Here is a 223392-nt window from a genome sequence, read left to right on the forward strand (position 1 = left end):
ACGTGCTGCTGGCCGAGGCCGAGGTGCCGTACGACCAGGTCTTCGAGATGGAAGACATCAACAGCGAGTTCGGCCAGGCCGACGTGGTGCTGGTGCTGGGCGCCAACGACGTGGTCAACCCGGCGGCCAAGACCGACCCCAAGTCGCCGATCGCCGGGATGCCGATCCTGGAGGCGTACAAGGCCAAGACCATCATCGTCAACAAGCGCTCGATGGCCGCGGGCTACGCCGGCCTGGACAACGAGCTGTTCTACATGGACAAGACCATGATGGTGTTCGGCGACGCCAAGAAGGTGGTCGAGGACATGTTCAAGGCGGTCGAAGCATGATCCTGACGCATGACGGGAAGGCGTCTACGTCTATAACGACATCCCACGTTCTGTCTGTGCCGCGTGTGCAGGCATCTCTTATTTTGATGACTGGTGTTATTATAAATAGACAGACAACAAAGCTGCGCAGCCTGACCTGATCGCTACCGGAACGCCCCGGCTGCGGAAATCGCTAAGACTGCCCGGCGAGGATGATCGACATGAGCACGGCGTTCAGCAATTCCGGCACGAAGCGACATATCCAGCGCGTGGATTTCGGGCGCGTTTCGGTCTTCTTCGGCGAGAAGAGCGGCAAGTATCCCGACGGCAACCAGGTATTGATACGGGGCTCCGAGATCCGCGCGGCTTTCGACACGCCGCTTGTCGCGAACTACATCGGCCCCGAGTTTGACGCCACCGAGCTGGTGGTGATGGGCCATGTGCATGAGGACCATATGGCTGGATTGCATCGCCTGCCGGATGCATCGGTCCATGTGCACGAAGGCGATTTGCCGGCGGCAAGGAGCTGGGATGGCATGGTCGCCGCTTTCGGTAATGCGACGTATGCATCGGAGACCCTGCTCAGGTTTCAGCGTGAATTCTTCTATGCGCCGCGGCCCGACGCGCAAGGCTACGTGGACGGTGCGTGCTGGGACCTGGGGCAGACCGGCATTCGGGCTTTCCACCTGCCAGGGCACACCGCGGGCCATACCGTTCTCCTGGTGGAACCGGAGGGGGTGGCTTTCACGGGCGATATCGACCTGACCGGATTCGGACCCTACTATGGCGATGCAGGGTCCAGCCTGGGGGACTTCCGTCGTAGCCTGGCACGGTTGTCCGAGGTTCCGGCCAAGGTGTGGGTTACGTCCCATCATCGGGGCATCTATACCGATCGTGAGCACTTCCTGCGCGATCTCGCTGCCTATGCGGCCAAGCTGGACCAACGCGAACAGCGCCTGCTGGCCTTGCTGCGCGAATCGCCAAAGACACTGGCACAACTGGTCGACCTGCGGCTACTGTATCCGCCGGGCTTTCAAGGCTCATGGGTAGTCGATGCCGAGACCCGTACGATTTCCCGGCATCTGGCAGAACTGCTGGCGGACGGGCGGGTCGAGGTGAACGAAGACGGCGTCTACCGGGTGGGATGAGATACCCGGGGGGACCACTTCGGTAGTGGCCGCCCTTGCATCATCTCCCGATGCGGATCGCTGAAGCTGCCCGCATCGGGATTGCATCGGGTTGACGATTGCCGTCGCGCTCAGAAGTTGTGGCGGATGCCCAGCGCGACGCCGATCATGCTGTCCTTGCCGGCAGCGGGCTGATAGCCGTTGTTGAACGCGATGGACGCGGTGTCCAGGCACAGGCCGGCATTCTTTGCGTAAGCGGTGGTCAGGTACAGGTCCGTACGCTTGGAAAGGCGGTAGTCGGCGATGAACATCAACTGCCTCGGATTGCCCGCAGGCCGTAGCGCCGGCAAGGTCGAGGACCGGAACGTCTGGTAGTAGTAGTCCAGCGTCAGGCTCAGCGCAGACGTCATCTCGTAGTAGACGCCCGCCCAGTACAAGTTGTCGCGCGTCAGTGTCCGCCCCGGCGCAGTCGACATGCCCCAGCGGTATCCAGTCATGAAGATGGCTGGACCGAGGGCGTAGCTGGCTGCTGCTGCGGCCTTCTTGAATGTGCCGGTACCGGCGAAGCCGCCACTGCCGACGATGCTCGGGTTCACCTGGTCGTAGGTGACGGTGGCACTGAATGGCCCCGCCGCATAGGACGCCCGGGCGCCAAAGCCGGTATCGCGGCGAAACTGGCCGGGAACCTCGCCCGGCCCACCCAGGCGGCTCAGGTCCACGGTGCCGCTGCTCCCGCCGGTGCCAAAGCTCCAGTGGGCCCCGACGCTGACCGGACCAAAGGTGCCCGAATATTTGATGGTGTTGTCCTCGCGGTACACCGGTCCGATCTGGGCGATCACGGGCTCATACAGGCTCGACATCGCCGCTGGCGAGAAGTTGGCCAGTGCCTCCAGCATCGAGGTGTATTGGCGACCGAAGGTGATCTTGCCGTAGGTGGCGCTCTGCAGGCCGACAAACGCCTGCCGGCCAAACAGGCGACCGCCTTGCTGCATGGTGCCATCGTCTCCACCGATGCCGCTTTCCAGCACGAAGACGCTGCTCAGTCCGTTGCCGAGGTCTTCCACGCCGCGCAGGCCCCAACGCGAACCCGACAGTCCTTCGCCGTTCAGCGCGTATCGATGGGCCGAGCCGCTGCCGGCGCTCTTGAAGTTGGTGTCGAATTCCAGATTGGTATCGAGCGTACCGTACAACGTGACGGACGACTGCGCGTGCGCCGCGCCTGCGAAGACACCAAAAGCTGCCAGTGCGACAACAGGCGTCTTGCCCCAGTCGCGTGCCAGCTTGCACGGCACCGCCGTGACCACAGCCCCATCCTTGTCAGAGGCATAGCGCCTGAATGCATCCATCAACGATCTCCTTGTTTGTCAGTTGCCTGGCGGCCGCATGCAGCGCATCGGCCGCGCACTCGTCCTGAAACCTGCCGGCGATTCGCGCAAATCGTGAATTAGCATAACGATCGTAATGTTAAATAAAAAGGCCGGGTATTCCCTGCTTGGGCGGCGCCATGAGCTGGCACAGGTGTGGCTATGTGGGGGCGTGCGAACGCCGGCACACTATTTGGGTGGAACAGACTGCGCATAGGGCTTGCCCGAGCGGAGCTAGCCGGAGAGGGCCACGTGAAATCAAAACATAACGATGATTCTGTAAAATCACGCATCTGGCGGCAAACTAGGCCGGCAGCCGGTGATCGAAATGCTCAAGAGACAGAACAAGACAATGGAAAGCGACGACGATATCGAGCAGGTCTCAACCCGGGGTCGTCCGGTCGGCGATCGCGAAGCGAAGCGTAAGGAGTTGCTGCGCGCGGCATCGACGGTGATCGCACAGGAGGGCTATGCCAACGCATCGCTGCGCAAGGTGGCGAAGCATGCGGGCTACACCACCGGCGCGGTGACCTATTACTTCGCCAACAAGGAAGAGCTGGTCGTGGCGCTGATGGAAAGCGCATTCGACCGTTTCGACGCGATGCTGGAATCGGCCCGGGAAAGCGGTGACATCCTCGCCCCGTTCGAAAGCTGGATCAGGCTGACCGACCGCAGCACGCGGTTCTGGCCGGCGACATCGGAATTATTGGCGCAGGGACGACACGAGCCTGCGTTTGCGGAAGTGATCACCAGGCGCTACGCGCGCTATCGTCGCCTGCTCGCCGCCATTGTCAAGGACGCGCAGGAACGGGGGACGGTCCGCAACGATATTCCGGCGGACATCCTCACCGACCAGCTCGTTGCCATGGGGGATGGATGGATGATGATGTACCCGATCGAACCCAAGCGCTTCACGCCCAAGCGAATGCGGGCGCTCATCGATGCCCTGGCCGTGCTGATTGCGCCCGTGCCGGGCGAGCAGAAGCCTGGCGGACGGGCGGCGCGCGCGTAGTACGGGGTTACAACCGGTGCTCGCCACGCAGGGCGCGAGCGACGTCAATGGCGGCTTTGGCGCCGGTCTCGATGGCACCGTCGATGCCGCCGACTCCGATGGGCGCTATGTCCGCGCCCGCGAAATGGATGCGGCCGTGGGGCTGCCGCATCAAGGGTGCAGCCTGCGTGAGATTGCCGGGGCGGTGATGCATCCATCCGCCTTTGGAGAAGGGGTCGTTCGCCCAATCCTGGCAGACCGTGTCCAACACTTCGATGTCAGGAATGAAGTCCCGCAGGGCTTCCTGTACTGCCTCGCGGTCATTGCCGTCCAGCATCGAGGTGTCGGCACAGAAGCACACCACCAGCGTATCGCCATGGTCGCGCCGCTCGGCATGGGCGGTGTTGATGGGATGCTTGCCCGCCGGTGCATAGATCACGAAGGGCTCGATCTCGCCCTTGACCCGTACCCAGATCTTGCTGGGCATGATCGGGTTTTTTTGCTCGATCATGGCGCGCACAGGGCGCGGCAGCGCAGGCGTGACGGAAAGCTCGCTCAGCATGTTCAGAGGCAATGCCACCACGGCGCGCCGGGAGCGGATACGCTGTCCATCGCGTGTGGTCACCGTGACTTCGTGCCCGTTGTCATCGACAGCGGCCACTGGCGTCGAGAGGCGCAGTTCGGCTCTCGATTCGGCACTCATGGCGCCTATCAGGCGACCGGTGCCGCCCTCGATCGGCCAGTGCCCGGCGATTTCCTTGAACGCGCTCCAGTTGCCGAAGCAGATCGCGCACCAGAACAACAGTTGCGCGAGCCCTTGCTCGCGTTCGGAGCAGACCAGGATGGACATCGCGTTGACCAGCACGTCGCGGTCGTACGCCGAAAGTTCAAGCGCGTCAAGCCGGTCGCCGATGGTTTGCCTGTCGATCGTGCCGACGTCGGCGGCTGCCAGGTCATCCACCTGGGGAAAGTGCATCCGCGCATCGGCAAAGAAGCGTGCGACCAGCGGCGTGGCCAGTTGGTTGAGCTGTTCCCATGTTCCGGTGTGTACCACGCCGTCGGCGTACCAATAGGCCCTGGTCACCGGCATTGGTGTCGCCAGGCCGATGCCATAGCGCTTGAGTTCGCGCCACACATGCGCCTGCGTCCAGTGCACGTAGGTGCCGCCCAGATCAAGGTCCAGGCCAAGCGCCTTGCCCCACCAGGTGCGCCCGCCAATCCGGTCACGCGCTTCGAGCAGCAGCACCGAATGGCCTGCCATGCTGAGGTCCCGCGCAGCGGTCACGCCTGCGAAGCCAGCGCCGATCACGGCCACGTCGTACAGATCTGTCATGGGAATTTCCGTATTGAGTTTCAGGTGATGCGTGGGCGGGAAAGGATGGCTCCCGGCAATTGCGAGGCCGCCTCTCACGCTGCCTCATGCGCGGCGCGCCTTGCGGTTCGAGCGTTCATCGAGACCGCTTGCGACCTTCAGGGCGCCGTTGAGGGCGAGCCAGCGCAGGGGTTCCGGCAGCGTCGCGGGCGGCGCATGTTGCATCAGCATGGCAAGCAGCGGGTTGCCGAGGCCCTGGATGTCTTGCGCCAGCATGTGTCCGACCATGCCCTGTGTGCCGACGCCGTGGCCGGAGCATCCCGCCGCGTAGTAAATGTTCCGGTCTGCTCCTGTGCGGCCGATCACCGGCAGACCATCGTCGGCATAGCTGATGTAGCCGCTCCAGCAGCGCCGGATGGCGATGCCCCTCAAGGGCGGGAAGCGGTCATGCAGGGCCATCCGCAGCGCACGATACTGGTCGTGCTCGGGCACTTCGGGCGTCCGCGAGCCGAACGGGTAGCGCAGGCGCTTGGTCGTCAAGACCGGCGTGTTGCGCGCGGTCAGGCGATGGCTCTCCATGACCCAGTGCATGGTTGTAAGGCCTTCGCGGCGGCGCCATCCAAGCGCCGCCAGCTGTACCGGGGAAAGCGGTTCGGTCTCCATGGCCGAGAGCCGCAACGGCACCACCTTGTCCGCAAGCGCGCCGAGCCGGGGCGTATAGGCGTTGGTGGCCAGGATCATGACCGGCGCACTGACGCTGCCGCGAGGCGCGTGCACCTTGACGGTCGGTCCTTCGGTGAAGGAAAGCAGCGGCGTGTTCTCGTGGATCGTCACGCCCGCCCGCAGGGCCGCGCGCCGCAGTCCCAGGACGTACTTGCCGGGATCGAGGGTGCCGCCGTTCGGCACGTAACTCCCGAACAGGAACGCTGGCGGGATGCCGCGTGCGCGCATCTCGGCCTGGTCCAGGTATTCCGACGGGCATCCGAGTTCGGCGCTGATCCGCATGTCGTCGCGCAACCTGGCGTCCTGGGAGGGATCGATGCCGGCGCGGATCAATCCGGACTGGTTGTAGTCGCAGTCTATCTCGTGCTCAGCGAACTTGCCTTCGGCAAAGCTGACCCCGTCCTCGTAGAAGCGGACGATCTGCCTTGCTTTGTCATGGCCTGCCCGCTTGAGGAAGCGGTCGTACTTGAGTCCCTGCCCTCCGGCGAGATAGCCCGCGTTGCGGCTGCTCGCCCCATAGCCGCAGAATTCGCGTTCGAGCACGACCACCTTCACGCGCTGCCGGGCGAGCTCCAGCGCCGCGCATAGCCCGGCGAAGCCGGCGCCGACGATGACCACATCGGCGTTGGTGTGGCCCTCGAGCGATGGCTGCAGGTCAGCCGGCCTTTCGATCCAGCCGCCCAGCGTTCGATATGTCTTGAAGTTTTCGGTCACGTTGCCGCTTTCCTTGGTCTGGTGAGCCATGCGGGCGGGAACAACCCGCGCTTGACGCAAATGCCGTGTCAGGCAGCCATGGACGTGTCCGGGCACTGGCGCGCGCCGTTGGCGGCGCCTGAATCGTCACCGGCAACGTCCTCCAGCGAGCGGTTGGTCGTGCGGGGGCCGAACAGCGCAACGGGGATGGAGAAGACGATGTAACAGGCTGCCGCGGCTAGCATCACGCCGGTCATGCCGCCTGAGGAGAACAGGGCCGCGCCGAGCACGCCGGCGGCCGCTCCGCCAAAGCGTCCGCCAGACATCACGATCCCGCTGCCCAGTGCGCGCAGCTTCGTCGGAATCGCCTCCGGGATGTAGGTGTAGTAGGCGTTGACGACGAGCCCGGTGATGATGGCGGCAAGACCCCCCGCGGCGACCACCACCCAGCTGGTGGCCGAGATGCCGAGCACGGCCAAGGGCAATGCGCTGAGCACGGACACGACCAGGATGGTGGACTTGCGTTCATACCGGTCGAGAAACAGCATGGCGACGAAGGGCGTGGCGCCATAGGTCACGTTCCACAGGAACTGGATGTAGTACGCATGTTCCTCGGAGTACTTGAGGCTGTATACGAGCGAGTAGGCGCCCCATTGACCGAACAGGTAGTAGGCCAGGCTGGCGCCAAAGAAGCCTAGCGTGAGCACGGCTATGGTTCGCATCAAGGCCTTGTCGTTGATGAGGTCGCGTAGCGTGGGCGCTGCGGCAATCGGTTGCATGGCGGCAATTGCGGGTTCGTCGAGCGGACCGCGGCGCAGCGCGCGCGCCTCCAGCTCGCCTACGATGCGATCGGCGCGGTCGAACTGTCGGCGCGAGACACACCAGCGCACCGATTCCGGCAGGATGAAGCGTGCCAGGGGAGCAATCAGCAGGCCAATGCTGCCCCCCAGGAACAGGTTGCGCCAGGCTTCGCTACTGCTGTGAGGAAGATAGAACATCGCCAGCGCGGCAGCCCCGATGCCGGAGACCACGAACCCGAACGTCACGATGGAGACGAAGCGGCCACGTGCCTTGCCGGGAAACATCTCGGCGATATAGACGAGCAGCACCGATGTGGCGGCCTGCACGCCGATACCCGTGACGACGCGGGAGGCCAGTATGGTCTCGTAGGTCGGCGCGAACGCCGTCGCCAACGCTCCCAGCGAGTACAAGACGGTGGTCCATACCAGGACTGAGCGTCGTCCCCATTGGTCAGACAGTCTTCCTCCCACCAGCGCCCCGACGAGCATCCCAATGAAGAACGCGCTGCTGATAAAGCCGATCTGCTCGGTGCTCAGGCTGGTGTGGGCCTTGATCGTGGGGCTGGCGTAGGCAAAGATGGCGTTGTCGTAGTACTCCAGCATCAGGTTGGCCGCAAGCAGCGCGGCCCAGACATAGTGGGAAGCCATTACCGGCAGGCGGTCAAGCCGCGCAAGAATGCTGGCTGGCTTGTCCGGTCTGACGACCGCATTAGGACGGTTCATGTTTGTGTCTCCATCAGCTTTGTCGCTGTTCTTTTTTCTAGGGGATGTTGTGCCGCGACCCTGGTGTGCAAACGGGCCGCGGCTTCTGGCTGTCAGCCGGCGCCGCAACCGGCGACTGCAATCGCGCGTATCTCGACCAGGAACTCGGGGCGTGCCAGCTGGCTTACGCCCACGCCTGTCCACGAGGGATAGCGGTCGGGGAAGTACGCATCCTTGACCTTCACGAACGCCTGGATCTCGCCGCGCAGGTCGGTGTGGAAAGTCATGATTTCCACGACGTCGGCCAGGCTGGCTCCCGCGGCTTCGAGCACCGCCTTCAGGTTTTCAAACGCCAGCCGGGACTGCGCTTCCATTCCCTGGCCCACCGTGGCCGTGGCCAGGTCGAAGCCCACCTGGCCGGACACCCAGATCATGTCGCCGACCCGGGTTGCCGAAGAGAAGTGAAGCTGGTCGTAGTGCCTTGCCTGCGTGAGGCCGGGATTGATCATTTGTCGTTTCATGGATGCTGCTCCGTGCAAGGGGAGATCAGGCGAGTTGGCGGAAGACAGGCGAGCGGAACGGTTCGCCTTCATTGAGCCTGGCCATTTCTTCCCGGAAGAGCGGCCCGTTGCGGGCATAGCGCGGGTTCGACATTGGCAGGGCGCGGAACGTGGCGTCGTCACCGAAGAAGCGCAGCACCAGCGTGTGCCGGGTCGGGCAGGCGGCATCGACGGCGGCTCCTCCGTGAAGCGAACGTGGATGCAGGAACACGACATCGCCAGGGGTCACCTCCCAGGAGAGCACGTCCCAGGAATTGGGGTCTTCGGCGAGCTCCTTGTCGATCTGCGGCAAGCGGGGCAGGGTGCCGTCGCCGTACAGCGGATCGGTCGGGTCATCGGCATTCGCGAAACTGGCTCCGTCGTACTGGATGCCGAGGTGCGAGCCGCGAATGATCTCCAGCGAATTCTTCTTTGGAATGGCCTGGAAGGTAATCCACGCGTTGCCCCAATGCTTGCCGGCCCACGGCAGGTTCGCGGTGTCCTGATGCCACGGCCCGCGGCCGCTGTTGCCGCCTTCCTTGGCGAACACCTCCTCGGCGAAATACCAGACATGCTCCGAGCCCCATAACTCCTGGAACACCTTTACGAACGGCAGCGTCGTGACCAGGTCGTCAAGCTTTTGCTTAACTACCGGATTGGCGTTATCGATATGGGTCTGCAGGCTGGTGCCGTCCAGCGAGCGGAAGTGATATGGGCCCGGGTTGGCGACGTTCCACTTGAAAGCCTCGTAGCACTGGGCTAGCTGCACAGGGTCGAGGCAGTTCCTTATAAGTACGGCGCCGTCCTCGCGAAACGCCTCTCGTTGGGATTGGGCGGTGAGCATGATAAGTCTCCTTCATTCCTCGGTGATGGACGCTGGCCGGCGCGATGCATGAACAATAACTCGCAATCCGATTTAAGACAACAAGTGTTGTGTTAAAGTGGGGGCATCGGGATTCCTGGAGAATCGTCGAGTTTCCGGTCGGTGTAATTACTCACCGGCTTTGCGTGCTGGTCGCAGATGGGGTAGTTGAATGTCCCCCCGGGCCGTGTGCACCGGGGTCGTGGAAGGTGCTGTGCGCCGCCGGCCCATGGCCGCCGTCATGAAAAGCGTGAGGAGTGCAAAGTGTGGGGACGGGCGCGACGCCCGCGATCGACTAAGGCTCAGTCAAGGCCATCGACAACGTAGGGGTGTCCCGAATCATCAGCCTGACGCCGGGGGGTGAAAGCTACCTGGTGGAAGGCGCCGCATCCTCGCCGAGATGGAAGCGCTGGAACGCGTCGCGTCCATTGTCTGTATCAACAAGCACGGCTGAGAAGGCCAGCACCAACACTGCTAGGCCGATGGCGCGGCAGGCGTGATGACGGCCGTAGGGAAGAGGCCGGGACTCCGTGTGCGGTAAGTTTCTTTTCGTGCGCATTTTACCGTTGCCGATCGGCAAACATGCGCATTGCACCTGGCGCATAAGCCTGCAGTATCATCGCTTTATCAACGCGCCATGGAGTACGGCATGCAGTTTCTCTGGCCGCAATTGCTCTGGCTGTTGTGCTTTCTCCCTTTGCTAGCAGGTGCCTACGGCTACCTGATAGCACGACGCAAGAAAGCTGCTCTGTTGTATGCCAGTCTTGCTCTGCCGCGCGCAGCGTTGGGGCACAGCCTACGCCTTCGGCGTCACATCCCGCCGCTGCTTTTTCTCTTGGCTTTGGGCGCGGCCCTTCTGGCGTGCGCCCGTCCTGCCGCGACCATCACCCTGCCGTCAGACATCATCACAGTGGTACTGGCTGTCGATACCTCCCTCAGCATGAATTCAACCGACGTGGCGCCCAGTCGGATCAGTGCCGCGCAGCAGGCCGCACGAGATCTGGTCATCGGACTGCCTGCAAGCGTGCGCCTGGGCATTGTCTCGTTTGCTGCCACGGCCACCGTAGTGCAGCCTCCAACCGACAACCGTCAGGATATGCTCGATGCGATCGATCGCTTCCAACTCCAACACGGCACGGCGACAGGCAGCGGACTGATCCAGGCCCTGGCGGTATTGTTTCCCGACGATGATGGCATCGACCTCGAAGCTATCCTTTTCCGCGGCGAGACCTTGGCTCCGGGACCTGGTGGAAGAACACAGTCCGAAGCTGCTGCGGCGGACGCCGTTCGCAAGCGCGAACTGGAACAGCCACCGACGATGCCCGGCTCTTATCGGCACGGAGTGGTAATCCTGCTCAGCGATGGTCGCCGGACCACTGGGCCAGATCCGCTAGACGCCGCGCGCATGGCTGCCCAGCGTGGGGTTCGCGTCTATACCGTAGGCTACGGTACCCCGCACGGCCAAGCAGAGTCGAGCCAGTCCTCCTTCACACAACTGGATGAGCCGACTTTGCTCGCGGTCGCGACGCTGACTGCTGGCGAGTACTTCCTGGCCGGCTCGGCCGCGGATCTGACACGGGTATATCGGCAGCTTAGCGCCCGTTTCGCGCTCGAACGCAGGGAGACCGAAATCAGTTCTTTGCTGGCCGGGACCTCAGTTGTGCTGCTGATCGCTGCTTGTAGCCTGTCATTGCTGTGGTTCCGACGGTGACCATAACGAAAGTCAGTCGTCGCACGTATTTTTGAAGCGGGTAGGGGAGCGAAGGGAGGCGGTAAACACTGTATTGCTGCTGCCCTTCGCTTTGTCACAAAGCTTCCGTTCAACGAGCAAAGCCCAGCTCGATCGCAGTCGGACCGACCCCGCCCCTCAACTCTCAGGATCATCCCCAAACTCGCGGAGTTCCTGCGAGCAGCGGCAAGCTTTGGCGATCTTCGCAGCCCACACGATGGCGGCTTCGCGCGATGGCAGCTGCAGGACACAAAAGCCCCCGTCGAACTCCTTTGTCTGGGGATAGGTCCCGCTTGTGACCGTGCCGTCTGCGGCGACCATGAGCGGTGCGACATCCGCGTTGATACCGCCACCGAACACGTACACGCCTGCAGCCTTCGCCTCGCGTATGACCTCGCGCGCAGCTTCACCCACGGCGGCGAGCTCCTCGGCGGGAACTTTCATCGCCGTTGCGGGAAAGGAGATCAGGTATTTCGTCATCGTTCTGTCCTCCGGTTGAGGTCGGTGATGGTTGTAAGACCTTACGGGTGATGGAGCGGTTTGTCACGCGCCCCGGTACGGATGATCGCACGCTCCTGGGAATGGCATGACCGTCATCGCCCCCCCACGCCTCCTCGCCAACAAGCCACTAAACTCCTTCCCCAAAAACTCCGCCGCATGCTCCAGCAAATAAGCCCGGCAACTTTCCCCCGCCGGCGATAACCGCTTGCTCGCCATATGCGCGACATGCCAGATGCGCTCGATCGGCGTGCCGGTCACGTCCAGCAGCGCGATTTCGCCGGTGCGCAGCTCCAGCGCCATGGTGTGCAGAGACAGCAGGCTGATACCCATGCCGGCCATCACCGCCTGCTTGATGGTCTCGTTGCTGCCGAGGGTGATCACCTTGGCCGGCGTGAACAGGTGGTCGCGGAACATGTATTCGGCGACGGTACGGGTGCCTGAGCCGGGTTCTCGCAGCAGGAAGGTTTCGTGCCTCAGTTCCTGCAAATCGAATTGCGCGGCGTCGTGCAGCGGGTGCCGCGGCGAGGCCACCAGTACGTGCGGATGCGCGGCGATGGGTTCGGAGACGGCGTCCAGCTCGCGCGGCGGGCGGCCCATCAGGGCGAGGTCGATGGCGTTGTCCTGCAGCAGCTGCAGCAGGGTTTCGCGATTGCCTTCGGCGATGCGCAGCTCCACGCCCGGGTGCAGCGCGGTGAAGCCGGCCAGCAGCTTGGGCGCAAAGTACTTTGCGGTGCTGATCAGGCCGATCGTGATGGAGCCACGGTCGACGTCCTTGACTGCCTGCAGTCCTTCCTCGGCATCCTTGACCTCGCCCAGGATGCGCAGCGCATGGTGCAGCAGGCGGTCGCCGGGTTCGGTCAGCGTCAGTTGCCGGCCGACGCGTTCGAACAGCGCCAGCCCCACCACGGATTCCAGTTGCTTGACCTGCATCGACACCGCGGGCTGGGTCAGGTGCAGCTCTTCGGCCGCGCGCACGAAGCTGGCGTGCCTGGCCACGGTGACGAAGATCTGCAGCTGGCGAAGGGTGAGGGCGCGCAGGAAGGACATGGGCAGTGGGGGCGGCTTTTGGACGGTCCCATGATGTGCTGTCTGGGTCGCACTTAAGGGATAGCTTATGCAGTGACTAAGAATATCTGAATTTACCTTATAGAGGGGCGCTTATATCTTTGCATCAACGCAGCAGCCACGAACGCTCAACCACGCAAGGAGACAAGCATGAACGCACCCGAACCGGTCCAGGCCAAGCCGCGCAAGCGCTATGACGCCGGCGCATGAAGTACAAGGAAATGGGGTACTGGGACGCGGACTACGAGCCCAAGGACACCGACCTGCTGGCGCTGTTCCGCATCACGCCGCAGGATGGCGTGGACCCGGTCGAGGCCGCCGCCGCGGTGGCCGGCGAATCCTCCACCGCCACCTGGACGGTGGTGTGGACCGATCGCCTGACCGCGTGCGACATGTACCGCGCCAAGGCCTACCGGGTCGATCCGGTGCCGAACAACCCGGAGCAGTTCTTCTGCTACGTGGCCTATGACCTGTCGCTGTTCGAGGAGGGCTCGATCGCCAACCTGACCGCCTCGATCATCGGCAATGTGTTCAGCTTCAAGCCGATCAAGGCGGCGCGGCTGGAAGACATGCGCTTCCCGGTGGCCTATGTGAAGACCTTCGCCGGCCCGTCGACCGGCATCATCGTCGAGCGCGAGCGCCTGGACAAGTTCGGCCGCCCGTTGCTGGGCGCCACCACCAAGCCCAAGCTCGGCCTGTCGGGCCGCAACTATGGCCGCGTGGTGTACGAAGGCCTGAAGGGCGGGCTGGACTTCATGAAGGACGACGAGAACATCAACTCGCAGCCCTTCATGCACTGGCGCGACCGCTTCCTGTTCGTGATGGATGCGGTCAACAAGGCTTCGGCCGCCACCGGCGAGGTCAAGGGCAGCTACCTCAACGTGACCGCCGGCACCATGGAAGAGATGTACCGGCGCGCGGAGTTCGCCAAGTCGCTGGGCTCGGTCATCATCATGGTCGACCTGATCGTGGGCTGGACCTGCATCCAGTCGATGAGCAACTGGTGCCGCCAGAACGACATGATCCTGCACCTGCACCGCGCGGGCCACGGCACCTACACGCGCCAGAAGAACCACGGCGTGTCGTTCCGCGTGATCGCCAAGTGGCTGCGCCTGGCCGGCGTGGACCACATGCACACCGGCACCGCGGTGGGCAAGCTGGAAGGGGATCCGCTGACCGTGCAGGGCTATTACAACGTCTGCCGCGATGCATACACCCACACCGACCTGACCCGCGGGCTGTTCTTCGACCAGGACTGGGCCTCGCTGCGCAAGGTGATGCCGGTGGCCTCGGGCGGCATCCACGCCGGCCAGATGCACCAGCTGATCAGCCTGTTCGGCGACGACGTGGTGCTGCAGTTCGGCGGCGGCACCATCGGCCACCCGCAAGGCATCCAGGCCGGCGCCACCGCCAACCGGGTCGCGCTGGAGGCAATGGTGCTGGCGCGCAACGAGGGGCGCGACATCCTCAACGAAGGGCCGGAGATCCTGCGCGATGCCGCGCGCTGGTGCGGGCCGCTGCGCGCCGCGCTGGACACCTGGGGCGACATCACCTTCAACTACACGCCGACCGATACCTCGGACTTCGTGCCCACCGCCTCGGTGGCCTGACCCTGGCTGGATGCCACCACCGCGAACACCACAGAACGAGAGGACATCATGCGTATCACCCAAGGCACCTTTTCTTTCCTGCCCGAACTGACCGACGAGCAGATCACCAAGCAGCTCGAATACTGCCTGAACAAGGGCTGGGCTGTCGGCATCGAATACACCGACGACCCGCATCCGCGCAACACCTACTGGGAGATGTTCGGGCTGCCGATGTTCGACCTGCGCGATGCCGCCGGCATCCTGCTGGAGATCAACAACGCGCGCAACACCTTTCCCAACCACTACATCCGCGTCACGGCCTTCGACTCGACGCATACGGTGGAATCGGTGGTGATGTCGTTCATCGTCAATCGTCCCGCCGACGAGCCGGGCTTCCGCCTGGTGCGGCAGGAAGAGCCCGGCCGCACGCTGCGCTACTCGATCGAGAGCTACGCCGTGCAGGCCCGGCCCGAGGGCAGCCGCTACTGAGCGGCCCCGGCTGAGCCGCGCAGCGCCGCCACGGCGCTGCCGCCAGTGATTTCCTGACGCTGCACGCCCGCGGCCGCGCGGCCTGATCGCCGCGCGCCGGGGGGACGCTTCGCCTCGAATTCCGCGAACCGATTGATCGATTGACTCTCAGGGAGCCGTCATGTCCGCACCCGAAACCACTGCGCCGCTGCAGTCGACTGGCGTTTTGCCCCCAGCGGCGCCCGCAGCCGTGCCGGGATCTCTCGCCGAATCGCTGGCCAGCTCGGGCATCACCGAACTGCTGGCCCAGCTCGACCGCGAGCTGATCGGGCTGAAGCCGGTGAAAGCGCGCATCCGCGATATCGCCGCCTTGCTGCTGGTGGACAAGCTGCGCGCCGCGCGCGGCTTCAGCGCGGGTGCGCCCAGCCTGCACATGTGCTTCACCGGCAATCCCGGCACCGGCAAGACCACCGTGGCCATGCGCATGGCGCAGATCCTGCACCAGCTGGGCTACGTGCGGCGCGGCCACCTGGTGGCGGTGACCCGCGACGACCTGGTCGGCCAGTACATCGGCCATACCGCGCCCAAGACCAAGGAGATCCTGAAGAAGGCCATGGGCGGGGTGCTCTTCATCGACGAGGCCTACTACCTCTACCGCCCGGAGAACGAGCGCGACTATGGCCAGGAGGCGATCGAGATCCTGCTGCAGGTGATGGAGAACCACCGCGAAGACCTGGTGGTGATCCTGGCCGGCTACAAGGACCGCATGGACCGCTTCTTCGAGTCCAACCCGGGCATGTCGTCGCGCGTTGCGCACCATATCGACTTTCCCGACTACCAGCTCGACGAGCTGCGCCGCATCGCCGAGCTGATGCTGGACGAGATGCAGTACCAGTTCGACGACGACAGCCGGGCCGTGTTTGCCGACTACCTGGCCCGCCGCATGGCGCAACCGCATTTCGCCAACGCCCGCAGCGTGCGCAATGCGCTGGACCGCGCGCGGCTGCGCCATGCCTCGCGCCTGCTGGGCCAGCCCGGCATCGCGGTGGACGACCGTGCCCTCACCACCATCACCGCCGCGGACCTGCTTGCCAGCCGCGTGTTTGCGCAGGCTGCGGCCGCGGAGTAGACCATGAAAGCCCTGATCTTCGATGTCGACGGCACCCTTGCCGATACCGAGAGCGCGCACCTGCGGGCCTTCAATGCCGCCTTTGCCGAAGTCGGCCTGGACTGGTGCTGGGACGAAGCCCTCTACACGCGCCTGCTCAGGGTGGCAGGGGGCAAGGAGCGGCTGCTGCACTACTGGCGCATGGTCGACCCGGAAGAGGCGCGCGGCTGCAAGGTCGGGGAAACGATCGACGCGGTGCATGCCGTCAAGACCCGCCACTACGCCGAACTGGTCGGCAGCGGCCAGCTGCCGCTGCGCCCGGGGATTGCGCGGCTGATCGACGAGGCCGGCCGCGCCGGCGTGCCCATCGCCATTGCCACCACCACCACGCCGGCCAACCTGGACGTGCTGCTGCGCACGCCGCTGGGTGCGGACTGGCGCGCACGCTTCGCCGCCATCTGCGATGCCGGCACGACCGCGGTCAAGAAGCCCGCGCCGGACGTCTACCTGGCCGTACTCGAGCGGCTTGGCCTGGAAGCGGCTGAGTGCCTGGCGATCGAGGACTCGGAAAACGGGCTGCGCGCTGCGCAGGCGGCTGGCATTGCCACCGTGGTCACGCCCACGGCCTACACCGGCCACGACCGTTTCGACGGCGCGCTGCTGGTGCTGCCGCACCTGGGCGATCCGGCGCAGCCACTTGCGCCGCTGCCGGGAGCGGCGCACCGCTGGGCCGACCTGGCCGCGCTGCGCGCCTGGCATCGCGGCACCCTGTTCGAGGCAGCCTGACATGACCGCCACCCACCAGCAAGCCAGCGGCCCGCGCGCGGTCCGCCTGGCCCCGTCGATCCTGTCGGCCGACTTCGCGCGGCTGGGCGAAGAGGTGTGCGCGGTCGAGGCCGGCGGCGCGGACCTGATCCACTTCGACGTGATGGACAACCACTACGTGCCCAACCTGACCATCGGGCCGATGGTGTGCGAGGCGATCCGCCCGCTGGTCTCGGTTCCCATCGACGTGCACCTGATGGTGGAGCCGGTGGACGCGCTGATCCCGCTGTTTGCCCGGGCCGGCGCGGGGATCATCAGTTTCCATCCGGAGGCGAGCCGCCATGTGGACCGCACCATCGCGCTGATCCGCGACCACGGCTGCAGGGCCGGGCTGGTGCTCAACCCGGCCACGCCACTGGGCTGGCTGGACCACACGCTGGCGCAGCTCGACCTGGTGCTGCTGATGAGCGTGAACCCGGGCTTCGGCGGCCAGGCCTTCATCCCCGGCGTGCTCGACAAGGTGCGCCAGGTGCGCGCACGCATCGACCGGCAGCAGGCGGCCGGCGGGCGCGAGGTCTGGCTGGAGGTCGATGGCGGCGTCAAGGCCGACAACATCGGCGCGATTGCGCGCGCGGGCGCCGACACCTACGTCGCCGGCAGCGCTGTCTTCGGCGCGCCGGACGTCGATGGCGGCTACGCGGGCATCCTGCGGCGCCTGCGCGAGGCCGCCGCCACGTAGCGGGCATGCCGCCCCCCACAAGAACACATAGCCAATCCAGAGGAGACTTGTCATGCCTGAAGTGCAAAGGATGACCCTGACGCAGTTCCTGATCGAGCAGCGCCGCCGCTACCCGGACGCCAGCGGCGGCTTCAACGGCCTGATCCTCAATGTCGCCATGGCCTGCAAGGAGATCGCGCGCGCCGTGGCCTTCGGCGCGCTGGGCGGCCTGCACGGCAGGGCCGGCGGCGCGGACGCGGCCGGCGCAGCCATCAACGTGCAAGGAGAGGTCCAGCAGAAGCTGGACGTGCTCAGCAACGACACCTTCCTGCGCGTCAACGAATGGGGCGGGTACCTCGCCGCCATGGCCTCGGAAGAAATGGAGGCGCCGTACCAGATCCCGGCGCACTACCCGCGCGGCAAGTACCTGCTGGTGTTCGATCCGCTCGATGGCTCCTCCAACATTGACGTCAATGTCTCGGTGGGCAGCATCTTCTCGGTACTGCGCGCGCCGGAGGGCACCACCGACGTCACCGAGCAGGCCTTCCTGCAGCCCGGCACGGCGCAGGTGGCCGCGGGCTACGCGCTCTATGGCCCCACCACCATGCTGGTGCTGACGGTGGGCAACGGCGTCAATGGCTTCACGCTGGATCCCAACCTGGGCGAGTTCTTCCTGACCCATCCGGACCTGCGCGTGCCCGCCGATACCCGGGAATTCGCCATCAACGCGTCCAACAGCCGCTTCTGGGAGGCGCCCATCAGGCAATACGTATCGGAGTGCCTGGCCGGCCAGACCGGGCCGCGGGGCAAGGATTTCAACATGCGCTGGATCGCCTCGATGGTGGCCGAGGCGCACCGCATCCTGATGCGCGGCGGCGTCTTCATGTACCCGCGCGACACCAAGGATCCGGCCAGGCCGGGACGACTGCGCCTGCTCTATGAAGCCAACCCGATCGCGTTCCTGATGGAGCAGGCCGGCGGGCGTGCCAGCACCGGCCGCCAGGCGCTGATGTCGGTGGCGCCCGGCGCGCTCCACCAGCGCATCGGCGTGATCTTCGGTTCGCGCCATGAAGTGGAGCGGATCGAGCGCTACCACAACGAGCAGACCGACCCCGATCTTCCCAATCCCCTGTTCAACGAGCGCAGCCTGTTCCGCGCGTCCGCCTGAGGCACCTGGCCATGTCAGAACGTTATCCCATCATCGCCATCACCGGCTCTTCCGGCGCAGGCACCACCTCGGTGACCCGTACCTTCGAAAACATCTTCCGGCGCGAGGGCGTGAAGTCGGTGGTAATCGAGGGCGACAGCTTCCACCGCTACGACCGCGCCGAGATGAAGATCAAGATGGCCGAGGCCGAGCGTACCGGCAACATGAACTTCAGCCACTTCGGCGAAGAGAACAACCTGTTCAGCGAGCTGGAAGGTCTGTTCCGTTCCTATTCGGAAACCGGCACCGGCGTGCACCGGCACTACCTGCACAGCCCCGAGGAAGCGGCGCCGTTCGGGCAGGAACCCGGCACCTTCACCCCATGGGAGCCGTTGCCGGACGACACCGACCTGCTTTTCTACGAGGGCTTGCACGGCGGCGTGGTCACCGACGAGGTCAATATCGCGCGGTATCCCAACCTGCTGATCGGCGTGGTGCCGGTGATCAACCTGGAGTGGATCCAGAAGCTGTGGCGCGACAAGAAGCAGCGCGGCTACTCGACCGAGGCCGTGACCGACACCATCCTGCGCCGCATGCCGGACTACGTGAACTACATCTGCCCGCAGTTCTCGCGCACGCATGTGAATTTCCAGCGGGTGCCGTGCGTGGACACCTCCAACCCCTTTATCGCACGCGAGATTCCAGCGCCCGATGAAAGCATGGTGGTGATCCGCTTTGCCAACCCCAAGGGCATCGATTTCCAGTACCTGCTGAGCATGATCCACGACTCCTTCATGTCGCGCGCCAACACCATCGTGGTCCCGGGCGGCAAGATGGAACTGGCCATGCAGCTGATCTTCACGCCCTTCGTGCTGCGCATGATGGAACGCCGCAAGCGCGCCACCCAGTAAGGAGCCGGAATGAACGCACCCGAACGCATCGACTCCGCGGCGCGCTGCGCCAACGCGCTGCGCTTTCTTGCCGCCGACGCGGTGGAGCAGGCCCGGTCCGGCCACCCCGGCGCACCGATGGGCATGGCGGAGATGGCCGAAGTGCTGTGGCGGCGCCACCTGCGCCACAACCCGGCCAACCCGGCCTGGCCCGACCGCGACCGCTTCGTGCTGTCCAACGGCCATGCCTCCATGCTGCTGTATGCGCTGCTGCACCTGAGCGGCTATGACGTGCCGATGGCGCAGCTGCGCCAGTTCCGCCAGCTGCACGCGATCACGCCGGGCCATCCGGAAGTCGGCGTGACGCCGGGCATCGAGACTACTACGGGACCGCTGGGGCAGGGGCTGGCCAATGCCGTCGGCATGGCGTTGGCGGAAAAGCTGCTGGCGGCCACCTTCAACCGGCCCGGCTTCGACATCGTCGACCACCACACCTATGTGTTCCTGGGCGATGGCTGCCTGATGGAAGGGCTCAGCCACGAGGCCGCCTCGCTGGCGGGGACGCTCGGGCTGGGCAAGCTGATCTGCCTGTACGACGACAACGGCATCTCCATCGACGGCGACGTGGTTGCCTGGTTTGCCGACGACACCCCGCAGCGCTTTGCTGCCTACGGCTGGCATGTGATCGCCGGCGTCGACGGGCACGATGCGCACGCCATCGACGCCGCGCTGCATACCGCCAAGGCCGAGCGCGACCGGCCCACGCTGATCTGCTGCCGCACCGTGATCGGCCAGGGCGCGCCGGCCAAGGCCGGCGGCCACGACGTGCATGGCGCGCCGCTGGGCGCGGCCGAAATCGCCGCGATGCGCGCGGCGCTGGGCTGGGAAGCGCCACCGTTCACGGTGCCGGCCGATGTGGCCGATGCCTGGGATGCGCGCGCGCAAGGTGCCGCGCGCGAGGCCGAATGGGAGGCGCGCTTCGCCGGCTATTGCGCCGCCTACCCGGAACTGGGCGATGCGTTCGTGCGGCGCGTGCAGGGCCGCCTGCCCGAGGGCTTCGATGCGCAGCTGCTGGCGCTGCTGGATGCGCCATCGCCGCTGCAAGACAAGATCGCCACGCGCAAGGCCTCCCAGCTGTGCCTGGAGGCGCTGACCCCCGCCTTGCCCGAGCTGCTGGGCGGCTCGGCCGACCTGACCGGCTCCAACCTGACCAACGTCAAGGCCTCGGTCTGGGTCAACCATGCCGGCCACGGCAACTACGTCAGCTACGGCGTGCGCGAGTTCGGCATGGCCGCGGTGATGAACGGCATTGCGCTGCATGGGGGGCTGATTCCCTACGGCGGCACCTTCATGACTTTTTCGGACTACTCGCGCAACGCCATCCGCATGGCCGCGCTGATGCGCCTGCGCGTGGTCCACGTGCTGACCCATGACTCCATCGGCCTGGGCGAGGACGGCCCCACGCACCAGCCGGTGGAGCACGCCGCCAGCCTGCGGCTGATTCCCAACAACCGGGTCTGGCGCCCCTGCGACGGCGCCGAAACCGCCTGCGCGTGGCTGGCCGCGCTGCGGCGCGAGGACGGTCCGACCTGCCTGGTGCTGTCGCGCCAGGCACTGACGCCATTCGCGCGCGATGCGGCGCAGCGCGACGCGATCGCGCGCGGCGGCTACGTATTGCGTGATGCGGCGGGGGCGCCGGCACCACGCGTGGTGCTGGTCGCCACCGGCTCCGAAGTGGAGATCGCCATGCGCGCGGCCGCGCAGCTGGCCGATGCCGGCATCGCCGCGCGCGTGGTGTCGATGCCCTGCGTCGAACTGTTCTACGCACAGGACGCGGCGTACCGCGACACGGTGCTGCCGCCAGGCGTGCCGCGCGTCAGCATCGAAGCCGGCAGCACCTGGTTCTGGCGCGGCGTGGTGGGCGAGCGGGGCAGGGCGCTGGGCCTCGACACCTTTGGCGAGTCGGCGCCCGCCGAGGCGCTGTACCAGCATTTCGGCCTGACCCCGGAGCATGTCGCCGCGGCGGCGCTGGCCGTTCTGGAGGACGCGTGATGGCTGCCCATATCCCCCAGGCCCTGCCCTGCACCGCGGTGCTGATCGACCTGGACGGCACGCTGGTCGACAGCGCGCCGGACATCGTCGGCGCCGCCAGCCTCATGCTGGCCGATCTCGGCAGCCCGCCGCTGCCGTTCGACACCGTGGCCGGATTTATCGGCCGCGGCGTGCCCAACCTGGTGCGGCGTGTGCTGGAAACCGCGCAACTCGCCACGCGCATCGACGCTGCCGACGCGGTGGCGCTGTTCCATCGCCACTATGCCGGCACCAACGGCCGTCTCGGCACCGTGTTTCCGGGCGTGGAGAACGGCCTCGCCGCGCTCCGGCGCGAGGGCTATCGCCTGGCATGCGTCACCAACAAGCCGCGCGCGCTGGCGGTGCCGCTGCTGGCCATGACCGGCCTGGCCGCGTATCTGGAAGTGCTGGTCGCTGGCGATTCGATTGCGCAGATGAAGCCCGATCCCGAACCGCTGCGCCATGCCTGCCGCCTGCTCGACGTCGATCCGGCGCATGGCGTGCTGGTGGGAGATTCACCGGTGGACGTGCAGGCGGCGCGCGCGGCCGGCATGCCGGTCTGCCTGGTGCGCTATGGCTACGCCGGCCCCGGTGGGCCGGCGGCGCTCGGCGCCGATGCGCTGGTCGATTCGTTCGAGGCATTGCCGGCGCTGCTGACGCCTGCCTGGCTCGCACCGGCGGCCTGATCCGGCGCCAGCGCGCCACGCAGGCAAGGATTCAAGACAACGACATGGAGACAGCATGACTATCAAGGTTGCCATCAATGGCTATGGCCGCATCGGCCGCAATGTGCTGCGCGCCCACTATGAAGGCGGCAAGCGGCACGACATCGAGATCGTCGCCATCAACGACCTCGGCAACGCCGCGACCAACGCCCACCTGACCCAGTACGACACCGTTCACGGGCGCTTTCCCGGCGAGGTCGCGGTCGATGGCGATGCCTTCCGCGTCAACGGCGACCGCATCCGCGTGCTGGCCCAGCGCAACCCGGCGGAGTTGCCGTGGGGCGAGCTGGGCGTGGATGTGGTGATGGAGTGCACCGGCCTCTTCACCACCAAGGACAAGGCCTCGGCCCACCTGAAGGGCGGCGCGAAGAAGGTGATCATCTCCGCCCCCGGCGGCAAGGACGTCGATGCCACCATCGTCTATGGCGTGAACCACCACGTGCTCAAGGCGACCGACACGGTCATCTCCAACGCCTCGTGCACCACCAACTGCCTGGCGCCGCTGGTCAAGCCGCTGCATGAAAAGCTGGGCGTGGTGAACGGCCTGATGACCACCGTGCATGCCTATACCAACGACCAGGTGCTGACCGATGTCTACCACGAAGACCTGCGCCGCGCGCGCTCGGCCACCATGTCGATGATCCCCACCAAGACCGGCGCCGCCGCGGCGGTGGGGCTGGTGCTGCCGGAGCTGGACGGGCGGCTGGATGGCTTTGCGGTGCGCGTGCCGACCATCAATGTGTCGCTGGTCGACCTGTCCTTCGTCGCCGCGCGGCCCACCACGGTCGAGGAAGTGAACGGCATCCTGCAGGCCGCGGCGCAGGGCGAGCTCAAGGGCATCCTCGACTACAACGCGGCGCCGCTGGTCTCGGTGGATTTCAACCACAACCCGGCCTCGTCCACCTTCGACGCCACCCTGACCAAGGTCAACGGCACGCTGGTCAAGGTATCGGCCTGGTACGACAACGAATGGGGCTTCTCCAACCGCATGCTGGATACCGCGGTGGCGCTGGCCAGTGCCCGCTAGCAGGAGGCCATGATGAGCGAATACCATGCTGCGCACGCGCTCCCGCAATCCCCGGCGCCGCACACGCTGGCCGCGCTGCTCGCCAATGGCGGGCTGGCCGGCAAGCGCGTCTTTATCCGCGCCGACCTCAACGTCCCGCAGGACGCCGCCGGACAGATTACCGACGACACCCGTATCCGCGCTTCGGTGCCCGCCATCGCGGCCTGCCTGCAGGCGGGCGCCGCGGTGATGGTCACCTCGCACCTGGGCCGGCCCGAGGAGGGGCAGCCCGACCCGCGCCACAGCCTGGCGCCGGTGGGGCGCCGCCTGTCGGAACTGCTGAGCCGTCAGGTGCCGCTGCTGTCCGGCTGGATCGAGGGCGGCTTCCAGGTGCCGCCCGGCCAGGTGGTGCTGCTGGAAAACTGCCGCATGAACCAGGGTGAGAAGAGGAACAGCGACGAACTGGCGCAGAAGATGGCGCGGCTGTGCGATGTCTACGTCAACGACGCCTTCGGCACCGCGCACCGCGCCGAAGCCACCACCCACGGCATCGCAAAATTCGCGCCGATCGCCTGCGCCGGCCCGCTGCTGGCCGCCGAGATCGACGCGCTGGGCAAGGCCCTGGGCCAGCCGGCGCGCCCGCTGGTGGCGATCGTGGCCGGCTCCAAGGTCTCGACCAAGCTGACCATCCTGAAGTCGCTGGCCGACAAGGTCGACAACCTGGTCGTCGGCGGCGGCATCGCCAACACCTTCATGCTGGCCGCCGGCCTGAAGATCGGCAAGTCGCTGGCCGAAGCCGACCTGGTCGGCGACGCCAAGGCCATCATCGACATCATGGCCAGGCGCGGCGCCTCGGTGCCCATCCCCGTCGACGTGGTCTGCGCCAAGGAATTCAGCGCGACCGCCGCGGCCACCGTCAAGGACGTCAAGGACGTCGCCGACGACGACATGATCCTGGACATCGGTCCGAAGACCGCCGCGCTGCTGGCCGAGCAGTTGAAGGCCGCCGGCACCATCGTCTGGAACGGCCCGGTGGGCGTGTTCGAGTTCGACCAGTTCGGCAACGGCACCAGGGTGCTGGCCCAGGCCATCGCCGAATCGAAGGCGTTCTCGATCGCCGGCGGCGGCGACACGCTCGCCGCCATCGCCAAGTACGGCATTGCCGACCGCGTGGGCTACATCTCCACCGGCGGCGGCGCGTTCCTGGAATTCCTGGAAGGCAAGACGCTGCCCGCGCTGGCCGTGCTGGCGCAACGCGCCACGTGAACCGCTCATCGATTCCGCATCAAGCTAAGGAGACTCATCATGGCACTCATATCCCTGCGCCAGCTGCTCGACCACGCGGGAGAGTTCGGCTACGGCGTGCCGGCCTTCAACGTCAATAACCTGGAACAGATCCACGCGATCATGGAGGCGGCGGAGGAAACCGACAGCCCCGTGATCCTGCAGGCCTCGGCCGGTGCTCGCAAATATGCGGGTGAGGCCTACCTGCGCCATATGGTGCTGGCCGCCGCCGAGACCCATCCCGACATTCCCATCGTGCTGCACCAGGACCACGGCTCCAGCCCGGCCGTGTGCCAGGCGTCGATCCGCTCCGGCTTTACCAGCGTGATGATGGACGGCTCGCTGCGCGAGGACATGAAGACGCCGTCCGACTACGACTACAACGTCGACGTCACGCGGCGCGTGTGCGAGATGGCGCATGCGGTCGGCGTCTCGGTGGAAGGCGAGCTGGGCTGCCTCGGTTCGCTGGAGACCGGCCAGGCGGGCGAGGAAGACGGCGTCGGCGCGGCGGGCACGCTGTCGCACGACATGATGCTGACCGACCCGGCGCAGGCGCGCGACTTCGTTGCCCGCACCGGCGTGGATGCGCTCGCCATCGCCATCGGCACCAGCCACGGCGCCTACAAGTTCTCGCGCCAGCCCACCGGCGACATCCTCGCGATCGACCGCATCCGCGCGATCCACGAGCAGATTCCCGACACCCACCTGGTGATGCACGGCTCCAGCTCGGTGCCGCAGGAGTGGCTGGAAATCATCCGCCAGTACGGCGGCGACATCAAGGAGACCTACGGCGTGCCGGTCGAGGAAATCCTGCGCGGCATCCGGAACGGCGTGCGCAAGGTGAATATCGACACCGACATCCGCCTGGCCATGACCGGCGCCATCCGCAAGTCGCTGGCCGAAGACCGCAGCGAGTTCGATCCGCGCAAGGCGTTGCTGGCGGCGAAGAAGGGCGCACGGGGCGTGGTCAAGTTGCGCTTCGAGGCGTTCGGCTGCGCGGGGCAGGCGGGGCGGATCAAGCCGGTGGCGATGGAGAGGATGGCGGGGCTCTACCGCTAACGGTGCTCGCCGCGGAGTGCCACGGACCCACGCATAGGCTCCCCTCTCCCGCTTGCGGGAGAGGGGAGCACACCAGCAGCAAGCGGTAACAGTAACGCGCGTGATCCACTGCAACGCCGCCCCCTTCGGCGCGGCACAAGGAGCAATCATGGCCAAGCTACGCGATGTACCCGGTATTCGCAAATACGACGGCCCCGCCGGAGGCTGGGGAGCGCTGAAGGCAACCGCCACGGCGATCCGGCTGCAGATGGATACCGTCAAGGCCCCGATCACGCTGCTGCGCACCAACCAGCCCGACGGCTTCGACTGCCCCGGCTGCGCGTGGCCCGACAAGGAGCACCGGTCGACCTTCCAGTTCTGCGAAAACGGCGCCAAGGCCGTCACCTGGGAAGCCACGACCAAGCGCGTGACGCCGGAGTTCTTCGCGGCCAACACGGTGTCGGCGCTGCTGAACCGCACCGATTTCGAACTGGAAGACCAGGGCCGCCTGACGCATCCGCTCGTCTATGACCGCGCCACCGACACCTTCAGGCTGGTGGAGTGGGAAGCTGCGTTCGCCCGCATCGGCGAAATTCTGCGCGGCCTGGCGCCGGATCAGGTCGAGTTCTATACGTCCGGCCGGGCCTCCAACGAGGCCGCATACCTGTACCAGCTGTTCGCGCGGGAGTACGGCACCAACAATTTCCCTGATTGCTCGAACATGTGCCACGAGCCCACCAGCGTCGGCCTGCCGCGCTCGATCGGCATCGGCAAGGGCACCGTGTCGCTGGACGACTTTGACCAGTGCGAGCTGATCATCTCGATCGGGCACAACCCGGGAACCAACCATCCCCGCATGATGGGAACGCTGCACGAGGCATCGCGGCGCAACGTGCCGATCCTGGTGTTCAACCCGTTGCGCGAACGCGCGCTCGAGCGCTTCGCCGACCCGCAGAACATGCTGGAGATGGCGACCTACGGCTCCACCCGGATCGCGTCGTCGTACTTCCTGGTGCGGGCCGGGGGCGATGCCGCCGCCATCAAGGGGGTCATGAAAGCACTGCTGGAACTGGAAGCCAGCCAGGGCAACGTGCTGGACCACGACTTCATTGCCGGCCACACCCAGGGCTTTGCAGCGCTGGCGGAGGACCTGGCGGCGACCGAATGGGCGGATGTCGAACAGACCAGCGGCCTTGCGCGTGCCGACCTGGAACGGGTCGCGGCGGCCTATGCGAAGTCGAACGCCACCATCGTCACCTATGGCATGGGCGTGACGCAGCACAACGAAGGCACGGCCAATGTCCGCCTGCTGTGCGACCTGCTGATGCTGCGCGGCAACTTCGGCAAGCCCGGCGCCGGCATCTGTCCCTTGCGCGGCCACTCCAACGTGCAGGGCAACCGGACCGTCGGCATCACCGAGAAGCCCTCTGCGGATTTCCTGCAGCGGCTCGCGGACACGTTCGGCTTCCGTCCGCCGGCGGCGCACGGGCACGATGCCGTCCGGGCCATGCAGGCGATGATCGACGGCAGCGCCAGGGCGCTGTTTTGCCTGGGAGGAAACTTCGCGGTCGCGCTGCCTGATCCGGACCAGTGCTTCCCTGCCATGGGCAAGCTTGACCTGAGCGTCCATGTCGGCACCAAGCTCAATCGCACGCACCTGCTGGTGGCCAGGGAGACCTACCTGCTGCCCTGCCTCGGCCGCACGGAACTGGATGTGCAGGAAACCGGGCCGCAATCGGTCACGGTGGAGGATTCGATGTCGATGGTCCATGCTTCGGCCGGCAAGCTCACGCCGGCATCCGCGTTGCTGCGCTCGGAGCCGGCCATCGTTGCGGGCATTGCCACCGCAACCCTGCCGGACAGCAGGGTTCCGTGGCTGGAGCTGGTTGCCGACTACGACCGGATCCGCGACCTGATCGAGCAGACCGTGCCGGGCTTCGACGACTTCAACACGCGCGTGCGCGTGCCTGGCGGATTCCGCATGCCGTTGCCGCCCACCGAACGCAGATGGGAAACACCGTCGGGAAAGGCGGAGTTCTACGTGTTCAAGGGACTGCAGGAAGACAAACAGGTCCAGGCCCACGATGTGCTGCGGCTGGTGACGATCCGCAGCCATGACCAGTACAACACCACGATCTATGCCATGGATGACCGCTACCGGGGCGTGTTCGGGCGCCGCGATGTGCTGTTCATGAACGCGGCCGACCTTGCTGCGCGCGGCCTGGAACATGGCGACCTGGTCGATATCGAGACCATCGCAGCGGGCCGGCAACTGCGCTTCGACAAACTGACCGCGATCGAATACGAGATTGCGCCGGGATCGGTCGCCGCCTACTATCCGGAGGCCAACAGGCTGGTGCCGCTCGACTACATTGACGAGGACAGCGGCACGCCGTCCTACAAGTCCGTCCCGGTGCGCGTGCTGCGCTCGACGGTGACGTAATGGCACGTCACGCCTCTTTTCCTTGATTCCACGCGCCGTTGCAAGCCGCGCAGGCGGCGTGCCGCGGCATTTCGTTGACGCTAAACGCGACCTGTCTGTGGAGGAAAGCTCATCATGCCGACCCTATGTGAAATCTGCAATGCGCGCCCGGCCGTGGCGCGCGTGACGGTGGTTCAGGACGGCCAGCGCAAGTCCATGTCTATTTGCGACTACGACTACCGGCAGCTGCTGCGCCACCAGGACATGCTCAACCCGTTCGATTCGCTGCTGGGCGGGGGCGGCCTGTCGCGCTTCTTCGGCGGCCTCGGCAATGGCGCGGACGACGAGGCGCAGGGCGGCTTCGCGGCCGAAGTACCGCGTGAATCCGTCGACGTGACCGACGCCTTCAGCGAACAGACGCTGGAGTTGCTGCAGCGCGCGGCGGAAAAGGCCCATGAGCTGCGGCGCAATGAACTGGACACCGAGCACCTGCTCTATGTGCTGTCCGATACCGATGTCTGCGTTGCGCTGCTCAAGGAGCTCAAGCTATCGCCGCAAGACCTGCGCGGCTATATCGACGCGCATGCGCAAACCGGCAGCGCCGCGCCGGACGCCGCGGTCGACCGGATGACGATCTCGCCGCGCCTGAAGAAGGCGTTCGAGTACGCGTTCCAGGCGTCGCGCGAGCTGGGGCATTCCTATGTTGGCCCGGAGCACCTGCTGATCGGGCTGGCCTCGGTGCCCGACAGTATCGCCGGGACGCTGCTGAAGAAGTACGGCGTCACGCCTGAGGCGCTGCGCCAGAAGGTGGTGAAGGTGGTGGGCAAGGGCGCGGAGGATGGTCGCGTCGACACGCCAACGGGCACGCCCACGCTGGACAAGTTCGGGCGCGACCTGACGGCGATCGCGCGGCAGGGCAAGCTTGACCCGGTGCTCGGCCGGGCACAGGAGATCGAGAACACGATCGAGGTGCTGGCGCGGCGCAAAAAGAATAACCCGGTGCTGATCGGCGAGCCCGGCGTGGGCAAGACCGCCATTGTCGAGGGGCTGGCGCAGCGCATCGTCAACGGCGACGTGCCTGAAGTGCTGCGCGGCAAACGCCTGGTCGAGATCAACCTCAATGCCATGGTGGCGGGGGCGAAGTACCGGGGCGAGTTCGAGGAACGTGCCAAGCAGCTGATCGATGAGGTCACTGCCAGGAACGATGAGCTGATCCTGTTTATCGACGAACTGCACACCATCGTCGGCGCGGGACAGGGCGGCGGCGAGGGCGGCCTGGACATTGCCAACGTGCTCAAGCCCGCGCTGGCGCGCGGCGAACTGAGCCTGATCGGCGCGACCACGCTGAACGAATACCAGAAGTACATCGAGAAAGACGCGGCGCTGGAACGGCGCTTCCAGCCGGTGCTGGTGCCGGAGCCCACCGTGGAGCAGACCATCGTCATCCTGCGCGGCCTGCGCGACAAGCTCGAGGCGCACCATCAGGTCACCTTTGCCGACGATGCATTCGTGGCCGCGGCAGAAATGTCGGACCGCTACATCACGTCGCGCTTCCTGCCAGACAAGGCCATCGACCTGATCGACCAGGCCGCGGCGCGCGTGCGCATCGGTTCGACCTCGCGGCCAGCCGACATCCAGGAACTGGAGGCGGAGATCACGCAGCTCAGGCGCGAGCAGGACTATGCCGCGTCACGCAAGCGCTTTGACGAGGCCAAGGCCTTCGAGGACCGCATCACCGACCAGCAAAAGCGGCTCGATGAGCTGACGGAGGCGTGGCAGCGCAAGACCGGCTCGGAGACGCTGGAAGTCACGGTCGCGGCCATTGCCGAGGTGGTGTCGCGCCTGACCGGCATCCCGGTGACCGACCTCACGCAGGAAGAACGCCAGAAGCTGCTGAAGATGGAGGAGCGGCTGCGCGAGCGCATCGTGGGCCAGGATGACGCGGTGGTCGCGGTGAGCGACGCGGTGCGCCTGTCGCGCGCGGGGCTCGGCCAGGCCAACCGGCCGATTGCGACCTTTCTCTTCCTCGGGCCGACTGGCGTGGGCAAGACCGAGCTGGCCAAGGCGCTCGCGGAAACCGTGTTCGGCGACGAGCAGGCCATCATCCGCATCGACATGTCCGAATACATGGAGCGCCATGCGGTGGCACGGCTGATTGGCGCGCCCCCGGGCTATGTCGGCTACGACGAGGGCGGGCAGCTGACCGAGCGCGTCCGCCGCCGGCCCTATAGCGTGATCTTGCTGGACGAGATCGAAAAGGCCCACACCGACGTGTACAACGTGCTGCTGCAGGTCTTCGACGACGGACGCCTGACCGACGGCAAGGGCCGCGTGGTGGATTTCAGCAACACCGTCATCATCGCCACCAGCAACCTGGGCGCACCGATCATCATGGAGAACCTCGAGAAGCCTGATGCATCCCGCATGGACGACAAGGCGCTGCACGAAGCGCTGATGAAGGTTCTGAAGGGACATTTCCGGCCGGAGTTCCTCAATCGCATCGATGACATCATTGTGTTCCATGCGCTCTCGCGCGAGAACATCCGCGCGATCGTGCAGATCCAGCTTGATCGCGTCGCGCGCACCGCCGCCGCGCAGGACATCGCGGTCAGGTTCGATGAGGCGCTGATCGATCATCTGGTGGAGGTGGGCTACCAGCCAGAATTCGGTGCGCGCGAGCTGCGGCGCCAGATCCGCCAGCAGGTCGAAACCGCGCTGGCGCGGCAGATACTGGGCGACAAGCTGAAGTCCGGGGACAGTGTCGAGGTGGGCTTCGACCGCGAGCGCGACGCGGCGAGCTTCAGGAAGCTGGAAGCGGCGCGCAAGCCGAAGGCCGGCAAGGCGAGTGCCAAGGCTGCTTCGCCCGGTAAGGGGAGTGGCGGAAAGGGGGATGGCGCCGTTGCTGCCGGTGATGCCGCAGCCTGAGCGCGGCAGGCAACAACGCAGGCGATAGTGCAGGGAATTCTACGCCGGAGGTTCAACCATGCAGGAGTTCGACTTTTACCTCAACCTGAAGAAGCCGACGCTGGGACTCTATGTGCGCAAGGGGGCGGGGCTTCCCGACCTTGCCGATGCCGCGCAGTGGCGGCTTGAAGGAACCGTCGCCGAGACCGATGTGCCGCCCGATGTCCTGAAAGGACTCGGTGCCAACGGTCACGCCTTCCAGGAACTGGGCGGCTGACCGCGCCAGGCGCGGCCGCGATGGGCCCGGGGGATCGCGGCCGCCAATCGGAGGGGAGGGCAGGCGGCCACGTCAATGCCCGGAGCCGCTGCGGTCCGCCAGCGCTTCGAGCAGGTCGGCCGAGGGGACAAAGAACAGGCCGCCGGTGACAGCCCGGCTGAAATCGAGCAGCCGGTCGTAGTTGCCGGGCGGCCGGCCGACGAACATGTTCTCGAGCATTTGCTCGATCGGGGCCGGCGAGCGGGCGTAGGCGATGAAGTAGGTGCCGAATTCGCCCGCACCGGGGCGGCCAAACACCATGTTGTTGCGCAGGATCTTGACTTCCTGCCCGTTGTCGTCGAGCGTAGTCAGCGCGCTGTGCGAGTTCGATGGCTTGACACTGGCGTCCAGCTCGATGTCCGACAGCTTCCTGCGGCCAATGATCAGTTCCTGCGCCTCGACCGGCAACGCGTTCCACCCGGCCATGTCGTGCAGGTACTTCTGCACCATGACGTAGCTGCCGCCGGCGAACCCGGCGTCTTCTTCCCCGATCACCGTGAAGCCCGCGGCTTCGCGGCCGGTCGGATTTTCTGTGCCGTCCACGAAACCGATCATCGCGCGCATGTCGAAGTTGCGAAAGCCATGCACCTCGTCGACCACCCGCACCGCGTCGCCCAGCTTGCCGAGCAGCTGCGTGGCCAGCTCGAAGCAAAGGTCCATCGCTTCGGCGCGGATGTGCAACAGCAGATCGCCCGGCGTTGCCGGGGCCATGCGCTCGCCGGCACCGAACTCGCGGAAGCGGTGCAGCGCAGCGGGACGGGGCGCGCCGAAGAGCCGGTCCCAGGCGTCCGAGCCGAAGCCGCAGACACAGGACAGGTTGCCGTCCGGTACGCGATGGCCGACTGCACGCACCACCGCCGCGACGTCGGCGCACCATGCACGCACGGTTTCGGCGTGGTCATCGCCATCGGCAAGCGTTGCGACGAGGAATATCGCGCTGCGGGTGACGGGGTTTGCAACGGCCTGGGGTTCGGGGAGACTGGTGGGCATCGGTATCTGTTGTGTTCGGGCCAATCCGTCGGTGCGCAGACGGGCGAGAATTCCGCGCATAAGCGTACACGAACTGCGTGCCTGCCCGGGTCTCATCCCGGCAAGGCGAACGGGTTTAACCCGGTACGTTGAAAGCCTTCGCCCGCCACGGCATCGTCCAGCGCCAGCGTGGCCAGATCATCGGCCACCGCTTCGGCATGCGGATCCCGCTCCAGTGACACCACCTTCAGATAGCCGTGGCACACGCCGCAGCTCTCCGCCCGCACCGTGGCTTCGACGGTATCGAGGCTCAGGTAGTCGAGCTCGGCGGCGGAGCCGCAGTTGCTGCATTTGGCCCGCACCATGTGCCACGCGCTCTCGCAGAGCGGGCAATGCAGGTAGCGCATGCCGTGGCGCTCGCCGGTCAGGATCAGGCTTGCCACCGGGGCGGTGCCGCACAGCGGGCAACCTGGCGGCTCGGCGCTGCCGCCGACGGGCACCGGCGCCGCGCGCGCGGCGGTGGCGCATTGCAGCGACAGCGCGGCCCAGAGCAATGGTGCGATCGCCGCCGGCACGGCGTCGAAGCGGCCCGCGGCCAGCGCCTGCGCGGCCGCCAGGCGTTCGACCGCGGCCAGGCCGCGCAGTGCCGTGAGATGGGGTGCGGCCGGCGCGGGAATGTCATGCGCAAGCCGCTCGATCAGACGGTCGAGCAGGGCAATGCAACGCCCCGCATGCGCAATCGCGCCGGCTGCCAGCGGCCCGCATGCGCCGGCGTCGGGCAGCACGGTTGCCTGCGCCTCGGTCACGCGGGCGGCCCAGTGCAGGTAAGCGGCATGGTCGTGGCCTTCGGCCAGCGCATGCAGGCGCGCGGCGCGCCGGCTGTAAAGCTGGAACAGGTCGGGCTGGATCAGCGGCGTGAAATGCCGCGATGCCTCATCCGGCGGCAGCGCCCCCTGCATCTTCGGATGCGGGTTCATTGCCCATGCCCCCTTGCGCTTGCCGCCTGCGCGTCTTTCGCTTCCAGTTCGCCATGCCACCGGTCATGGTGTTGCCTGGCCCACGCGCGCGAGACGTAGCCCGTCACCATGCCGGTGATCGAGCCGCGGACCCAGATTGCCAGATAGATATGCCCGATGATCAGCAGGATCAGCCCGATCCCGGCCACGGCATGGGCCAGGATCGCCAGGCGCAATACCGGAATCGGGAAAAATTCGGCGAAATACGCGCGCCACATGACCAGCCCGGAGACCAGCAGCACCAGTATCGAAGCCATGATCAGCCAGAACAGCACCTTCTGGCCGGCGTTGTACTTGCCGATCTGCAGCGGTTCGCCACCATGCCGGTTCATCAGGACGTCACGGATGCGGCGAAACCAGATCGCATCCGTGCGCGCCGGCAGGTTGTAGCCCACGAAGCGCGCGAACATGTAGCAAAGCCCGCCAAATACCGCGATGCCGAGGAACGGGTGCAGCAGCCGCGCCAGTTGCGGCGTGCCAAGCAAGCCGCTCATCCAGCTCACAGTGGGGAAGAACCATGAAATCCCCGACACCGCGGCAAGGAAGAAGCACAGCACGACCGCCCAGTGGCACAGCCGCTCGGCGAGCTTCGTGCGCAGGATCCTGTCTTCGTGGCGCATCATTTGCCGTCTCCGTTTGCCGTGTCGTCGGTGGCGGGGTCACTCGCGCCGTCGTGGCTGGTGTCGGTGGTATTCGGGCCGACCGCCATGAAATGCGCGGCCATGCCTGCGACCGCAGCTGCGCCGATGACCGCGGCGGCGGGTTTCAGGTCATCCTTCCACCCGGCGACCAGCGCGCTGATCTCGGGGTCCTTCGGCAGGCCCGCGTAGCGCTCGGCATCGTCGGCATGCTGCAGCACGTACATCACGTGGGTGCCGCCCACCCCCGCCGGGTCATACACGCCGGCATTGGCATAGCCGCGCTCGTTCAGCTCGGCCACGCGCTCCGCGCCAAGCGACTGCATCTCCGCCTTCGAGCCGAAAGCGATGGCGCCGGTGGGGCAGGTCTTGACGCAGGCCGGCTCCTGTCCGACCGCGACGCGGTCGGAGCACAGCGTGCATTTGTAAGCCTTGTTGTCCAGCTTCGAGATGCGCGGCACGTCGAACGGGCAGCCGGCGACGCAATAGCCGCAGCCGATGCACAGGTCGGACTGGAAATCGACGATGCCGTTCGCATACTGCACGATGGCGCCAGGCGCGGGACAGGCTTTCAGGCAGCCGGGATCCTCGCAATGCATGCAGCCGTCCTTGCGGATCAGCCATTCCAGCTTGCCAGCCTGGTCCTCATGCTCGGTGAAGCGCATCAGGGTCCAGGTGTTGGGCGACAGGTCGCGCGGATTGTCGTAGATGCCGACGTTTTCCTGCACGTCGCCGCGCAGGTCGTTCCATTCGTTGCAGGCGACCTGGCACGCCTTGCAGCCGATGCAGATCGACACGTCGATCAGCTTGGCCACTTGCATCTGGTGGTCGCGGATGCGCGGCGCCGGCGTCAGCTCGGACGAGGCCGAGCGGCGGATGATGTTCTGTGAGTTCATGCCCGGGCTCCGGCCATCTTTTCAATATTGACGAGGAATGCCTTGAATTCCGGCGTTTGCGAGTTGGCGTCGCCCACGCCGGGCGCCAGGGTGTTGGCGAGATAGCCCTTGCGGGTCGCGCCTTCGAAGCCCCAGTGGCAGGGGATGCCGACCTGCTCGACCGTTTGCCCCGCCACCTGCAGCGTGCGCATGCGCTTGGTCACCACGGCCTTGGCCGTGATATAGCCGCGCCGGGTGGTGATCCTGACCGTATCGCCATGGGCAATGCCCTTGTCGGCGGCCAGCTTCTCGCCGATCTCGACGAACTGCTCGGGCTGCAGCATGGCGTTCAGGTGCGAATGCTTGGTCCAGTGGCGGAACAGCTCGGTCACCGAATAGGTCGTGGCGACATAAGGAAAATCGGTGCGGTTGCCCAGCCGCTGCGCATCGTTCTGGAAGATGCGCGCGGTCGGGTTGTGGGTGACCCTGGCATGCAGCGGGTTTTTTGCGAGCGGGCTTTCCACCGGCTCGTAGTGCTCGGGGAAGGGGCCGTCTATCATGCCGCCGGCGGAGAACAGCCGGCCCACGCCTTCGGGCAGCATGATGAACGGCCCAACGGGTGTGCCGGGCGCCGCGGTCAGCGGAAAATCGGGCACGTCGGCGCCCGTCCATTGCTGGCCGTTCCAATGCAGGATCTGGCGCCTCGGGTCCCACGGCTTCCCCATCTCGTCCATCGAAGCGCGGTTGTAGAGGATGCGGCGGTTGGCGGGCCAGGACCAGGCCCAGCCGGGCGTATTGCCGAGCCCGGTGTCGGTGTTGTCGCGCCTGGCCATCTGGTTGCCGGCCTCGGTCCAGGAGCCGCTGAAGATCCAGCAGTAGCTCGAGGTGGTGCCGTCGTCCCGCAGCTGCGCGAACGAATCCAGCAGCTGGCCTTTGCGCAGGATCTTGTTGCCGCGCTCGTCGAAAACGTCTGCCAGCGCGTAGCCGTTGGCCTCCTTGGCCATTTCCTCGGGATGCGGGTTGTGGGGATCGTGATAGGTGTCGGCGTCCCAGGTCATGTGCAGCACCTGCTCGGGACACGCGCCGCCTTCGGTCTGGTACAGCCTGCGTAGTTCCATCATGATGCCGGCGAGGATGGCGGGGTCGTGGCGCGCCTCGCCCGGCGGCTGCTGGCCGGCGTAGTGCCATTGCAGCCAGCGGCCCGAATTGACCACGGTGCCGTCCTCTTCGGCAAAGCAGCTCGACGGCAGCCGGAACACCTCGGTCATGATTTCCTCGGTCCTGACGTCGTTGAACTTGCCCTCGTTGCGCCAGAAGTTGGAGGTCTCGGTCACCAGCGGGTCGATCACCACCAGGAACTTCAGTTTCGACAGCGCGGCGGAGGACTTGTTCTTGTCCGGCATCGCCGCCAGCGGGTTGAAGCCCTGGACGATATAGCCGTTGACCTTGCCCTCATACATCAGGTCGAAGTACGCCAGCATGTCGTAGCTGCGGTCCCATTTCGGCAGCAGGTCATAAGCCCAGTCGTTCTGCGCCGTGGCATGCTTGCCGAACAGGTTTTTCTGCAGCGAGACGAAGAACTTGGGCAGGTTCTTCCAGTAGTTGACCTGGTCGGGCAGCAGCGCCCTGGGCGTGGCATCGGCCAGGTATTTCTTCAGGGTCTGCTGTCCGTCCGTGGGCAGGTCCATATAGCCCGGCAGCCGTACCGACAGCAGGCCCAGGTCGGTATAGCCCTGGATATTCGAGTGCCCGCGCAGCGCGTTCACGCCGCCGCCGGCCATGCCGACATTGCCCAGCAGCAGCTGGATCATCGCCGCGCCGCGGATGATCTGCGCGCCGCCGGTGTGGTGCGTCCAGCCCAGCGCATACAGCCACGTCAGGGTCCTGTCCCGCGCCGCGCACGTGCCCACGATCTCGGCGATCCGCAGGAAGTCGGCCTGCTTCACGCCGGTGATTTCCTCGACCTTCTCCGGCGTGTAGCGCGATACGTGCTGCTTCAGCAGGCTCAGCACGCAGCGGGGATGGCGCATCGACGGATCGCGCCGGGCGTTGCCCGCGCCGTCGAGTTCATAGGTCCACGACGACTTGTCGTAGCGTTTGGTTTCGGCATCGAAGCCCGAGAACAGCCCCTCGTCGAAGCTGAAGTCCTCGCGCACGATCAGCGCTGCGTTGGTGTACGCGCGCACGTAGTCGTGCTGGATCTTGTCGTGCTGCAGCAGCCAGTTGACCAGGCCCATCAGGAAGGCCGTGTCCGAGCCCGCGCGGATCGGCGAGAAGATGTCGGCCACTGCGGCCGTGCGGTTGAAGCGCGGATCGACGACGATGACCCTGGCCTTGTTCTTGATCTTGGCTTCGATCACCCACTTGAAGCCGACGGGATGGGCCTCGGCGGGGTTGCCGCCCATGATCATGACGACATCGGCGTTCTTGATGTCCACCCAGTGGTTGGTCATCGCGCCGCGCCCGAACGACGGGCCCAGTGCGGATACCGTGGGCCCGTGGCACAGCCGTGCCTGGCAGTCCAGCGCCAGCATGCCCAGCGAGCGGGCAAACTTGAAGTCGAGCACGCCGGTTTCGTTGGACGCCGCCGACGAGGCGAGCATGCCCGAACTGAGCCAGCGGTTCACCAGCTGGCCTTTCTCGTTGCGCGCGATGAAGTGCTGGTCGCGGTCGTCCTTGAGCAGGCGCGCGATGCGCCGGGTCGCGTCGTCCCAGCTGATGCGCACCCATTCCTTCGACCGCGGCGCACGGTATTCCGGGTACAGCAGCCGGTTTTTCGAATGGACGATGTCGAGCAGCCCCGCGCCCTTGGGACACAGCGAGCCGCGGCTGACCGGATGGTCGGGATCGCCCTCGATGTGGAAGATGCGTGGCTTTGCGTTCCTGGCACCATCCCCCAGCGAATACATCAGCAGGCCGCACCCGACCGAGCAATAGGTGCAATTGTTGCGCGTCTCCTTGGCACGCAGCAGCTTGTAGGGCCGCACGCCCGCCGGGGTTTGCGCCCATGCCGGCGCCATGCCCAGGGCCGCGGCCGAAGCGGCGAACGAACCGGCGCCAAGGATCTTGAGGAACCGCCGGCGTCCAATGCTGGTGGGTGTAGTCATCGTGGTCTCATCGTCATTTTTTCCGCCGGCCCGCGGATGAACAGGCCGGGGGTCTCCGCCTTTTTTATGTCCGACAAGGAATGAACGCGCGCGCAGGCCCGCTGCGCGGGGTGGGCGCAGTGGCGGTGAGAGCCATCCTTGATGGGAATTGCCGCCTTGGGCAGCGTGTCAGGTCGTCTCCGGGCGTCGGGTCAGCGTTGCCGTGACGGGCAGCGTCGCCGGCATGATCCGCGCCTTTTGCGCAAAGATATCCGCGTGCCAACCGAAGGACAATTCAGCGATTCTTTGCCAGCCCATAAGCAATCCGTTAAGTGACGCCTCTGGCGCCACAGATGTGACAGGCGCCGGCCTGTCGAATGGTGTCCATGAACACCGTTTCTAGGGCACATGCTTTCCCTACATAGCGCCCCTGCGGCCGCCGCCTTTGCTGCAATCTAATGGGCCTGCCCGAACCGCTGCCCATGAGACGCACCACCACCATTCCCACGCCGCCGCCCGATGCCGCGCACATCCTGGTGCCGGCCGACGTGCCGGGGGGCAATGGCTGTGCCGATGACCGCAATTTCGTCACGGCGCTGGCGCGCGGCATGGAGCTGCTGCGCGCGTTCGGGCCGCAGGACGATTACCTGGGCAACGCGGAGCTGTCGCGGCGCACCGGCATTCCGCGGCCGACAGTGTCGCGGCTGACCTATACGCTGGCCACGCTCGGCTACCTGACTTATATCGAGGCGACGGAAAAATACCGGCTGGGGCAGGGCGCGATGGTGCTGGGACATCGCTATGTCGGCGCTGCCGGCATCCGCGAGATCGCGCAGCCGCTGATGCAGTCGCTGGCGTTTGCGACGGATTGCACGGTGGCGCTGGCGATGCCGGACCGCCATGCCATGGTCTACCTGGAAAGCTGCCAGCCGCGCGGCGCGCTGGTGATCCGGCTGGCGCCGGGCGCGCGGCTGCCGATGGCCACCTCGGCGATCGGGCGGGCGTGGCTGGCGGGTCTGGATGCGGATCACCGCGAAGCCGCGCTGGCGGAACTGGCCCGACACTACGATGCACGCTGGCCGGCGGTGCGCGCGGGCGTGGAGCGTGCGCTGCGTGACCATGCGCGGCGCGGCTTCTGCGTGGCGCATGCCGAATGGGACCGCACCGTCAGCGGCGCGGCCGCGCCGCTGCGGCTGGCAGGCAGCAGCGAGGTGCTGGCGCTGAATATCGGCGGCGCCGCGGCGCGGCTGTCGCCGGAAATCCTGGAAGCCAACCTGGGGCCGCGCGTGCGCGAGCTGGCGCAGACCCTGCAGGCGCGGCTGTGGCAGCCGGGCGGTGCGCGCGCGACCGCGCGCTTTGCCTCGGCGCAGCCAGAACCGGGGCCCGAGCCCGACGCGGCGAAGCGGGCCTGATGCGTCCGGCGCAGATGCCGGCATTCGAATTCAACGAGGAGACCACCCATGGAAGTACGCAACAAGACCGTCGTGGTGACTGGCGCGGCTACCGGCATCGGCCGCGCGCTGGCACTGGCCTTTGCGCAGGCTGGCGCGCGCGGCGTGGCCGTGGCTGACCTGAACGCGGCCGGCGCCGCCGCGGTGGCGGCCGAGGTCCAGGCCGTCGCGCCCGCCTGCCAGGTGTTTGCCCAGCCGGTCGACGTGGCCGACGCAGCCGCGGTGCAGGGGCTGGCCGACCTTGCCACGCAGCGCTTCGGCCAGGTCGATATTTTCTGTTCCAACGCCGGCATCATCCTGCGCAAGGGCCTGGACGCCAGCGCCGGCGACTGGCAGCGCATCTGGGAAATCAACGTGATGGCGCACATCCATGCGGCAAAGGCGGTGCTGCCGCAGATGCTGGAGCGCGGCGACGGCTACTTCGTCAACACGGTGTCGGCGGCGGGCTTGCTGTCGCAGATCGGCTCGGCACCGTATGCGGTGACCAAGCATGCCGCCATCGGCTTTGCCGAGTGGCTGTCGATCACCTACGGCGAGCGCGGCATCAAGGTCAGCTGCATCTGCCCGCAGGGGGTGCAGACCAATATGCTGTTCGGCGAGAACGGCGAGCGCAAGGGCTTCCTGCAGGAAGGCTCGGTCACCGCCGAGCATGTCGCCGCGGTGACGCTGGAGGGCGTGGCCGACGAGCGCTTCCTGATCTTGCCGCACCCCGAAGTGCTTGAGTACTATCGCCGCAAGGGCCAGGACTATGACCGCTGGCTGCGCGGCATGCGCCGCCTGCATGACAAGGTGATGCAGGAGTTCGGCGGCATCGCGGTCTGAAAGGGGCAGCCTGGCAGGTTCCGGCGGCGGCATTGCCGCCGCCTTCACAATGCGCGCGGCCACGCAGCCGCGCGCAACCGGAGGAGCATCCCATGCGTTTCGGTACCGTTGCCGCGGCGGCAGTGCTTGCCGCATCCGTCCTGACCGGCCCCGCTGCCGCGCAGGCACAGGGCTATCCCGCCAAGCCCATCCGCATCGTGGTGGGCTTTCCCACCGGCGGCGCGCCCGACACGTTGGCGCGCATCGTCTCGGAGAAAATCTCGCCCGCCTGGGGCCAGCCGGTGGTGGTCGACAACAAGCCCGGCGCAGGCGGCAATATCGGCGCCGAGGCCGTGGCCCACGCGCCGGCCGACGGCCATACGCTGGCGCTCGGCACCGTCGGCACGCATTCGATCAACGGCGCGCTGTACAGCAAGATGCCGTACGACATGGTCAAGGACTTCACGCCGGTGATCCTGATCGCCTCGACGCCCAACGTGCTGGTGGTCAATCCGGGCGTGCCGGCGAAGAACGTGGCGGAGCTGATCGCGCTGGCCAAGGCCCGGCCCGGCGGCCTGACCTTCGGCACGCCAGGCATCGGCACCTCGCCGCATGTGGCCGGGGAAATGTTCAATACGATGGCGGGCGTCAAAATCACGCACGTTCCCTACAAGGGCCGCGCCATGGCCATTCCCGACCTGCTCGGCGGCCATATCACCATGATGTTCGACAACCTGCCCTCGGCCCTGCCCGTGGTGCGCGAGGGCAAGCTGCGCGCACTCGGCATCACCAGCGCGAAGCGCTCGGCCTCGGCACCGGATATCCCGACGCTGGCCGAGCAGGGTCTGCCGGGCTTCGAGGCGGATTCCTGGTTCGCGGTGTTCGCGCCGGCGAATACGCCGAAGGAGGTGGTGGCCAAACTGAATGCCGAGCTCAACCGCATCTTCACGCTGCCCGAGGTGCAGGCGAAGCTGAAGACGCTGGGACTGGACCCGGTGCTGGGCACGCCGGAAAAGCTGGCGGCCTATCAGCGCCAGGAAATCGCCAAGTGGGCGAGGGTGGTGAAGGAGTCGGGGGCGAAGGCGGAGTAACACCATTTGCCACCGGCTTTCCAACTACTGCTGGTGTACTCCCTCTCCCGCAAGCGGGAGAGGGGAGCAAACCGGCCGCGTCTCAGCGCATTCCCAGCTACGCATCCGGCTCCACCGCCTCCCGCACCGCCGTCTCTCCTCCGGGATCGCGCAACCGGCTCAGGCTGATCATCGCCCCCACCGCCGCCACCGCCGCCGCCACATACAACGCCATGCGCGCCGCGCTGTCCGGCGACAAGCTGAACAGCAGCGCCACCAGTGCCGTGCCGGTGGTCTGGCCCAGCAGTCGCGTGGTGGCCTGCGCGCCGCTGGCGCCGCCGCTGCGCTCCGGCGGCGTGGCGCCGATCATGGCGCGGTTGTTGGGGGACTGGAAGAAGCCGAAGCCGGTGCCGCACATGGCCATGCGCCAGGCGATGTCGAAGCTGCCGGCGTCGGGGCCCAGCGTGGCCAGGCCGACCAGTCCGCCGCCCAGCATGGCCAGCCCGATGCCGGCGAGGATGCTGGCCGGATAGCGGTCCGACAGCCGGCCCGAAACCGCCGCCATCACCGCCACCATCAGCGGCCACGGCGTGATCAGCAAGCCGGTCTCCTGCAGCGAGCGGCCGAGCTGGTATTCGAGAAAGAACGGCAGCGCGATAAAGGACAGCATCTGCGTCATGAACGAGCAGAACGAAGTCCCCACCGCCAGCGCAAAGGCGCGGCTGGCAAACAGGTCGACCGGCACCAGCGGCGCGGCGCGGCCGCGCTGGCGCCGCACCAGCAGCCAGCCCAGCCCCACCGCGAGCGCCACGCCCGCGCAGCCGGCCAGGCGCCAGCCGGGATGGCCGAGGCCGTCGACGCTCAGGATAAACATGCCGAACACCAGCGCCGACAGCAGCGCGCTGGGGTAGTCGAACCCGCGCGGCTGCGGCGGCGTGTTCGGCAGCGCGGTACGGCTCAGCGCCAGCGCGGCGATGGCCACCGGAACATTGACCGCGAACAGCCAGGGCCAGCTGGCCACCGCCAGGATCAGCGCGCCCAGCGACGGCCCCACCGCGATGGTCACGCCCACCACCAGCGCATTGAGTCCGATGCCGCGGCCCAGCCGCGTGGGCGGGTAGATAAAGCGCACCAGCGCGGTGTTGACGCTCATGATGCCGGCGCCGCCGATGCCCTGCAGCACGCGCGCGGCCACCAGCATCGGCAGGTTGACCGACAGCGCGCACAGCAGCGACCCCACCAGGAAGGTGGCCAGCCCCGCGCGGTAGACCCGCTTGTAGCCCAGGATGTCTCCCAGCGACGACAGCGGCAGCAGGCATACGGTCACCGTCAGCTGATAGGCGTTGACGACCCAGATGGTGCTGGCGGGATCTGCCTGCAGTTCGCGCGAGATCGACGGCAGCGCGATATTGGCGATCGAGCCGTCGAGCACGGCCATGATCAGGCCGAAGAAAACGGTGAGGATGGCCCAGGTGCGCTGGGGCTGGGGCAGGCCTTGTTCTGGCGGCATGGGGGAGACATTGGAGACAATGCCGCGCCCGGGTCGGATCGGCCAGGCGGGCCACGGCGCGGCGTTGCCATTATGGTCGCGCGTGCGGCTGCTCGCAAATCCGCCAATTGTGGTAAGGCGCTGCCGTCAGCGGTCAGGGCCCCGCCGCGGCGCCGAGCGCGTAGCGCTGCAGCCGCTTGTAAAGGATGTCTGCCGCTTCGGCCATGGCCGGGGCCCAGCCTGGGGCCGCCTCGCACAATGCCTCGAGGTCCTGGCATTGCCTGACGATGGACTGGCGCCGCACGATCATGAAGGCGCCTGCCGCGGCATGCACCCAGTGGCGCAGGCCGGCCGGGTCCTGCTGCGCGAGGATGCGGGCCAGTGCCGGCAGGTCTTGCTGCAGCTGCCGGCGCAGCATGTCTTCGTAACGGCGGCGCGGGGTCTCCACTGTGGTGGCCGGGTCGCGCGGTTGCGCGCAGGCGGCGGCATCGGTCGCGGCGCGAGGCAGGCCGCGCAGGCAGGCGTCGAGGTCCTGCAGCGAGGCGGGCTTGGCCAGGTAGCAGGAAAAGCCGCGCAGGCGCCAGTCGTGCTCGGGATCGCTGCAGGCCACGGCGCTGAAGGCAATGACCGGCAGGCCCGGATACCTGGCCTGCACGGCATGCAGCAAGGCGTGGCCGTCCATTTCCGGCATATGCAGGTCGGTCAGCAGTGCGTCGACGCGTGTGCGCGCCAGCACCGCCAGTGCCTGCCTGCCGTTGCCCGTGACGATGGGGTGGCAGCCGATTGCCTGCAGTTGCTCGGCGACCAGGGACTGGTTCAGCGGGTTGTCCTCGGCGACAAGGATGGTCAGGGGCGCCGCCGCCGGCGCGGGCAGCGCTGGCGTGGGGGCCGCGGGCATGGGCATGGTCGCCTGCTGGGTTGCGCCGGTGGCGGCCGCCACGGCGTCGAGCAGCGCGCGATGGCTGAATGCCGACGCCTCCAGCATGCCGGCGCCATGCTGCCGCGGGCGATGCGGACCGTCGGCCGTCAGCCACACCAGCGGCGCGGTCTGGCGCAGCGCATCCAGCGCCGCTGGCGCAAAGTCTTCGGTCGCGACCACGGCAGCGGGCGCATTGCGCTGCACGCTGTCCTGCGCCACGGCGATGGAGGCCACCGCCTCGGTGTGCCACCCCGCGGACTTGAGCCATCCTTCGATCGACGCGCCGGTGCGTTGGTCCTGCGATAGCACCAGCACACGGCCGCTGTGCGTCACGCTCGCCGCCGCTGGTGCGTGCGGCGCTGCATCGGCCGGCGCCAGCGGCACCGACACCGTGAACGCGCTGCCAACGTCCGGCACGCTGTTGACGACGATGCTGCCGCCCATCAGCTCGCACAGCCTGGCGCAGATCGACAACCCCAGCCCGGTGCCGCCATAGCGGCTGTCGGCAGCGGCATCGCCCTGCACGAACGGCTGGAACACGCGCGCCGCCAGTGCTGGTGTCATGCCGATGCCGGAATCGCTGACGCGGCAGACCAGCCGCTGCGTGCCATGCGCATCGGCTTGCAGCTCGCCGCTCAGCGTGATGCGGCCGCTGGCGGTGAACTTGAAGGCGTTGTTCAGCAGGTTGTTGAAGACCTGCACCAGCCGCGTGCGATCGCCCACGACTTCCGTGTCCAGCGTCGGCGACAGCTGCAGGCAGAAGCGCAGCGGGCGGCCCGCGACCATGGGCGCATTGGCGAGCGCCAGGCTCTCCAGGGCCTCGACGGGACGGAATGGCGCATTGACCAGCGCCAGCTGCCCCGCGTCGATCTTGGAGAAGTCCAGCACATCGTTGACGATGCGGCGCAGCGAGCCGGCGGCGGTCTCCAGCGCGCGCAGCCGCGCCACGTGCGGCTCCATGGCGCCGCTGCGCGCCAGCAGTTCGAGGTTGCCCAGCAGCGCGTTCAGCGGCGTGCGGATCTCGTGGCTCATCGCGGCAAAGAAAGTCGAGCGCACCCGCAGCATCGCTTCGGTGGCCTGCTGGGCGGAGCGCAGCTGCTGCTGCAGCGCCTCTTGCGCGGTGCAGTCCAGCACCGCGCAGAACAGCACGGCTTCATCGCGGTAGCGCGCCGGGGCATAGGTGACCTGCAGGAAGCGCGGTGCCGCCGCGGTGGGGCCGGGTGCTTCAGCGGCCGCGACGGTGACGCTGCAGACCGATGCAGGGCCGCCGCCGGCGCCGCAAGGCAGCCGCGCCAGCGCCCCGGCCACCGCGGCGGGCAGCGGTTCGTGCGGCCGCGCCGGTAGCAGCGATGCCGCCAGCGGATTGCAGGCCAGCACGGCGTAGTCGTGCTGGCGCACGATGCACAGGCCGACCGGCGTGGCACTGACCAGCACCTGGTTCATCAGCTCGCTTTCCAGCGCGCGCCTCGCTTCGGCATGCGAGCGCCGCAGCAGGTGCCGGCTCCAGTAATGCGCCGCGAGCACGATGGCAACGGTCAGCAGCAGCATGGCGGCGCCGATCACCGCGAGTTCGGCCGCCAGCGCGTTGAACAGCAGCCGGTATGGCAGGTGGTAGACCAGCAGGCCGAAGCCGGGCTGCAACGGCTGCACCAGCACCACCCCCGAGCGTGTCAGGCGCAGCGCGTTGTGCGGCAGGCCGCGGACCCGCGCAGCGATGTCGCGGGCGCTGGCCGAGGTCAGCGTGCCGGCATGCGGCCACACATCGATCAGGCGGTCCGCGTCATTGAGCAGCGCCAGGCCGGCGTGGTCCTGTGGCGGCGGCAGGCCGGCCAGGAACGCCTGCAGCGGCACGCAGGCGGCCACCAGCATGCTGGCTGAGTCGCCGGCATAGGCGGCGCTGGCCAGGACCATGATCGGGCTGTCGTCCACGGGGTCGCGCAGCGGCCCCAGCCAGACGGTCTGGTCGCGCGCCGGCACGGCGTGGCCGGTGCGGTCAAGCAGCGCGCCAGTCAGCTGCGCGCGCAGGCGCGGGATCAGCGCCGGATCGAGCGCCAGCGGCGCGCGCGCGCCGGCTTCGGGCTGGCGGATCACGACCGCGCTGTCCTCGTCCAGCGAGACCGCGTAGGCGCCATGGTCCAGGTCGAAGGCCTGCTGCGTGGCCACCGCTGCCAGCGCGACCTGGCGCAGCCGCGCGAACTCGGTCGGCAGCCTCGCGCCCCAGGCCTGGCGCGTGGCGTCGCCGGCCAGCAGATGGTAGTCCTTGCGCACGGCCTCGATATGGACGCCGGCCGCGCCGGTGCGGCGCAAGGCCTCGACGTCGGGGTCGCGCGAAGGGGCCGCGACGGCGGCGCGCAGATGGTAGCGGATGCTGAGCGCGGTGCGGCGCACGAACGAGGCTTCGTTATGCAGCCGCTGCGATACCGTGCCGACATACTGCGCAACCTGGCTGCGCCGGTAGTCCAGGTGCTGGTCCGCCGCCAGCCCGGCCAGCAGCGTGCCCGAGCACAGCACGATGGCGATCAGCGCGGCGATGGTCACCGAGTACAGGTGCTGCTGCCGGCGGGCGTGGTCGGCCAGCGCGTCGAAGGTGCCGGTCAGGGTGTCGCGGGTGCGGTCGGGGTCTTGCTGCATCGCCCGCGCGGTCAGATCAACCCGCTTTCATAGGCGTAGCGGATCAGGCCAGTATTGGTCTGCACGCCGAGCTTGCGCATGGCCACGGTCTTCTGGCTGGAGATGGTGCTGACCGAGCGGCCCAGCTTGGCGGCGATCTCGGTCAGCTGCGCGCCCTGCGCATAGAGCCGGATGACTTCGAGTTCGCGCTGGGTCGGCTCCCGCGCGGGCGTGCCGGGCAGCGCCGCGCGCTGCAGCACCGCGTGCACCGCGGGCGAGCAGAAGCAGCCTCTGCCGAACGCGGCGTGGGCGCAGGCGCGCACCACTTCCTCGAGCGGATCCTCCTTGCTGACGAAGCCGCGCACGCCCAGCTTCATCGCGCGGCGGACGATGGCGGCATTGGAGCGGGCGCTGATCACCACCACCCGGGTCGCCGGATGGCGCCGCGCCAGCCGGCTGAGCAGGTTGAAGCCGTCCAGCGAGGCATCGCCTTGGCCCATGCAGAAATCGGTGATGGCGATATCGGCCGGGTGCCGCGCCAGCGTGCCGAGCAGCTCGGTGCCGTTGCGGCATTCGGCGCTGATCTGGACGCGCGCGCTGCGCTGCAGGCAGTCGCGCAGCGCAGCCACCACCAGCGGGTGGTCGTCGGCCAGGGCAACGCGCAGGACTTGGTCGTTCATGGGCAATCTCCGGGTGAGACGGCAACCGGGTTGCGGCTGCGGGCGCCGTGCGGTGGCGTCATCACAAGACTCGGATTCTGGCCAGATTCAGCGCCTCGCTGAATCGGAATTCGGCTAGTTCGCGGATGCCGTGGGATCGCGCAAAGGACCAGATCCGGCCAATGCAATGACATCTCTGGAAGATAAGCGGCAGTCCGCGCCGGCTTGACTCGGGTTTGCGCAGCAATCCGGCCCTTGTCTTGCGATACAGCCATTGCGGGAAATCAATGCACGCCAAAGTGCCGCGGTGGCGACATCGCCGGTCACACGCGCCACGCACATGCCGGTGGAGCGGGATTTTGGCGTTTGGCGGCACGGACCGCTGTCCTAGAATGAAGCTGACACGCGCCCCGCGGCGTGTGCACCGCGTGGGGGAATGCCATGCCCGTCTATCAATACCGCTGCGAGAAGTGCGGCCATGTGTTCGAAAAAACCGAACATCTCGCGGAACATGCCTCTGCCCATCCACCGTGCCCGAATTGCGGCAGCCAGTCCGTGCAGCACGCACCGGCGCCGTTCGTGGCGGTGACCCAGCGCAAGAGCTGAGTCTCGAACAACAAGATCCCAGGAGGGTGCGCGCGCGCCGCCGGCCGGATGCCGGCGCGCGTGTTGCTTCATGCGTGGCGCCTGCGGCGCCACGCGCGTTCGCGCTGCGCGCAAGCGGCGATCTCAACCTTGACGGAGGATGCCATGGCAACGAGACCGTTCACTGAATTTCCCGCCGACGAGCAGCAGCAGGTCCTGGACGCGTGCAGGCATGTCGGGCTGGCGGCGGAGATGTTCGATATTACCGACGAGCACGACGGCGACGGCGTGCGCCGCGTCAGCGTGCGCCGCGTCGGCACCGACAAGACCAGCGTCTATGAAGCCGGCGCCGGCACGTCATGGATGGAAGAGTTCGAAAGCGACCTCGAGTGCGGCCTGTACGGGCCGATCACGGTGTAGCGGCGCCGCCGGCGCGGCTCAGTGCCGGCCGCGCTCGCCGGTGCGCGACACCACCGAGGCGCCGGCGATCAGCTCCTTGAGCAGCGCCAGCGAGGCCGCGCCGCCGGTGCGGTACGGGTCGAGCTCGGCGCGCGCGGAGAACTTGAGCAGGGTGGCGGTATTGAGCCGCGCGGCATTGACCTGCCCCATCGCCCAGCCGGCAAAGTCGCGCGTGCAGGTTTCCTCGAAATGCAGCAGGGTCACGTCGTGGTGGCGCGGATCGCGCGCGATCGACTGGAACAGCTGCGAGACCTCCTGCCGGTCGCCCTCCAGCGCCTGCAGGAAGATGCCGTTGCCATGGCACAGCACGCCGGTGATGCCGTGGCGCGGATTGCGTTCCAGGCTGGCGGCCAGGATGGCGTCGAGCAGGGCGGCATCGATGGCCTGGCGGGCACGGCTGGCATAGAGCAGGCGGACTAGCATGGTCGTGGCGCTCCGGTAATGGCGCTCCGTGTGGCGGCAGGGCCAGGGCCGCTAGCCGCGGTTATGGTTCAGCAGCGTGAGGAATTCGCGGCGCAGGCTGTCGTCCTTCAGGAAAGAGCCGCGCATCACGCTGTTGGTCATCTTGGCGTCGGTGTCGCGCACGCCGCGCCAGTGCATGCAGAAGTGCTCGGCCTCCATCACGATGGCGAGGCCGTCGGGACTCATCTTTTCCTGCAGCAGGTCGGCCACCTGCGCCACCGCCTCTTCCTGGATCTGCGGACGGCACATGATCCATTCGGCCAGCCGAGCGTACTTGGACAGCCCGATCAGGTTGGAATGCTGGTTCGGCATCACCCCGATCCACAGCTTGCCGATGATCGGGCACAGGTGGTGCGAGCAGGCGCTGCGCACGCGCAGCGGGCCCACGATCATCAGTTCATTGAGCTGGCCGACGTTGGGGAATTCCGTCACCGGCGGGGCCTTGGCATAGCGGCCGGCGAAGATTTCCTTCAGGTACATCTTGGCCACGCGGCGCGCGGTTTCCTGCGTGTTGTGGTCGTTGTCGACGTCGATCACCAGTGCCCGCAGCACGTCCTGCAGCCGGGCCTGGACTTCGGCCTGCAGCTGCTCCATTTCACCCGGCTCGATATAGCGGGCGATATTGTCGTTGGCGTGGAAGCGTTCCTGCGCGGCTTCCAGCCGCGCGCGGATGCGGGCCGAGACACTGGCGGCGGCGTGACCGGCCTTTTCGCCGACCCTTTCGTCGGCGTTGCTGTCCTTTGCGCGGTGCGCTGCGTCCTTGCTGTTCATGGATTGGGTTGGTGATGACGTGAATGGCTGCGCAGCGGGTGTGTGCCGGATTCACTATATGGCAGATGCCGTGGCCTCACAACCCGCGCGGTAGCAGGAAAACGAGCTCCCGGTGGGTCGGATACGCCACAACGAAAGGGCTTTCCATGAAGAGTTCGTGACATCGCTCAAGCCCGCCACGCAGGGCGACGACAACCCCACATAATGTCTGCACAACACCCAGGCAGCCCGTCGCAGGCTGCCGGCACCCGGCCGCGGCCAAGCGCGGCCTGACGCTTTGTCGGGATCCACCTCATCATGCCGATCGCCTTTCCGTGCAGCAGCCTGATGTTGCTCCATGTGGTGACAGTGCCGGTACCGGCCACGCCGGTGGAAACCGGTGTCGCGGAACACCATGCCAGTGCCGTGCGCCACGGCGCGGGCGGACTGCGCCGGCCATTGTCGCCGGCGCCGCGCAGTCCCGCGGCGCAGGTTCCCGCCAGCGGCTGAGGCCGACCGCCTAAAGCAGCAGCAGCGCCAGTGCCGGCAGCATGGCCGCCGGCATCACCACCGCGCCCACGCGCAGGAACTGGCCGGCGCTGACCTGCAGCCCTTCGCGGCGCAGCGCCGTCAGCCACAGCAGCGTGGCGAGCGAGCCGGTGACGGACAGGTTGGGGCCCAGGTCGATGCCGACCAGCACCGCGCCGCTGACCGCGTGCGAGGCATGTCCGGCGTCGAGCGCAGACGCCGCGATCAGACCGGCCGGCAGGTTGTTGGCCACGTTGCCCGCCAGTGCCACCACCGCGCCCACGCCCAGCAGCGCCACCGCGCCGCCGTCGCGCGAGGCGGCCGCCACGGCGTCGGCAAGAAGGCGGATCACCGCGGTCTGCTCCAGCGCCGCCACCAGCACGAACAGGCCGGCCACCATCGGCAGCACGCCCCACGACACCTCGCGCAGCGTCGGCCACAGCAGTTCGCGCCGGGTGGCGCAGACCAGCAGCAGCGTGGCCACGCCCGCGGCGCAGGTGGGCCAGCCCAGCGCGTCGCCGCGCAGCGAGGCCAGCAACAGCACCAGCCCGGTCAGCACGATGCCCAGCGCGCTCAGCCGCGCCTGCAGCGACAGCGGCGGCACCGGCACGTCAGCGGCGATGGGCTCGGCCAGCGCCGCGCGCTGGGTCCACCACAGCGCTGCCAGCGTGGCCAGGATCGCGGCCAGCGACGGCAGGGCGAAGCTGGCCAGCCATCCGGCCAGCGGCGGCATGCGCTCGCCGAAGATCACCAGGTTGGCCGGGTTGGAGATCGGCAGCACGAAGCTGGCCGCGTTGGCGATAAAGGCGCAGGCGTACAGGTAGGGCAGCGGCTGGCGCACGCGTGCGGCGCGGGTCGCGGCCAGCACCGCGGGCGTCAGCACCACGGCGGTGGCGTCGTTGGACATGAACGCCGTCACCAGCGTGCCGAAGCCGTACACCAGCAAAAACAGCCGCGGCGCCGAGCCGCGCGCCAGGCGCACGGCGAGCGCGGCAACGTGGTCGAACAGCCCGGTCTTGCGGGCCAGTTCCGCGATCAGCATCATGCCGGCCAGGAACAGGTACACGTCGTAGCCGCGCAGCACCGCGGCGAAGGCCTCGGGCAGCGCCATCAGGCCGGTGGCGCACAGCAGCAGGGCGCCGCCGGCAGCCCAGAAGGCTTCGGGCAGGCGGAAGGGGCGGAACAGGACGCCAGCGGTGGTTAGCGCGGCGACCGACCAGATCAGCAGCGGGCTGTGGCTGGACATCGGGTACGGGGCGGAATTCGGAAAAGCCGCAAGTCTACAGCGGGTTGCCGGCCGGCGCTGCCGGCGTGGCGGCGCCTGGCGCAGCGCTGGTGACGGGGGTGGGTGCGGCCGGAGCCGCCGGAGCCGCCGGAGGCGCCTGGGAGGTGCCGTCGAGGTTGCTTGCGAGCGGATCCATCAACGGCTGGGTGGCCGGCGCGACGGGGGGCGCCGGCGGCGGGAAGCCGATAGCGGCGATGCCCTGGCTGCCGTCGGCATTCTCTGCGTACATCCAGTCGCCGCCCGCCTGCACGAGGCCGGCGGGCGCCTGCACGTCGGCCTCCGGCACGCCGGCCAGGCGGCCTTCCATGTAGGCGGCCCACACCGGCAGCGCGGTGGTCGCGCCGAACTCATGCTCGCCCAGGCTGCGGTTGTCGTCATAGCCCATCCACGCCACCGTGACCACGCCGCCGCCATAGCCGGCGAACCAGCCGTCGACCGAGTCGTTGGTGGTGCCGGTCTTGCCGGCCACGTCGTGGCGGCGCAGGTAGCGGCGCACGCCGGTGCCGGTGCCGGTCTCGACCACGCTGCGCAGCAGGCTGTCCATCACGAAGGCGTTGCGCGCGCTGATCACAGGCGGCGGCGCGGGGCGTTCCTCCGTGTCCTGCGCGGCGCTGAACAGCACCTTGCCGTCGCTGTCGGTGATGCGCTCGATCAGGTAGGGCTCGACGCGGTGGCCGCCGTTGGCGAATACGCCATAGGCCGCGGCCAGGCGCAGCGGCGAGGTGGTGCCGGTGCCCAGCGCCAGCGGCAGGTAGCGTGGCAGCCGCCTGGGCGAGAAGCCGAAGCGGCTGGCGAATTCCACCGCATAGGGGATGCCGATCGCCTGCAGCGTGCGGATCGCCGGCAGGTTGCGCGATTCGGCCAGCGCCTGGCGCACCCTGATCGGGCCGACAAAGCGCCCGTCGTCGTTGGACGGCTGCCAGCGCGAACCAGCCGGCAGCGGCGCGTCGTTGATCAGCGTGCCGGGCGACACGCCGCGCTCCAGCGCCGCGGCATAGACGAAGGGCTTGAAGGTCGAGCCCGGCTGGCGCAGCGCCTGGGTGGCGTGGTTGAAGCGGCTGGCGGCGAAATCGGCGCCGCCGACCATGGCCTCGATCGCGCCGGTGCCGGTGTCGAGCGACACCAGCGCCGCCTGCGGCCCTTGCGACAGGTCCTTGACGAACTTGCGGTGGCGGCGCGCGTAGCGCTCCAGCCCGCCGTGCACGGCATCGTAGGCCAGGGTCTGACGCACCGACGACACCGTGGTGTAGACGTTGAGGCCGCGCGTGTAGGCGTCGTCGCCGAAGCGCTCGCGCGCGAGCTGGCGCGCCAGTTCGGCGACGTACTCCGCATGGCCGGCAAAGCTGCCGGGGCTGTCGTCGCTGATGGCCAGGCGCGCGCCGCGGGCTTGGCGGTAATCGTCCTGGCTGATCATGCCCAGCGCCAGCATTCGCCCCAGCACATACTCCTGGCGCCGCTTGGCGCGCGCGAAATTGACCACCGGGTTCACCGCCGAAGGCGCCTTCGGCAGGCCCGCCAGCATTGCGGTCTCGGCCAGCGACAGCGCCGCCAGCGGCTTGCCGAAGTAGGCGTGCGCGGCGCTGCCGAAGCCATAGGCATGCTCGCCCAGGTAGACCTGGTTCATGTACAGCTCGAGGATGCGGTCCTTGGGCAGCGCGTGGTCGATGCGCCAGGCCAGCAGCATCTCGTACCATTTGCGCGCCAGCGTCTTCTCGCGCGACAGGTAGAAGGCACGCGCCACCTGCATGGTGATGGTGGAAGCGCCCTGGGCGTAGCCCTGGCCGAGGTTGGCCAGCGCGGCGCGCAACACGCCGGGGATGTCGATGCCCTGGTGCTGGAAGAACTGGTCGTCCTCGGCCGCGAGCAGCGCCTGCACCATTTGCCTCGGGATCTGCTCGAAGGGAATGAACTCGCGGTGCTCGCTGCCGAACTCGCCGATCTGGACGTTGTCGCTGGTGTAGATGCGCAGCGGCACATCGGGCCGGTAGTCGCGCAGCGCATCGACGGGGGGAAGCTGCCGCAGGCTGACCACGGCGGCAAAACCGGCCAGCAAGGCACCGGCGGCAGCCAGCGCCAGTGCGGCGCCGCCTGCCTTGACTGCGAATTTTTTCATGGGCCGCATTTTACCCGCTGCAACTGACCGACCCGGCGGCCGGCTCAGCGGTTGGCCGCCAGCGGCAGCGGATTGCCCAGCTCGTCATGGTCGACCGGCTGCGGTGCGGGCACCGCTGGCGCGGCAGGCTGGGCCGGCCGGGCCGGTGGCGCTGGCTCCACCGGCTGAGGCCCGGCCTGGACCGCGGCCATGCGCAGGCGCGCCTGGCTGTGCTGGCGCACGAAGTCGCAAAGCGACAACCAGGTTTCCTCGCGTTCGATGATGGTGAAGTGATCGGTATCCGGCACGGTCTGCAGCGCCACCGGGCCGGGCCAGGCCGCCATCAGCCGTTCGGAGCAGGCGTGCGGCACCACTTCGTCGGTGGCGGCCAGCAGCACCTTGGTGCTCTGCACGACCTTTTTGCAATGCGAGATCGAGTCGAAGTGGTGGCGCATCAACTGGCGCAGCGGCACCAGCGGAAAGCGCTTGCGCACCAGCTCGAGCAGCGAGTCGTAGGGGGTGATCAGCTGCAGGCTCTCGAAATCCTGCAGGTCGGCCAGCTGGATCGCCACGCCGGTGCCCAGGCTGCGGCCCACCACATGCACGCGGGTGTCGGGGAACACGCGCCGCACATGCAGCAGGAACTGGCTGGCGTCGGCCACCGCGGCGCCCTCGGACGGGCGCCCGTCGGAGTGGCCCAGGCCGCGGTAATCGTAGGTGGCGAAGCCCATGCCGGCAGGCAGCCAGCGCGCGTATTGCAGCGTTTCCAGCACATCCTCGCCGCGGCCGGGCAGGTAGAACAGCAGGTCGCGCACGGTGTCGCCGGGCGCGTGGTAGATATAGCCGCGCACCACGCCGCCGGGAATCAGGTGCGAATAGCCGATGATGCCGTCGGGCAGGTCGCGCGGCGGCCGCCGGCGCGCGTCGAACAGCAGCCGGTCCTGGTTCAGCGTCAGGTAGGTCCAGTAGCAGGCGAAGCCGCTGGCGGTCATCAGCGCGGCCGCCAGCGCGCGGCGGGTGGTCAATGGCATGGCATTCGTCAGTGGCTTCGGCCAGGCTTGGCGCGTGTGCGCCGGCCTTGCCGCCCAGCCGCGCAGCCTACCTTATTTTTGCCGGCGGCGTGGCCGCGGCGCAAGCCGGCCCGCGCAGTTCTTGTACGATATGCCTCATTCGGGCGCGCGCACCCCACCGAGACGACGCGCCTTCAGGGAGCCAACCGGCATGAGCGAACAGAAACACGAGCAATACCGCGCCGAAGAGGCGCAGGCCATGGAACGCGTGGTTGCGGCCACGCGGCAGGTGCAGGTCGCCTTCACGGCGCTGCAGGCCCACTATCCGCCGCAGGGCAGCGGCAAGCCGTCGAAACTGGCGCTGCAGACCTTCGACGCGGCACTGCAGGCGCTGGAGGACGCGCAGGCGACCTTCGACGAGATCCTGAACGACCTGCTCGACGAGAAACGCTGAGCCGCAGGGCCGCAGGGCCTTTTGGGCTTTTGGGCTTTTGGGCTTTTGGGCCCGCATCGGTCTTGCAGGCTGCGTAGTACGCGGCGGCGGCCTCGCGGAAAAGCATCACGACCGTCGTTCCCGCCTTCGCGGGAATGACGGTCATGAGCGGAACGGCGTGACGCCGCTACCGCGGATTGTGTTGCCCAACCTCCGCCACAAAATCGTCCCCCTCCGGCAATCCCAACGAAAACTTCACCGGAAAACTCACCGCAATCCCGCCCTCAAGCTGCCGCACCACCCCCCGCGCCCGCACATGCGCATCCTCAAACAACTCGGCAGATCCCAGCACCGGCGAGAACGGGATATCCAGCGGTGCAAAGAAGCCCGCCCATTCCGCCAGGTCGCGCGTGCGGAACACCGCCGCCAGCAGGTCATTGACCTCCACCTTGTGCCCACCGCGCCCGGCGCGCGTGGCGAAGCGCGGATCGCGCAGCGCCGGGAACGCGTCGCCCAGCGCCGCGCACAGGTTGTCCCAGAACTTGTTTTCCAGGATGCCCAGCGCCAGGTGCCGCCCGTCGCGGGTTTCGAACAAATCGTTTTCCGGCATCACGGTGGATGAGTCCCGCGGGGAATCCTCGTGTGCGCGCGCAGTCCACGCACCAGGGGCGGTCCACGACAGCACGGCATCGTGGATCGACACATCGAGATGCTGCCCCTGTCCGTGCTGCCGCGCGCTCATGATCGCCACGGCCAGCGATAACGCCGCGTAGCCCGACGCTGCGTAATCCGACACCCGCACGCGCGGGCGCGAGACTGCATCGTGGACCTGCACCGGCGTGGCCCAGTACCCGGCCAGCGCCAGGTAGTTCAGGTCATGCCCGGCGTGGCTGGCGTACGGTCCGGTCTGGCCGAAGCCTGAGACCGAACACAGCACGATGGCCGGATTGACCGCCGCCAGCGCCTCATAGCCCAAGCCCAGGCGCGCCATCACGCCGGGGCGGAAGCCTTCGACCACGGCGTCGGCATCGCGCACCAGGTCCAGGAACGCCGCGCGGCCGGCGTCCGATTTCAGGTCCAGCGCCACCGAGCGCTTGCCGCGATTGAACTGCGCATACACATGCGCGCCCAGCTGGCGCGCGGTGTCGCCGCTGCCGGGCGGCTCGACCTTGATCACCTCCGCGCCAAGCTGGCGCAGCAGGCTGCAGGCGTGCGGGCCGGGCAGCAACTGGCTGACGTCGAGGATGGTGACGTCGTTCAGGCAAGACCATGCTGGCTTCATGCGGAGCCTCAGGAAAGGAGAAAACACAAGCGCCGCATGCGCGGCGTGGCGTGCGATGCAGGGAGCAGGCCAGCTGTATCAGCCCAGGTCGCCGGTCATGCCGATCGACTTCATCAGGTCGCCATAGCGCGCGTTGTCGCTGGCCACCATGGTGCCGAACTGCGCCGGCGACGCGCTGCGGCGCAGCTCGCCGGCATTGGCCTTGAGCTGGGCGTCGAACACGCCGGCGGTCTGCAGCGCGCGCACCGCGGCGTGCAGCTTCTGCGCCAGCTCGGCCGGGAAATTGGCCGGCGCGAACAGGCCGCTCCAGTTGTCGATGACAAAGCCCGGCGGCAGCGCTTCGGCCATGGTGGGCACGTCGGGGAAGTAGGGCGAACGCGCGGCCGCGGTGACGGCCAGCACCCTGACCTGGTTGTTGCGCACGTACTGGGTCGCGGTGCCCAGCACCGGCATGCCGAACTGGGTCTGGCCGGTCAGCATCGAGGTGAGGATCTCCGGCGCGCCCTTGTAGGGAATATGCACCGCGTCGCAGCCGGTCTGGTGCAGCATGGTCTCCACCGCGAGATGGGCGATGCTGCCCTTGCCGCCGGAACCGTAGTTGAACTTGCCCGGCTCCTTCTTCATCGCCGCGACCAGCTCGGCGGCGGTCTTGTAGGGCGAGGACATGGGCACCACCAGCGCCGACGGCCCGCCCGACAACGCCGTGATCGGCGTGAAGTCATGGGTCGGGTCATACGGCATCTTGCGGTACATGTGCACGTTGATGACGTGCGAATTGGCCAGGATGCCCAGCGTGTAGCCATCGGGCGCGGCGCGGCGCAGCGCGCCGGCGCCGATGATGCCACCGGCGCCGGGCATGTTCTCGACCACCAGCGGCTGGCCGAGCTTCTTGCCCAGCTCCGCCGACAGCGTGCGCGCGATATTGTCCGGCGTGCTGCCGGCGATAAACGGAACGATCAGCCGGATCGGGCGGCTGGGATAGGGGGATGCGGTGCTGGCGGCGCGGGCCGGCAGCAGCAGGCTGCCCAGCGCGGCGGCGCCGGCGGTGGCAAGCCAGTTTCGGCGGTTCATGCTTGGTCTCCGTGGTCTTGTCGTATTGTGCTGTGGCCGGGATCCGGATGCCGGCGGCGACCGCGCCGCCGGCACGGTCAGGCTTTCTGCTGCAGCGGTTCCAGGATAGCCCGCGCAATGGTGTTGCGCTGGATCTCGCTGGTGCCGGTAAAGATGCGGAACATGCGCAGCTTGCGGAAGGTCTGCTCGACCGGATGGCCGCGCGTGACGCCGACATTGCCGTGGATCTGCACGGCCTTGTCCGCTACCTCGAAGCAGCGCTCCGAGACGAACAGCTTGCACGCCGCGGCCTTCATGCGCAGGTCGGCGCCGGCGTCGGCCAGCGCGGCGGTGTGCGCGATCATGCTTTCGCAGGCCCACAGCGCCGCTGCCATGTCGGCCAGCATGTGCTGGATCGCCTGGAAGCGCGCGATCGGGCCGCCGAACTGGCGGCGCTGGCCGGCATATTCCACCGATGATTGATAGGCCCGCATGGCCAGCCCCAGCATGCTGGGGCAGTGCAGCAGGCGGTTCACGTTGATGCGCGACATGCCCAGCTTGAAGCCGTTGCCCTCGCCGCCGAAGACGTTGGCGCGCGGCACGCGCACATTGTCGAAGCGGATATCGCCATCGATATGCTGGCCGGACATCGGCACGTATTCGTTGGTCACGGTTACGCCGGGCAGGTCCAGGTCGACCAGCACCGCGGTGATGGCCGGCGGCGTGGCGGTGGCGTCGGTCACGCACATGACGATGGCGAAGTCGGCGAAGGGCGCGCCGCTGATGTAGTGCTTGCCGCCGTTGATGACCAGCTCATCGCCGTCGGCCACGGCCGCGGTCCTGATGCTTTGCGCATCGGAACCGGAATGCGTTTCCGTCAGCGCGAAGCAGGTCGACTTCTCGCCTCGGATCACCGGCTTGAAATACCGCTCGAGCTGCTCGGGCGTGGCGTACTTCAGCATGTTGCCCACGCGCGGCGGGCCGCCCAGGTCGCCCAGCACGTGCGCGGCCAGGGTCGAGCCGCTCGCGGCCAGGTCGGCCTTGAGCGCGCATTGTTCCTGGATGTTCAGGCCCTTGCCGCCGAGCGCGGTGGGCAGGCAGGCGGCGTAGAAGCCCAGCTCGCTGGAGCGGCGCCAGACCTGGCGCAGGGTCTCGCGCGGCCACGGGTCCTCGGAGCCCAGGCCGAGCTCCTGTTCGAGCGGGCGCAGCTCTTCGTCGATAAAGCGGCGGATGCCGGCGCGGGTTTCCAGCAGGACGGGGTTGGTCAGGTGGTCGAACATGGCGGTTTCCTCGGTGCGTTTCCGGGTTCAGTTGACGCGGCGTCCGACGCCTTGCCAGTAGCGTTCGCGCACGATCTTGCGGGCCAGCTTGCCGCTGGCGTTCTTGGGCAGCTCGGCGACAAAGTCGACCGAGCGCGGCGACTTGTAGTCGGCGATGCGCTCGCGGCAGTGCGCGATCAGCTGCTGCGCGGTGGCCTCGCGGCCGGGGCGCAGCGTGACCACGGCCTTGACGCTTTCGCCCCAGGTGTCGTCCGGCACGCTGATGACGCAGGCCTCCAGCACGTCGGGGTGCTGGTACAGCGTGGCCTCGACCTCGGTCGGGTAGACGTTGAAGCCGCCGGAGATGATCATGTCCTTCTTGCGGTCGACCAGGTAGAGATAGCCGGCCTCGTCCACGCGCGCCATGTCGCCGGTATGCAGCCAGCCGTCGACCAGGGTCTCGCGCGTCAGCGCGGGCTCGTTCCAGTAGCCGTGGAATACGTCGTCGCCGCGGATCACCAGTTCGCCGATCTCGCCCACGGCCACTTCCTTGCCGTGCTCGTCGACCACGCGCACTTCGGTCTCGCCCAGCGCGCGGCCGCACGAGGCCAGGCGCTCGGGATGGTTGGCAATGGCGTCGGCATGGTCGCTGGTGGACAGCCGCGTGACGCCGGAGGTCGATTCGCTGGCGCCATAGCCCTGCGACAGGATCGGGCCGATGCGCTCCCAGGCCTCGCGGATGCGGGCCGGCGCCATCGGCGCAGCGCCGTAGGCCAGCGTCTTCAGGCTCGACAGGTCGGCCTGCGCCAGCGTGGGCTCGGCCAGCAGCATGTTGATCATGGCCGGCACCATGAACACATGGGTGATGCGCAGGCGCGCGACTTCGGCCAGGAAGTGCGCCGGCTCGAATTTTTCGAACAGCACCAGCGTCGCGCCCACATACAGGTAGGGCTGCATCAGCATGCCGGAGGCGTGCGTGACCGGGCCGATCAGCGCCAGCCGGTCGCCCGGGCGGGCGGGGCGGTCCATGCCGGACACCATCTTGCGCAGCGCCGCGATGCGGTTGCCGTAGCTCTGCATGGCCGCCTTGATCTTGCCGGTGGAGCCCGACGAGAAATGCAGCACGGCCAGGTCGTCGGCCGCCGGGGTGATGTCGGGCGCGGTGGTGCCGGCGTTGGCCAGCAGCGCCTCGTATTCGACGTAGCCGGCGGGCGCCGCGCCGATGGCGATAAAGGTCTCGATGCTGCCGAAGCCTGCCGTGGCGCGGTCGTAGCCGGTATAGCCGGGGCCTGCGATCAGCACGCGCGGGGTGCAGTTGTCGACCACGTCGCTGGCCTCGGCCGCGGTAAAGCGCGGGTTGAGCGCGGCCTTGACCAGGCCGGCCTTGTACAGCGCGCATTCCAGTTCGACCAGCTCGGGCCGGTTGCGCGACTGCACCGCGACGCGGTCGCCGGGGCGCAGGCCCAGCGCCAGCAGCGCATTGGCCAGCCGCGTCGAGCGTTCGTCGAGCTGGCGATAGGTCACCACCTGGTCCTGGTAGAGGATGGCGGGCTGGTCGCCCCAGTAACGCGCGGCGCGGCGCAGGAAATACGCGAAACCCATGCTGTCTCCGTGTAGGCTGAATGATCTTGCTGCACGCTCGGTGGTGTGCTCGTGCGCTGTAGTCTGTAAGATGGCGGGCATCACCACAATGAGGTATTGGCTATAAAGCCATAACCGTCGGGAATGTGAGGCAATGGAGACGCGGGATATCGAATACATCCTCGCCGTGGCGGCGCACGGCGGCATCGGGCGGGCCGCCGAGGCGCTGGGGATCAGCCAGCCGGCGCTGACCAAGGCGGTGCAACGGGTGGAAGCGCAGGCGGGGCTGCCGCTGTTCGAGCGCACCGCCAACGGCATCGCCGCCACCTACGCCGGCACCCGCTTCCTCGAGCGCGCGCGGCGCATCCAGCTGGAGTACCAGGACGGCATCAAGGAGATGCTGGGCATCCGCACCGGCGAGCAGGGCATTCTGCGCGTAGGCTATTCCCCGTCGATCCCGGGCGATGTGATCCTGGGCGCGTGCCAGCAGCTGGTGCGCGAGCGGCCGGTGGCGCGGTTGCGGCTGCGCCGCCGGCTGGCGCGCGACCTGCTGGACCTGCTCGCCGCCGGGGAACTGGACATGGCGGTGGCGCCGACCCCGTCCGGCGCGCTGGCGGACACTTTCGCGGTGCAGCCGCTGTTCGACGACCGGCTGGTGGTGGTGGCCGACCAGGGCCACGCGCTGCTGCGGCGGCGCAAGCTGCGCCTGGCCGACCTCGCCGACCAGGAATGGCTGCTGCCCGAACGGCATATCACGCTGCGCCAGCAGGTCGACGCGGCGTTCCGCCAGCGCGGCCTGCCGGAGCCGCAGCCGCGCATCGAGATCGACTTCGGCAGCAGTTCGCTGTTCGCGCTGATGCAGGGCACGCAGATGCTGAGTATCGCCAATGCCGGCGGCGAGGCCATGCAGCGCGGGCTGCGCGAGCTACCGCTGGGCGTGGAAGAGCTCGACCTGCGCCGGCGCATCGGCGTGGTCACGCGCGCAGGCGCCTACCTGTCGCCGCTGGCGCAGCGCCTGACGGTGCTGCTGCGCGAGCACAGCGGCTAGCGGAGCGCGCTTACTGCAGCGGGATCTTCGCCACGGCCGCGAGCCGCTTCCAGCGCTCGATCTCGTCCTTCTGGTATTGCCGCATCTCGGCCGGCGACGACAGGATCAGTTTGGTCGACTGGCGCGTGTAGTACTCGCGCACGTCCGGGGCATTGCCGGCCTGCGTGAACAGGTCCTGCAGCCGCTTCACCAGCGCCGGCGGCGTCCTGGCCGAGACCGCTGCCGCGACCCAGTTGTAGGCCAGGAAGTCCGGCAGGCCGGCTTCGACGATGGACGGTACGTCCGGCAGCAGCGGCGAGCGCTGCGGCGCGGTGTAGGCCAGCGCGCGCACCTTGCCGCCGCGGGCCAGCTCGATCGCGCCGGTGGCATCGACCACGGCGAAATCGACATTGGCCGCCATCACGCCATTGATGGCATCGCCTGCGCCCTTGTACGGCACCGCCGTGGTCTTGATGCGGGCCAGCTCGTTGAGCCATTCCGAATACAGCGTGTATGAAATCGAGCCCGTGCCGTAGTTCAGCGCGCCGGGACGCTTGCGCGCGTCGTCCAGCAGTTCGGCCAGCGTGCGGTAGGGCGAGCCGGCGGGCACGATGATCACGCACGGCCCGCGCGACAGCAGCGTGATTGGCGCAAAGTCCGTCAACGGGTCATACGGCAGCTTGCGGAAGGTGGCGGCATTGGTCGACAGCGTGGAATTGCTGCCGATAAAGACGGAGTAGCCGTCGGCCGGCGCATTCAGCGCGGTCTGCACGCCGATAAAGCCGTTGCCGCCGGGCTTGTTTTCCACCACCACGCCCTGGCCGGTCAGCTCGCCGATCTTCCTGGCGAACATGCGCGCGGTGGTGTCGGTGCCGCTGCCCGAAGGGAAGGGCACGATGAAGCGGATCGGCCGGGCCGGAAAGGCGTCGGCCTCGGCCGCGCGCGCTGCCGGCGGCGTGGCTGCGCCGAGCAGCGCCAGCGCGGCCGGAAAGAGTCCGAGGAAGCGGCGACGGGAACGGAAAGCCTGTTGCATGGTGGTCTCCTGACAGTGGCATGCCCGGCGTGTTTCCGCCGGTGCAAGGGATCGATGCGGGCCTAGCGGCGCAGGCCGAGCAGGTCGCGCGCAATGACCCAGCGATGCACTTCGCTGGGACCTTCGTAGATGCGCATCAGCCGGGTCTCGTTGGCCATCTGCTGCAGCGGCAGCTCCTTGGTCATGCCCATCGCGCCGAAGGTCTGCATGGCCTGGTCGATCACGTCCCAGGCCATTTCGGTGGCGAACACCTTGATCATCGACACCTGCGTGCGGGCTTCGTCTCCGGCGTCGATACGGGTGGCGGCTTCGTAGGTCATCAGCCGGCAGGCGTGGATGCGCGTGGCGGCGTCGGCCACCCACCACTGGATCGCCTGGCGCTGCGCCAGCGGCGCGCCGAAGGTCTGCCGCTGCGGTGCGTATTCGCAGATCATGTCGAGCGCGCGCTGGGCGCGCCCGATGCACCACGCCGCCATCTGCACGCGGCGCGTCGACAGCCGCGCCTGCATCGGCGCGAAGCCTTGCCCCTCGGCGCCGAGCAGTTGCGTGGCGGGGATGCGGCAGTCTTCCAGCACCACTTCATAAGTCGAGGCGCCGCCGATCATCGGGATGCGCCGCTCGACCCGCAGGCCGGGGGTGCCGCGCTCGACGATAAAGGCCGAGATGCCGCCGCGCGCGCCACGGGCCTTGTCGGTCACGGCCATGACGATGGTCCAGTCGGCGCGCGCCGCGCGGCTGATCCAGATCTTGCGCCCGTTCAGCACCCAGTGGTCGCCATCGCGTTCGGCGCGCGTGGCCATCATGGCCGGATCGCCGCCGGCGCCCGGTTCCGAGATGGCGATGGCCGACACGGTCTCGCCGCGGGCATACGGCGCCAGGTAGCGCTCGCGCTGGGCCGCGCTCGCGGTCAGCATCAGCATGCGCAGGTTGGGCGAATCCGGCGGCAGGTCATAGGGGGTGATGGTCTTGCCCAGTTCTTCGTTGACGCCCACCATCGCCACCGTCGGCAGGTCGGAGCCGCCCAGCTCGGCGGGGGCGTCCAGGCCCCACAGGCCCAGCTCGCGCGACATCGCGTCCAGGCGTGCCTGCTCTTCTGGCAGCAGCGCCATCTGGCCGCCGGCGGCTTCGCGCGCCAGCACCGTGGGTTCCAGCGGGATCAGCTGCTCGCGCACGAAACGCGCGACCAGCTCCTTGAGCATCCGGTGTTCTTCGTCGAGGTCGAAATGCATGGCGGTGTTCTCGGCTGTTTATCGGGATCGGCGCGCATCCTGCGCCATGGCCAGTTCGCACAGGACCTCCTCGGTGTGCTCGCCCAGCGCCGGCGCATGGCGGCGCAGCGACAGCGGCGTGGCCGAGAAGCGCGTGGCCGGGCGCAGTTCGCGCAGGGGGCCCTCGGTAGGGTGGTGCGTTGGCTGGAACAGCCCGACCGCTTGCAGGTGCGGATGGTCGGCCAGGGCATCGAGGCCGTAGATCGGCGTGGCCGGAATGTCGAGCGACTCGAACAGCTGCATCCATTCGCCCGTTGTGCGTGCCGGCGTCAGTTCGGCCAGGTGGCCGTACAGCGCGCGGATATTGGCGTTGCGCTGCGCGCGGTCGCCCACGTCGTAGCGCTCGGCCAGGTCGTTGCGGCCCACCGCGCGGAAGAAGGCCTGCCAGTGGCGTCCGGTGTAGGGTAGCGCGCAGATCCAGCCGTCGCGGGTCGGCGCGGGGCGCCGCCCGCCTTGCAGCAGGCGGGCATAGCCGGCGCCGGCCGGTGGCGGGTCGAAGGTCAGGCCGCCCAGATGCTCGGTCATCACGAAGGCAGTCATGGTTTCCAGCATCGGCACCTCGACCATCTGGCCCACGCCGTGGCGCTCGCGGTACAGCAGCGCGGCCAGCACGGCATTGGCCAGCGCCAGCCCGGTGGTCTTGTCGGCGAGCAGGCTGGGCACGTATTGCGGGCGCTCGCCGCCGGCGCAGCCCAGCGCGACCAGGCCGCAGCCGGCCTGGATGATGTCGTCGAAGGCGGGCTTGTCGCGGTGCGGGCCGTCCTGGCCGAAACCGGTGGCCAGGCAGTAGACGATGCGCGGGTTGATGCGCGCCACCTCGGCATAGCCGAAGCCCAGCCGCTCGATCGCGGCAACGCGCATGTTGTGCACCAGCACGTCGGCGCCGGCGATCAGGCCGCGCAGCGCCGCCGCGCCCTCGGCGGTCTTCAGGTCGAGCACCACCGAGCGCTTGTTGCGGTTCAGCGCCAGGTAGATGGAACTCATGCCGGCATGCTGCGACACGCCATTGGCGCGCATCAGGTCGCCTTCGGGGCCTTCGACCTTGATCACGTCGGCACCGAAGTCGGCCAGCACCTGCGTCGCCAGCGGGCCGAGCACGACCGCGGTCAGGTCGAGCACGCGGATGCCGTCGAGCGGGCCGGCGGGTGCCGCGCGCTTGTCTGCTTCGCTCATGGATCTCTCCTTCAACGGCGCCGGAACACGGGGGCGCGGCGCGCGGCCATGGCGGCGACGCCCTCGCGGAAATCCTCGCTGCGGAACTGTCCGCGCTGGATCGCCAGTTCGCGCTGGTTGACCTCGGCAATGCGGTCGGCCAGGCCGTCGCGCAGGGTGGCGCGCGTGGTTTCCACCGCCAGCGGGGCCGAGGCGGCGATCTCCTGCGCCAGCGCCATGGCGCGCGCGTCGACCTCGTCCCCGGCCACCAGCTCGTCGGCAAGGCCGATCCTGACCGCCTCGGTCCCGGTGATGCGCCGGCCGGTGTAGAACAGCAGCGCTGCCTGCTGCTCGCCCACCAGGCGCGGCAGCGTCAGGCTCAGGCCGAAGCCGGGGTGGAAGCCGAGCCGGTTGAAGTTGGCGCTGAAGCGGGCCTCGGCGCAGGTCACGCGGAAATCCGCCACCAGCGCCAGCCCGAGCCCCGCGCCGATGGCGGCGCCTGCCACCGCGGCGACGATGGGCTTGCGGTTGCGGTACAGCTTCATCGCATGCACGTAGAAGGCGGCGGGGTCGCTGGCGACTTCGCCCTGGCCGGCGCCGCTGAAGTCGGCGCCGGCGCAGAACGCGCCGACGCCCGAGGCCAGCACGATGGCGCGGCAGTGGTGGTGGTCGTCCAGGGCCAGCAAGGTGTCGGCGAGGCGCCGCATCACGTCGACATCGACAAAGTTGTGCGGCGGGCGGGACAGCACCACGCGGGCCACGTGGCCGTCGCGGGTGACATGGATCTCGGCATCGGATGACATGCGGGGGGTGCTCCTCTGTGGTCGGCCGGCTCGGGGCCGCGTGCCCACAGTATTCGCGCCGCGCTGCCGCACCGCTATACTCGAATTTCACTTACTGAAATTGCCAGCGATGCCTGACGCCATCCCGCCCCAGGGATCCAGCCGCAGCGTGACCCATCGGACCGGCCGCTTTACCCGGGACACCGCGGGCAGCCAGTCGCTGGAGCGCGGGCTGGTGCTGCTGCGCGCCTTCCGCGTCGGCACCACCAGCCTGACCAATGCCGAACTGGCCGCGCGCACCGGCCTGCCGCGTCCGACCGTGAGCCGGCTGACGCGCTCGCTGGTCGATGCCGGCTTCCTGCGCTACGACGTCAACGAACGCGCCTACCGGCTCGCGCCGGTGGTGCTGAGCCTGGCGGATGCCTTCCACCAGTCCAGCCGCGCGCCGGAGATTGCGTTGCCGCTGATGCGCAAGGTGGCCGAGGCCGGTAAGGTCAACGTGGGACTGGCGGTGGGGGACCAGCTGGAGATGGTGTACCTGGCGTCGATCCGGCACAGCCGCGACAGCGTGTCGCGCACGCGCCGCGTGGTGCCGGGCTCGCGCGTGCCGATGGAGCTGACCGCGATCGGCCTGTCATGGCTGGCGGCGCAGCCGGAGGAGGTGCGCAGGGACCTGCTGGCCGGTATCGCCGCCCGCCAGGGCGAGGCCTGGCCCGGCATGCGCGCGCGTGTGCTGCGCGGCATCGCGCAGGCCCAGCGGCACGGCCATTGCACCGCGGCCTACCAGCCGGGGCATCTGCTGGCCGTGGGCGCGGCGTTTTCCGGCCCGGACCAGCAGCTGTATGGGCTGAATATCAGCTACCCGTTCAACGACACCGAGCGCCGCCGCGACCACGCCCGCTATGCCGCGCAGCTGGAGCGGCTGGTGGCCGAGATCCAGCAAGCCTGGCGGCGCGCCGCGGGCTAGCCGCGTCAGTACACCGGCGGCATGCCTTCCGGGCGGTTCTTGAAGCGCCGGTGGATCCAGTAATACTGCTCCGGCATGGTGGCGATCTGGGCTTCGAGGAAGGCGTTCATGCGGCGCGAGTCCTCTTCGACGCTGCCGGAGGGAAAGCCCTCCAGCGGGTCGAATACGCGCAGCCGGTAGCCGCGGTAGTCGGGCAGCACTTCGGTGGTGAACGGCACCACGCGCGCGCCGGTCAGGCTGGCCAGGCGCGAGGCCGAGGTCAGCGTGCACGCCGGCACGCCGAAGAACGGCACGAACACAGAATCGTTGATGCCGAAGTCCATGTCCGCGGCCAGCATCACCGGGCAGCCGGCGCGCAGCGTGCGCACCACCTGCTTGCCGCTGCCGTTGCGCGGGATCATCTCGGCGCCGAAGCGCCCGCGCTGGGTGCGCGAGATCTGCTCCAGCAGCGGGCTCGACATGCGCGTGTACAGCGATGCCACCGGGTGGCGCATCGAATAGAACATGCAGCCGGCCTCGATGCCGACGAAATGAAAGCCCATGAAGATGGTCGGATGCTCCGCGCACGAGGCCAGGTCGATGCGCGAATCCAGCTCTACCAGCTTGCCCAGCCGCTCGGCGTTGCCGAACCACTGCACGCCGCGCTCCAGGTAGCTGCGCAGCACATGGCCGAAGTGGTCGCGCGCCAGCCGCTCGCGCTCGCCCGGGTCCATGTCCGGGAAGCACAGCGCCAGGTTGGTATGGACGATGCGCCGGCGGCGGCTGGGGATGCGGTACAGCAGCTTGCCAAGGGCATCGCCGAGGCGGGCGGTCACGCCATAGGGCAAGGCGGCAAAGAGCTTGAAGGCGGCGATGGTGAGCGCAGCCTGGAGCTGGTGCGTCATGAAGATCCTGGGGGCGGCAGCGGCGGTCGGGGCGGACCCGCGGACAGGCGGCTGCGCGGCAATGGTTCGGCGCCAAAGGGGTGGCGAGCGGCAAGCGCGCGCTACGCTGGCGCGCCATCCCCGCGGCGCCCGGTTGCGGGCCGCTGGAGTGCGCTATGCGTCGCTGCGCAGCTTTGTGCTGAGGGCGCACTGTAGCACGATGGCAGGGGGCCAGGAATGGCCGTTACGACCGGTATCAAACCGGCAACAGAAGTCGGTTGCGCAACCTCACCGCGCGGGGATAGCGAGCGGATAGTGCGGACCCGGCGCGGCCTGACAGCAAAACCGGCCGGGGCAACGCGCACGGCGCGGGGCCGTCAGCGTTGCTTCAACTCGCCGAGGTAGTAATTGACCTCGGCCAGCAGCGCCGTGTGGAATTCGGCCGGCAGCACGTGATCGTCGGTCAGCGACAGCAACTGGTCGATGCGCTGCCGGAACTGCCGCTGGGCGCTGGCGCGCGCATCGGGCGGCAGCGCCACCGCCATGGCGCACAGCATCTCGCGCATCACCAGCAGCCGGGCGCCGTACTGGATCATGGCGTCGCCCTGGGTCTTGAGGTTCTGCGCAAGCTGTTCCGGCATGCCCTTGCGCGGCGCGCCGGCGCCGGACGGCGCCGGCGGCGGCTCGGCGCGGGCCTTGCCGCCGGCCTCGGGCGCGGGTGTGCCCAGCATCTTGCCGAGCATGGGGATCTTGAACATGGGCGAGGCTCCGGATGCGCCGGGGGCGGGGTGGTCGGGTGCATCCATCATGGAAGGGTGCGGGTGGCCGGACTGTGCGGCAGCAGACAATGGAGCCGGTGCGGCACCGGCGCGGCACCGGCGCTCATGCGCCGGCGGGTCCGGATTTGCGGCACTTGCCCGCGCGTGCCGGCGGCAGGCACAGGCCGCAGGTGTAGCGCTGGCGCGCATCGTGGGCGCACACCACGAACTCGCCGCGGCAGCACTGGCAGCGCGCCAGCCGCAACATGCCGCGCTCATAGAAGCGGACCAGCATCCAGGCGCGGGTAAAGCTGAGCTGGGCGGTCTCGCCGGTGGCGCTCAGGTGCTCGCGATACATGCGGAAGCCAGCCAGGGTGGCACGGATGCCGTCCAGGTGGCCGGCGCGGATCATGAAGCGGTAGGCGCCGAGTAGCATCGAGGCATGGGCGTTGGGGCGCCAGCTCAGGAACCAGTCGGTCGAGAACGGCAGCATCCCCTTGGGCGGCGACGCCCCGCAAAGCTCCTTGTACAGGCGGGTGAGCCGCTCGCGCGGCAGCGACACCTCCGCCTCCAGCACCTGCAGGCGCGCCCCCAGGCCGATCAATTCGATCGCGAGCCGGGTTTGCTCCAGGTCGTGCAGCATGCTTTTGCGGGCGGGGGCCGGTACAGGTGCAAGTAAAGGGCGGGAAGCCGCCGCGCCGGGGCCGCCAACGGCGGCGACAGGGTTTGCGTCCATGGTCTCCTCCTGCCGGGGCGTGCCACAGTGCGGCGTTGTCCGCCTGCGTCCCGCGGGTCCGGTTTTGCGTGATGGAGGACGATTCTTCGATCGCAGTCGGCTTATATCCGTGATTCTTGTCAACAATCGCAATTCCACGATCGACAGCATCAAGTTTGCCGGGGCCTGTTGTTGGCGCAATTTGTCGGTGTCCGGCACGCCATCCAGGACGACTGTAGGAGAAGCGCCCACAAGCTATCGGACAGACGCCGATTTAACGGTTCTGCCCATCGGCTACGCTGCAAGAACACCAACGACAGGGAGCAACCCATGGCTGCAAACTTCCTGATCAGGCAGACCGCTCAGGGCTGGGAACTGACGGTCGAAAGCGCGCGCAAGGGCCTGGTCCAATGCGACGACCGCGACGTCGCCGTCAACATCGGCATGGCCGCGGCCAAGCGGCGCGGTGTGGTGCTGATCGTGCATGAAGACGAGGACGATGCCCCGCGCGGCCTCACTCCCCTGGCCGCATGACGAGGTAACCCCAGAGGCAATCCCGCGGCAACCCGGTTGCGTGACAAAGGCGGGCGCCCTTTACCGGTGGCGCCCGCCTTTGCTTTGGCGCGCGGCGCGCGGCAGGCGTGCCGTCCTCCATGCCCGCCAATGGTATGGAACTTGCGCCCCGGTGACTGGCGGCGCGGCCCGCCGGGCCGCGCCGGAAGCTCAACCCTTGGAGACAGCGATGCATCCATTCCGAAATGAAGGCGGCGGCTCCTGGTGGCGCGAGGACCGCGACGCCGATGAATCCCGCCGCAATCGCGGCGACCCACGCGGCGGCGACCCGCGCGGCGGCGATCCGGGCGGCTACGGCGAGGGGCGCTACGGCCAGCGCGGCGGCCCCGCGCGCGACTACGGCGAAGGCCGCTATGAAGGCCGCCAGCGACACGACAGCGACGTGCGCGAGTCCGGCTACTACGGCGGCCGCTCCAGCCCGGCGCAGCGCGTCTGGGAAACCTCCGCCCGGCGCCCGCCATGGGAAGAGGACGAAGCCTGGCGCCGCGGCAGCGAGGTGCGCGACGAGTGGGGCGACAGCGGCGGCGACAGCCGCGGCAATGCGTCGCGCGAGATGCCGCGCGGGCGCGACCGCGTCGGGCCCAAGGGCTACCAGCGCAGCGACGAGCGCATCCGCGAGGACATCTGCGAACGGCTCGCGCATGCGCGCCATGTCGATGTGCGCGAGGTGGAAGTCGAAGTGCAGGGCGGCGTGGTGCGCCTGACCGGCAACGTGCGCGACCGGCGCCAGAAGTACTGCATCGAGGACATCGTCGACGATGTCTTCGGCGTGCGGGAGATCCATAACGCGGTGCGCCTGGGCGCGCCGGGCGCGTTCGGCGTGTCGGGGATCACCGAAGGATCGCAGTCTGGCGGGCAGGCCGGAGCGCAGTCCGACGGGTCCGGCCAGGGGCGCGTCAGCGGCATCAGCAGTTCAGGCAGTGCCACGGGCTCCAGCGCCAGCAGCTATGGCGGCGGCATGGAAACCGGCAGCGGCGGTCCCGGCCAGGGACGCGACGGCACCGGCGGCACCACGCGCATGGGCTGATGCGGAATTACGGCGCCGGCGGCTTGTCCGCCGGTGCTGCCGGGGCGCTCCCCGGCGCGTGCTGCGGCTCGGCCATGCGGCGATGCTGCTCGGCCAGCACGTCGGCGGGCGTCACCATGGCGATGGCGGCGCGCAGCTTGTTCTGCCAGCCCGGCACCACCTCGCCCTCGCCGCGCATCATGGCATCGAAACCGATCCGCGCCACCTCGGCGGGATCGGCCTTTTTCTGCTGGCCGAGCCGGGTATCGAGCAAATCCGCGCGTTCGAAGAAATCGGTTTCGGTGGCGCCGGGCATCAGGCAGGTGACCGACACGCCGGTGTGCCGCAGCTCGTGCCGCAGCGCGTAGGAGAAGGAGTCCAGGAAGGCCTTGGTTGCGTTGTACACGGCCTGGCAGGTGCCCGGGACGAAACCGGCGATCGATCCCGTGATCAGGATGCGCCCCTCGTGCTGCGCGCGCATGAGCTGCCCGACCCGGTGCAGCAGGTGCAGGGTGCCGGTCACGTTGGTCTCCACCACGCGCTGGATTGCCGCGAAGTCCTGGTCCAGGAAGGCGTGGCCCAGGCCGCGGCCGGCGTTGGCGCACAGCACGTCGACGCGGCGGCTGCCCAGTGCCGCGCAGACCTGTTCGACGCCGTCGGGCGTGGACCGGTCCGCCAGCAGCGCCGTGACCTCGGCGCCTTGGTCGCGCAGTTGCCTGGCGGCGACCTCGATCTGCGGCTCGTCCGCGGCAATCACCAGGTCATAGCCACGCTGCACGCAGCAGCGCGCCAGTTCGTAGCCGATGCCGGACGACGCCCCGGTGACGACGGCAAGCAGGCCGGTGCGGCGAAGCGAAGTGTCAGGCACCGCATGTCCTCTGGGGTTTGTGGCGAGTTTTTACTGTGGCGTTGTAAGGATTAGCGACGCATCACCCTACGCGCCGCCAGGTGCGCACGCCCATCCAGACCCCCAGCAGCGCCACCAGCGTGACCAACACCGCCAGCGTCACCGCGGTGCCGGGGCCGAGCCCGCCGAACCACGCATAGGCATCGGAACGGCGCCACAGCGCCCAGGCCAGGGTGGCGGTGGCCACCACCAGCGCGGTCTGCGTCAGCGCATCGACCACGCGCATCACGCCGCGCGCCGTGCCGGCAAGCGGATCGCGCCGGGCTTCTGAAGCGGTAATTTCGGGGTCTTCCATGGCAAGGGTTTGCAAAGGGAATGCGTGGGACGTGCAAGTCCCGTTCCCGCTCCGCGCCCCGGTTGCCCGACGGCCGGGAGGGCCTTAGAACACCCCCAGGCCGAGCCCCGCGGCCAGGCCCTCGCCAAGCTCGGCGCACCGCGCCAGGTCGGCGGCTTCGATCTGCTTGGGGGCGAGGATGCGCTCCGGCGTCTGCGCATGCGTGCAGACGATCAGGCCGGGCGCGACGCGGTTCAGGCGCCAGCCGGTGGCGATGCGCTCGAGCTGGCGCAGCGCGTTCTGGCCGTCGCTGCCGGCGCAGATCATGGCGGCGTATGGCCGGCCGTTGATGCGGTCCAGCGCGGGGTAATAGCAGCGGTCGAAGAAGTCCTTCATCATGCCCGCGATCGCGGCCAGGTTCTCCGGGGTGGCGAACAGGTAGCCGTCGGCGGCCAGCACATCGTCGGGGCCGGCCTCGGCGGCGGTCTTGAGCACGACCGTGACGCCGGGCTGCCGGCGTGCTGCATCAGCGGCGGCCGCGGCCATCTGGCGCGTGCCGCCGGTCATGGTGTGGTAGACGATCAGCAGCGTTTTCATGCGGGCGGTAGGGCTTGCGCGGCCATGTGCCGCGCCCGGGCACTGTATCACGCCGCTGCCGACGCCTCTCCACTCCCTCAGTCGAGCGTCACCCCCGTATCAGCCGTCAGCTTCAGCACCACCGGCAGGTAGGCCTTGTAGGCCGCCTCGGCCTGCGCCGGGGTGGTGCCGAGCGGCTCCGCGCCCATGTCGACGATGCGCCGCTGCATGTCGGCGCTGGCGACCAGGCTCGCGGTTTCGCGGCCGAGGCGGTCGATGACGTCCTGCGGCGTCCTGGCGGGCGCCATCAGCGTGATCGGGCCGGTCAGGCGGAACGGCTCGTCGGCGTAGCCGGCCTCGGTGAAGGTGGGCACGTCCGGCAGCGCCTGTGCGCGACGCGTGCCGGTGACCGCGAGCGGACGCAGCTTGCCGGTGGCGAAATGCTGCTTGAGCGCGGTCACCGAGCCCACCGTCACGTTGACCTGGCCGGCCAGCAGGTCGGTCACCATCGGCCCTTCGCCGCGGTAGGGCACGTGCAGCATGTCGACCTGGTATTGCCTGGCGAAATAGGTCTGGATGGTATGCGGCTGCGTGCCCGCGCCCCATGAGCCCATGCGCAGCTTGCCGGGCGAGGCCTTGGCATAGGCCAGCAGTTCGGCGACGGTCCTGGCCGGCACGCTGCTGTTGACCGCCAGCACCGTGCGCGCGGTGGCGATGTCGGAGACCGGGCGCAGGTCGGTGCGCGGGTCGTAGGGCAGCTTCTTGTACAGGGCCAGGTTGGAAGTGATCGGGCCCGGAATGGTCATCAGCAGGGTGTAGCCGTCCGGCGCCGCCTTGGCGACATAGTCGGTGCCGATGATGCCGCCGGCGCCGCCCTTGTTCTCGACCACCACGGTCTTGCCGAGCTGGCGCGACAGGCCGTCGCCGACGGCGCGCGCCAGCGTGTCGGTAAGGCCGCCCGGCGGATAGGCGACGATCAGGTGGATGGGCTTGGCCGGGTAGGCGCCCTGTGCCGGGGCGGCCACGGGCGCGACGGCGAGCGCCGCGATGCCGAGCCAGGGCAGCGCGGTCCGCAGCAGCCTGCCGCGCAGCCACGGCGAAAAACGGGCAACGGTCTTCATGATGGCGTGGTCTCCTGTTTTATGCGATGTCACGGTTTGCCTTTGCGCGGACGCTGTGCGTTCGTACGCTAGTCCAGCTTGATGCCGCGCGCCTGGATCAGCTTGCCCCATTTGCCGATCTCCTGGTCGATGAAGGCCGAGAACGCGCTGCCGCGCTCGGGATGCGGCTCCAGGCCCAGGCCAAGCAGCTTGTTGCGCGTTTGCGCATCGGCCAGCACGGCCGACGCCTCGCGGTTGAGGCGCTCGGTGACGGCGGGCGGCGTGCCGGCCGGCGCGACCAGCCCGAACCAGCCGTAGCCGACCATGCCCGGATAGCCCTGTTCGGCGAAGGTGGGCGCATCGGGATAGACCGGCGTGCGCTGCTCCGACGCCACCGCCAGCACGCGCAGCTTGCCGGCCTTGATAAAGGGCAGCGCCGAGGTGATGGCGGTCAGCGTGGCGTCGGCACGGCCGGCCAGCAACTCGGTGTAGGCGGTGGCGTCGCCGCGGTAGTGGACGCTCAGCAGCTTGAACTTGCCGACCTGCCCGAACAGTTCGGCGCTCAGGTGCGGGCCCGAGCCGGCGCCCGGCGAGGCCACCGTCACGCCGTCGGGCTTGTCCCTGGCCATACGCACGAAGTCGGCCACCGTGCGCGCCGGCGAGCTGGCATTGACGATCAGGAAGATCGGCCCCAGCACGCGCGGCCCCACCGCGACGAAGTCCTTGTGTACGTCATAGCGCTGCGCGATGCCGGCGGCGGTGTTGATGGCGAAGGGCGCGGCCGCCCACAGCAGCGTATAGCCGTCCGGCGCGGCATGCGCCACCTGCTCCGTGGCCAGGCGCGTGCCGGCGCCGGGCTTGTTCTCGACCACCACCTGCTGGCCGAGCTTGCCGCTCAGCGCCTCGGCCAGGATGCGCGCCGAGATGTCGTTGGAGCCGCCTGCGCCGTAGGGCGACACCAGCTTGACCGGCCGCGACGGATAGGTTTGCGCCTGCGTCGGGCTGCCCAGGCACAGCAGCGCCACGCCGGCCGTCAGCACGGCCCGGGCGAAGACTATGGTTCGCTTCATGATGCTTCCTTGATGTGGCGGATGGCGGGGTAGCGGAAGGTGCGTTCCAGGTGCGCGCGGCCGGGGACGTACAGGCGCAATGCCACGTAGAACGGTTCGGGCGGCGCAGGCAGCCAGTTGCCGGTATCGGCGGCGTCCGCCGGCGCGCGCGCGCCCAGCACGATGCGCAGGCTGCCATCCGGCGCCGCGCGCAGGCCTGGCGAGCGGTCACCGAGCGAATAGCGCTGCAGCGGATTTTCCGCCAGCATGCAGTCCGATTTCCGGTACATGGTCAGCGACCAGAACGCGCCCACCTGCGGCAGCCCTTGCGCGGGGAACACCAGTTCGTACTGGTGCGTGCCGTCCAGCGGCAGGCCGTCGGCATCGCGATCGGCCATCAGGTACATGGCTTCCTCGATCCCCAGCGCGCCGATGTAGTTGCGCGCCACCTCGGCGCGCAGCGCGTATTGCGCGCCGAACGAAGTGCGGATTTCCACCGGCAGGGACCAGCCGCCGCCCAGCGCGGAAGCTTTGGGCGCGGACAGTTCGGCATCGACGTGCGCCAGCGCGGCTGCCAGCGCAGTGCGTTGCGCCGGCGTCAGCGGCGTCGCGCTGCCGATGCCGGCGGTGGCGAAGCTGCGCACCAGGTCCGCTTCGGCGGCGGGCGGCGGGTTCTCGGCCAGCATGCGCCGGATGATGGCGGCGTAGCGGTCCGGGTCGCCAGGGCGCTCGCCGGCATGCATGCCGGCGTCGATCACGCTCGCGGCGGCGGTGCCGTCGGGCCGCCGCAGGCGGATGCCGTCCTGCAAGGCATGCGCGCCAGCCAGGTCGGCTTCGCCGTCGGCCAGGATGCGGCCGATGATCCAGACCGCATCGGTGGGGCAGGGCAGCGGCGTGGCGCCGGCCGGCACCTCGCCGCGCCAGGCCGGCCCGTGCAGCAGCCAGGTGCCGCCTTGCATGCCGGTGGTGCGGGTGCCGATGTAGCCGAACGGGTTGGTATAGGCGTCGAGCAGCCCGAGCACGTAGTAGCGGCCGTGGCAGTCCGGCACGTCGAGCAGCAGCGGGCCGCGCGACAGGTCGAGCCAGGCGTTGGTGTAGAGCGTGTCGTTGTTCGGTGTGACCACCTGCCGGTGTTGCGGGCCGAGCAGCGCGCGCACGTGCGTGACGGTGTTGATCCAGCGCAGCGTGGAATCGGGGCCATCGCCGGCAAAGGTGCCGGCGCTGTCGCGGCGCGGGCAGGTGGCGGCGCGCATGCGCGCCATTTCATACAGCGGCAGCGTATAGCGCACCGCGTCGCGGGCGAGCGCGTCGAGGGAGTTGTCGTGGGTTGTCATGGGCGGCCTCCTTCAGGCGATGCGCCGCAGCGGCGGGATCACGTAGTCGCCGGCGATGAAGCCGTCGGTGGGGTGGTACAGGCGCAGGATCAGGTAGAACGGGGCGTCCGGTGCCGGCAGCCAGTTCTCCTGTGCCTGCGCGGGGCGCTGGTGCGAGATCGTCAGCGTGAGCGCGCCATCGGCGTCGTATTGCAGCCCCGGGCTGCGGTCGCCGAGCGCATAGCGGCCGATCGCGTTGTCGGTGAAGAAGCGGTCGGCGCCGTAGAGCGAGACCGACCAGAACGCCTGCGCCGGCGGCAGGCGCCCGGCCGGGAAGTGCAGCGCGTAGCTGTGGCGGCCATGCAGCAGTTCGCCGTCGGCATCGTAGTCGGCGGCGGCGTAGACGGCTTCGTCGGCGCGCAGCGCGCCCAGGCCCTTCATCGCGGTCACGGCGCGCTGCATCCAGTCGTCGCCATAGCGGCCCAGCAGCAGGCTGTAGGTCCAGCTCTTGCGCGCATGGCTGCGGGTATTGGCTTCGATCAGCGCCATGCCTTCGCGCCACGCACGCACCAGGCCCTGCTGCACCGCCGGCCGCAGCGCGCCCACGTCGACCGGCTCGCCCGCACGAATGCCGCACTTGCGCAGCAGCGACAGCAGGCCAGCCATGGAAGGCTCGGCCGGATACTCACGCAGCGCGTTCAAGACGTTGGCGAAGAAGTCGAGCGCCGGCTCGCCGCTGTCCTGCCAGTCGCGCACGCAGGCGGGTTGCCGCGCGCTGCCGCCGGACAGGCGGAAGCCCTGCTCGAAGGCGCTGGCGGCGGGCAGGTCGTCGGTGCCGGTCACCAGCACGCGGCCCAGCAGCCAGACCAGCGACGTGGGGCAATGCACCACGTGCGCACCGTCGGCGTGCTGGCCGGGGCCGGCCAGCACGATGTCGGCGCCCGCGGCGGGCACGTTGCGCGAGCCCAGGTTGTCGAAGTTGTTGGTCCACGCGTCGAGCAGTTCCACCACGTAGTAGCGGCGCGCATCCGGGAGTGCCGGCACGTGCAGCGTGACGGGACCGTCAGCCAGGTTGACCCAGGCGCAGAAGTAGAGCAGGTCATTGGCCGGCGTGACGATGTCGCGGTCGCGGTGCGTCCACGGCTGGGTGCTGGCCGACAGCGTGTTGACCGGCGCGCGCCCGTAGCCGGTGGCCTGCGCCACCGAAGTCTGCAGGCGGCAGGTGCGCAGGCTTTCGAACAGCGGGTAGGTGGCCAGCACCAGCGGCAGTGCCGCCGCGGCGGTCAGCGCTTCCTGCGGGGTGTCGATGGGAGCGCGGGCAAGGAAGGGCGCAGCGGGTTGGTTCATCGGGTGGTCTCCTCGTTGGGTCTGTTCGTGTGGCTGTCGGGCTCCGCCGCGTGCAGGGTCACCACGGCATCGGCGGCGACCACGCCGCGCGCGGTGACGATCAGCGGGTTGATTTCGAGTGTGTCCAGCCGCGGCCCCAGCGCCGCCGCGGCCTGCGAGACGCGCACCAGCACCTCGGCCACGGTCGCGGCGTCGATCGCGGGATGGCCGCGGTGGCCCGACAGCAGGGCCTCGGCACGGCTCGCGCGCAGCATGGTGCGCGCGCGAGCATGGCTCAGCGGTGCCAGGCCGAACGCGGTCTGGCGAAAGATCTCCACCGCGGTGCCGCCGATGCCGGCCAGCGCCACCAGCCCGAACACGGGGTCGCGCCGCACGCCGACCATCAACTCGCCCCAGCCGCGCACCATGCCGGCGACCAGCGCGCCGTCGAAGCGCGCGGAGGTGCCGTGGCTGGCCGCGGCGGCCTGCACCTGGGCAAAGGCGGTGCGGGCCGCCTGCGCGTCGGCCACGTTCAGCACCACGCCGCCGACATCGCTCTTGTGCAGGATGTCCGGCGAGCACAGCTTGATCGCGACCGGATAGCCGATGGTGTCGGCGATGCGCGCGGCCTCGTCTGCATCGCGCGCCAGGCCGTGCGGCGCGGTGGGGATGCCGCAGGCGGCCAGCCATTGCATGGCTTCGAACTCGGACAAGGCGGTGGTGCCGGGCGGGACATCGGGAACGGGCAGGCTGTCGGCGGCGGCCGCTGCGGGGATGGGCTCCTGTGCCGCCGCGGCTTGCGCCGCGGCCCTGGCCAGCACGGCCACGGCCTGCACCGCGTGCGCCGGTTCGCGGAACACCAGCGCGCCGCGCGCTTCCAGCCAGCGGCGCTTGTCTTCATCGGCGAGGCCGCTGAACAGCAATGGCGCCGCGGTGCCGCTGCGGTGCAGGGCGTCGACGGTGTCCTGCAGCCCGGGCCAGATTCGCGGCGAGCCTACGCCGCCGGCCAGGAAGGCCACCACGCTGCCGTAGTCCGGGCTTTGTGCGGCAGCGGCAATGGCGCCCAGCAACACCTCGGGCTGTGCCACCACCTGGCCGGTGACGTCGATCGGGTTGGCGGTGCTGGCGAACGGAATCGCGCAGCGCAGCGCCGCGGCCGGGGCTTCGGGCATCGGCGGCAGCGGCAGGTCGAGCGCCTCGGCCTGGTCGGCCATCATGATGCCGATGCCGCCGGAGACAGTGACCAGCGCGACCGGGGTGACGGCGTTGGCCGGCTCCTTCGCCGAAGCCTGCCATCGCGTCGGCCGGCGCCCGCGCGACAGCACGTAGCCGAGCCGGAAGAATTCCTCCAGCGTATCGGCGCGGAACACGCCGTATTCATCGAACACCGCCTGGTAGACCGCGTCTTCGCCCGCCAGGCTGGCGGTATGCGATTGCGCGGAGCGCGCGCCGGCTTCAGTCGTGCCCACCTTGGTCACCACCACCGGCTTGCCCGCTGCGCGCGCCGCCGCCAGCGCGCGGCGCAGGCGGGTGCCGTCGCGGCAGCCTTCCAGGTAGGCCAGAATCACGCGCGTGGCATCGTCCCGGGCCAGCCATTCGATCACGTCCGCCACATGCAGGCCGGCTTCGTTGCCGGTGGTGACCCAGTGGCTCAGGCCCAGCGCGGCCTCCCGCGCCAGCGCGAAGGCATAGGCCCCGAACGCGCCGCTCTGGCTGACCAGCCCGACCTCGCCGACCGGCGGCAGCCCGCCGAGCGGGATCGGCGAGAAGGTGGCGAACACGCGCTCGCGCAGGTTCATCGCGCCCAGGCAGTTCGGTCCCAGCAGCGTGATGCCATGGGCCTGCGCCAGCGCCGCCAGCTCGGCCTGCAGCGCGATGCCATTGCCGCCGGTCTCGGCAAAGCCGGAGGTAAAGAACACCGCGGCGCGCGTGCCGTTGCGCGCCAGCTGGCGCATCGCGTCAAGGCTGGCACTGACCGGCAGCGCCACGATGGCCAGGTCGGCCGGCGCATCCAGCGCGTCCAGGGTCGGCACCGCGGCCAGCCCCTGCACTTCGCTGGCGGTGGCGTGGACCGGGACGATGCGGCCGGCGTAGCCCAGCTCGGTCAGCAGCCGCACCGGCATGCCGCCTACCTTGTCGGGCTGGGTGGATGCGCCGATCACGGCGATGGTGCGCGGTTGCAGCAATGCGCTTAGGTCTGGCATCGGTTGTCTCCGTATGCGTGCGCCGTCACGTGGAGGCCCTTGCAGGCCGGCGCGACTGGTCTTGTCATGGATGATGCCCGGCCGATGTTGTCATAACATGTTATGATGAGTCAACGTTGTTATGATAAGTAGATGCCCGCATGGGCCGTCCCCATGAATCCCTCGAATCTCGTGACAACCAGCTCATTGCCCCGCTTCAAGCAGATCGAAGGCGCGCTGCGCCAGCGCATCGTCAACAACGAATGGACGCCGGGCATCAAGCTGCCTTCGGAAGCCGAGTTGATGGCGGAGTTCGGCGTCAGCCGCATCACCGTGCGCCAGTCGCTGGCATCGCTGCTGGCGGAAGGACTGATCGAAACGGTCCACGGCAAGGGCAGCTTTGTCAGCCGCCCTGCGGGGCAGGCCGACCTGGGGCCGCTGACCGGCTTCTACGACTACATGCGGGCCCGTGGCCACGAAGCGCACGGCAAGCTGCTGTCGACGCGGCTGATTACCGCGCCGGCCATCGCCGCCGACGCGCTGCGCATGCCCCCCGGCAGCAAGCTGCTGAGCGTGACCACGCTCAAGTCCGTGGGCGGCACGCCGGTGGCGGTCGGCGTGACCATGGCGCCCGAAGCGCTGATGCGCGCGATGCTCGAGCACGACCTGGAAAACAACGACGCGCTGATGATCGTGGAGGCGCGACTGGGCTATCGCCTCAAGTACCTGCACACGGAAAGCGCGGCGATCCCCGCCAGCGCGGAAAGCGCGCGCCGGCTCAAGGTCGAGCCGGGCGAGCCGCTGCTGCGCATCCGCTTCACGCCGCACGACATCGACGACCGGCCGCTGGCGTTTTCGGAATTCATGTTCCGCGGCGACAAGTTCACCTACAAGGCCTGCGTGCGGCGTTAGGGCCGCTGGCTGTGGCGACAAGGGAACTTTTGCATGCGCGCCGCGGCCTGAACTGCATCGACGCCGGCGCCAGGGTGGTGCGATCCGGCGCCGCCCAGTCGCAGGAGTCCAGGATGTTCTCGCCGCTTTCCCCACGTTTGCTGTCTACCGCGCTCGCGGTAGCGTTGTCCGCGGGCGTGCCGGCCGCGCTGGCCGCGGCCAGGCAGGATGCATCGCGGCCGCCCGGCAAGGAGGGGGCGCCCGAGGCCGCCTGCAAGCAAGCGGTCAAGGCGGCGCTGCCCAATCCCGGCAGCTTCAAGTGGGTGTCCGCCACCGCGCGCCAGATCGACAAGGACAACTACAGCGTGGTGGCCGATGTCGAATACCTGGCCCAGGACGGCGCCGTACGCGAGGCCAAGGTCCAGTGCGACGTACGCCGCGACCAGGGCAACCGCTTTGCCGTGCCCAAGCTGCGCCTGCCGCAATAAGCTCAGTCTGTCCCCCTCAGTGCCGGCTGTTGCAATTTAATGTGGACGCTGTCCATTTCGTTTGCTAGTCTATGTGTACAGCATCCACAAATGCTCGCGGCAACCGCCGCACCCTGGCCGTTACCCATTCACTGGAGACCGAAAATGCAAATCGAAGCACAAAAGGAACACCGCTGGCTGCAACACCTGGTTGGCAACTGGTTGGCGGAGGGCGAGGCCGTCATGGGACCGGACCAGCCGGTGCAGACCTGGCAGATTCCGGAGCGGGTCAGCGCGATCGGCGACGTCTGGGTGCAGTGCGTGGCCCAGGGCGACATGCCCGGCTGCGGCCCGGCATCGACGGTCATGACGCTGGGCTACGATCCGGCGCGCAAGCACTTTGTCGGCACCTTCATCGGCTCGATGATGACCCACCTGTGGGTCTACGAAGGCGACCTCGACGCGGGCGGCCAGCAGCTGACGCTGCGCGCCGAAGGACCGGACTGCTCGGGCAACGGCCGCATGGTGCAGTACCGCGACGTGATCACGTTCCGCGACGACAACCACCGCGAGCTGACTTCGTACATGCAGGGCGAAAACGGCGAGTGGACGCAGATCGTGAAGGCCACCTACCGCCGCCAGCCGTGAGTGTCAGGAACGCTCGCCGGCGATCCGCGCCAGCCGCGACAAACGCGAGCCGGGGCCGGGCGGATCGTCGTGGCGGCCGCCGCGCGCTGCATTGCGCCGTCGCCGGCGCAGCACCAGCAGCAGCGAGGCAGGCACCAGCAGCACCAGCGCCAGCAGCGCAAAGGTGAACAGCCCCGGGTCGCGCGCCGCCGCGGCGACCCGGTCCACCAGCAAGGCACTGACCACAATGCCCGGCAACATCCCCAGCGCGGTCCCGATCAGGCAATCGCGCAGGCTGATGCGCGAGGCGCCCACCACCATGTTGACCAGCGAGAACGGTGCGATCGGCACCAGCCGCAGCACCACCATGGCGACGACGCCGTGCTTGCCCAGCTGGTGGCTGACGCGGTTCAGCCGCCTGCCGCCAAAGCGGCGCACGGCGCGGCGCCCCAGCAGCCGCCCGGCCAGATAGCCGGCGCCGGTGCTTAGCACCGTGCCGCACAGGGCCAGCACGGCGCCGTAGAGCGGGCCGAACACAACCACCGTGACCAGGATCAGCAGCGTCACGGGCAGCATCGTCACCGCACCGGCCAGGTAGACCCCCATCATGGCCAGGGGCGCCAGCGGCATCTCGTCGACGCGCTCGATGGCGCCCAGCAAGGCACGGAAATCCGCCCACTCGCGCAGCGGCGTATAGCGCCACGCAAAGGCCAGCCCCGCCATCAGCAGCGCCAGCGCCACCATCACCCCCACGCGCCCGAGCACGCGCGGGCGCGCCTCGTGGCTGACGAACTCGGCCAGCACCTGGTCGCTGTCGATCGGCTCGATCGGGTCCAGCAGGTTGGCGGCCGGTGACGCGGCATCGACATCGTCGGGCAGCGGCGGCACATAGTCTTCCAGCGAGCGGCCGTCGCTGCGCTGCAGGTTCCGGATCGCGCCGAGCACGCTGCGCGTGGCGGCCACCTCGGCCTGGAATGCTTCGGGCGATACCTCCAGGTGTTCGCCCAGCAGCCGCGCGCGCATCGCGGCGATGGCGGTCTGGATGCGGGGCTCGCCGCCGGAGACCACCACGATATTGCACTCGGTGTCCAGCCCCAGCGAGCGGTTGCTGAGATTGGAGGAACCGATGGTGAGGAAGTCGTCGTCGATCACCGTCACCTTGCTGTGGACGTTGACGCATTCGGGGTGCAGGTTGGGGATCGTCGGGCAGTACAGGCGGAAGCGATCGAACTTGTCGGCCGCGCGCAGCTGCCGGTAGAGGCGCGCGCGCAGCACGCCCATGCTGTGGGCCTCGAGCCAGCCGCTCTCGTTGCGGCGCGACACCAGCACGATATCCGGGCCGTCCTCGTGCCCCAGCCGCGCGGCCAGCGCCTTGGCGATCTCGCCGGAGCTGAAGTACTGGTTCTCCATGTAGATGCTGTGCCGGGCCGAGGCGATGGCATCGCGCAGCAGCATGCGGATCTCGCTGACGCCGGGCTCGTCCTCGCACATCGGCATGGTGCGGGCGATGCCCACGCGCACGTCGGTCAGCTCTGGCGCCAGGCTCGGCGGCCACGGATCCGACGAGGTCGGTGCCACCGGCCGCGGCTGCTTGCCGCTGGCGCGCAGCCAGCGCTCCGCGCAAAGCTTGCCGAGCGCCGCGGCCGCGCTGCCGTCGACCGCGCACTGCACGTCATGGAACGGCGCGTAGGGTCGCCCCTCGGCCATGCGCAGCGGCGCGCCGGGCGCGTGCTGGTTGTCGTCCCAGCGGCGCAGCGTCAGGTCCAGCCCGCCGACGAAGGCGACCTTGTTGTCGAGCACCACCACCTTCTGGTGGTGCGATGCGCCGGGAGGATGATTGCCGTCCAGCAGGAACGACAGATGCCGGTGCGCCTGCCAGTGCGCGCTGGCCGAAGGCAGCCATTCGCGCTCCATCGCCATCACCATGGCGTAGTCCCAGCTCAGGATGTAGATGCGCAGGTCGGGGCGGCGGTCGGCCAGCGCGCACAGAAAGTCGCGCAGCCCCGGCGGCAGGCCATCCTGCGCGCCGGCGGGGACCAGTTCCATGCGGCTGTCGATGTCCCAGCCCAGGATGAAGATGGTGTGCTCGGCCCGCGGCAGCGCCTCGCGCAGCGCACGGAAATAGGCGTCGGCGTCGACCAGCATGGCAAAGCGCCGGCAAGGTTCGACGCGCCAGCAGTTGCGCCCGGGCTCGAGCTGGAAGCCGGGCGGCGGGGCGGGATCATGCGGTGGTGGCGACGCCGTGGGCGCTGGGGACGCCGTGGTGCCGGGCGGATGGTATTGCCTCATTGCGCACGCTCAGGGGGAAGCGAAAGCCATAGCCTGAAGCGTCGCGCAAGTTCCGTACCCTGCGCAAGCGCCCGTTGCCGGCGCGCCGGGCTGGACTTTTGCGTGTGCGCCTTACCTGCCTTTGTAAGAACGGCACGCGCGAGCCAGCGTGCCGATGGGCATGGAGCGTGTCAGGAAGCGTGTCCGCGCCGCAGCGTGGCGGGCCGGGCGATGCCCCAGACATCCAGCAGCGGTTCGAAGTGCGGGGTGTTGTCGCGCGGCGCGGGAGTGACGCGCCGGGGCGGCGGTAACGGCCGGCCGGTCAGCACCAGCGGAGTTTCGGCCTCGGGCGGCAGGTCGGGCTCGCCGTCATAGGCCACGACGCCCATCTGGCGGGCGGATTTGAGCGCGCGGGTCAGCTCGGCGGCGCTCAGGCGGCTGGCGGTGGCGAGCCGGTGCCGGGGCATGGGCCCATTGGCACGCAGGCTGGAAATCAACGCCATCACGCATTCCCGGGTGGTTCGATTCATGTCGCTGCGTCAGAAAAATGGTGCGGCAGCGAACCCGCCGATCGGGTTCCTTGCCTGCGGATAACCATTCTTCAGCAGGGGTCATGGTCTTGCCAACCCGATATGACACTTGTTCACATTCCTGCCAGAAAAGGCAATGTCCTTGCATGGCGCATCAGTGCCGCGTTTTCGGGTCGCCGGTGGGAAAGCCCGACGGCGCGCCGTCATGCCGGGTCAGCATGGAGCCATGCCGGCGCCACTTGCGTGCGTGGCGATCCTGGATGTCTTCGGCAAGATCGTGCAGTTCCGCCACCCTGGCGTCGAGCGGGTCGGGATAGATGTCCAGCGGACGGTATCGGAGAAGAAGAAAACGCATGGCGGGTCTCGGTTGTCCTGGTCGTCGGCCAGTGGCCTGACTCCAGTATTGGCGGTGGACCCGAGGTTTTCAGCAGAAGATGCGCGACACTTTGATGCGACTCAATGCATCCGGCGCAATGAACGGTTGCGGCCCGCTGTGTCAGCGGGCACGCAAGGCAATGATGGCGAGGCAGCTGGCACCGCGACGGCGGGCAGCCTAGACGGCGCTAGCGGCCGAGGCGGGCATTGCCGCGGCCATCGCGGCAGTAGATCTTGCGTTCACGCACCAGGCCGTCACGGCCATGGATGCACAGCGACACGCCATCCTCGCGGGCACGCATCCAGCCGGCAGCGATGGCGGCTTCCTGCGTCGGGAAGTGCAATGCCGCGTCGTCGGGGCCGCTTTCCAGGCCCTCGATGGTAAGCGCCCATTCCCCCTCGCTGGCGTATTCGGAGTCGCCGGTCGTGGCGGGAAGCACATGGATGCTGCGTGACGTCATGGTGTTCTCCGTGATGGCTGGCAGTGACATTGGGGTTTTATAGGATCCCGCGGGCGCGGGCTATCGGTGGCAGTCCTACAAGCATATTCGGGACCAGCCGGCACGCCGGGTTTGGCACCGTCGTAGTGCGGCATGGCGCCGTGGCATGTCGCGCGTTCTGCTGACATCGCGGTAGGACGAATGCCGACTTTTCGTCGTGCCACGGATTGCTACGATCCAATTGCCGGTTGGGCAACAGGCTGCCCGGTCAAGCCATTCCGAGCTCTTCTATCCTGGCGGCGCATGCCGCATCCACACGAAGCAAGGAGATCATCATGAGAAAGCTATACGCACTGTTTGCCCTCGCTGGCATGCTGCTGGTCACGGGTTGCAACACCATGGCCGGTGCCGGCAAGGATATCGAGCGCGGCGGCGAGAAGGTGCAGGGCGCGGCGGAAAACACCAAGCAGAAAATGTAAGACACTGACGGCCACGTGGTGGCCGGTCGACGGCCCGTGCCCCAGGCGCGGGCCGTTTTCGTTCATGCGTGCGCCGCTTCGGTGCAGTTGCGGCGCCAGCTGGCCGGCGGCAATCCGAATTCACGCTTGAAGGCCCGGCTGAAGGCGGCCTCGGAGTCATAGCCGACCGCGCCGGCGACCTCGCTGATCGAGCGGTTGCCGCTGCGCAGCTCGGCCGCGGCGGTGCGCAGGCGCCAGTGCGCGAGGTACTGCATCGGCGGCTGCCCCAGCAGGTCGGTGAAGCGCTGCGCCAGCGCCGAGCGCGACAGGCCTACGTTGCCGGCCAGTTCGTCGACAGTCCACGGATAGGCCGGCCGCGCATGCATGCGCGACAGCGCACGCGCCACGTAGCGGTCGCGCAGCGCGGCGAGCCAGCCGCTTTCATTGGCCGGCAGGGTGTCGATGCAGCGCCGCACCGCCTGCACGAAGAGCAGTTCCGACAGCTTGGCCAGCACGGTGGCGCTGCCGGCGCGCGGTTCCGCCGCCTCCGAGGTGGCGAAGGCCAGCGCCGAGGCCAGCCACGCGGATTCCAGCCCGCTCCCGAGACCTACCTTGAACAGCCGCGGCAGCGACGTCAGCAGCGGATTGCCCATGGTGTCGTCGAACCCGAGAAAGCCGCAGACCATGCGCGTGTGTTCGCCGCCGCCGCCGTACGAGACCCGCATGACTTCGCCGGGACTGTTGCGCAGCAGGTCATACACCAACGGCGCAGAAGGCAAGGGCTGCAGGTGGAGGTCGCTGCCAAGCACGTGCGGCTCGCCCTGCGGCACCACCAGCAGCTCGCCGGCTTCGACGCGCACCCCGGGGCCGGTGTCGTCGACCAGGCGCGCCCAGCAGATACCTTCGGTGATCAGGTGATACGAGACCACGCGGTCGGCGCGCGGCAGGAACGCGGCGCGCAATTCAGCATCGGCTTCACTGATCAGGCACCACGGTGATTTGAATTCGCCGTTCAGGAACACGGCACCGCTCAGTTGCACGGCGCGCAAGAGGTCGGACAAGGCATCCATGGCCACATTCCTCCAGATCCGGGGTTTCGCGCAAGAAAGCCGGACGCCCGATCATACGGGCGAGGGGACCGGGCTCCGATACTAGCACCGTGCCCGTGGCCGTACAACGGCGCGGGACACGCACCATAACCGGACGGAGACAACACCATGGAAACCCTTTCCGCAGCGGATGCCAGCGCCGGCGCGCAGGCCGACTGGATCGGCCTTGCCGCCACGCTGGGCCGCACCTTCGATGGCCGCGCGCCCGAGATCGACGCGAGCGAGCAGTTCGTCAGCGCCAATTATGACGACCTGCGCGCGCACCGCTTCTTTGCCGCGGCGGTGCCGCAAGAGCTGGGCGGCGCCGGGCTGTCGCACCAGGAGCTTGGCGCGGTGCTGCGCGAACTGGGCAAGTACTGCGGCTCGACCGCGCTGGCCTTTGCCATGCATACGCATCCGGTGGCCACGGCCGCATGGCGCTGGCGCAATCAGCAAGCGCCGGTGGAGGGCCTGCTCAAGCGCGTCGGTGCCGAGCAGCTGGTGTTGCTGGGCAGCGGCGGCTCCGACTGGCTGCACGGCAGCGGCAAGGCTACGCGCGTCGACGGCGGCTATCGCGTCGACGCGCGCAAGATCTTCGCCAGCGGCGCGCCGGTGGCGGACCTGTTCATGACCTGCGCGGTCTATGACGACCCGGAGGCCGGTCCCACCGTGCTGCATTTCGCGCTGCCGATGAAGACGCCGGGCGTGCGCGTGCTGTCGAACTGGCACACGCTGGGCATGCGCGGCACCGGCTCGCACGATGTCATGCTGGAAGGCGTGCTGGTGCCCGACACCGCTGTTGCCGCGCGCCGCCCGCAAGGCGTGTGGCATCCGATGATGCATACGGTGGCGATGATCGCGTTGCCGCTGATCTACGCCGTCTACGTCGGCATCGCCGAGGCCGCGCGGGATATCGCGCTGCAGCTGGCGCGCCAGCGGCGCCTGAACGCGCATGCGGTCGAGGCCGCGGGACGGCTGTGCAATGAAGCGGATGCCGCGCAGCTGGCGCTCGATGCGATGTTCGCGGCCGCCGCCGGCCAGGCACCGGGCGCGATCACCACCAACCGCATCATGAGCGCCCGCACGCTGGCGGCGCGCGCGGTGCTGGCGACGGTGGAAGCGGCGATGGACCTGGCCGGCGGCGCGGGCTTTTATCGCGATGCCGGGCTGGAGCGGCGCTTCCGCGATGCGCAGGGCGCACGCTTCCATCCGCTGCAGGCCGGGGCCCAGCAGGAGTACGCCGGACGCATGGCGCTGGGGCTGGATATCGATGCGCCCCCCGGCGAGGTGCGCACGGCAGCGCAATGATGTCCGCCCTGGCCCAGCTCTCCTACGACACCGAGGCCTGCAATGACAGCGGCCAGGGCGAAGACGCCTGCGCCATCGGCCACGATGGCGCGGCGCGCCGCGCCTTGCGCGATGCGCTGGGGCAGTTTGCCACCGGCGTGACCGTAGTCACCGCTGCCGGCGCCGATGGCCGCCCGGTCGGCGTGACCATCAATGCGTTCGCTTCCGTGTCGCTGGCGCCGCCGTTGCTGCTGTGGTGCCTGGCGCGAAGCTCAGGCAGCCTGCCGGTGTTGCGCGCCGCGCCTTGCCACGCGATCAACGTGCTGGGCAGCGCCCAGCTGGATGTGTGCCGGCGCTTTGCGGCGCCTGCCGAAGATCGCTTCGCCGGCATTGCCCATCGCCCCGGCCCGTGCGGCACGGTGCTGATCGACGGCACGCTGGCCTACTTTATCTGCCGGCATCGCTCGGTGCGCACGGTGGGGGACCACGTGCTGTTCGTCGTGGAAGTGGTGGCCTATGGCGCCGCGCCGGGCACGCCACTGGTGTTCCATGGCGGCGGCTTTGCCGACGCGCGCGTACCCCGCGCGGGCTAGGCGCGCTCGGCCCGCTTGCCCAGGATCACCAGCGCGATGCCGCCCAGCACCGCCGCCGCGCTCAGCGCCAGCCGCAAGGTCAGGTCCTCGCCGAGCCACGCGGTGCCGCCCACCGCGGCGATGACCGGCACGCTCAGCTGCACGGTGGCCGCGGTCGCGGCGCGCAGGCGCGGCACCGCGGCGTACCAGATCACATAGCCAAGCCCCGAGGTGATGGCGCCGGACACCACCGCATAGGCGAGCCCCGGGGCATCCAGCGAGCGCTGCGCCTGGATCGCCGCACCGAGGGCCAGCGCCATGGGCACGGCGCGCACGAAGTTGCCCGCGGTGGTTTCGACCGGATCCGCGGCGCGCTTGCCACGCAGCGAATAAACGCCCCAGGCGATGCCCGCCGCAATCATCAGCAGCGATGAGGCCAGCGGCGGCGTCGCCAGGCTCGGCAGCATCAGCCAGACCAGGCCGGTCAGTGCCAGCGCCAGGCCGACCCACTGCTGCGCGCGCAGCGGCTCGCCGGAGTAGAGCCCATAGCCCGTCATGGTGGCCTGCACCGCGGCGAACAGCAGCAGCGCGCCGGTGCCGGCGCTCAGGCGTTCATACGCGAACGAAAACGCCGCGGCATAGCAGAACAGCGCCAGCGCCGATACCCAGTTGCCGCCCAGCGTCATGGCGCCCGCGCCGTGGCGTCCGGCCTGCCGCCGCGCCACCACGATCAGCCACAACACCGCCGCCGCGGCCGCGACGCGCGCCAGCGTGAAGGTGCCGGCGTCGATGGTGGTGCCTTTCAGCGCCAGCCGGCACAGCAGCGAATTGCCGGCGAACGCCAGCATCGCCAGCGCGGTCAGCAGCGCGGTGTTTGCATGCGGCATGCGGGCCGGTCTTGCGCTTAGCCGGCGGGCCTTGCGTCGCCGCTCTCGCCGGTCTCGTCGGAATCGCCGAGGGCGAATGAAGACAAATGCTCGATCGCCCGGACCAGCCCGGAATGGTCCCAGGCCGCGCCGCCCAACCCGTTGCAGACATTGAACAGCTGCTGGCACGACGCCGTATTGGGCAGGCCCACGCCAAGCTCGCGCGCGGTCGACAGCGCCAGTTCGAGGTCCTTCTGGTGCAGCGCGATGCGAAAACCCGGATCGAAGGTGCGGCGGATCATCCGTTCGCCATGCACTTCGAGGATGCGCGAACTGGCAAAGCCGCCCATCAACGCCTCGCGCACCCGCGCCGGGTCGGCGCCGGCGCGGGCCGCCAGCACCAGTGCCTCGCCGACCGCCTCGATGGTCAGCGCCACGATCACCTGGTTGGCCACCTTCGCCACCTGGCCGTCGCCGGCCGCGCCCACGCGCGTGATGTTCTTGCCCATCAGCTGCAGGATGGGCAGCACGCGGTCGAACACCTCCTGCTTGCCGCCGGCCATGATCGACAAGGTGCCGGCCCTGGCACCGACTTCGCCGCCCGACACCGGCGCGTCGACATAGTCCGCGCCAATCGCCTCGATGCAGCGCGCGAACTCGCGCGTGGCGATCGGCGAGATCGAGCTCATGTCGATCACCGTGACGCCGCCCGCGGTATCGGCCAGGCCATCGGCGACGCCGCGCTCGCCGAACAGCACCTTCTCCACGTCGGGCGTGTCGGGCAGCATCAGGATGATGGTCTCCGACTGCCTGGCGACGTCCTCGGCGCTGGCACAGGCCTTCACGCCGGTATCCTGCAGGTCTTGCGGCACGCCGCTGCGGCTATGGGCGAACACGCTATGCCCGCCGTCGACCAGGTGCCGCACCATGGGCTTGCCCATCACGCCAAGCCCGATAAAGCCGATCTTGCTCATGTCAGTGTCCGGTAGGGGTTCAGGCGTCAACCCGTGCGTGCGTGGCGCACCGCGTCGGGCGCATATCTGATGATAGTCAGCCGCGCGCCAGCGCAGACAGCGGACCAGGCGCGGGATGCGCGCTGGCCCGCGCCGCCGCCACGCGCGCGGCGGCGTCGTCCAGCTGCGCCAGCGTGCCGGCATCGATCGGGATCTGCTGCGCGCGGGCCGCGCGGAATGCACGCTCCGGTTCTCCGGGCAGATGGATGCCGGACTGGCCGGGCAGTAGCCGCGCGCTTTTCATCCAGTCGGCGAAGGCCGCCACTTCATGCCCGAACGAGGTGCTGGTGCCGAGCCGCGCAGGATCGAACACGATCGCCAGCATGTTGTTCCAGACCGCATGCTCATGCCGCAGCGTTTCCGGGCGGATGGTATGGCCGCCCGTGACCGCGGCGCCGAGCAGTTCGCACATCACCGCCAGCACGTGGCCCTTGTGCTCGCCGAAGGGCCGCAAGGCGCCCTGCGGCGTGTCGGCGGGCGGGTACATCACGGCGGCATCGGTGGTGGGCTCGCCCTGCGCATCGAGCAGGCAGCCGGCCCCTACCGGCACGCCCTTGTTATGGGCCACGCGCACCTTGCCCAGCGCGATGGCGCTGGTGGCGAAGTCCAGCACCAGCGGCGGCTCGTCGGCCATCGGCACGCCGATGGTGAACGGATTGGTGCCGTAGCGTGCGTCGTAGCCGCCGTGGGGCGCCACGATCGGCTTGGACAGCACGTTGACGAAGTGGATCGAGATCAGGCCCGCCGCCGTGGCCTGCTCGGCCCAGTGGCCCACGCGCCCGAGGTGGTGCGACTGGCGCAGCCCCATCACGCAGACGCCGTGCTCGCGGGCGCGGGCGATGGCCATCTCCATGGCCTGCGCCGTTACCGCCTGTCCCATGCCGCGGTTGCCGTCCAGGCTTAGCAGGCTGCCGCCGTCCTGCAGCACGCTGACCTGCCGGTTCAGCTGCAGCTCGTCGGCCTGCCACGCCAGCACATAGCGCGGGATCATGCCGACGCCGTGGGAGTCATGCCCGCTCAGGTTGGCGCCGACGAGATGATCGGCCGTCAGTTGCGCTTCGCGGGTGCTGCTGCCGGCGGCAAGCCAGAGATCGGTGACCCACTGGTGCAGGGCGCGGGTGGGAATGCGGAGTTCGCTCATGTCGACCTTGCAGGAAGGAATACGTTGTGAAACACAAAGCCCCGTTGCCGGGTGACGGCAACGGGGCTTTCATGATACGTCCGGCACGCGCCCGATGATCCGCGCGTGGCCGGTGATCGGCAAATGCCTACTGGCGCGAGGCCTCCTGCGCCGGGGCTCTTGCCAGGATTTCCCTGATGCGGGCCAGGTAGCTGTCGCCCACCGCGCGGTGGATGCGTGCCGTCTCGGCGGCGAACTGGCGCCGGCTGGGCGGGCGGATGCCCAGGCTGCGGCAGAGCGTGGACAGATAGGGCTTGCGCGGGCTCGCCAGCCGATGCACCGCGCTCTGCAGGGCGGCATCGCCGATGCGGCCGCGCAGCCAGGCCAGCACCTGGCGGTCATAGTCGTTTTGCACGCGGATCAGGTGTTCCATGCCGGGGCTCCACTGTTCATCCATACAGGTACTGTAAATATATACAGTATCGGCGTGGAGGCAAGAAAAATCCGGCCCTGGCTGGGAAAAAGGCCTCCCTGCGGTTATGCGTTGGTAGTGATCAGAAGATTCTTGGCGTCAGTGCCGTCACCCGACACCAGCGGCAACACCGCGTCGCGCTTGTCCAGCAAGTGGCGCTTCAGTACTGCCGCCAGGCGCTTGCCGTCGCGGGCTTCCAGCGCCTGGATCATTTCTTCATGGTCCTCGACCGCCTCGTCCCACTTGCCGCTTTGCTGGTTGGAGCGGAAGCGCAGCGCCTGCAGGCGGCGGTTGATCGACTGGTAGGTCTGCCGCAGCGCGCCGTTGCGCGCGGCCTCGTTGATGCGGTCGTGGATCTCCTGGTTGCGGCTGTAGTAGCCCGGCAGGTCGTTCCGGGCGCGGCAAGCCAGCATCGCGTAGTGCAGCGCCTTGATCTGCGCGAGTTCCGCCGCGGTGATGCGCTCGCAGGCCAGTTCGCCGGAAAACGCCTCCAGCCCGCTCATCAGCTCGAAGCTCTCCCTGACTTCGGCCTCGGTCATGCGCGAGATGCTGGCGCCGCGGTTGGGCAGAAGATCGATCAGGCCTTCGGCCGCCAGCACCTTGAGCGCCTCGCGCAGCGGCGTCCGCGAGATGCCCAGGGTCTCGCACAGTTCGCGCTCATTGAGTTTGGTGCCCGGCGCGAATACGCCTTCGACGATGAACTGGCGCAGGTGCTCGACCACGGTGTCGTGCAGGCGCGGGCGTGCCAGGCGCGGCAGCGAGGGCGGTGGAACGTGCTGGTCAACACCCGCCGCATCGGCATCGCAATATGGTTTTTGCATTCAATATCCTCTATCCACTTGGCGCGGATTCTACTGCATCTTGCTTCATGGCTCCAAAACGCGGGTTAACCATCACAAATTGCCGTAAGTTCCGCCTTGGATCACATCGATCGCTCTGCTATAGTCGATTGCATTCAAAATTCATAAAACAACAAGGAGGCGCGATTTCCATGGTTCACCTCGATTTCCATCCCTCTGGCCGTCACTTCCTGCAGATCCCGGGCCCGAGCCCGGTGCCCGATCGCATCCTGCGTGCGATGAGTTACCCGACCATCGACCACCGCGGGCCGGAGTTCGGCGCGCTCGGCCGCAAGGTGCTGGCCGGCATCAAGGAAATCTTCAAGACCCGGCATCCGGTGATCATCTATCCGGCGTCAGGCACCGGTGCCTGGGAAGCGGCGCTGACCAACACGCTCAGCCCGGGCGACCAGGTGCTGATGTTCGAGACCGGGCATTTCGCCACCCTGTGGAAAAAGATGGCCGAGGCGCTGGGTCTGCGGCCGGAATTCCTGGGCCTGCCCGGCATCGAGGGCTGGCGCCGCGGGGTGCAGGCGGACATGATCGAAGCGCGCTTGCGTGAGGACCGCGGCCATGAGATTCGCGCTGTCTGCGTGGTGCACAACGAGACCTCGACCGGCGTGACCTCGGATATCGCCGCGGTGCGCCGGGCCATCGATGCCGCCGGGCACCCGGCGCTGCTGCTGGTGGACACGATCTCCGGCCTGGGTTCGGCCGACTACCGCCATGACGAGTGGGGCGTGGATGTGACCGTGTCGGGCTCGCAGAAGGGCCTGATGCTGCCACCGGGCATCAGCTTCAACGCGCTCTCGCCCAGGGCGATCGCCGCCAGCCAGCACGCCCGGCTGCCGCGCGCGTTCTGGGGTTGGGCCGAGATCATCGAGGCCAACAAGAACGGCTATTGGCCGTACACGCCCAACACCAACCTGCTGTACGGCCTGTCCGAAGCGCTCGACATGATCCTGGGCGAGGGCCTGGAACAGGTCTTCGCCCGCCACCAGCGGCTGGCGGAGGCGACACGCCAGGCCGTGCGCGCCTGGGGCCTGCAGATCCAGTGCGCCGACCCGGCGGTGTATAGCCCGGTGCTGACCGGCGTGATGATGCCCGACGGCGTCGACGCCGATGCTGTGCGCAAGCTCATCTACGAGCGCTTCGACATGTCGCTGGGGCAGGCGCTGGGCAAGATGCGCGGCCGCATGTTCCGCATCGGCCATCTCGGCGATTGCAATGACCTGACCCTGATGGCGACGCTCGCCGGTTGCGAGATGGGGCTGAAGCTGGCAGGCGTGCCGCTTGCCGGCAGCGGCGTAGCCGCGGCGATGGCGTCGCTCGCCGCGCACGCCGACAAGCCGGTGCTCAAGGCCGCCGCCTGAGCGCAGCCACCCAAGCGCAGCCGACCGAGCCGCGCAGGCCATGGCAGGCGCGGCACGGTCCGCCGCCTGCCTGATTTCCTTGCCAAGGCATCACCACGACATGCGCCCACCGCAGGCGGCCGCATGCATCGCCGTGGGCGCGCGCCCTTGTTTCTTGCATGCCATGAACATGACTTCGTCCTCCCTGCTGGTCAAGCCGATCCACCTGGTGCCCGCGCAGCGCCGGGCCCCCTCGCCGCTCTCGCCGCTGTCGGCGCTGCTGCGCAAGGAACTGCGCGGCGACGTGCTGTTCGACCGCGCCGCCCGCGGCCGCTATGCCACCGACGCCTCGATCTACCAGATCATGCCGCTCGGCGTGGTGGTGCCGCGCGACCAGGACGACCTGGTGCGCGCGCTCGACATCGCGCGCGACCAGCGCATGCCGGTGCTGGCCCGCGGCGCCGGCACCAGCCAGTGCGGCCAGACCGTGGGCGAGGCGCTGGTCATCGACACCAGCAAGTGGCTCAACAACGTGGTCGCTTTCGATGCCGGCGCGCGCACGGTGACGGTGGAGCCCGGCATCGTGCTGGACCACCTGAACGCCTGGCTCAAGCCGCACGGGCTGTGGTTCCCGGTGGACGTTTCCACGGGGGCGCAATGCACCATCGGCGGCATGGCCGGCAACAACTCGTGCGGCTCGCGCTCGATTGCCTACGGCAACATGGTGCATAACGTGCTGGCCATCGATGCCGTGCTGGCGGACGGCAGCGATTGCCACTTCGGTTCGCTCGCGCAACCAGTGGCGGCCGGACGCACCGAGGGCATCCTTCATGGGCTGCAGCGCATCGCCACGCGCGAGCGCGGCGAGATCGCCGAGCGCATGCCCAAGGTGCTGCGCCGCGTCGCCGGCTACAACATCGACCTGTTCGACTGCCAGAACCCGCGCGCCTATACCGACGACGGCCACGCCAACCTCGCGCATATCCTGGTCGGTTCCGAAGGCACGCTGGCCTGCAGCCGCCAGCTCACGCTGAAGCTGGCGCCGCTGCCGGCGCACAAGGTGCTGGGCGTGGTCAACTTCCCCACCTTCTACCAGGCGATGGACCTGACGCAGCATATCGTCACGCTGCAACCGGTGGCGGTGGAACTGGTCGACCGCACCATGATCGACCTGTCGATGGAGAACCCGGCCTTCCGCCCGGTGGTCGAGCGTGCGCTGGCCGGCGATCCGCAGGCCATCCTGCTGGTGGAATTCGCCGGCGACGACCGCCAGGCGCTGCTGGCGCAGCTGGACCGGCTGGCCGAGCTGATGGCCGACCTGGGCCTGCCGGGCTCGGTGGTGAAGATGCCGGAGGAGAAGGCGCAGAAGGCGCTGTGGGATGTGCGCAAGGCCGGCCTGAACATCATGATGAGCATGAAGGGCGACGGCAAGCCGGTCTCGTTCATCGAAGATTGCGCGGTGCCGCTCGGGCACCTGGCCGAATACACCCGCCGCTTGACCGAGGTCTTCCACAAGCACGAGACCGAGGGCACATGGTACGCCCACGCCAGCGTCGGCACGCTGCACGTGCGGCCGATCCTGGACATGCGCCGCGACGGCGCGCTGCGCATGCGCGAGATCGCGGAAGAGGCGGCCGAGCTGGTGCGCGAATACAAGGGCGCGTATTCCGGCGAGCACGGCGACGGCCTGTGCCGCGGCGAATGGGTGGCCTGGCAATACGGCCCGCGCATCAATGCCGCGTTCAGCGAGATCAAGGCGCTGTTCGATCCGGACAACCGCTTCAATCCCGACAAGATCGTGCGCCCGCCCCGCATGGACGCGCGCGAGAACTTCCGCTTTGCGCCCGGCTATGCTGCGCTGCCGCTGACCCCGGCGCTGGACTGGTCGGCGTGGAACGTGCGGCGCGACCCGATGACGGGCGCCGAGACCGCCCCGGGCACGGGCAGCGATACCGCCACGCATGGCCTGGCGTCGGCCGTGGAGATGTGCAACAACAACGGCCACTGCCGCAAGTTCGACGCCGGCACCATGTGCCCCAGCTATCGCGTGACCAAGGACGAGCAGCACGTGACGCGGGGCCGCGCCAACACGCTGCGGCTGGCGCTGACCGGGCAGCTCGGCAGCGACGGGCTGGCCAGTGCGGAAGTCAAGGAGGCGCTGGACCTGTGCGTCTCGTGCAAGGGCTGCAAGCGCGACTGCCCGACCGGCGTCGACATGGCGAAGTTCAAGATCGAGGCGCGCCACGCCTGGACCAGCCGGCACGGCATCAGCTTGCGCGAGCGCATGGTCGCATTCCTGCCGCGCTATGCGCCGGCGGCGAGCCGCGTGCCGGGCCTGCTGGCGCTGGCCGACAGCCTGCCTGGGGTGTCCGGCTGGATCAAGCGCGCGCTGGGGTTTGCCCCGCAGCGGTCGCTGCCGCGCTTCACCGCGCCGTTCCTTGCGCGCGGCCGCGGCGAGGGCAACGCCGCGGGCAGCAAGGCCGATGGGCGCGAGGTGCTGCTCTTCGTCGATACCTTCAGCAACTACATGGAGCCCGACAATGCGCGCGCCGCGCAGACGGTGCTGGAAGCCGCGGGCTATACCGTGCACTTCAATACCCGGGCAGGCGAACGTCCGCTGTGCTGCGGCCGGACCTTCCTCGCCGCGGGCCTGGTCGACCAGGCGAAGGCCGAGGCGCGGCGCCTGCTCGATACGCTGCGCCCGTTCGTGGAGCGCGGCGTGCCGGTGGTCGGCCTGGAGCCGTCGTGCCTGCTGTCGCTGCGCGATGAGTTCCTGGGCTATGGCTATGGCGACGAGGCGCGCCAGCTGGCCAGCCTGTCGTTCCTGTTCGAGGAGTTCCTGGTGCGCGAGCGCCAGGCGGGCCGGCTGGCGCTGCCGCTGCAGCCGCTGCGGGTGTCCGAGGCCATCGTGCACGGGCACTGCCACCAGAAGGCGTTCGATGCCTTCACCCCGGTGCAGACCGTGCTGGGGTGGATTCCCGGCCTGAAGGTGGCGCCGGTGGAGTCGTCGTGCTGCGGCATGGCCGGCAGCTTTGGCTATGAGGCGGAGCATTTCGCAGCGTCGCAGGCGATGGCCGAGCTGTCGCTGCTGCCAGCGGTGCGCCGGCGCGCCGGCGATGCCATCGTGGTCGCGGACGGCACCAGTTGCCGCCACCAGATCCGAGACGGTGCGAATGCCGAGGCTGTGCATGTGGCCCGGGTGCTGGCGATGGCGCTGGAGGGCAGCCGCCATGACTGAGCCGATGCGCAATCCGGTCCACGACCGTGCCCGCCTGCAGCCGCCGCCGGCGGCAAGGATCGGCGATCGCGTCGAGCACGTAGACACGCCGGCGCTGCTGGTCGACCTCGATGCCTTTGACCAGAATGTGGCGCGGATGCAGGCGCTGGCCGATGCCGGCGGCGTGGCGCTGCGCCCGCATGCCAAGGCGCACAAGTCGGTCGCGATCGCGCAGCGGCAGCTTGCCGCCGGCGCGGTGGGCATCTGCTGCCAGAAGCTCAGCGAGGCCTATCCGTTTGCCGCCGCCGGCATCGCCAGCATCCACATCAGCAACGAGTTCGTCGGCGCCGACAAGCTGGCGATGGCCGTGGAGCTGGCCCGGCATGTGGACCTGAGCGTGTGCGTGGATGACGTGCGCCAGGTCGCCGCGATCGCCGCCGCCGCGGCGGCCGGCGGGGTGCGCATCACCGTGCTGGCGGAAGCCGATGTCGGGCAGGGGCGTTGCGGCGTCGACAGCCCCGAAGCGCTGAGCCGGCTGGCCGATGCGATCGGCGCGGCGCGGTCGCTGCGTTTCGGCGGGCTGCAGGCGTATCACGGCGGCGCCCAGCACCTGGCGCACTGGACGCAGCGCCGCGGCGCGGCCCGGCGCGCCGCCGAACAGGCGGGCGCCTATGTGGCGCACCTGCGTGCCCGCGGCATCGCCTGCCCAGTCATCACCGGTGGTGGCAGCGGCACCGCGGAGTTCGATTGCGAAAGCGGCGTCTATACCGAGATCCAGCCCGGCAGCTACGTGTTCCTGGACGGCCACTATGGCGCCAGCGAATGGCCCGGGCGCTTCCAGCCCCGCCACGGCCTGTTCCTGGCGACCACGGTGATGAGCACCGCGCGCGCCGGCGTGGCGGTGTGCGATGCGGGCCTGAAGTCGCTAGCGGTGGATTCCGGCCTGCCACGCGTGTGGTCCGGCCCGGGCAGCGAGTGGTTGCGCTATGTCGCGGCCAACGACGAGCACGGGGTGCTGCAGGTGCTGGACCAAGACGGCCAGAACCTGCTGGGCAGCAAGCTCTGGCTGGTGCCCGGCCACTGTGATCCCACCGCGAACCTGCACGCGCAATACGTTTGCTGCCGCGACGGGCACGTGGCCGAGCTGTGGGACATCGCGGCGCGCGGCCTGAGCCGCTGATGCCGCGTGGCAGCGCAGAAAAAGAAGAGAGAAGAGCCGCGGCAAGCGGCACCGGGTAGTCAAAGCCAAAGGAGACCAACGATGCAACGCAACACAGTCAGGCAGATCCTGGCGGCCGTGGTGGGTGCCACGGCCTGCCTCAGCGCATGGGCATGGGAGCCGGCCAAGCCGGTCGAGATCGTGGTGCCGTTCAGCGCCGGTGGCGCCTCGGACCAGATGGCGCGGTCGATCCAGGGCATCATCGCCAAGCACAAGCTGATGAGCCAGCCGGTGATCGTGCTGAACAAGGCGGGCGCCAGCGGCGCCGAAGGGCTGATGGATACCAAGGCATCGCAGGGCAACCCGCACAAGCTGCTGGTGGCCTCGTCGGCGCTGTACACGGTGCCGATGGTCAGCCACCTGCCGTTCAGCTGGCGCGACCTGACCCCGGTGGCGATGATCGCGCAGGACGAGTTCGTGCTGTGGACCAATGCCGCGGCCCCGTACAAGACCGTCGCCCAGTTTATCGACGCATCCAGGGCCAGCGCGGGCAAGATCAAGGTCGGCGGCACCAGTTCCAAGCGCGAAGACCAGATCATCAGCGCGCTGGTGCAGAAGAAGACCGGCACCCGCTTCATCTACGTGCCGTACAAGGGCGGCGGCGAGGCCGCCACGCAGTTGTCGGGCCAGCATATCGACGCCAACGTCAACAACCCGTCCGAATCGATCGGCCAGTGGCGCGCCGGCGAGCATCGCGCGCTGTGCGTGTTCGCGCCGGAGCGCATGGCCTACAACGGCAAGGTCACGCAGACCCAGAGCTGGCATGACGTGCCGACCTGCAAGGAGCAGGGCCTCGACGTGCAATACCAGATGCTGCGCGTGTTCATGATGCCGGGCGGCGTGACCCCCGAACAGCAGAAGTACTACGTGGACCTCATGCAAAAGATCGTGGCCACGCCGGAGTGGAAGGAATACCTGGAGAAGAACGCACTGAAGAACGACTTCCTGACCGGCAAGGCGCTGACCGACTTCCTGGCGCGCGACGAAGCCGCGCACCGCGACATCATCAAGGAGGCGGGCTTCGTCGCCGCGCGCTGACGCTGGCGCGGATCATCAACGGGCTGCGCCGCGCGGCGCAGCCGATGGCCTGAAGCAAGGCGGGGGACAACATGGAAGCACAACAGGAAACGGCGCATGCGGGCGCCGGCATTTCGGTCAGGGCGGTGGAACTGGCGGTGGCGCTGTGCTTGCTGGCCGGTGCGCTGGTCGTGATCTGGAGCAACCACGGCATCGGCGCCGGCTGGGCGCCGGACGGGCCGGAAGCAGGCTATTTCCCGATGCGGGTCGGGATCATCATCCTGGTCTGCAGCGTGCTGGTGGGCGTGCAGGCGCTGCGCGCGGACCGCAACGCGGTATTTGCAACGTGGCAGCAGCTGCGGCAGGTGGGCGTGATCCTGGTGCCGCTGACCGTGTATGTCAGCCTGATCGGGCTGCTCGGCATCTACGTGGCATCGGCCGCCTTCGTGGCCGGTTTCATGGTCTGGGTGGGCAAGGCGGCGTGGTGGAAGGCCGCGCTGGTCGGGGTGGGCATCAATGCCTTGCTGTTCTGGATCTTCGAGATCCAGTTCCGCGTGCCGCTGCCCAAGGGCCCGCTGGAAGCGGCGCTGGGCTACTAGGGAGGGGCGGATCATGGATGAACTCAATGCACTGATGGGCGGCTTCGCCGTGGCGCTGTCGTGGCAGAACGTCGGGCTGATGTTCGTCGGCATCCTGCTCGGCATCGTGGTGGGCGTGCTGCCCGGCCTGGGCGGGCCCAACGGCGTGGCGATCCTGCTGCCGCTGACGTTTTCGATGGACCCGGTGTCGGCCATCATCATGCTGTCCTGCATCTACTGGGGCGCATTGTTCGGCGGCGCGATCACCTCGATCCTGTTCAATATTCCGGGCGAAGCCTGGTCGGTGGCCACCACCTTCGACGGCTACCCGATGGCGCAGCGCGGCGAGGCCGGCAAGGCGCTGACCTCGGCCTTCACCGGCTCGTGCCTGGGGGCGCTGGCCGGCGTGCTGCTGATCACCTTCCTCGCGCCGATGGTGGCAAAGTTCGCGCTGCGCTTCGGCCCGCCCGAGTTCTTCGCGGTGTACCTGCTGACCTTCTGCAGCTTTGTCGGCATGGGCAAGGAGTCAAAGCCCAAGATCCTGATCGCGATGTGCCTGGGTTTCGTGCTGGCCGCGGTCGGCATGGACACGGTCTCGGGCACGCTGCGCATGACCTTCGGCTCCACCGAGCTGCTGCGCGGCTTCGACTTCCTGGTGGCGGTGATCGGCCTGTTCGGCATCAGCGAGATCCTGATGACGATGGAAGAGGGCGTGGCCTTCCGCGGCAAGCAGGCCCGCATCGACCTGAAGGTGGTGCTGAAGACCTGGGCCGAACTGCCGCGCTACTGGCTGACCGTGGTGCGCTCGTCGGTGATCGGCTGCTGGCTGGGCATCACCCCGGGCGGCGCCACCGCGGCGTCGTTCATGGGCTATGGCGTGGCCAAGCGCATGGCGAAGGATCCCGACTCGTTCGGGCAGGGCAATGTCGAAGGTGTGGTCGCACCCGAGACGGCGGCGCAAGCGGCCGGCACCAGCGCGCTGCTGCCGATGCTGGCACTGGGCATTCCCGGCTCCGCCACCGCGGCGGTGCTGCTGGGCGGCCTGATGATCTGGGGCCTGCAGCCGGGGCCGCTGCTGTTCGCCGAGCAGGGGCCGTTCGTATGGGGGCTGATCGCCAGCATGTACCTGGGCAATATCGTCGGGCTGATCGTGGTGCTGTCGACGGTGCCGCTGTTCGCGGCGATCCTGCGCATCCCGTTCTCGATCATCGCGCCGCTGATCCTGGTGATCTGCGCGATCGGCGCATACACCGTGAACGGCGCGTTGTTCGATGTCTGGCTGATGCTGGGCTTCGGCGTGGTCGGGTATGTGTTGAAGAAGCTGGATTATCCGTTGGCGCCGATGGTGCTGGCGCTGGTGCTGGGGGATCGGGCCGAGGACGCCTTCCGCCAGACCATGCTGGTGTCGTCCGGGGCGCTGGATGTGTTCTGGTCGAACGGGCTGGTGGGGACGATCATGGGGCTGGCGGTTTTTGTGCTGGTGTGGCCGGTGGTTAGTGATTTGAGGATGCGGGGGAGGAAGGGGGTTGCCTGAGGGTCGGGTCGCCGTGCTTGGCGGGCCAGTATGTTCTGGGAACGCGTTGGCGGTAGCCCCTTGTGAAAGCGGATTCCGCCTACTCGTGATGCCCCGTACGCACGTAGAATACTGAGCGAGCCAGGGCTCACGGGATATTCGGCCAGCAGGCCTTCCTGTTCCACGGCTCCAAACAACACTATGACTTGAGGAGAGCGACATGACCGTACGCAAATTGCCGGCAGTTGGTTTCGCAGTCCTGATGGCACTCACTTCTCTAGGAGTGAGCGCCCAGTCGGCTCAAGGATCACAAGGCGAGGTTCCCAAAGCACCACCGACTACGGCACAAGCCAAGGCCTTGATTGCGGAGCGATTCAAGGCGGCCGATGCCAATCACGACGGCAAGCTGACCCGCGATGAAGCGCAGGCAGGCATGCCCCAGGTCTACGCGAATTTCGACAAGATTGACGCCAAAAAGAAGGGGTCTGTCACGGAACGTCAGATCGGTTCGTACTGGATGAAGAAGACCAAGGATCAGATGCAGAAGGAAGATCCGATCTGGAACTAAAGGACTGATACGCTCAGGTTCAGACCTTACAAGGTGACGGAGCGGGCGGTAAGGGGCAGTACCGCTCGCTCCTGGAAAAGGACTCCGTCAGGTCATCGCTACAGCGTGCCGCGATTGGTCAGATCAGCGGTTTCCGCGCTGCCTGCCACGCTTCACTAAAGCCGCAAACGTAGTAGTACGACTTGTTGCCCGAAACTAACGAGCGACCAAACACGTGGCGCCCGTACCACAAACGAATAATTTCATTTATAGGCCCAAAACATTTCATATCAGATCGCCGATGGCGATCAGGTGATTGGTGAAGAAGCCGGAAACGTTGATCAATTCAAGGTCGGCGGATGTCGTCACCGTTGAATGCAAGGAAGCGCTGTCGCGGGCATGAAGGCGACGTAGTTGCGCTTCATTGTCTTCACGCAGCTTTCGGCCACCCATCCTCGTGGTCAGGCCCGGGGGTCGCTACTCTCCTGCATGCGTTCAGAACAACGTTCCGAGAACATGCAAGGGTTGGGGGGAGAGGGCAGGAGCATCCACGAAGTCACGACTGCAGATTCACGTCGCTTCACCACCCACGGCAGGTCTTGCGGAATCGTTTCGGAGATCGACTATTTGCGAGCGGGCGCAGCGACGGCACGATGCTGCGTCCGCGCAGGAATGGGAACTGTCCTATCGAGTTCCTGACTCTGATGCGGGAGACTGACACGGTCATCGCACACAACGATGGCCGGGCGTGGAAGCCCGAACTGCAAGCACCACAGGTCGGCGTCTTCGACGCCGCCTGTCTCCGCATACGCGCTTGTCATCCATGGCGGGCCGACACGAGGCAGCCGCAAGGCTGGCCGGCTTGGTGTTTGCATCGGTCTTCCACCCTCGTCGTCAGGCCCGCCGCCCTCCGCTAGCGTTGTGCGGTGGACCTTCAGGTAACGATTGGAGGGGCCTATGTCGGAAATCGATCTATCAACGGCGCGGTACAGTCTTTTGGCAGTGGCAGCGGGAATAGACGGCGTGCTTGCACTGCTAGAGCAGCAGAGTGAATGGTAGGAGGGGGCTTTTGGGGCGTTTTGCTTATTGGGGTTGGTGAAGGCGCAGTTGGAACGGGTGTTGGAAGAGGAGTTGCCGACTTCTTGATGTAGAAGGGTTGGTGGCATGGTTGACTGGGATTGCGGTCGGCTCGCTTCGGGGGTGGGATTTGAGTGGTTGCTGTTGGTGACATGCTGTCGGCTTTTGAACCGCGTGGTTCCGCCCTGCTGGGCGGGTCACTTTTTGGCCGAGCGCCAAAAAGTAACCAAAAAACGCGTGATTGCCCTGCGGGCGGCATGTCTTATCGTAGTGTGCCCGGGGGCTTTCGTACGGGGCTTTGCTTCCTCGCATAGCGGGACTGCCTGCCGCAGGGGTGCGCCACGGTGGCAGGGGCGTTGAAGTGCAGGTTGAACGAGCCCAGAGCGGTGGGTGGTCCCTGCTGCGGACCTTGCCGTAGGAACGCCTACGGCTGCGCTGCGCGCCGGCCCTATCGCGCGGCGTGGGCCCTGGCACGGGACGCATCGCTGCGCTCGCTTGGCGCTGTCGGCCGGTTAGCTTGGCTGGCGAATCGCCAGACGCATTTGGCTGCCTTCGCGCAAACGCCCAATACCCGCCAGCGCAATCGAGCCTGCGCAGCAGCCGCAGGCGTCCCCGCGATACGGCCGGCAGCAGGCTGCCTACACCCTCATTGGGATTGTCCAATAGTGGGTGATCGCAGGCACTATCCCTGACTCACATAGCGTAGCAGCGCCGAACGGGCAACCACGCCCAAGCGGAAAGCACCACCGCCCGAGCCACCAACACCGTGAAATTGATTGCCAGCCGCACAGGCGACGCGTTTTTTGGCTGCTTTTTGGCGCTCCGGCCAAAGTGACTCGCCGGCTACGCCGGCGAAACAGCCGCGCCCGCCAAGAGCGATCCCAGCCCAAAATGCCCAAGATGGGCACCCTTACACCGTAGCAACCGGCGTAACCGGCGACCCAACCGCCCCGGGCAACCGCAACGGCGGCGCCGTCAACTGGAACCGCGTACGCCGATTCCCCCTCAGCCAGTCCGCCAGCTCCCGCAAATACCACAGCTCTCCCAACGGCAACCCCAGCTTGAACAGGCAATGGTGATGCAGCGGCAGCAACGGATGGTGCGATTCGCCGTCGGGTGCCGGGCGGGCAGGGTAGCGCTCCACCGCATAGTTATCGGCGATCAGTGCCGCGATGCCAGCATCGGTGATCCAGTTCAGCAGCTTGTCATCACGCCCGTCGAGCGCGCAGCAACTGTGATGCAGCACGGCCTCGTCCGGCTCGCGCTGCATCGACAGCACCACTTCGGCAAAGCCGGTGCGCAGCAGCAGCATGTCGCCGCGTTCGACTTCCACCCTGGCGGCCTCCATTGCGCGCATCAGGTCGTCGTAGCCGACATTGCGGAAGTCCATGCCGAAGACATGAGCCAGGTCGACCAGCACGCCGCGTCCCTGCATGCCCTTGACCGCGAAGTTCTCGATGCCGAGCGCGTGCGCCGCGCTGTGATCGTGGCCGCAGGGGTGCGCCGCGAAGTTGTCGTCCTCGGCATAGTCGACCGGGCCGACGATATGCTCGTTGGCGCGGTAGCCGTTGTAGTAGACCCGCTCGGCGCGGCCATCGCCGTCGGCGTCGAAGAGCGCGCCCACATGCGCCAGCGCGTCCCATTGCGTGCTGTACTGCAGGCACATCAGCACCTGGTCGTCGCTGATCACATCAGTGGCGGCAGGATCCATCTTTGCCAGCGGGAAGTTGGTGTACGGCGCGTCGTCACGGAAGGTCGGCCGCAGCACCGGCGGATGACGGCGCGGATTGAGCTTGTTGCCGCCAGGGTAGTCCAGCGGCAGCGACAGGCAGAAGCTCAGGCCGGCCTGCACCTCGCGCGCGCCCTTGATGACCTGCTCGGGCCCGATCAGGTTGATGCGGCCGAGCTGGTCGTCGGGGCCAAAATCTCCCCAGTTGGAACCTTGCGGACGTTGCTTCCAGCGCATGAGTCATGCCTCCTGTCGTGTATCTGGCCGTGCTGAACGACCAGCGATGCGGAATGGAACGGGGAGCCGGACCATACGTTGCGCATGGCCGGCGCGTCGATTCGCCGGCCTCGTCTGCATGAAACCGGTTGCACCCTTATAGGCCATGCTGGCGGTGACGGTCATTATGCGGTGCAGCACAAGCCCCTCGCGTAGGGACGTGGTGCGCCTTCTCTTCATATGTTGTCATACAACATGACGCGCATGTGAGGAGGTCTTCCCCCGGAAATGCCGGGGCATTTAGGGATAACCCGCACCCAGATTGGAGTCGAACCGGATAGAATGTTGTCAGACAACGTAACACATGCTCTGATCACGTTTCGGGGCTGGAGAGAACATGGCAGCAGCACCTACAGTGGCCCCGCAGGCGGCGCGCCCCCTCTACATTGCGATGCACGCCGCCGACAACGTCGCCATCGTCGCCAATGACGGCGGCCTGCCGGCAGGCACCACGTTCCCGTGCGGCCTGGTGCTGGCCGAAGCCGTCCCGCAAGGCCACAAGGTGGCGCTGGCCGACCTGCGCGAAGGCGACGCGGTGATCCGCTACAACGTGGTGATCGGCTACGCGCTCAAGTACCTGCCGCGCGGCAGTTGGGTCAATGAGCGCGTAATCCGCATGCCGGACGCGCCCGGGCTGGAGGACCTGCCGGTCGGCACGCGCGTGACGCCGCTGCCGCCGCTGGAGGGCTATACCTTCGAGGGCTATCGCAATGCCGACGGCTCGGTCGGCACGCGCAACATCCTGGGCATTACGACCACGGTGCAATGCGTCGAGGGCGTGGTCGAGTTCGCGGTGCGACGCATCAAGGAAGAACTGCTGCCGCAGTACCCCAACGTCGACGACGTGGTCGGCCTGGAACACACCTATGGCTGCGGCGTGGCCATCGACGCGCCCGACGCCGGCATCCCGATCCGCACCATCCGCAATATCGCGCTGAACCCCAACTTCGGCGGCGAGGTGATGATCGTCAGCCTGGGCTGCGAAAAGCTGCAGCCGGCGCGCCTGATCGGCGCCGGCACCATTCCGATCCAGAAGGCCGGCGAGCCCGACGTGGTCTGCCTGCAGGACGAGCAGCACGTGGGCTTCGCCTCGATGATCGAATCGATCATGGCCACGGCGGAAAAGCATCTCGCGCGCCTGAACGCGCGCCGGCGCGAGACCTGCCCGGCGTCGGACCTGGTGGTGGGGGTCCAGTGCGGCGGCAGCGATGCGTTCTCCGGCGTCACCGCCAACCCGGCGGTGGGTTTTGCCACCGACCTGCTGGTGCGCGCCGGCGCCACGGTGATTTTCTCCGAGGTGACCGAGGTGCGCGACGGCATCGACCAGCTCACCGCACGCGCCGCCACGCCCGAGGTGGCGCAGGCGCTGGTGCGCCAGATGGCCTGGTATGACCAATACCTGGAGCGAGGGCAGGTCGACCGCAGTGCCAACACCACGCCGGGCAACAAGAAGGGTGGCCTGTCCAACATCGTCGAAAAGGCGATGGGCTCGATCGTCAAGTCCGGTACCGGGCCGATCCACGGCGTCAGCGGCCCGGGGGAAAAGGTCACGCAGAAAGGCCTGATCTATGCCGCCACGCCCGCCGGCGACTTTGTCTGCGGCACGCTGCAACTGGCCGCCGGCATGAACCTGCACGTGTTCACCACCGGACGCGGTACGCCATACGGCCTGGCGGAAGTGCCGGTGGTCAAGGTCTCCACCCGCAATGACCTGGCGCGGCGCTGGCACGACCTGATGGATATCAACGCCGGCCGCATCGCCACCGGCGAAGCAACCATCGAGGAAGTGGGCTGGGAGCTGTTCCACACGCTGCTGGCCGTGGCCAGCGGCAAGAAGTCATGGGCGGAGCATTGGCAGATCCGCAATGCGCTGGTGTTGTTCAATCCGGCGCCGGTGACTTGAGTTTCGCCCTGAGGGCTGGCTGAGGGCTGGCACATAGCCCTTTATCCGCTGATCGCCTTCAGCCGCGGAATCAGTTCCTGCAGGAACTTGCGCGTAGCCAGCGTCGGCCGGCCAAGCCGGCGCTGGATCAGCGAGAGCCGATGCGCATCGGCCGGAATGTCGACGATGGCAATCGTGCGCATGCCCCATTCCTCGGCAATCTTCGCGGCATAGGAAGGGGCGATCAGCACGCTGTCGCCTTGCTTGACCAGCCCTAGCGCCGAGGTCAAGGTGCCGACTTCCACCCCGCTCGGCAACACTACGCCCTTGTCCGCAACCAGCTGGTCCAGCGTCCTGCGCACGCTGAAGAAGCGCCGCAGGCTGATGTGGTTGAAGCGCGTAAGGTCGGCCAGCCGTATCCGCTCGCGGCTTGCCAGCGGGCTATCCATGCTCACCACGGCGCGCATGCGTCCCTGGTAGACCACCTCCGAGGCCACGCCCGGCAGCTCGCCCTCGACCGCACCCAGGCCGAAGTCGACCGCGCCGGCGCGCACGCTTGCCACTGTCTCGTCGGTGGAAAGCTCGTGAAGCTCGAAACGCACGCCTGGAAACCGCTTCCTGTACTCGGTAATGGGCGCGGCGAGCAGGCCATAGATCATCAATGGCGACGCGGCAATGCTGACCTTGCCGCGCTTCAGCGCTGCGAGCTCCTCGACGCTGCGTGTCGCGGCCTGCATGGTGGCGATGACGTCGACGGCAAAGGCATGGAACTCGATGGCCGCATCGGTCGGCTCCACCCGCCGCGTGGTGCGGTCGAACAGCGCAAAGCCGAGCTGGGTCTCGAGTTCGGCAATTACCTTGCTCGCCGCGGATTGCGTGATGTTCTGCCTGGCCGCAGCAGCGGTAATGCTTTGCGTTTCAAAGACCGCCAGGAACAGGCGCAACTGCCGCAAGGTTATGTTCATTCCTGCACCGACTGGATTCATGAGAAGAAGTCGATTGTGTCATGAATGCATCTGTCTCTACCATCGGGCCTTGCAGTGATTCGACGCGGGCAAACCGCGCGCCAGATGGAGGAGACACGAAATGTTCCGGACCTTGTCGTTGCGGCGCTGCCTGGCCAGCGTCTGCTTGCTGCTGTTTTCGTCAGGCGCACTGGCGGGCGGCGATTATCCGCAGAAGCCGGTGACGCTGGTGGTTCCATTCGTCGCTGGCGGCATGACCGACGTGCTGGCCCGACAGCTGGCCGCAACGATGCAGAAGGCCACGGGCCAGCCGGTGCTGGTGGAAAACCGCCCAGGCGCGGGCGGCATCATCGGCGCGGAGAAGGTCGCCCGCGCGCAGCCGGACGGCTATACCCTGCTTGTCACCACCACGGCCCATGTGGTGAATCCGGCGATCACCAGGCGCCTGCCTTACGACACGGAGCGAGACTTCGCACCGATTGCGCTGCTGGCGAGCACGCCGAGCGTGCTGGTGGTCAATCCATCGGTCCCTGCGCGCAATCTCCAGGAACTGCTCGCGTTCGCGCGCCGCTCCGGCAACGTCAGCTACGGCTCGGCGGGAACCGGCGGCACCACGCATCTATCGGGCGCCTTGCTCGCCAGCCGCACCGGCGCACCGCTGCTGCACGTGCCGTACAAAGGCACCGCCGCGGCCGTCAATGACCTTCTTGGCGGACAGATACAGGCTTCGTTCGTCGATGCGCTGACTGCGCTCAAGTACATACAGGCCGGCAAGCTCACGCCGGTGGCCGTCACGACGAAGACTCGCGCGGCGGTCCTGCCCGATGTGCCGACGGTCGCGGAGCAGGGCGTGCCGGGCTACGAAACCGAGATCTGGATCGGATTCTACGGCCCCGCAAGGCTGCCGCCCGCGATCCAGGCGCGGCTGAACGAGCTCGCGCGCAGCGCGATGAACGAGCCGTCATTCCAGGAAATGCTGCGGCAACAAGGCACTACGCCGGGCCGCATGCCGGTCGCCGATTTCCAGCACTTCGTGAGCCAGGAAATCCGCAAGTGGGGCGACATCGTCAAGCGCAGCGGCGTCGAACCGCAATAGCAGGCATGGCGAGCACTGTCGCGGCCACGTCATAACACCAGGAGACTCCATTGAAATCAGCACTTCCCTTTGCCATCGCGGCGTTCGCCACCGTTGCGCACGCCGCCGAAAGTTATCCCGCCAAGCCCGTCACGCTAGTCGTGGCCTACGCGGCTGGCGGCATGACCGACATCCTGGCGCGCAAGGTCGCGGCGGACCTGCAGGCGCAGACCGGGCAGCCCTTCGTGGTGGACAACAAGCCCGGCGCGACGGGACAAATCGCGACGGAATACGTGTCGCGCCGGCCCGCGGACGGATACACCATCCTGGTCGGCGCGACCAGTCACGTCATCAATCCCGCGTTGAAGAAGGCGCTTCCGTACGATGCGAGGAAGGCATTCGACCCGGTCGCGCTGCTGGCCATCAGCCCCAACTTCGTGCTGGTGAACGCAAACCTGAACCTGAAGACGTTCGCCGACCTGAAAACCTATGCGCGCACGCATCCGTCGATTCCATATGGCACTGCCGGGATCGGCGGCGCCCCACATGTGGTTGGCGAGCTGTTGCGTGTCCAGAGCGGCCTGCCGCTGGTGCATGTCGCGTACAAGGGCGCAGGCCCTGCGATGGCCGACCTGGTGTCGGGGCAGGTGCCTTTCGGCGTAGCAGAGTCGGTCACGGCCAACGCTTACCTCAAATCCGGAAAGATCGTGCCGCTCGCGGTGGCCTCGGCGCGCCGCAGCGAGCAGTACCCAGCGGTGCCGACGCTGAACGAGCTCGGCTACAAGGGCTTCGACCTGACCACCTGGGTCGGCGTCTACGCGCCAGCCGGCACACCGCCGCAGGTCCTGGCCACGCTCAACCAGGGCTTTCGCAAGGCCATTGCCAGCCAGGCGACTTCCGACTACATCCGCTCGACCGGATCAGAGCCCGGCAACATGGACCTGCCCACCTACAAGGCGTTCGTCCAGTCGGAGATGGACAAGTGGAAGGCCGTGATCCAACAGGCGGGGGTCAAGGATGAGTAATCGCGATGACGCAGGCGTGCGCAGTGTGGAGTCGCCCGAACTGGCGTTCTTCGCAGCGCTTCGCTCCGGCACGCCGGAGGTGCAGTGCTGCCAGCGGTGCGGCAAGCGCTTCTTTATCCCGCGTACACATTGCCCGGTGTGCCGCAGCACGGACTACCAGTGGGTGCCGATGACGACCGCCGGCAGGCTTTACTCCTACTCCGAGATTCCGCCGCAGGGCGCCAACCCGGGCAGGAATGTCGTGCTGGTCGACATGGCCGACGGCTTCCGCATGATGTCGACGGTTCCGGCCGCCGGCCCCGGCGAGCTGGCAATAGGCATGGGCTTGATTGCCCGCGTCGACGCGAGCACGGAACCGCCGCGCATTGTCTTTGAGGAGGGCGGCAAATGATCGATTGGGAGCAATCGTTGCGCGGCAGCATTGCCATCGCCGGCAGTGCCACTGCGGGCATTGGCGATGCCGGCGGACAGACCGACCTGGAGATTACCTCGCGCGCCGTGCACGCCGCCGTCGCAGACGCCGGACTGGCGATGACAGAGATCGATGGATTGATGAGTGCCAGCCTGGCTTCGTCGATGTGGGTGGTGAAGCTGGCCGAGTACCTCGACCTCAGGCCGTCCTTTTCGGACAGCACGCAGATTGGCGGCGCGTCGTTCGTCGGCCATCTGCTGACGGCGGCCGCCGCGATCCGGGCAGGGCTGTGTCGCAACATCGTGATTGCGTACGGTGCGACGCCGCGAGGCGGGAACAGCGTCTCGGCAACGTCGCCCGCACGCGCACGGCTGGACCCCTATCCGTTCGAAGACCCGTTCCAGCCCTTCAATCCGCCAACCAGCTATGCGCTGGCCGCGATGCGGCATATGCATGCGTACGGCACTACGCGCGAGCAGCTCGCGGAGGTTGCTGTGTCGGCGCGCAAATGGGCGCAACTGAACCCGGAAGCGTTCCGGCGCGAGCCGCTGACGATTGACGAGGTGCTGGGGGCTAAGTCGGTGTCGTCGCCGTTCACGGTACGCGACTGCTGCCTGGTGACGGATGGCGCGGGCGCCATCGTGGTGACGAGTGCGGATCGCGCCAGCAGCCTGAGACGCCAGCCGGTCTACGTACTGGGGACGGCCACCTCGCATCACCATCGCCAGATCTCGTGCATGGACGACCTGACCGTGACCGACGCGCGCATCACCGGCGCCCAGGCCCTGAAGCGGGCCGGGGCGAGCCTGGACCAGATCGACCTGGTGCAGCTCTACGACGCGTTCACGATCAATCCGATTCTTTTTCTCGAAGACCTTGGGTTCTGCGAGAAGGGCGAAGGCGGCCGCTTTGTCGAGGACGGGCGAATCGCTCCCGGCGGCGTGCTGCCGGTGAATACCAATGGCGGCGGCCTGTCCTGCGTCCACCCCGGCATGTACAGCATGTTTGGCCTGGTCGAGGCCGTGCGCCAGTTGCGTGGCGAGTGTGGCGAGCGCCAGGTGCGCAACGCCAGGACCTGCCTGGTCCATGGAAACGGCGGCGTGCTGAGCGCGCAAGCCACAACCATCCTTTCAACTGAGAGATAAAGCAATGCTGAACGGTAAAGTCGTCTTGGTAACGGGCGCGGGCAACGGCATCGGCCGTGCCGCGGCCATCGAGCTGGCGCGGCAGGGCGCGGCGGTGGTGGTCAACGACCTCAGCGTCTCGCTGGACGGCCAGCAGGCCGGCGCGGACGCGGCGGCGAGCGTGGTCGACGAGATCGTGCGGGCTGGCGGCAAGGCCGTCGCAAACGGCGACTCGGTGGCCGACTATGCCGGCGCGCAGCGCATGATCGAGGCGGCGGTAAAGAATTTCGGACGCATCGACGCCGTGGTCAACAACGCGGGCATCGTGCGCGACAAGATGTTCCACAAGCTGACGCCGGAGGATTTCGATGCGGTCGTAAAGGTGCACTTGTACGGCACCTTCAACGTGAGCCACGCCGCGGCACAGCACTTCAAGGACCAGTCGGGCGGCAGCCTGATCCACATGACGTCGAATTCCGCGGTCATCGGCAACCGCGGCCAGGCCAACTACTGCGCCGCCAAGCTCGGCATCGTCGGTCTGTCCAAGGCGATCGCGCTGGACATGCAGCGCTTCAACGTGCGCTCGAACTGCATCGCGCCGCTTGCCTGGAGCCGGATGACCGAAACGATTCCGGCCAAGACCGCCGAGCAGGCGCGCCATATCGAGAAGATCCGGCGCATGGGGCCGGAAACCATTGCGCCGTTGATCGCGTATCTGGCGTCCGACGAATCGGCCAGCGTGTCGGGCCAGGTCTTTGCGATCCGCCTCAACGAGATCTTCCTGATGAGCCAGTCGCGCCCGGCCAAATCGGTCCACCGTTCCGACGGCTGGACCCCGCAGGCGATTGCCAGCCACGGCATGCCGGCGCTGCGCCAGTCGTTCATGCCGCTCGATACCTCCGCGGAAGTGTTCGCGTGGGACCCGGTGTGAGCGCACCATGGCGATTGATTACCACCGGCTCAAGTCAGCCGCGTTCGCGCCGCTGCGCCACGCTTATGGCCCGGATGACTGCATTCTTTATGCGCTGGGCGTGGGCGCCGGGCTGAGCGATGATCCCGAGATCGGCGATGAGGTCGAGTACCTGTATGAGGAAAGGCTGAAGATGCTGCCATCGATGGTCGCGGTCCTCGCGTATCCCGGCTTCTGGATGCGGGACGCGGTACACGGCATCGACTGGCGCCGGGTCGTGAACGGCGAGATGCGGATGACGCTGCTGCGCCGGCTTGCGACTTCCGGCGAAGTCGTCAGTCGCAGTCGCGTGACGCAGATCACGGACAAGGGCGCGCGCGGCGGTGCGCTGGTCGTGACCGAACGGTCCCTGTTCGACGCGCAGACCGGGCAACCGGTCGCGCGCGTGGACCAGGTCAATGTCTGCCGCGGCGACGGCGGCTATTCGGCGGGAGACGCCTCGCAGTCGGACGATGCCTTGCCGCCGATCCCGCGCCCCCCGGAGCGCAAGCCCAACGATCGCCTGGTGCTTCCCGTGAGCAGGAACCAGGCCGCCATCTACCGGCTCACCGGCGACAGGAATCCCCTGCATATCGATCCCGACAGCGCGAAGCTGGCCGGCCTGGATGCACCGATCCTGCATGGCGCGTCGATGGCGGGCCTGGCGGCCAGGGCGGTGATGACGACGCCGCCGTGCGCGGACGCCTTCGTCTGCCGGCTCGACATCCGCTTTAGCGGGATGGCGTATCCGGGGCGCGCCGTTGCGGTCGAGCTCTGGCGGTCGCCCGATGCGACGCGCTTCCGTTGCAGCGAGGCCGATAGCGGCAGGGAACTGGCGTTCGGCGTTGCCGCGTGGCAATCATCCGCGTCCGTGGAGGCATGACCATGCAGGACAAAGTGATCGCATCCGCCGCAGAGGCGGTTGCGGACATCCGCTCTGGCGCGTCGATATTCGTGGGGGGATTCGGTGGCTCCGGCATCCCGACGCAGCTGCTCGCGGCATTGCTCGCGCGCACCAGCGTGACCGACCTGACGCTCGTCAACAACAACGCCGGCGCGGGCGACGCCAGTTTCGTGGCGCTGGTGCGTGCCGGGCGCGTGCGGCGCATTGTCTGCTCCTATCCGCGCATGCCGGGCTCTGAAGTCCTGCGCGAGCTCGTGCTGGCCGGAAAGCTGGAGGTGGACGTGATGCCGCAGGGGACGCTGGTCGAGCGCATCCGGGCCGCCGGAGCAGGACTGGGCCCGTTTTTTACGCCGACCGGATACGGCACGCCGTTCGCATCGGGCAAGGAATCGCGGATTATCGACGGACGGGGGTACATCCTCGAGCAACCGCTCCATGCCGACTACGCCTTCATCAATGCCTGGCGTGCCGACCGGCTCGGCAACCTGGAATACCGGTACGCCCAGCGCAATTTCGGGCCGGTCATGTGTACGGCGGCGAAGACCACCATCGTCGAGGCCGACGCCATCGTGGCGACCGGCGCCCTCGATCCCTGCCACATCGTGACGCCCAGCGTCTTTGTCAGCCGTGTTGTCCGGAGAGAATCATGCGCTACCTGACCCGAGACGAGATCGCCCGCATGGTGGCGGAAGATTTCCCGCGGTATGCCGTTGTAAATCTAGGGATCGGCATGCCGACGCTGGTGACTGAGCATATTGCGCCGGGCCTCGGCATTCACCTGCATAGCGAGAACGGCATTCTCGGCATGGCGCAACGCGACCCGCGAGTGCCGCCGGACCCGGACCTGATCAACGCCAGCAAGGAGAACGTCGCGCTCCAGCCCGGTGCGTCGATTTGCGACCACGCCTTGTCCTTCACCATGATGCGGGGTGGGCACCTCGACATCACCGTGCTGGGCGCATTCGAAGTCGCGGCCAACGGTGACATCGCCAACTGGGCGCTGGGCGAGGGTGATCCGCTGCCGTCCGTCGGCGGTGCCATGGACCTTGCGGTCGGCACGCCAACGGTGTGGGTGATGATGGAGACACTGACGCGTTGCGCGGCTTCGCGCCTGGTTTCCCGCTGTTCGCTGCCGCTGACCGCGCAGGGCGTGGTCAGCCGGGTGTATTCGGAGATCGGCGTCTTCGACGTGGAGGACGACCACTTCGTGCCCCGGCGCCTGATTGCGGGGGTGGGGCCTGAATCGTTGTCCCGGTGGATATCCGGACCGGTCGCGTGGCCGGTCGACAGGCCAGCCGTGATCGCGTTGCCACCGGACGGGCGAGGCGGCTGACATGGAGCGTAATGACATGAAGCAAGACATCGTCGCGGAAGCCAAGGCATGGCTGGAGAACACCCTGGCAGTGCTGCGCGAGGAATTTCCGGCGCACGCCAATCCTGGCCAGCCGTGCCGCATCCGATGGAATGCACTGCTCTGCGATGCCGACCTGGTCGCGCTGACCTGGCCGCAAGCGCTGGGCGGTCGGGGGTTGCCGACGTCGGACCTGATTGCCTTTCACGCGCTGTGCGCGAAGTTCGGCGCACCGCAACCGATCAACAGCATTGCCCACTCGATTCTCGCGCCGACGCTGCTGCAGTTCGGCACGGAGGAGCAGAAGTCGAAGTTTCTTCCCGGCATTCGCGCGGGTACGGAGATCTGGTGCCAGGGCTACTCGGAGCCGGGCTCCGGCTCCGACCTGGCCTCGGTCCGCACGCGGGCAGCCAGGGCGGACGGCGGCTGGGTCGTCAATGGCCACAAGATCTGGACCACCCAGGCGCACCTGGCGCGATGGTGCTTCGCCCTGGTCCGTACCGAAGCCGGAAGCGTTGGACACCGGGGCCTGAGCTTCATGCTGGTGGACATGCGGTCGCCCGGGGTGCGCGTCGAGCCGATCCGCCAGCTGACCGGTGAGGCCGATTACAACGAGGTGTTCTTCGAGGACGTGCGGGTACCGGACGGGCACATCGTTGGCGAGGTTGGCGACGGCTGGCGCATTGCGATGGCCGCTGCCGAATTCGAGCGCGGCATCTATTTTCTGCCCCGGGTGGTGCAGCTGGAGCACGAGCTGGATCGGGCCAGAACGTTGCTGGAGCAGGCGCAGCTTGACGCCGCGGATACCGGCGCTTATCGCCATCGGCTGCTCGAGGTCAGCGACAGCTGCCAGGTCATTCGCTGGCGTGTCGAACAGGTGGTAAGCCAGGTCGCGGCGGGAAAGACGCCCGGCACGGATGGCGCGATTCTCAAGCTGCTATGGAGCGAAACGCGCCAGAAGGTGATCGAGCTGCAGCTGGACCTGCTGGGCGAGCGCGGCATGGTCGGGCCTGACGCTGCCGGTGCGTACTGCGAAGACGCCGCGGTCGTCAGGGAGTTCTTGTGGTCTCGGGCCGAGACAATCGTGGCTGGCACCTCCGAGATCCAGCGAAACATCATTGCGGAGCGCATCCTGGGGCTTCCGAAGGACAAACATGCCAATCCAAGCTGAAGCGGAAGACATGCTGCTCGAGTCGTTCGACCGGCTCATGCGCGAGCAGCATCCGGTCGCCTATGCACGCAGCGGCCCTACGCTGGATGAGCCGGGGCACTATGCAAAGTGGGCGCTCCTCGATGACGGTGGCTGGCTTGAACTCGCAGACTGCGAGACCGAACCGGAGGCCTATTACCCGCTTGCCCTGGGTGAAATGATGGGGCGGTCCTTGCTCAGCCTGCCGCTGGCCTTTTCCGCCTACGTGCTGCATCCGCTGTGCCAGCACGTTCCGGAACTGCTCGGTGCCGGCACCGTATTGCCATGGCGGCAGCATCCCGGCGTTGGCCGCGTGGACCCGGCGGGGCCGGATGGCGCGAGCCGGCACTTCATCGATTTCCATGGGCGGCGCGCGTGCTACTACCGGCTTGCGCGCGCCGATGATCGCGACGATGCCTGGCACATCCGGCGTTATGACGGCGCCGAGGTCGAGGTGGTCACGGGCCTGGACGTGTGCGGAGCGCTCGCAAGCCTTCCGGCTGGCAGTCCGGCGGCACAAGCCGGCTTTCACCTGCCATTGGGCAGCATGCAGGCGCTGTTGCGCAGGTATCTGGCGGTGGAACTGGCTCAGACCCTTGGCGCGGCGGCTGCCGCGCTGGATATGGCTGTCGCGTACGCAACAGAACGCCGCCAGTTTGGCAAGCCGATCGGCCAGTATCAGGCCATCAAGCATCCCCTGGCCAACGCCTGGGTCGCGCTGGACAACGGGCGCTATGCCATCCGTGCCCTGTTGGACGATGGCGCGGTGCCGGGCGTGGCGGGCATCGCGGCTCGCCTGGTGGTGGCGGCCGCCACGCAGGCGACCAGGCTGACCATCCAGGTCCATGGCGGCATTGGCTTTGCCTGGGAGCATGATGCGCACCTGTTCCTGAAGCGCGTTTATCACCGGCGGACGCAGGTTCAGCGGCTGGCGAGGTACTGTGAACATATTCCAGATGACGATAATTGTATGAACACAATTCGCTTGTTGGCATGAGTGTTACGGCGCGAACATGGCGGCTATCAGACAAGGAGACATGGATGAAGGCCCTGATTGCCGCCCTTTTTGCTGCCCCGATGACCGCAATGGTCATTGCGCCCACAGCTTTCGCGCAAGGCGATTCCTACCCCAGCCGGCCCGTCAAGCTGGTGGTGCCGTTCACCGCCGGCAGCGCCTCGGATACCGCTGCCCGCATCGTTGCCGAAGAAGTGCGCAGCTCACTCGGTACCGTCGTCATCGACAACCGGCCCGGTGCCAACGGCATCATCGGCGCCACCCACGTGGCGAAGTCGCCGGCAGACGGCTACACGCTGCTGCTGACCAGCAGTTCGACCCATTCCGGCATCGAGGCACTGTACAAGCGGCCCGGCTATGATCCGATCAAGGACTTCGTCCACATCTCCCGCATCGCCACCATTCCGATGGTGCTGGTGACGAGCCCCGATGCGCCCTACAAGTCGGCGCGGGACATGGCCTCTCATGCGCAGAAGAGCCGCCTGCGCTATGGCTATGGCAGCGGATCGGCGCAAATTGCCGCAGCGACCTTCTCGCAACTGGCCAACGTGCCTGCCGATGCGATTCCCTACAAGAGCCAGCCTCCGGCCGTGACAGATTTGCTCGGCAGCCAGATCGACTTCATGGTCGCCGACACCTCGGTGGTGATGAGCTTCCTGCATGGCGGGAAACTGAATGGCCTGGCGATTACCAGCCCGAAGCGCCTGCCCGAGCTGCCGAACGTGCCGACCATGGCCGAAGCCGGCTACAAGCAGTTCGACCTGGTGGTGTGGGTCGGCCTGGCGGCGCCGGCCGGAACGCCCGCGGCGATCGTGGAGCGATGGAACCAGACGGTGAACCAGGCGGTTAACCGCCCGGCCGTCGTGGAGAAGCTGGCGCGACTCGGCATGGTCGCCGCGCCGGCGACTACGCGCGAGTTCGCGGCATTCACCGTCGCGCAACGCGGCATCTGGACATCCCGTGCTGCCAAGGCCGGCGTGGAGCAGCAATGACCAACGAAGCAGGGCAGAATGCCGGACCGCTGGCCGGCGTGCGCGTGCTGGACCTGACCTCGGTGATCATGGGGCCGGTCTGCACGCAGATCCTGGCCGACTACGGCGCCACCGTGGTCAAGGTCGAGCCGCCGCAAGGCGACGTGATGCGCCACGCCGGCAACAAGCGCGCGCCCGGATTGGGCGCGATGTTCCTGCACGCCAACCAGGGCAAGCAGTCGCTCATCCTCGACCTCAAGTGCGAGGCGGATATCGCCACGCTCAGGGAGATGCTGCCGACGTTCGACGTGCTGGTGCACAACGTCCGGCCGCAGGCCATGCGCCGGCTCGGCCTGGACCACGAGGCGGTGCGCAGGCTGAACCCCGGCCTGGTATATGTCGAACTGTCGGGCTATGCCGAGGGCGGCCCGATGCGCGGACGCGCCGCCTATGACGACGTGATCCAGGCCCAGGCCGGGCTGGCGGATTTGTTCGCCCGGCAGACCGGCGGCCCGCCCCAGTATGTGCCGACGCTGATTGCCGACCGCGTGACCGGTCTGACCGCCGCGCACGCCACCATCGCAGCGCTCTACAGCCGGCAGCGCAGCGGACGCGGCGATACCATCCGCGTCTCCATGTTCGAGACTATGGCCGCGTTCGTGCTGGGCGACCACCTGGGCGGCGCTTCCTTCGAACCGGCAGCCGGCGCCATGGGCTACAGCCGCCTGCTCACGCCGCACCGCAAGCCCTACCAGACCAAAGACGGGTACATCGCCGCGGTGGTCTACAACGACAAGCACTGGCGCTCGTTCTTCGAGGCCATCGGCGAGGTCCCGAGGTTCGAGGCCGACCCGAGATTCCAGACGGCCGCTGCGCGTGCCGACAATTACGACACCATCTACGGCTACCTGGCCGAAGTCATGGCAACACGCACCACGCAAGAGTGGGTGGAGTTGCTGGAAGGCGCGGATATTCCCCACGCCCGCGTCAATCGTGTCGAGGACCTGGTGGATGACGCCCAGCTCAGGGCCGTGCGATTCTTCGACGAACGCGACTTCGGCGATGCCGGGCAACGGCGCATCGTTGCGCGCTTCCGCTCACCGGCAGCCACAAATGACTTTCCCGCACCCGCCCCGACGCTGGGCGGCGGCACAACGAACCCTGGACACTGACGATGGAAAACCTGAAACACCTGGCGCTGCAGGTCTCGGATCAAGGCGTGGCGACGCTGCGGATTGCCAACGGCACCAGCCTCAATATCCTGGACTCCGACACGATCGTCGAATTCACCGGCACGCTGCGCCGGCTGGCAAGGCGCCAGGACGTGCGCGTGCTGGTATTGCGCGGCACCGGCGACAAAGCGTTCATTGGTGGCGCGAACATCAAGGAGCTGGCGAAGCTCGACCCCGAGACGGCGGTGGCCTTCATCACGCGCCTGCACGATCTGTGCGAAGCGGTGCGCGACTTTCCCGTGCCGACGATTGCGCGTCTGTCCGGCTGGTGCATGGGCGGCGGGATGGAGTTTGCCGCGGCATGCGACATCCGTATCGCGGATGACCAGGCGAACTTTGCCATGCCGGAAGTGCGGATCGGGATCCCTTCCGTCATTCACGCCAACATCCTGCCGCGGCTGATCGGCGAGGGGAACACGCGCTGGCTGCTGTTGACGGGCGCATCCGTGGACGCGGCGCGGGCGCAGGCGTGGGGCTTCCTGCACCAGGTGGTGCCGAACAGCGGCCTGGATGACGCCGTTGCGCATACGGTTGCCGAAATCCTCGAATGCGGTCCCGCAGCGGTGCGCGCGCAGAAAGCCTTGCTGCGCGCCTGGGAAGACCCCGCCATCGAGCGCGGGCTGAAGCACAGCATCGAAGTCTTCGGGCAATGCTACGCCGGCCCCGAGCCGGACGCCTACATGACCCGCTTCTTCGAGCGCAAGCGGCAACGATGAAAGGCGCGGGGCCGTCGGGTATGATCGACGGCTCTGCCAAGCCTCTGTTGCCCATGAACTTCACGCTCCGGGAGTTTCGCGTCTTTCGCGTCGTCTACGAACTCCGCAGTTTCAGCGGCGCTTCGCAGACGCTGCACATGACGCAGTCCGCGGTCAGCAAGGTATGCCAGGAGATGGAGTCGAAGGTCGGTCAGCGGCTGTTCGAGCGCTCGACGCGCAAGGTGGTACCGACGCTCCTTGCCGATCAGCTGTACCGGCATGTCTGCGAAGTGCTCGGGACCATGGATGCCGCCGAGCGCAGCATGCGCAGCCTGCTCAACATGGAAGCCGGCGAGGTGAGCGTCGCCGCTTCGCCGATGCTTTGCGTGGGGCTGCTGCGCAAGGCGGTCACCGCGTTCCACCACGCTTATCCCGCGATTCGCATCGGCCTGCATGAATTGTCCACCGATGAAACCATCGACTATGTCGTCAACGGCAAGGCGGACTTCGGCCTGGCATCGATCGAGGGCGCGCACCCGAAGCTGACCATCGAGCACGTCTTCAACGAAACGATGTTTGTCGTCTGCGCCGCGGAACACGCGTTGGCGCGCAAGCGCTCGGTAAGCTGGGAGCAGCTGGCGGCCTGGCCGCAGATTTCATTGCACCCGACCTTCAGTACGCGGCGCACCGTGGACCGGGTCTTCGCGTCCCGGCGCCTGGCTTATGCCACCGCGATCGAGGTCGGGACGGTGCTGTCGGCCATCAGCTTCGCCAAGGCTGGTGTCGGCGTGGCGGTGCTGCCGGGCTATGTCACCGAGCTGGTGGGCGAGTTCGGCATGGTGGCGAAGGCCTTGCCCGCCGAAGGCGTCGAGCATCCGATCGCCATCATCACCCGGCACAACGCCATGTTGTCGGCGCCGGCGGCGCGCCTGCTGGGCGACGTCAGGGAGTCGCTGGAACAAGGACCGCGCGCCACGTCATAGCCGGGCGCGCTTGTCGGCGTCAGCCAGTGCCGGTTCCCCGCAACGGCTTCAGCAAATACGCCAGCCCGTTGTGATCCAGTTCATGCATCAGCGCCAGCAGCGCGCCGATCTGTCCCGGCGGAAAGCCTTCGCGCGCGAACCAGTTCAGGTAATTGCCAGGCAGGTCGGCGATCAGCGTGCCTTTGTGCTTGCCAAAGGGCATGGTGACGGTGACCAGCCGTTTCAGGGCGTCGGCGTCGAAATCGGGCATGGGAGCAAGCCAGTCGGAAAGCGCCACGCTACCACAGTCGCGCCCGCGGTAGCCGGGCTCAGGAAGCGCGGGGGCGCGCACGGGCTGAGGCGGCGGTTGCCTCCGCCACGGCGGCGCGCACGCATTCGGCCAGCAGTTCCGACGCACGGGACCGCGTGGCGCGCGCCGCGCGGGCGATCACCAGCGGCTGGCGCACGGTCTCTTCGCGTATCGGTTTTTCCACCACGGCGGCGATCTGGGATGACGCGGGCGCCTGCGTGATCAGCAGCGCCACGCCCAGGCCATTGGCGACCATGCCGCGTGCCAGCTCCAGCGAGGTCGCGCGGTAGCGCACCTCGGGCTGCAGCCCGTATTGCCAGAACGGCGCCATCAGGAATTCGCGGCTGTGCGGCAGGTCGATCAGGATCAGCGGCTCCTGCGCCAGGTCGTGCAGCGAGATGCTGCCACGGCGCCGTGCCAGCCGCGAGCCGGCGGGCACCAGGCCGTAAGGCCGCAGCTCGGCCAGCCGTTCGCGCTCGAGGTCCTCGGGCATGCCGACGTCGTAGCTCAGCGCCAGTTCGATCTGCCCGCCAAGCAACCAGTCTTCCAGCTGGGCCAGGTCGCCCTCGACAAAACGCACCGCCAGGTTCGGATAACGCTCGCGCGCCATGCGCAGCACCACCGGCAGGTAGACCGGCGCCAGCGTGCGGAACACCCCGATCTGCACTTCGCCGGCCGCGCCGTCGCCGCGCTTGTCGACTTCAAACGCCGTGGCCGCGCCCAGGATGTGGCGCGCTTCCGCCAGCTTGCGCGCGCCGAAGCGGGTCAGGGTCATGCGCGCGCCGGCGTCGCGGGCGAACAGGGCTTCCTCGAACAGCGTCTCCAGCTCGCGGATGGCCACGGAGATGGACGGCTGCGACACGTTCAGCAGCCGCGCCGCCGCCGTGGTGCTGCCGGTTTCCGCGGTCGCGGCGAAGTAGCGCAACCGCCGCAGCGAGATGCGGGAGACAGGCATCAGGAAATCCTATAGGTGCTAGTCGAATTCCATATTTTACTTGATAGCTTGCGCTGCGCAGAATCTAGGCACTGAAACGCAAGCCCATGCGCTTGCAAGCCATCGAGGAGCAAGCCTTGGACCCTTCCAGCAATTCCAACCATTCCAACCTGCCGCTGGCCGGCATCCGTGTGATCGACTTTTCGCGGGTGCTGGCCGGCCCTTACTGCACGGCGCTGCTGGGCGACCTCGGCGCCGAGGTGATCAAGGTCGAGCCGCCGGGCGGCGACGACTACCGCGCCGTCGGGCCCTTCGTCGATGGCAGGAGCGGGTTGTTCTCGGCGATGAACCGCAACAAGCAGAGCATCGTCATCGACCTGAAGACCGCAGCGGGGCTGGAACTGGCGCGCAAGCTGTGCGAGCGCGCCGACGTGGTGGTGGAGAACTTCCGCCCTGGCGTGGCGGACAAGCTCGGCATCGGCTACGAGGCGCTGCGGGCCCTGAATCCGTCGCTGGTCTACGCCAGCGTGTCGGGCTTCGGCCAGACCGGGCCGGAATCGCACCGGCCGGCCTACGACATCATCCTGCAGGCGATGTGCGGGCTGATGGACGCCACCGGCGCGCCGGACGGCGCGCCGACCATGCTTGGCGAGGCGGTCTCCGATGCGGTCAGCGGGCTCTTCGCCTCATGGGGCGTGCTGGCCGCGCTGCTGGCGCGCGCAAAGAACGGGCGCGGCACGCATGTCGATGTGTCGATGTTCGACGCCACGCTGAGCCTAAGCGCGACGCTGGTGGCGCGCTATGCCGCCACCGGGCGGGCGCCGCAACGGGTGGGCAACCGCCATCCCTCGTCCGCGCCGTTCGGCGTGTACCGCGCCGCGGATGGCTTCTACGTGGTGGCGGTGCTCAACAACAAGCTGTTCCACACGCTGGCCGAGACCATCGGCTGTCCGGAGATGGCGCACGACCCGCGCTTTGCCGATGACGAATCGCGCTGCCGCTTCGAGCCCGCGCTGCGCGCGGGCCTGGAAGCATGGTCGTCAGGCCGCTCCGTCGCCGAGGTGAACCGCCTGCTGGGCGCGGCGGGCATTCCGGTCGCGCCGATCCGCAATGTCAGGCAGGCGCTGGAGAGCGAACAGGCCGTCCATCGCGGCCTGCTGACCGAAGTGGCCGGGCCGGATGGAAGCACGGTGCGGCTGCCGTCGCAGCCGGTGAAGTTCTCGGGCTATGGCCCCAACCGTGTCACGCCCGCGCCTGAGTTGGGGCAGCACACCGAGGCCATCCTGGCCGTGCACGATTTCAGCAAGGAGACACAACATGCTTAAACGTTTGGGCGTCGAGCCGGGCGACCTGGAAATCGCCGATGCCATCGGCCGCTTCGCGCAGAGCGAACTGGCGCCAAAGGCGGCCGAAGTGGACCGCGCGGAAACGTCCACCACGCGCTATGTGCCGCAACTGGCCGAACTCGGCCTGATGGGGATGAACCTGCCGGAACGCTGGGGCGGCACGGAAACTTCGCCGGTGGCGCTGATCCTGTCGCTGGTGGAGGTTGCCAAGGCCTGCGCGTCGACGTCATCGATGCTCGGCGCGCACTACCTGGCCACCGATTCCATCCTGATCGGCGGCGACGACAGCCAGCGTGCACGCTACCTGCCCGACGCGGCGGCCGGCACACGGCTGGGCGCCTTCGCGCTGACCGAGCCGCGCGCCGGGTCCAACCCGGCCGACATGGCCACGCGCGCCACGCCGGAAGGCGATGGCTACCGGCTGCGCGGGGTCAAGCACTTTATTTCCAATGCCGAGGCGGCGGACTTTATCGTGGTCTATGCCAAGACCGATCCGGCCGCGGGCACGCGCGGCATCAGCGCCTTCGTGGTGGACCGCCGCAGCGACGGCGTGCAGGTGGCGCCAGCGGAGAAACTGATGGGCATCCACGGCGCCCCGGCCCATGAAGTTGCGCTCGACTGCTTCGTGCCCGCCGCCAACCGGCTCGGGCCGGAGGGCACGGGATTCCGCACCGCGATGAAGGTACTCGACAACAGCCGGCTCGACGTCGCTGCCACCAGCCTGGGCATTGCCGAGGCGGCACTGGCCTGCGCCGTGGACTGGGCCCGGCAGCGCCAGGTGGGCGGCGAACCGCTGGCGCGCAAGCAGGGCCTGCAATGGATGTTCGCGGACATGCGCACGCGGCTGGAGGCGGCCTGGCTGCTGACACTGCAGGCCGCGGCGCGGCGCCGCGACGGCGAGCCCTTTACCGAGCAGGCGTCGATGGCCAAGCTCTATGCCTCGGAGATGGTGGGATTCGTCACCGATGCCGCGCTGCAGATCCACGGCGGCTACGGCTTCACGCGCGAAATGCCGCTGGAGCGCCTGGTGCGCGATGCGCGCATCCTGCGCATCTACGAGGGCTCGTCGGAAATCCAGCGGACGGTGATCGCGCGCGCGGTGCTCGGATAGGCGCCGCCGGACGGCCGGCGGCGCGGATCAGGGCGTTTCCGGGGTATCAGGCGTAGCCGGCGTTGCCGGTGCCTGCGCCTCGCCAGGCGCCTCGTTCGACTCCGCCGCGGCCGGCGCGGCAGGAGCTGCAGGAGCGGCTGTCGCTGCAGGCGCTGCAGCCTTGGCCTTCTGGCGCGCGGCGCCGGCGCGGCGCGCCTTCAGTTGCTGGGCGCGCTTGGCATCCGCCAGCGTGACCACGCCGGCCTCGTTGCCATCCAGGTCCAGCCGCTTGGCGCCTTCCACCATGCACGACCAGTAGCGCGCGCCGCTGCACCACGTGCGGATTGCCTCGCGCAGCTCGGCCTCGTCCAGGCCGAGCTTGCCGGCGTGCTGGGTCAGGTCTTCGAAGGTGCCGATCTTCAGCGGCACCTTGGGGGCCGGGTTCTTGGGGAAGGCCTTGGGGAAGTGCTTCTGCAGCCGGGCAATGGAATGCACCACCGGATCGACCTGCTTGGCCGGCGCCGCGGCAGGCGCCGCGCGGCGGCCCTTGGCGCCCGCGGGCGTGTCCGCGCCGGCGCCGGCACGCTCGCCGTCACGGGGGCGCTTCGGCGCGCCCTTGGATGCGCCCTTGGACGTGCCCTTCGATGCGTCGCCGGTGGCGCCGCCGGTCGCGCCTTGGCGCGGGCCCTTGCGCTCGCCCTTCCTGGATTCGGCGGCCGCCTTCTTGGCGAGTTGGTCCCTGAGTGCTGCCAGTTGTTCGAAGCCCATGATGTCTGCCGTTGTGTGAACCGGGATTGTATCAAGGCCGGGAGGCGGGCATGCCCGGCGGCGTCGGGCGGCTTTTGCAGCGGGCGCAGCACACGGCGCCTACGGCCTGGCGCGGGCTTGGGCCGCGAAGGTCCGCCACTCCCGGAACACGGCGTCCAGGCAGGCGGCCGTGTCGCAACGGTCACGCTTGTTCCGGAACGCGGCGATGTCTGCGTCGGTGATGGCGCCCGCCTTGAGCAGCCGTTGCTGGTCGGCGTAAATGCGTTGGTAGCCCATGGAAAACAGCGCGGATTCGCAGACCAGCCGCTGCGCCTGGGTGGCGACGGCCGGTCTGGCGGACGGGTCGCAATCGATATCGGTGGCCCGGGCGCTGCCCAGGCTGAGCAGGCCGGCTGCGACCACGCAAAGGCGGGCGAGGGGGGAGAGGGAAGGACAGCGGTTCATGGCGGGCTTGCAGGAGTCGCCGGGCCACGCCCGGCGAGGTGCCCGCCATGTTACAGCGCAACCGGCCCCGCAGGCTTGCCGCGGGGCCGCCGGCATCACATCCTGCCCTTCCAGGGCACCAGCCACCTGGCCAGCTTGCGCATCAGCAGGTCGAACACATAGGCGATCAGCCCGATCAGCACGATGCCCATGATCACCACGTCGGTGCGCAGGAAGTTGGACGCATTGAGCACCATCTGGCCCAGCCCGGCCGTGGCCGCGACCATCTCGGCGGCGACCAGCGTGGTCCAGCCAAAGCCGATGGCGATGCGCATGCCGGTCAGGATATCGGGCAGCGCCGCCGGGATCACCACATGGCGCACCACCTGCCACGGGCTCGCGCCCATCGAATAGGCGGCGTTGATCTGCTCGATCGTGACCGAGCGCACCCCGGCCTGCGCCGACATCGCCAGCGGCGCGAAGCAGGCCAGGAAGATCAGCAGCACCTTGGAGGTCTCGTCGATGCCGAACCAGATCACGATCAGCGGCAGGTAGGCCAGCGGCGGCAGCGGGCGGTAGAACTCGATCGGCGGATCGAAGATGCCGCGGGCGATGCGCGACACGCCCATCATCACGCCGATCGGCACCGCGGTGGCGACCGCCAGCGCGAAGGCGCCGAACACGCGCAGCATGCTCGCGGCGAAATGCTCGGTCAGCGGCTGGCCGCCCTGCAGGTTGCCCTGCCAGGCATCGATAAAGGCGGTGAAGATCGACTCGGGCGTGGGCAGGAACAGCGGCGGCAGCCAGCGCAGGTGGCTGGCCAGCCACCACAGCGCCAGCAGCAGCACCACGGTGATGGTGGAAATGCGCGAGCTCGATCCTTCCCCAGGCAGGCGGTAGCCCGACACGGTCTTCATGGGGCGGCTTGGTGCGGCCGCGGACGCCGCGGGGGCATGCGGCGGCGGCTCGATGCGTTGGACGGTAGCGGACATCTGCTTCTCCTCAGGCGGTGGCATGGATCAGGTCGACGATCTCTTCGCGGTAGCGGATGAACTCGGGGTCGGACTTGACCGCGCGGGCGTCGCCGCATTCGATGAAGCGGCGTGCGAACGGCAGTTCATAGGTGTGGGCGATGCGTCCGGGCGAGGGCGTCATCACGATCAGCCGCGTGGCCAGGAACAGCGCCTCTTCCACGCTGTGCGTGATGAAGAAGACGATCTTCTGCTCGCGCGCCCACAGCTTCAGGATCAGCGCCTGGATCGACTCGCGCGTGAGCGCGTCGAGCGCGCCCAGCGGCTCGTCCATCAGCATCACCGCCGGATCGCAGGCGAGCGCGCGGGCAATGCCCACGCGCTGCTGCATGCCGCCCGAGAGCTGGTAGACCGGCTTGGCGGCGACGCTTTCCAGCCCCACCGCGGCCAGCTTCTCATGGGCGATGCGCAGCCGCTCGGCACGGTTGACGCCGCGCAGGCGCAGGCCCAGCGCGACGTTGTCCTCGACACTGAGCCACGGCATCAACGCATGCTTCTGGAACACCACGCCGCGCTCGGCGCCGGGGCCGTGCACGGGCTTGCCGCTCAGCCGGATCTCGCCCTCCGACGGCTCCATGAAGCCTGCAATGCACGACAGCAGGGTGGTCTTGCCGCAGCCCGAGGCACCCAGCGCGACCACGAAATCGCCGCGCTCCATGGTGAGGTTGACCTGCGACAGTGCCAGCGTCTTCGCGCCGCCGGCCGTGCCGTAGTTGACACTGACATTATCGATTTCGAGTTGGTACATGATGGGCTTCCGCAACAGGATCTACGGGACCGCCGCATGCAACAGGGGGCGCGGCGGCCAGCTTCAGCGACTTGGGGGCCGGGGTCAGCGCAGCGCCCGCTTTGCCCATTCCGCGTTGACGCCGGGGCCGTAGTCCGGCAGCACGGTCTGGATGGTGCCCTGCTCCTTGAGGAACTGCGCCGCCGACTGCAGCGCGCGCGCCGCGCCGCCGCCGAGCCAGCGCTCCGAGACCTGCTCCTGCAGCGTGGGAAAGCTGTACAGCGCCATGCTGGCCGGCACGGTCTCGGGCTTGGCCCCGGAGACCTTGGCCACGGCCTTCACCATGGGCGAATCCGCGGTCCACGTCGCCTTGTTCTTGCGGTAGTTCTCATCCGCCGCGGCCAGCACGCGCACCAGCTTGACCATGAACTCGGGGTTCTCGCGCGCGAACTTCTTGTTGGCGATCATGCCGTCGAAGGTCGCCTTGCCGGTGTCGGCGGCAATCTGTCCCGAGGTGGTCAGCACCGTGCCGGACTGCTTGAGCTTGGCCAGCACGGGATCCCAGATAAAGGTGGCGTCGATATCGCCGCGCTCCCAGGCTGCGGCGACCTCGGGCGGGCGCATATTGACGATGCGCACGTCCTTCGGATTGATCTTCGCGCGCTCCAGCGCGACCAGCGTGTGGTAGTGCGTGGTCGACACGAACGGCACGCCGATGCGCTTGCCCTTCAGGTCGGCGACGCTGGCGATCTTGCTGCCGTTGCGCGCGACCATGGCCTCGGCCGCGTTGATATCGTCCAGGATCCAGAACAGCTCGACATCGAGTCCTTGCGACAGTGCCGAGGCGATCGGCGAGGTGCCGGCTTCGCCGATGGCGATCTGGCCCGAGGCCATGGCGCGGATCACATCGCCGCCGCCGCCGAACTGCCGGAACGAGACCGTGTAGCCGGTCTGCTTTTCCAGCTCCTTCATGTCCTGCGCATAGCGCCAGGGCACGACCATGTCCTGGTAAGCAATCACTACATTCTTGCTTTGGGCATGTGCGGCCGGCACCAGCGCCGCCGCCAGCGCGAAATACATCGCAATCTGCTTGATCCACCGCATGGTTGTGCTCCTCGGATGAGAAATGGGTTTGGGGGTCACGGCTTTATAGGTGAGCCCGATTCCGGGCCTATAGGACCAGTTGCCGGAATTCGGTGGGGCCAGAACCGGCCGCGCGCGCGCAGGCCGCGCCGGACCGCGGGGAGCGGTGGCGCGGGGCTGCGTCAATCATGGAATTCCTTTACCGGCCGGGGCCGGTGCCGGGATCGCGCCAGCGCCACTTGCGGCGTCAACGCGCCAGGCGCGGGCGCTCAGGCGCTCAGGGAGAACCCGGAGTCGAAGGTCTGGCGCACATCGAGCCGCTGCCTGAGCAGGCCGGCCTTCAGGTAGAAATCGGCGGTGCGCTGCTGCTCGGCGATCAGCTCTGCGTCGATGCCGCGCCACTGCGTGCGGCGCCGCTCGAACTGCAGCCGCGCCGCCTGCGGCGAGATGCCGATGATGCGGGCCAGCGTCGCCGAGAACTCCGGCACATGCTGGTAGGACCATTGCTGCGCGCGCACCACGCGGTGCAGGAAGTCCTGCAGCACCGCGCGCTTGTTTGCCAGCGCGGCATCGGTCGCGGCCAGGTAGCTGAGGCCGGACCACAGCCCGCGGCCGTTGACCAGCACGCGCGCGTGCTGGCTGGTTTCGGCCATCGCGGTATACGGCTCCCACGTGGCCCAGGCATCGATCGAGCCGCTGCTCAGCGCCAGCTTGGCATCCGCGGGCGGCAGGAAGCGCAGGTTGGCGTCTTCCGGCTTCAGTCCGGCCGATTCCAGCGCCTTGAGCGCGATCAGGTGCCCGATCGAGCCGCGGTTGGTGCCGATGCTCTTGCCTTTCAGGTCGACCGCCTGCCGCAGTGGCGAGTCGGGCCGCACCAGCACCGCGGTGCCGTAGGGGTCAGAGCGGTTTGCGCCGATCAGCCGGATGCGCGTGCCCGCGGCCAGCGCGAAGATGGCCGGCGCGTCGCCGATCGGGCCGCTGTCGACGGCGCCCGCATTGAGCGCCTCGGCCAGCGGTGCCGCGGCGGGAAATTCAGTCCATTGGATGTCGTAGCCCAGGCCCTCGAGCGCATTGGCGGACTCGAGCAGGGCGCGCAGGCCGCCCTTCTGGTCGCCGGCCTTCAGCACCGGGCGTCCCTGTGCGTGCGCGTGGCCGGCCGCGAAGGTGGTGAACTCAAGGAGAGGGCCGGCGGCAAGCGCCGCCGTGGTAGCGGCGCCGCGGCGCAGGAACTGGCGTCGGGAAGCGGTCATGGTGTTCGGGGCGTTCGAGGTCAGAACCCCCGAACGTACGCGGACCGCGCCCCTGCACCAACGAATAAATCCGCGCTTCGATATGCGGGCACACGGCGCGCCAGGGCCGCCGTGGATGGGCTCAATCGAGTCCGGTGGACTCCGCCGGATCCCGTTGCGAACGGATGTCCTCCGGACTGAGCAGGATGTAGCCCAGCGACTTGAGCAGCTGCACGGCCTCCAGTTCGGCGTCGAGATACACCGGGCGTTCCAGGGCGCGCGCGCGCTGCGCTGGCAGCGGCCCCGGGGCGCTGCCGTACGCGGCCAATGGCGCCAGTGGCGCCGAGTCCTGCAGCCAGCGCGCGGTCAGGATGCGGCAGTGCTCCAGGTTGGGTTTCCACGATACGTCGACGGCCGCATTGAACCGGCCGGCGCAAAGGCGCAGCCGCTTCAGCGCTTTCAGCCAGCCGACGAAGGCCTCGGGCTCGGCCGGCTGGTAGCCGCGCAGCAGGGTCGCGAGATAGTCCTGCGCGGTGCCGCCGTCCAGCGCCGGGTCGTCGTCGAGCAAGGCAATTTCAAGCGCCACGTGCTTGCGGCCGTCGTGGTCATAGATGGTGCATTCGCTATCGACCACGCCTTCGCGCAGCAACTCGCACAAGAGCGCCCAGGCCCTGGGGTTCTTGTCGAGCCGGTTCTCCAGCGTGGGGTCGATGCGGGCGAGCAGTTCCGGCATGGCGCGCATCTCGCCGGACTGGGCTGCTGCCGCAAACGCCATCGCGTTGGCCGAAGGCTTGTCCCCGTGTGCAATCCGTTGCAGCGAGGCATCCTTGAGTTCACCGATTTCCGCGGCGGTGTCCACCGCGTGCATCCACGCATAGTCTTCCAGGCTGGCGCACAGCTTGCGCGCGGCCCGCGCCAGCTGGCCGGCCAGCGACTGGACAAAACTGGTGCACAGCGCGCAGCGGCATTCGAGCCGGCCCGCGTGCAGGAAGCCGGCATAGAGCCGCTCCTGGTGTCCGCAATGCGCGCATTCGAGCGAAAAGCCGCCCTGGCGCACCGGCCGCTGCGATGCCAGCAAACCATCGACCTGATACTGCGCCCGGCCGCCGCAGCATGGACACAGCCATTGCAGCTTGTGCGCGCCGTCGCGCGCGGCGGCGGCGCGCTCGAACTGGCGCGCGATGGCGCTGCGCGGGATGCCCTGGGCGCGCCCGACCACATCGGCGCAATAGCCCCAGTAGCAGTACGAGTGGGCCAGCGCGGCCTGGTCCGCGGATAGCTGCCGCAAAGCCGGCAGCACGGCCGGGCTGCGGCGGATCTCGGGCGCGAGGGCGTCGATCAGCTCCGGCCCGCCCGGCATCGCGGCGTCCAGGGCGGCGCGGCTTTGCTCCAGGAAATCGGGCACGTAGACCCGACGGATGAAATCCTCGTTCTCCAGCCAGAACAGGTGGCCCGGAAGCGCTTCCAGTGCCTCGATGCCGTCCCTGACTTCTGTCATGCCGGCGCAGGCGAGAAACGTGAACGGCTTACTAAACAGGAATTGGTCTGTCATGTTGTCGTCAACGGCGCATCCCGCCCACGAGCCCCCACATGCTCGTGTGCGATCGATCCACCCCGTGACTCAGGCCAAGGCAATGCGCGGAAGGCGCCAGCCGTGCGGCGCGCTCCCCCGCTTGGGGGACTTGCCCCTTGTTGTTGTTCATTGTGCGAATGCGGTGCGGATTTCTCCCCGCCGCATTGGCAAGCATAGGCGACACCGCGGCTTCGACCCAAAGGAATCGAGAAGCGTTGCGCCATGGCCAGCCCCGCGCAGCCAGGGCGAGCAGTGATGATCTCGGCGCCCGGAGGCCCTGGCGACTCGGCCCGGCCGAGTCGCCGGCGCGCCGCTACAGCGGTGCAGGCTGGGGCGGTGCCGCGGTGGCCGCCGTGGCGGGCTGCTTGCCGCCGCCGCTGTAAGAGAAATACCGGGCCTTGGCGCCCCTGGCCCAGTAAGCCACGGTGAAATGCCTGCTGTCGCGCCCGTAGAGCAGTTCCAGGCTGCCATTGGCGGCACTCCATTCGGCATAGCCGTTCTCCGCCGCGCCTTCGGTCTTGCGCACGGCGGCATAGCGCTCGTCCAGTTTCCTGCGCACTTCTTCCATGGCGGGGCGCTCGAAGGTCATGGTGATCAGCGCCACCGCATCCTGCGCATCGCAGTTCAGCACTACGCGCGACAGGCCGGGCAGGTGGAAGCGCTCCAGGTGCTTCAGTTCCACCGTATCGCCGCCGGCCCATTCGGAGGTGCCGGTTTTTGCATGGTTGTGCGGCGGCGACAGGCGCGAGCACCTGGCCTTGCCCAACTCCAGGCCCAGTGGCGCTGCCGTATTGCCGGCGGCTTCGGGCTGAGCAGGGGAGGCTGCGTGGGTGGAAACGGACGCCAGCAGTGCGGCGCAGGCCAGGATGAACGGCTTCATGTTAAGGCGGGAAAGGACTTTCAAGGTCTTGATAAAAGTTGTCAGGGGGGATTCTAAGGCCTTCCTGCCGGCGGCCGTCCACCGAGGCGCCTGCAAATGGCCTTGCACCTCCGGGGTGGCTGCCATATAGTTCTATACATAGAACTATAGAAACAAGACAGGAGCAAGGATGGAGACAGGCACAGGGGCGCTGGCTGGCGTCAAAGTCGTGGACATCACGGCGGTATTCATGGGGCCCTCCGCCACGCAGATGCTTGGCGACCTGGGTGCGGACGTGATCAAGGTGGAGCCGCCCGCAGGCGACAGCACCCGCGGCATCGGGCCCTGTGGCAAGGACAAGATGGGGCCGCTGTTTCTGGGACTGAACCGAAACAAGCGCAGCATCGTGCTGGACCTGAAGTCGCCGCAGGGGCGCGAAGCGCTGCTGCGACTGGTCGAGAGCGCGGACGTGCTCGCCTACAACGTGCGACCGCAGGCCATGCAGCGCCTAGGCCTGGACTACGAGACGCTGGCGCAGGTCAATCCGCGCTTGCTCTATGTCGGCATGTTCGGTTTTTCGCAGCGCGGGCGCTATGCCGCCCACGCGGCGTTCGATGACCTGATCCAGGCGGCGACCGGCCTGCCGCAGGCCGTCGCGCTGGGAACCGGCGACATGCCGCGCTATCTCCCGCTGACCATCGCGGATCGTTCGGTGGGGCTCTATGCCTTCGGGGTGATCTGCGCCGCCCTCTATGCGCGCGAGCGCACCGGGCGCGGCCAGCGCGTCGACGTGCCGATGTTCGAAACCATGGTGCCCTACGTGATGGGCGACCATCTCTATGGCGAAACCTTCGTGCCGGCCAAGGGCGGATTCGGCTATCCGCGGCTGCTGTCGCCCGAGCGCCGGCCTTACCGGACGCTGGACGGACATGTCTGCTGCCTGATCTACCACGACCACCACTGGCGTGCCTTCCTGGAAGTCATCGGCAAGCCGCAGTTGTACGACAGCGATCCCCGCTTCGCCGACATCACCAGCCGCACGGCACACATTACCGAGCTCTACGGCATGGTCAGCGACGAACTGGCCAGGCGCACCACGCAGGAATGGCAGCAATTGCTGAAAGAAGCGGATATCCCGGTATTTCCCATGCATACCTTTGCATCGCTGCTCGATGACCCGCACCTGCATGATATTGGCTTCTTCCATGAAGCCGATCACCCGGCGGTGGGCCGCATCCGCGAAATGGCCGTGCCCAGCGAATGGCACGGCACGCCGCCGGCCCGGCGCCGCCACGCGCCATCCCTCGGCGAGCATAGCCGCGAGGTGCTGCGCGAGGCCGGCTACAGCGAAGCCGAGATCGACGGCCTGATGGCGTGCGGCGCTTCCCGGCAAGCGCCGCCGGCAGCGGCGCCATCCGGAGCGGAACATGCATGAAGAACTCCTGAGCGAAGTCCGCGGGGAAGTACTCTGGCTGACGATCAACCGGCCCGAGCGCCGCAACGCCATCAATCCTGCGGTACTGGACGGGCTGCACGCCGGGATCGAGCGTGCCAATGATGACGACGGCATCCGCGCCGTGGTCATCACCGGCGCGGGCGAGCAGGCTTTCTGCGCGGGCGCCGACCTGCAGAGTGGCAAGGCCTTTGCGTTCGACTACGCGCAGCCGGGCCAGCGGCTTGCCGACCTGCTGCGCCGTGCCAGGCGCTCCAATGTGCCGCTGGTCGCGCGCGTCAATGGTGCTTGCATGGCCGGCGGCATGGGCCTGATGGCCATGTGCGACCTGGCGGTCGCCAGCGATCGGGCGGTGTTCGGCCTGCCCGAGGTCAAGGTGGGCGTCTTCCCGGCGCAGGTGCTGAGCGTGCTGCAGCACCTGGTGCCGCGGCGCGTGCTCAATGAACTCTGCCTGTGTGGCGAGCCGCTGTCCGCGCAGGAAGCCCTGGCGGCCGGACTGGTCAACCATGTCAGCGCGGACCTCGACGGCAAGCTCGACTGGCTGCTGCGCCGGCTGATGGATAACTCGCCCGCGGCGATCCGGCGCGGCCTCTACACCCTCAAGCATATCGACACCATGTCGTTCGAGCAGTCGATGGCATTCACGGAAAGCCAGATCGGCCTGTTCGCCATGACCGAGGACGCGCGCGAGGGGCAGCTCGCCTTCCGCGAAAAGCGCAAGCCGAACTGGACTGGCAAGTAGGCAAGGAGAATGGACCATGCATGACAAGACCGTCCGCATCGGCGGTGCCTCTGGCTTCTGGGGGGACAGCAGCGTGGGCGCGCCGCAATTGGTGCGCCATGGGGATATCGATTACCTGGTGTTCGACTACCTGGCCGAGCTGACCATGTCGGTGCTGGCCGCGGCGCGGCTGCGCAAGCCGGAACTCGGCTATGCCACCGACTTCGTCACGGTGACGATGAAGAGCCTGCTGCGCGACATCGTCGCGCGCAATATCCGCGTCGTCAGCAACGCCGGCGGCATCAATCCGCAAGGCTGCGCGCAGGCGCTGGCGGCAATCGCCGCCGAGCAGGGCATCGACGTGCGCATTGCGGTGGTCGAGGGCGACGACGTCATGCCGTTGCTGCCGTCGCTGCGCCAGGCCGGCATTGCGGACCTGCAGAAGGGCCTGCCGCTGCCGGACCAGCTGGTCAGCGCCAATGCCTATCTTGGCGCGCTGCCGGTCCGCCAGGCGCTGGACCAGGGCGCGCAGATCGTCATTACCGGGCGCTGCGTGGACAGCGCCGTGACCCTGGGCGTGCTGATGCACGAGTTCGGCTGGCAGGCGCACGACTATGACCGGCTCGCGCAGGGCAGCCTGGCCGGCCATATCATCGAATGCGGCTGCCAGGCGACTGGCGGGCTGCATACCGACTGGGAGCAGGTGCCCGACTGGCCGAACATCGGCTATCCGGTGCTCGAGTGCCGGGCGGACGGCAGCTTCCTGGTGGGCAAGCCGCCGGCCACCGGTGGGCTGGTCAGTACCGCCACGGTGGGCGAGCAGGTGCTGTATGAGATCGGCGACCCCGCGGCCTACCTGCTGCCGGATGTGACCTGCGATTTCACGCAGGTGACGCTGCGCCAGGCCGGGCCGGACCTGGTCGAAGTGCGCGGGGCACGCGGGCGGGCCCCCAGCCACTGCTACAAGGTCAGCGCCACCTATCTGGACGGCTTCCGCTGCAATGCCCAGTTGACCATCGTCGGGATCGATGCCGTGGCCAAGGCGGAGCGCACGGCCGAGGCAATCCTCGCCCGCACGCGCCGGCTCTTCGCGGAAAACGGCTGGGGCGACTACACCCGGACCCGGGTCGAAGTCCTCGGCGCCGAATCCTGTTTCGGGCCCCATGCGGCCACGCGCCATACCCGCGAGGCCATCATGCGGCTGGCGGTCATGCATGCCGAGAAGGCGGCGCTGGAGCTGTTCGCGCGCGAGATCGCGGCAGCCGGCACCAGCTGGGCGCCGGGCACCACGGGATCGGGCGGCGGACGCGCCAGTCCATCGCCGTCGATCCGGCAATACGCATTCCTGCTGGACAAGGCCGCGTTGGCCCCCACAGTGGTGATGGATGGCGTGCGCACCGCCGTCGCCAGTCCCGCCGCGCGCATGCCGGAAGAGGATGCCGTGCCGGCAGCGGCGCAAGCGCCGGCTGCCAGCGCCGGGCCGGCCCGCGGCGACTGCATCGAGGTGCCGCTGATCCGGCTGGCCTACGGGCGCAGCGGCGACAAGGGCGATATCTCCAATATCGGCCTGATGGCACGCCGGCCGGAGTACCTGCCCGTGCTGCGCGCCGAAGTCACCGCCTGCCGGGTGGCGGACTGGCTGGGCCACCTGGTGAAAGGCAGCGTTGCACGCTACGACTTGCCGGGCTTTGACGCGATGAACTTCGTTTGCGAATCCGCGCTTGACGGCGGCGGCATGGCATCGCTGCGCAATGACCCGCTGGGCAAGGGAATGGCGCAGATCCTGCTGACCATGCCTGTGCGCGTACCGCGGAGCCTGCTGCCATGACGCGCGCCACGCAAAAGATCGCGGCCAATGACGGCGTTGCACTGGGCGACGACAATGCCGGCGGCGTGACCCGCTACCGCCAGCTGGCCAGCGTGCTGCGCCACAAGATCGTCTCGGGCGAGTATCCGGTCGGGCAGCAGCTGCCTACGGTGGAGCATCTTGCGCACACCTATGGCATTGCCAAGGTCACGGTAAGGCAGGCCTATGCCCTGCTGACCGAGGAAGGGCTGGTCAGTAGCCAGCGCGGGCGCGGCACCCACGTCATCAGCGCGCCGTCCGGACCCGGCGAAGGCATGCGCTCGGCGATCAACGATGTCTCGGTCGGCGCCAGCGATCTCGAAATCCGCATCCTGGAAAAGCGCAAGGGTGTGAGCCTGCCGCCCGGGCTCGCCACTTGCGGCGTGTTGATGGATCGCTACGTGATGCTGCGCAAGCTGCATGTGCATGACGGCGTGCCGTTCTGCCTGATCGACCTGTATGTGGCGGAACCCGTGTTCGCCAGGTTCCCGCGCGGCGCCGAGCAGCACCACAAGATTGCCCATCTGTTGCGGCAGCAGCTGGGCGACCGCCTTGGCATGATGCGCCAGACCCTGACCGTGGAACCCGCCGACGCCATGCTGGCGCGCGCGCTGGACTATGCCTTCGCGGCACCGGTGGCGCGCATGGTCCGCACCACGCTGGATATCGATGGCAACGTGCTGACGGCAGGCCGCTTCTGGTATCGCGGCGACCGCTTCATCCTGGACGTGGAAATGCCCGCCCAGCTCACCGAGCGCTACCCCGAGCTGGCCATACCGAAGGCCGCCGCCCGGGAAGAGGACTAGCCAGGAGACTACCCATGACTGCGCAATTCGTACGGGGTGTGGATATCTCCATGCTTGCCGTGTCAGCCCCTGCTGGTGCGCGCCATATGGTGCCGGGGACAGAACAGGTGCTGTTCCTGCTGTCGGGGTCGGTCTGCGGCGGGAGCAACGGCCAGGGGTATTCCGCGGATTCCGGCGACAGGGGTTGATCCGCCCGAGGCCAGCGCACCAACCATCAATAGATGCCAAAGGCACGAGGAGACAACCATGATGCATCCATGCATGCGCAAGGCGGCGGCCAGCCTGCTGCTGCCGCTGGCGGCCACGACGGCAACGATCGGGGCCGCGCGGGCCGCGGACGCCGGCCAGTACCCTGAGAAGGCGATTCGCGTCGTCGTGCCGTTCCCGGCGGGCAGTGGCACCGATAGCAGCGCCCGCTTCATCGGCGAGCGGATCACTGCGCAGACCGGCAAGCCCGTCGTGGTCGACAACCGCCCGGGCGCCAACGGCTTCATTGCGGCCAAGGCGGTCGCCGGCGCGCCGGGCGACGGTTACACCATGCTGGTGACGACCAATACCACGCATGCCGCCAACGCGTCCTTGTTCAAGACGCTTCCTTATGATCCGGTCAAGGACTTCGCGCCGGCATCGCTGATCGTCAAGAGCGGGCTGGTGCTGGTGGTGCCGTCCGACAGCCCGGTGCGCACGCTGGCGGACCTGACGGCGCTGGCGCGGGCCCGGCAAGGGGCACTCACGTTTGCCAGCGGCAGTTCGTCGACCCGTATCGCCAGTGAACTCTACAAGATGCTGGCCGGCGTGCAGGCCCTGCACGTGCCGTACAAGGGGGTGCCGCTGGCGCTCAACGACCTGATGGGACACCAGGTCGACTTCATGATCAGCGACGTCTCGCCAGCCATGCCGTTGATCCAGGGTGGCAAGCTGCGCGCCATCGCGGTGACCACGGCGCAGCGCAATCCGGTGCTGAAGGAGGTGCCGACCATGGCCGAGAGCGGCCTGCCGGGCTATGAGATGGTGGCGTGGGCGGCAGCTTTTTTCCCGGCCGGGACGCCCAGGGCTGTGGTGGATCGCATGAGCGGCCTGATGCGCAACGGGCTGACCGGTCCGGCTGCCGCGGAATACTTTGCCCGCAGCGGCGGCGAACCCTCGCCGTCCACGCCCGAGGAACTGGCCGCCTTCGTCCGCAGCGAAACCCTGAAATGGGCCAAGGTGATCAAGGCCGCGGGCATCGAGCCAGAGTGAACTGGCCAGGCACTGCGCCCCCGCTGGCACTGGTCAGCAGCGCGCCGCCATCCATCGCCGCGTGCCGGCCCAGAACCACAGCGCCAGCAAGCTGACGCCCGCGCCCAGCAGGCAAACGCCGCGCCAGCCGGCGGCGTCATAGGTCGCCGTGGTGGCAAGCGCGCCCAGGCCGCTGCCGGTCGCATAGAACAGCATGTACGCGCCGACCAGCCGGCTGTGCGCGGTGGCGTCGGCGCGGAAGATCATGCTCTGGTTGGTGACATGGATGGCCTGGCCGCCCACGTCGAGCAGCACGATGCCCAGCGCCAGCGGCCACAGCGAGCTGCCCAGCCATGACAGCGGCAGCCAGGCGGCCACCAGCAGCACCAGCGCCGCGCAGGTGGTGCGCTGGCCGAGGCCCTGGTCCGCCCAACGCCCCGCGCGCGCCGCGGCCAGCGCACCGGCCGCGCCGACCAGCCCGAAGGCGCCGATGGCGGTGTGAGACAGCTGGTAGGGCGGGGCGCTCAGCGGCAGCACCAGCGCGCTCCAGAAGATATTGAACGCGGCGAACATCAGCAGCGCAATCATGCCGCGGATCTGCAGCACCCGGTCGCGGCGCAGCAGCGCGAACATCGACCACACCAGGCTGGCATAGCGCATCCGCTGCGCGGGGCCCGGCAGCGGCGGCAGCGAGCGCCACAGCAGCAAGGCCAGCACCAGCATGGCAGCGGCGGCGCAGACATAGACGCTGCGCCATCCGGCCAGGTCGCTGACGCCGCCGGCGACCACGCGCGCCAGCAGCAAGCCGGCGAACACGCCGCCCTGCGCGGTGCCGACCACGTGCCCGCGTTCCCGCGGCGCCGCCGCGGCGGCCGCGTAGGCAATCAGTCCCTGGGTCATGGCGGTGCCGAGCAGGCCGGTCAGCAGCATCCCCGCCAGCAGCATCGGCACCGATGGCGCCAGCGCCACCACGGCCAGCGCGCCGGCCAGCGCCAGCACCTGCGCCAGCATCAGGCGGCGGCGCGGCAGCAGGTCGCCGAGCGGCACCAGCAACAGCAGCGCCAGTGCACAGCCGGCCTGGGTGGCGGTGACCACGCCGCCGATGGCGGCGGCGCCGATGTGGAAATCCACCATCAGCGCGTCCAGCAGCGGCTGCGCGTAATAGACGTTGGCCACGCTCAGCCCGCTGGCGCAGGCGAACAGCAGCACCGCGGCGCGCGGCAGCGGTGCGGGCATGGCCGCCGGGCAAGCGGTGGGGGCGGTGGGCGATGCCGTATCCGGCGCGCGCGAGCAGGTTTCCATATCGCTTCCAAGTGGTTGCAAATTAAAACCAGTTGAAGCGTAAGCCTGCCGGTTTTAAAATGCAACCACTTTTGACGGCGGGCGATGCGCCCAAGGCTTACCTGACATGGTCACCCGCAAGGACCCGAGCGAAGACACCTGCCCCGTGGCGCGCGCGCTGGCGCTGGTCGGCGACCGCTGGTCGCTGATGATCGTGCGCGATGCCTTCGACGGCATGCACCGCTTCAGCGACTTCCAGCGCAGCCTGGCGGTGGCGCGCAATATCCTGTCCGATCGCCTGCGCCGGCTGGTGGAAGCCGGCATCCTGGCGACGCGGCCGGCCTCGGACGGCAGTGCCTACCAGGAATACGTGCTGACGGAAATGGGAGAGAGCCTGTTCCCCATCGTGGTGGCGTTGCGCCAGTGGGGGGAACACCACCTGTTCGCGCGCGGCGAGCGCCGCTCGCAACTGGTGGAAAAGCGCACCGGCAAGCCGGTGCCGCCGATGATGCCGCGCGCCGGCGACGGCAAGGTGCTGTCGCACGACGAGGCGGAGGTGCGCAAGCCGCGGTAGGCGCGGCCTGTGCGCTGGTGCTCAACTGCCGCGATAGGTGCCGAAGCTCCACGGCGAACACAGCAGCGGCACATGGTAGTGCTGCGCGGCATCCGCGATGGTGAAGCGCACCGGCACGATGTCGGCGAACACGTCGGGGGTGCGGAAGTAATCCGCCACCCAGAAGCGCAGCTCGAACTCGCCGGTGCGCGCCTGCGCCGGCGGCAGCATCGGCGCGTCGGTGCGGCCGTCGTGGTTGGTGCGGGTGCGCGCCAGCAGCCGGGGCGGCTGCACCGCGACGTCGAACAGCTCGACCTGCATGCCGGCCACCGGGCGGCCCCGCGATACGTCGAGCACATGGGTGCTGATACCTGCCATGATGCGATCTCTCCGGGTTGGGCCGCGCGCTCAGCTGCCGCGGTAGTAGTTGTAGCTCCACGGCCCGAACAGCACGGGCAGGTGGATGCGCTGGCCGGCGTCGGTGACGCGCACGCGCAGCGGGATCTTCGACAGGAACGACGGTTGCGGCAGGCTGGCCCTGCGCGCGGCGAAGTACTCGTCGGCGTGCAGGATCAGCTCATAGGTGCCGGTGCGGTAGCTGTCGCCGATCAGCAGCGGCGGCTCGCTGCGGCCGTTGGCGGCCAGCGTGACGGTCGGCAGCGGCACGCGCTGGCCATTGTCGATGCGGAACATCTCCACGCGCATGCCGGCCGCGGGGGTGCCGTGGTAGGTGTCCAGCGCATGCAGCGTCAGGCGCGGGCTCAGGCCGCCTTGCTGCACCGGCGCCGCGGTCTGGTTCGGCGCCGGCGCATGCGGCGTGGCGCCCCAGCTGGCGCCGGCCAGCAGCGCGCCGCCGCCCAGCGTCATCGATTGCAGCGCGAAGCGCCGGCGCGCGGGATCAAAGGTATGGTCGTCCATCTCAGGCTCCTTAACGTACAGGTGCCGGTGCGGTCTTGCCGCGCAGCTGGCGGATGCCCACCAGCACCAGCACCGCGGCCAGCACTTCGATCACCGCCACCAGGTACAGCCCGGAGGTGAGCTTGCCGGTGGTGTTCTTGACCAGCCCCATCACGTACGGCGCGCCGAAGCCGGCCAGGTTGGCCACCGAGTTGATCAGTGCCACGCCCACCGCGGCGGCGCTGCCGGCCAGGTAGCGGTTGGGCAGTTGCCAGAACACCGGGATCGCGCTCATGGTGCCGACCAGCGCGGCGGTCATGGCCAGCAGCGCGATCACCGGCGACAGCACCTGCGCGCCCAGCAGCACCGCCAGCACGGCCATGGCACCGCCGCCGACCAGCGCCGCGCCGCTGAAGTGCCAGCGCACTTCATTGCGGCGATCGGAATGCGCGCCGTTGAGGATCATGCCGGCGGCGCCGCACAGGTACGCCACCGCGGCGATCCAGCCCACCGCCATCGGCGTGGTGAAGCCCACGTCCTTGATGATGGTCGGGATCCAGAAGGTCAGCGTCGAGTTGGCGCACAGCAGGCAGAAGAAGATCGCGATCAGCAGCCAGACCTTGGGGTTGGTGAAGAGCGTGCGCCAGTCGTGGCCGCGCTCGCCCATGGCGGCGTGGTCGCGCTTGAGCGCGTCCTGCACCACGCGCTTCTCGGCGTCGGACAGCCAGTGCGCCTGCTCGGGCTTGTCGGTCATGTAGAACCAGGCAAAGATGCCGGCCAGCACCGACGGGATGCCTTCCAGGATGAACAGCCACTGCCAGCCGTGCATGCCGCTGACGCCGGCCATGCCGGTCATGATCCAGCCGGCCAGCGGCCCGCCCAGCACGCCGGCGATGGCCGATGCCGACATGAAGGTGCCGAAGGCGCGCGCGCGGCGCTGCGACGGGTACCAGTAGGTCAGGTACAGGATCACGCCGGGGTAGAAGCCCGCTTCGAACGCGCCCAGCAGGAAGCGCAGGATGTAGAACTGCGTGGGCGTGGTGACGTAGCTCTGCAGCATGCAGATCACGCCCCAGCAGATGGTGATGCGCATGATCGTCTTCTTGGCGCCGATCTTCTGCAGCAGCATGTTCGACGGCACTTCGAAGAAGAAGTAGCCCAGGAAGAAGATGCCCGCGCCCAGCCCGTACACGGCCTCGCTGAAGCGCAGTGCATCCAGCATCTGCAGCTTGGCGAAGCCGATGTTGACGCGGTCCAGCCAAGCCAGCACCCACAGCACCCCGAGGAAGGGCAGCAGGCGCCAGGTAACCTTGCGGTAGACGCTGTCCTCGGCGTCCTCGGCGGTGCCGGCGAAGACCGGTACCCCTTGTTTCGTGATCGACATGATGTCTCCTGTCTTGTGGTGTTCTGCCAGGCCGCGGCCTGGTGGCGGTTTGCATGCGGTCCGCCGGGTTGGGAGCAAGTATATGAATGGCCCGCCGATGCGAAACGAGGGGGCTGGTATAGGCCCCATAGCAGCGTCGATATGGGCCGCCATCCCTTGCCTGGCGCGGCTTTGCGGGCATCGGCGACGGCTGCCGCCGGACCTATGGATTACCCTGATCGGCGCGCTGCGGCGATGCCGCGCGCGCGGCGCGGCGGCGCCTGTGCGGGTTCCACCGGTTGCCGTGCGGTGCGCGACACGCTACAAAGTCGCCATGGCCCGGCGTGCCGGCGCCGCCGCGAGCGGCGGCAGCCGCACCCGCCATGCATTCTTTGTTCCCTGCCTTTGTTCCCCTGCCACGGACCCAACATGATTCGCGCCGACGACCCGTTCGACACTTACCTGCTGCGCGTGCTGTGCATCCTGATTGCCGAGCAGAGCGTGTCGCGCACGGCGATCCGCCTGAACCAGTCGCAGCCGGCCATCAGCGCCGCGCTCAAGCGCCTGCGCGCGATCTTCAACGACCCGCTGCTGACGCGCGAGAAGAACGTGATGGTGCCGACCGAGCGGGCGCTGCAGCTGGCGCGCAACGCACAGGCCGCGCTCAGCGCGCTGGACAACCTGCTGGTCTCGGACGACCGCTTCGATCCGGCCACCACCGAGCAGAGCTTCGTGGTGGCGATGCCGGACTACCTGGCGCCGCCGTTCTTTGCGCATGTGGTGCGCGCCGTGCGCCGTGCCGCGCCGCATGCGCGGCTGTCGGCGCTGCCGCTCGGGGCCACCTTCGACTATGAGCAGGCGCTGTCGGCGGGCGCGGTCGATATCGTGATCGGCAACTGGCCCAATCCGCCCGAGCACCTGCACCTGTCGGTGCTGCTGGAGGACGAGGTGGTATGCGTGGTGGCGCAGGACAGCGTGCACGCGCAGCCCGGCAAGTTCACCGCGCAGGCCTACCTGGGCGCATCGCATATCGTGCCGACGCCGTACTCGCGCGACCAGCGCGGGCTGGTGGATGCGGGCCTGAGCACCATGCGCGTGCACCGCGACAACCGGGTCAGCTGCCCTTACTTCAACCTCGCGCCCAGCCTGATTCCCGGCACCGACCTGATCCTGACCACGGCGCGCCACTTCGCCAACTATCACGCGCAGCATGTGCCGCTGGCGGTGCTGGAGCCGCCGATCGAGTTCCCCTTCATGCGCTTCTACCAGCTGTGGCATCCGTCGCGCCATCGCTCGGCCGCGCACGTGTGGCTGCGCGGCATGCTGACCGCGGCCTCGCAGGAACTGCGCGACCTGCGCGACATGCACCGCTAGCGGTATCGGTTTCTGTTATCCGATCTATAGGGCGCCGGCTCTCGCCGCTGCGGCGGGGCGTTCCTATACTCGGCCCCGTATCCAACGATTGCCCTTGCGGGAATCCCTACGGGAGAAGCTTCCATGTCTCACCCCCTCGACCTGGCGTCGGTCAATGCGCTGGACGAAGCGGCCTTTGCCGAGGCCTTCGGCAGCGTGTTCGAACACTTTCCGCAGGCCGCGGCAGGCGCCTGGGCACAGCGGCCGTTCGCCTCGGTGGCGGCGCTGCATGGCGCGATGATGGACGTGGTGCGCAAGCTCGATGCGCCGCGCCAGTGCGATTTCCTGAACCTGCACCCGCAGCTGTCGGCGCGCAATATCCGCGCGGGCACCATGACGGCGGATTCCAACGCCGAGCAGAAGAGCGCCGGCCTGGATGCGATGTCGGCGCAGCAGGAAGCCGCGCTGGACCAGCTCAACGCGGACTACCAGGCGCGCCACGGCTTCCCCTTCATTATCTGCGTGCGCCACTACACCCGCGAAGGCATCTTTGCCGCGTTCGAGCGCCGCATCGGCCGCAGCACGCAGCAGGAACTGGACGAGGCGCTGGCCCAGATCGCGGCCATCACGCGCGGGCGTCTGGCGGCGCGGCTGGCCGGCTGAGCCTGGCGCCTAGCCAAAGGCTTCAAGCCCCAGCGCCAGCATCCCCACCAGGATGAGGCTGAGGGCCCAGACCGCCTCCAGGTTGAACCAGCTGCGCGAGACGAACTGCAGCCCCAGGTAGCGGTAAACCAGCCACGCCATGCCACCGCCCATGGCAAACATGGCCAGCGTATGCAGCAGCGCGACGGCCAGCGCCATGCCCAGGTTGGCGCCGGCAAGCGTGGCGGCCGCCTGGTGCCCCGGCTCGCTATCGGTGCGGCACAGGCCAAGATAGATCGGCACCAGCATCAGCCCGGCGCCATGCGCGATCGCCACCGCGAACGACCACAGTGCCAGGCGCGACGGCGCGATGCGCACCAGTGCGCGCGGATGGCCCCGCCTGAGCAGCAGCGCGATGCCGCCGGCGATCAGCAGCACGCTGGCGCCGATGCGGATCTGCGCCTGCCAGGCGACCAGCGCGGCCAGCACGCCGAACGGCAGCGTCACCGCCAGCACTGCCAGCGCGTGCCCGGCCGCCAGATAGCCCAGCGCGGCAACGAGGGCCCGGCCGCTGTGCGCCAGCAGGCCGTTCGATACCGCCAGCGGCCATCCCATCGCCGGGTTGACGCCGTGATAGAGCCCGCTGGCCAGCACCGCCGACCACAGGCCGAGCTGTTCCCAGCCGTGACCGGTCAAGCCCTGGCCGAGGGATAGCAAAACGAATCGGTCGAGCAGTCGCCGCCTTCCAGCCGGATCTGGTGCGCGCGGTAGCCTTCGGGAAACTCGACCCAGTAGTCGTCGGCCAGCTCCAGGCCGCCGTCCGCTCCGGCGCGGGCCATGACCTGCGCGCCGGGAATGCCGTCGGGGTAGAACTGCTGGTCCCAGGTGGAATACAGCGAATTGGTCCAGTAGACGCGCTGGCCGTCGCGGCTGATCTCCACCATCTGCGGGCCGCCGGCGAAGGGCTTGCCGTTCGGGTGCGGGGTGCGGCGGACCATGCCGCCGAGATGGACCGAGCCCGCGAGCCTGGGCTTGCGCGGATCGGTGACGTCGTACTGGCGCATCTCGCCCGTGCCCCAGCACGACACATAGAGGAATTTGTCGTCCAGCGACAGGTCGATATCGGTCACCAGCGGCGGCACCGCGCCGAAGCCTTGCAGCAGTGGCGGCAACTGGCTTGCGTCGGCGGCTTCGGGCGGGATCGTCGCCGTCTTTTCGGCGTGGAACTTGCCGCCTTCGCGCCACCAGGTCCAGATCGAGCCTTCCAGGTTGGTGGTGTCGACCACCACGCCGACGAAGCCGTACTCGCGCACCGGATCATGCGCGGGCCGGACTTCCAGCGCCATCTGGTGATTGGCGCCCAGGTCGATGGTCTGCACGTTGCGGCGCGCGCGCAGGTCCCAGAAATGCAGCTTGTGGCCGTAGCGGTTTCCCAGCAAATCCTCGGGCACCAGCCCGTTCTCGAACTGCGGGGGCAGGGCCCATTCGCTCGACACCATGTAGTCGCGCGGCAGGTTCCACCAGAAGTCGTAGTGCTTCTGCTGCTCGCCGCGGTCGATCTCCCAGCGGCCCAGCACCTCGAAGGTTTCGCAGTCCATGATGAAGATGCCGGGCGCGCCGTCGGTGCCGTCCGGCCCGCCGCCGCCCAGTGTGCTGACATAGATGCCCTCGGGGCCGCAGTGCACGGTATGCGGCCGCGAATAGCCGGTCTTGCGGAAGATCTCGTCCGGCTCGACGATCTTGTGGATGCGCGCCTGGGTCGGATGCGGCTTGGTGTCGACGATATACAGGCGCGACGAGCGCATCCCCGGAATGATCAGGTAGCGCCGCTCCAGGAACGCATGTCCGGTCAGCGGCGACAGCGCCGACGAACAGGCGTTCCAGCCGAAGTGATGGAGTTCATCGCCCTTGTGCGTCATCGGCACGGTGTGCACCACCTGGCTGTAGGTCGGCGATCCGGGTTTGACGTCGATCACCGCGAGCGCGTCGGGCTGCACGCCGCCGGGGCTGAGCAGCACCGTGTAGGCGAAGGATTCCGCGGGCGCGTGGATCGCAAGCTCCGGCGAGGCGTGAAACGTCGGATCTGGCCGCATGTTCATGGTGTGCCCTCCTGGTCCTGGCGGACCTCGCGACATCGCCGGTACGTCACTTGGCGGGTGGCCGAGTGCGCGCTAAGCCTACCTAGCCTAGGTCGTTCTGCAAGCCGAGTCAAAGCCGTGCGTGCCGCGCCGCATGCGCGGATTCATGCCGGCGGAAGGTCCGGTTTGCGAAATACAGATTGTCGGAAACACGCAGATCACGCAGAAAGGAGGCTTGATCAAGCAAAGGGAAATCCGGGCGATGGACGCGGCAAAGGCAGCAAGCAAGGGCGAGGCATACAGCCTCGACAATCCGGCACTGGAAAGCATCGGGGTCAGGATCACCCATTGGCGCGACGACCATGTCGAGCTGGAACTGCCGCTCGCGCCCAGCATGCTCAACCGCAGCCGCGTCGTGCATGGCGGCACGATCTGCACCTTGCTCGATGCCGCCACCGGCTATGCCGGCCTCTACGCCGCGCCGCACGAGAGCCCGCGGCATGCGGTCACGCTGTCGCTGACATCGAACTTCCTCAGCAACGGGACCGGAAAAATGCTGACGGCGAAGGGGATGGTCGACCGCCGCGGGCGTTCGATCTTCTTTTCGCGGGCCGAGGTGTGGCTGGATGGCGAGCTGCTGGTGGCCACCGGCGTGGCCACGATGAAGTACCTGAAGTAGGCGCCCCGCCTCAGGCGCCGTCCTGGCGCCAGCGCGTCGGCGACTTGCCGAACTGCGCCGCGAACCAGCGCGAGAATGCGCTCGGTTCCGAAAACCCCAGCAGCGTGGCGACCTGCGCCAGCGGCCGCCGCGGATCCTGCAGATGGCGTTGCGCCAGCTCGCGGCGCACTTCATTGACCAGTGCGGAGAACGTCAGGCCATCCTGTTCCAGCTGGCGCTGCAGCGTGCGCGGGCTGGTGCCCAGGCTTTGCGCGACCTGTTCCACCGCACCGCGTCCGCGCGGCAGCAACTGGCTGAGGGTGCGCCGCACGTCCGCGGCCAGGGATGGCTTGCCGGCCCCCGGCTGCAGGTCGAGGAAACCCCGCGCGTACCCGGCCAGGCTGGCATCGGCCAGGGGATTGACGCGATCCAGGTCGCCGCTGGCAAGCACCAGTCCGTCGAAGTCCGAACCGAATTCGATGCGCGGCCCGAACAGGCGCCGGTGGATGCGCAGGTCGGCCGGCGCCGCATGCGCGAAATGCACGCTGTGCGGCATCCACGACTCGCCCAGGATGGCGCGGATCAGGCTGTGCAATGCGGCCACGGTCAGTTCCATCGCCTGCCGGCCGGGCTGTTGCCGCCCGGTCTGCAGCGTCACGTGCAGCACCGCGACACCACGATGCTCGGTGACCAGGATGGCGATGGAGTCGCTCAGCCAGTGGCGGTAGCGCTCGATCTCGGCCAGCGCGTCGCGCAGCGTGGGCTGGTGCTGCAACAGCAGGCTGACCGGGCCGAAGTCCGACAGGCGCCACGATTCCCCCACCATCAGGCCCAGCGAATGGCAGCTGGTCTCGCGCGCCGAGGCCTCCAGCACTTGCGCAAGGCGCTGCTCGGGAATGCGCAGGTCGGGCGTGTACAGGCACGCCTGGTCCAGGCCGGCCCGGGCCACCATCTGCACCGGATCCAGGCCCGCGCCCCGGGCAATGCCCAGGTATTTGGTCAGCGATGCGCTGCGAACAAGGACGGTCATGGGGCTGCCGCGAGAGTGGGTGGGGGCGTCGGTCGTGTCCGTCGTCAAATGGCAAATCCTGGCGCGATCGGTCAAGGGCGCTGCGGCCCGGCTGTCTCACAATCGACTGCGCCGCGCCAATGATAGCGGCGCGGGCAGGACACCACAATCAGGAGACAGCCTTGGCCAAAGCCATTCGCATGTATGAGACCGGAGGCCCCGAAGTCCTCCGCTACGAGGACGCCGAGGTCGGCGATCCGGGCCCGGGCGAGGTACGGATCCGCCACGTCGCGGTCGGGCTCAACTATGCCGACACTTACTTCCGCAACGGCACCTACCCGGTGCCGCTGCCCAGCGGCATGGGCGTTGAGGCTGCCGGGGTGGTGCAGGCGGTCGGGCCCGGCGTGACCCAGGTCGCGGAAGGCGACCGCGTCACATATACGGGCTTCACCAACACACTCGGCGCCTACAGCACCGAGCGCCTGGTGCCCGCCGCGCCGCTGATCCGCCTGCCGGATGCGATTTCCTTCGAGACCGCCGCGGCGATGACCATGCGCGGCCTGACCTCGGCCTACCTGATGCGCCGCATCTATCCGTTCCGCGGCGGCGAAACCATCCTGCTGCACGCGGCCGCCGGCGGGGTCGGTTTGATCGTCTCGCAATGGGCCAGGCTGCTCGGCCTGACCGTGATCGGCACGGTCTCGACCGAAGCCAAGGCCGAGCTGGCGCGCGCGCATGGCTGCGACCACATCATCGACTACAGCCGCGAGGACGTGGCAACGCGGGTGCGCGAACTGACCGACGGCACGGGCGTATCGGTGGTGTTCGACAGCGTCGGCCGCAGCACCTTCCAGGGCTCGCTGGATTCGCTCAAGCGGCGCGGGCTGATGGTCTGCGTCGGCACCGCCTCGGGCACGATCCCGCCGTTCGATCCGCAACTGCTGGCGCGGAAGGGCTCGCTCTACCTGACCCGTCCGGCGCTGGCCGACTACATTGCCGACCCCGCCGAGAAGGCCGAACTGGCCGCGGAAGTGTTCGGCCACGTGGCCGCCGGGCGGCTCCGCATCGGCATCAACCAGCGCTACGCGCTGCAGGATGCGGTCCAGGCCCACCGCGACCTGGAGTCGCGCAAGACCACCGGCTCATCGATCTTCGTGCTGTAAAGGAGCGTCCTCATGCGAGTCCAACAACTTACCTGCAGCATCGGCGCCGAATTGAGCGGCGTCAGCCTGGCCGATGCCGCGCGCGATGCGGCGCTGTTTGCCGAGATCAGGTCGCTGCTGCTCGAGCACAAGGTGCTGTTCCTGCGCGGCCAGGAGATCTCGCGCGCGGACCACGTGGCGTTCGCGCGGCGCTTCGGCGACCTGGAAGACCATCCGGTGGCGGGCAGCGATCCCGACCATCCCGGCCTGGTGCAGATCTATCGCAGCGACAAGCGCGAGAACTACGAGAACAGCTACCACACCGACGGCAGCTGGCGCGAATGCCCGCCGATGGGCTGCGTGCTGCGCTGCATCGAGTCGCCGCCCGTCGGTGGCGACACCATCTGGGTCAACATGGCCGCGGCGTATGAGCACCTGCCGCAGGAAATCAAGCAGCGCATCGCCGGCCTGCGCGCCAAGCATGGCATCGAGCATTCCTTCGGCGCGGCGATGAGCCCGGAGAACCGCGCCAAGCTGGCGGCGCAGTACCCCGCGGTCGAGCACCCGGTGGTGCGCACGCACCCGGAAACCGGCGAGAAGGTGCTCTATGTCTGCGGCTTCTCCACCCACTTCGTCAATTTCCACACGCCCGAGAACGTGCGCTACGGGCAGGACAAGACCCCGGGGGCGAGCCATCTGCTGAACTACCTGATCAGCCAGGCGGCGATTCCCGAATACCAGGTGCGCTTCCGCTGGCAGCCCAACAGCGTGGCGATCTGGGACAACCGCTGCACCCAGCACTACGCGGTGCAGGACTACTGGCCGGCGCCGCGCAAGATGGAGCGCGCCGCCATCATCGGCGACAAGCCGTTCTGAGCCGCGCCAGCGCCGCAGGCCTGGCCACGCCACGATCAATGGAGACATGCCGTGCACTACCTAGATGGATCCCTGTTCCCTGAAAACCAGCAGCCGCTGATCATCACCGCGGCCCCCTACGCGCCCGGCTGGCTGCCGTCTGACTTTCCGGAAGATATCCCGGTGACGATGGAGGACCAGATCCAGAAGGCCGTTGACTGCTACAACGCCGGCGCGACCGTGCTGCACCTGCACGTGCGCGAACTCGACGGCAAGGGCTCGAAGCGCCTGTCCAAGTTCAACGAACTGATCGCCGGCGTGCGCAAGGCGGTGCCTGAAATGGTCATCCAGGTCGGCGGATCGATCAGTTTCGCGCCCGAAAACGAGGGCGATGCCGCGAAGTGGCTGTCCGACGACACGCGCCACATGCTGGCCGAACTCGATCCGGTGCCGGACCAGGTCACCGTGACCGTGAACACCTCGCAGATGAACGTCACCGAGCATGCCGAACTGGCGGATTTCCGGGGTACCTCGCGCGAGAATCCCGCGATCTTCAACGCGTACAAGGAAATGACGGTGCCCGCGCAGCCCGGCTGGGTCGAGGAGCATATCCGCCGCCTGTCCGCCGCCGGCATCCAGAGCGCATTCCAGTGCTACAACATCAATAGCTTCGAATCGGTCGAGCGGCTGATCCGGCGCGGCATCTACAAGGGCCCGCTGGTGATGAACTGGGTCGCCATCAGCGGCGGCATGGATGCGCCGAGCGTGTTCAACCTGGCCAACATCGTCCGCGCGGTGCCGGATGGCGCGGTGCTGACCGTCGAAAGCTCGGTGCGCAACGTGCTGCCGGTGAACATGATGGGCATTGCGCTGGGGCTGCATGTGCGCTGCGGGACCGAGGACTGCCTGTGGAACCAGTCGCGCACGGCCAAGATGAGCACCGTGAAGCAGATCGAGCAGCTGGTGCGCATTGCCGGCGAATTCGGCCGCAAGGTGGCAAGCGCCCGGGAAGCGCGCGAGATCCAGAAGATCGGCGTGTTCTACGACACGGTCGAGGAGACGCTGGCGGCCAACGGCTTCGCGCCCAACCGCAACGGCGGCAACCAGGGCTTCCTGCGCAAGGCCGCCTGAACCGGGCCGGCTGTCACGGCTGGCGGCCCGCAGAAGGGCAGGGGCGGCGGCTGGCTGCCCCGAACCCTCGCACATTCGGAGACAACCATGAAGCAAGCACAACCGTCGGCGCGCCGCAGGGCGCTGCTGTCATGCATGCTCGGCCTGGCGCTGCCGGCCGCGTTCCCATCGGCTGCCCATGCCCATGCCCAGGCGTGGCCGGCCAAGGTGGTCAGGATCGTGGTCGGCGGTCCGGCCGGCGGCACCGCCGACATCCTCGCGCGCCTGCTCGCCGAGGGGCTGACGCAGTCGCTGGGCAAGCCGGTGATCGTCGAGCAGAAGCCCGGCGGCGCCGGCGCGATCGCGGTCGGCACGCTGCTGTCGGCGCCGCACGACGGGCATACGCTGCTGCTGATCCAGGGCGGCATCGTCTCCGAGACCCCGCTGGCGCTGAAGGTCTCGTTCGATCCGTTCAAGGACCTGAAGCCCATTGCCCAGGTGGCACGCACCGGCCTGGTCCTGGTCGGCAACCCGAAACTGCCGGCGAAGAACTTCAGCGAGCTGCTGGCCTACATCAAGAGCAAGCCGGGGCAGATCGACTACGCCTCGTATGCCGCCGGCATGCGCGGCCAGACCCTTGGGGTCCAGTTCAACCGACTGGCGGGGGTGAACATGAGCCACGTCGGCTACAAGGGCTCGCCGCCCGCGCTGCAGGACGTGATGGGCGGACACGTGCCGCTGATGTTCGACGGGCTGGCCACCTCGCTGCCGCTGATCAAGGCCGGCAAGCTCAGGGCCTATGCCGTGGCCTACCCGAAGCGCATTCCCGCGCTGCCGGACGTGCCGACCTTCGCCGAGGTCGGCTTCCCGGCGATGACGGAGCCGGGCTGGATGGGCTTGTGGCTGCCGCCGGACGTGCCGGCGGCGGTGCAGGAGAAGATCCGCAACGCCACGCTGGCGGTCGTGCAGCAGCCGGGCTACCGCAAGCACGTGGAAGACATGGGCATGGACAACGGCCAGCCGCTCGGCAGCGAAGCGCTGTCAAAGGAGGCCCGCGCGGCCTATGAGCGGCAGGCGGAGCTGCTGCGGTCGATTGGCTTCGTGCCGGAGTAGCGGGCCGCGAGCCGCTCGGGCGGGGGCGGGCCGCGGCCTATCGCTTCCGGCGCCGGCGGGCGCCGGCGAACATCGACATGTCGCGCAGGATGCAGTCGAGCAGCGTATTGGCTGCCACGCCCATCGGCCGGCCCGCCTTGACCAGCAGGCGCGCCTTGGCGGCTTCGAACAGCGGATGCGCGATCGGCAAGGTCACCAGTTCGCCGGACTGCAATTCCCGGTAGGCCGCAAAGCCGCCGATCAGCGTGATGCCGTCATGGCGCTTCACGAAGTGGCGCAGCACCGCCAGCGAATTGGTGGTCAGCGTCGGGCGGATCTGGATGTTCTCCGCGTAGGCCAGCATCTGCACCACCTGTCCCAGCCCGAAAGCCGGCGGCATCATCGCCAGCGGATAGTCGGCCAGCTCCTGCACGCCGACCTTGCCGCCGCGGCGCGCCAGCGGATGCCCGGCATGCACCAGCAGCACCACCGGCTGCGATGACGTCGCCACCCAGGCGATGTCGGCATGGCCGGGCGGGTTGTAGGCCAGGCCGATATGGGCGCGGCTTTCGGCCACCTCCTGCAGCACGTTGTTGACCGGCAGGATGTCGACGGTCACGTCCAGCCGGGGATAGCGCGCGCAGAAATCCGTCAGCACTTCATCCATCAGGCCGTCGACATAGCCCTCGCTGGTGGCGATGCGCACCTGGCCATGCTGCAGCCCGCGCAAGGCCTGCAGGCGGTCTTCGAACAGTTCCTGCTGGGCGCGGCAGCCGCGCCAGTACTCCAGCAGGTGCTGCGCGGCTTCGGTCGGCTGCACGCCGCGCGCATGGCGGTCGAACAGCGGCGCGCCCACCTCTTCTTCCAGCAGGCGGATCTGGCGTGTGATGACCGACGGCGAGGTGTTGATGCTGTCGGCTGCGCCACGGATCGAGCCGTGCGTCAGTACCTCGTGAAAATAGCGCAGCCTGCGCTGGTTCAGTTCCCGCATGTCGGATCTCGCTGTCTGGCGTGAAGGGCGCCGCGTGCCGTGGCGTTGCCTAGAGGGCAACGATAGCCGACTTAAGTTGCTCTTGCTCTGTTTTTTCAGATGCCAGACGATCAACGCCTGCCATCGAAAGACATCGCGTCCACAAGAGCCGACCACCACGGGAGAGATCGACATGTCCGCAACCCTGCCCCCACGCCATCTCACGGAAGGCGCCGGCGCCGCGCAGCAGGCGCTGTACCGCAAGCTGAACTGGCGCCTATTGCCGTTCCTGCTGCTGTGCTACACCTTTGCCTACCTGGATCGCGTCAACATCGGCTTCGCCAAGCTGCAGATGCAGAGCGACCTGGGCTTTTCCGACGCGGTGTACGGGCTGGGCGCGGGCATCTTCTTCTTTGGCTACGTACTGTTCGAGATCCCGAGCAACCTGTTGCTGCCCCGGATCGGCGCGCGCAAGACCATCAGCCGCATCCTGGTGCTGTGGGGCCTGACCTCGGCGGGCATGATGTTCGTGCGCGACGAAACCACGTTCTACGTGCTGCGTTTCCTGCTTGGCGTATTCGAGGCCGGCTTCGCCCCCGGGATGATCTTCTACCTGACCTACTGGTACGGGCAGCAACGCATGGCCCGCGTGATGGCGGTGGTGATGCTGGCGGGCCCCATCGGCGGCATCTTTGGCTCGCCGCTGTCCACCTGGCTGATGACGGCGCTGTCCGGTGCGCACGGGCTGGCCGGGTGGCAATGGATGTTCCTGGTCGAAGGGCTGCCCTGCGTGCTGCTTGGCGCGCTGGCCCTGCGCGTGCTGGCCGACCGCCCGGCCGACGCAAGCTGGCTCAGCGACGCGGAAAAGCGCATGCTGGCCGCCGAACTGCAGGCGCCCGCGGGCGGGCATCACTCGTTCGGCCAGGTGGCGCGCGATCCGCGCGTGTACTTGCTGGCCTTTGCCTACTTCACCATGATCTGCGGCATCTACGCGGTGAGCTTCTGGCTGCCGTCTATCCTGAAGGCGGACGGCGTCACCGACACCATGCAGATCGGCCTGTATTCGATGATTCCCTATATTGCCGCGGCGATCGCGATGCTGGTGATCGGCCGCAGCTCGGACCGCCGCGGCGAGCGCCGCTGGCACAGCGCGGTGCCCGCGTTTACCGGCGCGGTGGCGCTGGCCCTGGCCACGCAGTCCAGCGGCAACCTGCCGGTGTCGCTGCTGTGCATGACCATTGCCACGGCGATGATGTGGGCCGCCTATACCGTGTTCTGGGCGATCCCGTCGCAATACCTGAAGGGCGATGCCGCGGCCGGCGGCATCGCGCTGATCAACACCATCGGCCTGATCGGCGGCTTTCTCAGCCCTACCATCATCGGCACCGTGCGCACCGCCACGGGCAGCATGCAGGCCGGGCTGCTGGTGATGGTGGCGCTGCTGCTGGCCGGCGCGGCAGTGCTGGTGGCCAACCGGATGCCGGCGCCGCAGGGCGCGGTGTCGCCGGCGTGACGCCGGACTTTTGTTTCACGGAGAAGAACCTTGGCAACACGGATCCTGGTCGCCGGCTTCCAGCACGAGACCAATACCTTTGCGCCGTCAAAGGCAACTTACGCCAGCTTCGAGCGCGGCGAGGGCTTTCCCGCGATGGTGCGCGGCGACGACATGCGCGCGCTGCGCGACGTCAACATCCCGGCCGGCGGCTTCATGGCCGCCGCCGAACGCTACGGCTGGACGCTGCTGCCGGTGATCTGGGCCGGCGCCAGCCCGTCGGCGCACGTGACCGAGGACGCGTACGAGCGCATCGCCGGCGAGATCGTCGGCGCGGCGCGCGCTGGCGGCTTCGACGCGGTCTATCTCGACCTGCACGGCGCCATGGTGGCCGAGCACACCGACGACGGCGAGGGCACGCTGCTCGAGCGTATCCGCGCGGCGGTGGGCCCCGGGGTGCCGGTGGTTGCCTCGCTCGACCTGCATGCCAACGTCACGCACGCCATGCTGCAGGCCGCCGATGCGCTGGTGGCCTACCGCACCTACCCGCACGTAGACATGGCCGAGACCGGCGCGCGCGCCGCGGCGCTGGTGCAGCGACTGCTGGCGCGCAAGGGGCCGTTGCACTGCGCGGTGCGACGGCTGCCGTTCCTGATCCCGATCAACGGCATGTGCACGATGCTGGAGCCGGCGCGCGGCATGTACGCGCTGTTGCAGCAGGGCGAACGCGGCGACGTGGTGTCGCTGTCGTTCGCGCCGGGCTTCCCGGCCGCCGATTTCCCGGAATGCGGTCCGGTGATCTGGGGCTATGGCGACGACGCCGGCACGGCCGAAGCCGCGGTGCAGGCGCTGTACGATCGGATGCTGGCCGACGAGCCCGCCTGGGAGGTGCCGTTCCTCTCGCCCGACGAGGCCGTGCTCGAAGCCATGCGGCTGGCTGCGGGGGCCACGCGGCCGGTGGTCATCGCCGACACGCAGGACAACCCCGGCGCGGGCGGCGATTCGAACACCATGGGCATGCTGCGGGCCTTGCTGCGCCACGGCGCGCGGCAGGCGGCGATCGGGCTGATCTGGGACCCGGCCGCGGCGGCCGAGGCGCACCGCGCCGGCGTGGGCGCGACCATCGACGTCGCGCTCGGGGGCGTATCCGGGGTGCCCGGCGACGCGCCGCTGCGCGGTCGCTTCGAGGTGCTGAAGCTGTCCGATGGCGTATGCCGCTACGGCGGGCCGATGATGCACGGCATGCAGGCCGATGTCGGCCCGGTGGCACTGTTGCGCATCGACGATGTGCAGGTGGTGGTCAGTGCCGGCAAGGCCCAGATGCTCGACCGCAACCTGTTCCGCGTGGGCGGGGTCGAGCCCGAGGCGATGAAGATCCTGGTCAACAAGAGCTCGGTGCACTTCCGTGCCGATTTCCAGGGCATCGCGCATGCCGTGCTGGTGGCCAAGGCACCGGGCCCGATGACGGCCGATCCCGCGGACCTGCCCTGGACCCGGCTGGCGCCGGGCATCCGGCTCAAGCCGATGGGCAGGCCGTTCGAGCCGTAATGCCGGAGCCGGGCCGGCAGGAGGCCCGGCCCCTCATGCCTGGCGCCGCGCCAGCGCCAGGAAGGCGCCCAGCCCCACCATCGTGACGCCCGAGGCACGGGTCATCAGCCGCGCGCGCGCCGCGCTCGCGGCGCCCGACCTGAGCAGGCGATGCGCGGCGAAGACCACGACCACGTCCACCAGCGTGTTGAGCGCGACGCAGATGCAGCCCAGCAGCACCAGTTGCGACACGGCCGCCTGGCCCGGCGCGACGAACTGCGGCAGGAACGCGAGGAAGAACAGCGCGGTCTTGACGTTCAGCACCTCGACCACCACGCCTTCGGCCAGCGCGCGGCGCGCGCCCCGCGGCGGCACGGCGGCGACCGCGGCGGGCTGCTCCTTGCGCCGCAGCAGGCGAATGCCCAGGAACACCAGGTACGCCGCGCCCAGGTACTTGAGCAGGCTGAACGCCATCGCCGACTGGGCGATGACCAGCGACACGCCCGCGGCAGCGGCAAGCACATGGAGCAAGCCGCCGATGCCCGTGCCCAGGCATGAGGCGAGGCCCTCCGACCGTCCGCCGGCCGCAGTCCGCGCGACGACATAAGCAATGGCCGGGCCGGGGGTAATGGCGAGCACGACGGCGGCGATCAGGAAGGGAATCAGCGACATGGTCAGGCTCCTTGACGGTGAGGCAGGGTCGAGCGGCGCGGCGGCGTCCGGACCGGGCCGGCGCACGCGCGGATACAGGCGGGACCGGATCAGACCGCGTTGCGCATCGACTGCGCCAGCTCGGCGCAGCCGCGCGCGTGCAGCGTGTCGGCCGCGCCGAGGCGGTCCCGCGTGTCCTTGTTCTGGCCGAGCTTGCGCTTGCCCACCAGCGACGTCACGGCGATCTCGAGGCCGACGATGCCGCGCAGCATGGCGTCGAGGTAGTCGGGCGGGGCGTCGCCCATCTTCCACGGGCGCGGTTCGGCGGCCTCGTGCCGCCGCGTCAGGCGCGCTACCAGGCCGCGCACGAAGCGCTCGTCGTCGCGCACGGTGAGGATGCCGTGCGCGTGCACCACCTCGTAGTTCCAGGTCGGCACCTGCCGATGCGTCTCATGCTTGCTCGGGTACCAGTTCGGCGAGACATAGGCCTCGGCGCCGCGGAACACCACCATCACCGGCGTGCCGGTCGGGCACCGCTGCCAGACCGGGTTGGCCCGCGCCACGTGCGCGGTGAGGACGCCGTTGGCACCGGCGCCGGGGTCGAATTCGAACGGCAGATGGTCGGCATCCAGGCCGTGCTGGCCGTGCGTGACCAGCATGCCCAGCGGGTGCGCATGGATGATGCGGGCAAGGGCGTCGGGGCGGGTTTCGGCGAAATGTTCGGGGAGGTACATCGTTGGGGCTCGGGGCGATCGGATGCTCGATACTGTCGCCGACAACTGGCACAATCGGAAGGTCCAGTTTCAAGGAATCTGAATGGGCCAGTTTGACGAGCCCGCCGGCACCCGCCCCGGCGCCACGGGCGCCGGACGCCGCATCTATGACCTGCTGCGCGCCCAGATTGCCGACGGCACCCTGCTGCCGGGTGCGCCGGCGCCGTCCACGCGCGGCCTGGCGGCCGAGCTGGGGGTATCGCGCACCACCGTGACCGCCGCCTACGAACAGCTGGCGGCAGAGGGTTTCCTGGTCACGGCCAGGGGGCGGGCGGCCCGCATTGCCAGCCCGCTGGCGGCTGCCCCGCCGGCCCGGCCGGATGCCGCGCGGCACGCCAGGGAACCGGCGCTGTCGCAGTTCGGCCGCCGCGTGGCGGCACTGGGGCTGCCGGCAGCGCCGCCGGCCGAGCCGGTGCGCTTCGATTTCCTGTACGGCTCGGTGGCCTGGCGGGACTTCCCGGCGCTGGCGTGGCGGCGCGCCTGGCAGGCCGAGCTGCTGCGCCAGCACGACAGCCTGTGCTACGCCGCGCCGGAAGGCGAGGCAGCCCTGCGGCGCGCGCTGCAGGGCTACCTGCGCCGCGCGCGCGGGCTGGCCTGCGACGCCGGACAGATCGTGGTGGTGCATGGCTCGCAGCAGGGCATCGACCTGTGCGCGCGGCTGTTGCTGGATGACGGCGATACCTTCGCCTTTGAAGAGCCCGGCTACCTGATGGCCAGGCGCTGCTTCGAAGCCACCGGCGCCCGGTGCCTGTCCGTTCCGGTGGACGGGCAGGGCATGGATACCGCCAGCCTGCCGGCGGATGACCGGGTCCGGCTGGCCTACGTGACGCCGTCGCACCAGTTCCCGCTGGGGGGCGTGCTGCCGATCGGGCGCCGGCAGGCACTGCTGCAATGGGCCCGGCGCCACGACGCCTGGATCGTCGAGGACGACTATGACGGCGAATTCCGCTACGGCCAGCGCCCGATCGATACCCTGCGCGCGATCGACACCGATGGCCGCGTGATCTATGTCGGCACCTTCTCCAAGGCGCTGTCGCCGCAGCTGCGGCTGGGGTACCTGGTGCTGCCGCCGGAACTGGTGCCGGTGTTCGGCCAGGTCAAGCGGCTGGCCGACCGCCATGCCCCCGTGCTGGAACAGCGCGTGCTGGCCGCACTGATCGACAGCGGCGCCTACGAGCGCCACGTCCGTCGCATGCGCCGCGAGAACGAGCGCCGCCGCGCGGCGCTGCTCGATGGCATTGCGCGCCACCTGCCCGGCGATGCCGAGGTCAGCGGCACCGCCGCCGGGCTGCACGTGGTGCTGTGGCTGCCGTCGCTGCGGCCGCGGGACGAGCCGGCACTGGTGGCCGCCGCGCGCGGCGCCGGCGTGGGCGTCTACCCGGTCTCGGCGCTGTATGCCCGGCCGCATGGGGCGGGCCGGCCCCGTGCGGCCGGCCTGGTGCTGGGCTACGCCAGCCTGACCAGCGCGCAGATAGAGCAGGGCGTGCGCGTGCTGGGCACGGTGGTCGCGGCGATGGCGGGTTGACCGGCGGCACGCCCGGCGCTGCGTGCCGGGCATTTCTGCCAATGACATTGAACAGAACGGCAATTGGCCCACCTGGCGCAACGCTCTAACGTCTGTCGAAAACGACCGCGGCCGGCACGCCGGGCGGCAACAGAACGACAACCAGGAGACAGCGCATGGCTATCACAAGGCGTGGCATGGGAGGGCGTTTGCTATCGGTCGTGGCCAGGGCCATGGCGGCAATGGCGATCTGCGCGGCGGCAGCGCCGGCCGCGACGGCAGCTGGCGATTTCCCGGCCAAGCCCATCGAGTTCTGGATTCCGTTCCCGCCCGGCGGTCCCACCGACGGCTCGCTGCGCACGCTGCTGGCAGCCGCCGGCAAGGAACTGGACCAGCGCGTGGTGCCGATCAACAAGCCCGGTGCGGGCGCCACGCTGGCGGCCCAGGTGATGTCCCAGACCGCGGCGCCGAACGGCTACACGCTGTCGATGGTCGCGGCCAATATCTTCCGCATGCCGCACCTGCAAAAGACGCCATACGACCCGCTCAGGGACTTTACCTACATCATCGGCCTGACCAACTACCGCTATGGCCTGGTGGTGCGCGCCGACGCGCGCTGGAAGACGCTGGAAGAATTCCTTGCCTACGCGAAGGCGAACCCTGGCAAAGTGACCTACGGTGCGGTCGGCATCGGCAGCTCGGGACATATCTCGATGGAGAAGCTGGGCCGGGCCGCCGGCGCCAAATTTACCTTCGTGCCTTACAAGGGCGGCGCCGAGGAAATGATGGCGTTGATGGGCGGCGACATCGATGCGGTGCTTGACCCGGGCTGGGGCCAATTCGCCGTCGCCGGCAAGGTGCGGCCGCTGGCCATCGTCGGCGACGCGCGCTTTGCTCGCTTCAAGGATGTGCCGACCCTGAAGGAGCGGGGCTACGACATTACCGCCAGCTCGCTGGTGGGCATCGTCGGCCCGCGCGGCATGGATCCGGCGGTAGTCAGGAAGCTGCACGATGCGTTCTTCCGCGCCGCGCAGGACCCCGCCTACCTGCGCTCGCTCGAGGCCATCGACCTGGAGCCCATCCACCTCAACAGCGCGGACTACACCAGGTTCGCAGCCGAACAATTCGAGCGCGAAAAGCGCGTGGTGCAGCAGCTCGATATCAGCCTGCAGTGATCGGCGTGCGATCATCGCGCGACCGGCTGCACTGTCTCAGTGCAGCCGGTCATGCCGGGCCATCCGTGGCTCGGGTTAGCGCAACTTCTTTGGTACGCTGGTGGTATGCCTGCCGCTGCCATCGCTGCTTGCGCCCCGAGCGCGTGACTTCCGCACTCCTCCGGCTGGCAGCGGCCAAAGGAGTGATCATGCAAGAGCTGAGCTTTAGCGCCCTGCTGTACCGCTATTTCTTCTTCGGCTGGCTGTTCCGGGACGCCAGCCGCGGCAACCGCGCCGAACGCACGCGCGCCTGGCACTTCAACCAGGCGCGCGCGCATTGGCTGCTGACCTACATGCGGCGCTGGCTCTGGTGCGGCGTGTTGTTCTACGCGCTGGGCAGTGTGGTGGAGCTGATGCTGTCCGCGCCGGCGCTGTCGGCGCTCTTCTATGTGCCCGGCGCGCTGTGCGTGCCGGTCAACGTTGTCATCGGCGTGCTGTGGCTGGGCCTGAAGACGCTGCCCGGGCCTCTGTGAACATGACGGCCGTATTCCTGCCCGCGGCAATCGCGCAGCAAGTCCGCCTGGCCCATGCCGTGATTGCACGTCATCTGGACGGCACGCTGCTGGGTGTCCACCTGTTCGGTTCGGCACTCGATGGCGGGCTGCGGCCGCACAGCGATATCGACCTGCTGGTGACCACGCGCGGCGGGCCCGACGATGCCCTGCGGCAAGCGCTGCTGCGCGACCTGCTGGAGGTCTCGGCTCCGCCGGGCAGCGCCGGGCCGTGGCGGCCGCTGGAAGTTACCGTGGTGGCGCGCGGCGAAGTGGTGCCATGGCGCTACCCGGCCACGCGCGAACTGCAGTTCGGCGAATGGCTGCGCCAGAACATCCAGGCCGGCATGTTCGAGGGCCGGAAGCCGGACCACGATCTCGCCATCCTGCTGACCCAGGTGCGGCAGCACAGCATCGCGCTGCTGGGTCCGACGGCCACGACGTGCTTCGAACCTGTTCCCCGGCAGGACTTCATCGCCGCGCTCGCCGATACCGTCGCCCAATGGCAGACCGAAAGCGACTGGGCCGGCGACGAGCGCAATGTGGTGCTGGCAATGGCGCGGATCTGGTACAGCGCCGCCACCGGCCGGATCGCGCCCAAGGACGTCGCCGCCGCCTGGGTGCTGGAGCGCCTGCCGGCCGCGCAACGGCCGGTGATGGCAGCGGCGCGGGCGGCGTACCTGTCGGGCGGGCCGGATGATCCGGTGCTGCGTGGTGCGGCGGTTGCGGTGTTCATGCGGTACGCCGCAGGCGTGGTCAGGGCGCTGCTGGCGCAGCCGGCCGGGCACAGTCCCATGCGGTGAGGACCGGTATCGCCCGCGCCAGTCGGCGGCCGCCAACGGCTTGCTGCTCTCTCTGCTATGGTTAACAGGCCTTTCCGTCACGCGTGCCCGCCCCTGGCCGGCATCGCGCACGGCGGTCCACGGCAACCTTGAAACCAGGGAGAACGGCATGAAACCCGGCAAGCTAATCGTGGCGGCGGCGCTTGCCGCCGCGTCCGCTACAGCGCTGGCGCAACCCGAGACCCGCGTCGACTCGGTTTCCGGCGTGGGCGCATCGCGCACCACCGGCACGGTCAAGGCCACGGCCACGGTGGCGGCCATCGATGCGGCCACCCGCACCGTTACGCTCAAGGACGAGCAGGGCAAGCTCACCGACGTGCAGGTGGGCGACGACGTGCGCAACTTCGGGCAGCTGCGCGTGGGCGATGCGGTCACGGCGGAATACACGCAGGCCTTGTCGGTCAGCCTGAACCGCCAGAGCGGCATCCGCTCCAGCAGCGAGCGCGAGATCACGCAGCGCGCCGCGCCGGGCGCGAAGCCGGGCGGCATGGTCGGGCGCGAGGTCACGGTCACCGCGGACGTGGTGGCGGTCGACACCAAGACCGGCATGGTGACGCTGAAGGGGCCGCAGGGCCGGATGGTGGACGTGCATGTCGCCGACCCGAAGCAGCTGAAGGCGGTGCGCGCCGGCGAGCAGGTGCAGGCGGTCTACACCGAGGCGATCGCGATCTCGGTCACGCCGCGCAATGCTCGCTGATTTGCCGTCGGCCGTCCGCTACATCACGCGCCCGAACCACCACAGCGACAACAGCCCCGCGCACGCCGCCAGCAGCGCGCCCAGCGCGGCGAACAGCGCGGTGATCTCGACCTGGCTGCGCTTGTCGAACGCCAGCCGCGCGTTGAGCGCGCGGTACACCCGCTTCAGTTCGGTGGCATCCTCCAGCCGAAAGTACTCGGCACTGGTGGCGTCGGCGACTTCCTTCAGCACCTTCTCGTCCAGCCTGACGCGGGCCGACCAGCCGTCGACCGAGAGCACCACGCCTTCAGGGGTGCCCACGCCCACGGTATAGATGCGCACGCCGTGCTCCGCGGCAAGCTGGGCCGCGCGCATCGCCGCCGGGCCGGCGTTGCTTTCGCCGTCGGAGAACAGCACGATCGCGCCGGCGGTATAGGAGCCCGGCTGCACCGGCTCGCTGTTGCCGGGCGGATTGGCCAGGCCCCGTGATCGCCTTGGCGGCGGCGTGTCGTCGTTCATCAGCCGCTCGGCATCGGGCGTGAGCTCCGGCAGCAGTGTGGTCAGCGCAATCAGCATGCCGTTGCCCAGCGCGGTGCCGCCCTGCGGCTGCAGGCGCTCGATCGCGGTGGCAACGGCCTCCCTGGCGCGGGTGGGCGCCTGCGCCACGGCGGCGGTGCCGGCCATCGCAACCACGCCGACGCTGACGCCTGCGGGTTGCGCCTCCAGCAGGGTGGTGGCGGCCTGCTGGGCGGCGCCCAGGCGGCTGGGCTTGACATCCTGGGCGCGCATGCTGCCGGACAGGTCCATCACCAGCACCACCGTCTCGATGCGCGAAGGCAGCATCATCACCGCCTGGGGCCGCGCGATCGCCGCGATCAGCGCGGCCAGCGCCAGCAGGATCAGCAACGGCGCCACGTGGCGGCGCCAGCCACTGCCGCCCCGCGTCGCAACGCCCGCTGTCTTCAGCGCCGGGTAATGCCCGGCCGCGTGCCGCCTGCGCCGGTCGAGCCAGACATAGCCCGCCGCCAGCCCTCCGACCAGCGCGAACAGCCACAGCATGCCTGGCCACAGGAAGCTGAACACGGGCAGGCGGCTGAGCGCGTCGATCATGCGGCCCCCCTGGCGATGTTGGCGGCCCTGGCGCTGCCTTGCTGGCGCCGGCGCTGGCGCGCGAAGCTCAGCAGCGCCAGGTCGAGCCGGGCGTAGGTCGACAGCGTCAGGCATGCCACACCGGCGCGCGCGAAGGCCTGGCGCAGCTCCGCCTCGCGCGCCTCGGCGGCGGCTGCGAAGCGCTTGCGGAAGGACGGGTCATGGGTATCGACGAACAACTGCTCGCCGGTCTCCGCATCCTGCAGCACCACCAGTCCCAGGTCCGGCAACGCGGTTTCGAGCGGATCGACCAGCCGCACCGCGACCACTTCATGGCGCCGCGCGAGCATGCCAAGCGACGCCTGCCAGCCCGGCGCGCTGATGAAATCCGACACCACGAACACCACCGAGCGCCGCCTTGCCACCGCGCGGGCGCGTTCGAGCAGGTCGCGCAGCCGGGTGTCGCCCGGCGATGCGGCCGGCGTGGCGCGCATGCGGTGCAGCAGGTGCAGCAGCTGCCGGCGCCCGGCGCGCGCCGGCACCACCGTGGCGTCGGCATTGGCGGCGCCGCCATAGAGCACGGCGCCCACCCGGTTGCCATAGCGCGTCAGCAGCAGCGCCATCACCGTGGTGAAGTCGCTCAGCAGGTCGCGCTTGCGCACGCTGCCCGAGCCGAAGTCGATCGAGCCGCTCAGGTCCAGCAAGAACCAGGCCGCGACCTCGCGGTCTTCCTGGTACTCGCGCACATGCGGCGTCTGCAGTCGCGCGGTCACGTTCCAGTCGATATGGCGCACGTCGTCGCCGGCGTGGTATTCGCGCAGGTCGGCAAAGTCCAGGCCGAAGCCGCGGAACAGCGTGCGGTAGTCGCCTTGCAGCAGCCCGTCGAGGCGGCGCACCACAGTCCATTCCAGGCGCCGCAGCAGGGCATCGGTCTGGTTTGCGCCGGCGCCGGCCAGCGCCACGCCGGATACAACGCCGGAAGCAATCCCGGGCGCGGTGTCCGGGGCGTCCCGGGGCTTAGTCCGCCGCCGCCCGAACATGGGATTCCATGGGCCGCTCGGGAACCGGCAGCGCCTGCGAGATGCGGGAGATGAGCTGGTCGGCGGTCACGCCGTCGGACATGGCCTCATACGAGAGCGACAGGCGATGGCGCAACACGTCCGGCACCAGGTCGGCCACGTCCTCGGGCAGGGCGTAGTGGCGGCCGCGCAGGTAGGCCAGCGCGCGCGCGCCTTCGACCAGGCCGATGGTGGCGCGCGGGCTGGCGCCGAACGACACGTAGCGGTCCAGGTCCGCCAGGCCGTAGTCGCCAGGCTTGCGCGTGGCCGCGACCACGCGCACCGCGTACTGGACCAGGCTGGGATCGACATACACCTTGCGGCAGGCCTCCTGCAGCGCGCTCAGGTGCTCGGGCGTGGCCACCGGGCTTACGCTGATGCGCGGGCCGGTGACGCGGTTGACGATCACCACTTCTTCCTCTTCCGACGGATAGCCCACCAGCACCTTCATCATGAAGCGGTCGACCTGCGCCTCGGGCAGCGGGTAGGTGCCCTCGGTCTCGATCGGGTTCTGCGTCGCCATGACCAGGAACGGCGCGGGCACGCGATGGGTCTCGCCGGCGATGGTGACCTGCTTCTCCTGCATCACTTCCAGCAGCGCGCTCTGCACCTTGGCCGGCGCGCGGTTGATCTCGTCGGCCAGCAGCAGGTTGGCAAAGACCGGGCCGCGCACCGTCGAGAACTCGCCCGTGCCCTGGTTGTACATGCGCGTGCCGACCAGGTCGGCCGGCAGCAGGTCCGGCGTGAACTGGATGCGCTTGAAGGTGCCGCTCATGGTCCGCGCCAGCGTGTTGACGGTCAGGGTCTTGGCCAGCCCCGGCACGCCCTCCACCAGCAGGTGGCCGCCGGACAGGATGGCCACCAGCACCCGTTCGAGAAAATGGTCCTGCCCGACCACCACGCGTTTTACCTCGTACAGCAGGCGTTCCATCAAGTTGGCGCTGTCGGCTGCGCCCCTGGCTTGGTCGTTCATAGGTCCCCGCGTCAGAAAGGAGAAGTTCCGATGGATACGCCGGCGCTTTCGATCGTGGTGGCGAAGCCGATGCCGATGAAGGTGCCGCTGTTGCCCGGGTTGAGGATGGCGGTGACGATGCCCACCACCTCGCCATTCATGTTCACCAGCGGGCCGCCCGAGTTGCCCGGATTGACCGCGGCGTCGAACTGGATCAGCTTGTCCAGGGTCCGCTTGTTGTCCGACGCGACGAACTCGCGGTCCAGCCCGGACACCACGCCGGCGGATACCGACGGCCCGATGCCGAACGGAAAGCCCACCGCGACCACTTCGGATCCGGGCAGCAGGTCCCGGCTGGAACCCAGCGTTGCCGCCGGCAGGTCGTCGGGTATCGACTTGGCCTGGATCACCGCCAGGTCCTTCTCGGGGATCGTCTGCAGCACTGTGGCCTCGGACGTGTGCCCGTCGTGGAAGGTCAGTTCCAGGCGCCGCGCTCCGGCAATCACGTGGAGGCTGGTAAGGATCACGCCGCGCTCGGTCACCACCACGCCCGAGCCGATGTGGCGGGATTCCGGCTTGTTCTCCGCGCTGTTGCCGGGCGGACGTTCGTTGGGCAGTGGCGGGGCGGTGGGGGCGGGGGGAGTCGACGGTGAGGCTTCGGGCGGCGTGGTCGGGGCGTCACGTCCGGCCTGCGGCGCGGAAGCCGCATCGGCGGTTTTTGCGGGCGCGGGGTAGTTGCGGATTTCGACCACCGATTCACGCACCGCCTCGGCCGCCATGGCGGTGCGCGAGGGCAGGGGCTTGGTCTCGAGCGTGTGCAGCACGGCCGCGTCGATGTCCTTCTGCGTCAGCGCGCGCGGCTTGGGCTGCAACAGCCACGCCGAGCCCACACTGGCGGCAAGAACCAGCGCGACGGTCGCCGAGACCCATCCGTAGATCGTCACCCGTTTCATCGCAGCCCCCGAGGTCCCGTCCCGCCTTAAAAAATACAGTACCATCCTCTTACCCACGCGCCAAGGAGCAGGGCATGCAGTTTCTCTGGCCGCAGATGCTCTGGTTGCTGCTTGCGCTTCCGGTGCTGGCAGCCGCCTACCTGTACCTGCTCGCGCGGCGCAAGAAGGCGGCGGTGCTGTATGCAAGCCTTGCATTGCCGCGCGCCGCGCTCGGCCCGCGCCAACGCCTGCGGCGCCACATTCCACCGTTGCTGTTCTTCTTCGCGCTGGCCGCGGCATTGCTGGCCTGCGCGCGTCCCAGCGCCACCATCACGCTGCCGGCCGATACCGTGACCCTGGTGCTGGCGATGGACACCTCGCGCAGCATGGAGGCCGCCGACGTGCCGCCCAACCGCATCAGCGCCGCCCAGCAGGCCGCGCGCGACCTCGTCGTGGGGCTGCCGGCCAGCGTGCGGCTGGGCATCGTTTCCTTCGCCGGCACCGCGGCGGTGGTGCTGCCGCCCACCGACAACCGGCAGGACATGCTCGACGCGATCGATCGCTTCCAGCTGCAGCGCGGCACCGCCACCGGCAGCGGCCTGTTCCAGGCGCTGGCGGTGCTGTTTCCGGAAGACGGCATCGACCTCGAAGTGATCCTGTTCGGCAGCCGCTCGGACCGCGCCGGACGCGGCACCTCGCTCGACGAGGCCGCCGCGGCCGACGCCGCGCGCCGGCGCGAACAGAACCAGCAGGCGGCGCAGCCCGGCTCGTACCCGCACGGCGCGGTGATCCTGCTCAGCGACGGCCGGCGCACCACCGGGCCAGACCCGCTCGACGCCGCGCGCATGGCCGCCCAGCGCGGCGTGCGCGTCTACACCGTCGGCTTCGGCTCGCAGCAGGTCACGTCCGCGCCGGAGTCCAGCCTGGCGTACTTCATGCAGCTGGACGAACCGGCGCTGCGCGCGGTCGCCGCCATCACCGGCGGCGAGTACTTCCACGCCGGCACGGCGGCCGACCTGAGCCAGGTCTACCGCCAGCTCAGCGCGCGCTTTGCGCTGGAGCGCAGGGAAACCGAATTGGGTGCCTTGTTCGCCGCAGGGGCGGTGGCGTTGCTGGCGCTGGCGTGTGGGTTGTCGATGTTGTGGTTCAGGCGGTGAGGTGGCAAGCGATGGCGGAGTCATGTGAGGAGGCGACGGCCGCCTCTATTGCCTACTGGTCTGCCTTCGCGCCCGAACGGCGCACGATTTCCGCCCATTTCCTGCCCTCAGCGGCGTTGTAGCGGGCAAAGTCGGCGGGCGACGAGCCCACCGGCTCAGCACCCATGTCCGCGTATTGCTGGCGCACATCGGGCCGTTTCAGCGCGGCAGCCGCATGCGTGGCAAGCTTCTCGACCACTGCTGCCGGCGTGCCTCGCGGCGCCCACAAGCCATACCAGGTACTGATGTCGAAGCCGGGCAAGCCGGACTCCGCAACGGTCGGGATGTCGGGCAACGCGCTCGCGCGGCGCGGGGTGGTAACAGCGATGGCACGTAGCTTGCCGGACTTGATAAACGGCATGGCGGACGGCATGGAATCGAACATCAGCTGGATCTGGCCGCCCATCAGATCCGTCAGCGCCGGCGCGCTGCCCTTGTATGGAACATGCTGCATCGGCACCCTGGCCGCCAGCTTGAACGATTCGCCGGCCAGGTGCTGGGCCGAGGCATTGCCCGCCGAGCCGAAGTTAAGCGCGCCGCCCTCGCGCCTGGCATAGGCAATCAGGTCCTGCACGGTCTTCACCGGCGAGGCGTTGTTGACCACCAGCACCAGCGGTACGTCGGCCAGCTGCGTGATTGGCACGAAATCCTTGAACGCGTCATAGCGCATCTTCGGCTGGATGCTGGGGTTGATCACATGCAGCGAGGCATTGGCGAGGATGGTGTAGCCGTCAGCGGCCGCGCGCGCCACGGCTTCGGCGCCGATCATGCCGCTGGCGCCGGGTTTGTTGTCGACCACCACGCCCTGGCCCAGGCTTTCGCCCATCTTGACCGCCACCACGCGCGCCAGCAGGTCGGTGGGTCCGCCGGCCGGGTAGGGCAGCACCATGCGCACCGGATGTTGCGGAAATTCCTGCGCGCCGGCGGCGGCGGGCAGCAGCGCGCTGGCGGCCGACAGCACCAGCGCCGCGCGCAGCCGCGTCCATATCGCATGTGGTTTCGGATATCGGGTGTTCACGTCTCTGTCTCCTTGATTTTTATCGCTACCTTGCCCACCACCTGGCGGGATTCCAGCGCGGCCAGGGCATCGCCCAGGCCGGTGATCGGATACGTCGCGGACACGGTCGGCGCCAGCTTGCCCTGCGCGGCCCAGTCGAACAGCGTTGCCATGACGTCCTGCAGCGCCGCGGCGTGCTGTGCGCGCTCGTTGGCGGGCGTCCAGCCGATATAGCGGCCAAAGAAGAACCCGTGCAGCGTCAGGTTCTTGACCAGTAGCAGGTTCACCGGTGCCTGCGGGATGGTGCCGCTGGCAAAGCCGATGCTGAGGATGCGGGCGTTGGCCGCCGCCGCGCGCAGCGCCTGCTGGAACAGCTCGCCACCGACGGGGTCCACCACCACGTCGGCACCGCGGCCGCCGGTCAGGGCCTTGACCGCGCTTGCCAGGTCCGCCGGCGCCACTGCGTGCGTGGCGCCGCGCCGCAGCGCGTCGGCACGCTTGGCCTCGGTGCTGGCGCATGCGATCACGGTGGCGCCGAGCTCGCGCGCAATCTCCACGGCGGCCAGGCCCACGCCCGCGCCGGCCCCCAGCACCAGCACGGTATCGCCGGGGCGCAGCGCGCAGCGCCACACCAACCCGCAATAGGCCGTGCCGTACGAAATCGGAACCGGCAGCGCGACCGTCGAGGGCAGCGCGTCCGGCACGCCATAGACCGTGTATTCGGGCACCGTGACCCGTTCGGCAAAGCAGCCCCAGTCCGCGATCGCCACCACGCGGTCGCCCGGGCGTAGCCGCGTGACGGCATCGCCGCAGGCGACCACGCGGCCGACGGCCTCGGTCCCCGGCACGAAAGGCAGCGGCGGGCGCCTTTGGTACTGCCCGGCAATCATCAGGCCGGTGGCATGGCTTACGCTGGCATACTCGACCGCGATCGTGACCGCATGCGGGTCAGCCAGCGCCGGCTCGGGAATGGATTGCACGGAGACGTCGTGCACACTGCCAAATCGTTCGCACACCAGCGCTTTCATTTGACACCTGCCCTGGCCGCAGGGGCCTGTCGCGCCACGCCCTGGCGCAGCCAGTCGTCGATGGCCAGCTGGCTGAAGCCCGCCTCGCGCAGGATCTCGACGGTATGTTCGCCGTTGGCCGGCGCCGGGCCGGCATCCCGGCGCAAGCCGCGCGCCGGGATCCCGGCAAAGGGCAGCGGCCCCAGCCCGGGCTGCGCGATGGCCTGGAAAGTTTGCCGATGCGCGGCCTGCGGATGCGCGAGCACGTCGTCATAGGTGCGCACCGGGGCATGCAGCACGTCATGCCGGCTGAGGATTTCCTGCCATTGCGCGGTGGTGCGCGTGGCGATGCAGCGCGCCACCAGCTGGTTGAGCAGCGCGGCATGGGCCATGCGCGCGGCGTTGTCGGCAAAGCGCGGGTCTTCGAGCCAGTCGGAATGGTCCAGCGCCCGGCACAGCTTGCCAAACTGCGCGTCGTTCAGCGCCAGCAGCGTCAGGCTGCCGTCGCGGCTGGCATAGACGCCGTTGGGCGCGCTGACTGGCCCCGCGGCGGACGGGCCGCCGATGGCATGCTCGAGCAGGTTGTTGGCCTGCAGCGCGCAGCAGGCCTCGAACAGGTTCAGCTCGACATGGCCGCCGCGCCCGCTGCGATAGCGCCGGCACAGTGCCGCGGCGCACGCCTGCGCGGCATAAAGGCCGGTGGCGGCATCGGCCAGCAGCATGCCGATGCGGCGCGCGCTGCCATCGGCGTCCCGGTTGGCGAACATCAGTCCGGAATCCGCCTGCATGACAGAGTCCGACGCCGGATAGTCGGCATACGGACCATCCGCGCCATAGCCGCTGATCGACACATAGACCAGCTCAGGGCGTTGCGCGGCCAGCGCGGCATAACCCACGCCCAGCCGTTCGGCCACCTGCGGGCGAAAGTTCTGCACCAGCACGTCGGCCTGCAGCGCCAGGTCCTGCAGCACGGCCTTGCCGGTGTCGGTGGTGGCATCGATGCAGGCGCTGCGCTTGCCGCCGTTATAGGCCAGTGCCAGCGCGCTGGTATCGCCGCGCACGACACCGACCTTGCGGCCCCAGTCGCCCGCGGGCGGCTCGATCTTGACGACTTCCGCGCCTTGCTGCCACAGGATGTGAGCGCAATACGGGCCGGCAATGCCCTGGCTGATGTCCAGCACGCGCAAGCCGGCAAAGGGCAGGTCGGTGTCGTCCGGTCTGGTGGTGGAGAGTGAGGGCATGAGCTCGTCGGCAGGGATAAACACGAGCTTTATGCTAGGGTTGGCCTTCCGCCGAAACAATCCCCCGATTTGTGCCAATGGTGTTGACTGATGATTGACAATGATTTCGATCTCAACCTGGTGCGGCTCTTCGTCACCATGGTCGAGTCGCGCACGCTGACGGCGGCGGCGCAGCGCAGCGGCATGACGCGCTCGAACGTGTCGCGCCGGCTGAAGCTGCTGGAGCAGCATCTGGGCGCGCAGCTGATGCGCCGGACCACGCGGCATGTCGAGCTGACCGAAGCGGGACAGCTGCTGTATGCGCATGGCTTGCGCATGCTGGATGAACTGCAGTCCGCCAATACCGCCATCGACAGCCTCGGCACGGTGGTGCGCGGCGATGTGCGGATCCGCCTGCCGACGGGGCTGGGCCACCTCTACCTGACGCCGCTGCTGCTGGAATTCGCGCGCAGCTATCCGCGGATTTCGCTGCGCGTGGTGATCAACGACAACATTGGCGACCTGATTCCGGCCGAGGTCGACGTGGCGCTGAAGATCACTTCGCAGCCGCCGGACGATCACGTGGCGCGGCGCATCTGCGAGGTGGGCTGGTGCCTGTGCGCATCGGCATCGTTTCTGGACCGCCACGGGCCGGTCCGCACCGTGGCCGACCTGGAGCGCTGCGACATGATTGCGCCGGCATCGCTCGGACGGCGCTTTACGCTGAAGGTATGGCTGGCCGGCACGCCGATGACACTGCGCGTGTCGCCGCGGATCCAGTCAGGCGACTATCCGTTCCTGTTCGAATCGGTAATGGGCGGACTGGGCGTGGCGCTGCTGCCGCGGTATGCGGTCTGGCGGCAATTGCAATCGGGACAGATGCGCGAGGTGCTGGCCGAGTGCGAAGCCGAGGGCGTGGGCGACAGCGTCTACATGCTGACCGCGCCCAACCGCTATCCGACCCTGGCCACGCGCACGCTGATGGACTTTATCCGCCAGCACCTGGAGCGGCAGGCCGAGAACTGGGGCAGCCGCCACGCCGCTGCGGCGACTGCCGGTTGAGCCAGGGTCGGCACGGGGCGCTTTGCGGCGTGGCGGCAACGCGCCTATTTCTCCTGCATCTTCGCCGCCTTGACGATCTCGCCCAGGCGACGGCGTTCCGCGTCGACGAACTTGATGAAGTCCGCGCGCGTGCCGCCGATCGGTTCGATGCCCACTTGCTTGAGCTTGGCGGCGGCGGCGGGGTCTTTCATGGCGTTGTCGACCGCCGCGGCGACCTTGTCGAGGATGGCGTCGGGCGTGCCCTTGGGCGCATGGATGCCGGCCCAGTGCGCGATCTGCAGGTCCGGAAAGCCTTGCTCCACCGCGGTGGATAGTTGCGGGTAGGCAGAAATGCGCTGGGTCCAGGTGGTGGCCAGCGCCTTGAACTTGCCGTCGTGCAGGATATGCGGCAACGCGATGATGCTGGCCTCGGAGGTGCCTTCGACCTGGCCGCCCAGCACGGCCGTGGTGCTTTCCGATCCGCTCTTGTAAGGCACCGGCTGCAGCTTCGCGCCGTACTTCACGTTCAGGATCTCCGCCACGAAATGCGGGGTGCTGCCGGTGCCGGCGGTGGCGAAATTGAAGCCATTGCCTTTCTTCGAAGCCTCGACGAAGTCGCGCAGGTCCTTGTAGGGCGCGTTCTTCGGCACCACGATCACCGACGGCGCCAGTCCGATCATCGCCACCGGCACCAGCGCGTCGTCCTTGAACGGCATCGACTTCTTGATCATGCTGTTGGAGATCACGCCGGCGGCGCTGATCAGGAAGGTGTAGCCGTCCGGCGCGCTCCGCGCCACCAGGTCGGCGCCCACGGTGCCGCCCGCGCCCGGCCGGTTCTCGACCAGCACGGTCTGGCCCAGCGCCTTGCTGGCGCCTTCGGCGGCCGCGCGCGCCATCAGGTCATTGGCGCCGCCCGCGGCGAACGGCACGACGAAGCGGATGGTCTTTGCGGGCCAGGAGTCTTGTGCGTTGGCCGGGCTGGCAGCAACGAGGGCTGCCGCGGCAAGCAGGCCGAGCGTGAATCGGTATGGGATCGTCAAGTCATGTCTCCTCAGGGTTGTGCAAAGGCTGGCGCTGGCTCGCTGCGCCGGCACGGGTGAAACCGCGGCCAACCTAGGCTGGCTCGACCGGCGGCGCGGTGGTGCCGCGCTGTACCAGCGCGACCGGCATTTCCATCCGGCCCGGCTCGATGCCGTCCTGCAGCCAGCGCAGCAGCGCGAGCGCGGTCTGCCGGCCCAGTTCGCTGCTTTCCAGCGCAATGGTCGTCAACGCGGGCGTGACTTCGGCGGAGATCGGCAGGTCGTCGCAGCCGACGATGGACAACTGGCGCGGCACCTCCAGGCCCATGGCCGTGGCCTCGAACAGGCAGCCGAGTGCGAGCACGTCGTTGCCGCAGAAGATCGCCGTCGGCGTTGCCGGGGCATGGGCAAGCACCGCGCGCAAGCCGGCCCGGCCGCCGGCGAAGGTGTAGGGTTGCTCGCATACGGCGCCAGGAGGCAGCGGCGCGCGCAGCGCACGCAGCGTGCCGAGGAAGCCCTCGGTGCGAAGTCGCGCGCGGTCGTTATGGGCGCCGATGCCGGAAATCATGCCGAAGCGGCGGTGGCCCAGGTCGTACAGATGGCGCGCGGCCTGCGCGCCGATCTCGAAATTGTCGAAGCCAATGCAGGGATACTGGCTGGACAGGGACCAGGTCAGGATGGTGCGCGTGCCGGATTGGCGCAGCAGCGCCAGCGTGTCCGGCGCATGGTCGGCGCCGACCAGGACCATGGCATCGACCGCGCGCTCGGACAGGGCGCGTACCACGTCGGTCTCGGTGTCCGGATCGTAGTTGTGCGAGCCCAGCAGCAACTGGTAGCCGCCGGCCGCCAGTACCTGCTGCATGCCCTGGATCGCATGGGAGAAGATGGCGTTGTCCAGCGTCGGCACCACCGCGGCGACGGTGCGCGAACGCCCTGATGCCAGCGTGCGCGCCGACGCATCGGGGACATAGCCGAGCGCGTTGATCGCCTGGCGCACCCGCTGCAGGGTGTCTTCCCGCACCAGCGAGGGCGATGACAGGGCGCGCGACACCGTCGCCATCGATACTCCCGCTAGCTTCGCCACGTCTTCAAGTCTGGTCCGCCGCACGTTTGCTGTCCTGGTTGCCGTTGCGCCATTGTCACCGATCTGTGCGGTACACACGACTATGCCGGGGGACGGTGGCCCTGACTTGCAAGTCTGCCGAGGGAAAACCCTGCCTTGCACTCCGTGGTTCTCCGACTAATCTTGTGTGAAAGCGCTTTCATTTGAAAAATGCGAGGAAATTTGAGACTGGCAGTTTTACCTCGCACAGAAATGATAGCGCTTACATCCGAAATCAAAGCCGAGGACGCCCGATGATCACGTACCTGAAGCAAGCCGAGAAAACGCCGCAGACAGAGACCGCCACCGCGCAGAAAGTGGTAACCGACATGCTGGCCGAGATCCAGGCGCATGGCGAGGCGGCCGTGCGCCAGTACGCCAGCAAGCTCGACGGCTGGGACGGCGAGATCGTGCTGACCCCGGACCAGGTCCGGCAGCAGACCCGCGACGTGCCCGCGTCCGTGCGCGCCGACATCGATTTCGCGATCGCTCAGGTGCGGGAGTTCGCGCTGGCGCAGCGCGAATCGCTGCGCGAGTTCGCGGTCGAACTGCACCCGGGCGTGACGGCGGGGCAGCGCGTGATCCCGGTCAACGTAGTGGGCTGCTACGCCCCGGCCGGGCGCTATGCGCATATTGCCTCGGCCTACATGGGGGTGGCGACGGCGAAGGCCGCCGGCGTCGGCACCGTGGTGGCGTGCTCGAGCCCGTTCCGCGGCCAGGGCATCCACCCGCACGTGCTCTATGCCTTTCAGGCGGCCGGCGCGGACGTGATCATGACGCTCGGCGGCGTGCAGGCGATCGCTGCGATGGCCTATGGCCTGTTCAGCGGCAAGCCCGCCGACGTGGTGGTCGGTCCCGGCAACAAGTTTGTCGCCGAGGCCAAGCGGGCGCTGTACGGGCAGGTAGGCATCGACGTATTCGCGGGGCCGTCCGAAGTTGCCGTGATCGCCGACGACAGCGCCGATCCGGCCATCGTTGCCAGCGACCTGGTGGGTCAGGCCGAGCATGGCCACGAGTCGCCTGCCTGGCTCTTCACCACCTCGCGCGCGCTGGCGGAACAGGTAATGGTGCTGGTGCCGGCGCTGATTGCTGCATTGCCGCCGACCGCGCGCGACGCGGCCACGGCGGCATGGCGCGACTATGGCGAGGTCATCGTCTGCGACAGCCGCGAAGAAGTGGCCGCGGTATCGGACCGCTATGCCTCCGAGCATCTGGAGGTGCATGCGCGCGACCTCGACTGGTGGCTGGCCCACCTGACCTGCTACGGCTCGCTGTTCCTTGGCGAAGAGACCACGGTGGCCTTTGGCGACAAGACCAGCGGCCCCAACCATGTGCTGCCGACCAAGGGCGCGGCGCGCTATTCCGGCGGGCTCTCGGTGCACAAGTTCATGAAGACACTGACCTGGCAGAAGATGACGCGCGAGGCGACGCGGCAGATCGGGCAGGTGACCGCGCGCATTTCGCGCCTGGAGGGCATGGAGGCGCACGCGCGCACCGCGGACGACCGCATGGCAAAGTACTTTCCGAACGCCCGCTTCGAGATGGGCGCGCCGGTGGAGGTGTGACGATGGCGCCCATGCACAACGCGGCCGGCGCTGCCGGACCGGACCTGCGCGGCCGGCAGGCGCTGGTGACCGGCGGCAGTTCCGGTATCGGCGAAAGCCTTGCCGAGGCACTGGGCCGGGCCGGCGCCAGGGTGGTGCTGGCGGCGCGCCGCCAGCCGCAACTCGATGCGGCGGCTTCGCGGCTCGACGCGATCGGCATCGCGGTCGACACGCAGGCGCTGGACGTGTCCGACCTCGATGCGATTCCCGCCGCCGCAGCGGCCTTGCAGCGCCGCTGCGGCACCATCGATATCCTGGTGAATGCCGCGGGCATGAACCTGCGCCAGCCCTTTGACAGCGTCACGCCGGCGTCGTGGCGGTTGCAGCTGGACACGCATCTGGGCGCGCCGTTCTTCCTGACGCAGGCGCTGGCGCCCGCGATGCAGGCGCAAGGATGGGGGCGGGTGCTCAACCTCGCGTCGCTGCAGTCTTATCGCGCCTTCGCCAACAGTGCGCCCTATGGCGCGGCCAAGGGTGGCATCGTGCAGCTGACGCGTGCCATCGCCGAGGCGTGGTCGCGGCACGGCATCACCTGCAATGCGATCGGACCCGGCTTTTTCCCGACCGCGCTGACCGGGCCCGTGTTCGCCGATGCCGCGCTGGCCGATTACCATGCCGGTCGCACCTGCATTGGCCGCAACGGCGCGTTGCCGGACTTGCATGGGCTGGCCGCGTTCCTGGCCAGCGACATGGCCGCGTATATCACCGGGCAGACCTTCATGGTCGACGGTGGCTACACGGCAAGATGATTCCCGCCGCGGGGCGCATCGATTCGCCCCGCGCGCCTTGACCGATATCCAGAGCGCCATACGCGCCGCCTCGGGACCAGACCCGACAGGAGACAAGCATGACGAGACAGGTAGCGGCGCAGCCGCCGGCACAAGACCCCGGACGCAAGCTGAGGAAGATCGTGACCTCGAGCACGATCGGCGCGATGGTGGAGTGGTACGACTTTTTCCTGTACGGCGTGGTCGCCGGACTCGTGTTCAACAAGCTGTACTTCCCGTCGACCGACCCGGTGGTCGGCACGCTGCTGGCCTACGCCACCTTCGCCGCCGGGTTTGTCGCGCGCCCGCTGGGCGGCGTGATCTTCGGCCATTTCGGCGATACGCTGGGACGCAAGCGCATGCTGGTGCTGACGCTGATGATCATGGGCATCGCCACCACGGCCATCGGCCTGATCCCGACCTACGACCAGATCGGCATCTGGGCCCCGGTGCTGCTGCTGTTGTGCCGCATCGCGCAAGGCATCGGCCTCGGCGGCGAATGGGGCGGCGCCGTGCTGATGACGTTCGAGAGCGCGCCGGCGGGCCGCCGCGGCTTCTTCGCCAGCCTGCCGCAGACCGGCATGTCGCTGGGCCTGGTGCTGGCCAGCGGCGTGATTGCGTTGCTGTCGGCGCTGCTGTCGGACCGGGACTTCCTGGCATGGGGCTGGCGCATCGCCTTCCTGCTGAGTGCGGTGATGGTCTTCATCGGCTCCTACATGCGCACCCATGTCGAAGAGTCGCCGGAATTTGCCGCGGCACAACGCCACCCGCCGCGCCAGCAGCCGGATGCCAGCGCCTTGCCGTTCCTGGCCATGCTGCGCCAGTACCCCCGCGTGGTGCTGGCGTGCATGGGCGCGCGCTTTATCGACGGCGTCTTCTTCAACGTGTTCGGGGTGTTCTCGCTTGCCTACCTGACCCAGACCCTGAAGCTGTCGCGCAACGAGGCGTTGCTGGGCGTGCTGCTGGGCGCCGGCGTGATGACGCTGTTCATCCCGCTGTGGGGCGCCGTGTCCGACCGCCTCGGCCGGCCGCTGGTGTATGGCACTGGCGCGCTGCTGGCGGGCCTGTCGGCGTTTCCCGCGTTCTGGCTGATGCAGCATTCGGGCGGCAATGTGCTGCTGGTATGGGCGGCAATCATCATCCCCTTCGGCATCTTCCATGCCGCCGTGTTCGGCACCATGTCGTCGATGTTCTCCGAGGTCTTCGATGCGCGCGTGCGCTATACCGGGATTTCCTTCGTCTACCAGTTCGCGGGCGTGTTCGCCGGCGGACTGACGCCGATCATCGCCACCTGGCTGAATGCGCAGGGCGGCGGCGAGCCCTGGTACCTGTGCGCCTACGTGCTGGCGATCGGCGTGCTCAGCGCGGCCTGCACGCTGTGGATCGGCCGGCGCCAGGGCCCGGCCGGCGCGCGTGCGCTGGCACCGTCAGAAGCCGGCGCCTGATTCCTTCCTTCGGGCGGCAATTGCGCCGCCCGTCCTTGTGGTTCCCCTCCCATGTCCACTACTGGCAAGGCCATGAAAGCGATCGTCTATACCGAACCCAACGCCGTCGCGGTCCTGGAGCGCGACATGCCGGCCCTGGCCCCCGGCGAAGCCCTGCTGCGCATCGATGCCAGCGGCATCTGCGGCTCCGACCTGCATGCCTACCACGGCCACGATCCGCGCCGCAAGCCGGGGCTGGTGCTTGGCCACGAGTTCGCGGGCACGGTGGTGGCCTCGTCCGACCCGGCCCGGCTGACCGTCGGGCAGCGCGTGACCGCCAACCCGCTGGTGACCTGCGGGCATTGCGACTATTGCCTGCAAGGGCGCGATAACCTGTGCGCGTACCGGGGCATGGTCGGCATGAGCCGGCCCGGCGCGTTGTCCGAATACCTGGCGATTCCGATCCGCTGCGCGATCCCGCTTCCGGACGCGCTGCCCAGCGTCAGCGCGGCTCTGACCGAGCCCGCGGCGACCGCGCTGCATGCGGTGAACCTGACCATGCGTGCGCTGGCCAGGCCGCTGCCCGAGTCCCGCGTGCTGGTCATCGGCGGCGGCGCGATCGGCATGCTGGCCGCCGCGCTGGTGCGGTCCTATGGCTGCGGCGAAGCCCAGGTGGCCGAGACCAATGCGCTGCGCCGGGCTTCGGTGACGCGGCATCTCGGCTGCGAGGCGGTCGACCCGCTGGCCGGCCCGCTGCCGGAATCAGCCTTCGACGTGGTCATCGACGCGGTGGGCGCGGGTGCGACGCGCAAGCTCGCCATCGCCGCCGCGCGGCCCGGCGGCGTGGTCATGCATATCGGCCTGCAGGACTGGGCCAGCGAGATCGACATGCGCAAGCTGACCCTGGCCGAGCTGACCCTGCTGGGCACCTATACCTACACCATGGCCGACCTGCGTGCCACCGTGGCGGCGCTGGAACGTGGCAGCTTCGGCACGCTGGAGTGGGTCGAGACGCGCGCGCTGAGCGATGGTCCGGCGGCCTTTGCCGATCTGGCCGCAGGCCGCGTGGCGGCCGCCAAGGTGGTGCTGATTCCCGAAACCGTCTGACTGCGCCGCGGCGCGCGACCGGCACGCTGACCAGGACGTCTATCGAGAGTCATATATATGAGTTGGTTGACATGGATGAATTCAACGCCTACCATGATTTCACGCACGACCCACAGAGAGGAGACAACGATGATTCACGTAGTGCTTCATGACGCCAAGGACACCGTCGCGGTAGCCGTGGTGGAAGGGATCCAGCCCGGCACCCAGCTAAATGCATGGATCATGGACGAAGACAAGATCGTGACGGTGACCGCGCTGCAGCCGATTCCCATCGGCCACAAGGTGGCGCTGCGCGACATGGATGTGAACGAGACGGTCTACAAGTACGGCATCGACATTGGCAAGGTGGTGGCGCCGATCAAGGCCGGGCAGCACGCCCACGTCCACAACATCAAGACCAAGCGCTGGTAAGCGCCGCGCCTGCGTTCCATTTGCCTTCATTCCGCTTCAATTCCGCTTCCATCGCGCATCCAAGGATCCACGTCATGTCCGTGATCGACCAAAACACCACCTTCTGGGGCTACCGCCGCGACAACGGCCGCGTCGGCGTGCGTAACCACGTCATCATCCTGCCGCTGGACGACCTGTCCAATGCCGCCGCCGAGGCCGTCGCCGCCGCGATCAAGGGCACCATGGCGATTCCCCACCCATACGGCCGCCTGCAGTTCGGGCCGGACCTGGACCTGCATTTCCGCACGCTGATCGGCGCGGGCAGCAACCCGAACGTCGCCGCGGTGGTGGTGATCGGGATCGAGGAGGGCTGGACCAAGAAGGTGGTCGACGGCATCGCGCAGACCGGCAAGCCGGTGGTGGGCTTCGGCATCGAGGGCCACGGCGACCACGACACCATCATGCGTGCCTCCAGGGCCGCGCGCGAGTTCGTGCAGTACGCCACCGCGCTGCACCGCGTGGAGTGCCCGATCAACGAACTGTGGGTCTCGACCAAGTGCGGCGAATCGGATACCACCTCGGGCTGCGGCGCCAACCCGACTGTCGGCAACGCCTTCGACAAGCTGCATCCGCTGGGCACCACGCTGGTATTCGGCGAGACCTCGGAGCTGACCGGCGGTGAGCATATCGTCGCGGCGCGCTGCGCCAACGACGACGTGCGCCACCAGTTCATGGCGATGTTCGAGCGCTACCAGGGCATGATCGACCGCTGGAAGACCTCCGACCTGTCCGAGTCGCAGCCGACCAAGGGCAATATCGCGGGCGGCCTGACCACCATCGAAGAGAAGGCGCTGGGCAATATCCAGAAGATCGGCAAGAAGTGCACCGTCGACGGCGTGCTCGACAAGGCCGAGGCGCCGACGCATCCGGGGCTGTGGTTCATGGACTCGTCTTCCGCCGCGGCCGAGATGGTCACGCTGTGCGCGGCGGCCGGCTATGTGGTCCATTTCTTCCCGACCGGGCAGGGCAACGTGATCGGCAACCCGATCGTGCCGGTGATCAAGCTGTGCGCCAACCCGCGCACCGTGCGCCTGATGAGCGAGCACATGGACGTCGACTGCTCGGGCCTGCTGCAGCGCGAGCAGACCCTGGACCAGACCGGCGACAAGCTGCTGGAATGCATGCTGGCCACCATCAACGGCCGCTGGACCGCGGCCGAGGCGCTCGGCCACCGCGAGTTCGTGCTGACCCGCATCCACGAGTCGGCATGATGAAGCGCATCTGCATCAGCGAGTTCATGGACCCGGCCGCGGTGCAGGCGCTGAGCGCCGGCTTCGACCTGCGCTACGAGCCGGGCTGGGTGGACAGGCGCGGCGAGCTCCTCGAGATCCTGGACGGGGCGCACGCGCTGGTGGTGCGCAACCGCACCCAGGTGGACGCGGCGCTGCTGGCGAGCGCGCCGGCCTTGCGCGTGGTGGGGCGGCTTGGCGTGGGGCTGGACAATATCGACGTAGCCGCCTGCCGCGAGCGCGGCATCCGTGTGATTCCCGCGGCCGGGGCCAATGCACGCTCGGTGGCGGAGTACGTGGTGACCACGGCCGCCGTGCTGCTGCGCGGCGCCTACCTGTCCAGTGCCGAGGTGGCTGACGGCCAGTGGCCGCGAGCCAGGCTGTCCGAGGGCCGGGAAGCGCTGGGCAAGACGCTGGGCCTGATCGGTTTCGGCGACATCGGCCGGCAGACCGCGGCGCTGGCGCGCGCCTTCGGCATGCAAGTCATTGCCAGCGATCCGATGCTGCCCGCAGACGATCCGGTCTGGACCGCCACCGGGGTAGCCTGCGTGCCGCTCGACGCGCTGCTGGCGCAGGCCGACGCGGTCAGCCTGCATGTGCCGCTGGTGGCCGCCACGCGCAACCTGATCGATGTCGGCCGTCTGGCGGCGATGAAGTCGGGCGCGGTGCTGATCAATACCGCGCGCGGCGGCGTGGTCGACGAGGCGGCGCTTGCCGATGCGCTGCGCGCCGGGCATTTGGCCGGCGCCGCGCTGGACGTGTTCGGCAGCGAGCCACTGCCCGCGGGCAGCGCGCTGCGGGGCGTGCCCAACCTGATCCTGACACCGCACGTTGGCGGCGTGACGCGCGAAGCCAATGCGCGCGTATCGATGATGATCGCCCGCGAGGTGCGGCAATCGCTGGAGCAGATGCCATGAGCCGGATCGCATTGCAGGAACTGGAACGAGTGGCCGCGGCGGGCCTGCGCCGGGCCGGGGCCAGCGCCTTGCAGGCGCAGGCGACGGCGGCGGCGCTGGTGCGGGCCGATGCCGCGGGGCTGCCGTCGCACGGGGCCTCGCGCGTGCCGATGTACGTGGCGCACCTGCGCCATGACCGGGTCGACGGCAATGCCAAGCCGACGGTACAGGGCACGCGCGCCAGCGCGGTGCTGGTCGACGCGCGCTGCGGCTTTGCCTTCGCGGCGTGCGAGCTGGCCATCGCCGAAGCCGTGGCACGCGCGCGCGCAACCGGCGTCGGCGTGGCCGCGGTTACCAACAGCCATCACTTCGGCGCCGCAGCGCTGCCGCTGGAGGCCGTGGCGCGCGCCGGCATGGTCGGCATCGCCATGGGCAATTCGCCCGCGGCCATGCCTGCGTGGGGCGGCAAGCGGCCGCTGTTCGGCACCAACCCGATTGCGGCGGTATTCCCGCGGCAGGGCCACGCGCCGGTGGTGATCGACCTGTCGCTGTCGGAAGTCGCCCGCGGCAAGATCATGGTGGCGGCGAAGCAGGGCAAGCCGATTCCGCCCGGATGGGCGCTGGATGAGGCCGGCCAGCCCACCACCGACGCCCAGGCCGCGCTGCGCGGCTCGATGCTGCCGGCGGGCGGCGTCAAGGGTGCGATGCTGGCGCTGCTGGTGGAACTGCTGGTGACGTCGCTGGCCGGGGCGCAGTTCGGCGCCGAGGCCGATTCCTTTTTCAGCGATGCGGGCAACCGTCCGCGCATCGGCCAGCTGTTCTTCGTGCTGGACCCCGGCGCCTTCGCCGGCTCGCAGGTCTACGCCGCACGCGTGGAAGCGCTGCTCGCGGCGATGCTGGACGACGAAGGCACGCGCGTGCCGGGTGCCCGCCGCGAAACCGCGCAGGCGCAGGCGGCAGCGCACGGCGTCGACGTGCCCGACGCGCTCTGGCGCGAATTGCAATCGCTTGCGGGCGAGGAAGCTGGCGCGCCGCATTGATTTCCTCACAACGGACCCACGCATAGATGGGCCGGCTACAACTACCGGAGACAAACCATGGATCGACGCTTGATGTGCGGCGCGCGCAGGCACCTGAACCGCGTGCTGCTAGCCTTGTCAGTTGTATCGGCCCTCGCAGCATTGGCGCCGCGGCCTGCCGCCGCGCAGGGCGGCAGCGATGCCGCGGCCGCGGACTTTCCGGGCAAGCCGATCCGGTACGTGGTGCCGTTCGCGGCCGGCGGCCTGACCGACATCATGGCGCGCATGGTCGGCCACCAGCTCTCGGAAGAGTGGAAGAAGCCCATCGTGGTGGAAAACCGGCCGGGCGGCAATGCCAATATCGGCGCCGAGCAGGTCGCCAAGGCGCCGCCCGACGGCTACACCTGGCTGGCGGTGACGCTGACGCACGCGTCCAACGTGACCTTGTTCCCCAAGCTGCCGTTCAGCATGCAGAAAGACCTGGTGCCGGTGGCGCGCATCGCCTCGTCGCCAATGATGGTAGTGGTGCCGGCCAGCTCGCCGATCATGTCGATGAAGGACCTGGCCGCGGCGGCGCAGAAATCCAAGCTGAACGCGGGCTCCAGCGGCAACGGCACGCCGCCGCACCTGACGCTGGCCCTGTTCGAAAGCCAGACCCGGACCAGCTTCACCCATGTGCCGTACAAGGGCGGCGCGCCGTCGATGACCGACCTGATCGGCGGCCAGATCGACGTGGTGTTCTCCAACTTCCCCGAGTCGCTCGCCTATGTGAAAGGCGGCAAGCTGCGCGCGCTGGCCGTGACCACGCGCGAGCGCCATCCGCTGCTGCCCGACGTGCCCACCGTGGCCGAGGCCGGCTATCCGGAACTGATCGTCGAGAACTGGACCGGCCTGATGATGCCGGCCGGCACGCCCCGGCCGATCGTCGACAAGGTGGCCGCCTCGGTCGCGCGCATGCTGGCCGCCGAGGCGGTGCGCGGACGCATCGTCAGCGCGGGCTTTGCCCCCGCGGCCGGAGGCCCCGCGTTTGCCGACTACTTCAGCGGCGAGGTGACGCGCTGGGCCCGGCTGATCGAGGAGAAGCACATCCGGGTCGAATAGCGGCGCGGCGCGCCGCCGCGCCCGGGAGGCCGGCGTGCGGGCGTGGCGGCCGGCTTTAGTATGATTCGTCTTATCTATATGAGTCAGTCATGGATCGGCCGGCCGCCCCGCAGGCGGCATTGCAAAGGACACTAACGTGGGTTCCAGATTCGATGCCGGCGCAGCCATCGGCGGCGTGCTGTACAAGGACGTCAAGCACGCCATCCTGGCAGCCCTGGCCGAGGGCGAGTGGAAGCCGGGCGAGGCGATTCCGTCGGAGCGCAAGCTGATCGAGCGCTTCGGCGTCTCCATCGGCACGCTGCGCAAGGCCATCGACGAACTGGTGGCCGAGAACATCATGATCCGCCACCAGGGGCGGGGAACCTTCGTCGCGACGCACCGGCAGGAAGACCATTTCTTCCGCTTCTTCCGCATCGTGCGCCAGGACGGGTACCGCGAGTTCCCCACGGTAAAGCTGGCAAAGTTCCGCCGCGCCAAGGCCGACAAGGAAGAAGCCGCGGCGCTGGGGCTGCCGCTCGGCGAAGCCGTGTTCCGCTTCACCAACGTGCTGTCGCTGGAGGGGCGCGCGGTCATGATCGACGCCATTACCGTGCCGGCGGAACGCTTCAGGACGCTCACCGAGAAGCTGCTGCGCGAGCGGCCGAACACGCTCTACAACTTCTACCAGGACGCCTTCGGCATCAACATCATCCGCACCGAAGAGCGCCTGCGCGCCGCGCTGGCCGACGAGGAAGACCACGAACTGCTGGGCGTCCCCGTCGGCACGGCGATGCTGAAGATCCTGCGGGTGGCTTCGTCGTACCAGAACGAGCGCGTCGAGTACCGCGTCTCCAGGCTGGATACATCGGATTACGAGTTCGCGCTGTCGCAGCCGTGAAAGGGGCTGCGACTCGCTGAATTGCGCTGCGATCGTGCGCCCGCTGCCTCAGGCCCGACCGATCATGCGCAACACCGCGGCGGCCAGGGCGCCCTCGGCGTTGCCCAGCAGGTCGACCGCATCGAAATGGTGGCCGCGCTCCTGCACCACCACCTGCACGTCGAACCCGCATTCGCCCAGCAGCGCCTGGTATTCGCGCTGCAGCCGGTGGTACTCCGGCGATTCATCGCCGCCGACGGTCAGGATCATGGGCAGTTTGGCTTTCGGGACATGATGGATCGGACTGTAGCGGGCAACGTCCGCTTCAGTCAGCCCAACCACCTGGTTGAGGTAGCACAGCCGGATCGGCTCCAGGTCATACAAGCCGCTGATCGCGCAACCTCCCTTGAGGATATCCGCCGGTACGCCGAAGGCAGGCCAGTCCGTTGCCGCCAGTGTGGCGGTGAGATGGCCGCCGGCTGAGTGGCCGGACAAGAAGATGCGATCCGGATCGAATCCCAGTTCGTTGGCATGCCGGTAGAGCCATGCCACTGCTTCCTGATTGTCGCGGACAATCTCGGCCATGCCGACATCCGGAGCCAGGCGGTAGTTCACCACCGCGACGTTGATATCGCGCTGCAGGTAGGGCGCGGCAATGAAGCTGAAGTCGGACTTGTCCAGCGATTGCCAATAACCGCCATGAATGAAGACCAGCAGAGGGCGCTTAGGGGTGGCCGCCGGGAAGAAGTCGAGCGCCTGCAAGGCGTGTGCGCCATACGCAAGATCCGGCTTGACCAGATGGTTCCGACGGAACGTGGCGCTGGTGTCGGCCCATCGCTTGAAGATGTCCTGGAACCCGGGGATTCCAGCCCTGACGTTGTACTGCTGGTCCAGTTCTTCCTGGTTGAAGTTTCGATACACTGACATTAAATTTGGCTCCAGACGTTAGGATCGATGCGTCGATTCCATTGGGTCGTTGCGACGCTTGTCGCGTCCGGCCAAAGATACGTATCCGCGTTTAGCAGCGCGCGCCGCGGGATGACAACCACTATCGCAAAGACGCCATGTTCGGAAAAAGCGAAAACCGCGATGACTACCAGGCGATAGCGCAGCCGGTCGGCGGCATGGCGCGCAAGCTGAAGGATGGCTTCTATATCGCCCCGCATTCGCATCCGCGCGCGCAGCTGATCTATGCCTATGTGGGGGCCATCCTGGTCACAACGGACTTCGGTTCGTGGGTGGTGCCGCCCCAGCGCGCCGTCTGGGTGCCTTGCAACGTCAAGCACGCCATGCAGGCGTGCGGCGATGTGGAGATGCGAACCGTCTACGTTCGCGAAGATGCCGTACCGGGCGAGTTGCACGGCTGTTGCGTGGTCGCGGTGCCACCGCTGCTGCGCGAGCTGATCTCGGCCGCCGTGCGCATGCCGCTGGCCTATGACGAAGGCAGCCGCGACGGCCTGGTGGTGCAGCTTCTGCTGCAGGAGTTGCGTCCGCTTTCGGTGGTCCCGCTGCATCTGCCAATGCCAAGGGACCCACGCCTGGGCAAGATCTGCGCGAAGATCCTCGACGATCCCTCGGACGAGACCTCGGTCCAGACGTGGAGCCGCTCGGTTGGCGCCAGCGAACGGACCATCATCCGTCTGTTTCCGGAAGAAACGGGGATGACATACAGCCGCTGGAAGCAGCAGGCGCGGCTGATGGCCGCGGTTCGCCTGCTTGCCGAGGGTTGCCATGTCACGGACATCGCGCTTCAGCTTGGATACGAGAGTCCAAGCGCATTCAGCGCCATGTTCAGACGAGCGCTTGGCATGACCCCCACCGAGTATTTCCGCGACCGCAGCGGCGACTAGGCCTCAGGCTGCCGGTTGGCATCTGCGCGACATCAACTGGCGTCAAGGCGCGAATCGAGGCCTGGGCCCTGCGGCACAGTCTAGGTGCCGCCGGATGGCCAGCACCGTGCTTGCTCCGTCGGCATTTGTCCAAGTCGAGGAGTGAGTATGTCAGTGATGGATCGTATCCAGGCAGCGGGCATCGTCCTGCCTGCCGCCGCAATGCCCAAGGCGCTTTATGTCCCGTACACGCTACACCGGGGCTTGCTGACGATATCGGGACAGCTGCCGCTGCAGGACGGCAAGCCCGTATTCGTCGGCAAGGTTCCCGGCGCGGTCAGCGTCGAGGCAGCGCAGGCGGCGGCCCGGCTTTGCCTGGCCAACCTGCTGGGCTGGGTGGCCGCCGCGGTCGATGGCGATTTCGAACGGATCCGGGGCATCGTGCGGGTAGGCGGCTACGTTGCAGCGGATCCTGGTTTCGACGATGCGCCGCTGGTGATCAACGCCGCGTCGGATCTTCTCAACCGGATTTTTGCCGAGCGCGGGCGCCACGCCCGCCTTGCGCTCGGCGTGGCGAGCCTTCCGTTCGGTGCCCCGGTTGAGATCGAGGCAACCTTCGCACTGGACGCCTAGGCGATGGGCGCCGCGACAAAGGCCGGCTATGCCGACGTCCTGGTAGGCCTGCAATTTGGCGACGAGGGCAAGGCCCGAATCGTTGATCACCTGGCTGCCGGGTATGACGTGATTGCGCGTTTCAATGGCGGGGCCAACGCCGGACATACCATCGCCACGCCCGCCGGTGCGCTGCGGCTGCGGCAAGTGCCTTCTGGCGTGCTGCACCCTGGCGTTGCGCTTTACATCGGCTCGGGCTGCGTGGTCGGGTTGCAGCAGCTGGCATCCGAGATTGCGATGCTGGCGGCCCAAGGTATCAGCCTGGAGGGACGGCTGACAATCAGCGACAGGTGTCCGCTGGTTCAGCCGCGGCATGTGCTGGCGGACCGCCGCGATGGCGCACGGATCGGCACCACCGGCAACGGCATCGGCCCGTGCTACGCCGATCTGGCGGCCCGGATGCGGGGCGCCGAGCGGGTGGCGTTCCAGTTGCGCGACCTGCGCCGCGACGAGGACCATGTGTTCGAGCGGATGACCCGGCTGGCTGCGCAGGCCGATGACGATAGCGAGGCTATCGCGGCGATGGTCGACGGTATGCGCCAAGCGTGGACAGTGGTTCGGCCGTTCGTGACGGACGATGCGGTCGCATTGCTACGTCGGGTCGAGGCCGGTGCAAGGGTACTGTTCGAGGGAGCGCAGTCAGTGATGCTGGATGTGGTGCATGGCGTCCAGCCGTGGGTCACGTCCAGCCATACGCTGCCCGCCTACGCCTACGTGGGAGGAGATCTGCCGTGCCGCTATCACCGCAAGACCATCGGCGTGGCCAAGGCCATCGTTTCCCGGGTCGGCAACGGCCCGCTGCCGACCGAACTGGGCGGGCAGCGTTCCGAAGCCTATTGCGCCGCGGCGGCACATGCGGGCCGCGGCCGCGCCGACGAAGCGACAAACCACGATCCGCTGACGTTGCTCGCCGAAGCGGATGCATTCTCGACCGGCGTGGCCATCCGGATGCTGGCGAACGAGTACGGCACCGGCACCGGCCGGCCACGGCGCGTGGGCCTGCTTGACGTTGCGCAACTGCGGCTCGCGATACAGCAGGCCGGCGTCGACGAGGTGTATCTCAACAAATGCGACAGCCTGGCCGCCTTTTCCCATACGCCCGAGCGTTGCATTCCGGTAGTCGTCGCTGGCGAGGCCGGTAGCGCAAGCCAGCGCGTGCTGCAATTTCCCGCGTTCGCGCAGGGCGCCATACCGACGGATGCCGCCTCGCCGCTGCCCCCGCAGCTTGAAGCGCTGCTCGCATGGCTGGCGCAGGCGATCGGCCGGCCCCTGCGCGGCATCGGACTAGGACCGGAACGCGCGCAAATGCGGCTTCTTGAACCCAACCAGCAGACCACACCATGACAAGTTCAACCCCCGCCTACTTGCGCGGCGAGATGCGCAGGACCGACCTGGCCTGGACCGACTGGCCGGCCATCGAAGCCTTTCTGAAGGATGAGCTGATCTGCCGCGTGGCGGTGCATGACGAACCGTACCCCTATGTCACGGCGCAGAGTTTTACCTTCACCGGCGACGCGTTCCTGATCCACAGTTCCAGGTTCGGCAAGCTTGCCGCCGCGATCCGGGCGAACCCGCTGGTCACGATCGAAATCGATCGGCCCGTGGCCTTGCTGAAAGCGCCGAAGGGCCAGAACACCAGCCTCGAGTATTTCAGCGTCATCGCGCGCTGTGAAGTCCGGCTGCGTGACAGTACCGAAGAGGTGCGCGCGCATCAGTACCGGGCGCTGGACAAGTTCCGGCCCGAGAAGGACTACTCGCCGATCGAGGATGGCGCGGCCAGCCAGATCGTGGCCTATCGCTGCGAAATCCGCGAGTTGAGCGCGAAGAAGCGCATCCTCGCTGACGGACAGTATTCGCCGCCAGGGCAGCCGCGCGCGCCGTACCTGCGCTATCCGTTCCAGTCCGGCGCGACGCTGTCCGGCCTGCCGCCGGAAGCGTTCGATCCCCATCGGTTTGGGGGGAAGTAGGGCTCGCAATCGCATGACATGAAGAGGTGCTTCGGCACCTCTTTTTTATGCTCGGTGGCTCGACACAAGCTCCTCCAATGCATTGGCGCCTGCGAGACAGACCTTGGCGTTCCGGCGCGCGTCGCGCACTTGGCCGCAAGCGACAGTAGCGAGCGATAGCGCAACCACGCGTTATTGCTTGCGCCAGCGCCATAGAGCACTGGCACTAGAACGACTGGAGACAAGATGAAGCACACCCCTCTCGAGCTGATGCGCGTGCGCACCGGCGACCGCCTGGAACGGCTGCCCGTATGCGGGTATCACCGCCTTCTGTTTGCAATCATTGCGCTGGCCTTCTTCTTCGACAATCTCGACCTGGCCATGATGACGTATTTGCTGGGTTCGATACGCACGGAGTTTGGCTTGACCGCTGCGCAAGCGGGCATGCTCGGAAGCGCCAGCTTTGTCGGCATGGCCGTCGGCGCGCTCAGTTCGGGAGTGCTTGCCGACAGGTTCGGACGCAAGCCCGTGTTCCAGGTCAGCATGATCATCTGGGGCGTGGGCAGCTATCTCTGTTCGACCGCGAGCAACCCCATGGAACTGGGCGCATACCGGCTCTTGCTCGGCATCGGCATGGGCATGGAACTGCCACTGGCACAGACGCTGATGTCGGAGTTCATCCCGGCGCGGCAGCGCGGCAAGTACCTGGCATTGATGGACGGCAACTGGCCGATCGCGTTCATCTGCGCTGGCCTGATGTCGTACTACGTGCTGAGCGCCTATACCTGGCGCACGATGTTCCTGCTTGGCGCCGTGCCGGCGCTCTTCCTGATCGTGGTTCGGCGCTTCGTCCCCGAGTCTCCGCGCTGGCTGGAATCGCAGGGGCGCCATGCCGAAGCCGCAGCGATCGTCGAACGCATCGAGCAGTCGGTGATGCGGCGGATGAAGCTTGATGCATTGCCGGAAGTCACTCCGGCGGCTGCGGCGGCGGAGCCGGAGGCAACGGGATTGCGCGTGCTGTGGTCGCGCGCGTACCGCAGCCGGACCCTGACTGTCTGGGGGCTGTGGTTCTTTGCCCTGCTGGGGTTCTACGGCCTCAATACGTGGATCGGCGCGCTGCTGCAGCAATCGGGACTGGATGTGACCAAGTCCGTGTTGTACACGGTGTATATCTCGATCGGCGGGATTCCGGGCTTCCTTTGGGCGGCGTGGGTGGTGGAGCGCTGGGGACGCAAGCCCGCCTGCGTGGCGACGCTGGTCGGCGGGGCGTGCATGGTCTTTATCTATGGCCGGGTCGCTGGCTCGGCGTCTGAGCCGCTGGCGCTATTCCTCTCCGGCGGCATGATGCAGTTCTTCATGTTCGGCATGTGGGCGGTGCTCTATACCTATACCCCGGAGCTCTATCCCACGCGCGCTCGCGCTTCTGGCTGTGGCATGGCTTCGACGGTGGGGCGCATCGGCTCGCTGCTGGGGCCGACGCTGGTGGGCCTGGTGCTGCCCGTCGCGGGGCAAGCTGGCGTGTTCTGCCTGGGCGCGCTGTGTTTCCTTGCCGCGGCGGCAATCGTGCTCCGGTTCGGCATCGAAACCCGCGGCAGGGCGCTGGAAGCCATTGCCGACTAAGGTACTGCCGGCGCGTCGTGGCGGCAGGTATCGGACGAGCTGCGTCATTCCACCACCGCCACGACGCTGGCAATGCCTTGCCGGGCCATCTTCACATAGGGGCAGAAGCGCTCGGTATTGCGCACCAGTTCTTCGGCCAGCGCCCGGGCCACGCCCGGCATCCTGACGCGGAGCTCCGCGGACAGCGCATAGGCGCCGTCCACGGGGTCGCGGCCGAAGGCGACTTCGACTTCCACGGCGAGGTGGTCGATACGGAGGCGGGCGCGCCGGGCCAGCAGGTGCAGGGCGCCATGGAAGCACGCGGCATAGCCCGCGGCGAACAGCTGTTCCGGGTTGGTGCCGTGGCCCGGGCCTCCCAGCGCGGCCGGCAGCCGCAGGTCGATGACGAGGTTGCCGTCATCGGAGCGGGCCACGCCGGAGGCGCGCCCGTGTCCGGTTTCGCCACCCGTGACGGTGACGGTGGTGGTGTAGAGCGGATCGAAGCCGGGCCCGCGATATTTGTCGAGCAGGCTCAACGGCGGCGCTTGCAGCTTCCGGTTCGCCATGGGCCGGCCCTGGGGTCAGGCGCGCGCTTGCTGGCGCTGTCGCAGCCATGCCTCGAAACTGGTCCTGCCCAGCCGCGCGGGGCCCTCGGGAACCAGCGTGCCATCGTCCAGCTCGGCGCCGAAATAGCGGGCCCTGGCGTCGACGACCACCTTGCGCGGATCACCGGTGGCTTCGAGATAGCGTTGCACCAGGTCGCTCAGCGCAAAGCGCTGCGGCCCGGCGATTTCGACGATGCCGTTGGCGGGATCGGCAAGCGCATGGTCGGCCACGGCCTCGGCCACGTCGTCGGACGCAAGCGGCTGGATCGACGCGGACGACAGGCGGATCGTATCGCCGTCCGTGCCCGATTGCGCGATGCCGCCAAGGAACTCGAGGAACTGCGTGGCGCGGACAATGGTGTAGGGGATGCCGGCGTTGCGGATCAGGGCTTCCTGCGCGATCTTGCCGCGGAAGTAGCCGCTCTGGGCGAGCTTGTCCGTGCCGACCACCGACAGCGCCACATGGTGCGCGACGCCGGCCGCCTTCTCCGCCGCCGCCAGGTTGCGGCCCGAGGTCTCGAAGAAATGCAGGACGGCATCGTCGGCGAACGACGGAGAATTGGCCACGTCGACGACCACCTGCGCGCCCGCCAGCGCCTGGTCGAGGCCGGCGCCGGTCAGTGTGTCCACGCCGGTCTTTGGCGATGCCGCCACCACTTCGTGGCCTTGCGCGGCAAGGCGGGACACGACCTTGCTGCCGATCAGCCCGGTACCGCCAATTACAACGATCTTCATCATGCACCTCGGGTTCAGTTGGATGGAATGGGCAGGCGACCCATGTCCCATGCTAGGTGAACGAGGCGCGACGCGGTAGCGCCGCTGGCGGATGCGCGGTGTTTCCCGTCCGGCACCAATCGCCCGGCCGCGCGGGCGATGCCCGTCAGCCGATGATCCCGGCGCGGTACGCGCTGGGCGAGACGCCCAGGTGGCGCTGGAAGGCCAGGCGCAACCGTTCCTCGCTGCCGAAGCCACATTGCCTGGCGATCTGGTCGACCGGCCGGTGCGGGTCCTGCAGCAGCCGCCGCGCGGCTTCCAGCCGGAAATGCTCCACCCCCTTGGCCGGCGTGCGGCCGGTCTGCTGCTTGTACACCCGTGCAAAGTTGCGCGGGCTCATGCCGGCCTGCTCGGCAAGCTGCTCCACCGACAGCGTTTCCCGCGACAGGTTCTCGACGATCCAGAGATGAAGGGCCTCGAACAACGGCACCTGCCGGCTCTGCGTCAGCAGCATTTCGCTGAGCTGGGGCTGGCCCCCGGGGCGCTTGATGAACACCGCCAGTTCCCGCGCCGCGCTCAGCGAGATGTCGTGGCCATAGTCCGCTTCGACCAGCGCCAGCGCCATGTCGATGCCGGTGGTCACACCGGCCGAGGTCCAGATCCGATCCTGGCGCACGAAGATGGCGTCCTGGTCCAGCGTGACCGCGGGAAAGCGCGCGCGGAACGCCGCATGCATGGCCCAGTGGGTAGCCGCGCGCTTGCCGTCGAGCAGGCCCGCCTGCGCCAGCAGGAAGGCGCCGCTGCAGACCGAGGCGACGCGGGGCACCTGGGCGGCGGCCTGCCGCAGCCAGGCGACCAGGGACGCGGCGCTGTCCAGCAGCGTGAGCATCTCGGGCGCGCCGGGCAGGACGATGGTGTCGATGCGCCGCAGGTCGATGGCATCAAGCGGCAAAGTATCCACGGACGTGCCTTCGGCTGACGCGGTCAGGCCGCCATGCTCGCTGGCCAGGTAAATGCGGTAGCCGGCCAGGCCGCGTTCGCGCGCGTGGCGCGACGCCGCCCAGAACGCGGTTTGCGGCCCGGTGAGGTCAAGCACGCTCATGCCGGGAAAGGCGACGAACAGCAGGCCCCGCGGGTGGTGGTCGAACGGCAGGGCAGAGTCGTGTGCGGCGGGCGCAGATGCGGAACGGGCCATGGCAAGGATCGCGAAAGTCGGTCGATGTTATGCCAGGCGCGCGATCCGCTGCAAGGCGCGACGGCCGCTGTCGCGGGGCGTGCGACGCCTGCGCCACGAAGCGGCTGCGGCCTGGGTCTGGCGCATCGCCATGTCTGCATTGTTGCGTGCTGCAGCGGCCGGCTGGCAGAAATCGAGGGGCATCTGGCATTTACCCGGCCCGTGGCGGCTCATTAAGATCCCGGCATGGTCATGCGCCGCGCAGCGTGGACCCGAACCCCGGCATTGCGCCGAAAGGCATTGACATGGACATCGTCGTTCCCGATCTCCGTCCGGCGTCCCCCGCCAGGCGCGCCGGCCCGGACATGGGCACATCCGGCCAGTTGCAACGGGGGCAGCAGCACGGCCGGCGCGAGGGCGTGCCCGACCGCGCCCCCGACCGCGCCGACGGCTTGTCCGCCAGCTTCGCAGCCAGCTATGCCGGCATCATCGCCTTCATGGCGGTGGCCACCGAAGGCAGCTTCTCCAGGGCGGGCGAGCGGCTCGGCATCGGCCGCTCCGCGGTCAGCCGCAATGTGCAGAAGCTGGAAACGCAACTGAGCACACGGCTGTTCCTGCGCACCACGCGTTCCACCCGGCTGACGCGCGAGGGCGAGCGCTTCTTCGAGAACTGCCACCAGGGCGTGGCGCAAATCGTCGAAGCCATGAACGACATGCTCGCGCTGCGCCAGGGGCCGCCCCGCGGCCTGCTGCGCATCAGCGCGGCCACCGGCTTCGGGCGCAAGGTGGTGGCACCGCTGCTGACGCGGTTCTCGGCGGCCTATCCGGAGATCTCGCTCGACCTGCTGCTGGACGACCGCCCGCTGGACTTCGCGGCGGAGAAGATCGACGTGGCGTTCCGCAACGGGCGTATCGAGGATTCCAGCATCATCGCCAGGCAACTGATCCCGATGCAGATGGCGGTGTGCGCGTCGCCGGCGTATGCCGCGCGGCACGGCTTGCCGCTGACGCTGGACGATCTTGTCCGGCATCAATGCATCCATACCCGGGTCGGCGGCGCGCGCGTGCTGGAATGGGAGTTCAAGGTGGACGGCCACCTGCGCAAGCTGCTGCCTGCCGGCAGGCTGACCTTCAACGATCCGGATCTGGTGCTCGCGGCGGTGCTGGACGGGCTGGGCCTGGCGCAGATGGCAGGCTATCAGGTGTGCGAGCCGATCGCCCGCGGCGCGCTGGTCACCGCGCTGGGCCGGCATGCGCCGGACGATCGCGGCCATTATCTCTGCTACCTGAGCCGGCAGCACCTGCCGTCGCGCATCCGCGTGTTCGTCGACTTCATGACGGACGCGATCCGGTCGCAGAACCTGCACTGCCTGGGGGACTTCGGCATGGACTATGCGAAGGCGGGTCCGGGTGGCTGATGCCGGCAGCGGTGCCGGCGCATCAGGCTGATGCCTACGCCGCGCCATCGCGGTAGCGCTGCTGGAGCTCCTCGAACGACACCAGTTCCCCGCAGATCGCGCTGGCCGCCACCGTCGGCGGGCTGGCCAGCCAGACCTGTCCCGGACCGGAGCGCCCCGGGAAGTTGCGGTTGATCGAGCTGACCGTCACCTGCTCCGGCCGCTCCGACGACCCCGGGCCGCAGTTGGCGCAGGCGCCGCACGACGGCTGGAGGATGCGCGCGCCGATGGCCTGGAACGTCTCCATGTAGCCCTGGCGGATGCAATAGTCGCGCACGTCGGTAGTGCCGAACTGCAGGTAGAGCGTGACCTGCGGCGCAAGGCGCAGGCCGCGTTGCACGGCCCAGTGCAGCACTTCGTGGTACCGGTCGAAGTCCTCGCGCTTGCCCGCCGTGCACGAGCCGCCGTAGGCAATGTCGACGGCCACCCGCTGCGTCAGCGCGGCGAGCGGCATGCCGTTGCCCGGATCGCCGGGGCGGGCCACCATGGGCTCGAGCGTGCCGCAGTCGATGTCGAGGGTGGCGGCGAACGTGGCGTCGTCGTCGCTGCGCATCCAGGGCTCGATCTCGAAATCGATGCCTCGCCGTTCCTTCAGGAAGCGCACGGTCTGCGCATCGGGCGCGACGATGCCGGTGAAGCCGCCCAGTTCGGCGCACATATTGGTCAGCGTGGCGCGTTCGTCGATCGACATCGCGCTGACGACCGGTCCGCTGAACTCGAACACCTTGCCGACGCCGGCGCCGGCCTTGATGTCGGCCCGGGCCAGCAGGTGCAGCACCACGTCCTTGGCGGTGACGCCCGGCGCCAGCACGCCCTGCAGGCGCACCAGCAGGCATTGCGGCAGGGTCATGCGCACCGCGCCGGTGACGAAGGCGTTGGCCATGTCGGTGGTGCCGACGCCGAACGCCACGCAGCCCAGCGCGCCGCTGTGCGGGGTGTGGGAATCGGTGCCGACCACGACCTGCCCCGGCAGCGCATAGCGCTCGGCCATCATGGCGTGCGAGATGCCGGCCGCACGCGCGACCGCGGCGCCGCGGGACTCGGCCTCGGTCAGCGTGCGATGGCATCGGAGCTGGTAGTCGCGCACGAAGTCACGCTGCGCCGCGCACATGCGCGCGACGTTGTCGACCAGGCCGCCGCGCACATGGGCCGGGCTTTCGCCGACATAGGAGGTGTGGTCCTCGAACACCACGATGCGGTCCGCATTCCTGAGCCGCAGCGGTTTGCCGAACGCCGCGTGCAGCATGTGGGCGCACATGCCGGTGTAGTACTCGTGGATAAAGCGCCAGTCGGCCCGCACGAAAATGCCGTCGCCCGCGACCGGGCGCTCCGGCGTCACCGGCGTTGCGAGCAGATGCCGTTGCACGATTTTCTCGAACAGGGTCTGCGGGCCGGTGGGGTGGCCGCAGGGCGCGGGTTCGACGTTGCTCAGGTACGCCTGGCCGAACCTGAGCAGGCCGCCATGCCGCAGGATGGCGGCGGCGAGGGCGTCGCGCCCGGCCACCAGCGTGTCCGCGTCGATGGGCTCGCCTTGCTCCAGCCGGGTGAGCAGGCTGAAGTCGGTCGAGGTGAACAGGCCGATGTTGTCGGCATTCTGGCGGTAGATGCGCTCGAAGCTGCGGGCGATGACGAGGCGGATGCCGGCCAGCTTCTCCGCCGCCGGACTATGCTCGCGCGACGAGCCCTTGCCGTAGCGGTTGCCGGCAACGGTTACGGCGAAGCCGCCTTCGCGGATCGCGCCGGCCGGGACCGGGCAGACACCTTCGACCTTGTAGCCGGTATAGGGAAAGCGGCCGAGCGCGTCGTCATAGTGCGTCAGGATCGGCACCGGCGTGATCTCGTCCGTGGAAACGTCGTCGCGCAGAGCGCCGGCGGTGGCCACCGTCATCGGCTGCCCCTGCAGCTGTGCCGTCATGGCCGACGCCGAGTCGGCGAGGAACAGGATGCGGGCCGTGGCCCCGATGGCGCTCATGCAGGTCTCCGAAGGCATTTCGGCGCAACTCTACCGGCCCTGGCGCGCGCGCACGAAGCGCTGATGCGGCATCGCGGCTATCTGCGCCAGGCATATCAGGGTAAACGCGGTGGTCATGCGTGACGCTCGCCGCAAGGTTAGTATCGGGCGACATTCCGGCCTGCCCACCCGGGCGCACTGACCCATGCACCGCATCGATCCCGTCAACATCCAGCTGTTCCTGGCCGCGGCCCGCGAAGGCTCGATCAAGCGCGCGGCTGAAACCGAGCATATCGCCCAGTCGGCGCTGAGCCGGCGCATCGCGGAACTGGAGCGCAGCCTGGGGGTGGTGCTGTTCGTGCGCTCGCCTGCCGGCGTGGTGCTGACCGATGCCGGCGCCCGCGCGCTGGAACTGGGGCGCAAGCTGAACGAGGACATCGCCAGCTTCGCGCGCGAGGTGCAGGACCTGGGCGACCGGGTCGCCGGCGTGGTGCGTGTGTCGGCCAGCCCATCGGCCATCATCGGTTTCCTGCCGGAGCGCCTGCATGCGTTCAAGGCGGCGCATCCGCTGGTCGAGATCGCGCTGTACGAGCGCTCCACCGCGGAAACGCTACGTGCCTGCCTCGATGACCGCGCCGACGTCGGCATCGGCGTCGCGGCCAAGACGCCGGGCGGGCTGGAATCATGGGCCTTCGCCAGCGATCCGCTCAATGTGGTGGTGCCGTCGTCGCATGCGCTGGCCCGGCGCAAGCGCATGCGCTATGCCGAGGTGCTGGAACATCCGCTGGTGGTGGTGCAGCCGGGCGGCGCGCTCGACCAGGACCTGCGCGAGCAGGCGGCCAACCTGCGGCTGCCGTTCAACCAGGGGGTGGCGGTGTCCAGTTTCGAGGCGGCCTGCCGCATGGTGGAGGCGGGACTGGGCATCGCCGTGCTGCCGGCCAGTGCCGGCGCGGCCTATGCCGGAACGCGGCGCTTTGTGCGCGTGCCGCTGGATGAACCGTGGCGCCAGCGCCAGTTGCGCATCTATGCGCCATACAAGCAGCCGCGGTTGCGTGCGATTGCCGCGATGATCGAGGCGCTGCAGCCAAAGGCTGGTACCGATGCTATGCCGGGCTGAGATACCCGGTGCAGCGGATTAGCACTCGGCCACCGCGGCGTCGCAACCCTACACTCCGTGCCAAAGCCACCGTCCACGGTGCGATTCGACCCACGGAGACAACACATGCAGACCTCGCTGTTTCGACAGACGTGCAAGGCGCTTGCGGCCCTGATCACGCTCGCGGCACTGGCCGTCCAGGCCGTTCCAGTCCATGCGCAGGATGGCAAGCCGCTCAGGCTGATCGTGCCGACCCAGCCGGGGTCGCAGGCCGATGCCGTGGCCCGCGCGCTGAGCCAGCCGCTGGGCAAGCAGCTGGCCCAGTCGGTGGTGGTCGAGAATATCGCCGGCGCCGGCGGCGTGCCGGGCACCCAGCAGATCGTGCGCGCGCCGAAAGACGGCTCGACGCTGGGCCTGATCTCGTCGAACCACGTCATCAACCCGTTTATCTACAAGAGCCTGCCGTACGACGCGCTGCAGGACATCACGCCGATCACCGTGATCGGCACGCTGCCGCTGGTGCTGGTGGTCAATCCCGCGGTGAGCGCGCACAACACCAGGGACCTGCTCGCGCTGTTGAAGTCGAAGCCGGGCGAACTGAACTACGGCTCGTCGGGCAACGGCACGGTGCTGCACCTGGCCGGCCAGCTGCTGGCCAGCGAAGCCAAGGTGGATATCCGCCATGTGCCGTACAAGGGCGCCGGCAACTACACTACGGACCTGGTCGGCGGCCAGGTGCAGATGGGCTTCCTCACCGTGCAGGCGGTGCTGCCGCTGATCAAGGCGGGCAAGCTGCGGGCGATCGCCGTGTCCACCGCGCAGCGGGTGCCGGCGCTGCCCGAGGTGCCAACGCTGGCGGAGTCGGGCGTGCCGCGCTACAGCTTCGACGCGTGGCTGGCGATCGTCGGTCCCGCGGGCATGCCGAAGCCGGCTGTGCAGGACCTCCAGGCGAAGATCCAGGCCACGCTGCGCGAACGCGAGGTGCAGGAGCAGCTGTCGGCGCAAGGGCTGGTGGTGACGGGCACCGGCGCCGACGCGGCGGTGCCGTTCTTCAGGAGCGAACTGGACAAGCATGCGCGCATCGTCAAGCAGGCTGGCGCCACGCTGAATTAAAGGCTCCGGGCCGGGGCAAGCCGGCCCGCCACACGCTTGCCCGCTTCAGCTGCCGCAAGCGTGGATCAGGAATTCCCGCAGTGCATCGGCGGGCTTGCCCAGCTTGCGGCCGGGCTGCCACAGCATGCCGACCTCCATGTCGGGCACCGCATTGGCAATCGGCCGGGCCTCGATCTGCTTGCCTTCCAGCGACCACGGCCGATACACCATGTCGGACAGCACGGTGACGCCGAAGCCATGCGCCACCAGCCCGCGCAGTGCTTCCATCGAGCCGGTGCGGAAGGCGATATTGGGCGCGAGCCGGTGGCTGCGCCAGTAGCGCAGCGTCGAGTCCTCGGCCTCGTCGACGGTGATGAGCAAGTACGGATACGCCGCGATATCGCGCAGCGAGGGCCGCTCCACCTCAAGCAGCGGATGGCTGGCCGACGTCCACAGCTGGCGGCGCGAGCGCATCAGCGTATGGCGCTGGAAGCGCTGTGGCTTCTCCAGGTTGGACAGCAGCGCGATGCCGAACTCGATCTCGCCCGCCAGCACGGCGCGCTCGATGTCGGGGCGGTCCATGTCGAGCAGGTCCAGTTCGATATCCGGATAGTTGGTGCGGAAGCGCGCCAGCAATCCCGGCAAAAAGTATCCCAGCACGGTGTAGGACGCCGCCAGCCGCACGCTGCCCTGCAGCCCGTGCACCTGGAAGCGCGGCTCGCGCAGCGCGTCTTCGACCGAATCCAGGATCTGGCGTGCATGCTGGAAGAACAGGTGGCCTTCGGCCGTCAGCGTCACGCCATGCGGCCGCCGCTCGAACAGGCGCACGCCCAGGCGCTGCTCCAGCGCCAGCACGGCATTGGTCACGGCCGACTGCGACACATGCTCGGCGGTCGCCGCCATCGAGAACTGCCCGGTTTCCGCCGCCGCGACGAAATAGCGGAACTGCCGCAGCGTGACTTCCTTGGCCAGTCTTTCCGAACCTTCGCGCGCCTTGAACATGATGTCTCCGAGGTATCCGTTTTGCAGATATCAGGTGTTGGAATTCATGATTTTACGATGACCGCGCCGGTTTCTACACTCCTTCGGACAGCAAATAAAGCACCCAGAACAAAGCCCGGAGACCCACATCGTGAATGCCCCGCTCAATCCCGCCTTGCTCGAAGCCCTGGCCAGCGCCAGCCTGGACGACAAGTACACCCTGGACCAGGGCCGTGTCTACCTGAGCGGCGTGCAGGCGCTGGTGCGCCTGCCGATGCTGCAGAAGGCGCGTGACCGCGCCGCCGGGCTCAACACCGCCGGCTTTATCTCTGGCTACCGCGGCTCGCCGCTGGGCGGCGTCGACCAGGCGCTGTGGAAGGCCAAGCAGCATCTCGCGGCCAGCGACGTGGTGTTCCAGCCGGGCGTCAACGAAGACCTGGCCGCCACCGCGGTCTGGGGCAGCCAGCAGGTCAACCTGTTCCCCGGCGCCAAGCGCGATGGCGTGTTTTCGATGTGGTACGGCAAGGGCCCCGGCGTGGACCGCTCCATCGACGTGCTCAAGCACGCCAACTCGGCCGGATCGTCGCGCCATGGCGGCGTGCTGCTGCTGGCCGGCGACGACCATGCCGCCAAGTCCTCGACCGTGGCCCACCAGTCCGAGCACGTGCTGCAGGCGGCCGGCATTCCGGTGCTGTATCCCGCCAACGTGCAGGAATACCTGGACTACGGCCTGCATGGCTGGGCCATGAGCCGCTATTCCGGCCTGTGGGTGGCGATGAAGTGCGTCACCGACGTGGTCGAGTCGACCGCCTCGGTCGAGATCGACCCAAACCGCGTGCAGGTCGCGCTGCCGCAGGACTTTGCCATGCCGGCGGGCGGCCTCAATATCCGCTGGCCGGATTCCCCGCTGGAGCAGGAAGCGCGGCTGCTCGACCACAAGTGGTATGCGGCGCTGGCCTACGTGCGCGCCAACCGCCTGAACCGGGTGGTGCTCGATTCGCCCAACGCGCGCTTCGGCATCATGACCGCCGGCAAGGCGTACCTGGACGTGCGCCAGGCGCTGGTGGACCTGGGCCTGGATGACGACACCTGCGCCCGCATCGGCATCCGCGTCTACAAGGTCGGCTGCGTGTGGCCGCTGGAGGCCCACGGCGCGCGCGAATTCGCCACCGGCCTGGAAGAGATCCTGGTGGTCGAGGAAAAGCGCCAGATCCTCGAATACGCGCTGAAGGAAGAGCTGTACAACTGGCGCGAGGATGTGCGGCCCAAGGTGTTCGGCAAGTTCGACCAGCGCGGCAACGACGGCGGCGAGTGGTCGGTGCCGCGCGGCGACTGGCTGCTGCCGGCGCACTACGAGCTGTCGCCGGCGCTGATCGCCAAGGCCATCGCGCGCCGGCTGGAACGCTTCGACCTGCCGGCCGAGGTGCGCGCACGCATCGCCGCGCGCGTGGCGCTGATCGAGGCCAAGGAGCGCGAAGCGGCGCAGCCGCGCATCGCGGTGGAGCGCAAGCCGTGGTTCTGCTCGGGCTGCCCGCACAACACCTCGACGCGCGTGCCGGAAGGCTCGCGCGCGCTGGCCGGCATCGGCTGCCACTACATGACCTTGTGGATGGACCGCAATACCGAGACCTTCAGCCAGATGGGCGGCGAGGGCGTGGCGTGGACGGGCCAGATGCATTTCACCGACGACAAGCACGTGTTCGCCAACCTGGGCGACGGCACGTACTTCCATTCCGGGCTGCTGGCGATCCGCGCGTCGATCGCGGCCCGGGCCAACATCACCTACAAGATCCTGTTCAACGATGCGGTGGCGATGACCGGCGGGCAGCCCATCGACGGCGTGCTGACGGTGCCGCAGATCGCGCACCAGGTGCTGGCCGAGGGCGCGAAGAAGCTGGTGGTGGTCACCGACGAGCCCGCCAAGTACGGCGATGGCGCGATGCTGCCGTCCGGCGTGGCGGTGCTGCATCGCGACCAGCTCGATGCCGTGCAGCTTGAGCTGCGCGACACCGAAGGCGTCACCATCCTGATCTACGACCAGACCTGCGCCACCGAGAAGCGCCGCCGCCGCAAGCGCGGCACCTATCCGGATCCGGCCAAGCGCGCCTTTATCAACGATGCGGTGTGCGAAGGCTGCGGCGACTGCTCGGCCAAGTCCAACTGCCTGTCGGTGGAGCCGCTCGAGACCGAGCTCGGCACCAAGCGGCGGATCAACCAGTCGTCGTGCAACAAGGACTTCTCCTGCGTCAACGGCTTCTGCCCGAGCTTCGTCACCGCCGAGGGCGCGCAGGTGCGCAAGCCCGCGGCGGCGGCTGGCAAGGGCAGCGGCGCCGACTTCGCGGCGCTGCCGCAGCCGCGGCTGCCGGGTTTGGAGCGGCCGTACGGGGTGCTGGTGACCGGCGTCGGCGGCACCGGCGTGGTCACCATCGGCGGGCTGCTGGGCATGGCCTCGCACCTGGAGCGCAAGGGCGTGACCGTGCTCGACATGGCGGGCCTGGCGCAGAAGGGCGGGGCGGTGATCAGCCACGTGCAGATCGCGCCGGCCCCGGAACACCTGCATGCGACCCGCATCGCCACCGGCGAGGCGCGCCTGGTGATCGGCGGCGACGCCATCGTCTCGGCCTCGGCCGAAGTGCTGTCCAAGGTCCGGCACGGGCTGACCGCCGCCGTGGTCAACAGCGCCAACACCCCCACCGCGGAGTTCATCAAGAACCCCAAATGGAAGTTCCCCGGCGCCAGCGCCGAGCAGGACCTGCGCGCCAGCGTGGGCGAGGCCTGCGCCTTCTTCGACGCCAGCGCCTGGGCCGTGACCCTGCTGGCCGACGCGATCTATTCCAACCCGCTGCTGCTGGGCTTTGCCTGGCAGAAGGGCTGGATCCCGCTGCAGCACGCCAGCCTGGTGCGCGCGATCGAACTCAATGGGGTGTCGGTCGACAAGAACCGCCTCGCCTTCGAATGGGGCCGTTACCTGGCCCACCACGGCGAGGCCGCGGTCAAGGCGCTGCTGCCGGCTGCGCCGGCCGCCGCCAGCGCGCAGGTGGTGGCGATGCCGCAGACGCTCGACGCGCTGATCCGCAAGCGCGAGGCGATGCTGACCGGTTACCAGAACGCCGCCTATGCCGCGCGCTATCGCGACGCCGTGGCCCGCATCCGCGCCGCGGAGCAGCAGCTGGGCATCGACCGCAAGCTGCCGCTGACCGAGGCCGTGGCCCGCAACCTGGCCAAGCTGATGGCGTACAAGGACGAGTACGAGGTGGCGCGCCTGTACACCGATCCCGCCTTCCTCGACAAGCTGCGCGCGCAGTTCGAAGGCGAGCCCGGCCGCGACTACCAGCTCAATTTCTGGCTGGCGCCGCCGCTGCTGGCCAAGGCTGACGCCAAGGGCCATCTGGTCAAGCGTCGCTTCGGTCCCCGCACCATGACGGCATTCCGCCTGCTGGCGCGCCTGAAGGGTCTGCGCGGCACCGCGCTGGATGTGTTCGGCAAGACCGCCGAGCGCCGCGCCGAGCGCGCGCTGGTCAGCGACTACCTGGCCATGGTCGAAGAGTTCGCGGGTTCACTGAGCGCGGACAACTTCGACACCGCGCTGGCCCTGGCCACGCTGCCGGACGATATCCGTGGCTACGGTCACGTGAAGGAGGCCAGCATGGCCGCGGCGGCGGTGCGGCGCGAGGCGCTGCTGGCGCAATATCGCGGCGCGGCGCGGCGGAATGCGGCCTGACGCGGCAGCGCCTGCGAGGATCCCCGCCGTGACGTGAGGTCAAAGGCGGCGGGAAATTCTGCATGGGCGCCGCACCGGCGCCGCGGCGCGGTTGCGGCCAGGGCCACGCCCCATGCAGAATGGCAGCAAAACTACCTGCCCCCGACATGGAAACGCCAGACCGCCTGCTGCGCAGCTTCTTGCGTATTGCCTCGCTCAAGTCGCTGTCGAAGGCTGCGGATGACCTGAACCAGACGCAGTCCGGCGTCAGCAAGCAACTGGCCGCGCTCGAAGCCCACCTTGGCAAGGCGTTGTTTACGCGAACGGGGCGTGGCGTTGCCCTGACCGAAGCCGGGCAAAAGCTGCAGGAAGCGATCGAAGGGCCCTATCGCGCCATCGATCACGCCGTGGACATGATCCGCGACGCGCATGGCAGTACCGAAGGGACGGTCAGGCTGGCCCTGGTCCATACGGTCAGCTATTACTTCATCGGCGATGTGGTGGCGAGTTTCGTCAGTGCGCATCCCGGGGTCAACCTGTCGATGATGGGGCGCAGTTCGCCGGAGGTCGTGGCTCTGGTGGAAAGCGGCAAGGCGGATCTGGGCGTGGCCTACGATACCGCGGTGGACACGGCCGCGCTGGCGGTTTATCCGCTCTTCGACGATACCATGTGCCTGGTGGAACGGGGCAGCACGGCCCCGGCTGCGGACGATCCCGGCGTCGACCTGGCCGGCCGCGACCTGCGCCTGGTTGCCTTCCCGCATGGCTATGCGCTGCGACGGATGCTCGATAGCGCCGGCCTGAAGGGCGCTTATGTCGCCGAGGCGGAAACGGTGGATGCCATGCTCAAGCTGGTTTCCGCCGGGGTAGGGTCCTGCATCCTGCCGAGCCGCCTGCCCGACAAGCTGCTGGCCGAGTATGGCCTGTGCAAGGTGAAGATCCATGCGCCGCTGTTGAAGCGGCGCATGGTGGCGGTGGCGCATCCCGAACGCCAGCCCTTGCCGCTGGCCGCCGCGCTGCTTTCCTGTGCGCTCCAGGTTGCCAAGGCACTGGACACGTGAAGCCATGACATAGCTGCTATGAAGCCGGCTCCGTAGCTCGCCTGGAACCCCAATCCCATACTGGATCCCGATCCTTTCGACCTCTCGTCGCAGGGAAAACCCGGAGAAAACCAGTATGAACGCCCCCCTCAGAGACAAGTCGTACTTCGACCAGCGCGCGTCCAGCGACATGGCGAAGCACCTGCCGCGCCAGTCGCGCACCACGCAGGAGACCATGGCCTATGCCTGCCGGATCCTGGCCATGACGGAGCAGGAAGCCGGCCTGGCGGGCCAGATCAGTGTCCGTTCCGAACGTCCGGGCGCTTACTGGACCCTGCGTTTCGGCCTCGGCTTCGACGAAGCGACGCCGGCGGACTTTATCGAGGTCGATCGCGATCTCAATACGCTGAGCGGCGGCGGCATGGCCAACCCGGCCACGCGCTTCCACCTGTGGGTCTACGACGCCCGGCCGGACGTCAACGCCATCATCCATACCCATTCGCCGTGGGCCAGCGCGCTTGCTGCCGCACGCCAGCCTCTGGTCATCGCGCAGATGGACATGACCCCCCTGCACAACGACTGCGCGTTCCTCGGCGACTGGCCAGGGGTCCCGATCGCAGACCAGGAAGGCGTGATCATCTCGGAAGCGCTGGGTGACAAGCGCGCGATCATCCTCGCGCACCACGGCTATCTGACCGCAGGCAAGACCTGCGAAGAGGCGACCTACCTCTCCGTCTATCTCGAGCGCGCTGCCCGGATGCAGATCCGCGCGCAGGCTTTCGGTCCGCTCACGCCGGTCGATGACGAGCTGGCCAGGGAGGCTCATGACTACCTGCTGAAGCCGTCCATCGTCAACTCCACGTTCGCGTACTGGGCGCGCCAGACGCACGGCATCGCGCCGTACGTCAAGCCGTGACGCGCTGGCAGCACGCATCAGAACAGACAAGGAGACAAGACGATGACCACGCAACAAGGCATGCGCTCGCGCCGCCACTACATCACGGCGGGCCTCGCCAGCATGATGGGCACGACCATCGAATGGTATGACTTCTTCCTCTACGGCACCGCCGCGGCCCTGATCTTCAACAAGATCTTCTTTCCCTCGTTCGATCCGCTGACCGGGACCCTGGCGGCTTTTGCCACTTACTCGGTCGGCTTCTTTGCGCGCCCGCTGGGTGGCATCGTCTTTGGCCATTTCGGCGACCGGGTCGGACGCAAGTCCATGCTGCTGATCACGCTGTTCATGATGGGCATCCCGACCATCCTGATCGGCCTGATCCCGTCCTATGACAGCATCGGCTACTGGGCCGCGGTTGCGCTCGTGCTGCTGCGCTTCCTGCAGGGCGTCGCGGTCGGGGGCGAGTGGGGCGGTGCGGTGCTGATGGCGGTCGAGCACGCGCCCGAAGGCAAGAAGGGTTTCTTTGGCAGCCTGCCGCAGGCCGGGGTGGCACCGGGCCTGATCCTGTCCTCGCTGGCGATGGGCATGGTCGCGACGCTGCCGGAGCAGGACATGCTGACGTGGGGGTGGCGCGTGCCGTTCCTGGCGAGCGTGGTGCTGCTGGCGATAGGCTGGTTCATCCGGGCGAAAGTGAGCGAATCCCCCGACTTCGAGCAAATGAAAAAGTCTGGCGACAAGGTCGAGATGCCGGCGCTGGTGGTGCTGCGCCGCTATCCGCGCCAGGTCCTGACCGTGGTCGGTGGCCGCCTGGCGGAAGTCACGTGGTTCTACACCGTGGTGACCTTTGCCCTGGCCTACGCCACCGGCACGCTCGGCATAGCCAAGACCGTGATGCTCGATGCCACGGTGTGGGGCGCCGCGGTCGCGATGTTCACCATGCCGCTGTTCGGCATCCTGGGTGACCGCTTCAGCTTCAAGTGGGTATTCATGGCCGGTACCGTGGGGATCCTGGTCTTTGCGCCGCAGTTCTTCGCGTTGCTGCAAACGCTCGATGCAGGCAATGTCACGATTGCCATGGCCGTCGCGATCGGCCTCGTCTATGCATGCCTGTACGGGCCCGAAGGCAGCCTGTTCTCCGCACAGTTTCCGCCCGAGGTCCGCTATAGCGGCATCTCGATCGCGGTGCAGGTGTCCGGCGCGATCGGCGGGGGCCTGGCGCCCATCGTGGCCACGTCGCTGTTGAATCATGGCGGCGGCGACCCCGCGTACATCGTCTGGTACCTGGGTGCGCTCAGCGTGATCGCCTTTGTCAGTACGGCACTGATGCGCGATGTGAACCGGGCCAGGCACGCGGTCCCGCTGGCAAAGGGGGAGCGGGTATGAGCGCCGGTGCCTGTCCTTCACGCGTTACCCGGCGCGGCGACGCATAGCACCAGTTTGCTCGCCGCCTGGCCTGACCGCACCAGCTCGAGCGCGTGCCCGGCTTGTTCCAGCGGCAGGCATTCGATGCGAGGTGGCCGCAAACGGCCGTCGTTCATCAGCGCGGCGATTTCCGCGAGCCGTGCGCCGCTTGGCATCCTGCTGAACGCGACGGCGGTGCGCATGCCGCGCCGCGCGGCTTCGGCGGGATCGGGGCCGTGGTCGCCGCTGACCAGCGTCAGGATAGCCACCAGGATGCCGCCGGGCCGGAGCAGGTCCAGCCCCATCGGCAAGGTGCCGCATCCCACCGCGTCGAGCACCAGGTCGACGCCGTCCGGCGCCCAGGCCCGCACGGCGCCACCGATATCGCTTGCGCGGTAGTCGATGGCCAGGTCGCAGCCCAGCGCCAGCAGCGCGTCGCGGCGGGCCGCGCTGCAGGTGGCGGCGACGGCGGCGCCGGCGGCCCTGGCCAGTTGCACGGCGAACGTGCCGACCGCGCCCGCGCCCCCGTGCACCAGCACGGTCTGGCCCGGGCGCAGTCCGCCATCGTCGAACAGTCCGGTCCAGGCGGCCAGCGCCGGGGTCGGCACCGCCGCGGCTTCGGCGAATCCGACGTTGTCGGGAATCGGCACCACGCAATCCTGGCTGACAGCAACGTATTCCGCATACGATCCCCACTGGCCGGCGCCGACCCCGGTTTGCGCAAACACCCGCTGTCCACGCACGAAGCCCGTGACGCCGGCGCCGACCGCGGCCACCACGCCGCTGGCATCGAAGCCAAGCACGAAGGGAAAGCCGGCCTGCATGAAGTCGCTCAGATAACCCTCGCGGCATTTCCAGTCGGCGGGATTCACGCCGGCGCAAGCGACGCGGATCAGCACTTCGCCGGCTGCCGGCGCCGGCGTTGCGACCTCGCCAAGCCGGATGACCTCGGGGCCGCCGTGACGGTCGATCAGGAGCGCGCGCATGTTTTCTTGCATGAGGCTTACCTCGCCGACAGTTCGGGCTGGCCCAGCGCCGGATGCGCCCAGGCCGGGATGACGGGCGGCGGCAGCACGCCTTTGCCGTCGAGCGTGCGGACCTGCAGTCCATGCGCAACGGGAAAGTGCAGGCTATGGGCGATCTGGCCGGTGTGCAGTCGCGCCGGCACGCTGCATAGCGCCAGCGCGGTTTCCACCAGGTATTCCACGGGCTCGGTGGGATAGCCGTCGGGGATATAGCGCTCGCTGCCCGGTGTGAGGATCGCGGTGCTTGGCGCCACCGAATTGACGGCGATGCCGTCGGCCTCCAGTTCCGCGGCCAGGCCCTCGGTGAACCGGTTGACGGCGGCCTTGACGGCCGCGTAGGCCGTGACGCCGCCGGCGCGGTCAAAGTCCTGGTAGGGACGCGCCGGCGACAGCGCCGTGACCGAGCCCAGGTTCAGGATCCAGCCCGCGCCGTGCGCACGCATCAGCGGTATCGCGGCGCGGCTCAGCACGAACGGGATGCGCAGGTAGTGATCCACGGTACGGTCGAAGATGTCCAGCGGCATCGCGTCGATGGGGCTGTATTCGGCCAGGCCGGCGTTGTTGACCAGGATGTCCAGGCCACCCGCGGCCTCGGCGGCCCGCAGCACAAGCTGGTCGCGCTGCGCGGCATCCTCGAGATCCGCCGCCAGCGCCATGGCGCGGCCGCCTTGCCGCGTGATCAGCGCCACGGTCTCGGCCAGCGTGCCAGGATCTTCCCGGGAGTTGCCGGCGCGCCGTGCGCTGACCACCACCAGCGCGCCTTCCGCCGCGAAGCGCTGCGCGATGGCACGGCCGATGCCGCGGCTGGCGCCTGTCACCAGTGCGATCTTTCCTGTCAGTGTTCCGTGTGCGGTCATGATGCGCTTTCCTCCTTATGGTTGTGGCTGGCAATCTGGCTGACAATCAGGCTGGTCGCGAGCGGGCAGAAGGCATGGGAGATCGCCTCGACCGTCCATTCCGGAAACTCCGGGTCGAACCAGCGGTCGACCCGTCCCCAATGGAACGGGTGCATCAGGTATTCGCCCAGCAGGTCGTCCGCGCTGGTGAATTCCTGCTGCCAGACATGGGTCCATGTGGTCGGCGACAACACGCGGGCCAGCCGCCAGTTGCGGATCGCGGGCATGTACGTCGGCATCCGCAGCAGGTCGTGCTCCAGTGCGTGGACCTGCCAGGGCGGCGCTTCAGGGCGGACCCGGAACATCAGCGTGCGCCAGGTGCCGTCACGCAGTTGCGGCGCACGCATGCCGTCCGCGATCGCCCGATAGGCGACGTGATCGACCGTTGCGATGCCGTCCAGCGCCGCGGCGAGACCGGCGCCATCGGCCTGCGCGCCGGACGAGCCGGTTTTGAATTGCAGGTCGAGCGTGTAGTCGCCGGCGCCCCAGCTTCCCGTCAGGTTGCGGCCGAGCGCCACCCGGTGCAGGCCAGGCAGCCTTTCAACGCGGTCGAGCAGGGCTGGCCCGGGGTCGGGCATCCCGTCGCAAATGCCGGTGTGCAGGCGCAGTTGCGCGGTCTCAAGGCGCATCGCAATGCTCCTTCGGCTGCGGCAGCACGGGTGTCGCGGCAGCCATCACATGGCGGCGGCGGGATTGGCACAGGGAGTCGACCGTCGACCAGAAGGCGAGGGCGGGACCGTCAATGCCGGCGCGCATGGCGTAATAGGCCGGCGCATCCGGCACTTGCCACAGCAGCCACAACGTATTGGGCGCATCTTGCAGCGCCACGGGTGGCGACACCCAGCAATGCAGCAGCGTCAGGCCCCTGGCGGCGCTGCCGGGCAGGTAGCGGGATTCCAGCAGGTCAAGCACCGCGGGCAGCTGGCCGGGCGCGAGCACGATTTCATCGAGTACGTGGATCATGGCTGTGTGGCGTCCTCTCATGGGTTGTCCCGTATAGGCATGGTGCTGCGCGCATGGCAACCTCCATGGCCGCCGGGACGATTATGGAAGGCCCGTTGGCCACGCACCCCTACCCGGACGATCAACCACCGCTACCGAAGCAATCACGACCAGCGCCCATGAATGCCCACATCCCGGGGAGTCCCGTCCCTGTTCCGCACGGCATGGTGCAGCGCTTGCTGGATGAGCTGAAACGGCAGGGCGTCGAGGTGCCGGATGCCGGCACAGAACCGCCGCGGCCGGCACAGTTCACCGCGCTCTATCGCGCAGCGATCGAGCGGCTGGAAGCGCTGGTGGCCAAGGGCGACGGCCACCCGCCGATGTGCAAGCAGGAAGTGGATCTGCTGTGCCGCTGCGTGTTGAGTTGCCAGACGCTGCGCGAGGCGATCCACTGCGCGGCCGATTTCTGCGCGATGCTGTATCCGCGCGCCGGCGCGCTTAGCCTGGGCGAGCGCGCGGGCCAGGCGGTGTTTCGGATGGATTCGCTGCGGCGGGTGAAATCGTCGGCCGCCTGCCTGGTAGACCTGACCGGGCTGTTTTTCTATCTGCTGCTGTTCGGCTGGCTGGTGGGCCAGCCGATACGACCGACCCGGGTCAGCCTGGCGCATCCGCGGCGCGAGGACGCCTTGCCGTTCCTCGGCCTGTTCCATGCGCCGGTGACGTCCGGCAACCCGGCCTACGGCTTCGACTTCGACCAGGCCTTGCTCGACCGTCCGGTGGTGCGCCGGGCAGCGGAGCTTCAGGCATTCCTGAAGGACCTGCCTTACCGGCTGGTCGGGGCGCCGGTCGAAGTAGTGTCGCTGAGCCAGCAAGTGCGCGGCACGCTGCACGCGGCGCTGGTGCATGGCGCGCGGCTGCCGACGCTGGCCGAGCTGGCAGTGCGCTTCGATGTCAGCGAACCGACGCTGCGCCGCCGGCTCGCGGCGGACGGCAGCAGCTACCGGCAATTGCGCGAGCGCAGCCTGCAGGAATACGCCGAGCAATGCCTGCGCACCACCCGCTGGAGCATGGGCAGGATCGCCGAGCAGCTTGGCTTTGCCAGCGAGGAAGCCTTTCGCCGCGCCTTCCAGCGCTGGACCGGGCACGCGCCCACGCAGTTCAGGCGCGCCAGCCAGGGCAAGGCCACAGGGTAAGCCCACGACAGTGCGGTAATTCGTGCACGGCGCCGGCGGCAATATATGCAAAGCCGGCCGGGACGGCGGCACGCGCCGCTCGTCGGATGCGACGTGGTGAAGCCGGCGAAGCCTGATGGCATGACGCTTGCTGCCTTCGTTCCATTCCCCCACGAACATGACCCAGCGGAGGCGCCCATGGCACTGGAAGACCCGCTTGCTCCCCCGGCATCCCAGGCCGGCGCACTGCAACAGATCCCCACCACGCTGCACATCAACGGCATCACCCACGAGCTGCTGCTGGCGCCGTGGGTGATCCTGCTGGACCTGCTGCGCGAGCAACTGCAGCTCACCGGCACCAAGAAGGGCTGCGACCACGGCCAATGCGGCGCCTGCACGGTGCTGGCAGGCGACAGGCGCATCAAGTCGTGCCTGTGCCTGGCCGTGTCCTATGACGGCGCCGACATCACCACCGTGGAGGGGCTGGCCGATCGCGACACGGGTGCGCTGCATCCGCTGCAGCAGGCCTTTATCGACCACGACGCGTTCCAGTGCGGTTATTGCACGCCGGGGCAGCTGTGCTCCGCCGTGGGACTGCTGAACGAGCATCCGCCGGCAAGCCGACAGGAGATCCGCGAGCGCATGAGCGGTAACCTGTGCCGCTGCGGCGCGTATGCGCAGATCGTCGAGGCGATCGCCGAGGTCGCCGGGCTGACTGACCACGACCAGGAGCCATCATGAACCCGTTCCGCTATGAGCGCGCGGCCACGGTGGAAGCGGCGCTGCAGTCGATCGCCGCCGCGCAGCGGGACGCCGGCGTGCAAAGCCTTGGCGACGACCACGCGCCGCACTTCCTGGCTTCCGGCACCAACCTGATCGACCTGGTGAAGGGCGGCATGATGCATCCGGCCGCGCTGGTCGATGTCAGGCAACTGCCGCTGCGGATGATCGAGGCCACGGCGGAGGGCGGGCTCAGGCTCGGTGCGCTGGCCAGCAACGCCGATACCGCGCAGCACCCGCTGGTGCGCGGGCAGTATCCGCTGCTGCGCGCGGCGATCCTGGCCGGGGCCTCGGCGCAGATCCGCAATATGGCGACCAACGGCGGCAACCTGCTGCAGCGCACGCGCTGCTATTACTTCTACGATCCGGGCGTGCCCTGCAACAAGCGCGATCCCGGCAGCGGCTGCCCGGCGGCGACCGGGCTGGCACGCCAGCATGCCATCCTGGGCGCGAGCGAGCATTGCGTCGCCACCCATCCGTCCGACATGTGCGTGGCACTGGCGGCGCTGGGCGCGGTGGTGCACGTGGCCTCGGCCAGCGGCCGCCGCGAGATTCCGTTCCATGAATTCCATCGGCTGCCGCAGGACCGCCCGCACATCGACACCACGCTGCGCCCCGACGAACTGATCACCCACATCGTGCTGCCTCCCGCCGCCGAGTTCGCGCGCCGTGCCTGTTACCTGAAGATCCGCGAGCGCGCGTCGTTTGCGTTCGCACTGGTGTCGGTGGCTGCCGCGCTGGACCTTGCCGACGATGGCACCGTGCGCGCCGCGCGGCTGGCACTGGGCGGCGTGGCCCACAAGCCGTGGCGCGATCCCGAGGCCGAGGCGCACCTGCAGGGCCGGCCCGCCACGGCCGAACACTTTGCCGCCGCGGCCCGCTTCCTGCTGCGCGATGCGCGCGCCTGGGGCGGCCCGGCCGTGCCCGAGAGCCTGCCGGGCAACAGCTTCAAGATTGCGCTGGCCGAGCGCGCGATCGTGCGCGCGCTGGAAATGGCGGTCGCCGGCGTGCTGAGCAATACCGGCGAAGACGCCTTCAGCGAGGAGGAGCAGCCATGAACGATCCGATCCCGCAATGCACGCCGCGCGCACGCCCCGGCACCGGCCCGGTCGGCATCGGCACGCCGGTCCCGCGCCTCGATGGCGTGGCCAAGGTCACCGGCACGGCGCGCTATGCCGCCGAGCATCCGGCCTTCGACCTCGCGCACGGGGTGGTGGTGAACAGCACCATTGCGCGCGGACGCATCGTGTCGATCGATTGCAGCGCGGCGCTGGCGGTGCCGGGCGTGCTCGAAGTGCTGACCCATGAGCGCCGCCCGCGCGTGCGCTCGCTCGACCTGTTCTACAAGGACATGGTCGCGCCCGCCGGTTCGCCGTTCAAGCCGCTGCACGACGCGCGCATCTGGTACAGCGGCCAGCCGGTCGCGCTGGTGGTGGCCGAGACCTTCGAGGCGGCACGCCATGCCGCGACGCTCGTGCGCGTGCGCTACCAGGCGTGGCCGCACGAGACCAGCCTGCTGGAGCACCTGGGCCGCGCCGGCAAGCCGATGCGCTTCAAGGCGGGCTATTCCGGCCCGCCCAGGGCGCGCGGCGATGCCGACGCCGCCTTCGCGCGCGCGCCTTTCAAGGTCGACGCGGAGTTCTACAGCGGCGTGGAACACCACAATCCGATGGAGATGCACGCCACCACGGTGATCCGCGGCGGCGACGGCCACCTGACCATCTACGACAAGACCCAGGGCTCGCAGAATTCGCGCTGGATGGTGTCGCGGGTGTTCGGGCTGCCCAAGCGCAAGGTCACGGTGCGCAATGAATACGTGGGCGGGGCGTTCGGCTCGGGGCTGCGGCCGCAGTACCAGCTGATCCTGGCGGTGATGGCGGCGCTGGCGCTGGAGCGCTCGGTGCGCGTGGTGCTGACACGGCCGCAGATGTTCACCTTCTGCCACCGGCCCGAGACCTGGCAGCGCGTCCGGCTGGGTGCCGACGCCGATGGGGGGCTGGTGAGCCTGATCCATGAAGCCGTGGCCGAGACCTCGCGCATGGAGCACTACGTCGAGGTGGTGGTCAACTGGTCCACGCAGCTCTATGCCTCCGAGAACAGCCGGCAGGACTATCGACTGGTCGACCTGGACCAGCCCACCCCGGCCGACATGCGTGCGCCGGGCGCCGCGCACGGCGTGCATGCGATCGAGGTGGCGATGGACGAGCTGTCCTATGCGGTGGGGATGGACCCGCTGGCGCTGCGGCTCAAAAACTACGCCGAGCGCGACGGCGCCAGCGGCCTGCCGTTCTCGAGCAAGGCACTGCGGGAATGCTACGCGCAGGGCGCGCAACGGTTCGGCTGGGCCGGACGGCCACCGCAGCCGCGTTCGATGCGCGCTGGCCACGAACTGGTCGGCTGGGGCATGGCCAGCGGCACCTGGGACGCGCTGCAGATGTTCAGCCGCGCCCGCGCGGTGTTCCGCGCCGACGGCCGGCTCGAGGTAGCCAGCGCCGCCACCGACATCGGCACCGGCACGCTGACGGTGATGAGCCAGATCGCCGCCGCGTCGCTGGGCCTGCCGCTGGAGCAGGTGACGTTCGTGCTGGGCGATTCGGAGCTGCCGGTGGCGCCCGTGGAAGGCGGCTCGTCGCATGTGGCCACGGTCGGCAGCGCGGTCGACGGCGTGTGCGACAAGCTGCGCCGGATGCTGTGGCACATGGCGCGGCGCATGCAGGGCTCCGGCTTCGAGCGCGCGCGCTACGAGGACCTGGTGTTCGCGCACGGCCAGGTCAGCCTGCGCGGCGGCCCCGACCCCGACGCGTCGTTGCCGCTGACCGGCATCATGGCAGCGGCCCGGCGCGAGCAGATCGAGGCATCGTTCCTGCAATTGCCCAATTTGTTCAAGCAGAAGCAGTACACGCGCGCCGCGCACTCGGCCGTGTTCTGCGAGGTGCGCGTCGACGAGGCGCTGGGCACCGTGCGCGTGACGCGCGTGGTCAGCGCGGTGGCGGCCGGGCGCATCATCAACCCGAAGACCGCGCGCAGCCAGATCCTGGGCGGCATGGTGTGGGGCATCGGCCAGGCGCTGCACGAGGAAACGCACAGCGACCATGCGCTCGGCCGCTTCATGAACCGCAATATCGCCGAGTACCACATCGCCTCGCACGCCGATATCCAGGACCTGGACGTGATCTTCGTCGACGAGGACGACCGCGTGGTCAGCAGCCTCGGCGCCAAGGGCGTGGGCGAAATCGGGCTGGTCGGCGTTGCCGCCGCGATCAGCAATGCGATCTATCACGCCACCGGCAGGCGCTTGCGCAGCACGCCGATGACGCCGGACAAGGTCATGGCGCGCTGAACGGGGCTGGCCGCCGTCAGCGCCGCTGCGCCAGCCAGATGCCCGCCGCGATCGCGGCCAGCCCGACGCCGTGGTACCAGCGCGGCCAGTCGCCCAGCAGCACCGTCGACAGCAGCGCGGCGAAGACCGGCGTCAGCGTGATGAAGAACACCGGCAGCTGCGCGCCCGCGCGCGCGATGGCGCGGTCCCAGGCAAAATAGGCCAGCAGCGACGGGATGGTCGCGACATAGAGCAGGATGCCCGCGACCTTGCCGTTCCATTGCAGCGGCTGATCCAGCGTCAGCAGTTCCCATGCCGTCACCGGCGCGCTGGCCAGCACGCCGGTGACGATCTGTGCGAACAGCAGCACCGGCAGGGGCAGCGCGGGACGTTGCTTGCGCAGCAGCCAGGTGTAGGCGCTCCAGGCGATGGTGGCCGCCAGCATGAACAGGTCGCCGGGCACCAGGTCCAGCTGCGCCAGCCGCGCCAGTTCGCCGCGCACCAGCACGAAGGTCACGCCGACCATGCACAGCAGCGCGCCGGCGACATGCCAGGGCCGGACCCGTTCGCCGAAGCACAGCGCGCCGATCACGATCAGAAACAGCGGCGTGGAGGCGCCGATCAGGGTCACGTTGATCGGCGTCGAGCTGGTCAGCGCCAGGTACTGCAGCGCGTTATAGCTGGCGATCGACAGGATGCCCATGGCGGTGATCACGCCCGCGTGCCGGCGCAGCACCGCGCGGTGCTCGACCACGCCGCGCCAGGCAAACGGTGCCAGCAGCATGCCGGCCAGCACCCAGCGCGCCCAGTTCAGCGCGACCGGCGGCACCGTGCCGGCGGCAAGCCGGCCCACGATGGCATTGCCGGCCCAGCTCAGCGGGGGAAAGGTCAGCAGGAACAGGGTGGTCCAGTCGATGCGTCGGGGGCTGGGGCTGCTGGCGGACATGAGGCGAGGTCGATGGGTGGATGGCGCATTATCCGCGATGGCGATGCTTTAGGTGCCGCCACGCGGCGCGGGCACTCACCGGCGCTGGCGCGCGATGCGCGCCCCCCGCAGCGGCGCCCCGCGCGCGGGGACGACCACGCGGATGGCCGGCGGGGCGTCGAGCTCGTCCAGCAGGCGCGGCCAGCGGGCATGCGCCAGCGCCACCGCTTCCCTGACCGCGGCGGTGGCGATGCGGCGCGGCACGCCGGCTTTCTCGGCGATCGCCTCGTACATGGCCAGGGTTTCCTCGCGCTGCAGCCGGTCGATGGCGACGTTCTGGCCGTACGAGGCAAAGCCGGGCAGCGCGGCCACGCAGACGATGTCGTACGCCGGCGACAGCACCGGCAGCACGCCGTTGGGGTAGATCACCGAGAAGTTCTTCAGGTGCGCGTCGCTGTTGCCGATCAGCGTATTGACCGCCTGGCGCAGGAAGAACTGCCGCACATGCTCGACCCCGCTCGGGCTTAGCCGGTACAGCGTGGCCACCAGCTGCACGTAGCCGTCGATGCTGGCGTACTTGCGGGCCGGCATGCGGCCCAGCATCTGGCAGCCGTCCTCGGCATGGACGCGCCCGGACGGGGTACGGTCGAAGCGGTCGACGGCAAGGTAGTGCAGGTCCTCGCCCAGGGCCTCGGCCAGTCCCTCCACCGCGATGGTCGACATGGGCAGCACGCGCGTGGCCGCGACATGCACGCCGGCGGCGGCCGCGAGCTGCATCGAGACCGATTCGTTGAACACCTGCGCGTCGTCGTTCCGGGCCGGCAGCTTGGCGATGATGTCGGACAGCTTGCCGTGGCTCGGCAGCGTGTAGCGCTTGCCATCCTGCACCGTCGACAGCGCCAGCTTGTTCTGCACGCCGGACACCGACGCGGCCCCTTGCGTGGCGCCCTCGACCACGGCGATCTCCAGGTTGTCGGCGCCGCCGGTCACGCCATAGGCGCGGGCATAGGCGGGCAGGGCGTCGATGTCCGCCGGCCGCACCACCACGGCCCCGGGCAGGTCGTTGCCGGCCGAGGCCAGGATGCCGAAGTCGTCCTTGTCTTCGGGGTGGCTGCGGGTGGCTTCCAGCCGCTTGCGCAGCTCGCCTTCGGGCAGCAGGCCGGCAAAGTAGGGCGGCAACTCATGGCCGGTGTTGTAGACCGCGGGATGGAAGGGGTTGTCCAGCACCTCGGCGGTGGCGCGGCGGCCGGCTTCGGTCGGCACCGTGATCGACAGGCTCAGCGTGGGGCGGTCGGTGTCGCCGCGGAATTCATCGGCGGGCACGAAGCGGACATTGCCGCCGGCCTCGCACAGGTAGCCGCAGAGCCGGTCATATAGCCGAACCTCCAGAAAGCGGGGATGCAGGGCGTAGCTCATTCCTGTTCCAGGAAGATGTCGAGCGCGGCGCGGGCGCCACGGTCGGGGCCGCCGCCCTTGCCTTCCAGCACCTGGCGGACTTCGGCAAGGCGTTCGTTGGGCACCAGCACCCACTGCGCGTCGAGCGCGGCGGCCAGCGCTTCGAGCGTGGAAGCGCGGCTGTCCTTCTTGCCGAGCAGGATGGCCGACAGGTTTTGCGCCGCCATGCCGAGGATCCGGCCGAGTTCGCCCAGGCTCTTGCCCCTGGCTTCGCGCAGCTGACGGCATTGGGAGATTAATGACATAGCATTAGTCAACGAGAAAAATCATTCTTTGGAATGATACCTGCCTTGATGGACCTCGTGCATATCATTCGATAGAAGCTTTTTTATAAGATAATCATTCTATGGAATGATAGTGCATGGCAACTTCAGTGGCCAAAGACCTGCGTGCGCGAGAGGGCTGGCGCCTCGTCGAGAGGCTCCGCAGTGCCGCTGCCTCCACCTCCTTCCGTTACCCCTTGCCTTGTCACCGATACTGTATAAATATACAGTCATCGTAAATATCCTAAATCCTCGCCCTGCCGGCGAGCGACGTTAACTTCACATGACTGCGCCATTGCATGCAGCCCCGCCCAGGGCGGCGGAGGGTCTGCCTTTCCCTGCGCCGGCGGCCTCAGGGCCCGCCTGGCCTGCTGCGGCCGAGCGCCAGCAGGCGCTGTCGGCGCTCGAGCAGCGCTATCCCGGGCTGTGGCGGGCCGGCCAGCTGGGCCGCGCCGGCGGGGCCGCGGTGTGCCCGACCGGGTATGACGCGCTGTCGGCGGAACTGCCCGGCGGCGGCTGGCCGGCCGGCGGCCTGACCGAACTGCTGACCACGCAGGGCGGCGCGGGGGAAATGCGCCTGCTGCTGCCAGCCCTGCGCACGCTGGCCGGGGCGGGGCGGCGCATTGCGCTGGTGGCGCCGCCTTACCTGCCCAATGCGATGGGGCTGGCCGCGGCCGGGCTGCCGGCGCGGCAGTGCTACTGGGTGCGTGCTCCGGCCGAAGCGGCCAGGGCCGCGCAGCAGGCCGACATGCTGTGGGCCGCCGAACAGGTGCTGCGCAGCCAGGCCTTTGGCGGCGTGCTGGTGTGGCTGCCGGCGGCGCGCCCCGAGGCGCTGCGGCGGCTGCAGGTGCTGGCGCAGGCCAGCGACGCGGTGGCCTGGGCATTGCGCCCGGCCACGGCGCTGCGCGAGTCGTCGCCCGCGGTGCTGCGGCTGCTGCTGGCGCCGCTGCCCGGCAACATGCTGTCGATCACCTTCCACAAGCGCCGCGGGCCGGTGCGGGACACGCCGCTGCTGCTGCGCCTGGACGGCATGGCGGCGGCCACGCGCGCGGCCGCCTGGCCGGTGCCGGCAGGGGCAACTGCGGCGGTGCCCGCCGGGCCCGAACCGCTGGCGCAGTCTTCTCAGCTTTCATCCGATGCCGTACTGGATCGCGGTGCACCTGCCGCGCCTGCCCCTGGACGCGCTGCAGCCCAACTGGCCTGAGCTGGCGCCCGCGAGCGTGTCCACCGCCACCCTGCACCATGCGCTGCCGGTGGCGGTGATGGCGCGCGAGCAGGTGGTGCTGGCCAATGGTCCGGCGATGCAGCTGGGCGTGCGCTATGGCATGCGCCGCGGTGGCGTGCAGGCCCTGTCGGCCGATATCGTGCAGCTGGAGCGCGACCCGGCCGCCGAAGCCGCGCTGATGGAAGCGGTGGCGCTGGCGCTGCTGCGTTTCACCCCGGGCGTGACCGTCGACGAGGAGCCGGAGTCGGCCACGCTGATGCTCGATGCCGGCGCCAGCCTGCGCCTGTTCGGCGGCCATCGCGCGCTGTGCCGCGCGGTGCGGGCCTGCGTGCGCCAGCTGGGCACCGTGGCCCAGGTGGGCTGCGGCCCGACCGCGCACGGCGCCGCCTGGCTGGCACGCCAGCCGCTGCGGCGCACGCGGCGCGGCGTGGTGCGGCCCGGCCGCCGGGCGGTGGGCATGGCGCGCCTGCACCGGCTGCTCGACCGCCTGCCGGTGGAGGCGCTGCATACGCTGGCCGATCCGGCCTGGCTGGACGGCATCGGCTGCCGCACGCTGGGCGAGGTGCGGCGCCTGCCGCGCGCGGGCCTGACGCGCCGGCTGGGCCCGGCGCTGCTGGCGCGGCTGGACCAGGCCTATGGCGAGGCGCCGGCGCGCTTTGTCTGGTTCGTGGCGCCGCCCGCGTTTGCGCAGCGCATGGACCTGCCGGGCCGGATCGAATCCGCCGAAGCCGTGCTGGCCGGCGCGCAGCGGCTGCTGCTGGCGCTGGCGGGCTGGCTGGCGGTGCAGCAGGCTGGCGTCACGCGCTGCGTGCTGGTGCTGGAGCATGAGCGCTACCGGCGCGGCGCGGCGACCGAAGGCACCCCGGTGCCACTGGGCCTGGCCCAGCCCAGCCGCGATCCCGCGCACCTGTCGCGGCTGCTGCGCGAAAAGCTCGACCAGCTCAGCTTCCATGCCCCCGTGACCGGCCTGGCGCTGCGCGTGGAAGCCATGGCCGCGTGCGTGCCGCAAAGCGATGCGCTGTTCCCCGAGCCCGGCGGCACGCCGGAAGACCTGGGCCGCCTGCTCGATACGCTGATGGCGCGGCTGGGCCGCGACAACGTGCTGCAGCCGCGCCCGCTGGCCGACCACCGGCCCGAGCGCGCCAACCGCTGGTGCCCGGTCGACGAGCCCGCTGGCAAGCCCGCCAGCCTGCCCGAGCCGCAGCCGGAGCGCCCGCTGTGGCTGCTGCCGCAACCGCTGCCGCTGCCGGTGCAGCGCCACCGGCCCTGCCACGGCGGCCCGCTGGCGCTGCTGAGCCGGCCCGAGCGCATCGAGGCCGGCTGGTGGGACGGGGCCCTGGCCACGCGCGACTACTTTATCGCCGAGCGCGCCGACGGCCTGCGCTGCTGGATCTTCCGCGAGCGTCCGGGCCATGCCGCGCAGGACGATGGCGGCGAGTATCGCTGGTTCCTGCATGGGTTGTTCGCATGAGCGCGCCGCCCTTGCCCCCCTCGTTGCCTGCGTCCTTGCCGGGTTTGCTGCCGGCGCTGCCGGATTACGTGGAGCTGCACTGCATCTCCAACTTCACCTTCCTGAGCGGCGCCTCACACCCGGGCGAACTGATCGAGCGCGCCTTCGGCCTGGGCTACCGCGGGCTGGCGCTGACCGATGAATGCTCGGTGGCCGGCACCGCGCGCGCGCACGATGCCATCGAGACCCTGCGCAAGCGCCTGCACGACGCGGTGGCGCGCAGCGCGGCACGGGTCGCTGAGGGCGTGGATGAAGGTGTCGATGACGGCGCCGATGACGGCATCGATGAACCGCTGCTCGACGACGCCGATGCCTTCGGCAACGGCGACGACGATCCCGGCTTCCACGCCAGCCGCCACCAGCGGCTGCAGGCGCTGGCCCGCGCCGCCGATGCGTTCTCGCTGCTGATCGGCAGCCGCTTCAGCCTGATCCCGGCCAATGGACCGGAACAGGCGCCGCTGCGGCTGGTGCTGATCGCGCAGCACCGCGAGGGCTTCGGCAACCTGAGCGAGCTGATCACGCTGGGCCGCCGGCGCGCGCAGAAGGGCAGCTACCGGCTGCATCCCGAAGACCTCGCCGCGCCGGCCGGCGACATCGCCCACCTGCGCGGCATGCCCGGCTGCGTGGCGCTGCTGCTGCCCGACTATTGCGCCGAGCCGGAACGGCTGCTGGAGCAGGCCGAGTGGTGCCGCGCAGTGTTCGGCGAGCGCGCCTGGATCGCGCTGGAACAGTTGCAGGGCCATGCCGATGCCTTGCACCGCGCGCGCCTCGAAGCGGTATCGGCGCAGACCGGCGTGCCGCTGGCCGCGGCCGGCGCGGTCACCATGCATGTGCGCTCGCGCAAGCCGCTGTCCGACGTGCTGACCGCGATCCGGCTGGGCCAGCCGCTGGCCGAATGCGGCATGGCGCTGGCGCCCAATGCCGAGCAGCACCTGCGCATGCGCCAGGTGCTGTCGCGCCTGTACCCGCGCGAGGCGCTGGCGCAGACGCTGAAGATTGCCGAGACCTGCGATTTCTCGCTGGGCACGCTGCGTTACGAGTATCCCGAGGAACTGGTGCCGCCCGGCGAGACCCCGATCTCCTATCTGCGCAAGGAAGTCGAGCGTGGCAAGCGCGAGCGCTTTCCCAACGGCCTGAAGCCGGAGTGGGAAGCGCAGTTGAAGGAAGAGCTGGAGCTGATCGAGGAAAAGCACTACGAGCCGTTCTTCCTCACGGTGCACGACATCGTGCGCTTTGCGCGCTCGCGCGGCATCCTGTGCCAGGGGCGCGGCTCTGCCGCCAATTCGCTGGTGTGCTTCTGCCTGTATGTGACCGAGGTCAGCCCCGAGCAGGCCAACCTGCTGTTCGGCCGCTTCCTGTCGCGCGAGCGCGACGAGCCGCCCGATATCGACGTGGATTTCGAGCACCAGCGGCGCGAAGAGGTGATCCAGTACATCTACGACAAATACGGCCGCCATCGCGCCGCGCTGGCGGCGTCGCTGATCACCTATCGTTCGCGCAGCGCCCTGCGCGACGTCGGCCGCGCGCTCGGCATCGACGCCAGCGTGGTGGAGCAGGTAGTCAAGGGCCAGGCATGGTGGGACGGCGGCCCGGGCTTTGTCGACAAGATCGCCCGCTACGGGCTCGATCCCGAGTCCCCGGCAGTGCAGCAGTGGGCCAGCCTGACGGCGCAGCTGCGTGGCTTTCCGCGCCACCTGTCGCAGCACGTGGGCGGCTTCGTGATCGCGCGCCACAAGCTGTCGCGGCTGGTGCCGATCGAGAACGCGGCCATGGCCGACCGCAGCGTGATCCAGTGGGACAAGGACGACCTGGAGTCGCTGGGCCTGCTCAAGGTCGACGTGCTGGCGCTGGGCATGCTGTCGGCGATCCGGCGCGCGCTGGAGATGATCCCCAACCCCAGCCGCAATCCGGCGCGCGCGGGGCTGCCGGCGCGCATGGAGGACATCCCGAAGGAGGACAAGCCGACCTACGACATGATCTGCCGGGCCGACACCATCGGCGTGTTCCAGATCGAGTCGCGCGCGCAGCAATCGATGCTGCCGCGGCTGCAGCCGCGCGAGTACTACGACCTGGTGGTGGAGGTGGCGATCGTGCGGCCGGGCCCGATCCAGGGGGGCATGGTCCATCCGTACCTGAAGCGGCGCGAGGCCTTTCGCCGCACGCAGAAGCCGCCGGTCTACTTCAACCAGGTAATCGAGAAAGTGCTGGGCCGCACCCTGGGCGTGCCGATCTTCCAGGAGCAGGTGATGCAGCTGGCCATCGACGCGGCGGGTTTTTCGCCGGGGCAGGCGGACCAGCTGCGCCGCTCGATGGCGGCATGGCGGCGGCGCGGCGACCTGCGCAAGCACCAGGACGCGCTGGTGCGGGCGCTGACTGGCAAGGGCTATCCGGAATCCTTCGCGCTGGCGATCTGCAAGCAGATCGAGGGGTTTGGCGAATACGGCTTTCCCGAAAGCCATGCGGCCAGCTTCGCCAAGCTGGTGTACGTGAGTTCGTGGCTCAAGTGCCACCATCCGGCGGCCTTCCTGTGCGCGCTGCTGAACAGCCAGCCGATGGGCTTCTATTCGCCCTCGCAGCTGGTGCAGGACGCGCGCCGCCATGATGTGGAGGTACTGCCGGTGGATGTCACCATCAGCCGCTGGGACAGCACGCTGGAGCCGGTGGCGGAGTCCGATGCGGCCATCATTCGGCAGGAGCGGCCGCCGCATCCGCGCGTGCGCCTGGGCCTGGGCCGGGTCAAGGGCATGCGCGAGGCCGCGGCGCTGCGCATCGAGGCCGCGCGCGCGCAGCGTGCCTTCGACAGTGTCGAAGACCTGGCGCTGCGCGCCGGCCTGGACCGCCACGACATCGACGTGCTGGCCGCCGCCGACGCGCTCGCGCCGCTCGCCGGCAACCGCCGCCAGGCCCGCTGGCAGGCGCGCGCCGCGGCCGCGCATGCCGCACACCGCGACCTGCTGTATGAAGCGCCGCCCGCCGAGGCCGCGCTCGCGCTGCCGGCGCCGCGCCTCGGCGAAGATGTGACCGCGGACTATGCCAGCCTGGGGTTGTCGCTCAAGTCGCACCCGCTGGCGCTGCTGCGGCACAAGCTGGCGGCGATGCGCTTCGTCACTGCCAGCCAGCTCGAACGCTGCGCCAACGGCCGCCGCGTGCGCGCCTGCGGCATCGTCACCGTGCGCCAGCGCCCGTCCACCGCCAGCGGCACCATCTTCGCCACCATCGAGGACGAGACCGGCAGCATCAACCTGATCCTGTGGCCCGACCTGGTCGAGCGCCAGCGCAAGGAGGTGCTGGGCGCCACGCTGCTGGGCGTGGTCGGCACCTGGCAGCGCCAGGGCGACGTGCGCCACCTGGTGGCCAAGGAACTGGTGGACCTGAGCCCGATGCTGGGACGGTTGATGGTGGGGAGCCGGGATTTCCATTGAGACGCACGGCGCCAATGAGGGAGATGCAAACGGCGCGAGACCAGTTGGCTCGCGCCGTTTGCTTTTCAGCGCTGCTCATCCGTCGGGCGGGTAAGCAGGCTCTCCCTGGTCAGACCAACGCCTGCAGGCGATCTGCGCTCTCGTCCAGCTGTTGCTTGAGCGGCAAAAGCAGGGCGTGGAGGCCGATGCCTTGGGGGATGGTGTCGCTCTGCAGGTCCAGCAAGGTCAGGAAGGACTGAAGGCCGGCGCTGACGCGCAGGATGTCGTCAGTGGCCTCGCGGATTTGCTCCTCCAGGGTGACGGCTTTGCTGGGTGGGGGCGGAGCGGCTTTGGCGTGGGGGCGGGCCTGGGCGCGCTCCACTTTGGCCACGTTTTCGGCCAGTTGAGCTTTTTGGGCGAGAGTGGGCTCCTGGGGAGCCGGGGTTGTGCTTTGCATTGCAACCTCCAAGTGTGAGTGACGGAGGCTCGCGGTCCGCTGCTAATCGGGTGGGCGAGCACAGGGCAGGGTTAGCAGACCGGGACACTCGGAAACCCGGCGAGCCCGAGGGCTCCCCAGCCAAGGCTCGCCCATTGTGCATGGGCGTGCGAAGGCGTGTAGAAGAGGGGGGGGGGGGGGGGGCCCCCTCGGGGGGGGTGGGAGGACGGGGGGGGAACAAGAGAG

207 protein-coding genes and 1 pseudogene are annotated in these 223392 nt (G+C 68.4%); 112 read left to right on the top strand and 96 right to left on the bottom strand.

Annotated elements, in window-relative coordinates; translation table 11 throughout:
• On the top strand, window positions 1–329 hold a 329-nt coding region (locus AC3FMM_RS10290; RefSeq protein WP_488686550.1), incomplete at its 5' end, for an NAD(P)(+) transhydrogenase (Re/Si-specific) subunit beta.
• A gap of 200 nt (window positions 330–529) precedes the next feature.
• Window positions 530–1456 carry an MBL fold metallo-hydrolase gene (locus AC3FMM_RS10295; RefSeq protein ID WP_488686551.1) on the top strand — a complete coding sequence of 309 codons (927 nt, stop codon included), beginning with the start codon at window positions 530–532 and terminating at the stop codon, window positions 1454–1456.
• Between the two features lie 110 nt (window positions 1457–1566).
• Here the strand turns inward: AC3FMM_RS10295 and AC3FMM_RS10300 are convergent, their stop codons facing one another.
• Entirely contained in the window at window positions 1567–2781 is a 1215-nt protein-coding gene (locus AC3FMM_RS10300) for a porin (RefSeq protein ID WP_473703745.1), read from the bottom strand.
• A 346-nt stretch (window positions 2782–3127) separates the two neighbouring features.
• Between AC3FMM_RS10300 and AC3FMM_RS10305 the strand changes: the two genes are divergently transcribed.
• Window positions 3128–3811 (top strand): TetR/AcrR family transcriptional regulator, encoded by a 684-nt coding sequence (locus AC3FMM_RS10305; protein ID WP_326348774.1) that lies wholly within the window; start codon window positions 3128–3130, stop codon window positions 3809–3811.
• Window positions 3812–3818: 7 nt separating this feature from the next.
• Here AC3FMM_RS10305 and AC3FMM_RS10310 read toward each other — a convergent pair whose 3' ends face one another.
• From AC3FMM_RS10310 to AC3FMM_RS10330, 5 genes are all read right to left on the bottom strand, one after another.
• A complete protein-coding gene (locus tag AC3FMM_RS10310) occupies window positions 3819–5123 on the bottom strand; it encodes a flavin monoamine oxidase family protein (RefSeq protein ID WP_488686552.1) in 1305 nt (434 codons plus the stop codon).
• Window positions 5124–5207: 84 nt separating this feature from the next.
• The gene (locus AC3FMM_RS10315; protein ID WP_488686553.1) at window positions 5208–6569 is read right to left on the bottom strand and encodes an NAD(P)/FAD-dependent oxidoreductase; all 1362 of its coding nucleotides are present in this window, start codon (window positions 6567–6569) and stop codon (window positions 5208–5210) included.
• A gap of 38 nt (window positions 6570–6607) precedes the next feature.
• Window positions 6608–8041, bottom strand: coding sequence for an MFS transporter (locus tag AC3FMM_RS10320; protein ID WP_252666005.1), 1434 nt, complete (start codon window positions 8039–8041; stop codon window positions 6608–6610).
• A 92-nt stretch (window positions 8042–8133) separates the two neighbouring features.
• Window positions 8134–8541: a RidA family protein gene (locus AC3FMM_RS10325; protein ID WP_414249592.1), complete on the bottom strand. Its 408-nt coding sequence runs from the start codon at window positions 8539–8541 to the stop codon at window positions 8134–8136.
• 25 nt (window positions 8542–8566) lie between these two features.
• Window positions 8567–9403 (bottom strand): phytanoyl-CoA dioxygenase family protein, encoded by an 837-nt coding sequence (locus tag AC3FMM_RS10330; protein WP_488686554.1) that lies wholly within the window; start codon window positions 9401–9403, stop codon window positions 8567–8569.
• A 667-nt stretch (window positions 9404–10070) separates the two neighbouring features.
• Between AC3FMM_RS10330 and AC3FMM_RS10335 the strand changes: the two genes are divergently transcribed.
• A complete protein-coding gene (locus AC3FMM_RS10335) occupies window positions 10071–11132 on the top strand; it encodes a VWA domain-containing protein (RefSeq protein ID WP_488686555.1) in 1062 nt (353 codons plus the stop codon).
• A 156-nt stretch (window positions 11133–11288) separates the two neighbouring features.
• Here AC3FMM_RS10335 and AC3FMM_RS10340 read toward each other — a convergent pair whose 3' ends face one another.
• Together AC3FMM_RS10340 and AC3FMM_RS10345 are read right to left on the bottom strand one after the other, a co-directional pair.
• On the bottom strand, window positions 11289–11630 hold the full coding sequence (locus AC3FMM_RS10340) for a YciI family protein (RefSeq protein WP_172581841.1): 342 nt from the start codon (window positions 11628–11630) through the stop codon (window positions 11289–11291).
• A 63-nt stretch (window positions 11631–11693) separates the two neighbouring features.
• Window positions 11694–12698, bottom strand: a complete 1005-nt coding sequence (locus tag AC3FMM_RS10345; protein ID WP_115713664.1) for a LysR family transcriptional regulator — start codon at window positions 12696–12698, stop codon at window positions 11694–11696.
• A gap of 168 nt (window positions 12699–12866) precedes the next feature.
• Between AC3FMM_RS10345 and AC3FMM_RS10350 the strand changes: the two are divergent.
• The 15 genes and pseudogenes from AC3FMM_RS10350 to AC3FMM_RS10420 all read left to right on the top strand — a co-directional run bounded on the left by AC3FMM_RS10350 (window position 12867) and on the right by AC3FMM_RS10420 (window position 31127).
• A pseudogene (locus AC3FMM_RS10350) lies at window positions 12867–14326 on the top strand (form I ribulose bisphosphate carboxylase large subunit).
• A 48-nt stretch (window positions 14327–14374) separates the two neighbouring features.
• Entirely contained in the window at window positions 14375–14794 is a 420-nt protein-coding gene (locus tag AC3FMM_RS10355; protein ID WP_012356507.1) for a ribulose bisphosphate carboxylase small subunit, read from the top strand.
• Between the two features lie 160 nt (window positions 14795–14954).
• The gene (gene cbbX / locus AC3FMM_RS10360) at window positions 14955–15902 is read left to right on the top strand and encodes a CbbX protein (RefSeq protein ID WP_172581840.1); all 948 of its coding nucleotides are present in this window, start codon (window positions 14955–14957) and stop codon (window positions 15900–15902) included.
• A 3-nt stretch (window positions 15903–15905) separates the two neighbouring features.
• On the top strand, window positions 15906–16667 hold the full coding sequence (locus tag AC3FMM_RS10365; RefSeq protein ID WP_115713662.1) for an HAD family hydrolase: 762 nt from the start codon (window positions 15906–15908) through the stop codon (window positions 16665–16667).
• A 1-nt stretch (window position 16668) separates the two neighbouring features.
• Window positions 16669–17385, top strand: a complete 717-nt coding sequence (gene rpe / locus AC3FMM_RS10370) for a ribulose-phosphate 3-epimerase (RefSeq protein ID WP_116314146.1) — start codon at window positions 16669–16671, stop codon at window positions 17383–17385.
• A 52-nt stretch (window positions 17386–17437) separates the two neighbouring features.
• On the top strand, window positions 17438–18532 hold the full coding sequence (locus AC3FMM_RS10375) for a class 1 fructose-bisphosphatase (RefSeq protein WP_115713660.1): 1095 nt from the start codon (window positions 17438–17440) through the stop codon (window positions 18530–18532).
• A gap of 11 nt (window positions 18533–18543) precedes the next feature.
• The gene (locus AC3FMM_RS10380) at window positions 18544–19422 is read left to right on the top strand and encodes a phosphoribulokinase (protein WP_116314147.1); all 879 of its coding nucleotides are present in this window, start codon (window positions 18544–18546) and stop codon (window positions 19420–19422) included.
• Window positions 19423–19431: 9 nt separating this feature from the next.
• The gene (tkt, locus tag AC3FMM_RS10385) at window positions 19432–21453 is read left to right on the top strand and encodes a transketolase (protein ID WP_488686556.1); all 2022 of its coding nucleotides are present in this window, start codon (window positions 19432–19434) and stop codon (window positions 21451–21453) included.
• Window positions 21453–22157 carry a phosphoglycolate phosphatase gene (gene gph / locus AC3FMM_RS10390; protein ID WP_473703737.1) on the top strand — a complete coding sequence of 235 codons (705 nt, stop codon included), beginning with the start codon at window positions 21453–21455 and terminating at the stop codon, window positions 22155–22157. The genes tkt and gph overlap by 1 nt, the downstream gene beginning before the upstream one ends.
• A gap of 55 nt (window positions 22158–22212) precedes the next feature.
• On the top strand, window positions 22213–23223 hold the full coding sequence (gene gap / locus AC3FMM_RS10395) for a type I glyceraldehyde-3-phosphate dehydrogenase (protein WP_116314150.1): 1011 nt from the start codon (window positions 22213–22215) through the stop codon (window positions 23221–23223).
• A gap of 9 nt (window positions 23224–23232) precedes the next feature.
• Entirely contained in the window at window positions 23233–24468 is a 1236-nt protein-coding gene (locus tag AC3FMM_RS10400) for a phosphoglycerate kinase (RefSeq protein ID WP_488686557.1), read from the top strand.
• A 39-nt stretch (window positions 24469–24507) separates the two neighbouring features.
• Complete coding sequence (gene fba / locus AC3FMM_RS10405) at window positions 24508–25545, top strand: class II fructose-bisphosphate aldolase (protein ID WP_488686558.1); 1038 nt, start codon at window positions 24508–24510, stop codon at window positions 25543–25545.
• A 148-nt stretch (window positions 25546–25693) separates the two neighbouring features.
• Window positions 25694–27967, top strand: a complete 2274-nt coding sequence (locus tag AC3FMM_RS10410) for an FdhF/YdeP family oxidoreductase (RefSeq protein ID WP_488686559.1) — start codon at window positions 25694–25696, stop codon at window positions 27965–27967.
• A 114-nt stretch (window positions 27968–28081) separates the two neighbouring features.
• Window positions 28082–30871, top strand: a complete 2790-nt coding sequence (locus AC3FMM_RS10415) for an ATP-dependent Clp protease ATP-binding subunit (protein ID WP_488686560.1) — start codon at window positions 28082–28084, stop codon at window positions 30869–30871.
• 58 nt (window positions 30872–30929) lie between these two features.
• Complete coding sequence (locus tag AC3FMM_RS10420; RefSeq protein ID WP_115713651.1) at window positions 30930–31127, top strand: hypothetical protein; 198 nt, start codon at window positions 30930–30932, stop codon at window positions 31125–31127.
• A 72-nt stretch (window positions 31128–31199) separates the two neighbouring features.
• On the opposite strand, the gene AC3FMM_RS10425 is transcribed toward AC3FMM_RS10420, so the two are convergent.
• The 5 genes from AC3FMM_RS10425 to fdnG all read right to left on the bottom strand — a co-directional run bounded on the left by AC3FMM_RS10425 (window position 31200) and on the right by fdnG (window position 37771).
• The gene (locus AC3FMM_RS10425; RefSeq protein ID WP_116314155.1) at window positions 31200–32156 is read right to left on the bottom strand and encodes a Dyp-type peroxidase; all 957 of its coding nucleotides are present in this window, start codon (window positions 32154–32156) and stop codon (window positions 31200–31202) included.
• Window positions 32157–32248: 92 nt separating this feature from the next.
• A complete protein-coding gene (fdhE, locus tag AC3FMM_RS10430; protein ID WP_326348699.1) occupies window positions 32249–33112 on the bottom strand; it encodes a formate dehydrogenase accessory protein FdhE in 864 nt (287 codons plus the stop codon).
• The gene (locus AC3FMM_RS10435; RefSeq protein WP_198036072.1) at window positions 33109–33774 is read right to left on the bottom strand and encodes a formate dehydrogenase subunit gamma; all 666 of its coding nucleotides are present in this window, start codon (window positions 33772–33774) and stop codon (window positions 33109–33111) included. Before AC3FMM_RS10435 ends, fdhE begins: the two co-directional genes overlap by 4 nt.
• Window positions 33771–34685 (bottom strand): formate dehydrogenase subunit beta, encoded by a 915-nt coding sequence (fdxH, locus tag AC3FMM_RS10440; RefSeq protein ID WP_326348701.1) that lies wholly within the window; start codon window positions 34683–34685, stop codon window positions 33771–33773. The genes AC3FMM_RS10435 and fdxH overlap by 4 nt, the downstream gene beginning before the upstream one ends.
• Complete coding sequence (fdnG, locus tag AC3FMM_RS10445; protein WP_488686561.1) at window positions 34682–37771, bottom strand: formate dehydrogenase-N subunit alpha; 3090 nt, start codon at window positions 37769–37771, stop codon at window positions 34682–34684. Before fdnG ends, fdxH begins: the two co-directional genes overlap by 4 nt.
• Before the next feature lie 461 nt (window positions 37772–38232).
• Between fdnG and AC3FMM_RS10450 the strand changes: the two genes are divergently transcribed.
• From AC3FMM_RS10450 to AC3FMM_RS10460, 3 genes are all read left to right on the top strand, one after another.
• The gene (locus tag AC3FMM_RS10450; RefSeq protein ID WP_116314769.1) at window positions 38233–39162 is read left to right on the top strand and encodes an IclR family transcriptional regulator; all 930 of its coding nucleotides are present in this window, start codon (window positions 38233–38235) and stop codon (window positions 39160–39162) included.
• Between the two features lie 48 nt (window positions 39163–39210).
• A complete protein-coding gene (locus tag AC3FMM_RS10455; protein ID WP_115713647.1) occupies window positions 39211–40023 on the top strand; it encodes an SDR family oxidoreductase in 813 nt (270 codons plus the stop codon).
• A gap of 92 nt (window positions 40024–40115) precedes the next feature.
• On the top strand, window positions 40116–41093 hold the full coding sequence (locus tag AC3FMM_RS10460) for a Bug family tripartite tricarboxylate transporter substrate binding protein (RefSeq protein WP_115713646.1): 978 nt from the start codon (window positions 40116–40118) through the stop codon (window positions 41091–41093).
• A 97-nt stretch (window positions 41094–41190) separates the two neighbouring features.
• Here the strand turns inward: AC3FMM_RS10460 and AC3FMM_RS10465 are convergent, their stop codons facing one another.
• From AC3FMM_RS10465 to AC3FMM_RS10475, 3 genes are all read right to left on the bottom strand, one after another.
• A complete protein-coding gene (locus tag AC3FMM_RS10465) occupies window positions 41191–42582 on the bottom strand; it encodes an MFS transporter (protein WP_115713645.1) in 1392 nt (463 codons plus the stop codon).
• A gap of 133 nt (window positions 42583–42715) precedes the next feature.
• Window positions 42716–46111 (bottom strand): ATP-binding protein, encoded by a 3396-nt coding sequence (locus AC3FMM_RS10470; RefSeq protein WP_488686562.1) that lies wholly within the window; start codon window positions 46109–46111, stop codon window positions 42716–42718.
• Between the two features lie 11 nt (window positions 46112–46122).
• Window positions 46123–46770, bottom strand: coding sequence for a response regulator (locus AC3FMM_RS10475; RefSeq protein ID WP_115683365.1), 648 nt, complete (start codon window positions 46768–46770; stop codon window positions 46123–46125).
• A gap of 420 nt (window positions 46771–47190) precedes the next feature.
• Between AC3FMM_RS10475 and AC3FMM_RS10480 the strand changes: the two genes are divergently transcribed.
• Both AC3FMM_RS10480 and AC3FMM_RS10485 read left to right on the top strand, forming a co-directional pair.
• A complete protein-coding gene (locus AC3FMM_RS10480; RefSeq protein ID WP_018008406.1) occupies window positions 47191–47355 on the top strand; it encodes an FmdB family zinc ribbon protein in 165 nt (54 codons plus the stop codon).
• Between the two features lie 144 nt (window positions 47356–47499).
• Window positions 47500–47754: a hypothetical protein gene (locus AC3FMM_RS10485; RefSeq protein ID WP_115714270.1), complete on the top strand. Its 255-nt coding sequence runs from the start codon at window positions 47500–47502 to the stop codon at window positions 47752–47754.
• 18 nt (window positions 47755–47772) lie between these two features.
• On the opposite strand, the gene AC3FMM_RS10490 is transcribed toward AC3FMM_RS10485, so the two are convergent.
• Together AC3FMM_RS10490 and folE are read right to left on the bottom strand one after the other, a co-directional pair.
• A complete protein-coding gene (locus tag AC3FMM_RS10490) occupies window positions 47773–48216 on the bottom strand; it encodes a BLUF domain-containing protein (RefSeq protein ID WP_018008408.1) in 444 nt (147 codons plus the stop codon).
• A gap of 51 nt (window positions 48217–48267) precedes the next feature.
• Window positions 48268–49026 (bottom strand): GTP cyclohydrolase I, encoded by a 759-nt coding sequence (folE, locus tag AC3FMM_RS10495; protein ID WP_115713642.1) that lies wholly within the window; start codon window positions 49024–49026, stop codon window positions 48268–48270.
• A 297-nt stretch (window positions 49027–49323) separates the two neighbouring features.
• On the opposite strand from folE, the gene AC3FMM_RS10500 reads away from it, so the two are divergent.
• Complete coding sequence (locus tag AC3FMM_RS10500) at window positions 49324–49515, top strand: hypothetical protein (protein WP_062803446.1); 192 nt, start codon at window positions 49324–49326, stop codon at window positions 49513–49515.
• Window positions 49516–49525: 10 nt separating this feature from the next.
• Here AC3FMM_RS10500 and AC3FMM_RS10505 read toward each other — a convergent pair whose 3' ends face one another.
• From AC3FMM_RS10505 to AC3FMM_RS10515, 3 genes are read right to left on the bottom strand one after another with little or no spacing between them, the layout of a single operon-like run.
• On the bottom strand, window positions 49526–50779 hold the full coding sequence (locus AC3FMM_RS10505) for an arsenic transporter (RefSeq protein WP_326348705.1): 1254 nt from the start codon (window positions 50777–50779) through the stop codon (window positions 49526–49528).
• Between the two features lie 34 nt (window positions 50780–50813).
• A complete protein-coding gene (locus tag AC3FMM_RS10510; RefSeq protein ID WP_488686563.1) occupies window positions 50814–52931 on the bottom strand; it encodes a penicillin-binding protein 1A in 2118 nt (705 codons plus the stop codon).
• Window positions 52932–52975: 44 nt separating this feature from the next.
• Window positions 52976–53941, bottom strand: a complete 966-nt coding sequence (locus AC3FMM_RS10515) for an alpha/beta hydrolase (RefSeq protein ID WP_488686564.1) — start codon at window positions 53939–53941, stop codon at window positions 52976–52978.
• A 190-nt stretch (window positions 53942–54131) separates the two neighbouring features.
• Here AC3FMM_RS10515 and AC3FMM_RS10520 point away from each other — a divergent pair, with 190 nt between their 5' ends.
• Window positions 54132–54374, top strand: a complete 243-nt coding sequence (locus AC3FMM_RS10520; RefSeq protein ID WP_010812795.1) for a hypothetical protein — start codon at window positions 54132–54134, stop codon at window positions 54372–54374.
• A 166-nt stretch (window positions 54375–54540) separates the two neighbouring features.
• Here the strand turns inward: AC3FMM_RS10520 and AC3FMM_RS10525 are convergent, their stop codons facing one another.
• The 4 genes from AC3FMM_RS10525 to AC3FMM_RS10540 form a co-directional block, all read right to left on the bottom strand.
• Window positions 54541–55635, bottom strand: coding sequence for a CaiB/BaiF CoA transferase family protein (locus tag AC3FMM_RS10525; protein WP_414247856.1), 1095 nt, complete (start codon window positions 55633–55635; stop codon window positions 54541–54543).
• Between the two features lie 78 nt (window positions 55636–55713).
• Window positions 55714–56706: a tripartite tricarboxylate transporter substrate binding protein gene (locus AC3FMM_RS10530; protein WP_414247855.1), complete on the bottom strand. Its 993-nt coding sequence runs from the start codon at window positions 56704–56706 to the stop codon at window positions 55714–55716.
• Window positions 56707–56783: 77 nt separating this feature from the next.
• On the bottom strand, window positions 56784–57965 hold the full coding sequence (locus tag AC3FMM_RS10535) for an acyl-CoA dehydrogenase family protein (protein WP_115713635.1): 1182 nt from the start codon (window positions 57963–57965) through the stop codon (window positions 56784–56786).
• A gap of 27 nt (window positions 57966–57992) precedes the next feature.
• Window positions 57993–59546, bottom strand: coding sequence for an acyl-CoA synthetase (locus AC3FMM_RS10540; RefSeq protein ID WP_115683356.1), 1554 nt, complete (start codon window positions 59544–59546; stop codon window positions 57993–57995).
• Between the two features lie 133 nt (window positions 59547–59679).
• Between AC3FMM_RS10540 and AC3FMM_RS10545 the strand changes: the two genes are divergently transcribed.
• Window positions 59680–60573, top strand: a complete 894-nt coding sequence (locus AC3FMM_RS10545; protein ID WP_326348710.1) for a LysR family transcriptional regulator — start codon at window positions 59680–59682, stop codon at window positions 60571–60573.
• 10 nt (window positions 60574–60583) lie between these two features.
• Here the strand turns inward: AC3FMM_RS10545 and AC3FMM_RS10550 are convergent, their stop codons facing one another.
• The 4 genes from AC3FMM_RS10550 to AC3FMM_RS10565 form a co-directional block, all read right to left on the bottom strand.
• Window positions 60584–61585, bottom strand: coding sequence for a tripartite tricarboxylate transporter substrate binding protein (locus AC3FMM_RS10550; RefSeq protein WP_488686565.1), 1002 nt, complete (start codon window positions 61583–61585; stop codon window positions 60584–60586).
• A 62-nt stretch (window positions 61586–61647) separates the two neighbouring features.
• Window positions 61648–62814, bottom strand: coding sequence for an acyl-CoA dehydrogenase family protein (locus AC3FMM_RS10555; RefSeq protein WP_116314178.1), 1167 nt, complete (start codon window positions 62812–62814; stop codon window positions 61648–61650).
• 18 nt (window positions 62815–62832) lie between these two features.
• Entirely contained in the window at window positions 62833–64026 is a 1194-nt protein-coding gene (locus tag AC3FMM_RS10560; protein ID WP_488686566.1) for a CaiB/BaiF CoA transferase family protein, read from the bottom strand.
• 11 nt (window positions 64027–64037) lie between these two features.
• The gene (locus AC3FMM_RS10565; protein WP_488686567.1) at window positions 64038–64808 is read right to left on the bottom strand and encodes an enoyl-CoA hydratase/isomerase family protein; all 771 of its coding nucleotides are present in this window, start codon (window positions 64806–64808) and stop codon (window positions 64038–64040) included.
• Window positions 64809–64956: 148 nt separating this feature from the next.
• On the opposite strand from AC3FMM_RS10565, the gene AC3FMM_RS10570 reads away from it, so the two are divergent.
• Window positions 64957–65754: an IclR family transcriptional regulator gene (locus tag AC3FMM_RS10570; RefSeq protein WP_240987797.1), complete on the top strand. Its 798-nt coding sequence runs from the start codon at window positions 64957–64959 to the stop codon at window positions 65752–65754.
• 5 nt (window positions 65755–65759) lie between these two features.
• On the opposite strand, the gene AC3FMM_RS10575 is transcribed toward AC3FMM_RS10570, so the two are convergent.
• The 3 genes from AC3FMM_RS10575 to flhC form a co-directional block, all read right to left on the bottom strand.
• Window positions 65760–66638, bottom strand: coding sequence for a lipid A biosynthesis lauroyl acyltransferase (locus tag AC3FMM_RS10575; RefSeq protein ID WP_115713617.1), 879 nt, complete (start codon window positions 66636–66638; stop codon window positions 65760–65762).
• A 356-nt stretch (window positions 66639–66994) separates the two neighbouring features.
• A complete protein-coding gene (locus AC3FMM_RS10580) occupies window positions 66995–67375 on the bottom strand; it encodes a hypothetical protein (RefSeq protein ID WP_116314182.1) in 381 nt (126 codons plus the stop codon).
• Window positions 67376–67499: 124 nt separating this feature from the next.
• On the bottom strand, window positions 67500–68018 hold the full coding sequence (flhC, locus tag AC3FMM_RS10585; protein WP_240987798.1) for a flagellar transcriptional regulator FlhC: 519 nt from the start codon (window positions 68016–68018) through the stop codon (window positions 67500–67502).
• A 402-nt stretch (window positions 68019–68420) separates the two neighbouring features.
• Here flhC and AC3FMM_RS10590 point away from each other — a divergent pair, with 402 nt between their 5' ends.
• Window positions 68421–68624, top strand: coding sequence for a hypothetical protein (locus AC3FMM_RS10590; RefSeq protein WP_062803430.1), 204 nt, complete (start codon window positions 68421–68423; stop codon window positions 68622–68624).
• Between the two features lie 208 nt (window positions 68625–68832).
• Window positions 68833–69690, top strand: a complete 858-nt coding sequence (locus AC3FMM_RS10595; protein ID WP_414247850.1) for a BON domain-containing protein — start codon at window positions 68833–68835, stop codon at window positions 69688–69690.
• A gap of 7 nt (window positions 69691–69697) precedes the next feature.
• Here AC3FMM_RS10595 and AC3FMM_RS10600 read toward each other — a convergent pair whose 3' ends face one another.
• From AC3FMM_RS10600 to AC3FMM_RS10635, 8 genes are all read right to left on the bottom strand, one after another.
• Window positions 69698–70537, bottom strand: coding sequence for an SDR family NAD(P)-dependent oxidoreductase (locus tag AC3FMM_RS10600; RefSeq protein WP_488686568.1), 840 nt, complete (start codon window positions 70535–70537; stop codon window positions 69698–69700).
• Window positions 70538–70598: 61 nt separating this feature from the next.
• Window positions 70599–70871, bottom strand: a complete 273-nt coding sequence (locus tag AC3FMM_RS10605; protein ID WP_062803427.1) for a hypothetical protein — start codon at window positions 70869–70871, stop codon at window positions 70599–70601.
• Window positions 70872–70955: 84 nt separating this feature from the next.
• Window positions 70956–71447, bottom strand: a complete 492-nt coding sequence (locus AC3FMM_RS10610; RefSeq protein WP_115683345.1) for a flavodoxin family protein — start codon at window positions 71445–71447, stop codon at window positions 70956–70958.
• A gap of 77 nt (window positions 71448–71524) precedes the next feature.
• A complete protein-coding gene (locus AC3FMM_RS10615) occupies window positions 71525–72547 on the bottom strand; it encodes a Bug family tripartite tricarboxylate transporter substrate binding protein (RefSeq protein WP_488686569.1) in 1023 nt (340 codons plus the stop codon).
• A gap of 68 nt (window positions 72548–72615) precedes the next feature.
• Complete coding sequence (locus AC3FMM_RS10620) at window positions 72616–73596, bottom strand: Bug family tripartite tricarboxylate transporter substrate binding protein (protein WP_326348716.1); 981 nt, start codon at window positions 73594–73596, stop codon at window positions 72616–72618.
• Window positions 73593–74909 carry a DUF1254 domain-containing protein gene (locus AC3FMM_RS10625; protein ID WP_326348717.1) on the bottom strand — a complete coding sequence of 439 codons (1317 nt, stop codon included), beginning with the start codon at window positions 74907–74909 and terminating at the stop codon, window positions 73593–73595. The genes AC3FMM_RS10620 and AC3FMM_RS10625 overlap by 4 nt, the downstream gene beginning before the upstream one ends.
• Window positions 74910–74921: 12 nt before the next feature.
• Complete coding sequence (locus AC3FMM_RS10630; protein ID WP_488686570.1) at window positions 74922–76235, bottom strand: DUF1254 domain-containing protein; 1314 nt, start codon at window positions 76233–76235, stop codon at window positions 74922–74924.
• Window positions 76232–78418 (bottom strand): acetate--CoA ligase family protein, encoded by a 2187-nt coding sequence (locus tag AC3FMM_RS10635; RefSeq protein WP_488686571.1) that lies wholly within the window; start codon window positions 78416–78418, stop codon window positions 76232–76234. The genes AC3FMM_RS10630 and AC3FMM_RS10635 overlap by 4 nt, the downstream gene beginning before the upstream one ends.
• A gap of 153 nt (window positions 78419–78571) precedes the next feature.
• On the opposite strand from AC3FMM_RS10635, the gene AC3FMM_RS10640 reads away from it, so the two are divergent.
• The 3 genes from AC3FMM_RS10640 (at window position 78572) to AC3FMM_RS10650 (ending at window position 80403) form a co-directional block, all read left to right on the top strand.
• Window positions 78572–79309, top strand: a complete 738-nt coding sequence (locus AC3FMM_RS10640) for a GntR family transcriptional regulator (protein ID WP_115683339.1) — start codon at window positions 78572–78574, stop codon at window positions 79307–79309.
• Window positions 79310–79422: 113 nt separating this feature from the next.
• Window positions 79423–79776, top strand: coding sequence for a DUF2880 domain-containing protein (locus AC3FMM_RS10645; protein WP_488686572.1), 354 nt, complete (start codon window positions 79423–79425; stop codon window positions 79774–79776).
• Between the two features lie 144 nt (window positions 79777–79920).
• Window positions 79921–80403: a DUF1579 domain-containing protein gene (locus AC3FMM_RS10650; protein WP_488686573.1), complete on the top strand. Its 483-nt coding sequence runs from the start codon at window positions 79921–79923 to the stop codon at window positions 80401–80403.
• 3 nt (window positions 80404–80406) lie between these two features.
• On the opposite strand, the gene AC3FMM_RS10655 is transcribed toward AC3FMM_RS10650, so the two are convergent.
• The 4 genes from AC3FMM_RS10655 to AC3FMM_RS10670 all read right to left on the bottom strand — a co-directional run bounded on the left by AC3FMM_RS10655 (window position 80407) and on the right by AC3FMM_RS10670 (window position 84016).
• A complete protein-coding gene (locus AC3FMM_RS10655; protein ID WP_488686574.1) occupies window positions 80407–82671 on the bottom strand; it encodes a VTT domain-containing protein in 2265 nt (754 codons plus the stop codon).
• 170 nt (window positions 82672–82841) lie between these two features.
• Window positions 82842–83180, bottom strand: a complete 339-nt coding sequence (locus tag AC3FMM_RS10660; RefSeq protein ID WP_371925687.1) for a hypothetical protein — start codon at window positions 83178–83180, stop codon at window positions 82842–82844.
• Window positions 83181–83334: 154 nt separating this feature from the next.
• A complete protein-coding gene (locus AC3FMM_RS10665; protein ID WP_116314191.1) occupies window positions 83335–83535 on the bottom strand; it encodes a hypothetical protein in 201 nt (66 codons plus the stop codon).
• 208 nt (window positions 83536–83743) lie between these two features.
• Entirely contained in the window at window positions 83744–84016 is a 273-nt protein-coding gene (locus AC3FMM_RS10670) for a DUF2188 domain-containing protein (protein ID WP_115683334.1), read from the bottom strand.
• 314 nt (window positions 84017–84330) lie between these two features.
• On the opposite strand from AC3FMM_RS10670, the gene AC3FMM_RS10675 reads away from it, so the two are divergent.
• Entirely contained in the window at window positions 84331–84474 is a 144-nt protein-coding gene (locus tag AC3FMM_RS10675) for an entericidin A/B family lipoprotein (RefSeq protein ID WP_042881786.1), read from the top strand.
• A gap of 62 nt (window positions 84475–84536) precedes the next feature.
• Here the strand turns inward: AC3FMM_RS10675 and AC3FMM_RS10680 are convergent, their stop codons facing one another.
• A complete protein-coding gene (locus AC3FMM_RS10680) occupies window positions 84537–85523 on the bottom strand; it encodes an AraC family transcriptional regulator (protein ID WP_018004821.1) in 987 nt (328 codons plus the stop codon).
• A gap of 147 nt (window positions 85524–85670) precedes the next feature.
• On the opposite strand from AC3FMM_RS10680, the gene AC3FMM_RS10685 reads away from it, so the two are divergent.
• Together AC3FMM_RS10685 and AC3FMM_RS10690 are read left to right on the top strand one after the other, a co-directional pair.
• Entirely contained in the window at window positions 85671–86849 is a 1179-nt protein-coding gene (locus AC3FMM_RS10685) for an acyl-CoA dehydrogenase family protein (protein WP_488686576.1), read from the top strand.
• Window positions 86846–87421 carry a flavin reductase family protein gene (locus AC3FMM_RS10690; RefSeq protein ID WP_116314192.1) on the top strand — a complete coding sequence of 192 codons (576 nt, stop codon included), beginning with the start codon at window positions 86846–86848 and terminating at the stop codon, window positions 87419–87421. Before AC3FMM_RS10685 ends, AC3FMM_RS10690 begins: the two co-directional genes overlap by 4 nt.
• On the opposite strand, the gene AC3FMM_RS10695 is transcribed toward AC3FMM_RS10690, so the two are convergent.
• The 5 genes from AC3FMM_RS10695 to AC3FMM_RS10715 all read right to left on the bottom strand — a co-directional run bounded on the left by AC3FMM_RS10695 (window position 87418) and on the right by AC3FMM_RS10715 (window position 91692).
• Entirely contained in the window at window positions 87418–88287 is an 870-nt protein-coding gene (locus AC3FMM_RS10695; RefSeq protein WP_115683331.1) for a DMT family transporter, read from the bottom strand. The two genes, AC3FMM_RS10690 and AC3FMM_RS10695, sit on opposite strands and share 4 nt — an antisense overlap.
• Before the next feature lie 17 nt (window positions 88288–88304).
• Window positions 88305–89240: a 2-hydroxy-3-oxopropionate reductase gene (locus AC3FMM_RS10700; RefSeq protein WP_115713600.1), complete on the bottom strand. Its 936-nt coding sequence runs from the start codon at window positions 89238–89240 to the stop codon at window positions 88305–88307.
• A gap of 76 nt (window positions 89241–89316) precedes the next feature.
• Complete coding sequence (locus AC3FMM_RS10705) at window positions 89317–90420, bottom strand: malate/lactate/ureidoglycolate dehydrogenase (RefSeq protein WP_488686577.1); 1104 nt, start codon at window positions 90418–90420, stop codon at window positions 89317–89319.
• A 127-nt stretch (window positions 90421–90547) separates the two neighbouring features.
• Complete coding sequence (locus AC3FMM_RS10710) at window positions 90548–90832, bottom strand: CppA family protein (protein WP_116314194.1); 285 nt, start codon at window positions 90830–90832, stop codon at window positions 90548–90550.
• 104 nt (window positions 90833–90936) lie between these two features.
• On the bottom strand, window positions 90937–91692 hold the full coding sequence (locus AC3FMM_RS10715; protein WP_488686578.1) for a GntR family transcriptional regulator: 756 nt from the start codon (window positions 91690–91692) through the stop codon (window positions 90937–90939).
• Window positions 91693–91862: 170 nt separating this feature from the next.
• On the opposite strand from AC3FMM_RS10715, the gene AC3FMM_RS10720 reads away from it, so the two are divergent.
• From AC3FMM_RS10720 to AC3FMM_RS10750, 7 genes are all read left to right on the top strand, one after another.
• On the top strand, window positions 91863–93083 hold the full coding sequence (locus AC3FMM_RS10720) for a pyridoxal-phosphate-dependent aminotransferase family protein (RefSeq protein WP_115713596.1): 1221 nt from the start codon (window positions 91863–91865) through the stop codon (window positions 93081–93083).
• A gap of 163 nt (window positions 93084–93246) precedes the next feature.
• Complete coding sequence (locus tag AC3FMM_RS10725) at window positions 93247–96300, top strand: FAD-binding and (Fe-S)-binding domain-containing protein (protein ID WP_473703705.1); 3054 nt, start codon at window positions 93247–93249, stop codon at window positions 96298–96300.
• The gene (locus AC3FMM_RS10730) at window positions 96293–97459 is read left to right on the top strand and encodes a DSD1 family PLP-dependent enzyme (RefSeq protein WP_488686579.1); all 1167 of its coding nucleotides are present in this window, start codon (window positions 96293–96295) and stop codon (window positions 97457–97459) included. Before AC3FMM_RS10725 ends, AC3FMM_RS10730 begins: the two co-directional genes overlap by 8 nt.
• Before the next feature lie 81 nt (window positions 97460–97540).
• The gene (locus AC3FMM_RS10735) at window positions 97541–98536 is read left to right on the top strand and encodes a Bug family tripartite tricarboxylate transporter substrate binding protein (protein ID WP_488686580.1); all 996 of its coding nucleotides are present in this window, start codon (window positions 97541–97543) and stop codon (window positions 98534–98536) included.
• 71 nt (window positions 98537–98607) lie between these two features.
• Window positions 98608–99114 carry a tripartite tricarboxylate transporter TctB family protein gene (locus tag AC3FMM_RS10740; protein WP_414247838.1) on the top strand — a complete coding sequence of 169 codons (507 nt, stop codon included), beginning with the start codon at window positions 98608–98610 and terminating at the stop codon, window positions 99112–99114.
• Window positions 99115–99127: 13 nt separating this feature from the next.
• The gene (locus AC3FMM_RS10745; RefSeq protein ID WP_488686581.1) at window positions 99128–100627 is read left to right on the top strand and encodes a tripartite tricarboxylate transporter permease; all 1500 of its coding nucleotides are present in this window, start codon (window positions 99128–99130) and stop codon (window positions 100625–100627) included.
• A gap of 199 nt (window positions 100628–100826) precedes the next feature.
• Complete coding sequence (locus AC3FMM_RS10750) at window positions 100827–101174, top strand: CREC-EF hand family protein (protein WP_115683321.1); 348 nt, start codon at window positions 100827–100829, stop codon at window positions 101172–101174.
• Window positions 101175–101438: 264 nt separating this feature from the next.
• Here AC3FMM_RS10750 and AC3FMM_RS10755 read toward each other — a convergent pair whose 3' ends face one another.
• Both AC3FMM_RS10755 and AC3FMM_RS10760 read right to left on the bottom strand, forming a co-directional pair.
• The gene (locus AC3FMM_RS10755; protein ID WP_198036074.1) at window positions 101439–101606 is read right to left on the bottom strand and encodes a hypothetical protein; all 168 of its coding nucleotides are present in this window, start codon (window positions 101604–101606) and stop codon (window positions 101439–101441) included.
• Between the two features lie 1534 nt (window positions 101607–103140).
• On the bottom strand, window positions 103141–104196 hold the full coding sequence (locus tag AC3FMM_RS10760; RefSeq protein ID WP_115713590.1) for a cyclase family protein: 1056 nt from the start codon (window positions 104194–104196) through the stop codon (window positions 103141–103143).
• Between the two features lie 376 nt (window positions 104197–104572).
• On the opposite strand from AC3FMM_RS10760, the gene garD reads away from it, so the two are divergent.
• Entirely contained in the window at window positions 104573–106138 is a 1566-nt protein-coding gene (gene garD / locus AC3FMM_RS10765) for a galactarate dehydratase (protein WP_488686582.1), read from the top strand.
• 41 nt (window positions 106139–106179) lie between these two features.
• Here the strand turns inward: garD and AC3FMM_RS10770 are convergent, their stop codons facing one another.
• The gene (locus tag AC3FMM_RS10770) at window positions 106180–107082 is read right to left on the bottom strand and encodes a LysR family transcriptional regulator (protein WP_473704374.1); all 903 of its coding nucleotides are present in this window, start codon (window positions 107080–107082) and stop codon (window positions 106180–106182) included.
• A gap of 166 nt (window positions 107083–107248) precedes the next feature.
• On the opposite strand from AC3FMM_RS10770, the gene AC3FMM_RS10775 reads away from it, so the two are divergent.
• From AC3FMM_RS10775 to AC3FMM_RS10840, 14 genes are all read left to right on the top strand, one after another.
• Entirely contained in the window at window positions 107249–108178 is a 930-nt protein-coding gene (locus AC3FMM_RS10775) for a Bug family tripartite tricarboxylate transporter substrate binding protein (RefSeq protein WP_473704375.1), read from the top strand.
• A gap of 161 nt (window positions 108179–108339) precedes the next feature.
• A complete protein-coding gene (locus AC3FMM_RS10780; protein WP_473704376.1) occupies window positions 108340–109182 on the top strand; it encodes a tripartite tricarboxylate transporter substrate-binding protein in 843 nt (280 codons plus the stop codon).
• Window positions 109175–109573 carry a Zn-ribbon domain-containing OB-fold protein gene (locus tag AC3FMM_RS10785; protein WP_488686583.1) on the top strand — a complete coding sequence of 133 codons (399 nt, stop codon included), beginning with the start codon at window positions 109175–109177 and terminating at the stop codon, window positions 109571–109573. The genes AC3FMM_RS10780 and AC3FMM_RS10785 overlap by 8 nt, the downstream gene beginning before the upstream one ends.
• Window positions 109570–110739, top strand: coding sequence for a thiolase (locus AC3FMM_RS10790; protein WP_473704378.1), 1170 nt, complete (start codon window positions 109570–109572; stop codon window positions 110737–110739). The genes AC3FMM_RS10785 and AC3FMM_RS10790 overlap by 4 nt, the downstream gene beginning before the upstream one ends.
• A 4-nt stretch (window positions 110740–110743) precedes the next feature.
• Window positions 110744–111649 carry an SDR family NAD(P)-dependent oxidoreductase gene (locus AC3FMM_RS10795; protein WP_025581739.1) on the top strand — a complete coding sequence of 302 codons (906 nt, stop codon included), beginning with the start codon at window positions 110744–110746 and terminating at the stop codon, window positions 111647–111649.
• A 7-nt stretch (window positions 111650–111656) separates the two neighbouring features.
• Window positions 111657–112550 (top strand): MaoC/PaaZ C-terminal domain-containing protein, encoded by an 894-nt coding sequence (locus AC3FMM_RS10800; RefSeq protein WP_488686584.1) that lies wholly within the window; start codon window positions 111657–111659, stop codon window positions 112548–112550.
• A gap of 2 nt (window positions 112551–112552) precedes the next feature.
• Window positions 112553–113230: a 3-oxoacid CoA-transferase subunit A gene (locus AC3FMM_RS10805; RefSeq protein WP_488686686.1), complete on the top strand. Its 678-nt coding sequence runs from the start codon at window positions 112553–112555 to the stop codon at window positions 113228–113230.
• Window positions 113218–113904: a CoA-transferase gene (locus AC3FMM_RS10810; RefSeq protein ID WP_488686585.1), complete on the top strand. Its 687-nt coding sequence runs from the start codon at window positions 113218–113220 to the stop codon at window positions 113902–113904. Before AC3FMM_RS10805 ends, AC3FMM_RS10810 begins: the two co-directional genes overlap by 13 nt.
• Window positions 113905–113920: 16 nt before the next feature.
• Window positions 113921–115093, top strand: a complete 1173-nt coding sequence (locus AC3FMM_RS10815; protein ID WP_473704381.1) for an acyl-CoA dehydrogenase family protein — start codon at window positions 113921–113923, stop codon at window positions 115091–115093.
• A complete protein-coding gene (locus AC3FMM_RS10820) occupies window positions 115077–116108 on the top strand; it encodes an acyl-CoA dehydrogenase family protein (protein ID WP_488686586.1) in 1032 nt (343 codons plus the stop codon). Before AC3FMM_RS10815 ends, AC3FMM_RS10820 begins: the two co-directional genes overlap by 17 nt.
• Window positions 116109–116152: 44 nt before the next feature.
• Complete coding sequence (locus AC3FMM_RS10825) at window positions 116153–117118, top strand: Bug family tripartite tricarboxylate transporter substrate binding protein (RefSeq protein ID WP_473704520.1); 966 nt, start codon at window positions 116153–116155, stop codon at window positions 117116–117118.
• Window positions 117115–118269, top strand: coding sequence for a CaiB/BaiF CoA transferase family protein (locus tag AC3FMM_RS10830; protein ID WP_473704383.1), 1155 nt, complete (start codon window positions 117115–117117; stop codon window positions 118267–118269). The genes AC3FMM_RS10825 and AC3FMM_RS10830 overlap by 4 nt, the downstream gene beginning before the upstream one ends.
• Before the next feature lie 2 nt (window positions 118270–118271).
• The gene (locus tag AC3FMM_RS10835; protein WP_473704384.1) at window positions 118272–119045 is read left to right on the top strand and encodes an enoyl-CoA hydratase; all 774 of its coding nucleotides are present in this window, start codon (window positions 118272–118274) and stop codon (window positions 119043–119045) included.
• 53 nt (window positions 119046–119098) lie between these two features.
• On the top strand, window positions 119099–120007 hold the full coding sequence (locus AC3FMM_RS10840; protein WP_473704385.1) for a LysR family transcriptional regulator: 909 nt from the start codon (window positions 119099–119101) through the stop codon (window positions 120005–120007).
• Between the two features lie 19 nt (window positions 120008–120026).
• On the opposite strand, the gene AC3FMM_RS10845 is transcribed toward AC3FMM_RS10840, so the two are convergent.
• Window positions 120027–120257, bottom strand: coding sequence for a DUF3820 family protein (locus tag AC3FMM_RS10845; RefSeq protein WP_473704522.1), 231 nt, complete (start codon window positions 120255–120257; stop codon window positions 120027–120029).
• 58 nt (window positions 120258–120315) lie between these two features.
• On the bottom strand, window positions 120316–121251 hold the full coding sequence (locus tag AC3FMM_RS10850; protein ID WP_326347062.1) for a LysR family transcriptional regulator: 936 nt from the start codon (window positions 121249–121251) through the stop codon (window positions 120316–120318).
• A gap of 86 nt (window positions 121252–121337) precedes the next feature.
• Here AC3FMM_RS10850 and AC3FMM_RS10855 point away from each other — a divergent pair, with 86 nt between their 5' ends.
• Both AC3FMM_RS10855 and AC3FMM_RS10860 read left to right on the top strand, forming a co-directional pair.
• Window positions 121338–122555 carry a CaiB/BaiF CoA transferase family protein gene (locus AC3FMM_RS10855; protein WP_414247834.1) on the top strand — a complete coding sequence of 406 codons (1218 nt, stop codon included), beginning with the start codon at window positions 121338–121340 and terminating at the stop codon, window positions 122553–122555.
• A complete protein-coding gene (locus AC3FMM_RS10860; protein WP_414247833.1) occupies window positions 122548–123687 on the top strand; it encodes an acyl-CoA dehydrogenase family protein in 1140 nt (379 codons plus the stop codon). Before AC3FMM_RS10855 ends, AC3FMM_RS10860 begins: the two co-directional genes overlap by 8 nt.
• A gap of 27 nt (window positions 123688–123714) precedes the next feature.
• Here AC3FMM_RS10860 and AC3FMM_RS10865 read toward each other — a convergent pair whose 3' ends face one another.
• The 8 genes from AC3FMM_RS10865 to AC3FMM_RS10900 all read right to left on the bottom strand — a co-directional run bounded on the left by AC3FMM_RS10865 (window position 123715) and on the right by AC3FMM_RS10900 (window position 131380).
• Window positions 123715–124434 (bottom strand): ProQ/FinO family protein, encoded by a 720-nt coding sequence (locus tag AC3FMM_RS10865; RefSeq protein ID WP_115683283.1) that lies wholly within the window; start codon window positions 124432–124434, stop codon window positions 123715–123717.
• Between the two features lie 99 nt (window positions 124435–124533).
• Entirely contained in the window at window positions 124534–124878 is a 345-nt protein-coding gene (locus tag AC3FMM_RS10870; RefSeq protein ID WP_115700087.1) for a hypothetical protein, read from the bottom strand.
• 95 nt (window positions 124879–124973) lie between these two features.
• Window positions 124974–125849, bottom strand: coding sequence for an ABC transporter permease subunit (locus tag AC3FMM_RS10875; RefSeq protein ID WP_116314207.1), 876 nt, complete (start codon window positions 125847–125849; stop codon window positions 124974–124976).
• 10 nt (window positions 125850–125859) lie between these two features.
• The gene (locus AC3FMM_RS10880) at window positions 125860–126636 is read right to left on the bottom strand and encodes a taurine ABC transporter ATP-binding protein (RefSeq protein ID WP_062804169.1); all 777 of its coding nucleotides are present in this window, start codon (window positions 126634–126636) and stop codon (window positions 125860–125862) included.
• A gap of 84 nt (window positions 126637–126720) precedes the next feature.
• Complete coding sequence (tauA, locus tag AC3FMM_RS10885) at window positions 126721–127719, bottom strand: taurine ABC transporter substrate-binding protein (protein ID WP_326347064.1); 999 nt, start codon at window positions 127717–127719, stop codon at window positions 126721–126723.
• Window positions 127720–127967: 248 nt separating this feature from the next.
• Window positions 127968–128948, bottom strand: coding sequence for an ABC transporter substrate-binding protein (locus tag AC3FMM_RS10890; RefSeq protein ID WP_115713581.1), 981 nt, complete (start codon window positions 128946–128948; stop codon window positions 127968–127970).
• A 121-nt stretch (window positions 128949–129069) separates the two neighbouring features.
• The gene (locus AC3FMM_RS10895) at window positions 129070–130479 is read right to left on the bottom strand and encodes a hypothetical protein (RefSeq protein ID WP_488686587.1); all 1410 of its coding nucleotides are present in this window, start codon (window positions 130477–130479) and stop codon (window positions 129070–129072) included.
• A 334-nt stretch (window positions 130480–130813) separates the two neighbouring features.
• Window positions 130814–131380, bottom strand: coding sequence for a hypothetical protein (locus AC3FMM_RS10900; protein ID WP_326347066.1), 567 nt, complete (start codon window positions 131378–131380; stop codon window positions 130814–130816).
• Between the two features lie 169 nt (window positions 131381–131549).
• Between AC3FMM_RS10900 and AC3FMM_RS10905 the strand changes: the two genes are divergently transcribed.
• From AC3FMM_RS10905 to AC3FMM_RS10930, 6 genes are read left to right on the top strand one after another with little or no spacing between them, the layout of a single operon-like run.
• Window positions 131550–132794: a CaiB/BaiF CoA transferase family protein gene (locus AC3FMM_RS10905; RefSeq protein WP_326347067.1), complete on the top strand. Its 1245-nt coding sequence runs from the start codon at window positions 131550–131552 to the stop codon at window positions 132792–132794.
• Entirely contained in the window at window positions 132787–133554 is a 768-nt protein-coding gene (locus tag AC3FMM_RS10910; RefSeq protein ID WP_414247830.1) for an enoyl-CoA hydratase/isomerase family protein, read from the top strand. Before AC3FMM_RS10905 ends, AC3FMM_RS10910 begins: the two co-directional genes overlap by 8 nt.
• A 16-nt stretch (window positions 133555–133570) precedes the next feature.
• Window positions 133571–135361 carry an acyclic terpene utilization AtuA family protein gene (locus AC3FMM_RS10915; protein WP_115713576.1) on the top strand — a complete coding sequence of 597 codons (1791 nt, stop codon included), beginning with the start codon at window positions 133571–133573 and terminating at the stop codon, window positions 135359–135361.
• A complete protein-coding gene (locus AC3FMM_RS10920) occupies window positions 135358–136185 on the top strand; it encodes a GntR family transcriptional regulator (protein ID WP_115713575.1) in 828 nt (275 codons plus the stop codon). The genes AC3FMM_RS10915 and AC3FMM_RS10920 overlap by 4 nt, the downstream gene beginning before the upstream one ends.
• A gap of 14 nt (window positions 136186–136199) precedes the next feature.
• Entirely contained in the window at window positions 136200–136373 is a 174-nt protein-coding gene (locus AC3FMM_RS10925; RefSeq protein WP_198036075.1) for a hypothetical protein, read from the top strand.
• Between the two features lie 58 nt (window positions 136374–136431).
• Window positions 136432–137424, top strand: coding sequence for a Bug family tripartite tricarboxylate transporter substrate binding protein (locus tag AC3FMM_RS10930; RefSeq protein WP_488686588.1), 993 nt, complete (start codon window positions 136432–136434; stop codon window positions 137422–137424).
• A 33-nt stretch (window positions 137425–137457) separates the two neighbouring features.
• On the opposite strand, the gene AC3FMM_RS10935 is transcribed toward AC3FMM_RS10930, so the two are convergent.
• Entirely contained in the window at window positions 137458–138705 is a 1248-nt protein-coding gene (locus tag AC3FMM_RS10935; protein ID WP_488686589.1) for an MFS transporter, read from the bottom strand.
• Between the two features lie 106 nt (window positions 138706–138811).
• Here AC3FMM_RS10935 and AC3FMM_RS10940 point away from each other — a divergent pair, with 106 nt between their 5' ends.
• Entirely contained in the window at window positions 138812–139258 is a 447-nt protein-coding gene (locus AC3FMM_RS10940; protein ID WP_115713571.1) for a winged helix-turn-helix transcriptional regulator, read from the top strand.
• A gap of 21 nt (window positions 139259–139279) precedes the next feature.
• On the opposite strand, the gene uraH is transcribed toward AC3FMM_RS10940, so the two are convergent.
• Genes uraH through AC3FMM_RS10955 form a run of 3 tightly spaced genes read right to left on the bottom strand, consistent with a single transcriptional unit; the run spans window position 139280 to window position 141518 of the window.
• Window positions 139280–139615 carry a hydroxyisourate hydrolase gene (uraH, locus tag AC3FMM_RS10945; RefSeq protein ID WP_326347071.1) on the bottom strand — a complete coding sequence of 112 codons (336 nt, stop codon included), beginning with the start codon at window positions 139613–139615 and terminating at the stop codon, window positions 139280–139282.
• A gap of 30 nt (window positions 139616–139645) precedes the next feature.
• Entirely contained in the window at window positions 139646–140155 is a 510-nt protein-coding gene (locus AC3FMM_RS10950; RefSeq protein ID WP_115713569.1) for a hydroxyisourate hydrolase, read from the bottom strand.
• A 10-nt stretch (window positions 140156–140165) separates the two neighbouring features.
• The gene (locus tag AC3FMM_RS10955; RefSeq protein ID WP_115683263.1) at window positions 140166–141518 is read right to left on the bottom strand and encodes an MFS transporter; all 1353 of its coding nucleotides are present in this window, start codon (window positions 141516–141518) and stop codon (window positions 140166–140168) included.
• A gap of 408 nt (window positions 141519–141926) precedes the next feature.
• Here AC3FMM_RS10955 and AC3FMM_RS10960 point away from each other — a divergent pair, with 408 nt between their 5' ends.
• Window positions 141927–142871 carry a LysR family transcriptional regulator gene (locus AC3FMM_RS10960; protein ID WP_115683262.1) on the top strand — a complete coding sequence of 315 codons (945 nt, stop codon included), beginning with the start codon at window positions 141927–141929 and terminating at the stop codon, window positions 142869–142871.
• 123 nt (window positions 142872–142994) lie between these two features.
• On the top strand, window positions 142995–143513 hold the full coding sequence (uraD, locus tag AC3FMM_RS10965; RefSeq protein WP_115683261.1) for a 2-oxo-4-hydroxy-4-carboxy-5-ureidoimidazoline decarboxylase: 519 nt from the start codon (window positions 142995–142997) through the stop codon (window positions 143511–143513).
• A 9-nt stretch (window positions 143514–143522) separates the two neighbouring features.
• Here uraD and AC3FMM_RS10970 read toward each other — a convergent pair whose 3' ends face one another.
• A complete protein-coding gene (locus tag AC3FMM_RS10970) occupies window positions 143523–144188 on the bottom strand; it encodes a hypothetical protein (RefSeq protein WP_488686590.1) in 666 nt (221 codons plus the stop codon).
• On the bottom strand, window positions 144185–145591 hold the full coding sequence (locus AC3FMM_RS10975; protein ID WP_488686591.1) for a selenium-binding protein SBP56-related protein: 1407 nt from the start codon (window positions 145589–145591) through the stop codon (window positions 144185–144187). Before AC3FMM_RS10975 ends, AC3FMM_RS10970 begins: the two co-directional genes overlap by 4 nt.
• 241 nt (window positions 145592–145832) lie before the next feature.
• Between AC3FMM_RS10975 and AC3FMM_RS10980 the strand changes: the two genes are divergently transcribed.
• Window positions 145833–146249: a PaaI family thioesterase gene (locus tag AC3FMM_RS10980; protein WP_115713565.1), complete on the top strand. Its 417-nt coding sequence runs from the start codon at window positions 145833–145835 to the stop codon at window positions 146247–146249.
• Between the two features lie 10 nt (window positions 146250–146259).
• Here AC3FMM_RS10980 and AC3FMM_RS10985 read toward each other — a convergent pair whose 3' ends face one another.
• Window positions 146260–147258, bottom strand: coding sequence for an AraC family transcriptional regulator (locus AC3FMM_RS10985; protein WP_116314215.1), 999 nt, complete (start codon window positions 147256–147258; stop codon window positions 146260–146262).
• Between the two features lie 161 nt (window positions 147259–147419).
• Here AC3FMM_RS10985 and AC3FMM_RS10990 point away from each other — a divergent pair, with 161 nt between their 5' ends.
• From AC3FMM_RS10990 to AC3FMM_RS11005, 4 genes are all read left to right on the top strand, one after another.
• Window positions 147420–148400, top strand: a complete 981-nt coding sequence (locus tag AC3FMM_RS10990) for a quinone oxidoreductase family protein (protein ID WP_326347073.1) — start codon at window positions 147420–147422, stop codon at window positions 148398–148400.
• Window positions 148401–148412: 12 nt separating this feature from the next.
• Window positions 148413–149255, top strand: a complete 843-nt coding sequence (locus tag AC3FMM_RS10995) for a TauD/TfdA dioxygenase family protein (protein ID WP_115713562.1) — start codon at window positions 148413–148415, stop codon at window positions 149253–149255.
• 51 nt (window positions 149256–149306) lie between these two features.
• Entirely contained in the window at window positions 149307–150365 is a 1059-nt protein-coding gene (locus AC3FMM_RS11000) for a beta-keto acid cleavage family enzyme (protein ID WP_115683255.1), read from the top strand.
• A gap of 87 nt (window positions 150366–150452) precedes the next feature.
• On the top strand, window positions 150453–151457 hold the full coding sequence (locus tag AC3FMM_RS11005; protein WP_488686592.1) for a Bug family tripartite tricarboxylate transporter substrate binding protein: 1005 nt from the start codon (window positions 150453–150455) through the stop codon (window positions 151455–151457).
• Between the two features lie 37 nt (window positions 151458–151494).
• Here the strand turns inward: AC3FMM_RS11005 and AC3FMM_RS11010 are convergent, their stop codons facing one another.
• Window positions 151495–152427 (bottom strand): LysR family transcriptional regulator, encoded by a 933-nt coding sequence (locus AC3FMM_RS11010; protein ID WP_115683253.1) that lies wholly within the window; start codon window positions 152425–152427, stop codon window positions 151495–151497.
• A gap of 172 nt (window positions 152428–152599) precedes the next feature.
• Here AC3FMM_RS11010 and AC3FMM_RS11015 point away from each other — a divergent pair, with 172 nt between their 5' ends.
• Together AC3FMM_RS11015 and AC3FMM_RS11020 are read left to right on the top strand one after the other, a co-directional pair.
• Window positions 152600–153919 carry an MFS transporter gene (locus AC3FMM_RS11015; protein WP_115713560.1) on the top strand — a complete coding sequence of 440 codons (1320 nt, stop codon included), beginning with the start codon at window positions 152600–152602 and terminating at the stop codon, window positions 153917–153919.
• Window positions 153920–153949: 30 nt separating this feature from the next.
• A complete protein-coding gene (locus AC3FMM_RS11020; RefSeq protein ID WP_488686593.1) occupies window positions 153950–155446 on the top strand; it encodes a M81 family metallopeptidase in 1497 nt (498 codons plus the stop codon).
• 33 nt (window positions 155447–155479) lie between these two features.
• On the opposite strand, the gene AC3FMM_RS11025 is transcribed toward AC3FMM_RS11020, so the two are convergent.
• Entirely contained in the window at window positions 155480–156097 is a 618-nt protein-coding gene (locus AC3FMM_RS11025) for a LysE family translocator (protein ID WP_488686594.1), read from the bottom strand.
• Between the two features lie 89 nt (window positions 156098–156186).
• Window positions 156187–156810 (bottom strand): FMN-binding negative transcriptional regulator, encoded by a 624-nt coding sequence (locus AC3FMM_RS11030; RefSeq protein ID WP_116314218.1) that lies wholly within the window; start codon window positions 156808–156810, stop codon window positions 156187–156189.
• A gap of 82 nt (window positions 156811–156892) precedes the next feature.
• Here AC3FMM_RS11030 and pdxR point away from each other — a divergent pair, with 82 nt between their 5' ends.
• From pdxR to AC3FMM_RS11055, 5 genes are all read left to right on the top strand, one after another.
• Window positions 156893–158374: a MocR-like pyridoxine biosynthesis transcription factor PdxR gene (gene pdxR / locus AC3FMM_RS11035; RefSeq protein WP_488686595.1), complete on the top strand. Its 1482-nt coding sequence runs from the start codon at window positions 156893–156895 to the stop codon at window positions 158372–158374.
• A 155-nt stretch (window positions 158375–158529) separates the two neighbouring features.
• Entirely contained in the window at window positions 158530–159528 is a 999-nt protein-coding gene (locus AC3FMM_RS11040) for a tripartite tricarboxylate transporter substrate binding protein (RefSeq protein ID WP_488686596.1), read from the top strand.
• Between the two features lie 188 nt (window positions 159529–159716).
• Window positions 159717–160040, top strand: a complete 324-nt coding sequence (locus AC3FMM_RS11045) for a hypothetical protein (protein ID WP_115683246.1) — start codon at window positions 159717–159719, stop codon at window positions 160038–160040.
• 2 nt (window positions 160041–160042) lie between these two features.
• Entirely contained in the window at window positions 160043–160861 is an 819-nt protein-coding gene (locus tag AC3FMM_RS11050; RefSeq protein WP_488686597.1) for an AadA family aminoglycoside 3''-O-nucleotidyltransferase, read from the top strand.
• Window positions 160862–161009: 148 nt separating this feature from the next.
• Entirely contained in the window at window positions 161010–161597 is a 588-nt protein-coding gene (locus AC3FMM_RS11055; RefSeq protein WP_115713552.1) for a hypothetical protein, read from the top strand.
• Between the two features lie 18 nt (window positions 161598–161615).
• Here the strand turns inward: AC3FMM_RS11055 and AC3FMM_RS11060 are convergent, their stop codons facing one another.
• Genes AC3FMM_RS11060 through AC3FMM_RS11075 form a run of 4 tightly spaced genes read right to left on the bottom strand, consistent with a single transcriptional unit; the run spans window position 161616 to window position 165628 of the window.
• On the bottom strand, window positions 161616–162686 hold the full coding sequence (locus tag AC3FMM_RS11060; protein ID WP_116314221.1) for a VWA domain-containing protein: 1071 nt from the start codon (window positions 162684–162686) through the stop codon (window positions 161616–161618).
• Window positions 162683–163705, bottom strand: coding sequence for a DUF58 domain-containing protein (locus tag AC3FMM_RS11065; protein WP_115713550.1), 1023 nt, complete (start codon window positions 163703–163705; stop codon window positions 162683–162685). The genes AC3FMM_RS11060 and AC3FMM_RS11065 overlap by 4 nt, the downstream gene beginning before the upstream one ends.
• A complete protein-coding gene (locus tag AC3FMM_RS11070; protein WP_116380401.1) occupies window positions 163683–164696 on the bottom strand; it encodes an AAA family ATPase in 1014 nt (337 codons plus the stop codon). Before AC3FMM_RS11070 ends, AC3FMM_RS11065 begins: the two co-directional genes overlap by 23 nt.
• 11 nt (window positions 164697–164707) lie before the next feature.
• The gene (locus tag AC3FMM_RS11075; RefSeq protein ID WP_116314222.1) at window positions 164708–165628 is read right to left on the bottom strand and encodes a S1C family serine protease; all 921 of its coding nucleotides are present in this window, start codon (window positions 165626–165628) and stop codon (window positions 164708–164710) included.
• Window positions 165629–165702: 74 nt separating this feature from the next.
• Here AC3FMM_RS11075 and AC3FMM_RS11080 point away from each other — a divergent pair, with 74 nt between their 5' ends.
• Window positions 165703–166764 (top strand): VWA domain-containing protein, encoded by a 1062-nt coding sequence (locus tag AC3FMM_RS11080; protein ID WP_116380400.1) that lies wholly within the window; start codon window positions 165703–165705, stop codon window positions 166762–166764.
• 52 nt (window positions 166765–166816) lie between these two features.
• On the opposite strand, the gene AC3FMM_RS11085 is transcribed toward AC3FMM_RS11080, so the two are convergent.
• Genes AC3FMM_RS11085 through AC3FMM_RS11095 form a run of 3 tightly spaced genes read right to left on the bottom strand, consistent with a single transcriptional unit; the run spans window position 166817 to window position 170048 of the window.
• Entirely contained in the window at window positions 166817–167821 is a 1005-nt protein-coding gene (locus AC3FMM_RS11085; protein WP_326347083.1) for a tripartite tricarboxylate transporter substrate binding protein, read from the bottom strand.
• Window positions 167818–168828, bottom strand: a complete 1011-nt coding sequence (locus AC3FMM_RS11090) for an NADPH:quinone oxidoreductase family protein (protein WP_473704403.1) — start codon at window positions 168826–168828, stop codon at window positions 167818–167820. Before AC3FMM_RS11090 ends, AC3FMM_RS11085 begins: the two co-directional genes overlap by 4 nt.
• Entirely contained in the window at window positions 168825–170048 is a 1224-nt protein-coding gene (locus AC3FMM_RS11095; RefSeq protein ID WP_488686598.1) for a CaiB/BaiF CoA transferase family protein, read from the bottom strand. Before AC3FMM_RS11095 ends, AC3FMM_RS11090 begins: the two co-directional genes overlap by 4 nt.
• A 90-nt stretch (window positions 170049–170138) precedes the next feature.
• Here AC3FMM_RS11095 and AC3FMM_RS11100 point away from each other — a divergent pair, with 90 nt between their 5' ends.
• Entirely contained in the window at window positions 170139–171089 is a 951-nt protein-coding gene (locus tag AC3FMM_RS11100; RefSeq protein ID WP_116314227.1) for a LysR family transcriptional regulator, read from the top strand.
• A gap of 44 nt (window positions 171090–171133) precedes the next feature.
• On the opposite strand, the gene AC3FMM_RS11105 is transcribed toward AC3FMM_RS11100, so the two are convergent.
• Both AC3FMM_RS11105 and AC3FMM_RS11110 read right to left on the bottom strand, forming a co-directional pair.
• Window positions 171134–172108, bottom strand: coding sequence for a tripartite tricarboxylate transporter substrate binding protein (locus AC3FMM_RS11105; protein ID WP_488686599.1), 975 nt, complete (start codon window positions 172106–172108; stop codon window positions 171134–171136).
• A gap of 73 nt (window positions 172109–172181) precedes the next feature.
• Window positions 172182–173249 carry a LacI family DNA-binding transcriptional regulator gene (locus tag AC3FMM_RS11110; protein ID WP_488686600.1) on the bottom strand — a complete coding sequence of 356 codons (1068 nt, stop codon included), beginning with the start codon at window positions 173247–173249 and terminating at the stop codon, window positions 172182–172184.
• A 194-nt stretch (window positions 173250–173443) separates the two neighbouring features.
• Between AC3FMM_RS11110 and hpsN the strand changes: the two genes are divergently transcribed.
• From hpsN to AC3FMM_RS11160, 10 genes are all read left to right on the top strand, one after another.
• Window positions 173444–174754, top strand: coding sequence for a sulfopropanediol 3-dehydrogenase (hpsN, locus tag AC3FMM_RS11115; RefSeq protein WP_488686601.1), 1311 nt, complete (start codon window positions 173444–173446; stop codon window positions 174752–174754).
• An 11-nt stretch (window positions 174755–174765) separates the two neighbouring features.
• Entirely contained in the window at window positions 174766–175542 is a 777-nt protein-coding gene (gene hpsO / locus AC3FMM_RS11120) for a (S)-sulfopropanediol 2-dehydrogenase HpsO (protein ID WP_115714266.1), read from the top strand.
• 98 nt (window positions 175543–175640) lie between these two features.
• The gene (locus tag AC3FMM_RS11125; RefSeq protein WP_115713540.1) at window positions 175641–177005 is read left to right on the top strand and encodes an MFS transporter; all 1365 of its coding nucleotides are present in this window, start codon (window positions 175641–175643) and stop codon (window positions 177003–177005) included.
• A 72-nt stretch (window positions 177006–177077) separates the two neighbouring features.
• Window positions 177078–178091: a galactitol-1-phosphate 5-dehydrogenase gene (locus AC3FMM_RS11130; RefSeq protein WP_414247813.1), complete on the top strand. Its 1014-nt coding sequence runs from the start codon at window positions 177078–177080 to the stop codon at window positions 178089–178091.
• 129 nt (window positions 178092–178220) lie between these two features.
• Complete coding sequence (locus AC3FMM_RS11135) at window positions 178221–178502, top strand: UxaA family hydrolase (RefSeq protein ID WP_012355675.1); 282 nt, start codon at window positions 178221–178223, stop codon at window positions 178500–178502.
• A gap of 74 nt (window positions 178503–178576) precedes the next feature.
• A complete protein-coding gene (locus AC3FMM_RS11140; protein WP_111520429.1) occupies window positions 178577–179752 on the top strand; it encodes a UxaA family hydrolase in 1176 nt (391 codons plus the stop codon).
• Window positions 179752–180687, top strand: a complete 936-nt coding sequence (locus tag AC3FMM_RS11145; protein WP_488686687.1) for a hydroxyacid dehydrogenase — start codon at window positions 179752–179754, stop codon at window positions 180685–180687. The genes AC3FMM_RS11140 and AC3FMM_RS11145 overlap by 1 nt, the downstream gene beginning before the upstream one ends.
• The gene (locus AC3FMM_RS11150; RefSeq protein ID WP_488686602.1) at window positions 180684–181706 is read left to right on the top strand and encodes an Ldh family oxidoreductase; all 1023 of its coding nucleotides are present in this window, start codon (window positions 180684–180686) and stop codon (window positions 181704–181706) included. The genes AC3FMM_RS11145 and AC3FMM_RS11150 overlap by 4 nt, the downstream gene beginning before the upstream one ends.
• Before the next feature lie 57 nt (window positions 181707–181763).
• Entirely contained in the window at window positions 181764–182786 is a 1023-nt protein-coding gene (locus tag AC3FMM_RS11155) for a Bug family tripartite tricarboxylate transporter substrate binding protein (protein WP_326347089.1), read from the top strand.
• A gap of 136 nt (window positions 182787–182922) precedes the next feature.
• Complete coding sequence (locus AC3FMM_RS11160) at window positions 182923–183663, top strand: GntR family transcriptional regulator (RefSeq protein ID WP_115713534.1); 741 nt, start codon at window positions 182923–182925, stop codon at window positions 183661–183663.
• 48 nt (window positions 183664–183711) lie between these two features.
• Here the strand turns inward: AC3FMM_RS11160 and AC3FMM_RS11165 are convergent, their stop codons facing one another.
• The gene (locus tag AC3FMM_RS11165; protein WP_116314233.1) at window positions 183712–184569 is read right to left on the bottom strand and encodes an alpha/beta hydrolase; all 858 of its coding nucleotides are present in this window, start codon (window positions 184567–184569) and stop codon (window positions 183712–183714) included.
• Window positions 184570–184706: 137 nt separating this feature from the next.
• On the opposite strand from AC3FMM_RS11165, the gene AC3FMM_RS11170 reads away from it, so the two are divergent.
• The 5 genes from AC3FMM_RS11170 (at window position 184707) to AC3FMM_RS11190 (ending at window position 189709) form a co-directional block, all read left to right on the top strand.
• Window positions 184707–185492: an AraC family transcriptional regulator gene (locus AC3FMM_RS11170; RefSeq protein WP_115683228.1), complete on the top strand. Its 786-nt coding sequence runs from the start codon at window positions 184707–184709 to the stop codon at window positions 185490–185492.
• A gap of 147 nt (window positions 185493–185639) precedes the next feature.
• Entirely contained in the window at window positions 185640–186104 is a 465-nt protein-coding gene (locus AC3FMM_RS11175; protein ID WP_172581837.1) for a RidA family protein, read from the top strand.
• Between the two features lie 3 nt (window positions 186105–186107).
• Entirely contained in the window at window positions 186108–187487 is a 1380-nt protein-coding gene (locus tag AC3FMM_RS11180; protein WP_488686603.1) for an adenylosuccinate synthetase, read from the top strand.
• Window positions 187484–188110, top strand: coding sequence for a pyridoxamine 5'-phosphate oxidase family protein (locus AC3FMM_RS11185; RefSeq protein WP_414247810.1), 627 nt, complete (start codon window positions 187484–187486; stop codon window positions 188108–188110). Before AC3FMM_RS11180 ends, AC3FMM_RS11185 begins: the two co-directional genes overlap by 4 nt.
• Before the next feature lie 225 nt (window positions 188111–188335).
• Complete coding sequence (locus AC3FMM_RS11190; protein ID WP_115713531.1) at window positions 188336–189709, top strand: MFS transporter; 1374 nt, start codon at window positions 188336–188338, stop codon at window positions 189707–189709.
• A gap of 44 nt (window positions 189710–189753) precedes the next feature.
• Here AC3FMM_RS11190 and AC3FMM_RS11195 read toward each other — a convergent pair whose 3' ends face one another.
• The 3 genes from AC3FMM_RS11195 to AC3FMM_RS11205 form a co-directional block, all read right to left on the bottom strand.
• Window positions 189754–190254 (bottom strand): Ohr family peroxiredoxin, encoded by a 501-nt coding sequence (locus AC3FMM_RS11195; RefSeq protein WP_326347091.1) that lies wholly within the window; start codon window positions 190252–190254, stop codon window positions 189754–189756.
• 15 nt (window positions 190255–190269) lie between these two features.
• Window positions 190270–191028, bottom strand: a complete 759-nt coding sequence (locus tag AC3FMM_RS11200) for an SDR family oxidoreductase (RefSeq protein ID WP_488686688.1) — start codon at window positions 191026–191028, stop codon at window positions 190270–190272.
• 145 nt (window positions 191029–191173) lie between these two features.
• Window positions 191174–192202: a GlxA family transcriptional regulator gene (locus AC3FMM_RS11205; RefSeq protein ID WP_488686604.1), complete on the bottom strand. Its 1029-nt coding sequence runs from the start codon at window positions 192200–192202 to the stop codon at window positions 191174–191176.
• Between the two features lie 344 nt (window positions 192203–192546).
• Here AC3FMM_RS11205 and AC3FMM_RS11210 point away from each other — a divergent pair, with 344 nt between their 5' ends.
• The gene (locus AC3FMM_RS11210; RefSeq protein ID WP_488686689.1) at window positions 192547–193599 is read left to right on the top strand and encodes a LysR family transcriptional regulator; all 1053 of its coding nucleotides are present in this window, start codon (window positions 192547–192549) and stop codon (window positions 193597–193599) included.
• Between the two features lie 34 nt (window positions 193600–193633).
• On the opposite strand, the gene AC3FMM_RS11215 is transcribed toward AC3FMM_RS11210, so the two are convergent.
• Complete coding sequence (locus AC3FMM_RS11215) at window positions 193634–195610, bottom strand: aconitase family protein (protein ID WP_488686605.1); 1977 nt, start codon at window positions 195608–195610, stop codon at window positions 193634–193636.
• Window positions 195611–195794: 184 nt separating this feature from the next.
• Here AC3FMM_RS11215 and AC3FMM_RS11220 point away from each other — a divergent pair, with 184 nt between their 5' ends.
• Both AC3FMM_RS11220 and AC3FMM_RS11225 read left to right on the top strand, forming a co-directional pair.
• Window positions 195795–196706 carry a LysR family transcriptional regulator gene (locus AC3FMM_RS11220; RefSeq protein ID WP_115713527.1) on the top strand — a complete coding sequence of 304 codons (912 nt, stop codon included), beginning with the start codon at window positions 195795–195797 and terminating at the stop codon, window positions 196704–196706.
• 105 nt (window positions 196707–196811) lie between these two features.
• Window positions 196812–197798, top strand: coding sequence for a tripartite tricarboxylate transporter substrate binding protein (locus AC3FMM_RS11225; RefSeq protein WP_488686606.1), 987 nt, complete (start codon window positions 196812–196814; stop codon window positions 197796–197798).
• Window positions 197799–197843: 45 nt separating this feature from the next.
• Here the strand turns inward: AC3FMM_RS11225 and AC3FMM_RS11230 are convergent, their stop codons facing one another.
• Window positions 197844–198779, bottom strand: coding sequence for a LysR substrate-binding domain-containing protein (locus AC3FMM_RS11230; RefSeq protein WP_018007449.1), 936 nt, complete (start codon window positions 198777–198779; stop codon window positions 197844–197846).
• 130 nt (window positions 198780–198909) lie between these two features.
• Here AC3FMM_RS11230 and AC3FMM_RS11235 point away from each other — a divergent pair, with 130 nt between their 5' ends.
• The 4 genes from AC3FMM_RS11235 to AC3FMM_RS11250 all read left to right on the top strand — a co-directional run bounded on the left by AC3FMM_RS11235 (window position 198910) and on the right by AC3FMM_RS11250 (window position 205779).
• Window positions 198910–202479 carry an indolepyruvate ferredoxin oxidoreductase family protein gene (locus tag AC3FMM_RS11235; protein ID WP_116314238.1) on the top strand — a complete coding sequence of 1190 codons (3570 nt, stop codon included), beginning with the start codon at window positions 198910–198912 and terminating at the stop codon, window positions 202477–202479.
• Window positions 202480–202625: 146 nt separating this feature from the next.
• On the top strand, window positions 202626–203519 hold the full coding sequence (locus tag AC3FMM_RS11240; protein WP_115713523.1) for a LysR family transcriptional regulator: 894 nt from the start codon (window positions 202626–202628) through the stop codon (window positions 203517–203519).
• A 115-nt stretch (window positions 203520–203634) separates the two neighbouring features.
• Entirely contained in the window at window positions 203635–204414 is a 780-nt protein-coding gene (locus AC3FMM_RS11245) for an aldolase (protein WP_473704414.1), read from the top strand.
• A gap of 42 nt (window positions 204415–204456) precedes the next feature.
• Complete coding sequence (locus tag AC3FMM_RS11250; RefSeq protein ID WP_488686607.1) at window positions 204457–205779, top strand: MFS transporter; 1323 nt, start codon at window positions 204457–204459, stop codon at window positions 205777–205779.
• A 17-nt stretch (window positions 205780–205796) separates the two neighbouring features.
• Here the strand turns inward: AC3FMM_RS11250 and AC3FMM_RS11255 are convergent, their stop codons facing one another.
• Genes AC3FMM_RS11255 through AC3FMM_RS11270 form a run of 4 tightly spaced genes read right to left on the bottom strand, consistent with a single transcriptional unit; the run spans window position 205797 to window position 208681 of the window.
• A complete protein-coding gene (locus AC3FMM_RS11255) occupies window positions 205797–206795 on the bottom strand; it encodes an NADP-dependent oxidoreductase (protein ID WP_240987802.1) in 999 nt (332 codons plus the stop codon).
• A gap of 5 nt (window positions 206796–206800) precedes the next feature.
• Complete coding sequence (locus tag AC3FMM_RS11260) at window positions 206801–207679, bottom strand: SDR family NAD(P)-dependent oxidoreductase (protein WP_488686608.1); 879 nt, start codon at window positions 207677–207679, stop codon at window positions 206801–206803.
• Window positions 207676–208347, bottom strand: a complete 672-nt coding sequence (locus tag AC3FMM_RS11265; protein WP_488686609.1) for a Dabb family protein — start codon at window positions 208345–208347, stop codon at window positions 207676–207678. The genes AC3FMM_RS11260 and AC3FMM_RS11265 overlap by 4 nt, the downstream gene beginning before the upstream one ends.
• Window positions 208337–208681: a hypothetical protein gene (locus tag AC3FMM_RS11270; protein WP_326347095.1), complete on the bottom strand. Its 345-nt coding sequence runs from the start codon at window positions 208679–208681 to the stop codon at window positions 208337–208339. Before AC3FMM_RS11270 ends, AC3FMM_RS11265 begins: the two co-directional genes overlap by 11 nt.
• A gap of 158 nt (window positions 208682–208839) precedes the next feature.
• On the opposite strand from AC3FMM_RS11270, the gene AC3FMM_RS11275 reads away from it, so the two are divergent.
• The 4 genes from AC3FMM_RS11275 (at window position 208840) to AC3FMM_RS11290 (ending at window position 213952) form a co-directional block, all read left to right on the top strand.
• Window positions 208840–209853, top strand: coding sequence for an AraC family transcriptional regulator (locus AC3FMM_RS11275; protein WP_473704420.1), 1014 nt, complete (start codon window positions 208840–208842; stop codon window positions 209851–209853).
• A 177-nt stretch (window positions 209854–210030) separates the two neighbouring features.
• Entirely contained in the window at window positions 210031–210573 is a 543-nt protein-coding gene (locus AC3FMM_RS11280) for a (2Fe-2S)-binding protein (RefSeq protein WP_115713516.1), read from the top strand.
• Window positions 210570–211670: an FAD binding domain-containing protein gene (locus AC3FMM_RS11285; RefSeq protein WP_488686610.1), complete on the top strand. Its 1101-nt coding sequence runs from the start codon at window positions 210570–210572 to the stop codon at window positions 211668–211670. Before AC3FMM_RS11280 ends, AC3FMM_RS11285 begins: the two co-directional genes overlap by 4 nt.
• Complete coding sequence (locus AC3FMM_RS11290) at window positions 211667–213952, top strand: xanthine dehydrogenase family protein molybdopterin-binding subunit (protein ID WP_488686612.1); 2286 nt, start codon at window positions 211667–211669, stop codon at window positions 213950–213952. The genes AC3FMM_RS11285 and AC3FMM_RS11290 overlap by 4 nt, the downstream gene beginning before the upstream one ends.
• A 16-nt stretch (window positions 213953–213968) precedes the next feature.
• On the opposite strand, the gene AC3FMM_RS11295 is transcribed toward AC3FMM_RS11290, so the two are convergent.
• The 3 genes from AC3FMM_RS11295 to AC3FMM_RS11305 all read right to left on the bottom strand — a co-directional run bounded on the left by AC3FMM_RS11295 (window position 213969) and on the right by AC3FMM_RS11305 (window position 216556).
• Entirely contained in the window at window positions 213969–214877 is a 909-nt protein-coding gene (locus AC3FMM_RS11295; protein WP_115713513.1) for a DMT family transporter, read from the bottom strand.
• Window positions 214878–214952: 75 nt separating this feature from the next.
• The gene (locus AC3FMM_RS11300; RefSeq protein ID WP_488686613.1) at window positions 214953–216272 is read right to left on the bottom strand and encodes a type II toxin-antitoxin system HipA family toxin; all 1320 of its coding nucleotides are present in this window, start codon (window positions 216270–216272) and stop codon (window positions 214953–214955) included.
• Window positions 216269–216556 (bottom strand): helix-turn-helix domain-containing protein, encoded by a 288-nt coding sequence (locus AC3FMM_RS11305; RefSeq protein WP_172581835.1) that lies wholly within the window; start codon window positions 216554–216556, stop codon window positions 216269–216271. Before AC3FMM_RS11305 ends, AC3FMM_RS11300 begins: the two co-directional genes overlap by 4 nt.
• Before the next feature lie 301 nt (window positions 216557–216857).
• Here AC3FMM_RS11305 and imuA point away from each other — a divergent pair, with 301 nt between their 5' ends.
• The 3 genes from imuA to AC3FMM_RS11320 are packed head-to-tail and all read left to right on the top strand — an operon-like array spanning window position 216858 to window position 222731.
• Complete coding sequence (gene imuA / locus AC3FMM_RS11310; RefSeq protein WP_488686614.1) at window positions 216858–217778, top strand: translesion DNA synthesis-associated protein ImuA; 921 nt, start codon at window positions 216858–216860, stop codon at window positions 217776–217778.
• Window positions 217711–219270, top strand: coding sequence for a Y-family DNA polymerase (locus AC3FMM_RS11315; protein ID WP_326347101.1), 1560 nt, complete (start codon window positions 217711–217713; stop codon window positions 219268–219270). Before imuA ends, AC3FMM_RS11315 begins: the two co-directional genes overlap by 68 nt.
• Window positions 219267–222731: an error-prone DNA polymerase gene (locus AC3FMM_RS11320; protein ID WP_488686615.1), complete on the top strand. Its 3465-nt coding sequence runs from the start codon at window positions 219267–219269 to the stop codon at window positions 222729–222731. Before AC3FMM_RS11315 ends, AC3FMM_RS11320 begins: the two co-directional genes overlap by 4 nt.
• A gap of 109 nt (window positions 222732–222840) precedes the next feature.
• On the opposite strand, the gene AC3FMM_RS11325 is transcribed toward AC3FMM_RS11320, so the two are convergent.
• Entirely contained in the window at window positions 222841–223167 is a 327-nt protein-coding gene (locus tag AC3FMM_RS11325) for a DUF1484 family protein (RefSeq protein WP_414247801.1), read from the bottom strand.
• Window positions 223168–223392 lie beyond the last annotated feature (225 nt).

Source organism: Cupriavidus sp. 207A1 (assembly GCF_057798955.1).

What these genes read in the sequence shown, in the direction of transcription:
- garD (WP_488686582.1), top strand. Translation starts at nt 104,573, where the DNA reads ATGGCAGCAGCACCTACAGTGGCCCCGCAGGCGGCGCGCCCCCTCTAC.
- AC3FMM_RS11215 (WP_488686605.1), bottom strand. Translation starts at nt 195,610, where the DNA reads ATGAGCGCCATCGGGGCCACGGCCCGCATCCTGTTCCTCGCCGACTCG.
- AC3FMM_RS10675 (WP_042881786.1), top strand. Translation starts at nt 84,331, where the DNA reads ATGAGAAAGCTATACGCACTGTTTGCCCTCGCTGGCATGCTGCTGGTC.
- AC3FMM_RS10295 (WP_488686551.1), top strand. Translation starts at nt 530, where the DNA reads ATGAGCACGGCGTTCAGCAATTCCGGCACGAAGCGACATATCCAGCGC.
- AC3FMM_RS10850 (WP_326347062.1), bottom strand. Translation starts at nt 121,251, where the DNA reads ATGCCTGTCTCCCGCATCTCGCTGCGGCGGTTGCGCTACTTCGCCGCG.
- AC3FMM_RS10900 (WP_326347066.1), bottom strand. Translation starts at nt 131,380, where the DNA reads ATGAAGCCGTTCATCCTGGCCTGCGCCGCACTGCTGGCGTCCGTTTCC.
- AC3FMM_RS10875 (WP_116314207.1), bottom strand. Translation starts at nt 125,849, where the DNA reads ATGTCCGCTACCGTCCAACGCATCGAGCCGCCGCCGCATGCCCCCGCG.
- AC3FMM_RS10940 (WP_115713571.1), top strand. Translation starts at nt 138,812, where the DNA reads ATGGTCACCCGCAAGGACCCGAGCGAAGACACCTGCCCCGTGGCGCGC.
- AC3FMM_RS10410 (WP_488686559.1), top strand. Translation starts at nt 25,694, where the DNA reads ATGGCCAAGCTACGCGATGTACCCGGTATTCGCAAATACGACGGCCCC.
- AC3FMM_RS11050 (WP_488686597.1), top strand. Translation starts at nt 160,043, where the DNA reads ATGACGGCCGTATTCCTGCCCGCGGCAATCGCGCAGCAAGTCCGCCTG.
- AC3FMM_RS10310 (WP_488686552.1), bottom strand. Translation starts at nt 5,123, where the DNA reads ATGACAGATCTGTACGACGTGGCCGTGATCGGCGCTGGCTTCGCAGGC.
- AC3FMM_RS10465 (WP_115713645.1), bottom strand. Translation starts at nt 42,582, where the DNA reads ATGCCGCCAGAACAAGGCCTGCCCCAGCCCCAGCGCACCTGGGCCATC.
- AC3FMM_RS11075 (WP_116314222.1), bottom strand. Translation starts at nt 165,628, where the DNA reads ATGAAACGGGTGACGATCTACGGATGGGTCTCGGCGACCGTCGCGCTG.
- AC3FMM_RS10655 (WP_488686574.1), bottom strand. Translation starts at nt 82,671, where the DNA reads ATGAGGCAATACCATCCGCCCGGCACCACGGCGTCCCCAGCGCCCACG.
- AC3FMM_RS11095 (WP_488686598.1), bottom strand. Translation starts at nt 170,048, where the DNA reads ATGCCCTCACTCTCCACCACCAGACCGGACGACACCGACCTGCCCTTT.
- AC3FMM_RS10330 (WP_488686554.1), bottom strand. Translation starts at nt 9,403, where the DNA reads ATGCTCACCGCCCAATCCCAACGAGAGGCGTTTCGCGAGGACGGCGCC.
- AC3FMM_RS11210 (WP_488686689.1), top strand. Translation starts at nt 192,547, where the DNA reads ATGGGCACATCCGGCCAGTTGCAACGGGGGCAGCAGCACGGCCGGCGC.
- AC3FMM_RS10475 (WP_115683365.1), bottom strand. Translation starts at nt 46,770, where the DNA reads ATGAACGACCAAGTCCTGCGCGTTGCCCTGGCCGACGACCACCCGCTG.
- tkt (WP_488686556.1), top strand. Translation starts at nt 19,432, where the DNA reads ATGAACGCACCCGAACGCATCGACTCCGCGGCGCGCTGCGCCAACGCG.
- AC3FMM_RS10325 (WP_414249592.1), bottom strand. Translation starts at nt 8,541, where the DNA reads ATGAAACGACAAATGATCAATCCCGGCCTCACGCAGGCAAGGCACTAC.
- AC3FMM_RS10925 (WP_198036075.1), top strand. Translation starts at nt 136,200, where the DNA reads ATGACTGCGCAATTCGTACGGGGTGTGGATATCTCCATGCTTGCCGTG.
- fdhE (WP_326348699.1), bottom strand. Translation starts at nt 33,112, where the DNA reads ATGAACCCGCATCCGAAGATGCAGGGGGCGCTGCCGCCGGATGAGGCA.
- AC3FMM_RS10595 (WP_414247850.1), top strand. Translation starts at nt 68,833, where the DNA reads ATGCATCCATTCCGAAATGAAGGCGGCGGCTCCTGGTGGCGCGAGGAC.
- AC3FMM_RS10525 (WP_414247856.1), bottom strand. Translation starts at nt 55,635, where the DNA reads ATGAAGCCAGCATGGTCTTGCCTGAACGACGTCACCATCCTCGACGTC.
- AC3FMM_RS10710 (WP_116314194.1), bottom strand. Translation starts at nt 90,832, where the DNA reads ATGGAACACCTGATCCGCGTGCAAAACGACTATGACCGCCAGGTGCTG.
- AC3FMM_RS10560 (WP_488686566.1), bottom strand. Translation starts at nt 64,026, where the DNA reads ATGAGCGAAGCAGACAAGCGCGCGGCACCCGCCGGCCCGCTCGACGGC.
- AC3FMM_RS10550 (WP_488686565.1), bottom strand. Translation starts at nt 61,585, where the DNA reads ATGCAACAGGCTTTCCGTTCCCGTCGCCGCTTCCTCGGACTCTTTCCG.
- AC3FMM_RS10930 (WP_488686588.1), top strand. Translation starts at nt 136,432, where the DNA reads ATGATGCATCCATGCATGCGCAAGGCGGCGGCCAGCCTGCTGCTGCCG.
- AC3FMM_RS10840 (WP_473704385.1), top strand. Translation starts at nt 119,099, where the DNA reads ATGAACTTCACGCTCCGGGAGTTTCGCGTCTTTCGCGTCGTCTACGAA.
- AC3FMM_RS10620 (WP_326348716.1), bottom strand. Translation starts at nt 73,596, where the DNA reads ATGAAGCGAACCATAGTCTTCGCCCGGGCCGTGCTGACGGCCGGCGTG.
- AC3FMM_RS11080 (WP_116380400.1), top strand. Translation starts at nt 165,703, where the DNA reads ATGCAGTTTCTCTGGCCGCAGATGCTCTGGTTGCTGCTTGCGCTTCCG.
- AC3FMM_RS10530 (WP_414247855.1), bottom strand. Translation starts at nt 56,706, where the DNA reads ATGAACCGCCGAAACTGGCTTGCCACCGCCGGCGCCGCCGCGCTGGGC.
- AC3FMM_RS11040 (WP_488686596.1), top strand. Translation starts at nt 158,530, where the DNA reads ATGGCTATCACAAGGCGTGGCATGGGAGGGCGTTTGCTATCGGTCGTG.
- AC3FMM_RS11255 (WP_240987802.1), bottom strand. Translation starts at nt 206,795, where the DNA reads ATGCAAGAAAACATGCGCGCGCTCCTGATCGACCGTCACGGCGGCCCC.
- AC3FMM_RS10630 (WP_488686570.1), bottom strand. Translation starts at nt 76,235, where the DNA reads ATGAACCAACCCGCTGCGCCCTTCCTTGCCCGCGCTCCCATCGACACC.
- AC3FMM_RS10355 (WP_012356507.1), top strand. Translation starts at nt 14,375, where the DNA reads ATGCGTATCACCCAAGGCACCTTTTCTTTCCTGCCCGAACTGACCGAC.
- AC3FMM_RS10695 (WP_115683331.1), bottom strand. Translation starts at nt 88,287, where the DNA reads ATGCCGCATGCAAACACCGCGCTGCTGACCGCGCTGGCGATGCTGGCG.
- AC3FMM_RS11280 (WP_115713516.1), top strand. Translation starts at nt 210,031, where the DNA reads ATGGCACTGGAAGACCCGCTTGCTCCCCCGGCATCCCAGGCCGGCGCA.
- AC3FMM_RS10420 (WP_115713651.1), top strand. Translation starts at nt 30,930, where the DNA reads ATGCAGGAGTTCGACTTTTACCTCAACCTGAAGAAGCCGACGCTGGGA.
- AC3FMM_RS10580 (WP_116314182.1), bottom strand. Translation starts at nt 67,375, where the DNA reads ATGTTCAAGATCCCCATGCTCGGCAAGATGCTGGGCACACCCGCGCCC.
- AC3FMM_RS11260 (WP_488686608.1), bottom strand. Translation starts at nt 207,679, where the DNA reads ATGACCGCACACGGAACACTGACAGGAAAGATCGCACTGGTGACAGGC.
- AC3FMM_RS10790 (WP_473704378.1), top strand. Translation starts at nt 109,570, where the DNA reads ATGATCGATTGGGAGCAATCGTTGCGCGGCAGCATTGCCATCGCCGGC.
- AC3FMM_RS10835 (WP_473704384.1), top strand. Translation starts at nt 118,272, where the DNA reads ATGGAAAACCTGAAACACCTGGCGCTGCAGGTCTCGGATCAAGGCGTG.
- AC3FMM_RS10735 (WP_488686580.1), top strand. Translation starts at nt 97,541, where the DNA reads ATGCAACGCAACACAGTCAGGCAGATCCTGGCGGCCGTGGTGGGTGCC.
- AC3FMM_RS10540 (WP_115683356.1), bottom strand. Translation starts at nt 59,546, where the DNA reads ATGGGTTTCGCGTATTTCCTGCGCCGCGCCGCGCGTTACTGGGGCGAC.
- AC3FMM_RS10555 (WP_116314178.1), bottom strand. Translation starts at nt 62,814, where the DNA reads ATGCATTTCGACCTCGACGAAGAACACCGGATGCTCAAGGAGCTGGTC.
- AC3FMM_RS10730 (WP_488686579.1), top strand. Translation starts at nt 96,293, where the DNA reads ATGACTGAGCCGATGCGCAATCCGGTCCACGACCGTGCCCGCCTGCAG.
- AC3FMM_RS10590 (WP_062803430.1), top strand. Translation starts at nt 68,421, where the DNA reads ATGGCTGCAAACTTCCTGATCAGGCAGACCGCTCAGGGCTGGGAACTG.
- AC3FMM_RS10855 (WP_414247834.1), top strand. Translation starts at nt 121,338, where the DNA reads ATGCGCTTGCAAGCCATCGAGGAGCAAGCCTTGGACCCTTCCAGCAAT.
- AC3FMM_RS10505 (WP_326348705.1), bottom strand. Translation starts at nt 50,779, where the DNA reads ATGTCCAGCCACAGCCCGCTGCTGATCTGGTCGGTCGCCGCGCTAACC.
- AC3FMM_RS10635 (WP_488686571.1), bottom strand. Translation starts at nt 78,418, where the DNA reads ATGCCAGACCTAAGCGCATTGCTGCAACCGCGCACCATCGCCGTGATC.
- AC3FMM_RS11315 (WP_326347101.1), top strand. Translation starts at nt 217,711, where the DNA reads ATGCCGTACTGGATCGCGGTGCACCTGCCGCGCCTGCCCCTGGACGCG.
- AC3FMM_RS10715 (WP_488686578.1), bottom strand. Translation starts at nt 91,692, where the DNA reads ATGCAAAAACCATATTGCGATGCCGATGCGGCGGGTGTTGACCAGCAC.
- hpsO (WP_115714266.1), top strand. Translation starts at nt 174,766, where the DNA reads ATGCACAACGCGGCCGGCGCTGCCGGACCGGACCTGCGCGGCCGGCAG.
- AC3FMM_RS11005 (WP_488686592.1), top strand. Translation starts at nt 150,453, where the DNA reads ATGAAGCAAGCACAACCGTCGGCGCGCCGCAGGGCGCTGCTGTCATGC.
- AC3FMM_RS10665 (WP_116314191.1), bottom strand. Translation starts at nt 83,535, where the DNA reads ATGCGTTTTCTTCTTCTCCGATACCGTCCGCTGGACATCTATCCCGAC.
- AC3FMM_RS10870 (WP_115700087.1), bottom strand. Translation starts at nt 124,878, where the DNA reads ATGAACCGCTGTCCTTCCCTCTCCCCCCTCGCCCGCCTTTGCGTGGTC.
- AC3FMM_RS11300 (WP_488686613.1), bottom strand. Translation starts at nt 216,272, where the DNA reads ATGAGCTACGCCCTGCATCCCCGCTTTCTGGAGGTTCGGCTATATGAC.
- AC3FMM_RS10315 (WP_488686553.1), bottom strand. Translation starts at nt 6,569, where the DNA reads ATGGCTCACCAGACCAAGGAAAGCGGCAACGTGACCGAAAACTTCAAG.
- AC3FMM_RS11125 (WP_115713540.1), top strand. Translation starts at nt 175,641, where the DNA reads ATGACGAGACAGGTAGCGGCGCAGCCGCCGGCACAAGACCCCGGACGC.
- AC3FMM_RS11165 (WP_116314233.1), bottom strand. Translation starts at nt 184,569, where the DNA reads ATGTCAGTGTATCGAAACTTCAACCAGGAAGAACTGGACCAGCAGTAC.
- AC3FMM_RS11010 (WP_115683253.1), bottom strand. Translation starts at nt 152,427, where the DNA reads ATGCGGGAACTGAACCAGCGCAGGCTGCGCTATTTTCACGAGGTACTG.
- AC3FMM_RS10865 (WP_115683283.1), bottom strand. Translation starts at nt 124,434, where the DNA reads ATGGGCTTCGAACAACTGGCAGCACTCAGGGACCAACTCGCCAAGAAG.
- fdnG (WP_488686561.1), bottom strand. Translation starts at nt 37,771, where the DNA reads ATGACTACACCCACCAGCATTGGACGCCGGCGGTTCCTCAAGATCCTT.
- AC3FMM_RS11190 (WP_115713531.1), top strand. Translation starts at nt 188,336, where the DNA reads ATGAAGCACACCCCTCTCGAGCTGATGCGCGTGCGCACCGGCGACCGC.
- AC3FMM_RS10535 (WP_115713635.1), bottom strand. Translation starts at nt 57,965, where the DNA reads ATGTTCGACCACCTGACCAACCCCGTCCTGCTGGAAACCCGCGCCGGC.
- tauA (WP_326347064.1), bottom strand. Translation starts at nt 127,719, where the DNA reads ATGCGGTGGATCAAGCAGATTGCGATGTATTTCGCGCTGGCGGCGGCG.
- AC3FMM_RS10615 (WP_488686569.1), bottom strand. Translation starts at nt 72,547, where the DNA reads ATGAAGACCGTTGCCCGTTTTTCGCCGTGGCTGCGCGGCAGGCTGCTG.
- AC3FMM_RS10720 (WP_115713596.1), top strand. Translation starts at nt 91,863, where the DNA reads ATGGTTCACCTCGATTTCCATCCCTCTGGCCGTCACTTCCTGCAGATC.
- AC3FMM_RS11180 (WP_488686603.1), top strand. Translation starts at nt 186,108, where the DNA reads ATGGGCGCCGCGACAAAGGCCGGCTATGCCGACGTCCTGGTAGGCCTG.
- AC3FMM_RS11200 (WP_488686688.1), bottom strand. Translation starts at nt 191,028, where the DNA reads ATGAAGATCGTTGTAATTGGCGGTACCGGGCTGATCGGCAGCAAGGTC.
- AC3FMM_RS10500 (WP_062803446.1), top strand. Translation starts at nt 49,324, where the DNA reads ATGCCGATCGCCTTTCCGTGCAGCAGCCTGATGTTGCTCCATGTGGTG.
- AC3FMM_RS11295 (WP_115713513.1), bottom strand. Translation starts at nt 214,877, where the DNA reads ATGTCCGCCAGCAGCCCCAGCCCCCGACGCATCGACTGGACCACCCTG.
- AC3FMM_RS10375 (WP_115713660.1), top strand. Translation starts at nt 17,438, where the DNA reads ATGCCTGAAGTGCAAAGGATGACCCTGACGCAGTTCCTGATCGAGCAG.
- AC3FMM_RS11275 (WP_473704420.1), top strand. Translation starts at nt 208,840, where the DNA reads ATGAATGCCCACATCCCGGGGAGTCCCGTCCCTGTTCCGCACGGCATG.
- AC3FMM_RS11070 (WP_116380401.1), bottom strand. Translation starts at nt 164,696, where the DNA reads ATGAACGACCAAGCCAGGGGCGCAGCCGACAGCGCCAACTTGATGGAA.
- AC3FMM_RS10780 (WP_473704376.1), top strand. Translation starts at nt 108,340, where the DNA reads ATGACCGACATCCTGGCGCGCAAGGTCGCGGCGGACCTGCAGGCGCAG.
- gap (WP_116314150.1), top strand. Translation starts at nt 22,213, where the DNA reads ATGACTATCAAGGTTGCCATCAATGGCTATGGCCGCATCGGCCGCAAT.
- AC3FMM_RS11140 (WP_111520429.1), top strand. Translation starts at nt 178,577, where the DNA reads ATGTCCGTGATCGACCAAAACACCACCTTCTGGGGCTACCGCCGCGAC.
- AC3FMM_RS11290 (WP_488686612.1), top strand. Translation starts at nt 211,667, where the DNA reads ATGAACGATCCGATCCCGCAATGCACGCCGCGCGCACGCCCCGGCACC.
- AC3FMM_RS10880 (WP_062804169.1), bottom strand. Translation starts at nt 126,636, where the DNA reads ATGTACCAACTCGAAATCGATAATGTCAGTGTCAACTACGGCACGGCC.
- AC3FMM_RS10785 (WP_488686583.1), top strand. Translation starts at nt 109,175, where the DNA reads ATGAGTAATCGCGATGACGCAGGCGTGCGCAGTGTGGAGTCGCCCGAA.
- flhC (WP_240987798.1), bottom strand. Translation starts at nt 68,018, where the DNA reads ATGCTGCACGACCTGGAGCAAACCCGGCTCGCGATCGAATTGATCGGC.
- AC3FMM_RS10810 (WP_488686585.1), top strand. Translation starts at nt 113,218, where the DNA reads ATGCGCTACCTGACCCGAGACGAGATCGCCCGCATGGTGGCGGAAGAT.
- AC3FMM_RS11130 (WP_414247813.1), top strand. Translation starts at nt 177,078, where the DNA reads ATGAAAGCGATCGTCTATACCGAACCCAACGCCGTCGCGGTCCTGGAG.
- AC3FMM_RS11100 (WP_116314227.1), top strand. Translation starts at nt 170,139, where the DNA reads ATGATTGACAATGATTTCGATCTCAACCTGGTGCGGCTCTTCGTCACC.
- fba (WP_488686558.1), top strand. Translation starts at nt 24,508, where the DNA reads ATGGCACTCATATCCCTGCGCCAGCTGCTCGACCACGCGGGAGAGTTC.
- AC3FMM_RS10450 (WP_116314769.1), top strand. Translation starts at nt 38,233, where the DNA reads ATGAGACGCACCACCACCATTCCCACGCCGCCGCCCGATGCCGCGCAC.
- AC3FMM_RS10750 (WP_115683321.1), top strand. Translation starts at nt 100,827, where the DNA reads ATGACCGTACGCAAATTGCCGGCAGTTGGTTTCGCAGTCCTGATGGCA.
- AC3FMM_RS10650 (WP_488686573.1), top strand. Translation starts at nt 79,921, where the DNA reads ATGCAAATCGAAGCACAAAAGGAACACCGCTGGCTGCAACACCTGGTT.
- AC3FMM_RS10305 (WP_326348774.1), top strand. Translation starts at nt 3,128, where the DNA reads ATGCTCAAGAGACAGAACAAGACAATGGAAAGCGACGACGATATCGAG.
- gph (WP_473703737.1), top strand. Translation starts at nt 21,453, where the DNA reads ATGGCTGCCCATATCCCCCAGGCCCTGCCCTGCACCGCGGTGCTGATC.
- AC3FMM_RS11045 (WP_115683246.1), top strand. Translation starts at nt 159,717, where the DNA reads ATGCAAGAGCTGAGCTTTAGCGCCCTGCTGTACCGCTATTTCTTCTTC.
- AC3FMM_RS11325 (WP_414247801.1), bottom strand. Translation starts at nt 223,167, where the DNA reads ATGCAAAGCACAACCCCGGCTCCCCAGGAGCCCACTCTCGCCCAAAAA.
- AC3FMM_RS11195 (WP_326347091.1), bottom strand. Translation starts at nt 190,254, where the DNA reads ATGGCGAACCGGAAGCTGCAAGCGCCGCCGTTGAGCCTGCTCGACAAA.
- AC3FMM_RS11305 (WP_172581835.1), bottom strand. Translation starts at nt 216,556, where the DNA reads ATGTCATTAATCTCCCAATGCCGTCAGCTGCGCGAAGCCAGGGGCAAG.
- AC3FMM_RS11135 (WP_012355675.1), top strand. Translation starts at nt 178,221, where the DNA reads ATGATTCACGTAGTGCTTCATGACGCCAAGGACACCGTCGCGGTAGCC.
- AC3FMM_RS11270 (WP_326347095.1), bottom strand. Translation starts at nt 208,681, where the DNA reads ATGATCCACGTACTCGATGAAATCGTGCTCGCGCCCGGCCAGCTGCCC.
- AC3FMM_RS10610 (WP_115683345.1), bottom strand. Translation starts at nt 71,447, where the DNA reads ATGAAAACGCTGCTGATCGTCTACCACACCATGACCGGCGGCACGCGC.
- AC3FMM_RS10890 (WP_115713581.1), bottom strand. Translation starts at nt 128,948, where the DNA reads ATGACCGCTTCCCGACGCCAGTTCCTGCGCCGCGGCGCCGCTACCACG.
- AC3FMM_RS10995 (WP_115713562.1), top strand. Translation starts at nt 148,413, where the DNA reads ATGCGAGTCCAACAACTTACCTGCAGCATCGGCGCCGAATTGAGCGGC.
- AC3FMM_RS10800 (WP_488686584.1), top strand. Translation starts at nt 111,657, where the DNA reads ATGGCGATTGATTACCACCGGCTCAAGTCAGCCGCGTTCGCGCCGCTG.
- AC3FMM_RS11205 (WP_488686604.1), bottom strand. Translation starts at nt 192,202, where the DNA reads ATGGCCCGTTCCGCATCTGCGCCCGCCGCACACGACTCTGCCCTGCCG.
- fdxH (WP_326348701.1), bottom strand. Translation starts at nt 34,685, where the DNA reads ATGAACTCACAGAACATCATCCGCCGCTCGGCCTCGTCCGAGCTGACG.
- AC3FMM_RS10955 (WP_115683263.1), bottom strand. Translation starts at nt 141,518, where the DNA reads ATGTCGATCACGAAACAAGGGGTACCGGTCTTCGCCGGCACCGCCGAG.
- AC3FMM_RS10435 (WP_198036072.1), bottom strand. Translation starts at nt 33,774, where the DNA reads ATGATGCGCCACGAAGACAGGATCCTGCGCACGAAGCTCGCCGAGCGG.
- folE (WP_115713642.1), bottom strand. Translation starts at nt 49,026, where the DNA reads ATGAACAGCAAGGACGCAGCGCACCGCGCAAAGGACAGCAACGCCGAC.
- AC3FMM_RS11025 (WP_488686594.1), bottom strand. Translation starts at nt 156,097, where the DNA reads ATGTCGCTGATTCCCTTCCTGATCGCCGCCGTCGTGCTCGCCATTACC.
- AC3FMM_RS10460 (WP_115713646.1), top strand. Translation starts at nt 40,116, where the DNA reads ATGCGTTTCGGTACCGTTGCCGCGGCGGCAGTGCTTGCCGCATCCGTC.
- AC3FMM_RS10685 (WP_488686576.1), top strand. Translation starts at nt 85,671, where the DNA reads ATGGAAACCCTTTCCGCAGCGGATGCCAGCGCCGGCGCGCAGGCCGAC.
- uraH (WP_326347071.1), bottom strand. Translation starts at nt 139,615, where the DNA reads ATGGCAGGTATCAGCACCCATGTGCTCGACGTATCGCGGGGCCGCCCG.
- AC3FMM_RS11150 (WP_488686602.1), top strand. Translation starts at nt 180,684, where the DNA reads ATGAGCCGGATCGCATTGCAGGAACTGGAACGAGTGGCCGCGGCGGGC.
- AC3FMM_RS10705 (WP_488686577.1), bottom strand. Translation starts at nt 90,420, where the DNA reads ATGAGCGAACTCCGCATTCCCACCCGCGCCCTGCACCAGTGGGTCACC.
- AC3FMM_RS11250 (WP_488686607.1), top strand. Translation starts at nt 204,457, where the DNA reads ATGACCACGCAACAAGGCATGCGCTCGCGCCGCCACTACATCACGGCG.
- hpsN (WP_488686601.1), top strand. Translation starts at nt 173,444, where the DNA reads ATGATCACGTACCTGAAGCAAGCCGAGAAAACGCCGCAGACAGAGACC.
- AC3FMM_RS11285 (WP_488686610.1), top strand. Translation starts at nt 210,570, where the DNA reads ATGAACCCGTTCCGCTATGAGCGCGCGGCCACGGTGGAAGCGGCGCTG.
- AC3FMM_RS10985 (WP_116314215.1), bottom strand. Translation starts at nt 147,258, where the DNA reads ATGACCGTCCTTGTTCGCAGCGCATCGCTGACCAAATACCTGGGCATT.
- AC3FMM_RS10380 (WP_116314147.1), top strand. Translation starts at nt 18,544, where the DNA reads ATGTCAGAACGTTATCCCATCATCGCCATCACCGGCTCTTCCGGCGCA.
- AC3FMM_RS10455 (WP_115713647.1), top strand. Translation starts at nt 39,211, where the DNA reads ATGGAAGTACGCAACAAGACCGTCGTGGTGACTGGCGCGGCTACCGGC.
- AC3FMM_RS10520 (WP_010812795.1), top strand. Translation starts at nt 54,132, where the DNA reads ATGAGCGAACAGAAACACGAGCAATACCGCGCCGAAGAGGCGCAGGCC.
- AC3FMM_RS10660 (WP_371925687.1), bottom strand. Translation starts at nt 83,180, where the DNA reads ATGAATCGAACCACCCGGGAATGCGTGATGGCGTTGATTTCCAGCCTG.
- AC3FMM_RS10910 (WP_414247830.1), top strand. Translation starts at nt 132,787, where the DNA reads ATGCATGAAGAACTCCTGAGCGAAGTCCGCGGGGAAGTACTCTGGCTG.
- AC3FMM_RS11245 (WP_473704414.1), top strand. Translation starts at nt 203,635, where the DNA reads ATGAACGCCCCCCTCAGAGACAAGTCGTACTTCGACCAGCGCGCGTCC.
- AC3FMM_RS11225 (WP_488686606.1), top strand. Translation starts at nt 196,812, where the DNA reads ATGCAGACCTCGCTGTTTCGACAGACGTGCAAGGCGCTTGCGGCCCTG.
- AC3FMM_RS10510 (WP_488686563.1), bottom strand. Translation starts at nt 52,931, where the DNA reads ATGAAAAAATTCGCAGTCAAGGCAGGCGGCGCCGCACTGGCGCTGGCT.
- AC3FMM_RS10700 (WP_115713600.1), bottom strand. Translation starts at nt 89,240, where the DNA reads ATGAGCAAGATCGGCTTTATCGGGCTTGGCGTGATGGGCAAGCCCATG.
- AC3FMM_RS10905 (WP_326347067.1), top strand. Translation starts at nt 131,550, where the DNA reads ATGGAGACAGGCACAGGGGCGCTGGCTGGCGTCAAAGTCGTGGACATC.
- AC3FMM_RS11220 (WP_115713527.1), top strand. Translation starts at nt 195,795, where the DNA reads ATGCACCGCATCGATCCCGTCAACATCCAGCTGTTCCTGGCCGCGGCC.
- AC3FMM_RS10490 (WP_018008408.1), bottom strand. Translation starts at nt 48,216, where the DNA reads ATGCTAGTCCGCCTGCTCTATGCCAGCCGTGCCCGCCAGGCCATCGAT.
- AC3FMM_RS10825 (WP_473704520.1), top strand. Translation starts at nt 116,153, where the DNA reads ATGAAGGCCCTGATTGCCGCCCTTTTTGCTGCCCCGATGACCGCAATG.
- AC3FMM_RS10725 (WP_473703705.1), top strand. Translation starts at nt 93,247, where the DNA reads ATGAACATGACTTCGTCCTCCCTGCTGGTCAAGCCGATCCACCTGGTG.
- cbbX (WP_172581840.1), top strand. Translation starts at nt 14,955, where the DNA reads ATGTCCGCACCCGAAACCACTGCGCCGCTGCAGTCGACTGGCGTTTTG.
- AC3FMM_RS10960 (WP_115683262.1), top strand. Translation starts at nt 141,927, where the DNA reads ATGATTCGCGCCGACGACCCGTTCGACACTTACCTGCTGCGCGTGCTG.
- uraD (WP_115683261.1), top strand. Translation starts at nt 142,995, where the DNA reads ATGTCTCACCCCCTCGACCTGGCGTCGGTCAATGCGCTGGACGAAGCG.
- AC3FMM_RS10340 (WP_172581841.1), bottom strand. Translation starts at nt 11,630, where the DNA reads ATGACGAAATACCTGATCTCCTTTCCCGCAACGGCGATGAAAGTTCCC.
- AC3FMM_RS10670 (WP_115683334.1), bottom strand. Translation starts at nt 84,016, where the DNA reads ATGACGTCACGCAGCATCCATGTGCTTCCCGCCACGACCGGCGACTCC.
- AC3FMM_RS11060 (WP_116314221.1), bottom strand. Translation starts at nt 162,686, where the DNA reads ATGATCGACGCGCTCAGCCGCCTGCCCGTGTTCAGCTTCCTGTGGCCA.
- AC3FMM_RS10470 (WP_488686562.1), bottom strand. Translation starts at nt 46,111, where the DNA reads ATGCAGCAAGACCCCGACCGCACCCGCGACACCCTGACCGGCACCTTC.
- AC3FMM_RS10975 (WP_488686591.1), bottom strand. Translation starts at nt 145,591, where the DNA reads ATGAACATGCGGCCAGATCCGACGTTTCACGCCTCGCCGGAGCTTGCG.
- AC3FMM_RS10860 (WP_414247833.1), top strand. Translation starts at nt 122,548, where the DNA reads ATGCTTAAACGTTTGGGCGTCGAGCCGGGCGACCTGGAAATCGCCGAT.
- AC3FMM_RS11320 (WP_488686615.1), top strand. Translation starts at nt 219,267, where the DNA reads ATGAGCGCGCCGCCCTTGCCCCCCTCGTTGCCTGCGTCCTTGCCGGGT.
- AC3FMM_RS10645 (WP_488686572.1), top strand. Translation starts at nt 79,423, where the DNA reads ATGTTCTCGCCGCTTTCCCCACGTTTGCTGTCTACCGCGCTCGCGGTA.
- AC3FMM_RS10365 (WP_115713662.1), top strand. Translation starts at nt 15,906, where the DNA reads ATGAAAGCCCTGATCTTCGATGTCGACGGCACCCTTGCCGATACCGAG.
- AC3FMM_RS11170 (WP_115683228.1), top strand. Translation starts at nt 184,707, where the DNA reads ATGTTCGGAAAAAGCGAAAACCGCGATGACTACCAGGCGATAGCGCAG.
- AC3FMM_RS10815 (WP_473704381.1), top strand. Translation starts at nt 113,921, where the DNA reads ATGAAGCAAGACATCGTCGCGGAAGCCAAGGCATGGCTGGAGAACACC.
- AC3FMM_RS10485 (WP_115714270.1), top strand. Translation starts at nt 47,500, where the DNA reads ATGGCAACGAGACCGTTCACTGAATTTCCCGCCGACGAGCAGCAGCAG.
- AC3FMM_RS10820 (WP_488686586.1), top strand. Translation starts at nt 115,077, where the DNA reads ATGCCAATCCAAGCTGAAGCGGAAGACATGCTGCTCGAGTCGTTCGAC.
- AC3FMM_RS11185 (WP_414247810.1), top strand. Translation starts at nt 187,484, where the DNA reads ATGACAAGTTCAACCCCCGCCTACTTGCGCGGCGAGATGCGCAGGACC.
- AC3FMM_RS11015 (WP_115713560.1), top strand. Translation starts at nt 152,600, where the DNA reads ATGTCCGCAACCCTGCCCCCACGCCATCTCACGGAAGGCGCCGGCGCC.
- AC3FMM_RS10915 (WP_115713576.1), top strand. Translation starts at nt 133,571, where the DNA reads ATGCATGACAAGACCGTCCGCATCGGCGGTGCCTCTGGCTTCTGGGGG.
- AC3FMM_RS10795 (WP_025581739.1), top strand. Translation starts at nt 110,744, where the DNA reads ATGCTGAACGGTAAAGTCGTCTTGGTAACGGGCGCGGGCAACGGCATC.
- AC3FMM_RS10805 (WP_488686686.1), top strand. Translation starts at nt 112,553, where the DNA reads ATGCAGGACAAAGTGATCGCATCCGCCGCAGAGGCGGTTGCGGACATC.
- AC3FMM_RS10400 (WP_488686557.1), top strand. Translation starts at nt 23,233, where the DNA reads ATGATGAGCGAATACCATGCTGCGCACGCGCTCCCGCAATCCCCGGCG.
- AC3FMM_RS11145 (WP_488686687.1), top strand. Translation starts at nt 179,752, where the DNA reads ATGAAGCGCATCTGCATCAGCGAGTTCATGGACCCGGCCGCGGTGCAG.
- AC3FMM_RS10895 (WP_488686587.1), bottom strand. Translation starts at nt 130,479, where the DNA reads ATGACAGACCAATTCCTGTTTAGTAAGCCGTTCACGTTTCTCGCCTGC.
- AC3FMM_RS10640 (WP_115683339.1), top strand. Translation starts at nt 78,572, where the DNA reads ATGAATCCCTCGAATCTCGTGACAACCAGCTCATTGCCCCGCTTCAAG.
- AC3FMM_RS11175 (WP_172581837.1), top strand. Translation starts at nt 185,640, where the DNA reads ATGTCAGTGATGGATCGTATCCAGGCAGCGGGCATCGTCCTGCCTGCC.
- AC3FMM_RS10770 (WP_473704374.1), bottom strand. Translation starts at nt 107,082, where the DNA reads ATGAACATAACCTTGCGGCAGTTGCGCCTGTTCCTGGCGGTCTTTGAA.
- AC3FMM_RS10690 (WP_116314192.1), top strand. Translation starts at nt 86,846, where the DNA reads ATGATGTCCGCCCTGGCCCAGCTCTCCTACGACACCGAGGCCTGCAAT.
- AC3FMM_RS11240 (WP_115713523.1), top strand. Translation starts at nt 202,626, where the DNA reads ATGGAAACGCCAGACCGCCTGCTGCGCAGCTTCTTGCGTATTGCCTCG.
- AC3FMM_RS10605 (WP_062803427.1), bottom strand. Translation starts at nt 70,871, where the DNA reads ATGGAAGACCCCGAAATTACCGCTTCAGAAGCCCGGCGCGATCCGCTT.
- AC3FMM_RS10300 (WP_473703745.1), bottom strand. Translation starts at nt 2,781, where the DNA reads ATGGATGCATTCAGGCGCTATGCCTCTGACAAGGATGGGGCTGTGGTC.
- AC3FMM_RS10425 (WP_116314155.1), bottom strand. Translation starts at nt 32,156, where the DNA reads ATGCCCACCAGTCTCCCCGAACCCCAGGCCGTTGCAAACCCCGTCACC.
- AC3FMM_RS10335 (WP_488686555.1), top strand. Translation starts at nt 10,071, where the DNA reads ATGCAGTTTCTCTGGCCGCAATTGCTCTGGCTGTTGTGCTTTCTCCCT.
- AC3FMM_RS10920 (WP_115713575.1), top strand. Translation starts at nt 135,358, where the DNA reads ATGACGCGCGCCACGCAAAAGATCGCGGCCAATGACGGCGTTGCACTG.
- AC3FMM_RS10845 (WP_473704522.1), bottom strand. Translation starts at nt 120,257, where the DNA reads ATGCCCGATTTCGACGCCGACGCCCTGAAACGGCTGGTCACCGTCACC.
- AC3FMM_RS11090 (WP_473704403.1), bottom strand. Translation starts at nt 168,828, where the DNA reads ATGAAAGCGCTGGTGTGCGAACGATTTGGCAGTGTGCACGACGTCTCC.
- AC3FMM_RS10515 (WP_488686564.1), bottom strand. Translation starts at nt 53,941, where the DNA reads ATGCCATTGACCACCCGCCGCGCGCTGGCGGCCGCGCTGATGACCGCC.
- AC3FMM_RS10935 (WP_488686589.1), bottom strand. Translation starts at nt 138,705, where the DNA reads ATGGAAACCTGCTCGCGCGCGCCGGATACGGCATCGCCCACCGCCCCC.
- AC3FMM_RS11265 (WP_488686609.1), bottom strand. Translation starts at nt 208,347, where the DNA reads ATGCGCCTTGAGACCGCGCAACTGCGCCTGCACACCGGCATTTGCGAC.
- AC3FMM_RS10545 (WP_326348710.1), top strand. Translation starts at nt 59,680, where the DNA reads ATGGAGACGCGGGATATCGAATACATCCTCGCCGTGGCGGCGCACGGC.
- AC3FMM_RS10565 (WP_488686567.1), bottom strand. Translation starts at nt 64,808, where the DNA reads ATGTCATCCGATGCCGAGATCCATGTCACCCGCGACGGCCACGTGGCC.
- imuA (WP_488686614.1), top strand. Translation starts at nt 216,858, where the DNA reads ATGACTGCGCCATTGCATGCAGCCCCGCCCAGGGCGGCGGAGGGTCTG.
- AC3FMM_RS10980 (WP_115713565.1), top strand. Translation starts at nt 145,833, where the DNA reads ATGGACGCGGCAAAGGCAGCAAGCAAGGGCGAGGCATACAGCCTCGAC.
- AC3FMM_RS10740 (WP_414247838.1), top strand. Translation starts at nt 98,608, where the DNA reads ATGGAAGCACAACAGGAAACGGCGCATGCGGGCGCCGGCATTTCGGTC.
- AC3FMM_RS10345 (WP_115713664.1), bottom strand. Translation starts at nt 12,698, where the DNA reads ATGTCCTTCCTGCGCGCCCTCACCCTTCGCCAGCTGCAGATCTTCGTC.
- AC3FMM_RS10680 (WP_018004821.1), bottom strand. Translation starts at nt 85,523, where the DNA reads ATGGATGCCTTGTCCGACCTCTTGCGCGCCGTGCAACTGAGCGGTGCC.
- AC3FMM_RS10575 (WP_115713617.1), bottom strand. Translation starts at nt 66,638, where the DNA reads ATGACGCACCAGCTCCAGGCTGCGCTCACCATCGCCGCCTTCAAGCTC.
- AC3FMM_RS10755 (WP_198036074.1), bottom strand. Translation starts at nt 101,606, where the DNA reads ATGGGTGGCCGAAAGCTGCGTGAAGACAATGAAGCGCAACTACGTCGC.
- rpe (WP_116314146.1), top strand. Translation starts at nt 16,669, where the DNA reads ATGACCGCCACCCACCAGCAAGCCAGCGGCCCGCGCGCGGTCCGCCTG.
- AC3FMM_RS10480 (WP_018008406.1), top strand. Translation starts at nt 47,191, where the DNA reads ATGCCCGTCTATCAATACCGCTGCGAGAAGTGCGGCCATGTGTTCGAA.
- AC3FMM_RS11230 (WP_018007449.1), bottom strand. Translation starts at nt 198,779, where the DNA reads ATGTTCAAGGCGCGCGAAGGTTCGGAAAGACTGGCCAAGGAAGTCACG.
- AC3FMM_RS10760 (WP_115713590.1), bottom strand. Translation starts at nt 104,196, where the DNA reads ATGCGCTGGAAGCAACGTCCGCAAGGTTCCAACTGGGGAGATTTTGGC.
- AC3FMM_RS10625 (WP_326348717.1), bottom strand. Translation starts at nt 74,909, where the DNA reads ATGACAACCCACGACAACTCCCTCGACGCGCTCGCCCGCGACGCGGTG.
- AC3FMM_RS10745 (WP_488686581.1), top strand. Translation starts at nt 99,128, where the DNA reads ATGGATGAACTCAATGCACTGATGGGCGGCTTCGCCGTGGCGCTGTCG.
- pdxR (WP_488686595.1), top strand. Translation starts at nt 156,893, where the DNA reads ATGGGCCAGTTTGACGAGCCCGCCGGCACCCGCCCCGGCGCCACGGGC.
- AC3FMM_RS10320 (WP_252666005.1), bottom strand. Translation starts at nt 8,041, where the DNA reads ATGAACCGTCCTAATGCGGTCGTCAGACCGGACAAGCCAGCCAGCATT.
- AC3FMM_RS11055 (WP_115713552.1), top strand. Translation starts at nt 161,010, where the DNA reads ATGAAACCCGGCAAGCTAATCGTGGCGGCGGCGCTTGCCGCCGCGTCC.
- AC3FMM_RS10415 (WP_488686560.1), top strand. Translation starts at nt 28,082, where the DNA reads ATGCCGACCCTATGTGAAATCTGCAATGCGCGCCCGGCCGTGGCGCGC.
- AC3FMM_RS11155 (WP_326347089.1), top strand. Translation starts at nt 181,764, where the DNA reads ATGGATCGACGCTTGATGTGCGGCGCGCGCAGGCACCTGAACCGCGTG.
- AC3FMM_RS11030 (WP_116314218.1), bottom strand. Translation starts at nt 156,810, where the DNA reads ATGTACCTCCCCGAACATTTCGCCGAAACCCGCCCCGACGCCCTTGCC.
- AC3FMM_RS11065 (WP_115713550.1), bottom strand. Translation starts at nt 163,705, where the DNA reads ATGTTCGGGCGGCGGCGGACTAAGCCCCGGGACGCCCCGGACACCGCG.
- AC3FMM_RS10830 (WP_473704383.1), top strand. Translation starts at nt 117,115, where the DNA reads ATGACCAACGAAGCAGGGCAGAATGCCGGACCGCTGGCCGGCGTGCGC.
- AC3FMM_RS10950 (WP_115713569.1), bottom strand. Translation starts at nt 140,155, where the DNA reads ATGGACGACCATACCTTTGATCCCGCGCGCCGGCGCTTCGCGCTGCAA.